The 226171-nt window shown below is 56.6% G+C and carries 216 protein-coding genes, 3 tRNA genes, 1 other RNA gene and 4 pseudogenes (2 of these 224 only partly in view); 138 read left to right on the top strand and 86 right to left on the bottom strand.

Translation table 11 applies throughout. The features are described from left to right. Both treY and treZ read right to left on the bottom strand, forming a co-directional pair. Positions 1-1497, bottom strand: partial view of a malto-oligosyltrehalose synthase gene (gene treY, locus PVE98_RS11960; RefSeq protein WP_096072968.1) — the 5' portion only. It extends 1002 nt beyond the left edge of the window; the window shows 1497 of its 2499 coding nt (coding positions 1-1497); its start codon is at positions 1495-1497; its stop codon lies off the left edge, out of view. Continuing rightward, the gene (gene treZ, locus PVE98_RS11955; RefSeq protein ID WP_096072969.1) at positions 1494-3281 is read right to left on the bottom strand and encodes a malto-oligosyltrehalose trehalohydrolase; all 1788 of its coding nucleotides are present in this window, start codon (positions 3279-3281) and stop codon (positions 1494-1496) included. The genes treY and treZ overlap by 4 nt, the downstream gene beginning before the upstream one ends. 460 nt (positions 3282-3741) lie before the next feature. Here treZ and PVE98_RS11950 point away from each other — a divergent pair, with 460 nt between their 5' ends. Both PVE98_RS11950 and PVE98_RS11945 read left to right on the top strand, forming a co-directional pair. After that, on the top strand, positions 3742-5103 hold the full coding sequence (locus PVE98_RS11950; protein WP_407568597.1) for a sugar porter family MFS transporter: 1362 nt from the start codon (positions 3742-3744) through the stop codon (positions 5101-5103). A 97-nt stretch (positions 5104-5200) separates the two neighbouring features. Further along, positions 5201-5458: a hypothetical protein gene (locus PVE98_RS11945; protein WP_033748045.1), complete on the top strand. Its 258-nt coding sequence runs from the start codon at positions 5201-5203 to the stop codon at positions 5456-5458. A gap of 27 nt (positions 5459-5485) precedes the next feature. Here PVE98_RS11945 and PVE98_RS11940 read toward each other — a convergent pair whose 3' ends face one another. Next, complete coding sequence (locus tag PVE98_RS11940; RefSeq protein WP_033747824.1) at positions 5486-5773, bottom strand: hypothetical protein; 288 nt, start codon at positions 5771-5773, stop codon at positions 5486-5488. 53 nt (positions 5774-5826) lie between these two features. Then, positions 5827-6591 carry an SDR family NAD(P)-dependent oxidoreductase gene (locus tag PVE98_RS11935; protein ID WP_033747821.1) on the bottom strand — a complete coding sequence of 255 codons (765 nt, stop codon included), beginning with the start codon at positions 6589-6591 and terminating at the stop codon, positions 5827-5829. Positions 6592-6742: 151 nt separating this feature from the next. Here PVE98_RS11935 and PVE98_RS11930 point away from each other — a divergent pair, with 151 nt between their 5' ends. Together PVE98_RS11930 and PVE98_RS11925 are read left to right on the top strand one after the other, a co-directional pair. Next, positions 6743-7945 (top strand): FAD-dependent oxidoreductase, encoded by a 1203-nt coding sequence (locus PVE98_RS11930; protein WP_333620416.1) that lies wholly within the window; start codon positions 6743-6745, stop codon positions 7943-7945. Positions 7946-8008: 63 nt separating this feature from the next. Continuing rightward, entirely contained in the window at positions 8009-9289 is a 1281-nt protein-coding gene (locus PVE98_RS11925) for an MFS transporter (RefSeq protein WP_096072971.1), read from the top strand. Positions 9290-9292: 3 nt separating this feature from the next. Here the strand turns inward: PVE98_RS11925 and PVE98_RS11920 are convergent, their stop codons facing one another. The 5 genes from PVE98_RS11920 to PVE98_RS11900 form a co-directional block, all read right to left on the bottom strand. Further along, entirely contained in the window at positions 9293-9643 is a 351-nt protein-coding gene (locus PVE98_RS11920) for a DUF3147 family protein (RefSeq protein ID WP_033747814.1), read from the bottom strand. A 221-nt stretch (positions 9644-9864) separates the two neighbouring features. Beyond that, the gene (locus tag PVE98_RS11915; RefSeq protein ID WP_033747813.1) at positions 9865-10113 is read right to left on the bottom strand and encodes a YqjD family protein; all 249 of its coding nucleotides are present in this window, start codon (positions 10111-10113) and stop codon (positions 9865-9867) included. Between the two features lie 81 nt (positions 10114-10194). After that, on the bottom strand, positions 10195-10359 hold the full coding sequence (locus tag PVE98_RS11910) for a hypothetical protein (RefSeq protein ID WP_333620415.1): 165 nt from the start codon (positions 10357-10359) through the stop codon (positions 10195-10197). 92 nt (positions 10360-10451) lie between these two features. After that, positions 10452-11141: a DUF421 domain-containing protein gene (locus tag PVE98_RS11905; protein ID WP_096072972.1), complete on the bottom strand. Its 690-nt coding sequence runs from the start codon at positions 11139-11141 to the stop codon at positions 10452-10454. 192 nt (positions 11142-11333) lie between these two features. Further along, complete coding sequence (locus PVE98_RS11900) at positions 11334-12347, bottom strand: NAD(P)-dependent alcohol dehydrogenase (RefSeq protein ID WP_096072973.1); 1014 nt, start codon at positions 12345-12347, stop codon at positions 11334-11336. A 210-nt stretch (positions 12348-12557) separates the two neighbouring features. On the opposite strand from PVE98_RS11900, the gene PVE98_RS11895 reads away from it, so the two are divergent. After that, a complete protein-coding gene (locus PVE98_RS11895) occupies positions 12558-13310 on the top strand; it encodes an NAD(P)-dependent oxidoreductase (protein WP_096072974.1) in 753 nt (250 codons plus the stop codon). 46 nt (positions 13311-13356) lie between these two features. Here the strand turns inward: PVE98_RS11895 and PVE98_RS11890 are convergent, their stop codons facing one another. After that, the gene (locus PVE98_RS11890; protein ID WP_096072975.1) at positions 13357-14565 is read right to left on the bottom strand and encodes an aldose 1-epimerase family protein; all 1209 of its coding nucleotides are present in this window, start codon (positions 14563-14565) and stop codon (positions 13357-13359) included. A gap of 390 nt (positions 14566-14955) precedes the next feature. On the opposite strand from PVE98_RS11890, the gene PVE98_RS11885 reads away from it, so the two are divergent. From PVE98_RS11885 to PVE98_RS11875, 3 genes are all read left to right on the top strand, one after another. After that, on the top strand, positions 14956-15222 hold the full coding sequence (locus PVE98_RS11885; protein ID WP_096072976.1) for a hypothetical protein: 267 nt from the start codon (positions 14956-14958) through the stop codon (positions 15220-15222). 395 nt (positions 15223-15617) lie between these two features. Further along, positions 15618-16097: an LPS assembly lipoprotein LptE gene (lptE, locus tag PVE98_RS11880; RefSeq protein ID WP_187143626.1), complete on the top strand. Its 480-nt coding sequence runs from the start codon at positions 15618-15620 to the stop codon at positions 16095-16097. Positions 16098-16125: 28 nt separating this feature from the next. After that, positions 16126-16281 carry a hypothetical protein gene (locus PVE98_RS11875; protein WP_187143627.1) on the top strand — a complete coding sequence of 52 codons (156 nt, stop codon included), beginning with the start codon at positions 16126-16128 and terminating at the stop codon, positions 16279-16281. Between the two features lie 13 nt (positions 16282-16294). On the opposite strand, the gene PVE98_RS11870 is transcribed toward PVE98_RS11875, so the two are convergent. The 3 genes from PVE98_RS11870 to PVE98_RS11860 form a co-directional block, all read right to left on the bottom strand. Beyond that, entirely contained in the window at positions 16295-17209 is a 915-nt protein-coding gene (locus PVE98_RS11870; RefSeq protein ID WP_096072978.1) for a LysR family transcriptional regulator, read from the bottom strand. Positions 17210-17304: 95 nt separating this feature from the next. Then, positions 17305-17580 carry a hypothetical protein gene (locus PVE98_RS11865; RefSeq protein ID WP_407568509.1) on the bottom strand — a complete coding sequence of 92 codons (276 nt, stop codon included), beginning with the start codon at positions 17578-17580 and terminating at the stop codon, positions 17305-17307. A 197-nt stretch (positions 17581-17777) separates the two neighbouring features. After that, positions 17778-18530: a FadR/GntR family transcriptional regulator gene (locus PVE98_RS11860; protein WP_096072980.1), complete on the bottom strand. Its 753-nt coding sequence runs from the start codon at positions 18528-18530 to the stop codon at positions 17778-17780. A gap of 194 nt (positions 18531-18724) precedes the next feature. Between PVE98_RS11860 and PVE98_RS11855 the strand changes: the two genes are divergently transcribed. Genes PVE98_RS11855 through fucP form a run of 7 tightly spaced genes read left to right on the top strand, consistent with a single transcriptional unit; the run spans position 18725 to position 24830 of the window. After that, positions 18725-19465, top strand: coding sequence for an SDR family oxidoreductase (locus tag PVE98_RS11855; protein WP_096072981.1), 741 nt, complete (start codon positions 18725-18727; stop codon positions 19463-19465). A gap of 13 nt (positions 19466-19478) precedes the next feature. Next, on the top strand, positions 19479-20327 hold the full coding sequence (locus PVE98_RS11850) for a fumarylacetoacetate hydrolase family protein (protein ID WP_096072982.1): 849 nt from the start codon (positions 19479-19481) through the stop codon (positions 20325-20327). Then, a complete protein-coding gene (locus tag PVE98_RS11845) occupies positions 20324-21610 on the top strand; it encodes an L-fuconate dehydratase (RefSeq protein WP_096072983.1) in 1287 nt (428 codons plus the stop codon). The genes PVE98_RS11850 and PVE98_RS11845 overlap by 4 nt, the downstream gene beginning before the upstream one ends. Before the next feature lies 1 nt (position 21611). Beyond that, on the top strand, positions 21612-22466 hold the full coding sequence (locus PVE98_RS11840; protein ID WP_096072984.1) for an amidohydrolase: 855 nt from the start codon (positions 21612-21614) through the stop codon (positions 22464-22466). Continuing rightward, complete coding sequence (locus PVE98_RS11835) at positions 22444-23220, top strand: SDR family oxidoreductase (protein ID WP_096072985.1); 777 nt, start codon at positions 22444-22446, stop codon at positions 23218-23220. Before PVE98_RS11840 ends, PVE98_RS11835 begins: the two co-directional genes overlap by 23 nt. Beyond that, entirely contained in the window at positions 23217-23567 is a 351-nt protein-coding gene (locus PVE98_RS11830) for an L-rhamnose mutarotase (protein ID WP_096072986.1), read from the top strand. The genes PVE98_RS11835 and PVE98_RS11830 overlap by 4 nt, the downstream gene beginning before the upstream one ends. Positions 23568-23603: 36 nt before the next feature. Beyond that, positions 23604-24830: an L-fucose:H+ symporter permease gene (fucP, locus tag PVE98_RS11825; protein ID WP_096072987.1), complete on the top strand. Its 1227-nt coding sequence runs from the start codon at positions 23604-23606 to the stop codon at positions 24828-24830. Positions 24831-24856: 26 nt separating this feature from the next. Here the strand turns inward: fucP and PVE98_RS11820 are convergent, their stop codons facing one another. Continuing rightward, positions 24857-26110 (bottom strand): MFS transporter, encoded by a 1254-nt coding sequence (locus tag PVE98_RS11820; protein ID WP_096072988.1) that lies wholly within the window; start codon positions 26108-26110, stop codon positions 24857-24859. A 435-nt stretch (positions 26111-26545) separates the two neighbouring features. Between PVE98_RS11820 and PVE98_RS11815 the strand changes: the two genes are divergently transcribed. Beyond that, positions 26546-28510, top strand: a complete 1965-nt coding sequence (locus PVE98_RS11815) for a methyl-accepting chemotaxis protein (RefSeq protein WP_096072989.1) — start codon at positions 26546-26548, stop codon at positions 28508-28510. A 166-nt stretch (positions 28511-28676) separates the two neighbouring features. Beyond that, the gene (locus PVE98_RS11810) at positions 28677-28883 is read left to right on the top strand and encodes a DUF2767 family protein (protein WP_048785169.1); all 207 of its coding nucleotides are present in this window, start codon (positions 28677-28679) and stop codon (positions 28881-28883) included. Positions 28884-28914: 31 nt separating this feature from the next. On the opposite strand, the gene PVE98_RS11805 is transcribed toward PVE98_RS11810, so the two are convergent. Next, complete coding sequence (locus tag PVE98_RS11805; protein WP_096072990.1) at positions 28915-29202, bottom strand: DNA polymerase beta superfamily protein; 288 nt, start codon at positions 29200-29202, stop codon at positions 28915-28917. A gap of 13 nt (positions 29203-29215) precedes the next feature. Next, entirely contained in the window at positions 29216-30442 is a 1227-nt protein-coding gene (locus PVE98_RS11800; RefSeq protein ID WP_033747784.1) for an RtcB family protein, read from the bottom strand. A 186-nt stretch (positions 30443-30628) separates the two neighbouring features. Between PVE98_RS11800 and rtcR the strand changes: the two genes are divergently transcribed. Then, on the top strand, positions 30629-32209 hold the full coding sequence (gene rtcR, locus PVE98_RS11795; protein WP_096072991.1) for an RNA repair transcriptional activator RtcR: 1581 nt from the start codon (positions 30629-30631) through the stop codon (positions 32207-32209). A gap of 27 nt (positions 32210-32236) precedes the next feature. Here the strand turns inward: rtcR and PVE98_RS11790 are convergent, their stop codons facing one another. Together PVE98_RS11790 and PVE98_RS11785 are read right to left on the bottom strand one after the other, a co-directional pair. Then, positions 32237-32800: a hypothetical protein gene (locus PVE98_RS11790; RefSeq protein ID WP_096072992.1), complete on the bottom strand. Its 564-nt coding sequence runs from the start codon at positions 32798-32800 to the stop codon at positions 32237-32239. Between the two features lie 62 nt (positions 32801-32862). Then, positions 32863-33192 carry a hypothetical protein gene (locus PVE98_RS11785; protein WP_096072993.1) on the bottom strand — a complete coding sequence of 110 codons (330 nt, stop codon included), beginning with the start codon at positions 33190-33192 and terminating at the stop codon, positions 32863-32865. A 213-nt stretch (positions 33193-33405) separates the two neighbouring features. Here PVE98_RS11785 and PVE98_RS11780 point away from each other — a divergent pair, with 213 nt between their 5' ends. After that, positions 33406-33585: a hypothetical protein gene (locus tag PVE98_RS11780; RefSeq protein ID WP_033747773.1), complete on the top strand. Its 180-nt coding sequence runs from the start codon at positions 33406-33408 to the stop codon at positions 33583-33585. A 37-nt stretch (positions 33586-33622) separates the two neighbouring features. Here the strand turns inward: PVE98_RS11780 and PVE98_RS11775 are convergent, their stop codons facing one another. Continuing rightward, positions 33623-33979, bottom strand: a complete 357-nt coding sequence (locus PVE98_RS11775) for a DUF4186 domain-containing protein (protein WP_033747769.1) — start codon at positions 33977-33979, stop codon at positions 33623-33625. Positions 33980-34076: 97 nt separating this feature from the next. Here PVE98_RS11775 and PVE98_RS11770 point away from each other — a divergent pair, with 97 nt between their 5' ends. The 3 genes from PVE98_RS11770 to PVE98_RS11760 all read left to right on the top strand — a co-directional run bounded on the left by PVE98_RS11770 (position 34077) and on the right by PVE98_RS11760 (position 35244). After that, positions 34077-34301, top strand: a complete 225-nt coding sequence (locus PVE98_RS11770; protein ID WP_033747766.1) for a YgdI/YgdR family lipoprotein — start codon at positions 34077-34079, stop codon at positions 34299-34301. A 124-nt stretch (positions 34302-34425) separates the two neighbouring features. Further along, complete coding sequence (locus tag PVE98_RS11765; protein WP_033747764.1) at positions 34426-34809, top strand: hypothetical protein; 384 nt, start codon at positions 34426-34428, stop codon at positions 34807-34809. A 21-nt stretch (positions 34810-34830) separates the two neighbouring features. Continuing rightward, the gene (locus PVE98_RS11760; protein WP_033747761.1) at positions 34831-35244 is read left to right on the top strand and encodes an N-acetyltransferase; all 414 of its coding nucleotides are present in this window, start codon (positions 34831-34833) and stop codon (positions 35242-35244) included. On the opposite strand, the gene PVE98_RS11755 is transcribed toward PVE98_RS11760, so the two are convergent. After that, positions 35245-35907: an MBL fold metallo-hydrolase gene (locus PVE98_RS11755; RefSeq protein ID WP_096072994.1), complete on the bottom strand. Its 663-nt coding sequence runs from the start codon at positions 35905-35907 to the stop codon at positions 35245-35247. Positions 35908-35929: 22 nt separating this feature from the next. Then, positions 35930-36856 (bottom strand): muramoyltetrapeptide carboxypeptidase, encoded by a 927-nt coding sequence (ldcA, locus tag PVE98_RS11750; RefSeq protein WP_313619853.1) that lies wholly within the window; start codon positions 36854-36856, stop codon positions 35930-35932. A 167-nt stretch (positions 36857-37023) separates the two neighbouring features. Between ldcA and emtA the strand changes: the two genes are divergently transcribed. Beyond that, on the top strand, positions 37024-37653 hold the full coding sequence (gene emtA / locus PVE98_RS11745) for a membrane-bound lytic murein transglycosylase EmtA (protein WP_033747752.1): 630 nt from the start codon (positions 37024-37026) through the stop codon (positions 37651-37653). 4 nt (positions 37654-37657) lie between these two features. Here the strand turns inward: emtA and PVE98_RS11740 are convergent, their stop codons facing one another. Next, entirely contained in the window at positions 37658-38605 is a 948-nt protein-coding gene (locus PVE98_RS11740) for a sugar-binding transcriptional regulator (RefSeq protein ID WP_096072996.1), read from the bottom strand. 183 nt (positions 38606-38788) lie between these two features. On the opposite strand from PVE98_RS11740, the gene PVE98_RS11735 reads away from it, so the two are divergent. From PVE98_RS11735 to PVE98_RS11705, 7 genes are all read left to right on the top strand, one after another. Continuing rightward, entirely contained in the window at positions 38789-39730 is a 942-nt protein-coding gene (locus PVE98_RS11735; RefSeq protein ID WP_033747746.1) for a D-ribose ABC transporter substrate-binding protein, read from the top strand. Positions 39731-39741: 11 nt separating this feature from the next. Continuing rightward, on the top strand, positions 39742-40350 hold the full coding sequence (locus PVE98_RS11730; protein ID WP_096072997.1) for a DUF2291 family protein: 609 nt from the start codon (positions 39742-39744) through the stop codon (positions 40348-40350). Beyond that, complete coding sequence (locus PVE98_RS11725) at positions 40347-41861, top strand: sugar ABC transporter ATP-binding protein (protein ID WP_333620414.1); 1515 nt, start codon at positions 40347-40349, stop codon at positions 41859-41861. Before PVE98_RS11730 ends, PVE98_RS11725 begins: the two co-directional genes overlap by 4 nt. 2 nt (positions 41862-41863) lie before the next feature. Continuing rightward, entirely contained in the window at positions 41864-42970 is a 1107-nt protein-coding gene (locus PVE98_RS11720; RefSeq protein WP_096072999.1) for an ABC transporter permease, read from the top strand. Between the two features lie 95 nt (positions 42971-43065). Next, positions 43066-43896 carry a transketolase gene (locus PVE98_RS11715; protein ID WP_033747739.1) on the top strand — a complete coding sequence of 277 codons (831 nt, stop codon included), beginning with the start codon at positions 43066-43068 and terminating at the stop codon, positions 43894-43896. Beyond that, on the top strand, positions 43889-44833 hold the full coding sequence (locus tag PVE98_RS11710; protein WP_033747735.1) for a transketolase family protein: 945 nt from the start codon (positions 43889-43891) through the stop codon (positions 44831-44833). The genes PVE98_RS11715 and PVE98_RS11710 overlap by 8 nt, the downstream gene beginning before the upstream one ends. Positions 44834-44835: 2 nt before the next feature. Then, positions 44836-46326 (top strand): FGGY family carbohydrate kinase, encoded by a 1491-nt coding sequence (locus tag PVE98_RS11705; RefSeq protein WP_096073000.1) that lies wholly within the window; start codon positions 44836-44838, stop codon positions 46324-46326. Positions 46327-46729: 403 nt separating this feature from the next. Here the strand turns inward: PVE98_RS11705 and PVE98_RS11700 are convergent, their stop codons facing one another. Then, a complete protein-coding gene (locus PVE98_RS11700) occupies positions 46730-47854 on the bottom strand; it encodes a mechanosensitive ion channel family protein (protein WP_096073001.1) in 1125 nt (374 codons plus the stop codon). A gap of 95 nt (positions 47855-47949) precedes the next feature. Next, positions 47950-48684, bottom strand: a complete 735-nt coding sequence (locus tag PVE98_RS11695; protein WP_096073002.1) for a flagellar brake protein — start codon at positions 48682-48684, stop codon at positions 47950-47952. A 208-nt stretch (positions 48685-48892) separates the two neighbouring features. On the opposite strand from PVE98_RS11695, the gene PVE98_RS11690 reads away from it, so the two are divergent. After that, complete coding sequence (locus PVE98_RS11690; RefSeq protein WP_033747725.1) at positions 48893-49141, top strand: GlsB/YeaQ/YmgE family stress response membrane protein; 249 nt, start codon at positions 48893-48895, stop codon at positions 49139-49141. A 58-nt stretch (positions 49142-49199) separates the two neighbouring features. On the opposite strand, the gene PVE98_RS11685 is transcribed toward PVE98_RS11690, so the two are convergent. Continuing rightward, entirely contained in the window at positions 49200-51302 is a 2103-nt protein-coding gene (locus PVE98_RS11685) for a TonB-dependent siderophore receptor (RefSeq protein WP_096073003.1), read from the bottom strand. 169 nt (positions 51303-51471) lie between these two features. After that, positions 51472-53157: an alpha,alpha-trehalase TreA gene (treA, locus tag PVE98_RS11680; protein ID WP_033747721.1), complete on the bottom strand. Its 1686-nt coding sequence runs from the start codon at positions 53155-53157 to the stop codon at positions 51472-51474. A 201-nt stretch (positions 53158-53358) separates the two neighbouring features. Here treA and ghrA point away from each other — a divergent pair, with 201 nt between their 5' ends. The 3 genes and pseudogenes from ghrA (at position 53359) to PVE98_RS11665 (ending at position 56592) form a co-directional block, all read left to right on the top strand. Then, complete coding sequence (gene ghrA, locus PVE98_RS11675; protein WP_096073004.1) at positions 53359-54300, top strand: glyoxylate/hydroxypyruvate reductase GhrA; 942 nt, start codon at positions 53359-53361, stop codon at positions 54298-54300. 51 nt (positions 54301-54351) lie between these two features. Continuing rightward, positions 54352-54762: pseudogene (locus PVE98_RS11670) on the top strand (PHP domain-containing protein); the annotation flags it as partial. A 15-nt stretch (positions 54763-54777) separates the two neighbouring features. Then, on the top strand, positions 54778-56592 hold the full coding sequence (locus PVE98_RS11665; protein ID WP_287607104.1) for a recombinase family protein: 1815 nt from the start codon (positions 54778-54780) through the stop codon (positions 56590-56592). Between the two features lie 35 nt (positions 56593-56627). Here the strand turns inward: PVE98_RS11665 and PVE98_RS11660 are convergent, their stop codons facing one another. From PVE98_RS11660 to PVE98_RS11650, 3 genes are all read right to left on the bottom strand, one after another. Beyond that, entirely contained in the window at positions 56628-57194 is a 567-nt protein-coding gene (locus PVE98_RS11660) for a hypothetical protein (protein WP_407568508.1), read from the bottom strand. Positions 57195-57272: 78 nt separating this feature from the next. Further along, complete coding sequence (locus tag PVE98_RS11655) at positions 57273-58691, bottom strand: DEAD/DEAH box helicase family protein (RefSeq protein WP_287607109.1); 1419 nt, start codon at positions 58689-58691, stop codon at positions 57273-57275. 91 nt (positions 58692-58782) lie between these two features. Further along, positions 58783-58950 (bottom strand): hypothetical protein, encoded by a 168-nt coding sequence (locus tag PVE98_RS11650; RefSeq protein WP_287607111.1) that lies wholly within the window; start codon positions 58948-58950, stop codon positions 58783-58785. Positions 58951-59449: 499 nt separating this feature from the next. Between PVE98_RS11650 and PVE98_RS11645 the strand changes: the two genes are divergently transcribed. From PVE98_RS11645 to PVE98_RS11500, 30 genes are all read left to right on the top strand, one after another. After that, on the top strand, positions 59450-59791 hold the full coding sequence (locus PVE98_RS11645) for a hypothetical protein (protein ID WP_287607114.1): 342 nt from the start codon (positions 59450-59452) through the stop codon (positions 59789-59791). A gap of 9 nt (positions 59792-59800) precedes the next feature. Further along, complete coding sequence (locus tag PVE98_RS11640; protein ID WP_287607116.1) at positions 59801-60133, top strand: hypothetical protein; 333 nt, start codon at positions 59801-59803, stop codon at positions 60131-60133. Positions 60134-60366: 233 nt separating this feature from the next. Then, positions 60367-60753 (top strand): hypothetical protein, encoded by a 387-nt coding sequence (locus PVE98_RS11635; RefSeq protein WP_407568507.1) that lies wholly within the window; start codon positions 60367-60369, stop codon positions 60751-60753. A 28-nt stretch (positions 60754-60781) separates the two neighbouring features. Continuing rightward, a complete protein-coding gene (locus PVE98_RS11630) occupies positions 60782-60916 on the top strand; it encodes a hypothetical protein (RefSeq protein WP_407568506.1) in 135 nt (44 codons plus the stop codon). Position 60917: 1 nt separating this feature from the next. Continuing rightward, positions 60918-62708: a hypothetical protein gene (locus PVE98_RS11625; protein WP_407568505.1), complete on the top strand. Its 1791-nt coding sequence runs from the start codon at positions 60918-60920 to the stop codon at positions 62706-62708. Between the two features lie 33 nt (positions 62709-62741). Beyond that, entirely contained in the window at positions 62742-63602 is an 861-nt protein-coding gene (locus tag PVE98_RS11620) for a DNA-directed RNA polymerase (protein WP_407568504.1), read from the top strand. 44 nt (positions 63603-63646) lie between these two features. Then, a complete protein-coding gene (locus PVE98_RS11615; RefSeq protein WP_407568503.1) occupies positions 63647-63928 on the top strand; it encodes a hypothetical protein in 282 nt (93 codons plus the stop codon). Between the two features lie 4 nt (positions 63929-63932). Further along, positions 63933-64295 (top strand): hypothetical protein, encoded by a 363-nt coding sequence (locus PVE98_RS11610; protein ID WP_407568502.1) that lies wholly within the window; start codon positions 63933-63935, stop codon positions 64293-64295. A gap of 2 nt (positions 64296-64297) precedes the next feature. After that, positions 64298-64672 carry a hypothetical protein gene (locus tag PVE98_RS11605; protein ID WP_335804701.1) on the top strand — a complete coding sequence of 125 codons (375 nt, stop codon included), beginning with the start codon at positions 64298-64300 and terminating at the stop codon, positions 64670-64672. Between the two features lie 11 nt (positions 64673-64683). After that, a complete protein-coding gene (locus PVE98_RS11600) occupies positions 64684-66210 on the top strand; it encodes a terminase large subunit domain-containing protein (RefSeq protein WP_407568501.1) in 1527 nt (508 codons plus the stop codon). A 16-nt stretch (positions 66211-66226) separates the two neighbouring features. Next, positions 66227-68479 (top strand): hypothetical protein, encoded by a 2253-nt coding sequence (locus PVE98_RS11595; protein WP_407568500.1) that lies wholly within the window; start codon positions 66227-66229, stop codon positions 68477-68479. Positions 68480-68518: 39 nt separating this feature from the next. Beyond that, positions 68519-69298, top strand: a complete 780-nt coding sequence (locus PVE98_RS11590) for an Ig domain-containing protein (protein ID WP_407568499.1) — start codon at positions 68519-68521, stop codon at positions 69296-69298. Between the two features lie 17 nt (positions 69299-69315). Next, on the top strand, positions 69316-69579 hold the full coding sequence (locus PVE98_RS11585; protein ID WP_407568498.1) for a hypothetical protein: 264 nt from the start codon (positions 69316-69318) through the stop codon (positions 69577-69579). Between the two features lie 58 nt (positions 69580-69637). Beyond that, the gene (locus PVE98_RS11580) at positions 69638-69895 is read left to right on the top strand and encodes a hypothetical protein (protein ID WP_407568497.1); all 258 of its coding nucleotides are present in this window, start codon (positions 69638-69640) and stop codon (positions 69893-69895) included. Positions 69896-69963: 68 nt separating this feature from the next. Continuing rightward, the gene (locus tag PVE98_RS11575; protein WP_407568496.1) at positions 69964-70962 is read left to right on the top strand and encodes a hypothetical protein; all 999 of its coding nucleotides are present in this window, start codon (positions 69964-69966) and stop codon (positions 70960-70962) included. Positions 70963-70991: 29 nt separating this feature from the next. Continuing rightward, positions 70992-71897 carry a DUF5309 family protein gene (locus PVE98_RS11570; RefSeq protein WP_407568495.1) on the top strand — a complete coding sequence of 302 codons (906 nt, stop codon included), beginning with the start codon at positions 70992-70994 and terminating at the stop codon, positions 71895-71897. A 102-nt stretch (positions 71898-71999) separates the two neighbouring features. Next, positions 72000-72638 (top strand): hypothetical protein, encoded by a 639-nt coding sequence (locus PVE98_RS11565; protein ID WP_407568494.1) that lies wholly within the window; start codon positions 72000-72002, stop codon positions 72636-72638. Between the two features lie 14 nt (positions 72639-72652). After that, on the top strand, positions 72653-73555 hold the full coding sequence (locus PVE98_RS11560; RefSeq protein WP_407568493.1) for a hypothetical protein: 903 nt from the start codon (positions 72653-72655) through the stop codon (positions 73553-73555). A gap of 13 nt (positions 73556-73568) precedes the next feature. Next, entirely contained in the window at positions 73569-76397 is a 2829-nt protein-coding gene (locus tag PVE98_RS11555; protein WP_407568492.1) for a phage tail protein, read from the top strand. A 74-nt stretch (positions 76398-76471) separates the two neighbouring features. Then, on the top strand, positions 76472-77290 hold the full coding sequence (locus tag PVE98_RS11550; protein ID WP_407568491.1) for a phage baseplate protein: 819 nt from the start codon (positions 76472-76474) through the stop codon (positions 77288-77290). Between the two features lie 67 nt (positions 77291-77357). Beyond that, entirely contained in the window at positions 77358-78899 is a 1542-nt protein-coding gene (locus tag PVE98_RS11545; protein WP_407568490.1) for a hypothetical protein, read from the top strand. Further along, on the top strand, positions 78899-79159 hold the full coding sequence (locus PVE98_RS11540) for a hypothetical protein (RefSeq protein WP_142295077.1): 261 nt from the start codon (positions 78899-78901) through the stop codon (positions 79157-79159). The genes PVE98_RS11545 and PVE98_RS11540 overlap by 1 nt, the downstream gene beginning before the upstream one ends. 14 nt (positions 79160-79173) lie before the next feature. Continuing rightward, complete coding sequence (locus tag PVE98_RS11535; RefSeq protein ID WP_407568489.1) at positions 79174-79686, top strand: DUF2824 family protein; 513 nt, start codon at positions 79174-79176, stop codon at positions 79684-79686. Between the two features lie 17 nt (positions 79687-79703). Further along, on the top strand, positions 79704-80858 hold the full coding sequence (locus PVE98_RS11530; protein ID WP_407568488.1) for a tail fiber domain-containing protein: 1155 nt from the start codon (positions 79704-79706) through the stop codon (positions 80856-80858). A gap of 14 nt (positions 80859-80872) precedes the next feature. Beyond that, positions 80873-81625 (top strand): hypothetical protein, encoded by a 753-nt coding sequence (locus tag PVE98_RS11525; RefSeq protein ID WP_407568487.1) that lies wholly within the window; start codon positions 80873-80875, stop codon positions 81623-81625. Between the two features lie 7 nt (positions 81626-81632). Beyond that, the gene (locus PVE98_RS11520; protein WP_407568486.1) at positions 81633-82874 is read left to right on the top strand and encodes a hypothetical protein; all 1242 of its coding nucleotides are present in this window, start codon (positions 81633-81635) and stop codon (positions 82872-82874) included. A gap of 59 nt (positions 82875-82933) precedes the next feature. Beyond that, positions 82934-86110: a hypothetical protein gene (locus PVE98_RS11515; RefSeq protein ID WP_407568485.1), complete on the top strand. Its 3177-nt coding sequence runs from the start codon at positions 82934-82936 to the stop codon at positions 86108-86110. Positions 86111-86138: 28 nt separating this feature from the next. Further along, the gene (locus tag PVE98_RS11510; protein ID WP_287606239.1) at positions 86139-86411 is read left to right on the top strand and encodes a hypothetical protein; all 273 of its coding nucleotides are present in this window, start codon (positions 86139-86141) and stop codon (positions 86409-86411) included. 102 nt (positions 86412-86513) lie between these two features. Continuing rightward, positions 86514-86714 (top strand): hypothetical protein, encoded by a 201-nt coding sequence (locus tag PVE98_RS11505; RefSeq protein WP_287606242.1) that lies wholly within the window; start codon positions 86514-86516, stop codon positions 86712-86714. Next, positions 86692-87312, top strand: a complete 621-nt coding sequence (locus tag PVE98_RS11500; RefSeq protein WP_287606244.1) for a glycoside hydrolase family protein — start codon at positions 86692-86694, stop codon at positions 87310-87312. Before PVE98_RS11505 ends, PVE98_RS11500 begins: the two co-directional genes overlap by 23 nt. Positions 87313-87341: 29 nt before the next feature. Here PVE98_RS11500 and PVE98_RS11495 read toward each other — a convergent pair whose 3' ends face one another. Together PVE98_RS11495 and drt2 are read right to left on the bottom strand one after the other, a co-directional pair. Beyond that, positions 87342-88241, bottom strand: coding sequence for a hypothetical protein (locus PVE98_RS11495; RefSeq protein WP_287606246.1), 900 nt, complete (start codon positions 88239-88241; stop codon positions 87342-87344). A 164-nt stretch (positions 88242-88405) separates the two neighbouring features. After that, positions 88406-89692 (bottom strand): antiviral reverse transcriptase Drt2, encoded by a 1287-nt coding sequence (drt2, locus tag PVE98_RS11490; protein WP_287606248.1) that lies wholly within the window; start codon positions 89690-89692, stop codon positions 88406-88408. A gap of 612 nt (positions 89693-90304) precedes the next feature. Between drt2 and PVE98_RS11485 the strand changes: the two genes are divergently transcribed. Further along, positions 90305-91024 (top strand): hypothetical protein, encoded by a 720-nt coding sequence (locus PVE98_RS11485; RefSeq protein WP_287606251.1) that lies wholly within the window; start codon positions 90305-90307, stop codon positions 91022-91024. Between the two features lie 90 nt (positions 91025-91114). Here PVE98_RS11485 and PVE98_RS11480 read toward each other — a convergent pair whose 3' ends face one another. After that, on the bottom strand, positions 91115-92107 hold the full coding sequence (locus PVE98_RS11480) for a hypothetical protein (RefSeq protein WP_287606253.1): 993 nt from the start codon (positions 92105-92107) through the stop codon (positions 91115-91117). Positions 92108-92310: 203 nt separating this feature from the next. Between PVE98_RS11480 and PVE98_RS11475 the strand changes: the two are divergent. Beyond that, positions 92311-92652: pseudogene (locus PVE98_RS11475) on the top strand (phosphatase); the annotation flags it as partial. Positions 92653-92908: 256 nt separating this feature from the next. Here the strand turns inward: PVE98_RS11475 and PVE98_RS11470 are convergent. Beyond that, positions 92909-93274, bottom strand: coding sequence for a helix-turn-helix domain-containing protein (locus PVE98_RS11470; RefSeq protein ID WP_096073006.1), 366 nt, complete (start codon positions 93272-93274; stop codon positions 92909-92911). Positions 93275-93487: 213 nt separating this feature from the next. Here PVE98_RS11470 and PVE98_RS11465 point away from each other — a divergent pair, with 213 nt between their 5' ends. Next, positions 93488-93724 carry a hypothetical protein gene (locus PVE98_RS11465; RefSeq protein WP_187143629.1) on the top strand — a complete coding sequence of 79 codons (237 nt, stop codon included), beginning with the start codon at positions 93488-93490 and terminating at the stop codon, positions 93722-93724. On the opposite strand, the gene PVE98_RS11460 is transcribed toward PVE98_RS11465, so the two are convergent. Continuing rightward, positions 93721-94068 carry a DUF4087 domain-containing protein gene (locus PVE98_RS11460; protein ID WP_187143630.1) on the bottom strand — a complete coding sequence of 116 codons (348 nt, stop codon included), beginning with the start codon at positions 94066-94068 and terminating at the stop codon, positions 93721-93723. The genes PVE98_RS11465 and PVE98_RS11460 overlap by 4 nt on opposite strands. Beyond that, on the bottom strand, positions 94065-96251 hold the full coding sequence (locus tag PVE98_RS11455) for a hypothetical protein (protein WP_096073008.1): 2187 nt from the start codon (positions 96249-96251) through the stop codon (positions 94065-94067). The genes PVE98_RS11460 and PVE98_RS11455 overlap by 4 nt, the downstream gene beginning before the upstream one ends. A gap of 299 nt (positions 96252-96550) precedes the next feature. Between PVE98_RS11455 and PVE98_RS11450 the strand changes: the two are divergent. Together PVE98_RS11450 and PVE98_RS11445 are read left to right on the top strand one after the other, a co-directional pair. Continuing rightward, positions 96551-96820: pseudogene (locus tag PVE98_RS11450) on the top strand (phosphatase); the annotation flags it as partial. Positions 96821-96843: 23 nt separating this feature from the next. After that, positions 96844-97410 (top strand): molecular chaperone, encoded by a 567-nt coding sequence (locus tag PVE98_RS11445; protein ID WP_096073009.1) that lies wholly within the window; start codon positions 96844-96846, stop codon positions 97408-97410. Between the two features lie 12 nt (positions 97411-97422). Here PVE98_RS11445 and PVE98_RS11440 read toward each other — a convergent pair whose 3' ends face one another. Both PVE98_RS11440 and PVE98_RS11435 read right to left on the bottom strand, forming a co-directional pair. Further along, entirely contained in the window at positions 97423-98787 is a 1365-nt protein-coding gene (locus PVE98_RS11440) for a CoA transferase (RefSeq protein ID WP_096073010.1), read from the bottom strand. 47 nt (positions 98788-98834) lie between these two features. Continuing rightward, a complete protein-coding gene (locus PVE98_RS11435; RefSeq protein ID WP_033747711.1) occupies positions 98835-99719 on the bottom strand; it encodes a DMT family transporter in 885 nt (294 codons plus the stop codon). Between the two features lie 181 nt (positions 99720-99900). On the opposite strand from PVE98_RS11435, the gene PVE98_RS11430 reads away from it, so the two are divergent. Next, positions 99901-100629: a glutamine amidotransferase gene (locus PVE98_RS11430; protein WP_033747708.1), complete on the top strand. Its 729-nt coding sequence runs from the start codon at positions 99901-99903 to the stop codon at positions 100627-100629. Here PVE98_RS11430 and PVE98_RS11425 read toward each other — a convergent pair. Then, positions 100617-101180, bottom strand: a complete 564-nt coding sequence (locus PVE98_RS11425; protein WP_033747706.1) for a class I SAM-dependent methyltransferase — start codon at positions 101178-101180, stop codon at positions 100617-100619. The two genes, PVE98_RS11430 and PVE98_RS11425, sit on opposite strands and share 13 nt — an antisense overlap. Before the next feature lie 234 nt (positions 101181-101414). On the opposite strand from PVE98_RS11425, the gene PVE98_RS11420 reads away from it, so the two are divergent. Together PVE98_RS11420 and PVE98_RS11415 are read left to right on the top strand one after the other, a co-directional pair. Next, positions 101415-102935, top strand: coding sequence for an aldehyde dehydrogenase family protein (locus PVE98_RS11420; RefSeq protein WP_033747704.1), 1521 nt, complete (start codon positions 101415-101417; stop codon positions 102933-102935). A 180-nt stretch (positions 102936-103115) separates the two neighbouring features. Next, positions 103116-103283 (top strand): hypothetical protein, encoded by a 168-nt coding sequence (locus PVE98_RS11415; RefSeq protein ID WP_187143631.1) that lies wholly within the window; start codon positions 103116-103118, stop codon positions 103281-103283. A 187-nt stretch (positions 103284-103470) separates the two neighbouring features. On the opposite strand, the gene fumA is transcribed toward PVE98_RS11415, so the two are convergent. Then, positions 103471-105117, bottom strand: a complete 1647-nt coding sequence (fumA, locus tag PVE98_RS11410; protein WP_096073012.1) for a class I fumarate hydratase FumA — start codon at positions 105115-105117, stop codon at positions 103471-103473. A gap of 154 nt (positions 105118-105271) precedes the next feature. Then, positions 105272-106780 (bottom strand): anion permease, encoded by a 1509-nt coding sequence (locus tag PVE98_RS11405; protein ID WP_033748039.1) that lies wholly within the window; start codon positions 106778-106780, stop codon positions 105272-105274. Positions 106781-107357: 577 nt separating this feature from the next. Between PVE98_RS11405 and PVE98_RS11400 the strand changes: the two genes are divergently transcribed. Beyond that, entirely contained in the window at positions 107358-110135 is a 2778-nt protein-coding gene (locus PVE98_RS11400) for a flavocytochrome c (RefSeq protein ID WP_096073013.1), read from the top strand. Between the two features lie 78 nt (positions 110136-110213). Next, positions 110214-111188 carry an FAD:protein FMN transferase gene (locus PVE98_RS11395; RefSeq protein ID WP_096073014.1) on the top strand — a complete coding sequence of 325 codons (975 nt, stop codon included), beginning with the start codon at positions 110214-110216 and terminating at the stop codon, positions 111186-111188. Here the strand turns inward: PVE98_RS11395 and dcuR are convergent. The 4 genes from dcuR to pth form a co-directional block, all read right to left on the bottom strand. After that, on the bottom strand, positions 111169-111888 hold the full coding sequence (dcuR, locus tag PVE98_RS11390) for a two-component system response regulator DcuR (RefSeq protein WP_096073015.1): 720 nt from the start codon (positions 111886-111888) through the stop codon (positions 111169-111171). The two genes, PVE98_RS11395 and dcuR, sit on opposite strands and share 20 nt — an antisense overlap. Continuing rightward, positions 111885-113498, bottom strand: a complete 1614-nt coding sequence (locus PVE98_RS11385) for a sensor histidine kinase (protein WP_333620653.1) — start codon at positions 113496-113498, stop codon at positions 111885-111887. The genes dcuR and PVE98_RS11385 overlap by 4 nt, the downstream gene beginning before the upstream one ends. A gap of 229 nt (positions 113499-113727) precedes the next feature. Continuing rightward, the gene (gene ychF, locus PVE98_RS11380) at positions 113728-114819 is read right to left on the bottom strand and encodes a redox-regulated ATPase YchF (protein WP_096073017.1); all 1092 of its coding nucleotides are present in this window, start codon (positions 114817-114819) and stop codon (positions 113728-113730) included. Positions 114820-114921: 102 nt separating this feature from the next. After that, positions 114922-115509, bottom strand: a complete 588-nt coding sequence (gene pth / locus PVE98_RS11375) for an aminoacyl-tRNA hydrolase (protein WP_033747682.1) — start codon at positions 115507-115509, stop codon at positions 114922-114924. A 263-nt stretch (positions 115510-115772) separates the two neighbouring features. Here pth and ychH point away from each other — a divergent pair, with 263 nt between their 5' ends. After that, positions 115773-116042 (top strand): stress-induced protein YchH, encoded by a 270-nt coding sequence (ychH, locus tag PVE98_RS11370; RefSeq protein WP_033747679.1) that lies wholly within the window; start codon positions 115773-115775, stop codon positions 116040-116042. 59 nt (positions 116043-116101) lie between these two features. Here ychH and prs read toward each other — a convergent pair whose 3' ends face one another. The 3 genes from prs to lolB form a co-directional block, all read right to left on the bottom strand. Then, entirely contained in the window at positions 116102-117049 is a 948-nt protein-coding gene (gene prs, locus PVE98_RS11365) for a ribose-phosphate diphosphokinase (RefSeq protein WP_006118899.1), read from the bottom strand. Positions 117050-117186: 137 nt separating this feature from the next. Next, complete coding sequence (ispE, locus tag PVE98_RS11360) at positions 117187-118044, bottom strand: 4-(cytidine 5'-diphospho)-2-C-methyl-D-erythritol kinase (protein WP_096073018.1); 858 nt, start codon at positions 118042-118044, stop codon at positions 117187-117189. Then, positions 118041-118664: a lipoprotein insertase outer membrane protein LolB gene (gene lolB / locus PVE98_RS11355; RefSeq protein ID WP_033747670.1), complete on the bottom strand. Its 624-nt coding sequence runs from the start codon at positions 118662-118664 to the stop codon at positions 118041-118043. The genes ispE and lolB overlap by 4 nt, the downstream gene beginning before the upstream one ends. 216 nt (positions 118665-118880) lie before the next feature. Here lolB and hemA point away from each other — a divergent pair, with 216 nt between their 5' ends. Genes hemA through kdsA form a run of 6 tightly spaced genes read left to right on the top strand, consistent with a single transcriptional unit; the run spans position 118881 to position 124194 of the window. Continuing rightward, the gene (gene hemA / locus PVE98_RS11350) at positions 118881-120137 is read left to right on the top strand and encodes a glutamyl-tRNA reductase (protein ID WP_033789716.1); all 1257 of its coding nucleotides are present in this window, start codon (positions 118881-118883) and stop codon (positions 120135-120137) included. A gap of 43 nt (positions 120138-120180) precedes the next feature. After that, on the top strand, positions 120181-121263 hold the full coding sequence (prfA, locus tag PVE98_RS11345) for a peptide chain release factor 1 (protein ID WP_096073019.1): 1083 nt from the start codon (positions 120181-120183) through the stop codon (positions 121261-121263). Then, positions 121263-122096 carry a peptide chain release factor N(5)-glutamine methyltransferase gene (gene prmC, locus PVE98_RS11340; RefSeq protein WP_096073020.1) on the top strand — a complete coding sequence of 278 codons (834 nt, stop codon included), beginning with the start codon at positions 121263-121265 and terminating at the stop codon, positions 122094-122096. The genes prfA and prmC overlap by 1 nt, the downstream gene beginning before the upstream one ends. Before the next feature lie 12 nt (positions 122097-122108). Next, the gene (locus tag PVE98_RS11335; RefSeq protein ID WP_096073021.1) at positions 122109-122507 is read left to right on the top strand and encodes a SirB2 family protein; all 399 of its coding nucleotides are present in this window, start codon (positions 122109-122111) and stop codon (positions 122505-122507) included. After that, positions 122504-123313: an invasion regulator SirB1 gene (sirB1, locus tag PVE98_RS11330; protein ID WP_033747656.1), complete on the top strand. Its 810-nt coding sequence runs from the start codon at positions 122504-122506 to the stop codon at positions 123311-123313. Before PVE98_RS11335 ends, sirB1 begins: the two co-directional genes overlap by 4 nt. Before the next feature lie 26 nt (positions 123314-123339). Further along, positions 123340-124194 carry a 3-deoxy-8-phosphooctulonate synthase gene (gene kdsA, locus PVE98_RS11325; RefSeq protein WP_096073022.1) on the top strand — a complete coding sequence of 285 codons (855 nt, stop codon included), beginning with the start codon at positions 123340-123342 and terminating at the stop codon, positions 124192-124194. Positions 124195-124310: 116 nt separating this feature from the next. On the opposite strand, the pseudogene PVE98_RS11320 reads toward kdsA, so the two are convergent. Beyond that, positions 124311-124906 (bottom strand): annotated as a pseudogene (locus tag PVE98_RS11320) (Tn3 family transposase); the annotation flags it as partial. A gap of 251 nt (positions 124907-125157) precedes the next feature. Between PVE98_RS11320 and PVE98_RS11315 the strand changes: the two are divergent. Both PVE98_RS11315 and PVE98_RS11310 read left to right on the top strand, forming a co-directional pair. Beyond that, positions 125158-127041, top strand: a complete 1884-nt coding sequence (locus PVE98_RS11315) for a phospholipase effector Tle1 domain-containing protein (RefSeq protein WP_407568484.1) — start codon at positions 125158-125160, stop codon at positions 127039-127041. Next, complete coding sequence (locus PVE98_RS11310; RefSeq protein WP_096073024.1) at positions 127032-127691, top strand: DUF2931 family protein; 660 nt, start codon at positions 127032-127034, stop codon at positions 127689-127691. Before PVE98_RS11315 ends, PVE98_RS11310 begins: the two co-directional genes overlap by 10 nt. 317 nt (positions 127692-128008) lie before the next feature. Here PVE98_RS11310 and chaA read toward each other — a convergent pair whose 3' ends face one another. After that, complete coding sequence (gene chaA, locus PVE98_RS11305) at positions 128009-129100, bottom strand: sodium-potassium/proton antiporter ChaA (protein WP_033747644.1); 1092 nt, start codon at positions 129098-129100, stop codon at positions 128009-128011. A 370-nt stretch (positions 129101-129470) separates the two neighbouring features. Between chaA and chaB the strand changes: the two genes are divergently transcribed. After that, positions 129471-129701, top strand: coding sequence for a putative cation transport regulator ChaB (gene chaB, locus PVE98_RS11300; protein ID WP_033747642.1), 231 nt, complete (start codon positions 129471-129473; stop codon positions 129699-129701). A 188-nt stretch (positions 129702-129889) separates the two neighbouring features. After that, positions 129890-130567, top strand: coding sequence for a gamma-glutamylcyclotransferase (locus PVE98_RS11295; protein ID WP_048784238.1), 678 nt, complete (start codon positions 129890-129892; stop codon positions 130565-130567). A gap of 43 nt (positions 130568-130610) precedes the next feature. Here PVE98_RS11295 and PVE98_RS11290 read toward each other — a convergent pair whose 3' ends face one another. From PVE98_RS11290 to PVE98_RS11255, 8 genes are all read right to left on the bottom strand, one after another. Continuing rightward, on the bottom strand, positions 130611-132059 hold the full coding sequence (locus tag PVE98_RS11290; protein WP_096073025.1) for a serine/threonine-protein kinase: 1449 nt from the start codon (positions 132057-132059) through the stop codon (positions 130611-130613). Positions 132060-132103: 44 nt separating this feature from the next. Then, entirely contained in the window at positions 132104-133057 is a 954-nt protein-coding gene (locus PVE98_RS11285; protein ID WP_033789732.1) for a hypothetical protein, read from the bottom strand. A 14-nt stretch (positions 133058-133071) separates the two neighbouring features. After that, positions 133072-133848 (bottom strand): PP2C family serine/threonine-protein phosphatase, encoded by a 777-nt coding sequence (locus tag PVE98_RS11280; RefSeq protein ID WP_033747632.1) that lies wholly within the window; start codon positions 133846-133848, stop codon positions 133072-133074. Next, the gene (gene tagH / locus PVE98_RS11275; RefSeq protein WP_096073026.1) at positions 133845-134972 is read right to left on the bottom strand and encodes a type VI secretion system-associated FHA domain protein TagH; all 1128 of its coding nucleotides are present in this window, start codon (positions 134970-134972) and stop codon (positions 133845-133847) included. The genes PVE98_RS11280 and tagH overlap by 4 nt, the downstream gene beginning before the upstream one ends. 36 nt (positions 134973-135008) lie before the next feature. Further along, positions 135009-135707 (bottom strand): type VI secretion system-associated protein TagF, encoded by a 699-nt coding sequence (gene tagF / locus PVE98_RS11270; RefSeq protein WP_033747628.1) that lies wholly within the window; start codon positions 135705-135707, stop codon positions 135009-135011. A 13-nt stretch (positions 135708-135720) separates the two neighbouring features. Beyond that, positions 135721-137835, bottom strand: a complete 2115-nt coding sequence (gene tssM, locus PVE98_RS11265; protein WP_096073027.1) for a type VI secretion system membrane subunit TssM — start codon at positions 137833-137835, stop codon at positions 135721-135723. Continuing rightward, on the bottom strand, positions 137835-139052 hold the full coding sequence (gene icmH / locus PVE98_RS11260; protein WP_096073028.1) for a type IVB secretion system protein IcmH/DotU: 1218 nt from the start codon (positions 139050-139052) through the stop codon (positions 137835-137837). Before icmH ends, tssM begins: the two co-directional genes overlap by 1 nt. Positions 139053-139137: 85 nt before the next feature. After that, positions 139138-139632, bottom strand: a complete 495-nt coding sequence (locus PVE98_RS11255; protein WP_179944743.1) for an SH3 domain-containing protein — start codon at positions 139630-139632, stop codon at positions 139138-139140. A 498-nt stretch (positions 139633-140130) separates the two neighbouring features. Here PVE98_RS11255 and PVE98_RS11250 point away from each other — a divergent pair, with 498 nt between their 5' ends. From PVE98_RS11250 to cobA, 7 genes are all read left to right on the top strand, one after another. Continuing rightward, complete coding sequence (locus tag PVE98_RS11250) at positions 140131-141360, top strand: nitrate regulatory protein (RefSeq protein WP_096073029.1); 1230 nt, start codon at positions 140131-140133, stop codon at positions 141358-141360. A 270-nt stretch (positions 141361-141630) separates the two neighbouring features. Continuing rightward, on the top strand, positions 141631-142881 hold the full coding sequence (locus tag PVE98_RS11245) for a CmpA/NrtA family ABC transporter substrate-binding protein (protein ID WP_407568483.1): 1251 nt from the start codon (positions 141631-141633) through the stop codon (positions 142879-142881). A gap of 11 nt (positions 142882-142892) precedes the next feature. Continuing rightward, a complete protein-coding gene (gene ntrB / locus PVE98_RS11240; RefSeq protein WP_033747618.1) occupies positions 142893-143759 on the top strand; it encodes a nitrate ABC transporter permease in 867 nt (288 codons plus the stop codon). 9 nt (positions 143760-143768) lie between these two features. Further along, a complete protein-coding gene (locus PVE98_RS11235; RefSeq protein ID WP_096073031.1) occupies positions 143769-144554 on the top strand; it encodes an ABC transporter ATP-binding protein in 786 nt (261 codons plus the stop codon). Between the two features lie 10 nt (positions 144555-144564). Next, positions 144565-148629 carry a nitrite reductase large subunit NirB gene (gene nirB / locus PVE98_RS11230; protein WP_096073032.1) on the top strand — a complete coding sequence of 1355 codons (4065 nt, stop codon included), beginning with the start codon at positions 144565-144567 and terminating at the stop codon, positions 148627-148629. Next, positions 148626-151226, top strand: coding sequence for a nitrate reductase (locus tag PVE98_RS11225; RefSeq protein ID WP_096073033.1), 2601 nt, complete (start codon positions 148626-148628; stop codon positions 151224-151226). Before nirB ends, PVE98_RS11225 begins: the two co-directional genes overlap by 4 nt. Positions 151227-151237: 11 nt before the next feature. Then, complete coding sequence (cobA, locus tag PVE98_RS11220) at positions 151238-152035, top strand: uroporphyrinogen-III C-methyltransferase (RefSeq protein WP_096073034.1); 798 nt, start codon at positions 151238-151240, stop codon at positions 152033-152035. Here the strand turns inward: cobA and PVE98_RS11215 are convergent. Further along, positions 152032-152850, bottom strand: a complete 819-nt coding sequence (locus PVE98_RS11215; RefSeq protein WP_033747611.1) for a DeoR/GlpR family DNA-binding transcription regulator — start codon at positions 152848-152850, stop codon at positions 152032-152034. The two genes, cobA and PVE98_RS11215, sit on opposite strands and share 4 nt — an antisense overlap. A gap of 380 nt (positions 152851-153230) precedes the next feature. On the opposite strand from PVE98_RS11215, the gene PVE98_RS11210 reads away from it, so the two are divergent. The 9 genes from PVE98_RS11210 to PVE98_RS11170 all read left to right on the top strand — a co-directional run bounded on the left by PVE98_RS11210 (position 153231) and on the right by PVE98_RS11170 (position 162209). Next, entirely contained in the window at positions 153231-154028 is a 798-nt protein-coding gene (locus tag PVE98_RS11210) for a GolD/DthD family dehydrogenase (RefSeq protein WP_096073035.1), read from the top strand. A 55-nt stretch (positions 154029-154083) separates the two neighbouring features. Then, positions 154084-155019 (top strand): D-ribose ABC transporter substrate-binding protein, encoded by a 936-nt coding sequence (locus tag PVE98_RS11205; RefSeq protein ID WP_333620916.1) that lies wholly within the window; start codon positions 154084-154086, stop codon positions 155017-155019. A 46-nt stretch (positions 155020-155065) separates the two neighbouring features. After that, entirely contained in the window at positions 155066-155677 is a 612-nt protein-coding gene (locus PVE98_RS11200) for a DUF2291 family protein (protein WP_096073037.1), read from the top strand. A 9-nt stretch (positions 155678-155686) separates the two neighbouring features. Continuing rightward, positions 155687-157213, top strand: coding sequence for a sugar ABC transporter ATP-binding protein (locus PVE98_RS11195; protein ID WP_333620914.1), 1527 nt, complete (start codon positions 155687-155689; stop codon positions 157211-157213). A gap of 53 nt (positions 157214-157266) precedes the next feature. Next, complete coding sequence (locus PVE98_RS11190) at positions 157267-158334, top strand: ABC transporter permease (protein WP_096073039.1); 1068 nt, start codon at positions 157267-157269, stop codon at positions 158332-158334. A gap of 12 nt (positions 158335-158346) precedes the next feature. Beyond that, positions 158347-159144: a glucose 1-dehydrogenase gene (locus PVE98_RS11185; protein ID WP_096073040.1), complete on the top strand. Its 798-nt coding sequence runs from the start codon at positions 158347-158349 to the stop codon at positions 159142-159144. 163 nt (positions 159145-159307) lie between these two features. Then, positions 159308-160750: a YchO/YchP family invasin gene (locus PVE98_RS11180; protein ID WP_096073041.1), complete on the top strand. Its 1443-nt coding sequence runs from the start codon at positions 159308-159310 to the stop codon at positions 160748-160750. Between the two features lie 75 nt (positions 160751-160825). Further along, positions 160826-161188, top strand: coding sequence for a hypothetical protein (locus PVE98_RS11175; protein ID WP_127908377.1), 363 nt, complete (start codon positions 160826-160828; stop codon positions 161186-161188). Between the two features lie 112 nt (positions 161189-161300). Continuing rightward, positions 161301-162209 carry a bestrophin family protein gene (locus PVE98_RS11170; RefSeq protein WP_096073043.1) on the top strand — a complete coding sequence of 303 codons (909 nt, stop codon included), beginning with the start codon at positions 161301-161303 and terminating at the stop codon, positions 162207-162209. Between the two features lie 99 nt (positions 162210-162308). Here the strand turns inward: PVE98_RS11170 and PVE98_RS11165 are convergent, their stop codons facing one another. Further along, positions 162309-163382 (bottom strand): porin, encoded by a 1074-nt coding sequence (locus tag PVE98_RS11165; protein ID WP_096073044.1) that lies wholly within the window; start codon positions 163380-163382, stop codon positions 162309-162311. A 920-nt stretch (positions 163383-164302) separates the two neighbouring features. Here PVE98_RS11165 and PVE98_RS11160 point away from each other — a divergent pair. The 6 genes from PVE98_RS11160 to spy all read left to right on the top strand — a co-directional run bounded on the left by PVE98_RS11160 (position 164303) and on the right by spy (position 171136). Continuing rightward, the gene (locus tag PVE98_RS11160; RefSeq protein WP_033747586.1) at positions 164303-165523 is read left to right on the top strand and encodes an aspartate aminotransferase family protein; all 1221 of its coding nucleotides are present in this window, start codon (positions 164303-164305) and stop codon (positions 165521-165523) included. Continuing rightward, positions 165520-166551: an arginine N-succinyltransferase gene (gene astA, locus PVE98_RS11155; RefSeq protein WP_033747584.1), complete on the top strand. Its 1032-nt coding sequence runs from the start codon at positions 165520-165522 to the stop codon at positions 166549-166551. The genes PVE98_RS11160 and astA overlap by 4 nt, the downstream gene beginning before the upstream one ends. Then, on the top strand, positions 166548-168017 hold the full coding sequence (astD, locus tag PVE98_RS11150; RefSeq protein WP_096073045.1) for a succinylglutamate-semialdehyde dehydrogenase: 1470 nt from the start codon (positions 166548-166550) through the stop codon (positions 168015-168017). Before astA ends, astD begins: the two co-directional genes overlap by 4 nt. Further along, positions 168014-169339, top strand: coding sequence for an N-succinylarginine dihydrolase (astB, locus tag PVE98_RS11145; RefSeq protein ID WP_096073046.1), 1326 nt, complete (start codon positions 168014-168016; stop codon positions 169337-169339). Before astD ends, astB begins: the two co-directional genes overlap by 4 nt. Before the next feature lie 35 nt (positions 169340-169374). Continuing rightward, the gene (astE, locus tag PVE98_RS11140) at positions 169375-170373 is read left to right on the top strand and encodes a succinylglutamate desuccinylase (RefSeq protein WP_096073047.1); all 999 of its coding nucleotides are present in this window, start codon (positions 169375-169377) and stop codon (positions 170371-170373) included. A 277-nt stretch (positions 170374-170650) separates the two neighbouring features. Continuing rightward, complete coding sequence (gene spy / locus PVE98_RS11135) at positions 170651-171136, top strand: ATP-independent periplasmic protein-refolding chaperone Spy (protein WP_048786027.1); 486 nt, start codon at positions 170651-170653, stop codon at positions 171134-171136. 75 nt (positions 171137-171211) lie between these two features. Here the strand turns inward: spy and cho are convergent, their stop codons facing one another. The 4 genes from cho to PVE98_RS11115 all read right to left on the bottom strand — a co-directional run bounded on the left by cho (position 171212) and on the right by PVE98_RS11115 (position 174928). Continuing rightward, a complete protein-coding gene (gene cho, locus PVE98_RS11130; RefSeq protein ID WP_033747571.1) occupies positions 171212-172072 on the bottom strand; it encodes an excinuclease Cho in 861 nt (286 codons plus the stop codon). Between the two features lie 127 nt (positions 172073-172199). Then, a complete protein-coding gene (gene nadE / locus PVE98_RS11125) occupies positions 172200-173024 on the bottom strand; it encodes an ammonia-dependent NAD(+) synthetase (RefSeq protein ID WP_033747567.1) in 825 nt (274 codons plus the stop codon). Positions 173025-173150: 126 nt separating this feature from the next. After that, entirely contained in the window at positions 173151-174344 is a 1194-nt protein-coding gene (locus tag PVE98_RS11120; protein WP_096073048.1) for a multidrug effflux MFS transporter, read from the bottom strand. Then, the gene (locus PVE98_RS11115) at positions 174341-174928 is read right to left on the bottom strand and encodes a TetR/AcrR family transcriptional regulator (protein WP_033747560.1); all 588 of its coding nucleotides are present in this window, start codon (positions 174926-174928) and stop codon (positions 174341-174343) included. Before PVE98_RS11115 ends, PVE98_RS11120 begins: the two co-directional genes overlap by 4 nt. Before the next feature lie 192 nt (positions 174929-175120). On the opposite strand from PVE98_RS11115, the gene osmE reads away from it, so the two are divergent. Then, positions 175121-175456: an osmotically-inducible lipoprotein OsmE gene (gene osmE, locus PVE98_RS11110; RefSeq protein ID WP_033747557.1), complete on the top strand. Its 336-nt coding sequence runs from the start codon at positions 175121-175123 to the stop codon at positions 175454-175456. Positions 175457-175522: 66 nt separating this feature from the next. Here osmE and PVE98_RS11105 read toward each other — a convergent pair whose 3' ends face one another. The 6 genes from PVE98_RS11105 to hxpB all read right to left on the bottom strand — a co-directional run bounded on the left by PVE98_RS11105 (position 175523) and on the right by hxpB (position 180921). Next, positions 175523-175906, bottom strand: a complete 384-nt coding sequence (locus tag PVE98_RS11105; protein ID WP_096073049.1) for a DUF6515 family protein — start codon at positions 175904-175906, stop codon at positions 175523-175525. A gap of 195 nt (positions 175907-176101) precedes the next feature. Further along, on the bottom strand, positions 176102-177493 hold the full coding sequence (locus PVE98_RS11100; RefSeq protein ID WP_333620651.1) for an L-cystine transporter: 1392 nt from the start codon (positions 177491-177493) through the stop codon (positions 176102-176104). Positions 177494-177649: 156 nt separating this feature from the next. After that, positions 177650-178240, bottom strand: a complete 591-nt coding sequence (locus tag PVE98_RS11095) for a metal-dependent hydrolase (protein ID WP_033747549.1) — start codon at positions 178238-178240, stop codon at positions 177650-177652. A gap of 191 nt (positions 178241-178431) precedes the next feature. Beyond that, positions 178432-179193, bottom strand: a complete 762-nt coding sequence (kduD, locus tag PVE98_RS11090; protein WP_033747547.1) for a 2-dehydro-3-deoxy-D-gluconate 5-dehydrogenase KduD — start codon at positions 179191-179193, stop codon at positions 178432-178434. Between the two features lie 16 nt (positions 179194-179209). Further along, positions 179210-180046, bottom strand: coding sequence for a 5-dehydro-4-deoxy-D-glucuronate isomerase (gene kduI, locus PVE98_RS11085; RefSeq protein WP_096073051.1), 837 nt, complete (start codon positions 180044-180046; stop codon positions 179210-179212). A gap of 194 nt (positions 180047-180240) precedes the next feature. Beyond that, positions 180241-180921: a hexitol phosphatase HxpB gene (gene hxpB, locus PVE98_RS11080; RefSeq protein ID WP_096073052.1), complete on the bottom strand. Its 681-nt coding sequence runs from the start codon at positions 180919-180921 to the stop codon at positions 180241-180243. Positions 180922-181064: 143 nt separating this feature from the next. Between hxpB and PVE98_RS11075 the strand changes: the two genes are divergently transcribed. After that, positions 181065-181601, top strand: coding sequence for a YniB family protein (locus PVE98_RS11075; protein WP_033747537.1), 537 nt, complete (start codon positions 181065-181067; stop codon positions 181599-181601). 4 nt (positions 181602-181605) lie between these two features. On the opposite strand, the gene PVE98_RS11070 is transcribed toward PVE98_RS11075, so the two are convergent. Together PVE98_RS11070 and ghoS are read right to left on the bottom strand one after the other, a co-directional pair. Beyond that, positions 181606-182499 (bottom strand): fructosamine kinase family protein, encoded by an 894-nt coding sequence (locus PVE98_RS11070; RefSeq protein ID WP_033747536.1) that lies wholly within the window; start codon positions 182497-182499, stop codon positions 181606-181608. 135 nt (positions 182500-182634) lie between these two features. Beyond that, positions 182635-182925, bottom strand: a complete 291-nt coding sequence (ghoS, locus tag PVE98_RS11065; RefSeq protein WP_096073053.1) for a type V toxin-antitoxin system endoribonuclease antitoxin GhoS — start codon at positions 182923-182925, stop codon at positions 182635-182637. A gap of 353 nt (positions 182926-183278) precedes the next feature. On the opposite strand from ghoS, the gene PVE98_RS11060 reads away from it, so the two are divergent. From PVE98_RS11060 to PVE98_RS10985, 16 genes are all read left to right on the top strand, one after another. Then, complete coding sequence (locus PVE98_RS11060) at positions 183279-184040, top strand: YdiY family protein (RefSeq protein WP_033747531.1); 762 nt, start codon at positions 183279-183281, stop codon at positions 184038-184040. A gap of 238 nt (positions 184041-184278) precedes the next feature. Further along, positions 184279-186207 carry a threonine--tRNA ligase gene (gene thrS / locus PVE98_RS11055; RefSeq protein ID WP_096073054.1) on the top strand — a complete coding sequence of 643 codons (1929 nt, stop codon included), beginning with the start codon at positions 184279-184281 and terminating at the stop codon, positions 186205-186207. Between the two features lie 4 nt (positions 186208-186211). Next, positions 186212-186754, top strand: coding sequence for a translation initiation factor IF-3 (gene infC, locus PVE98_RS11050; RefSeq protein WP_033747527.1), 543 nt, complete (start codon positions 186212-186214; stop codon positions 186752-186754). A gap of 99 nt (positions 186755-186853) precedes the next feature. Further along, positions 186854-187051: a 50S ribosomal protein L35 gene (gene rpmI / locus PVE98_RS11045; protein ID WP_006118955.1), complete on the top strand. Its 198-nt coding sequence runs from the start codon at positions 186854-186856 to the stop codon at positions 187049-187051. Between the two features lie 98 nt (positions 187052-187149). Beyond that, positions 187150-187506 (top strand): 50S ribosomal protein L20, encoded by a 357-nt coding sequence (rplT, locus tag PVE98_RS11040; RefSeq protein WP_010616241.1) that lies wholly within the window; start codon positions 187150-187152, stop codon positions 187504-187506. 120 nt (positions 187507-187626) lie between these two features. Further along, positions 187627-187671 carry a pheST operon leader peptide PheM gene (gene pheM / locus PVE98_RS11035; RefSeq protein WP_001386830.1) on the top strand — a complete coding sequence of 15 codons (45 nt, stop codon included), beginning with the start codon at positions 187627-187629 and terminating at the stop codon, positions 187669-187671. Positions 187672-187812: 141 nt separating this feature from the next. Beyond that, positions 187813-188796, top strand: a complete 984-nt coding sequence (gene pheS, locus PVE98_RS11030; protein ID WP_033747521.1) for a phenylalanine--tRNA ligase subunit alpha — start codon at positions 187813-187815, stop codon at positions 188794-188796. Between the two features lie 14 nt (positions 188797-188810). Continuing rightward, a complete protein-coding gene (pheT, locus tag PVE98_RS11025; protein ID WP_096073055.1) occupies positions 188811-191198 on the top strand; it encodes a phenylalanine--tRNA ligase subunit beta in 2388 nt (795 codons plus the stop codon). A 4-nt stretch (positions 191199-191202) separates the two neighbouring features. Beyond that, positions 191203-191505 carry an integration host factor subunit alpha gene (gene ihfA, locus PVE98_RS11020; protein WP_033747517.1) on the top strand — a complete coding sequence of 101 codons (303 nt, stop codon included), beginning with the start codon at positions 191203-191205 and terminating at the stop codon, positions 191503-191505. 204 nt (positions 191506-191709) lie between these two features. Next, positions 191710-192054: a DUF2502 domain-containing protein gene (locus PVE98_RS11015; RefSeq protein ID WP_096073056.1), complete on the top strand. Its 345-nt coding sequence runs from the start codon at positions 191710-191712 to the stop codon at positions 192052-192054. Positions 192055-192153: 99 nt separating this feature from the next. Next, positions 192154-193137, top strand: a complete 984-nt coding sequence (gene btuC / locus PVE98_RS11010) for a vitamin B12 ABC transporter permease BtuC (RefSeq protein ID WP_096073057.1) — start codon at positions 192154-192156, stop codon at positions 193135-193137. Between the two features lie 38 nt (positions 193138-193175). Then, positions 193176-193721: a glutathione peroxidase gene (locus PVE98_RS11005; RefSeq protein ID WP_096073058.1), complete on the top strand. Its 546-nt coding sequence runs from the start codon at positions 193176-193178 to the stop codon at positions 193719-193721. Next, positions 193722-194462 (top strand): vitamin B12 ABC transporter ATP-binding protein BtuD, encoded by a 741-nt coding sequence (gene btuD, locus PVE98_RS11000; protein ID WP_033747507.1) that lies wholly within the window; start codon positions 193722-193724, stop codon positions 194460-194462. 71 nt (positions 194463-194533) lie between these two features. Next, the gene (locus PVE98_RS10995) at positions 194534-194995 is read left to right on the top strand and encodes a C40 family peptidase (protein WP_033747504.1); all 462 of its coding nucleotides are present in this window, start codon (positions 194534-194536) and stop codon (positions 194993-194995) included. A gap of 314 nt (positions 194996-195309) precedes the next feature. After that, the gene (locus tag PVE98_RS10990) at positions 195310-196041 is read left to right on the top strand and encodes an EAL domain-containing protein (RefSeq protein WP_033748025.1); all 732 of its coding nucleotides are present in this window, start codon (positions 195310-195312) and stop codon (positions 196039-196041) included. A 139-nt stretch (positions 196042-196180) separates the two neighbouring features. Then, positions 196181-197617, top strand: a complete 1437-nt coding sequence (locus PVE98_RS10985; RefSeq protein WP_313619271.1) for a protein adenylyltransferase SelO family protein — start codon at positions 196181-196183, stop codon at positions 197615-197617. A gap of 4 nt (positions 197618-197621) precedes the next feature. Here the strand turns inward: PVE98_RS10985 and PVE98_RS10980 are convergent, their stop codons facing one another. Then, positions 197622-198668 carry a 3-deoxy-7-phosphoheptulonate synthase gene (locus tag PVE98_RS10980; protein WP_096073892.1) on the bottom strand — a complete coding sequence of 349 codons (1047 nt, stop codon included), beginning with the start codon at positions 198666-198668 and terminating at the stop codon, positions 197622-197624. A 152-nt stretch (positions 198669-198820) separates the two neighbouring features. Then, entirely contained in the window at positions 198821-199648 is an 828-nt protein-coding gene (locus PVE98_RS10975) for a pyruvate, water dikinase regulatory protein (protein WP_033747499.1), read from the bottom strand. A 454-nt stretch (positions 199649-200102) separates the two neighbouring features. On the opposite strand from PVE98_RS10975, the gene ppsA reads away from it, so the two are divergent. Beyond that, complete coding sequence (gene ppsA, locus PVE98_RS10970; protein ID WP_096073060.1) at positions 200103-202487, top strand: phosphoenolpyruvate synthase; 2385 nt, start codon at positions 200103-200105, stop codon at positions 202485-202487. A gap of 59 nt (positions 202488-202546) precedes the next feature. Here the strand turns inward: ppsA and rprA are convergent. Together rprA and ydiK are read right to left on the bottom strand one after the other, a co-directional pair. Continuing rightward, an RNA gene (rprA, locus tag PVE98_RS10965) (antisense sRNA RprA) lies at positions 202547-202655 on the bottom strand. Between the two features lie 244 nt (positions 202656-202899). Then, entirely contained in the window at positions 202900-204021 is a 1122-nt protein-coding gene (gene ydiK / locus PVE98_RS10960) for an AI-2E family transporter YdiK (RefSeq protein WP_096073061.1), read from the bottom strand. A gap of 205 nt (positions 204022-204226) precedes the next feature. Here ydiK and PVE98_RS10955 point away from each other — a divergent pair, with 205 nt between their 5' ends. Beyond that, positions 204227-207280, top strand: a complete 3054-nt coding sequence (locus PVE98_RS10955) for an FAD-binding and (Fe-S)-binding domain-containing protein (protein WP_096073062.1) — start codon at positions 204227-204229, stop codon at positions 207278-207280. A gap of 33 nt (positions 207281-207313) precedes the next feature. Here PVE98_RS10955 and PVE98_RS10950 read toward each other — a convergent pair whose 3' ends face one another. Further along, positions 207314-207718 carry a hypothetical protein gene (locus PVE98_RS10950; protein ID WP_096073063.1) on the bottom strand — a complete coding sequence of 135 codons (405 nt, stop codon included), beginning with the start codon at positions 207716-207718 and terminating at the stop codon, positions 207314-207316. 390 nt (positions 207719-208108) lie between these two features. On the opposite strand from PVE98_RS10950, the gene sufA reads away from it, so the two are divergent. Genes sufA through PVE98_RS10915 form a run of 7 tightly spaced genes read left to right on the top strand, consistent with a single transcriptional unit; the run spans position 208109 to position 214725 of the window. Next, positions 208109-208483 (top strand): Fe-S cluster assembly scaffold SufA, encoded by a 375-nt coding sequence (gene sufA / locus PVE98_RS10945; protein ID WP_033747484.1) that lies wholly within the window; start codon positions 208109-208111, stop codon positions 208481-208483. Between the two features lie 7 nt (positions 208484-208490). Further along, a complete protein-coding gene (gene sufB, locus PVE98_RS10940; protein WP_033747483.1) occupies positions 208491-209984 on the top strand; it encodes a Fe-S cluster assembly protein SufB in 1494 nt (497 codons plus the stop codon). 42 nt (positions 209985-210026) lie between these two features. Beyond that, positions 210027-210773, top strand: a complete 747-nt coding sequence (sufC, locus tag PVE98_RS10935) for a Fe-S cluster assembly ATPase SufC (protein WP_033789824.1) — start codon at positions 210027-210029, stop codon at positions 210771-210773. Next, a complete protein-coding gene (gene sufD / locus PVE98_RS10930; protein WP_096073064.1) occupies positions 210748-212025 on the top strand; it encodes a Fe-S cluster assembly protein SufD in 1278 nt (425 codons plus the stop codon). The genes sufC and sufD overlap by 26 nt, the downstream gene beginning before the upstream one ends. Further along, complete coding sequence (sufS, locus tag PVE98_RS10925) at positions 212025-213248, top strand: cysteine desulfurase SufS (protein WP_033748020.1); 1224 nt, start codon at positions 212025-212027, stop codon at positions 213246-213248. The genes sufD and sufS overlap by 1 nt, the downstream gene beginning before the upstream one ends. A gap of 20 nt (positions 213249-213268) precedes the next feature. After that, entirely contained in the window at positions 213269-213685 is a 417-nt protein-coding gene (gene sufE / locus PVE98_RS10920) for a cysteine desulfuration protein SufE (protein ID WP_033789826.1), read from the top strand. 56 nt (positions 213686-213741) lie between these two features. Continuing rightward, on the top strand, positions 213742-214725 hold the full coding sequence (locus PVE98_RS10915; RefSeq protein ID WP_313619270.1) for a L,D-transpeptidase family protein: 984 nt from the start codon (positions 213742-213744) through the stop codon (positions 214723-214725). 86 nt (positions 214726-214811) lie between these two features. Here the strand turns inward: PVE98_RS10915 and PVE98_RS10910 are convergent, their stop codons facing one another. From PVE98_RS10910 to PVE98_RS10885, 6 genes are all read right to left on the bottom strand, one after another. Then, a complete protein-coding gene (locus PVE98_RS10910; protein WP_007374746.1) occupies positions 214812-215048 on the bottom strand; it encodes a major outer membrane lipoprotein in 237 nt (78 codons plus the stop codon). A gap of 301 nt (positions 215049-215349) precedes the next feature. Further along, on the bottom strand, positions 215350-216762 hold the full coding sequence (gene pykF / locus PVE98_RS10905) for a pyruvate kinase PykF (protein WP_033747467.1): 1413 nt from the start codon (positions 216760-216762) through the stop codon (positions 215350-215352). A gap of 344 nt (positions 216763-217106) precedes the next feature. Beyond that, positions 217107-217183, bottom strand: a tRNA-Val gene (locus PVE98_RS10900). Between the two features lie 11 nt (positions 217184-217194). Next, positions 217195-217271: transfer RNA gene (locus tag PVE98_RS10895), tRNA-Val, on the bottom strand. Positions 217272-217274: 3 nt separating this feature from the next. Next, positions 217275-217351, bottom strand: a tRNA-Val gene (locus tag PVE98_RS10890). Between the two features lie 207 nt (positions 217352-217558). Beyond that, positions 217559-218932: an MATE family efflux transporter gene (locus tag PVE98_RS10885; protein WP_096073066.1), complete on the bottom strand. Its 1374-nt coding sequence runs from the start codon at positions 218930-218932 to the stop codon at positions 217559-217561. Positions 218933-219125: 193 nt separating this feature from the next. Here PVE98_RS10885 and PVE98_RS10880 point away from each other — a divergent pair, with 193 nt between their 5' ends. Next, positions 219126-219764: a riboflavin synthase subunit alpha gene (locus tag PVE98_RS10880; RefSeq protein WP_096073067.1), complete on the top strand. Its 639-nt coding sequence runs from the start codon at positions 219126-219128 to the stop codon at positions 219762-219764. Between the two features lie 43 nt (positions 219765-219807). Here PVE98_RS10880 and cfa read toward each other — a convergent pair whose 3' ends face one another. Further along, on the bottom strand, positions 219808-220956 hold the full coding sequence (gene cfa, locus PVE98_RS10875; RefSeq protein WP_096073068.1) for a cyclopropane fatty acyl phospholipid synthase: 1149 nt from the start codon (positions 220954-220956) through the stop codon (positions 219808-219810). Positions 220957-221264: 308 nt separating this feature from the next. Further along, positions 221265-222467, bottom strand: a complete 1203-nt coding sequence (gene punC / locus PVE98_RS10870) for a purine nucleoside transporter PunC (RefSeq protein ID WP_096073893.1) — start codon at positions 222465-222467, stop codon at positions 221265-221267. Positions 222468-222587: 120 nt separating this feature from the next. Here punC and punR point away from each other — a divergent pair, with 120 nt between their 5' ends. Continuing rightward, positions 222588-223493 (top strand): DNA-binding transcriptional activator PunR, encoded by a 906-nt coding sequence (punR, locus tag PVE98_RS10865; RefSeq protein ID WP_033747458.1) that lies wholly within the window; start codon positions 222588-222590, stop codon positions 223491-223493. Here the strand turns inward: punR and purR are convergent. Beyond that, a complete protein-coding gene (purR, locus tag PVE98_RS10860; protein ID WP_033747455.1) occupies positions 223490-224515 on the bottom strand; it encodes an HTH-type transcriptional repressor PurR in 1026 nt (341 codons plus the stop codon). The two genes, punR and purR, sit on opposite strands and share 4 nt — an antisense overlap. 285 nt (positions 224516-224800) lie before the next feature. On the opposite strand from purR, the gene PVE98_RS10855 reads away from it, so the two are divergent. Further along, complete coding sequence (locus PVE98_RS10855; RefSeq protein ID WP_094078480.1) at positions 224801-224890, top strand: YnhF family membrane protein; 90 nt, start codon at positions 224801-224803, stop codon at positions 224888-224890. 46 nt (positions 224891-224936) lie between these two features. Here PVE98_RS10855 and PVE98_RS10850 read toward each other — a convergent pair whose 3' ends face one another. Beyond that, positions 224937-225737, bottom strand: a complete 801-nt coding sequence (locus tag PVE98_RS10850; RefSeq protein WP_096073070.1) for a C40 family peptidase — start codon at positions 225735-225737, stop codon at positions 224937-224939. Between the two features lie 362 nt (positions 225738-226099). Here PVE98_RS10850 and PVE98_RS10845 point away from each other — a divergent pair, with 362 nt between their 5' ends. After that, on the top strand, positions 226100-226171 hold the 5' portion of the coding sequence (locus PVE98_RS10845) for a Grx4 family monothiol glutaredoxin (protein ID WP_407568596.1). Its footprint extends 264 nt past the window's final position; the window shows 72 of its 336 coding nt (coding positions 1-72); it begins with the start codon at positions 226100-226102; its stop codon lies beyond the right edge, outside the window.

Genomic DNA, 226171 nt, shown 5'->3' with positions numbered 1-226171 from the left:
CTCATCGTGAAAGCGCGCCAGCGAGAACGCACGCGGCAGCGGCTCGGCGCCGACTTCGTTAAGCGCCAGCGCCATATGCTGGCGGAAAAAGAGCGTATCCTCGACCGACTTCGCCATCAGCGGGCCGGTCAGCTGCTGGAAGCGGGTGCGGAAAGTGGCGGCGTCCTGCGCGACAGCGGCGTCGAGTTCGCCGTTCATAATGCGCAGTAGAAAGTCGAGCGCCGTAGGCGAGAGGCGGGGCGCGTCGCGGCGCACCGTTTCCGCTACGCGCTGCAGCAGCGCCGCGCCTTCTGGCGGCATGCCTTCCGGCGTGCCGTAGCTGCGATAGACCGGAAACGCCACCAGCAGCTCGCGCAGCGCGGCGCGCAGATCGCTCTCCGGCAGCGTGACGCCGGAGGCGCTGGCAATGGCGCCCGCCAGCTTCAGCAGGGTGGTGAATTCGCCTTCGAAGTTTTTATCCGCCATCAGCAGCTTGGCGGCGCGCAGCTGGGCGCGCATATCCACCGGCTCGCCCACCGTCTGATCGTAGGCCTGACGCAGCGCGGCGATCTGGCGGCCATCCACCAGCGCGTCGGAGAGCGAGGCGATAAATTCATAGCCGGTGGTGCCGGAAACCGGCCAGTCCGCCGGCAGTTGTTCGCCCTCGCCGAGGATTTTCTCTACCGTGATGTAGCAATCCGCTCCCGCATGCTGGCGCAGCTGCTCCAGATAGCCTTTGGGATCGGCCAGCCCGTCGACGTGATCGACGCGCAGCCCGCTGACCGCGCCCGAATGCACCAGCTCCAGAATCAGCCGGTGGCTGTCGTCGAACACCTGCGGATCTTCCACCCGGACGCCCGCCAGCCCGGTGATTTCGAAAAAGCGGCGGTAGGAGAGGTCGCGCGGCGCGTCGCGCCACGACATCAGCCGGTAAGGCTGACGATCGTGCAGCGCCGCGATCTGCGCCTTATCGGTGAGCGCCAGCACATCGGCTTCGCGTCCCTGCCAGCTCGCCGGCGAGAGCGGATAAAAGCTTTCGTAATAGGCGAACGCCGGTTTGCCGCTGTCAGGATCGGCTTTTATCGCGATTTCGCCGTTTTCCAGCGCTGCTTCGAAGCTGTCGCCTAAGAAGGGCAGCGTCAGGCGGCGCGACCAGTCGATATCGAAGTAGCGCGCATAGCGGCTCTGCTCGCCGTGCTCAATCACATCGCGCCACCAGGCGTTCTCCAGCGAGGCGGCCATATGGTTCGGCACGATATCAATAATCAGCTCGAGGCCCGCCTGCTTCAGCGTCTCCACCAGCCGGTCGAAACCGGCGCGGCCGCCGATAGCGGGATCGATGGCATTGGCGTCGGTCACGTCGTAGCCGTGGGTCGAGCCGCGGGTGGCGGTAAAGATCGGCGAGGCGTAGAGGTGGGTAATGCCGAGCCGTTTAATATAGGGCACCAGCGCCGCCGCACGATCGAAGGTCATGCCGTTGCGAAACTGAATACGGTAGGTTGAAGCGGGAATAGTCATTGGGCATCTCCTTTGGCCAGCCGCACGACGATCGCGTTTTGCGGCAGATCGCGGCTGTTATCCGGCCAGGCGAAAATCGTTTCGCCGGGTTGCTCAGGTAGCGGCTGCGTCTTCTCGCCGATATTCAGCGCCAGCGACAGCGTGCCGGCGGGGAAGCGCCAGCTCACCTGAATAAAGCCTTCCTCGCTGTGCTCCACGCGTCCGGCGTGGCCGCCCGCGGTGGCGAGCAGCGGCACGATATGCTGCTGGCGCAGCGCCAGCAGGCGGCGCGACAGCGCCAGCCAGGCCTTGCCTTCGTCGCTCTGCGGCTTGCGCCAGTCGAGCTTCGAGCGGGTAAAGGTCTCTTCGGCATTGGGATCCGGCACGCTTTCGCCTTCATGTCCGGCGTGACCGGCGAACTCCTTCGCACGGCCTTCGCGCACCGCTTTGGCCAGATCGCCGTGAAAATCGGTAAAGAAGAGGAAGGGATTGGTTTCGCCATACTCTTCGCCCATAAACAGCAGCGGAATATGCGGCGAGAGCAGCAGCGTGGCGAGCAGCACCTTATTGCGATCGGCGCCGATAAGGCTGATCAGCCTTTCTCCCAGCGCGCGGTTGCCGACCTGATCATGGTTCTGGATAAAATCGACGAAAGCCGCAGGCGGCTGGCCGCGGCTGTCGACGCCGCGCGCCTCGCCGCTGTGGGGCGAGACCTCGCCCTGATAGGCGAAACCTTCCGCCAGCACGCGGGCGACATATTTTTCCGGATGCGGAGTGAAATCCTGGTAGTAGGCGTGAGTTTCGCCGGTGGCGAAGACGTGAACGGCATTGTGGAAGTCGTCGTTCCATTCGCCGCTGAACAGCGGCGCGTTGCCTTGCTCATCGCGCGGATGCAGAAACACCACGTTGCGGCTGTCTTCGGTGGTGAGATGGATCGGGCGGTCGGAAATCTCCGCGCGGATGCGCTCGGCGATCTCGATCAGCGCATGCTTCTCCGACGTATCTTCGATCTGGTCGATGGCGTCGAAGCGCAGGCCGTCGAGACGGTACTCCTGCAGCCAGTAGAGCGGCGCCTCGACGATATAGCGGCGCGCCGCGTCAACGTCGTAGGCAATGCCCGCGCCCCAGGGCGTCACGCGCTCTTTGTGGAAAAAGTCCGGCGCCAGCAGCGGCAGGTAGTTGCCTTCCGGGCCAAAGTGGTTCAACACGATATCCAGCACCACCGAAAGGCCGTGACCGTGCGCGGCGTCGATAAAGGCTTTGAAGTCGTCAGGCGAGCCGTAGGCGGCGTGCGGCGCATAGAGCAGCACGCCATCGTAGCCCCAGCCGCGGTTGCCGCCGAACTGCGATACCGGCAGCACCTCAATCATGGTGATACCGAGCTCCGCCAGCCAGGGCAGTTTTTCAATGGCCGCCTGGAAGGTGCCTTCCGGGGTAAAGGTGCCGATATGCAGCTCATAGACCACGCTCTCTTCCCAGGGGCGGCCTTGCCATGCCTGATGCTGCCAGGCATAGCGCGTGGGATCGACTACCAGCGACGGGCCGTTAACCTCATCTTTTTGCGCGCGCGAGGCGGGATCGGGCACGACGGTGCCGTCGGCCAGCACAAAATTATATTCGCTGCCAGGCGCGACGCCGTCCGTGCGCAGTTCGAACCAGCCATCCTCGGCGGGATGCATTGGCGTATCTTTGCCGTCAAGACGCAGGCTAACGCTGTGTTGACCCGGGGCCCAGAGACGAAAGCGGACCGCATCGTTGGCGACATATTCAGCGCCCCAGCTTTTAGTAAATGATGCTGACTCCATTCAATAACCTCGTCTGAATCAAATGTGATCGATAAACCACACCGCGCGGCCCAGGTCCGGCGATGCAGGCAACAAAAGGTAAGACGGAAACGTATCTGACACGTCGCTGGCGGAGAGAACGCGCCTGCCGCCGCAGGATGCAGGGGTGGCGCAACCGGCTCTCTACGACGCCATACGAAAATCAATCATAGTTCACGCTGGAAGAGTTGCCGGAGCAGGGCGCGGCGCGAAAGCGGCTATCGCAGCGCGCGGCGGGAAAATTAGGTGATGCACATCACAAATTAAAAAGTGCATCTATACTTGGTACTCTTGCCTGGATTGGTGAAATTATATGCAAATTCAGGATGTTAAAACTCATGGAGTGAATGTGGAGCAGAATAAACCTGAATCAAACGACAGCAGCGCGCCGTCGGCCGATACCGTTCGCCAGCGGCTCTTTTTCGTGGTGCTGGTGGCGACCATGGGCGCGCTCGCCTTTGGCTACGACACCGGCATTATTTCCGGCGCGCTGCCCTATATGACGCTGCCGCCCGCGCAGGGCGGTCTCGACCTCACCCCGTTCACCGAAGGGCTGGTGACCTCGTCCTTGATCTTCGGCGCCGCGGTCGGCGCCTTCCTTAGCGGCTATGTCTCGGATCGCTTCGGCCGCCGCATCACTCTGCGCAGCCTGGCGCTGGTCTTTGTCGCCGGCGCTATCGGCACCGCCGTTGCGCCTAACGTCGAGGTAATGGTCGCGATGCGACTGCTGCTCGGCATCGCGGTCGGCGGCGGCTCCTCTACCGTACCGGTGTTTATCGCCGAGATCGCCGGACCGCGCCATCGCGCGCCGCTGGTGAGCCGCAACGAGCTGATGATCGTTTCCGGCCAGCTGCTCGCCTACGTGGTCAGCGCGCTGATGAGCTACCTGCTGCACGATCCGAAAATGTGGCGCTATATGCTGGCGCTGGCGATGATCCCCGGCGCGCTGCTTTTTATCGGCACCTTCTTCGTTCCCGCCTCGCCGCACTGGCTGGTGGCGGAAGGGCGCATCAAAGAGGCGATGCGCGTGATGAAGAAGCTGCGCGAAACGCCGCGCGAGGTGCGCAAAGAGATGGCGGAGATGCGCAAACAGGCGCGCGCAGCGGAGCGCGGCCCGTCGGCCGGCGAGCTGCTGCGTGAGAAATGGGTGGTGCGTCTGCTGCTGCTCGGCGCCGGTATGGGCATCGTCATTCAGTTCACCGGCGTTAACGCCTTTATGTACTACACGCCGATTATTCTGAAAACCACCGGCATGGGCACCAGCGCCTCTATTGCCGCCACCATCGGCAACGGCGTGGTGTCGGTACTGGCGGTGATGGCCGGGATCCGCGCGGTAGGGCGCTTCGGCCGCCGTCCGATGCTGATGACCGGACTATGCGTGGTGATCGCGGCGCAGCTGGCGCTGGGCTCGGTGCTGGTCTTTATGCCGCAGAACATGACGCAGAGCCTGCTTGCGCTCGCCTGCATCATGCTGTTCCTGTTCTTTATGCAAATGTGCATCTCGCCGGTCTACTGGCTGCTGATGTCGGAGCTGTTCCCGATGAAGGTGCGCGGCGTGCTCACCGGCACCGCCGTCTCTTTCCAGTGGATCTGCAACGCGGCGGTCGCTTTCGCCTTTCCGCCGCTGCTGGCGCTGGCGGGCAACAGCACCTTCTTTATTTTCGCGGCGATTAACGTAGCATCGCTGGCGTTTGTCGCTCTGATGCTGCCGGAGACGCGCGGTAAATCGCTGGAGCAGATCGAAACCCTGATGCGTGAGCGTTTTGGCGAAACGGATAAAGCCGCCGCCAGCGACGCGGCATAAGCGCAGGCTGCGGATTATCCCGCTGATAATCCGCAGCTATCACACCGAATACTATTACCGTCTGGCGGCCGACGCCCCGTCCGGGAATAATCTCACCATGGCTACTTATCGAATCAAAGTGGGATTTCATAATCCCTCCGCGCTGACCTTCCGGGAGCTGGATGTGATTCTGGCTGAAGCGTCATTCCGCGCCGCGCAGTCACAGCGCGCCGGCGTTCGTTATTTCACGGAGTATGAATATGAGTCGGAGGGCGATCTCTGTTCGGTATGCGCGCTGGCCTATAGCCACGCCTGCAAAGTGAGGAAATGTCCGCTGGTACTGGTGGAGATGCAAAAGGCCGAGGCGGGCGTCTGATCGATTGTGACGCCGCGCCTCGGGCGGTTACAGCAGTTCGTCGGCCTGAATCGGCTGCGCATGCCAGCGCTCGACCGCCTGCTTGACTTCATCTTCGCTGGGATTCTCTTCCGTCGCCACGTTGTAGCGTTTGCCGTCCACCGCGATGACCGTGACCGGCAGCACATAGCGCTGCAGCTCCTCGCGGTTCGGCGAAGTGCTGCTTTCGGTCTCTTCAGGCGCTTTGATCTCAACCTCGACTTCTACCTGGCCCGCTGCAAAGCTTTTGACTTCGCCGTGATAGCCGGCGCCGAAAATCAGATAATCCTGGTTCATAGTCTCTCCTGAGGGTGAGCGGCATCGCACAGCGCGATGCCGTCGGTGGCGCGTTATGCCTGTTTCGGCTGCCCGTTCGAGGCGGTAATGCCGCCGTCGACCGGCAGATTGACGCCGGTGATATAGCGCGCGTCGTCGCTGGCGATAAACAGCACTGCGCTGGCGATATCGTCCGGCTCGCCGGCGCGACGCAGCGCGATGCGGTCATAGAAGCGTTCCATCAGCGCCTCGTCGTTTTTCATCTCTTCCGTCAGGTCGGTGAAGGTCAGGCCGGGACAGATGGCGTTGACGCGCACGCCGTCAGCGCCGTAGTCCATCGCCAGCGAGCGGGTAAAGTTAGTTACTGCACCTTTCGCCGCGTTATAGACGCTCATGCCCCAGTCGCCGCCAAGGCCGGACACCGAGGAGATATTGACCACGTTGCCCTGGGTTTTCAGCAGGTCGGGCATAAAGTGGTGAATACAGTAGTAAACCCCGTCAAGATCGACCTTCATCAGCTTGTGCCAGTCATCCGGCTGCACCTCGTGAATGCGGCCCTGCACCACGCTGCCCGCGTTATTGACGAGGACATCGACGCGCCCGTATTTCTCCGCCACGCGATCGCGCAGCGCTTTAACCTGATCGACCTCCGCGACGTCGCACGGCGCCACCAGATGATCGCCTGATGCCAGCATCGCCAGCGTCTTCTGCAGCTTCTCCTCGGTTCGGCCGACCAGCACCACGGCGGCGCCTTCACGGGAAAACTGTTGCGCCGTAGCCTGACCAATACCCGATCCCGCCCCGGTGACAACGACCACTTTTCCTGTAAATCTCGACATGCTCTCTCCTTATGGTGGGGTGAATGACATTACCTTTAAGCCTGGCAGCCAGATGAGATCGTTCAAGCCAGACGGCAATATCCCTGCAATAAGTCTGTACTTTATGGCTGACAGCTGGCCTACACTGTCAGGCACTAACCGAGGAGCAACCATGCCATCACAGACGCTTTCCGCTGACTGCTGCATCGTCGGCGGCGGCCCGGCGGGCCTGATGACCGGCTACCTGCTGGCGCGCGCGGGCCTGCAGGTGGTCGTCATTGAAAAACACGCCGACTTTCTGCGCGATTTTCGCGGCGACACCATTCATCCCTCCACGCTGGAGGTGATGCACCATCTGGGCCTGCTGGATAAGCTGCTGGCGCTGCCGCACCAGCGCGCCGAAAAGCTGCAGGCGGAAATGGGCGGCGAAGAGGTGACGATGGCCGATTTCTCGCGCCTGCCGGTGCGCTGCCGCTTTATCGCCTTTATGCCGCAGTGGGATTTCCTTAACTTTCTCGCCGGCCAGTGCGCCGCCTTTCCCGGCTTCAGGCTATTGACCTCGACCACGCTCAGCGAGCTGATCGTCGAGCAGAATCGGGTGTGCGGCGTCACCGCGCTGCGCGACGGCCAGCCGCTGACCATCCGCGCGCAGCTGGTGATCGGCGCCGACGGGCGGCATTCGGCGGTCAGGGCGCAGGCGGGGCTGACCAGCCGCGCCTTCGGCACGCCGCGCGACGTGATCTGGTTCCGGCTCGACAAGCAGCCTGACGATCCCGCGATGGGCACCGGCCACAGCGGCCCGCGCAATAACTTTATCGTTATCGATCGCGGCGACTACTGGCAGTGCGGCTTCACGATCGAGAAAGGGGAGTTTGAGGCGCTGCAGCGCGCCGGGCTGGCGGCGCTGAAGCAGCGCATCGCCGCGGTGTCGCCGTTCGACGCCGGACGGCTGGAGACCATCGACGACTGGTCGCAGGTCCGGCTGCTGTCGATTCGTATCGACCGGCTGGATAAGTGGATGCGGCCCGGACTGCTCTGCATCGGCGATGCGGCGCACGCCATGTCGCCTATCGGCGGGGTCGGCGTCAACCTGGCGATCCAGGATGCGGTGGCCGCCGCCAACCTGCTGACCCGGCCGCTACAGCGCGGCAGAGTCACGCTGCGCGATCTGGCCCGGGTGCAGAAACGCCGCCAGTTTCCCACCGTTGCTACCCAGTTTTTGCAGATCAAAATGAGCCGTAAGCGGCCGGGCGGAGGCGGGAAAAATCCGATGCCGGGCATGCTGCGCAAATGGCCGTTCCTGCGTTTTGTCTTTGGGCGGCTGCTCGGCATGGGATTTCGCATGGAAAAACCGCGCCGCTTTGCGGCGCGCTAAGGCCGAACGCGCGTCGCAATCCTATACTTGACCCATTAAAAGGTCCGTCACCAGGATACGCCTGTGGAAAATCCTCAACTGCTGGCGCAGCGTCAGCGACGCGCGTTGATTGCCGGCTCGGTCGGCAACTTTATCGAATGGTATGAGTTCGCCGTTTACGGCTTTCTCGCTACGCTCATCGCACAGAATTTCTTTCAGCTGCACGGCGCCTCGGCGCTCAGCAGCCTGATCCTGACCTACGCCTCTTTCGCCATCGCCTTTTTCTTTCGTCCGCTGGGCGCCGTTATCTTCGGCCGCATCGGCGATCGGATCGGCCGCAAGCCGACGCTGATTGCGGTGCTGCTGCTGATGACGCTGGCGACCACGCTGATTGGCCTGGCGCCGACCAGCGCCGCGCTGGGCATCGCCGCGCCGCTGATCCTCACCGGCTTGCGTATCCTGCAGGGATTGTTCGCAGGCGGCGAGTATGGCGGCGCGGTGGCGCTGATGACCGAGTTTGCGCCGCCGGGCAAGCGCGGGCTCTACGGCGCGTGGCAATCTTTTACCGTGGCGCTGGGGCTGCTGGCGGGCGCGGGCGTAGTGGCGCTGCTTTCGGGGCTGCTCAGCCCCGACGCAATGCTGGCCTGGGGCTGGCGCGTGCCTTTCCTGCTGGCGCTGCCGCTCGGACTGATTGCGCTGTGGCTGCGGCTGAGCATGGAGGAGACGCCGAGCTTTATTCGCCAGCACCAGCAGCCTCGTCCGCAGGCGAGCGCCGCGCAGACGCTGAAAATTATTCTGCTGGCGATTGCGCGGGTGATGCTCTGGTCGGCGGCGGGCTATACCTGGCTGGTGATTATGCCTAGCTATCTGCAGGCGGCGCTGCACGCCGGCTTCAATCAGGCGCTGCTGAGCGCGGTGATTTCTAACCTGGGCTTTGCCGCCGCCATTTTGCCGGCCGGCTGGCTCAGCGATAAAATCGGCCGCCGCCGCGTGATGGTCACGGCCAGCGTCTTGCTGCTGCTGCTCGCGTTTCCGCTGCTCAACCTGTTGCAGGCGGATACCACCTCGACGGCGCTGCGTGCGCTGGTGGTGTTTGTCGCCGGCGGCATCGTCGGGATGCTGGCGGGGCCAGGTCCGGCGATGCTGGCGGAGATGTTTCCCACCCATGTGCGCTACACCGGGCTGGGGCTCGCCTATTCGCTGTCGAACGCCATCTTTTCTGGCTGCGCTGGCCTGATTATCACTGGCCTGATGAAGCAGACCGGCAATCTTGATATCCCGGCCTGGTACGTGATGGCCACCGCGCTGGTCACGATTCCGGCGCTGATGACGCTGAAAAACAGCGATGCTCAGCAGCGGCTGTAACCGTTACATCAGCTCAATGCCGAACCGTTTTAACAGCAGCGCCCACAGGGCAAAGAGCGCGAGGGTAATAAGGCAGGCGATCCCGAGCGTGGGCCAGAAGCCGGTGCGCTGGTAGAGGAACGGAAACAGGATAAACATCGGCAGCGTCGGCACCACATACCAGAAGGTGTACCAGGCGTGAGCGGCGATCTTCTCCTGCGCCTGACCTTCCAGCTTCATCCAGATCAGCACCAGCACGGTAACCAGCGGCAGGGCGGCCAGCAGCCCGCCGAGGCGATCGCTGCGCTTCGCCGTTTCGGATATCAGCACCACCATAAAAGCGGTAATCGCATATTTTGAGATAAGCCAGAGCACGGTTTTTTCCCTTAAAGAGCCTGAAAAACGCTGACAGTTAGCGGCAGCCGAACGGGCAATGCGGCGAAGTCAGGCATTCGCGAAAAAAGAGGATGACAGCTTTTACGCTGTGCTGAAAGTGTAGGGCGTGATGCGGAGTAGACAGAGAGGGAATATCGCTGACGGGAAGAGACAGGCGTCCCTTCCCGTTCTTCCCGCATTATGCGGGAAGGCGCGCTGGATTATTTACGACCCAGCAGGAAGCCGATAAAGACGCCAACGCCAGCAGCGACCGCCAGACCGGCAAGCGGGTTGGACTGAACCTGGTCTTTAATGGTGTCTGCCGCGTCACGCGCAGCGTAGGTCGCCTGATTGGAATAACGGCGCGCTGCACCGCGAACGCGATGACGCGGTGAATCGGTCGCTTCGCCCCATTGCTGCTCAGCGGCACCAGCAACTTCTTTAACGGTATCTTCGATTTTTCCTGACATTGTTCGTCTCCTTTGAGTTGGTATTCACTAAAAGCGTAGCAAAGCCCGGCAGTTATGCTGGATGCTTACGCTTTTTTCATCCTATGACTGAGGCTGACCGACCGGGCCACTGCCGCCCGGCGCGCCAGGGGGTTGTTGCCCGCTGGGCGCATGTGGCGGCGCTGGCGCGTCGTGCGGACGCGGCGCGCAGGCCGTAACGGCGCACACGCCGAGCCCGAGTAAAAAAATCATTACCAGCTGTTTCACAGGCTTCTCCTGGCTAAAAAAGGGATGCTGAAAGCGTAGCGGGTGAATAGCCGGAGGACAAACGAGGCGACCGAGAGTAACCGGCCCGCTGTTTATGTTCGACGCGAATGCAGCGCCAGCGACCATATATCCCGACCACATTCCGGACAGTTGCCTTTGTCGCCGGTACGCATCTCTTGTGTCAGACCGCAGCGCTTACAGGCATATAAACCGTCCTGAGGGATTAAGGTGAAGCAGGGGCGATGCGCAGCTGGCAGAACGGAAAGGCCGGGAACGACATCTTCATCTTTATAAAAATAGAGGCTGAGCTGACCATCGACTTCAACCAGTCCCAGGCGGATCTGACCAAGATGCTCTGCGCCCGCATGCCGCAGCTCCATTAAAAACTCATCTTCAGAAATATTGAGTTTGTCGAGATTACTGGATACGTATTTCCCTTCCGAAATAAGGGTAACGACTTGTCCTTCAATTAAGGTCGACAGCGTAGTCGATCGCGACATAGCCCAGGTCGTCAGACGGTAAAGAGCAAGAAGAACGATAAAAACCATGATAACGGGCAGCACCGGCACATCGTCATAAAATGTCACGTCGCCGGAGGCCGAACCCAGCGTCAATATAATCACCACCTCGAAAAGCGACAGCTGCTGAACGCCTCGTCTGCCAGAAATTTTGAGGAAAATAAAAACAACGCTGTAGGCAATAAAAACGCGAATGACGACTTCAAAAAGAAAGGTATAAGGCAGGTCGTTAATAAGAAACTTATGAAAATCGAAGTCGGTCATCTCATGTCCTGTTTACTATTCCTGATTTTTCTCGGCACGGATAAGCGGTCAACTAACGTGGCCCATGGCAAAGCGGGTTAAGGGCGCGGGATAAGGCGGATACCTTCGGGCGCCAGCACGGCCCGGCAAGAGGCGCGTGCTGGTGCCATTACAGGAAGGTGATAAGGGAGGGCGCCCTTATCGCCGACGCCGTCACCACTCGACGCAGATTTTACCCAGATGGGCGCCGCTCTGCTGGTAACGAAAGGCGTCGCCGAGCTCGGCATATTTGAAGGTGCGGTCAATCACCGGCTTCTTGCCCATGATCTCCAGCGCTTTCACAAAATCGACCTGGTCCTGGCGGCTGGCCACAATCAGACCTTTAAGCTGGACCTGTTTCGCCAGCAGGGAGAGCACGGAGATGTCCGCTTTATCGCCGGAGAGAATGCCGATCTGCGCAATATGGCCGCCGACTTTAACCGCCTTCAGGGATTCATTCAGGGTGGCCGGACCGCCCACTTCCACTACGTGGTCGACGCCGAACCCCTGCGTCAGCTCGAGCGCTTTGTCGCCCCATTGCGGCGTGGTTTTGTAGTTGATGGTTTCATCGGCGCCCATCGCTCGTACGGCGGCGAGCTTTTCATCGGAGGAGGAGGTGGCAATCACTCTGGCGCCCATCGCTTTAGCGATTTGCAGCGCCGCGACAGAGACGCCGCCGGTTCCCTGCACCAGCACCGTTTCACCCGCTTTAAGCTGACCATCTGTGACCAGCGCGCGCCAGGCCGTCAGGGCGGAAGTGGTGATGGTGGCAGACTCGATATGGCTCCAGCCTTGCGGCGCATGGGTGAAGGCGCTTTCCGGACGAACAACATATTCGCTCGCCATGCCATCGATGCCGTCGCCGGGCGTATGGGCAAAGTTGCCTGCCGCGGGCAGCGGTTTGCCTGCTGGCCAGATGGGGAAAAAGGTAGAGACGACGGGATCGCCAGCCTTGAACGCTTCAACGCCTTCTCCTACTTCTTCCACAATGCCTGCACCGTCTGACAGCAAGATGCGACCATCCTGAGTAGGGAACTCTCCGCTGGCCACAATCAGGTCGTGAAAGTTGAGCGAGCTGGCTTTAATCGCCACCCGAATTTCGCCTTTGCCAGGCCTGCCGGGGTCGGCAATATCAGTCAGGGTAATGTTTTCCAGACCGCCGGGCGCCTTGAGCGTAACTGCTTTCATCGTGATCTCCTGTAAAAGCGTAGGTTTATCTGATAACCGGTCATTACCCTAAATCATAGGGGCTCTTTATTAAACAGAGGCTTTTTTTGTTACGCCGGGATAGCAGGGCTTCCAGGCGCGTTTAAACTGAACAGTAATACGCCGTATCCGCCATTTTCAGGGGCAGCCTCAGCAAGACGATTGGTTTAATAAAACAAGGAACCCGGCACGATGAGAGTAAAAAATATCCTCCTTACAGGCGCCAGCGGCCGCATTGGACGAACCTGTTTTAAAGCGATGCGCGATAGCTATAATTTCACGCTGACCGACCTGAAGGCGCCAGATTATGAGGTGAGCGCTCCGCACCGTTTTATTGCGGCCGATCTGTCAAAGCCGGGAGCGGCAACCGAACTGCTGGCCGCAGCGAAGCCCGACGCGATAGTGCATCTGGCTGGCATCCCGGACGCTGATGCGACATTCGAACAGCTGCTGCCTGCCAATCTTCTCTCGGTCACCTGGCTGCTGGAAGCCGTAGCGAAAACCGCCTGTCGGCGCTTTGTTTTTGCCAGCAGCGCCCAGACGATAGAGGGCTATCCGGTTGATGTGCAGATCCATCCTGGCATGGCCGTCGCGCCGGCCAATCTGTACGGGGTAACCAAGTGCTATGGCGAGGCGCTCTGCTCCTTTTATGCCATTCAGCACGGGCTCTCCTGCGTCGCGCTCAGGATCGGCGCCTTTGAGCCGAAAGAAGCCGGGCGGCTGAAAAATGCGCGGGATTACAGCGCCTGGCTGAGTCCGCAGGACGCGGTCAATCTCATTACCTGCGCGATAGAAGCAGAAGATATTACCTTTTTTATCGGCTATGGCATTTCCGATAACCGCTTTAAGCGATTCGATCTGTCACGCACCCGGGAAGTGCTGGGCTATCAGCCCGCTGACGATGCTTTCCGGGAATTTGAGGCTGGCTCGCGCCTTTTCCGATAGGCGGTAAGGCAAAGAGAGCGGGCAGAAAGCGATCTGCCCGCCGGCATTACTCTACGGCGATGGGTTTCTCATCCACCGTGGGCTGTTCATCGCCCTGAATCTGCTTAATGCGCTGTTCGGTTGCGTTAACCGCGCTGGCGCTGCTCAGCAGGGTATAGGTCAGCTCAAAGGTGGTGCTTTGGCCCGGCGCTAACTGCTTCACGCGACCCTGCTCTTTTTCAATGGTGACTGGGTAGGCGTAATTGGTGCCCGGCTCAATGCCGGTAACGTAGCCCTGTTTCAGCGTGTCCGTGTTCTTCCACATTGTCAGCAGGGGCAGCTGGTGGGTGTCGAACTCAATCGAGGCGCCTTTGTCGCCCTTGCTGTTGATCACCGCCGCCAGCGTTTTGCCGCTGCTGTCCGCTTTTGGCACCAGGTTAAACACCATTTCATCAAAGTCTTTGGTCGGCGCGTCGTAGGTGTTCCACGCTTTCAGGCCGGTTTTTGCATAATCGTTGAAAGGCGAAACCGACTTCAGCGGCGCGATAAAGCGCGCATCTTTTTCCAGAATCGGCGTGCCAAAGTTGCTGTGATAAATAATTTGATAGTCATGCGGATAGTCGCCGCGGTTGGTCAGCACGTCATGCAGGGTAAAGGATTTAGCGCCGGGCACGTAACGTAGCTCGGTCCAGGTCTCCAGATTCGCTTTTTTAAAGGTGTTTTCTTTCAGCAGACCGCGCACGCGAATTTCATGCGGCGCCTTCTCGTCGATAGTGACCTCAACGCGGGACGCTGGCGTATTGCCTGCTTTGCCGTGCAGGGTGTAAATCCTGCCGTCTTTGACCACCGGATGCCCGGTCCACTCGTAGCCGCAGCGCACCATCATTTCATTGAATCCTTCCAGCCAGCCTAATCCATTGCGGCTTTCAAGGTTGATATAGGCTGGGTTGACCACCTCGTCGACTGGCGAATCCCAGCCCAGCCGGACGCCATCGCCATTCACGTGCAGCAAATCCATGCCGCGCGTCGGGCTCAGGGCGATAGTCAGGCCGTTTTGGCTGGTGATAGTCAGCACTTTCGAACCTTCCTGCTTGCCGCCGTGCAGGACTTTCTGCTGTAAGCTGAAGGTGTCACCTGAAAGCTTCAGCTGTTTACTGCTAATCTGCCAGTTCCCCTTGTCTGTACCCGCTTCAGCATCTGTCAGCACCCACGTCTGCGCTGCTGCCTGACCGCTGAATGCCGCCATAACCATGCCTGCTAAAAGTGTCTTTTTCATTTTTATGCATCCCGTTGCTGAATTGATTTAGCTGAAGTCGGGCAAGAGTATAAATTGCCGCCGCGCGAAAACGTGATGAGGTTCACCTGGCGCAATTTTTCGTCGGAAGGATGAAATAAATCAGATCTGCATCACAGGTTTTCGCTTAATAAACCAGCGATAAAGGAGAAGAAAAGCAGAAGAGAGCCGAAAAAAGGGCGCTTTATTAAATCGTTTCAGCTTATACGAGAGCGTGTTAGTTGCGTGGTAGCCGCGAAGACAAGGCGATCAGGCGCATGCGGCTGGGGTTTGGCTTGTTGTTTGGGGTTAGCTTGCAGTCAGGCAGCAAGAAGAATGTAATAACAGCGTTGTCAGACTGCCACCGCGCAGCTTTAACACAAGGAGATATTGATGAAAGTGCAGGTTAAAAACCAAAACGGGATGGTGCAGGACTTAGAAGCAACCTCCTTGGTGATTACGCTGGGCAATGGCGAAACCCTCGAAATCGGCGAAGAAAGTAGCGGTCGTCCAGACCATCTGTCTGAGGGCGTCACCGTATGGGGAGGACGGATACCGGAGCAGGGCGCCTCCCTTGATGCACTTAAGGAGTCAACGCGCGGGCTTGGTATCTATCCGCTGGCCGCAAATATGATCCATCTCTTTCCGCTCAGCAAATAACGCCGATCGCTTTCTTCCGGAAGAGCAGATAGCTTTCCCGGCAGATAAACTTAACAACCGCGTCTCTGTGTCAACCTCTGGCCATCTGCTATTCCCCGCCATTAGCCACGCTTTCAGCTGCTTAAAATAATTATCTCTGCCTGCTGCAAAGCGGCCTGCTGTCAGGCATATGTATTAAATGTGAAAATTAATTGTAGGTAGCTGGTTAATATATGGCTTCTGCGTTCTATTTTATCTATGGCAAAGCATGATTATTTTATATTGGTCGGCCAGGCATGCACTGAATTACTATCTGCTGCATAAAATCGAGAGCGGAATATGCGGGGCTATTTTCGTGGCTTTTCCGCAATATTAATTATGTGAGTAAGCTAAAGATGACGTGCATAAAATATTTAATGATCGTTATTTCTATTATGATCACTGCCGGATGCGGGTGGCACCTTAAAGGGCAGACGCAAAAACCTGTGAATTTAAGAACCTTAATTATGATTTCTGACGATCCACACGGGCCGCTGAGTCGCGCCGTGCGTAAAGAGCTACGGCTGAATGGAATAGAGATCGTTGACAACATGTCGACTGCTCGTGTGGATCTTATCACGCTCCATCTGGAAAATGATGTGAAGGGAGAGGATACCGCTTCGGTCATCGGCGACCGCACAGCGGAAAAACAACTCTTTATATCACTCAGCGCGACGGTGATTGTCCCGGGAAAAGACAGGATATCCCTTACTGAAAAGATTTACCGTTCCCGCTTTATAAACGCACAGGGAGCACTGCTTGACGCCAGCGCACAGGAGGTCATCACGCGCGAAATGTATGAGCAGGTCGCGGCTAAACTCGTGCGCCGGCTCATACTGATTAGTAATAAGATTTGAAACCTTTCAGGATAGTCAGGGAAATGTAATGGGCAAGCAGGCTTATCTTTTTTATATCTCCATTACCGAACTGCTCGTCTGGTTTGGTATTTTCGGCTGGGATGCGACCCCTTTAATGAATATATCGATACTGACTGTGGTTGTTATTCCGTTGATTATTGCCTTTTTATTTATGAAGGAGTAGTCGATTACTGCGCCTATCCCTTCATATCCAGACGAGAACAGAGCTGACCAATAAAGTCGATGAGCTGCCGATGACTGGGGCTGAGCGCCTGCTGGTCAAGGGTGACCACCCCCGTATCCATGTAAGTAGTAGAGTTATCTATAGTACGACGCATAACCCGTAGCCCATCAAGCGACCAGGGACGGTAAACTAAATCCGATAAAATCGTGACGCCTTTGCCCTGTGCAACAAAGCTGCGCACCGCCTCAAAAGAGTTGGTGCGGAAAAAAACGTCTGGCCCTGTTCCATGTCCTTTCCAGTATTCGCTTATCACGCCAGGATATTCGTCGGTGCTCAAAAGTATAAAGGGCACCTTTTCCACATCCTGTAAAAGCAGCGCTGTTTTACTTAATAAAGGATGCCCACTGCATGCCCATAACCGACGCGGAGAGCGCATGAACGTTTCTATTTTCAAATCGCTATCGTGCGGTATGTTTGAGGTGAGCAAAAGCGCAAAGTCAATTTGCCTGTTGCGTAACTGCGCGATAAGCGCGGGAGAGGGTGCCTCAACAAACTGGAGATCGACTAAAGGAAAACGCTGCTCGACATCATGTAATATCTGCGGCAGCAGATAAGCGGACAGAGTTTCAGAAATGCCAATGCGGCAAATGCCAAACGCGGTTTCAGGCTTATTTTGCAAATCATCAAAAGCCGCCTGGCTGTCACTGATAATTTTACGGGCATAAGCCAGTAACCGTTCGCCCGCCGCTGTCACCCGTACCCCTTTAGCATGCCTGACGAAGAGCTGCGTATTGAGGGCAGACTCGAGATTGCGCATCGCTATTGTCATCGAGGATTGAGAGATATGACAGTGACTTGCAGCCCTGGAGATCTGATGCGTCTCCGCCAGAGCAATAAATAGTTCAAGTTGTCTTAACGTAAATTTCATGAAATTTATCTGCGCCTGACAATCAAGCATTTATTTTATCATAGAAAAAAAGGCGTGAGGTAAATGACACCTGGACTGAATAACAGATAAGGGGCTCAGGCGAGGTACAGCATGACTACCACGATAATGCTATAGCCAAAAGAGAGCATTAAAAGCTTGCGTAGGGTTTTCAGCGACGCACGTTTCTCTTTTAATCTCTGTTTAATATTTTTTTGCGCGGCGGGAACATTAAGCGGCAGTTCACACCAGCTACACGCTTCTGCCTGTTCAAATAAATGACTGACTTCTCGGAGGTTATATATAAAACACAAGATTAAGAAAAGATTGATGGAAATAATTAACATTAACGCCATAGTATTAACAGGGATCATTTTTATCTCTGGTGAGCGGGTAAAGGATAAACTGAGTTTAATCAGCGCTAAATTATCTTCTGTTTCGCACTAAGCGTATTATATTGAATAACCCTGCTCAGGGAATAAAATTGATGTTAAGCAGGCGCAAATTTATTTTTTGCTGAGCCTGCTTTATCTTTAAACCCCAGTGCGCCATCGGCCCCTTGCGCCAGCCCTTACTCCTGAACCCGCTCAAACGTCGCGATCACCCGGTCGATATGTTTCTTCATCGCGCTTCGCGCCGCTTTACCGTCGCGTTTCTCCAGCGCGGAGAGAATAGCCCTGTGCTCGGATTCCGAGACAGAAGGCATGTCGCCTGGCGTATAGTGCGCCTGCAGCATGCGGAACATGCTGCCGTAGCGGTGGCCGAGCAGATGGCCAATGATAAAGCCATAGGCCGGGTTGCCGCTCGCCTGGGCGATACGGATATGGAACAGCCGGTCGCCGGGATGGGTACGCGACTGAGCGCGGTTATCCTCGCAGTTTTGCTCATAGGCCGCGCGGATCAGCGCCAGCTCCTCGTCGCTGGCGTGCACCGCGGCCAGCGCGGCCGCCTCCGGCTCAATCAGGCGCCGCGCCTGCAGCAGGGAGAACGGCGGCAGCTCGGTAGAGAAGTCCAGCTTGATGCCCAGCTCATCGTCCAGCTCGCGCCACTGATCGCGTCCGGCCTGCATCATCACCGGCTCCTGAGTGCGGGAGCGCGCCTTCACAATCACGCCGTTGCCGACCTTCACATCCACCAGCCCAATCACCTCCAGCGCAATCAGCGCTTCGCGCACCGAGGCGCGACTCACCTGCAGTTGTTCGGCCAGCTCGCGCTCCGCTGGCAGGCGGCTGCCGGGCGGAAACTCGTTATTGTCGATAAGCTTGATCAGCTGGTCAGCTATTTGTCTGTAAAGCCTGGGGTTTTCCATCTTTTTTATCGGCATCGCACTGCTACCCGTCTAAATAAATTAAGTGACCCGATGCACAAATAATCGTCAGGACACTTGTCAATGTTACGCAAATGTCAATAAAACGTAATGCGTCAGCGAAAAAGTAGCCAGCGTTATTTGCTATTCCGGAAGGGCAAAACACCTCTCTATTGGCCTGACCATTAGATCTTTGGACCAGAGGAAATGCAATGAATTTACACGGAAAACGCGTATTAATCACCGCCGCCGGGCAGGGCATCGGGCTGGCCAGCGCGCGCTACTTCGCTCAGCAGGGCGCAGAGGTGATTGCCAGCGATATCAATCTGGCCGCGCTGCAGGATCTGCCCGGCATCCGCGCTTATCGGCTGGACGTTACCGATCCTCAGGCGATTCGCGCGGCGGCGCAGGAGCTCGGCACGCTCGATGCGCTGTTTAACTGCGCCGGCGTCGTCCACAGCGGCAGCCTGCTGGCGTGCAGCGAAAAGGAGTGGCAGTTCGCGCTCGATCTCAACGTCACCGCGATGTTTCACATGATCCAGGCCTTTCTGCCCGCGATGCTGCAACAGCGCAGGGGCTCGATTATCAACATGTCGTCGGTGGCCTCCAGCATCAAAGGCGTCGCCAATCGCTTTGCCTACAGCGCCACCAAAGCGGCGGTCATCGGTCTGACGCGCTCGGTGGCGGCGGACTACATCGGCGACGGCATCCGCTGCAACGCCATCTGCCCCGGCACGGTCGATTCGCCGTCGCTGCGCCAGCGCATCGCCGCCCAGGCGCAGGCGGAAGGGCGCTCGGAAGAGGAAGTCTATGACGCCTTTGTCGCGCGTCAGCCCATTGGCCGCATCGGCACGCCTGAGGAGATCGCTTATCTCGCGGCCTACCTGGCGTCCGATGCCAGCGCCTACACCACCGGCACCGCCCAGATTATCGATGGCGGCTGGAGCAACTAACAGGAGTGGAGCAATGAAATTATTACGTGTAGGCGAGCCGGGCAACGAGCGTCCGGCGCTGCTGGATGAGCAGGGCGAACTGCGCGATCTGTCGCACTATATCGATGACCTCGCGGGCGATGCGCTGCTGCCCTCCTCGCTGGAAAGGCTGCGCCAGCTGCCGCTCAGCGAGCTGCCCAAAATCAGTGGGCAGCCGCGCACGGGCGCCTGCGTCGGCCGGATCGGCAAGTTTATCTGTATCGGCCTGAACTATGCCGATCACGCCGCGGAGACCGGCGCCGCCATCCCGCAGGAGCCGGTGGTCTTCGGCAAATGGACCAGCGCGGTGGTCGGCCCTAACGACGCGGTGCGCATTCCGCGCGGCTCGGTGAAAACCGACTGGGAAGTTGAGCTGGGCGTTGTAATCGGCAAAGGCGGCAGCTACATCGACGAAGCGGATGCGCTGTCGCACGTGGCGGGCTACTGCGTGGTTAACGACGTCTCCGAGCGCGAATATCAAATCGAGCGCGGCGGCACCTGGGACAAAGGCAAAGGCTGCGACACCTTTGGTCCCATCGGCCCCTGGCTGGTGACCGCCGATGAGCTCGCCGATCCGCAGCAGCTCGATCTCTGGCTGGAGGTCGACGGCAAACGCTATCAGAACGGCAACACCCGCACCATGATCTTCACGGTGGCGCATATCATCAGCTATCTCAGCCGCTTTATGAGCCTGCAGCCGGGCGACGTGATCTCTACCGGCACGCCGCCGGGCGTCGGCATGGGACAGAAACCGCCGGTTTACCTGCGTCCGGGCCAGGAGATCCGCTTAGGCATCGCCGGGCTGGGCGAGCAGCGCCAGATCACCGAGGGCAGCGAAGCATGACCAGACTGACCTCACTGCGCGTCGAAGATATCCGTTTTCCCACGTCCGAACATCTCGACGGGTCGGACGCGATGAACCCGGACCCCGACTACTCTGCCGCCTACGTCATTATCGAAACGGATAACGCGGCGATCAGCGGGCACGGCCTGACCTTTACCATCGGGCGCGGCAACGAGATTTGCTGCGCAGCGATCCGCGCGCTGGAGCACCTGATCGTCGGCCGCCAGCTGGAAGCGATCACCGCCGATATGGGGCAGTTCTGGCGCGATATCACCAGCGACAGCCAGCTGCGCTGGATCGGGCCGGATAAAGGCGCCATTCATCTGGCGACCGGCGCGGTGGTCAACGCGGTGTGGGATCTGTGGGCGAAATCGGAAGAGAAGCCGCTGTGGCGGCTGGTGGCCGATATGTCGCCGCAGGAGCTGGTGCGCTGCATCGATTTCCGCTACCTCACCGACTGCATCACGCCAGACGAGGCGCTCGCCTTGCTGACGGCGCAGCAGCCGGGCAAGGCGGCGCGCATCCTTCAGCTCGAGCGGCAGGGCTATCCCTGCTACACCACCTCGGCGGGCTGGCTCGGCTACGACGACGACAAGCTGCGCCGCCTTTGCCAGCAGGCGGTCGACGCCGGCTTCTCCCATATCAAGCTGAAGGTTGGGCGCGATCTCGACGACGATATTCGCCGCGTGCGCATTGCGCGCGAGGTGCTGGGGCCGCATCGCCAGCTGATGATCGACGCCAATCAGGTGTGGGAAGTCAACGACGCCATCGACTGGGTGCAACAGCTGGCGTTCGCGCAGCCCTGGTTTATCGAAGAGCCCACCAGTCCGGACGACATCGAAGGGCACCGCAAAATTCGTCAGGGCGTCGCGCCGGTCAAAGTCGCCACCGGCGAGATGTGCCAGAACCGCATCATCTTTAAGCAGCTGATAATGCGCGAGGCGATCGACGTGGTGCAGATCGACGCCTGTCGCCTCGGCGGCGTCAACGAGGTGCTGGCGGTGATGCTGATGGCGGCGAAATATCAGCTGCCGGTCTGCCCGCACGCCGGCGGCGTGGGGCTGTGCGAATACGTGCAGCATCTGTCGATGATCGACTTTGTCTGCATTGCCGGCAGCTATGAAGGTCGCGTCATCGAATATGTCGATCATCTGCACGAACATTTTTTGCATCCGTGCGAGATCCGCGGCGCCGCCTATATGCCACCGACCGCGCCCGGCTTCTCGATCGAAATGGTGCCCGCCTCGCGCGAGAAATACCGCTATCGCGCGCAGGGAGGCTGAGATGCGCATCGACGCTCATCACCATTTCTGGCGCTACGACGCGGCGCGCTATCCCTGGATCACGGCTGCCATGACGCGCCTGCAGCGCGATTATTTACCGCAGGACCTCGCGCCGCTGCTGGCGCAGCGACAGCTGCAGGGATCGATTGCGGTACAGGCGCGGCAGTGCGTGGCGGAGACGCAGCAGCTGCTGCAGTGGGCGCAGACGCTGCCGGCTACGCAGGTGGTGGGCTGGATCGACGTTGCCGCGGCGGATCTGACGGCGCAGCTGGCCGCGCTGCACCATCCGCGGCTGCGGGGATTCCGCCATCTGGTGCAGGACGAACGCGATCCTGCCGCCTGGCTGCGGCAAGCGCGCGTGGCGGCGGGTATGCGGCAGCTGCAAAAGCAGGCGTACGTGTGGGAAATGCTGGTGACCTGGCGTCATCTGGCGGAGGCGACGCAGTTTGCCGCGCAGCACGATCGCCACTGGCTGGTACTCGACCACCTCGGAAAGCCGGATATTGCGCGCGGCGCGCGAGCCTGGGGCGAGCAGGTGGCGGAACTGGCGGCGATGCCGCACGTGGTATGCAAATTATCCGGGCTGGTGACCGAGGCGCCGCACGGCCAGTGGGACAGCGCGCAGCTGCGGCCTTTTATCGACGAGGCGCTGGCGCGTTTCGGTCCGCAGCGGCTGATGTTCGGCTCGGACTGGCCGGTCTGCCTGCTGGCCGCGGAGTATCAGGTGGTGGCGCAGCTGGCTGACGAGGCGACGGCTGCGCTCACCGCCAGCGAGCAGGCAGCCATTTGGGGCGATACGGCCGCGAACGTTTACGGCCTGACAGGAGAGAAGAATGAATCTGTTTTTGCAGGATAAGGTGGTTATCGTCACCGGCGGCGGATCGGGCATCGGCGCCGCTATCTCCCGCCTGCTGGCGGAAGAGGGCGCGATTCCGGCAATCGTCACCAACGCGCAGCCGGATGAGATGTGGCTGGCCGCGCTGCGCGAGCTGCAGCCGCAAACCGAAGTCGTGATTGCCGATCTCTGCGACGAGCAGAACTGCCAGCGCGCGGTCGAGGCGGTGCAGCAGCAGTTCGGGCGCATCGACGGACTGGTGAACAATGCAGGCGTCAACGACGGCGTCGGGCTGGAGGCGGGACGCAGCGCCTTCGTCGCCTCGCTGGAAAAGAACCTGCTGCACTATTACCAGATGACGCACTTCTGCCAGCGCGCGCTGGAAAAGAGCCGCGGCGCGATCGTCAATATCGCCTCAAAAACCGCGCTGAGCGGCCAGGGCGGCACCAGCGGCTACTGCGCGGCGAAAGGGGCGATTCTGGCGCTGACGCGGGAGTGGGCGGTATCCCTGCGTCACAGCGGCGTGCGGGTGAACGCCGTGGTGCCCGCCGAGGTGATGACGCCGCTCTATGAACGCTGGATCGGCGGCTTCGTCGATCCGCAGGGCGAACTGGCGAAAATTACCCAGCGTATTCCGCTCGGCCAGCGGATGACCACGCCGGAGGAGATCGCCAATACCACGGTATTTTTGCTGTCGCCCCGTGCGTCGCACACCACCGGCGAGTGGCTGAGCGTCGACGGCGGCTATCTGCATCTCGATCGGGCGCTGTTATGAGCGGCGCGACGGCGCGCTACTGTCTGGCGCTCGATCTGGTGGATGACGCGGAGAAGATCGCCGAGTACCAGCGGCTGCATCAGCGCATCTGGCCGGAAGTGGCAGCTCATCTGCGTCAGCACGGCATCGTCGATATGGAGATATACCGGCTTGGCGCCCGGCTTTTTATGGTAATGGAGGTAAACGAACGCTTTAACGCGCAGGATTTTGCTCAGGCGTCGGAGCAGGATCCGTACATTCAGCGCTGGGAGGCGCTGATGTGGCAGTTTCAACAGCCAACGCCCTGGACGCCCGCAGGGGAAAAATGGGCGGCGATGGCGCGAATATTCTCTTTGCAGGACCAATAACAACACTTACCGACTCTACGCTACGAGGATATAACCATGGCAATACAACGCGTCGAGACGCCGGAAAATATCGGCGTCGGGGGAACTATTAGCCTGCGCTGGGCGTTCATGCTGATTACCACCCTGTTTTTTATGTGGGGCGTCTCCTACGGCCTGCTGGATGTACTCAATAAACATTTTCAGGAGACGTTAAGCGTCACCAAAGCGCAATCGGGATTATTGCAGGCGGCCTATTTCGGCGCCTATTTTATCGTGGCGCTGCCGGCCGGTTATTTTATGCAGCGTCACGGCTACAAGGCCGGGATCCTGGCGGGATTATCGCTCTACGCCCTTGGCGCGCTGCTGTTCGTGCCGGCGGCGATGGTCAATAACTTCTCGGTCTTTCTCTTTGCGCTGTTCGTGCTGGCCTCCGGGCTTGGCTGCCTTGAAACCGCCGCGAACCCCTATGCCACGGTGCTGGGCGATGCCAGCGGGGCGGAGCGACGCCTCAATCTGGCGCAGTCCTTTAACGGCCTCGGACAGTTTGTCGGGCCGATGATCGGCGGCTCGCTGTTCTTTACCCATGCCAGCCAGCAGGCGGCGCAGGAGAGCGTCAAAATCACCTACGTGGTTATCGCGTTTGTGGTCATTGCCATTGCGCTGCTGTTTAAACGCACCGCTTTGCCCGATATTCGCGAGGCCGCCAGCGCGCATGTCCAGCAGCCCGGCGCGACCTTATGGCAGCAAAAGCATTTCGTCGGCGGCGTGATTGCGCAGTTCTTTTATGTTGCGGCGCAGGTTGGGGTGGGCGCGTTCTTTATTAACTACGCCACCGAGCACTGGCATGGCGTCACCAACCAGAGCGCCTCTTATATGCTGTCGGTGGCGATGATCTGCTTTATGCTGGGCCGCTTCTTCTCCACCTGGCTGATGGGCAGGGTCAAACCGGCCGCGATGCTGGCGGCCTATGCGCTGATCAATATCGTGCTTTGCGCCGTGGTGATGCTGGGCGCAGGGGATGTCTCAGTCGTGGCGCTGATCGCTATCTTCTTCTTTATGTCGACGATGTTCCCGACCATCTTCGCCATGGGCGTCAAAAATCTCGGCCCGGCCACCAAACAGGCAAGCTCGTTTATGATTATGGCGATTGTCGGCGGGGCGATTATGCCCTATTTCATGGGGCTGATTTCCGACCATGTCAGCACCGCCGTGGCTTATAGTCTGCCGCTGCTCTGCTTTGGCGTGGTGCTGGTTTATGCGCTGCGGCAGCGGAAGCAGGCGTAACCGCGAGGAAAGCTCTCTGCGCCTTATTATGCATCCTGCAGCCGGGTCAGGATGCGGATCCTGAAGACGTAAATAAGGACGCAGAGCATCAGGCTGAGCAAGGCGGTGCAGATAAAGACGCCGGCGCCGGTCAGCGCCAGCATCACGCCGCCGAGCAACGGTCCGGCAGCGATCCCCAGCGTCGACAGCATAGAAGCGCCCAGGTAGGCGCCTCTATGCTTTGCCGGCGCCAGTTGATCGAGCAGAATGTTCAGGTTCGGCATAAGAATCGCCTCCCCCAGGCTAAAGACGCCGGTGACCGCCAGCCACAGCCAGATTTCCGTCGAACGCACGGAAAAAAAAAGGAGCTGCGATACCGCGAAAATAAGGCCGCCCAACAGAATGCGTTTCGGCAGGTTAATCTGCGCCAGAAACCGCACAATAAATGTCTGAAACAGCAGCACGGTACAGGCATTCGTGACCAGTATCAGGGTGATCAGCTTCACCGCCGCGTGGCCGTCAAGCAACAGCAGGTACTGAGGCAGTATGGCTTCATAATGGATAAACACCACGCTGCATAAAATGCTGCACAGCAGCGCTGCAATATAGGTTTTATCTCTGGCGATAATACCCATCATCTGGTTCAGTTTTACCGGCGGCTCGCTGCCAGCCTGCTGCTCGCTCAGCAGTTTACCCGCCGGGATAAACAGCAGCACGTACGCGAAAAAAGGCAGGTAGCTCAGTCCGGTTATCAGGAAGGTTCCCTTTTGCGAGGTCAGGCCAAAGACGATCCCCACCAGCGGACCAAACACCGCCGCGACGTTAATCAGGTAGTAGCGCATTTGCAGAGCAAGCGCGCGGCGACGACGATCGCCCAGCAAATCGCTCATCAGCGCGCGCAAAGGAGGATCGACCCACGCAAAGGAGACGCCGATAATCATCAGGCCGAAGATAAACAGCCCCAGCCCGGTGGCCTGCGCCAGGATGATATATCCCAGCGCGGAAAAGGCGCAGCCCAGCAGCAGGATCACGCGGCGACCCAGCCGATCCGATAGCTGCCCGCCATACATACCCAGCACCACCGAGAACAGCGCGCTGCTGGTCATCGCCATGCCAATGGCGATCGGCGACAGGTGATAATTTTGCGTCATGATCACGGCGATAAACGGCCACGCCATAAAATAGCTAAACCGTATGACAAGCGTAAAAAAGAGCAGCGCATGAACAGTCGCTGGAAAGGATTTTAACGTCTGGAACAGACCCTGTTCCGCGCTCGCGGCAACGGCGTGTTTAGTCGGCATACTTTATCCTTGTAATGGTTTTATTAACACGCTGGGATGTTTTTTGTTATAAGTAATTAAATATTAATAAGATTATTATTCAGCTGCGGCAAGGGGAATGTTATCAGACTGTTTAATTCGTCAGCTTATGATGTGAAGACTCTCAATTGCAGCGAAATATAAGGTAAAGCGCGAAGCAGATAATTAAATGCGGAAGTAAGCACTGGTAACGATCAATCCGCTCTTCTCAATGCATATTTAACTCCTCTTATCAGTGATGCCAATCACATTAATAGCTGAAGCTATCGCCATATGAGTCGATAACACATCTTCAGCGCATCCTTTAACGCTGAGTAGGGATCATGAGTACTGATTGCGAACGGACCTGCTTTTAGCCCTCCTTTTTTTTACAACACCAGCCTATGCACGCCTTTTAATTACAGTGGAAATAATAATATGTCTGCTCTCAAGACAATGGGTAAACGCTTTTTCGGTTCAGGTTTCGCAGGCGCGTCTCAGCCCGCTAACGGTATTTTTAACTGCGAGAGCCTGCCGGCCTCGCTCTCTGCGGCAGGCCTCAGCCCGCGCGCGGCAGGGGTGTTGCTGACGTTCGTGCCGCCCGAGGCCGATTTCCAGAAGGTCAGCCAGGCCTGGCAGCGCTTTACCTCGGCGGATTTAACCGTGGTTACGCTCTCCTCTAACGGCGCGCTCAGCGCCAGCGGCAGGCAGACCACCTACTGCAAAGGGGATGGCCAGGAGGGGAGCTGGCTCTGGCTGCCCCGCAGCCTGATTGCGGAACATGAAACCCATATCGTTGACCTGCATCTCAGTGACACCCATACGGCGACCGATCGCATCAGCGCGATTGAGCGGGAGCTGGCCGCGCTGAAGCTGCGCATGCCGCTCTCTGCCGATCGCACCTTTGCCATGATCTACTGCGACGGGCTCTCGGCGTCGGAAGGCTTTTTGATGCAGGCCTGGTACAACAGCGGCCGCTTTCCCTGCCTGGCGATTGGCGGCTCGGCGGGCGGGCGCGTCACCTTCGACGGCACCTGGATCGGCGTAGGCGGTCGCGTGCTGCAGGGGAAAGCGGTGATCGTTTTCTGTCGCATGGCGGCGGGCAAATCCTTTGCGCCTTTTAAAAGCCAGAACTTTGAGCCGCTGAGCAAGAGCTGGTTAATCGCGGAAGCCGATCCCATAACGCGCACCCTGACTTCGGTGTTCAATCAGCAGGGGCAGCAGCAGCCGTTTACCCAGGCGCTGGCGGAACATCTGGCGTGCAATGAGCAGCAGCTTACCGAGCGGCTGAAAGGATTGACCTTCGCCGTAAAGGTAGGCGAGGCGTTCTTTATTCGCTCCGTGGCGAAAATGACGAGCCACAGCGTGCAATTTTTTTGTGACCTGGAATTCGGCGACCGGCTCTATCTGATGCGCGAAACCGATTTTAAGCAGGCGACGCTGCGTGACTGGCAGGCGTTTACCGGGCGCCACGGCAAACCGGCGGCGATCCTGATGAACGACTGCATACTGCGCCGCGCAGGCAACGCCGATCGGCTACACGACGCCCACTTCTTTAAAGGCATTCCCGCCGCCGGCTTCTCCAGCTTCGGCGAAATCCTGGGCGTGCCAATCAATCAGACCCTCTCTGCGCTGGTATTTTTTAATCACGACGCCAATGCGATGGCGCAATTTCCCGTGGAGTATGCCAGCTATGCGGCGCATTACGCCCAGCGCGCGCTGCGTCGCTGGGAGGCGCTGAACCGCGTGCAGTCGGGCGTGCTGGCGCGCGTGGTGAATTATCAGCAGGAGCTGGCGCCTATCGTGAAGGCGTTGCCGGTGCTGGAAGCGGCGACCCAGAGCCAGAACGAAGCGCTTACCATGGCTGAAAGCGCTATCCGCGCCATCAGCGATCTCGCCAGAGAGAGCCAGCAGGCACAGGGCCGTTTAGGCGAAGGGCTGGACGATCTGGAGGAGATATCAAACGGCATCAATGTCATTACGCATGGCATCAGCAATATCGCTTTCCAGACCAATATTCTGGCGCTGAACGCGGCGGTTGAAGCGGCGCGCGCGGGCGAAGCGGGCAGGGGATTCGCCGTGGTGGCGGGCGAAGTGCGCCGTCTGGCCCACTCGTCTAAAGAGCAGGCGGAAGCCACAGCAAGCAATATCAACGATGCGGTGAGCACCATTTCACGCATTCGTGACGTGGCCACCAATACGGTGCAAACCGCCACCTATATGGCCGAGCGCAGCATCCACGCGGCCGATACCATCGCGGCGATGAGCCATCGCACGCGCGAGGAACGCGCAGACATGACGAAACAGCTGGATAGCCTGCGCACCCTGACCGCTGGCATGGACGCCATGCAGGAAGCGGTGGCGGAGCTGAAAGTGCTGCAAACGCTCTCAACCCGCCGGTAAGGCACAACCGGCGCAGCTCTCTGGAGAAGAGCTGCGCCGATGGCGAAGCGAAGCCCTAAGCCTCAGATGCTGTTCCGCCCGCCGCAGGTTTGCGGCGCGCGACGATCCTGACTACTGTTTCTGAATACTCTTTTACGACGACTGGCGAAGCCTGACAGGAGGAGCGATGAAGCGCGATGCATTAAATGAAGATGATTACGACGAAGTCTGCCGGGTCATTGGCGATGCGGTGGTCGTGCTGGCCGAATCGGGCCATGAGACCAAACGGGAAGAGATTTCCGCGCTGCTGAAACGCGCGCGGCAGCACCGCTCCCACAGCGAGCGCGATGAGCAGCGGATGCTGGAGCACGCGATCCGTCTGGTTAAGCCTTAAACGCTGGCGGCGCCGCGGCGTGAGATCCCTTTTAAGCAACCTTGCCCATCACGGTTTTAAACAGCAGCGCATCCAGCAATGTATCATCCTGTTTGTGAGGCGGCGGAGCGAGCGTCGCTTCAGCACGCGCCAGTTCATGCTCGATAAAGGCGTGCAGCACCGGGCGACGCGGCCCGAATTGCGTCTTGCCGGCGCGCTGTTTGGCGCTAAGCAGTTCGGTAATATCCTCGAGTTGCTCGGCTTCCGTTTGCGCCAGAACAGCGCGAACGCGGGCGCGCATTGACTCGTCGACGCCGTGTAATCCCGTTTCTGTTTTCATCCTTCTTTTCCTTTTATCCTTTTACGCAGACCACCTGGCGCAGCGTGTGAACGATCTCCACCAGCGAGGACTGTGCCGCCATAACGGCATCAATATCTTTGTAGGCCATCGGTATTTCATCAATGACGTCACGATCTTTACGACACTCAACGTGGGCCGTGGCGCGGATCTGATCGTCGAGAGTAAAACGATTTTTAGCGGCAGTGCGGCTCATGGTGCGTCCCGCGCCGTGGCTGCATGAGCAGAAGCTCTCTTCATTGCCCAGGCCGCGCACGATAAAGCTTTTGGCGCCCATCGAGCCGGGAATAATGCCCATCTCGCCCTGCTGCGCCGACACCGCGCCCTTGCGCGTAATCAGTACCTGCTGATTAAAGTGCTTCTCTTTCTGCACATAGTTGTGATGGCAGTTCACCGCCTCCTGATGGGTGGCGAAGGGTTTGGTGATCGTGGCGGACAGCGCTGCCAGCACCCGATTCATCATCACCTCGCGGTTGTGGTGCGCATAATCCTGCGCCCAGCCCACCGCCTCCAGATAGTCGTCATAATGACGACTGCCTTCGCGGAAATAGGCGAGATTGCGATCGGGAAGATGGGCAATATGTTGCTGCATATCTTTCTGCGCCAGCGCAATAAACAGCGTGCCGATCGCATTGCCCACGCCGCGCGAGCCGCTGTGCAGCATCACCCAGACCCGATCGGCCTGATCGAGGCAGATCTCGATAAAGTGGTTGCCTGTGCCGAGCGTTCCCAGATGCTGGTGGTTATTGGTTTTCAGCAGCTGCGGATAGCGCTCTGTCAGGCGCTTAAATCGTCCGGCCAGCCGCGACCAGTGCGCATCGACGTCAGACGGCGTCTCATGCCATGCTCCTTTATCCCGTTTGCCTCGGCTGCTGCTGCGCCCGTGCGGCACGGCTTGCTCGATGGCGCTGCGCAGGCCCAGCAGGCTGTCAGGCAAATCGGCTGCCACCAGCGAGGTGCGTACCGCGATCATGCCACAGCCGATGTCGACGCCGACGGCCGCCGGAATAATGGCGCCCAGCGTCGGGATCACGCTGCCAATGGTGGAGCCTTTCCCCAGATGCACATCAGGCATAACGGCCATGTGTTTAAAAATAAACGGCATGCTGGCCGTATTCAGCAGCTGCTGTTTGGCTTCTGGCTCGACGGGGACCCCTTGTGTCCACATTTTTATCGGCGCGCCGGCGCCAGACTGGAGCAGGTCAAATTGAGGTTTCATCATTTTTTCTTCGTTGCTGTATGCGTGTCGTTATACATAGCGAATAGCGTGCCAAAAACAGTAATTAGTGAAAAATAAACCTAAGCGATTAAATTTAATAGATTTAAATTTACAGCGAGAATTTGCCAGACCCTGTCAGGAGCGATAATCTTATCCCGCTGGATAGGCTTTTATACAAAAGGATAAGAGATGAAAAAACGCGTGGTTATCGGCGTTCTGGGCACGCAGCTCGACAGACGCGGCAAGCGTGAACATCGCTGGACGAAGTGGCGTCCCAGCGTGGCGCTGTGTCAGCACGATGAGCTGCCCATTGACCGTTTTGAACTGCTGCATCAGCCGCGCGACCTGAGCCTGGCGCAACGACTGGCAGAGGACATTGCCACCGTCTCGCCGCGCACGAAGGTGATCCCGCATGAGGTCAGCCTCAATGATCCCTGGGATTTTGAAGAGGTGTACAGCGCGTTTCTCGATTTTGCTACGCGCTATCCTTTTGACACCGAGAATGAAGAGTATCTGGTGCACATCACCACCGGAACGCATGTGGCGCAGATTTGCTGGTTTTTGCTCACGGAAGCGCGCTACCTGCCCGCCAGCCTGTTACAGACCGGCCCAGGACAGCAGGGCGAAGCAACGCCGCAGGGGGTCTATTCAGTTATCGATCTCGATTTGAGTCGCTATGCCACTTTAACCAGCCGCTTTCAGCGCGAGCAGCAGAGCTCGCTCTCTTTTCTCAAATCGGGCATCGAAACCCGCAACCCGACCTTTAATGCGCTTATCGAACAGATTGAACGCGTCGCGCAGCGCTCAAGCGCCCCGGTGCTGCTAACCGGGCCAACGGGCGCGGGTAAATCCTTTCTGGCCGAGCGCATTTTCCAGCTGCGCCAGTCTCGTCATCAGGTGCAGGGAAAGTTTGTGGCGGTGAACTGCGCGACGCTGCGCGGCGATAACGCGATGTCTACCCTGTTTGGCCATGTGAAAGGAGCCTTTACCGGCGCGCTGGCTGCGCGCGCGGGTCTGCTGCGCGAAGCGGACGGCGGCATTCTGTTTCTGGACGAAATTGCCGAGCTGGGTCTGGATGAACAGGCGATGCTGCTGCGCGCGATTGAAGAGAAACGCTTTTTTCCCTTTGGCGCAGACCGCGAAGTGAGCAGCGATTTTCAACTGATCGCCGGCACGCACCGCGATATGCGCCAGTGGGTCAGGGAAGGGCGCTTTCGGGAGGATCTCTACGCGCGTATCAATATGTGGACATTCCGGCTGCCTGGCCTTGCTGAGCGGCGGGAGGATATCGAGCCTAATGTCGATTACGAACTGCAGCGCTTTATTCGCGACAATCGCAGCCAGATACGCTTCGATAAAGAGGCGCGCACCCGCTACCTGAGCTTCGCCAGCTCAGAGACCGCCGCCTGGCGCGGCAACTTTCGCGAACTCGGGGCGAGCGTCGCGCGGATGGCCACGCTCGCTGAAAATGGCCGCATTACCGCATCGCTGGTGGAGGAGGAGATTGGCCGACTACAGGACACCTGGCAGACGCCCGAGCAACCGCAAGCCTCTCTGCCGGTTAAGCAGGCGATCGACCTGTTCGATCGCGCGCAGCTGGAAACGGTCCTTGCGGTGTGTCGACGTTCAGCCTCGCTCTCTGAAGCCGGACGTGAGCTTTTCGCCATCTCCCGCCAGCAAAAAAAGCAGCCAAACGATGCGGATCGCTTGCGCAAATACCTTAAGCGTTTTGATTTAAGCTGGGAGGAGACGCAGACGCATAAGGAATAAACCTGCTTCAGGCCGCGCCGCCAGGCGCTATGCCTGCTGCGCCAGCACTCCCTGGCGGCTGGCGGGATACCAGCTCACCAGGAAATGCCGCAGGTGATCGAGGCACCACTCCGCCTCGTCGCGCTGCTGGCAGTAGTACATCACCGTTACCTTTTCATACTCCCGTGCGCGCTGACGCAGCGGCGACCAGCCCCAGTCCAGCACGCAGCGGGCGTAGTTAATTAACGCCTCCGGCTGCATATCGTGCTGCGTCGCCTGCTCGCGCAGGTAGCGTTCGAAAGCCTGGTCGAGGGTCAGCGTCTCGTGTTGGGCGACCGGCAGGTCGGGACGAAAGGCGAAATCGATAAAGCCGCACACCGCATCGGTGCGCTGCTGCCAGTCGCACGCCAGCGTCATAAACAGCCCATCCTGCAGATTAATCTCTTCCAGCAGACGCCGCAGATTCGCCGACTGCGCCAGCACCGCAATCTCGTCGATACGCTCTGTCTGCAGCGTAAGATCGATGCCGCACGGGTTCAGCGAACCGTCCTCGTTGCGCGTGGCGGGGAAGGGGAAATCGATGTAGCCGTTGTTATCCAGTCGCTTTTCCATGGAGGGTGAGCCTGCAGCCTGACGAGCCACGACAATAAACTATCTGGCCGCCGGACGCACGCCTAAGGGCACGTCCAGGTGATCATGGTGTCTTCGTGCGGATTGATCAGGCGGAACTGCTTATCGGACAGCCGCTGGGCATAGTAGCCTTCGGCGGTGACGGCGGAGGGGACATATTTGAAACGATCCAGCGACTGCAGTGTCCCACTCTGCACGTTAACGCCGTCGCGGCTGACGGTGAAGGCGCTGACCAGGTCGAAAATCGTCGCCTGCGTCTGCCCCATCGGCTGGCCGTAAATGGTGCTGACTTCGCCAGCGCACTCGACCCCTTTTGGGCCGGACGCGCAGCCGGCAAGCAGCGTAATAAAAGTGAAAACAGTGAGTCGCAACATATCCTGTACCTGCTTCGATCCCTGGGTATCCCGTGGCGCTGATTTTGACGCGTTGCGTCCCGGCTATTGTGATCATAGCAGGTCTGGCGCGGCATCCCATTTGCAGTTCGATTAATAGTTAAGCGTTAAACGTGCCAGAGGGTGACTTGAGTAGCACATTAAAGGTATTCTTGCCATCTTTGCGCACCAGTTGGGCGATTTAAGGGAAACTGAATGAAAGAAGAAGAAGCCAGTCTAATGATTATCCGTCATGCGATCGAGAGGCTTGAAGCGGAAAAGAAGCAGCAGGTGATCTCCTGCGTGGCGGCGATCCGCGATGTTATGCAGGGATACGACGAGGAGGACGCCTCGCTGGCGTTAATGCTGGTCGCCGCCGAGGTTGCGGCGGAATAAACGTCAGCCCGGGGCTGCATGATGCGGCGCCGGGCTTTTAACGGTTCATCTCACTCACCAGCCAGCGGTGGATCACGCTGACAATCCACGCCTGCTGCGCGTCGTCCAGCGGCTGATGAGCAGCGATGCCGTGCCACTTCGCCAGGCAGCCGCGACAGCAGGTCGCCGTAGCGTGCTGGGCGATAAACACCGGATGGCCGCGCATCGGCGTCTGCTTACCGTCATTCTTCGGCTCCGCCTGCGCCAGTCGCTGCGCGACAAAATCCGCCGCATGCCGATCGATCACCTCTGGCCCTTTCGCCAGACAGTATTCACGCTCCTTTACGCCCAGATGAAAGCGCCGCCGAAACGGCGACTGCGCCAGCCGCTGAAACAGGGCATCTTGCCGGTCCATAGGATCTCCTTTAGGAATCAATGCGTTTTAAGCCTCTTCCTGGTTTCGCTTTGGTGAGGCTGTGCTAAACCTAAAGCGAACCCAGGAAGGAGGAAGTATGAAAAAAACAGTTATGGCTATCGGTATCCTGAGCGCGGGCCTGATGCTGGCCGGCTGCGCGAATGACCACGTGCTGCACACCAACGACGGCCGCACTATTGTGGCGCAGGGCAAGCCGAAGGTGGATGACGACACCGGTATGATCACCTACAAAGACGTCTACGGTAAAGAGCAGCAAATCAATCGCGACAGCATCAAAGATATGTCGCAGGTCGGTAACTAACGACAGCTTTTGTCACACTTCGGCCCGCCCTGCGCGGGCCGTTTCGTTTTTCCCTGCCGTCTGCTGTGTTATTCTAAAAATAGTTAACTAAATCAGAGCATAACTTCGACGGAGCCTGAAGATAATGAAAGCGACTTTGCTCACACTTGGTTTGCTGAGCTGCGCCATTGCGCCCGCCTGGAGCGAAACCCAGTTCCAGATCACCTGTCCCGGCCGTCCCACCATGACCATTTCGCGCGCCGCCTATGGATTGAGCACGCTTACCTGGCCGCAGCACCATTTTCAGATTGCCGCCGGCCAGCAGCATACCCGACTAAAGGGCGGCGACAGCGTCGCCATTACCCGCTTCCGCAACGGCGACCAGCTGATCGTCAACAAAGCGAGCGACGAGACCTTCTTCGTTTACCGCGACAGTAACCGGCTGTTACCCTGTAGCCGTAGCGAAACGCGCGATGTCGACCAGTTATCGCTGGAGCCCTACGACGATCGCGCCCATCCGCACTCTTAACCTGCTTTAGCCGGAGAGTCTATGCAACTGAACGTTACCGATGCGGTCACGCATCAGGATCTGGATGAGGTACGCCTCGGCCTGAACGCCTTCAACAGCCGCTTTATCAATATCGACGAGATCAAAGCCATCGGCGTGTTCGTCACTGATGAGCACGGCAAAAAACGGGCGGGGCTGACCGGCTCAACCACCGGCAACTGGTTGCGTATCGATATGCTGTGGGTCAGCGACGCGCTGCGCGGGCAGGGCGTCGGCACCCAGCTGATCAGAGCGGCAGAAGAGGAGGCGCGCCGACGCGGCTGCCGCTATGCGCAGGTCGATACCGCCAGCTTTCAGGCGCGCCCGTTCTATGAAAAGTTAGGTTACAGCCTGCGTTTCAGCCTGGATAACTATCCGCGTCACCATCAGCGTCACTATCTCAGCAAGGCGCTGTAATCAAAAAGGCGGCTGCTGGCGCATATCCAGCGGCTGCTGCTCCGCCTCGTCAATCGCCGCCAGCCAGCTTTGCAGCGTCACCTCGACCCATGACAGATGGCCGCGCGTGGTGCTCATCAGCACCACATCGGGCCGCAGCGTGCGGTAAAACTCCAGCGACTGCTTTAGCTCGTGCGGATTGCTGTCCGCCACCAGCACCGTAATCCAGCGATGGTGATCGCGCGTCAGGGTGTCGCCGACGAACAGATAGCTGCGACCCAGCGGCGAATGGTAGAGAATGCTGCTGCTGCCTGGCGTATGGCCCGGCGTCGGCAGCAGGTGGACGTCGCCGAAGTGCGTCTCCTGCTGGCTGAAGGTGTCGTCCGGCTCCAGCACCCGGCTGACGGGGCCGAGAGAGCGGCTGTGGCAGTAGAGCGCGCTGTTGAAGCGCTGCTGGATCGCGGCGGCGCCGGGCGCCGCTTCGTGCCAGTGTGTCAGGTAGTGGCGGATCACGCCGCCCTCGTCGGCCAGCACCTCATGATCGAGCGGGTGCTCCACGCGGCCAATCAGCAGGTTGCCGCGCGGATGGCGCAGCATAAAGCCGTGCATCATTAAATCGTTAACGGCATCTTCCTCCGGAAATTCCGGCGTGGAGATCCACAAATCGTCGTACAGCGGCTTCAATGGCGATCTCCCTGAGAACGGCTTAATGCTCGGGTAATACGGGATGGCCAGTGGCCTGCAGTTCGGCCTGATGATTCGCCACGCGCAGACGGGCGCGCGTGCCAAGCGGCAGCGTGACGGTATCCGCATCGTGGCCAAAGGCCAGATCGCTTATCACCGGCAGGCCGGTGACGTCGCGCAGATATTGCCAGACGCTGGCGAAGTCAAACCCGTTGTCATAGTCGCTGAGCGCGCTGCTGGTAAAGCTGCCGGTGATGATGGCGCGCTGCCGCGCCAGGATGCCGCTCTGCTGCAGCTGGATCAGCATGCGCTCGATGCGGAACGGATGCTCATTCACATCCTCGATCACCAGAATGCCGTCGTCGAACTGCGGCAGCCAGGGGGTGCCGATCAGCGAGCAGATCATCGCCAGATTGCCGCCCCACAGCGTGCCTTGCCACTCGCCGGCGTCCGGCGTCTCGCTGCGCCAGCCAACATTGACTGTAGGCGAAGTCAGCGCCTGCCAGAAGTGCGACAGGGTAAAATCAGATAAAACCTCCGCGCCGAAATTGCCGGCCAGCATCGGCGCGCTAAAGCTGATAAGGCCGGTCTGCGCCAGCAGGGCGAGCTGCAGCGCGGTGAAATCGCTGTGGCCGCACAGCGCCAGCGGCTGATTCAGCAGGCGGTGCTGCAGCCCGACGTAGTCGATCTGCGCCAGCAGGCGGCTGGCGCCGTAGCCGCCGCGCACCGCCAGCACGATGTCGGGCAGCGCCTCGAGCTGCGCCAGCCGGTTGAATTCGGCGAGGCGTTCGGCGTCGGTGCCGGCGAAACGCTGAAAGCGGCGGCCGATGGTTTCCAGATTATCGACCTGATGGCCCGCCGCGCGCAGCCGTTCGACGCCGCGCCAGGCGGCAGGCTGGTTGTGACAATATCCGGAGGGCGAAATGAGATGGACGGAACGAGAAATCATAAGGCTATTCCTGCGGTTAGCGGGCGATTAACTGGCCGATGATGACGAAAAGCGCGACGGAAGTCACTGCGCGACACGGTTTTTTACGCAATTAGGATAAACGGTAATTTTGCTGCGGCGCGCGCCAGGTATGATAGCCTGCGACCACACTGCATCAGGATGAAAAATTGGTGAAATTTCGATACCTTGCCCTTTCCGCGCTGCTGCTGGCGGGCTGCGCCAGCGAACCGTCAAAACAGGTCGTTAAGCAACGAAACACGCCGCTTACTCAGGCGCCGCCGTCGAATATCAACGCCACCTGGGCGATGTTCACCGAAGATGCCGCCAGTCATTATGGCGTTGATGAGAAACTGCTCAGCGCCATTATTACTGTCGAATCGGGCGGTAATCCCGGCGTCGTCAGCCGCTCAAATGCGGTGGGACTGATGCAGATTAAAGCCGCGACGGCGGGCAGGGAAGTCTATCGCGTGCAGGGGCGCCGCGGTCAGCCGTCGAACGCTGAGCTGCGCGATCCGGCGAAAAATATCGATATCGGCGCCGCCTACATCAAGATCCTGCAGGAGTCGGCGCTCTCCGGCATTCGCGACCCGCTGACGCTGCGCTACGCCACTATCGTCTCTTACGCCAACGGCGCGGGCGCGCTGCTGCGCACCTTTTCCCGCGACCGCGACCGGGCTATCGCCATGATCAACGCCATGTCGCCGGACGAGTTCTACCAGCACGTTCAGAACAAGCATCCTGCCGCGCAGGCGCCGCGCTACCTGTGGAAGGTCACCACGGCGTACCGCACCATTTAACGCTTTACTCCACCAGCAGCCGCGCGGTGGGGTAATCGACGATCAGCACGTTGACGTAGCCGCCGCGCAGCGCGCCGCGAATGGCGTGCGCCTTCTCTTTGCCGCCCGCCAGCGCCACCACCTGCGCGCAGCTGCGCACCTGCGCCAGCTCCATGCCGATGACCGGATCCTCTTCCGCGCTCAGCACCGGTTCGCCCTGCGCGTCGAAGTAGTGCAGGCAGATATCGCCTACCGCGCCGCGCTGCGCCAGGGTGCGCAGCATCTCCTCGTCATAATAGTTGCCGGAGTTACGCAGCAGCGCCGACGGCTCCAGATCGCCGATGCCGACGATCGCCAGATCCACCTGATCAAACTTCTCCAGCACCTCCGCAACGTCCGGGTTGGCTGCCAGCCGCTGGCGATCCTGCACCGAGTGCTCGATCGACTGCGAAGGCAGTAGCCAGGAAGGGCAGTTCAGCAGCGCCGCGAGATTCTGCGTCAGAATCGTCGCCTGCACGTTGCCGTTGGCGCCGACGCCGCCCAGCAGCTGGATTACCCCTTTGCAGGCGGCGTTAAAGGGGTGCAGCGCATCCACCATGGCGCGGATGGTGCCGCTCCAGGAGGAGATGCCGATCAGCTCGTCGGTGCGCAGCCGCGTCTCCAGATAGTGCGCCGCCGCCGAGCCGATCGCCTGCTTGATCTGCTGCGAAGAGGCGTTTTCCGGCACGTCGACCACAATCGCCTGCGGTAGCCCGTAGCTCTGCTCGATCGCCTTCTCCAGCGCCGGAAAGATATTGGCGGGCGGCACGACGCTGATCTTCACCACGCCCTCTTTCACGCTGCGGTTGAGAATGCGCGAGACAAAAGACTGCGACAACTTCAGCATCTGCGCGATATCTGACTGCTTCATCCCTTCGCTGTAGTAAAGCGTGGCAATCTTCACCATCAGCCGTTGCTCATCCTGTTTCGCCATTCATCCTTCCTCTCTGTGTCGGCCTGGTATTGTTAACCAGGATGCGGGAAATCACAACGCGGGACATTTTGTGATCCTTTTCGCTTTTTAAACAATCGGGGTTGCGCGCCCGCCTGAAGCGGGTGCATAGTCATCTTGCATATAAAATCGCAATTGAATATTTATTCAAGCGGAGAATAACCGATGAACGCACCTCTCGTCAAAATTACCCTACTGGCTTCACTGATGGCACTCTCGACCGCCGCGCTCGCGGCCGATAAAGGCCTGCTGGCGATCATTACCCCGTCGCACGACAATCCCTTTTTCAAAGCGGAAGCGGACGGCGCGCTGGAAAAGGCTAAGGCGCTCGGCTACGCCACGCTGGTGGCGTCGCACGACGACGACGTCAACAAACAGAACCAGCTGATCGAAACCGCTATCGCGCGCAAAGCCAAAGCGATCATCCTGGATAACGCCGGGGCGGACGCCACCGTCGGCCCGGTGCAAAAAGCCAAAGATGCCGGCATTCCGACCTTCCTTATCGACCGCGAAATCAACAAAACCGGCATCGCCGTGGCGCAGATCGTCTCCAACAACTATCAGGGCGCGCAGCTCGGCGCGGAGAAATTCGCCAAACTGCTGAACGGCAAAGGCAGCTACGTTGAGCTGTTGGGCAAAGAGTCCGACACCAACGCGGGCGTGCGTTCGCAGGGCTATCACGACGTGCTGGACGACTACGGCGATATGAAGATGGTGGCGCAGCAGAGCGCCAACTGGAGCCAGACCGAGGCGTTCAGCCGCATGGAGACCATCCTGCAGAAGAACCCGAACATCGTCGGCGTGATCTCTGGCAATGACACCATGGCACTGGGCGCGGAGGCGGCGCTGAAGGCGGCGGGCAAAACCAACGTTATCGTGGTGGGCTTCGACGGCAGCGACTATACCCGCGACTCCATTATCAACAAAGGCAACATCAAGGCGACGGTGCTGCAGCCGGGCTGGGCGCAGGCGCAGATGGCGGTCGAGCAGGCGGACTACTACCTGAAAAACGGCAAAGCCCAGAAAGAAGAGAAGCAGCTGATGGACTGCGTGCTGATTGACGACAGCAACGCGTCGAAGCTGAAAAACTTTAACCTGGCGAAGTGACCGGAGGCGGCATGAAACGGAGCGGAGCGATGCTGGTGATCACCCTGGCGCTGACGGTAAGCGGTTGTACCGTGGTGGATCTCGACGCCAGCGGCAACCCGATCATGCCGAAAGATCCCCATGCGAAACCGAGCTACAGCAGCCAGACGCCGCAGCAGATCGCGGAGGCGAGCTGGCAGAGCCGGGTACTCGACGCCGCGCAGCAGCGCACCATGAGCTGGGCGGATATGGAGACCAAAAGCGGGACGGTGAAGGCGGGCGGCAGCGAAAGCGTCTTTGTGCGCGCCAGCGGTACGGTCGAGGCGGTGGACGAGAGCAACAGCCGCGAGCGCACCCTGACGCTGACCCTGAACGGCAAGCCGGTCAAAGTGAGCCTCGGGCCGGTGATCCGCAGCAACGCGCTGCGCGATGCGGCGGGTTTCCGCTTCGAGGAGTTCACCAATCAGGTGCAGTACGCGCAGCTGACCCGCGCGCTTAACCGCCACGCGGTGCAGCAGCTGCCGAAGGTCGACGCCAGCTGGGTCGGCAAACCGGCGCAGGCGCTGCTGGCGGTGGAGATGGGCCACGGCGTGGTGAATGACGTGATGGCGGTAGAGCTGAAGCAGGGAGAGGCGCCATGAGCGACGACATCATCCTGCAGGCCAGCAATATCACCATGCTCTTTCCCGGCACGCTGGCGCTGGACCACGTCGACTACCGCGTCTGGCGCGGCAAGGTCAACGTGATTATCGGCGAAAACGGCGCGGGCAAATCGACCCTGATGAAAATCCTCGCCGGGGTGCAGCAGCCCACCAGCGGCGAGCTGTTCCTCAACGGCGAGAAGGTGGTGCTGAGCAGCACGCGCGCCGCCGCAAAGCTCGGTATCGGCATGGTGCATCAGGAGCTGAACCTGTTTGAAAACCTGTCGGTGGCTGAGAATATTTTTCTTGGCCGCGAGCTGCAGCGCGGTATTCGCCCCATTAACGAAGCGGAGCAGGAGCGCCGCGCCGCCGCGCTGATGGCGCGCCTTGACCAGCCGGTTTCGCCGAAAGAGCCGGTCGGCAATCTCAAGGTCGGGCAGCAGCAGCTGGTGGAGATCGCCAAGGCGCTGGCGGAAGACGCCGATATTCTTATCCTCGACGAACCGACCTCGGCGCTCAGCAAAATCGAAGTCGAGATCCTGTTCCGCGTCATCCGCGAGCTGACGCGACAGGGCGTTACCCTGATCTATATCTCGCATCGCCTCGAAGAGCTGATGGCGATCGGCGACGTGATCACCATTCTGCGCGACGGCCGCTTCCAGGCGGAAGCGCAGGTCAGCGATATCGACGTGCCCTGGATCGTGCGCGAAATGCTCGGCAGCGAGCCGATGAGCAACTTTCTGCCGGACGGACGCACCTTCGGCGCGGCGGTGCTGGAGGCGGAGCACATTACCTGCGTCAGCCCCAACGGCAACACCCTGGTGGATGACGTCTCCTTTAACGTGCGCGCCGGGGAGATCGTCGGCATCTATGGGCTGATGGGCGCGGGGCGCACCGAACTCTTCGAGTGTCTGCTCGGCAGCGAACGCAACTACCTCGGCAAAATCTGGCTCGACAGCAAGCCGGTGCCGACGCGGCTGCCGCCCGCCGAGCGCATCCGCATGGGCATGAGCCTGGTGCCGGAAGATCGCAAGCGCGCCGGCATTTTTCCGGGCTCGTCAGTGGCGAGCAACCTCACCATCGCCAGCCTGTGGCGCCGCCTGACGCACCGCTTCGCCATCGCCCAGCAGGAAGAGCGGGCGGCGGTGACCAGCACCGTCGGCAATCTGGCGATCAAAATCTCCTCGCCGGAGGTGGCGATCAGCGCCCTGAGCGGCGGCAATCAGCAGAAAGTGGTGATCGGTCGTTCGCTGCTGACCAATCCGCGCCTGCTGCTGCTGGACGAGCCGAGCCGCGGCATCGACGTCGGCGCCAAAGGAGAGGTTTTTCGCATGATGGTGCAGCTGTCGGAGCAGGGCATTGCGGTGCTCTTCTCCACCTCCGATTTGAAAGAGATCATGGCGGTGGCCGATCGCATCCTGGTGATGTCGGGCGGCAAACTTACGGCTGATATTCCGCGCGGCGACGCGGAAGAGTCAGCGCTGGTGAAAGCAAGCGCACAGGGGTTCTGAGCATGAAAGGCAATAACGCTATGACGATGGCAGGGCAACCGGCGAAGGCGTTCAACTCGCGCGAGAGCATCATCCTGCTGCTGCTGAAGCTGCGCACCTTTATCGCGCTGTTTTTAATTGTCGGCTTCTTCGCGATCACCGTGCCGGACTTTCTCGCGCTCGGCAGCCTGGTGATTATGGTGAAGCATATCGCCATCAACGCCTTTCTGGCGCTGGGCATTACCTTCGTGATTATCACCGCCGGCATCGACCTCTCGATCGGCGCGACGCTGGGGCTGTGCGGCATGATCGCCGGCTGGTTGATCACCAAAGGGATCGTGCTGCCGATGTTCGGCATCGCCATCTTTCCCAGCGTCTGGGTGATTGTGCCGCTGGTGCTGCTGGTGGGCGGCCTGATCGGCGCGGCCAACGGCTGGATCATCACCCGCTACAACGTCGCCCCCTTTATCTGCACGCTCGGCACTATGTATATCCTGCGCGGCGCGGCGATGCTCACCTCGGGCGGCGAAACCTTCCCCGGCTTGCAGGGCAATCCGTTGCTCGGCAACACCGGCTTCGACCGCATCGGCGCCGGAACGCTGCTCGGCCTGCCGTACGCCATCTGGATGATGATCGTGCTGGCGCTGGTGATCGCCTATATCGCTCGTCGCCTGCCGTTCGGCCGGCAGGTCTACGCCATCGGCGACAACGAGCGCGCTGCGGAACTTTCCGGCGTCAAAGTGAAGCAGGTGAAAATCTGGGTCTATACGCTCTCCGGCTTCTGCGCGGCGATAGCGGGCATCGTAGTGTCGTCGCAGCTGGTTGCCAGCCATCCGGCCAACGGCACCTCGTTCGAAATGAACGCCATTGCGGCGGTGGTGCTGGGCGGCACTTCGCTGGCGGGCGGGCGCGGCACCATTCTCGGCACCCTGGTCGGCGCCTTTGTGATCGGCTTTCTCGCCGACGGCCTGATCATGATGGGGGTCAGCGAATTCTGGCAGATGGTGATCAAGGGCATCGTTATCATCATCGCCGTCATCATCGACCAGATGCAAAACCGTATGCAGCAGAAAGCGGCGGTGGTGGCGCAGAAGGCGCTGATCGAGGAGGGCGCAGAGGCAAAAAGTTAATCGGTGGCGGTGCAGGCGGGTCGTTTTGCTGCACCCCCTTTTTTTATCCCTTACGAATATATATTCGAACATGATTTTTAATTCAGAGGTGATGTATGAATCCTTTCAAACTTCCGGTCGACGAACTGCAGCGTAAGGCGCGCGCCGTGCGCCGCCGCATTATCCAGCTTAACGCGGGCAGCCCGGCCGGCGGTCATACCGGCGCGGATCTGTCGCAGGCGGATATTCTGACCGCGCTCTATTTCCGCATTCTCGACTGCGCGCCGGATCGCACCGAGGATCCGCAGCGCGACATCTATATCCAGTCCAAAGGTCATGCGGTCGGCGGTTACTACTGCGTGCTGGCGGAAGCGGGCTATTTTCCGGTCGACTGGCTGCCCACTTATCAGCATGCTGATTCGCATCTGCCGGGCCATCCGGTGCGGCAGAAAACCCCGGGCGTGGAGCTGAATACCGGCGCGCTCGGCCATGGCCTGCCGGTAGCGGTGGGGCTGGCGCTGGCGGCGAAAAAAGATGGCAGCAAGCGGCGCATCTTCGTGGTGACCGGCGACGGCGAGCTGGCGGAGGGCAGCAACTGGGAGGCGGCGCTGGTCGCGGCGCACTACGGCCTCGACAACCTGATCATCATCAACGACAAGAACAAGCTGCAGCTGGCGGGCGCGACGCGCGACATCATGAACACCGACCCGCTGCCGGAAAAATGGCGCGCCTTCGGCCTGGAGGTCACGGAGTGCAACGGCAACGACATGGCGCAGGTGGTCGAGACCATTGAAAGCCTGCCGCAGAACGGCAAGCCGCAGGTCATCGTGGCGCATACCGAAAAAGGCTATGGCGTCTCTTTTATTCAGAGTAAAGCGGAGTGGCATCACCGCGTGCCGAAAGGCGAAGAGATCGAACTGGCACTGGAGGAACTGAAAGATGAGTAATGCACAACATTTAGCCAGCGTAATGGTGACCGCCTTTATCGACGCGGTGAATCGCGGCGTGGATCTGGTGCCGGTGGTGGCGGACTCCACCTCAACCGCAAAAATTTCGCCCTTTATTAAAGCCTTTCCCGACCGGCTGGTGAACGTCGGCATCGCCGAGCAGACGCTGGTCGGCACCGCCGCCGGGCTGGCGCTGGGCGGCAAGATCGCCGTGACCTGTAACGCCGCGCCTTTCCTGGTGTCGCGCGCCAACGAGCAGGTCAAGGTCGACGTCTGCTACAACAACACCAACGTGAAGCTGTTCGGCCTTAATGCCGGCGCCAGCTACGGTCCGCTCGCCAGCACCCACCACAGCATCGACGATATCGCGGTGATGCGCGGCTTTGGCAACATCGAAATTTACGCGCCCGCCTGTCCGCTGGAGTGCCGCCAGATCATCGACTATGCGCTTGAACACGTCGGCCCGGTCTATATCCGCCTCGACGGCAAAGATCTGCCGCAGCTGCACAGCGAGGATTACCGCTTCGAACCGGGTAAAATCGACCAGCTGCGCGAAGGCAAGGATATCGCGCTGGTGGCGATGGGCTCGACGGTGCATGAGATTGTTCACGCGGCGGAACAGCTGGCGGAGAAAGGGATCTCGGCGGGTGTGATCAGCGTTCCATCCATCAGACCCTGCGATACCCAACAGCTGCGCAACCTGCTAAATCACTATCCAGCCGTGATCAGCGTGGAAGAGCACAACGTTAACGGCGGCGTCGGCAGTCTGGTGGCTGAAGTGCTGGCGGAAGGGGGCTGCGCCATTCCGCTGCTGCGCCTGGGTATCCCAGACGGTCAGTACGCCATCGCGGGCGATCGCGCCTCCACGCGTGCGTATCACGGCATCGACGCCGCAAGCGTCGTCAACAGCGCAGTGCGCATTTGCGCGGGAGCCTGACCATGGAAGACGCCCTTATTCTGGCGATTGACGAAGGCACTACCAATGCCAAGGCGATCGCCGTCAATCGCCAGGGCCGCGTTGTGGCGCGCGGCAGTCAGCCGCTGACGCTGTCGCATCCGCAGCCGGGGCTGGCGGAGCAGGACGCGCTGGCTATCTGGCAGGCGGTGAAGCAGGCGGTAGTTGACTGCCTGGCGCAGTGCGGCGGCGCGCCGGTGGCGGCGGTGGCGATCAGCAATCAGCGCGAGTCGGTGCTGATCTGGCAGCGGCGCGACGGCAAGCCGCTTACGCCGCTGGTGAGCTGGCAGGATCGGCGCTCGGAAGCGTTTTGTCGCGATCTGCGCGCCGCGGGCAACGCCTCGCGCATTACCGGGCTGACCGGGCTGGCGGTGGATCCGATGTTTCCGGCGGCGAAGCTTACCGGCATGCTGGCGGCGATCCCGGACGGCGCGGCGCGCGCGGCGGCGGGTGAACTCTGCATCGGCACGGTCGACAGCTGGCTTGCCTGGCAGCTCAGCGCGGGCGAGGTGTTCGTTACCGATCACGCCAACGCCGCGCGCACTCAGCTTTATAGCCTGCACAGCAATGACTGGGACGAGGAGCTGCTGCGTCTGTTTCAGCTGCCGCGTGCCGCGCTGCCGACTATCGTGCCGTCGGCCAGCGCGCAGGGCGCGGTGGCGATTAACGATATTCCGGGCCTGGCGCCGGGCACGCCGATTCTGGCGCGCATCGGCGATTCCCATGCGGCCCTGCAGGCGCAGCGCCGCGGCGACGAAGAGGTGGTTAAGGCGACCTATGGCACCGGCTCTTCGCTGATGATGTCGATGGCGACGCCGTTGCTCACCGATAACGGTCTCAGCACGACGGTGGCCTGGCACGACGGCGCGCTGCGCTTCGCCTTTGAAGGCAATATCACCCACACCGGTTCCGGCGCGGCCTGGCTGGGTAAAATGCTTGGCGTTCAGGACCCGCGCGAGCTGACCGCGCTGGCGCAAACCACCGACCATAGCCAGGGCATCTATTTTGTCCCGGCGCTCTCCGGGCTGGGCGCGCCCTGGTGGGATCTGCGGGCGCGCGGCATGGTGTGCGGCCTGACCGATGCGGCGACACCCGCGGTACTGGCGCGCGTGGCGCTGGAGTCGATTGTCTATCAGATCGCGGACGTCTTTTTCGCCATGGAGCAGGCGAGCGGGCAGCGGCTGTCGGCGCTTTGCGTGGACGGCAGCGCGACTGCCAACGACTGGCTGATGCAGCTACAGGCGGACGTCTTACAGCGGCCGCTGCTGCGCGCGCCCACGGCGGAGGTCTCCGCGCTCGGCGCGGCGCTGCTGGCGGGCAAGGTGCTCGGCTGGTGGCAGCAGGGCAGCGAGATGCAGGCGCTACAGGGCGGCACGCGCGTCGAGCCGCGCAGCGAGCAGGCGCAGGCGATGCGGGAGAGCTATCAGGGCTGGCTGGAGGCGGTGGCGCGCTGCCGGTTTCAGCCGCCTCAGTAAGAGCCTGATGACGTTTGAAACCTCAAAAAGGACTCACCGCGCATCTCACAGCCGCACTATAGCCAAAGGGAAAGGGCGCTTCGCCCGAAGAGCAAAGCATCCCGCGACAAGGATGTCGCGGGCCGAGCTGTCAAGGATGACGCTTTTTGCGTCTTTGCGATCGGGCGAAGCGCCCTTGACCTGGCACAGGCTCGCACGCAGCGAGCTAAATTAGCTGGGGAATCAGGGCGTTGAAAAACTGGAGCTGCTATAGCGGCAGAAGCAGGGGCAAGGACGTTTCGGCCGATCGCAAAGACGGCATAAAGCATCCCTGCGCCTCGGCGCGGGCCATCCCTGGCCCGCGACGCTTTGCTCTTCGGCCGAAACCTCCTTTCCCCTGAAGCAGCGGTGCGGTTTTGAGAAATCAGGCCCGCCGCGCCTCTTCCTCGTCATTATCCGCGCGCAGCATCTCCACCGGCGGAATGCGACCGCCGCTGAACTCCACCTGACGGATCGGGAAGGCGAAGCGCACGTCGCGCTGCTCCAGCGCCGCCATCAGCTGCAGGTTAATCTCCTGCTGAATATCCATATATTTGTTGTAGTCGGCGTCGAGCACGAAGTAGACCACCTCGAAGGTCAGCTTCGAATCCTCAAACGCGAAAAAATGCGCGCGGTCGAAGCGGGTCAGCTCGATGCCCTGAATAATCGACTTCACCAGATTGCTCACTTCGCGCACCTGTGCCGAAGGCGTGCCGTAGCTCAGGCCGAAGCGAAACACGATGCGCCGCTGCTGCATCCGCTTGTAGTTGTGGATGGTCTGCTGCAGCAGAATGGTATTGGAGCAGACGATCTGCTCGCCGCTCAGGCTGCGCAGGCGCGTGGTCTTCAGGCCAATATGCTCGATAGAGCCGGCGATATCCCCGAATACAATAAAATCGCCGTGCTCGAAAGGCTTATCGAAGCCGATCGCCAGCGAGGCGAAAACGTCACTCAGCACTGTCTGAATCGCCAGCGCGATGGCGATACCGCCCACGCCGAGACTCGCCACCAGGGCGGTAATATTGATGCCCATATTCGACAGAATGGCGAGCAGCATCATTACCCACACCACCACGCGCAGCAGAATACCGAGGATCACCGTGGTCACCGGATTGCGCACGTGCACCGGATCGCGCAGCAGATTATGCAGCCACAGCCGGATGCCGCAGTCGATCCACATGGCCAACTGCACGGCGAACGCGAGGAACCAGCCGTGAGAAATAAAGCCGTCCCAGCTGGCGGGCACGTCGACGAAACGCAGGGCGATCAGCAGCGAAAAGATCAGCAGCAGCAGCTGGCTGGTGCTGCGCAGGATCTCCACCAGAATCGAGGTGAAGCGCACGTGGCGCTGCTCGCTGTAGCGCGCGATGCGGCCGGAGATAAAGCGGATGGCGCTGCGCAACAGCCAGTAGATCACCAGCGTGCCCGCAACCACGATAGCGCTGTTGATCCAGAAAGTTTGATTCAGGAAAAGACGTTGAAAATAGCCGGATGAGAGCCAGTTTTCCATTGGGGAGTTTCTCCTTGCTGGGAGCCGGTTTAAAAAAGAGAGCAAGGAGAAGCATAGCCTGGATGCGCCGGGGGGCAGCGCAAATCACTGAAAAATTACTGAAAACGATTCGCTTTGTCGCGCGCCAGGCGCTCAAGGGCGAAAATAACCTGCTGCAGCTGACGCTCCTGCAACGGCTCGATGGCGGTAAAACGGAAGCTGAGACGCGGCGTGACGCGCGTTTCGTTTTTGCTGGTCACCACGCTGCGCTCGCCGATATGCAGCAGCTGCGCGCCGACCTCGAACTGACCATATTCGCCCAGCTCGACGTGCAGCTTTTTAAACTTATCGCCGCTGCTCAGGCCGTCCGGCAGCGCCTCGTCTACCAGCACGCCGATGCCGCCCAGCGACAGATCCTGCAGGCGGAAACGCACCTTCTTGCCGTTGGGCCACTCGCTGTGACAGTAAAAGATCGGATCGAGCGGCACGGAGATACGGAAAAACTCACGGCGCTGAATTTGCCACAGCAGGTCAGGCAGCGACGCGCTAAAGGCGGGCAACCCCTCGAAGGTGGTTCTCTCCAGCGACGCGAGGCTGAACTCTACCTTGGCGCCGTAGGTTTCAGCGAAGATGCTCACATCGTTGCAGGAAAGCACATACTCGTTGTCGAGATTATTGCTGCCGAGGTCGAAAACAATGCGATCCTCGTCGGCATCCAGCATACGGCTGATAAACTGACCGCGCGAAAAAGTGACCATTAAAGGCGTCTGAAATCGTAGCAAATCCTTTATCACGCCGAGAACCGCCAGCGTGCCACGTTTGAGATACTGTTCTTTGTCGGCTTCTTTCACTTACTGGCTCCAAAAGAGGGCAAATTTGCTGTTATCTGATGCTTTATTCTCTCTGCGTTATCGGCGGTGGGCGCGGAAGCTTTAGGTTTTTAAGTCAATTTTTGTCGCGGTTTATCCTGCATTAGAGAATTTCCGGTCTATACTTAGCTCTGTAATTCTCCTGATTAATCAGGCGGTCACAACCTAAACAAAAAGGAAGGAGTAGTAGATGGGTATCATTTCATGGATCATCTTTGGTTTAATCGCCGGTATTCTCGCTAAATGGATCATGCCTGGTAAAGATGGCGGTGGTTTTATCGTAACCGTTATTCTGGGTATCATCGGTGCGGTAGTCGGCGGCTGGATCAGTACCCTGTTTGGCTTCGGCCGAGTAGACGGCTTTAACTTCGGCAGCTTTGTGGTCGCGGTAATCGGTGCCCTTGTCGTGCTGTTTATCTACCGTAAAGTCCGTAGCTAATACGCATAGCGTAAGAACTGCAACGGGACGACTTTGTCGTCCCGTTTTACTTTCCCCGCTAGAAATCGTATCCCACCGACACCAGCAGCGAACGCTCCGCGCCCCAGTAGCAGTAGCCCGTGCCGTAACAGGCGGCCACATAGTGACGATCGGTCAGGTTATTCGCGTTGACCTGCAGCCACGCGCCGCGTAGCGCGCTGTTCCAGACGCCGAGGTCGGCGCGCACCGAGGCGTCGAACAGCGTCACCGACGGCACGCGACGGCTGTTCTCATTGTCCGCCCACTGTTTGCCGATATAGCGCACGCCTGCGCCCGCGCTGATGCCGGCGTCAAACTGATAGTGGCCCCAGAACGATGCCATGCTGTTCGGCGTCACGTAAGGCGTGTGGCCATCATTGCCGTCCAGCGTCTCCTTATAGCGCAGGTGGTTAAGCGTATAGCCCGCCACCGTGCTCAGACGCGGCGTCAGCTGATTGCGCGCCTCCAGCTCGATGCCCTGCGAATGCACTTTGCCGGTCGGTGTATAGGTGGAGTCGACGATATTGCGCGTGGCGACATCTTTCTGCGTCAGATCGTAGAGCGCCAGGGTATAGAGATCGCGCGTGCCTGCTGGCTGATATTTTATGCCCGTCTCATATTGTTCCGAGGTGGTCGGCTGCAACAGGTTGCCGTCGGTGCCGGTCAGCGCGGTCGGCGTAATCGCCTGGCTGTAGCTCACATAGGGCGAGACGCCGTTGTCGAAGGCGTAGAGCAGTGCCGCGCGCCCGCTGACGTGATCGTCCTGCCGACGCGCCGTGCCGCTGTTGTCGGCAACGATGCGGTCGTAGCGGCCGGAGAGATCGAGATGCCAGCGATCCCACGTCATCTCATCCTGCAGGTAGAGGCCGGTCTGGTAGTAGCGGCGCGTCTCGCGCGTCCAGCTATAGTCCGGCATCGGCCCGAGCGCCGCGCCGGTATCGGCGTTGAGCGCGCTGGCCTCGCCGCCCGCGTCGCTTAAATCGTTCTTGTAACGGTGATACTCCGCGCCGATCGACAGGCGATGCGCCAGCTCGCCGGTGTCGAACTCCGCCGTAACGCGGTTATCCGTCGCCCAGGCAGAGAGCGACGAGCGCTCGCCAGAGTAGTAGCGGTTAAGGATAGCGCTGCCGGGCGACTGCCAGCCGACCTGATAAACCTGGTCTAGATCGACGTTGGAGTGGCTGTAGCTGCCGGTCGAGGAAAACGACCAGACGTCGCTAAAGCGGTGCTGGAAATCATAGCTGTAGATCTGCTCGCGCCGCTTGAACTGGTCAAGGGAGGGATCGCCGTCGTAAAAACCGGTGCTGAGCTTCGCGCCGTTGTGGGCGCTCAGCGCGCCGTCGCCCGGCACCGAGCCGTGATAGCCGCCCGACGGATCTTTTTGCAGATAGGCGCGCAGCAGCAGCTGCGTATCTTCCGTAGGCTGCCACATCAGCTGCGGCATCAGCGCGTACTTCTCCTCGCGCGTATGGTCATACTGGGTATCGCTGTTGCGCGTCATGCCGGTCAGGCGAAACGCCCACTCGTTGTTGATGGCGTTGGTGTAGTCGAACGCCGCGCCGCGCGTATCCTGGGTGCCGGCCGTCAGCCGGAAGTGGCCCGCTTCGCTGAACTGCGGGCGGCGCGTGGTCTGGTTCACCAGCCCGCCCGGCACCGTCTGGCCGTACAGCGCAGAAGAGGGGCCTTTAATCACGTCGACGCGCTCCAGAAACCAGGGATCGACCTGCAAAACGTTATAGCTGCCGCCGTCGCTCATCAGGCGCAGACCGTCGAGGAAGGTATTATCCACGTCGCCGCCGTGGAAGCCGCGCAGCGAAATGGTGTCGTAGCGGGTCGCCGCGCCGCCGAAGTTGGAGAAAACTCCTGGCGTATAGTTCAGCACCTGATTGAGATCGATCGCGCCCTGATCGTCGATCTGCTGGCGGGTAATCACCGAGACCGACTGCGGCGTCGTGAGCAGCGGGCGATCGCTTTTGGTGGCGCCTGCGCTGGTGGTAGCGAGATAGCCCTGGGTTGGGCCGTCGGCGCTCTCCTGCGGCGAGGCGGTCACCGTCAGCGTGTCGGCCGCCAGGCTGGCGGCGGGCAGAGCGATCGCCAGCGCGCACAGCAGCGCGCAGCGGTGAGGGGGAAACGGCAGCGTCATGTCCTGTCCTTGTTCGGTCCGCCTCAGCAGGCGGTACATGTATGATAAAGATTCTCAAAATCAGAGTGAGAATTATTATCAATATGTGAAAAATGTTTCAAGGTTTGTTGAACAGGAGAAGGCAAAAAAGAAAACGAAGGGCCGATAGCGGCCCTTCGTCTGGGGAAGGTTACTTCGTTGTCGCCGCGGCCTGAGGAATATCCTGCGCGCTGTTGCAGGTTTTCTCTTTCGGACAGTACTTATCGAGCAGCATCAGCGTCACGCCGTTGGTCCAGCCGAAGCCGTCCTGCAGCGGATATTCGCCGCCGCCGCCGCCGCCGAGGTTCGGCCCGTCGACCACATACTTCTCGACCAGCTTATGCTCTTTATCGTAGGTGGTCTGCACGTTCTGCAGGAAGCGCATGCCGACCTGCTGCGCCAGCTGCGGCTTGTTGTAGTGCTCCAGACCTTCTACCGCCACCCACTGCAGCGGCGCCCAGCCGTTAGGAGCGTCCCACTGCTGGCCGTTGTTCACCGTAGTGGTGAGCAGACCGCCCGCTTTCAGCAGCTGTTTCTCTACCGCCGAGGCGGTGCGATCGGCCTGCTTGTCGCTGGCCAGCTGCATATAGAGCGGGAAGAGCGCTGCGGCGGTCAGCTGCGGGCTGGCCTGGCGCGTTTTGCTGTCGTAGTCGGCGTACCAGCCCTGTTTCTCATCCCACAGATAGCGGTTCACCGCCGCCTGGCGCTTCTCCGCCAGATCGGCGAACTGCTTCGCCTTATCCTGCTGCTTATCGAGGCGATAGGCTTTGGCCAGCGTTTGCTCCAGATGGAATATCAGGCTGTTGAGATCGACAGGCGCCAGCTGAGTGGTGCGGATCGAGGCGAGGTTATGCGCGTCGCTGAACCAGCGCGAGCTGAAATCCCAGCCGGACGCGGCGCCGGCACGCAGATCGCGGTAGAGTTCGCCTTTGTCGCGCTGCGGCGCTTTTTTCGCGGTATTGACGTCATCCAGCCAGGATTCAGTGCGCGGCGCGTCGCGCGCGTCCCAGTAGCGGTTAAGCACGGTGCCGTCCGCCAGCTTGATCACGCGCTTGCTCGCCTGACCGGCGGCGACGCTATCGCTGTCCGCCATCCAGTAGTCATACTCTTTCTGCAGCTGCGGCAGATATTTGGTGTAGGCCGCGTCGCCTTCGTGCGTCGCCAGCAGATCAACCATCAGGCTAAAGAAAGGCGGCTGCGAGCGGCTGAGGTAGTAGCTGCGGTTGCCGTTGGGAATATGGCCGTAGGTATCCAGCTCCCACGCGAAGTTATCCACCATATCCTGCACGCGATCCCAGTGGCCGCTCTCGGCCAGGCCGAGCATGGTGAAATAGCTGTCCCAGTAATAAACCTCGCGGAAGCGGCCGCCCGGCACCACATAGGGTTTCGGCAGCGGCAGCAGCGAATCGTAGCGCCCGGCGCTTTTGGCGGTGCGCGTCAGCACCGGCCACAGGCCGTCGATATGCGCGCGCAGGCTCTGGCCAGCGGGCGGCACATATTTCTCGCCTGCGGCGGGCAGAGTAAAGTTGCTGGCGACAAAACGCTTCAGATCGAAATTGCGCTGATTCTTTTGCATCTGCCAGTCTGCCAGAATCGATGCGGGATCGAACTTCGGCACCGCGTCGGCGAAGGTTTTCTGGTCGGGATAGAACTGCGCCTGCTGCACCGCGTTAAATAATGGACCCAGCCGAACATCCGGCGGCTGCGGCTGGCTGCTGAGCATACGTGAGTTATCGTCTGCGTGCGCCGTCAGCGCAGGCAGACCCAGCAGCAGAGTCAGCAGCACTGGCGCGACTCCCTGACGCCCGACAGGCGCGGTTACGACAGTTTTCTTCATCGGTTTTTCTCCTTGTCCGAAAGGCGGCCGCGCGTAACGCATTGACCACTCAAACAACTTTAGTCGCAATCTGACAACGTGGCGCGACGACGCTGCGGAAATGTGAAGCAGACCAGGCGTGAGCATGGCGGCGGGGTGGCGGTTTTTGCTTGCCCTGGCGCCGCTTTTGCCGGAGGCTGAGGGCAAAAAACGAGGATTAAGATGGATATTATCTGGTATCACCCGACTCAGGACGGCGAGATCTGGCTGGCGGGCATGCGGCGGCGTCTGCCGCAGGCGCGGGTCCGGCGCTGGCAGCCCGGCGACGACGCGCCCGCCGATTACGCTATTCTGTGGCAGCCGCCGCGCGAGATGCTGGCGCATCGCGCCGGACTGCGGGGCGTATTCGTGATGGGCGCGGGCGTAGACGATATCCTCGGCCGGCTGGCGCGCTATCCCGATATGCTGCCGCCGTCGGTGCCGCTGGTCCGCCTGGAAGATAGCGGCATGGCGCGGCAGATGCAGGAGTATGCGCTTTACTGCGTGCTCGGCTGGTTCCGCCGCTTCGACGACTACGCCAGACAGCAGCAGCAGGCGCAGTGGCAGCCTTTGCCGACGACGACGCGCGAGAGGTTCAGCGTCGGCGTGCTCGGCGCGGGCGTGCTGGGGCAGAGCGTGATCGAGGCGCTGCGGCCCTGGGGCTTTCCGCTGCGCGTCTGGAGCCGAACGCCGAAGCACATCCCGGGCGTCGAGAGCTTTGCCGGACGCGAGAGCCTCGACGAATTTCTGCGCGGCGCGCAGGTGGCGATCAATCTGCTGCCCACCACGCCGGAAACCCTCAACCTGTTTGACGCGCGCACCCTGAGTCAGCTGCCGCAGCACGCCTGTTTCCTCAATATGGCGCGCGGCGCGCAGGTAGTGGAGGCGGATCTGCTGGCGGCGCTGGAGAGCGGGCAGCTGCGCGCCGCCGCGCTCGACGTGTTCCAGCAGGAGCCGCTGCCGCAGGAGAATCCGCTGTGGCGTCATCCGCGCGTCACCGTGACCCCGCATATTGCGGCATTGACCCTGCCGGATGAGGCGATGGACGCCATTACGCGCGCCATCGGCGCCATCGAGTCGGGCGAACGGCCCTCGGGCTGCGTCGATCGCCAGCGCGGCTATTGAATTCCGGTTAACTTACTGGCCGCCCGAGCGGGCGGCAGAGAGGAGAAAATAATGTACCCCGTTGATTTGCATATGCATACCGTCGCCAGTACTCATGCCTACAGCACGCTGCACGACTACGTCGCGCAGGCGAAAAACAACGGCATCAGGCTGTTCGCCATTACCGATCACGGCCCCGATATGGCCGACGCGCCGCACTACTGGCACTTCGTCAATATGAAAATCTGGCCGCGCGTCATCGACGGCGTCGGCATTTTGCGCGGTATTGAGGCCAATATTAAAAATCAGCAGGGCGAAATCGACTGCTCCGGCCCGATGCTCGGCTCGCTGGACCTGATTATCGCCGGCTTTCACGAGCCGGTTTACGCGCCGCGCGACAAGAGCCATCACACCGATGCGATGATCGCCACCATGGCGAACGGCGTGGCGCATATCATCAGCCATCCGGTCAACCCGAAATTCAAAAGTGAACACTAAATGAAAAGTAAGCTGTTTTCATACATACGTTGGTCAAGTGCCGTGCAGGGGAAGAACGGCGGGACGACTGAAGAACGCCAGTTAGAGGGTGCAAGAAGGTATGCTCTTAAACATGGCTATGAACTGGTCACTATGATCGACGCTGGCGTTTCTGCGTTCCGTGGAAGAAATGCAGCACGAGCGTCTAACAGTACTTCCAAAGTAGGTGAGTTAGGTAAGTTCATAGATGCCGTAGAAGAAGGGCTGATACCAAGAGATTCAGTACTCTATGTAGAGAGCCAGGATCGCATATCAAGAAGCGACATAATTACTGCAAACAAACTGTTCCTTCAGTTGCTTGATTTAGGGATAACCATAGTTACAGGTATAGATGAAAGAAGTTATTCAAAGGAATCGGTAAACACGAATCCCTTCGACCTGATGTACTCGATAATGTTGTTCAGTAGGGCCAATGAAGAGTCCAATACTAAAAAGAATAGGGTGGAGGATAATGCTTTAGAAAGGATTAAAAGATTCAAATCTGGACTGCCTACAACAATCAAAAGTGTTGGTTCTCATCCATTCTGGATAGATGCAAGTACTACATATGATGAGCAAGTACGCAAACATCCTCAGTACTGGCAGATAGCACAGTACGCTATGGAACTCTTCTTAGAAGGGACTTCTGCCTTCAAGGTTTGCAAAGAACTTAATACGAAATTTCCTGAAGGCTGGAAAGGTAAAATGTGGTCAGTGCCAAATGTGCGAAAGTTACGTACCAATCCGGCCGTATATGGATTACGTATCTTAAACGTCAAAGGTATCGAATATAAGCTTGAGGGTTACTATCCACCTCTGATTACAGAAGCAGAATTTGCACGGTTACAGGATATTCAGCAAAACAACAAGTACATAACTACAGGCGAAAAAAACCAGATAAATTTGATGGCGGGTCTTCGACTTTTCAGATGTGGTCATTGTGGCTCTACCATGATGGCAATGAGGCATAAAGATACAATTAGATACCTCTGTGAGAAAGGTAGGGCTGCTGGCAACTTAAAAAGTAAAGATGATAAGCTTAAGAAATTAAAAGGCTGTCGTACTTGGTCATTGAGTGGGGATTTAGTAGAGCATACCTTAATGTATGCTGTCACATACGCTTTCATCTATAAGAATAAAGACAACAAAGAAAAAGTAGATTACGAAGCACAAATAAATGCAACCAAAGAGAAGATTCTTTCCGTGACGGCAAGAATTACTAACCTGACTGAGTTGATAAGTGCTGGCTTAGGAAATGTAGCTGAAGTTGTTGAAAGTATCAAAAAGTTAAATGAAGAAAGACAAGTACTAAACTTACATCTCGATAAACTACAGCAAAATAACCTTCTTCAAAAGAGTAACCACTTTGAAGAACTTATGATGAACTACTTTGAAACTATTCAATGGCCGATTATTGAAACAGTTGATCATCCAGAAAGGGTCAAGATTAGAGAAATCGTTAGAAGTACTATAGATAAAGCCGTAGTTTGGAAGATAGATAAGAAGATAACGATTTATTACGTTACCAAAGATGGTACTGATTTCACCTTTGAAGCAGGGGATGAAAAGGATGAATGGCGTTTCTACTTTGGTATGCCTGATTTAGTGAAGCGATCAGATAATTTTGAGCAAGCTAAACAAGCATTAGAAATGAACAATGAACTCTTTGATAAGATACTTGCACTCAAGAATCAAGAGGCTGAAGCAGCAGGTAATGCACTCAAAACAGTAATTAAAGCACTACAGGTAGTTGGTTATCCAGCAATAGACGGTAAGTTATTCTGGCCTCGCAAATAACGAAAAAGCCAGTACTATAAAGTACTGGCTTCTTTTTAATCTAATTTGGTTTCACGTCCTGCTTCAACATCACTGATAATGATACTAATCCATTGTTCCAAAGCTTCAATAATTTCTGAGGTTAATTCTGTATCCATAAGTGCGTACTGCAAATGATCAATTTTACCGAGTTGCCATGCACGATGTGCCTCTTCTGGGGTACTGAATAATCCCAAGTGCGTTTGCTTTCCATTGATTTTACAATGTGCCTGGTATGGGTTTTTACTACTCTTCGAAGTGCTAACACCTAAAGGAAGTACTACAGAGTTATCAGCATTACCACGACTGTTTGATTTTTTACCTCTCAATATATTATTGACGTGGGCTGGAACGAACATACAGGTATCAGCACTATAAAGATTAGAGTAGGGTACTTTTAGATCCTTATCCAAATGCCAATTTGGTTTGTAGCCTTGCATGAAATTAGCAATGTATAATTCGCGGTTGTTGATCCATGCAGTATCAATAGCAATGTGCTGATAGTTCTTATTAGCTTTGCAGCGAAGTACCATAGAGTTATATGCACGTACTGCTTTATCACGAAGGGTGAGTTTTCTTTTCATATGAAATCCTTTTCATAGTTATGTTTTAATCTTCTGTACTATTTATGGCAAGTCATCCATGAAGTGCCTGAAATATAGTTATTTTTTGTTGTTTAGTTTAGTTTGGAACTTTTCAAATTGTGCTTTTATGTAATTTGAAAGTTCTTCATTGAGTTTGATTCTTTCAATTAATTCCTCAAGTCCATTAAAGTTATCTGTGCGTTTACATTTTAACTTAAATGCATTCCATGCTTTTTGTTGGGCTTCATCTAACTTAGGTGTAGGGCCAGGTTTAGTAGCTTCTGTATGTTTGACTTCCAAGTTAACATATGTTGGGTTATCTGAAAGGTACAATGCTTGATCTTCACTTAGTACATATATCACCATCTTGGTATCAATATCTCTGTGTCTAATAACGCCACGAGAACAATATTGATGCATTACTTCAAATTCCCTTTCAGTCTTTATATCAAGACTGCTAAATTGGAATAGTTTCTTATAAGCCACTAATTCAATAGGTGATGCATTCATGCAGCTAAAAAACACTGCTGTTTGATAATTCATCAAACTGTTAACACCACGTAGTAATGGTGGGTAGCATTCACCGGCTAATTCAGGGCAATCAATGTTTTCAGTATAATAAAATTCTTTCTCATTTTTATTAATGTAACTTACAGCTTTAGATGTAATTTTTAATCCTTCTTGGCTTTCGGTGAAAGCTTTAGTTAATCCAAATTTCAAACTGGTGTTTGGTACAAAAAAACGAACATCTAAACGGCTCTTGTCAATATCTGGTTTGCCTTTGAAATCCACCTTTTGAAAGTGCTGAGAGTTATGTTTATAGAGTAAGGAAGCCTCGAAATTATTAGCCATAAAAATCATTTCATGGTTCTCATATACTGATAAATCGTGCCATCCAATTAAAGTAATGTAACGCTTCTGCTTGTCTGAAACTGGCGGGTTGTTAACATAATCTTTGTTAACTGCTAATTTGTTAAAGTTCCTCATTAGTAGAGTTATACTATCAATTATTTTAATAACATCATCACTCATTTCATTAGTAACTTCTTTTATCTTTACTTCATTGAAATCCTCATTAACTTGCTTCATGGTTTCAAAGATTTGATTGCTATAAATCTTTGACCATTCTTCATAATCTGCTGAAGATATACCGGAAAAGTAGTTTTTAGAAAACTGAATGCAATCATCCATCCATGTTTTAGCTTTAAGTGTTTCGCTTGGTTCAAGGAGATAAAACATTGCTTCTGTGATTAGCAGCACTCTAACATTAGGATCACGTAAAGCAGCACGAATATCTCTTAGTAGGTTTCCATTTTTAGTTTCAGTATTGAGTACTTTAACGTGTTCACTGATTATAGATAATGCTTTGTAAGTTTCTTCCTGTAGTTTGATAGTTGGTTGAACTATCAAATGTTTGACATTCATATGAGTAGTTAGTACTTCATTAATCATGTAGTGCGTTTTACCAGAGCCTGGCTGTGTATCAATGTATTGCATTTTAAATTCCTTTTTGTTTTTTACTGTTTGAATTATTTATCGCAGACGAACAAAAACCCTCAATAATGAGAGTTTTTTGCAGTTTTTGAATTTATTTGTGGTTTTTAATTGATTCTTCGATGAGTGATTGAATTGCTGCTGACATAGAGCGATAACCAAATCTTTCAGTTAGTACTTCCAGATGCTCACGCTGTTCAGTAGTGATACGGCAGGCAATGCGTTCAATTTTTATCTCGTGTTCGTTTGAATTCCTGTTCATGTTTGACTCCTTTGTTTAATATTAGTATAGGACATAAAATTTTTCTGTTTCAGGATTATTTGTAGTATTTATGGTTGTTCTGATTAAAACGCATTGAAATGAATAAATGCGGGTTAGGAGTTGAGTATATAAAAATGTCGAAATCGCACACACGAATTGTCGAATAATTCCTTTAAATATTTCTTAAAGAGACTTTTCGACATAAATTAAAAACGACTACATTTCTTGTTGTACGAGCGACAGCGAGAACAACGAGAGATGTAAGAGAAGAGGGATGTAATCCCTCTTTGAATGTTGAAACCTATATAGATAGATTGACGTAGGTGTTTCCCTGACAGGAAACCCCAACGGCTTTTGTTAGTACATCTCGCTGACGCTCACTGTACTAACAACGCATTTTTTTGATTTGTACTTGATAGGTACTGAATTGCTTTCGCTTTTCATATGTACAACTCAAAGACACCCACTCAATGGACAACTACTCAAAAAAGGAATTCAAATGAGAGAATTAGATATTACCCTCAGTAATGGGGTGTTTACATATGAGAGCAAAACAGAACTTATTACAATGGATCATGGACTCAGTTATGTGGTTTGCCATGCAGTATATGGAGAGATCCGCATAGAGAAATGCAAAAAAAGGGGACAGGAACCAGATGTATTAGAAACAAATATACTTGAACTGCCTATTGATGACGATACTGACTGGAGGGATTACGCATTTAATATTAGTACCATAAATGGAATTGATACTGATTGGTTGAGAATTGTTGTAAGGGATCTCTTTCGCTTCATTGACTACATCAATACATACATAAAAGTACTCCCAAGAAAGTACTGAGGAATAACTATGGCTTCTTACAAAGCAATAATTTTAATAGTACTGCTTTCTGTCTTTTCTGGATGGAAAGCAAATACGTACTACACAGGTTATGAAATGAACCTCGAAAAAAACGTTACTGCATCTATCAAAAAAGAGATCAGTGATATGCAGTACCAACAAGCAGAACAACTAAGTGCAAAACTCAATGAATTAAAAGAGCAAGATTTTAAGGTACTCAAGGAATCACAGACGATCATTGAACGGCCTATCTACTCACAGCAATGTATTGATCAAGACGGCATAGAGCTACTGAAGCGGTACAAGGAGGCAAGCAATGCGATACGCAATCAGAAGCCTTAAGGCGGTACTCATCGCAGTTGCTCTACTACTGACTGCCTGTAGCAATCCAGTACAAGTAGCCCCTGTAATCGAACAGCAAGCACTTCTACAGCCATGCAGTATAGACACACCTATACCTACAGATACTACCGGCAAAGCCCTCATGCAAGCCCTGATTGAGTACCAGAGCCTCTATAACGAATGTGCCTCACGGAATGATGCACTGATCCAGACCATAAAAGGACTTAGAGAATATGACAAAAAAGTATGATTCGAAATTTGAACAACAAATAGATAAGCAGTTTCCGCAGTTAGAGTACCATCCTGAAAATACTATCCAGTACACAATACCTTCCCGATACGAGCCAGATTTTAAGTATTGCACTGATACTAAAACATACCTCATTGAATCAAAGGGCAGATTCCGTACCAGTACTGAAGCCGCCAAATACAAACATGTACGTGAGGTACTTCCTGCTAACCATGAAATTGTATTTGTATTCATGAAAGCTAATACGCCAATGCCTAATGCCAAAAAACGAAAAGACGGTACTAAGCAGACACAAGAAGAATGGGCTGCTAAAAATGGGTTTCGTTTCTTTTACACTCATAACCTAAAGGAATTGATAAATACTCCGTGATATTAAAATAACAAACGGAGTTTATAAAATGGATGAATACGAATACGAAGATGATTTTGAAGATACATACTACCTACCTGACAGTAATGATGAATTAACAGGAGAATTAGGATGGACTGACGAAGCAGTTCATAACTACAACTTTTACATGGATTACAACTGATATGGAAGAACTACAAAGGGAACTTGAAAGAAAGCTACTGATGCAAGGGTATGAGAAAGATCTACTTCAAGCTTCAGGTAGTTATGAAAGGGCAGCTAAAGGAAACGGTTCAGTACTGGACTTACCAAGAGGAAAGCAATTTTTCCTTGAAACATTTAGTACCGTACAATCCTTTCTGTATGAATCTATTGAAAGCGAATTAAAGAAGGCACGTAAATCTAAGTTCTATACAGCCCTAATTGAACAGCAGTCTTTGATGTACCAGAAGGATATGACAAACGCGGCGAAGTACTCTCTGTTTGTTCCTCGTTATGAAAACCCAATTACTTTATTGGCGTACTTCATTACAAAAGAACTAACGAAGTTAATGGTAAGAGAGAATATTGTACTGACTGTCTTTTGTAGGAAGATCGCCAACTATTATATGCAAAGCTACAACTTCTTTGGTGAAGCTTCTGATGATGCTCTAACGGGCGTAATTCAACTGGTTAGAATTTATGTTGCAACCAATTACTGTAAGTACTTCGAAACACAGAATCTACCTGATGGGATTATCATCAAGATAAAGCCAGAGTTCAGTACTCTACAGATCAGCAAAGAAGAACTACTGAATACTATTGAAGAAAGCCATGCGGCATATAAACCCATGCTTGTTCCGCCACTACCTCATAACAACCTACTCGATCATGATGGTGGGTATCTGGAAATCAAATCTCCAGTACTCAAAAATCCTGAGTGGGCTGAAGTAAGACAGTACAAGTTTACAAGTGACAACGAAGGCAAAATGTTCTTCGATACCATCAACAAAATGCAAGGTACTGAATGGGCTGTAAACACTGAATTCCTTGAATGGATGAAGCAATGCAAACATCCATCAGTAATGAAGTACTTCAATAACAACATCAAGAAGATGCAGGTTGCACTTAACAAGCAGACCAAAGAGATCAATGCTCAGATTGCAAAGCTTCAGAAGACAGCTAAAACCAGTAACTATCTCAGTACTCAAAGTGAAGATGTTGATCAGAAAACTCAGCACATCATTGATGCACTTAACGCTAATGATGAGATCGACAAACTCAGCGAAGAACTGGCTACTGCTACCAGTACGTTAGGCAAGGCAAGAGGTTGGGAACAGACGCTAAGCGATGCTCAGTACTTCAGCCAGTACGAGAAGTTTTATCACCCTGTGTTCTGTGATAACCGTGGCCGTGTCTATACCTACAATACGTCTCTGTCATTCCAGGGTAACTCACTCGCTAAAGTACTGGTTAGATCGTTCAGTACTGAAAGGCTAACCGATAGCGGCGTGTATCAGCTTCAGGTACTGCTTGGTGGCATGATTGAGGGATTCAGTAAGAAGAATACCAAAGCCCGTTATAACCGCGTACAGGAGCTACATGAGGCATTCACAAAGTGCATCGAACACAGCGATTACAGTGTGATTGATCTGCTTGATGAGGATGAAGTACTTCAGGCACTGAACATCATGTACACACTCTATATGCACAACAAAGACAGTACCTTTAAGACCGGCATACTCGCATACATTGACGCTACCAGTTCTGCAATCCAGATACAGGCTTTGGTACAGAAATGTTCCAAGGCAGCGGGGCTAACGAATCTGTTACCTAACAGTACTGATGAACTGCCTGATGCATACAAAGCCGTAGCGGATACCTGCAAAGCTATGTGTACTGAAATCGCCGCTCAAAGCGATGATGAGATAAATACAATGCTAAGAGCGTATTACCAAATACACGAACCAGAAAAGCTAAATTACTTGGGGAGCTAAGGATAGTTCCCCATTCATAACTAAGGATGGGGTATGGAAATTAATCACCTGCAATTAAAATTAATCGAATCTTGTCGTAATAAAAAACTATCAGTAGAACAGACGTTGAGTACTTTAATCGCTCAGCGTGACTTGTGCATTAAAATGACTGAACATGCCGATGAAGTTTTTGCACGTAAGACTTTCAAGAAGTCGGTAATGGTAATAACTAACTATGGCGGTACTCAAAGAACATCAAGACAAGACGTAATAAGCCAGCTTAAAAGTTTTGAGGATGGCTTTATCTATTCACTTACCCCCTCAGAAATTACCATGATGACAAACATGATCTTCTGGTCAATGGAAGAGGGCGTACCAAGTGCTATGAAATTCCTTGGGTACTTTCGTAAATTGCTGGCGTTTGTACTAAAGCATAAAGATGTAATTGAGTTCGTGAACCCGCTTAATAACTTCCCCGTAGTACTCAGAGTCTATGAAGAGGAATCGATCTCTCTAAGCTACAAGGTACACGGGAAGACGCTAACCAGCCGTATCAACAAGAAGACCAGTACTACCAACAAACGCAAGACTACCAGTAGTTCAGTACCATCCATCATACACAGTGCCGATGCTGCACTACTGCACCTCATCAAACACGGTATGTTAGAAGCAGATATGGCCTACATTCACGACTCCGTAGGCGTACATCCCAACAACATTGAATGTACTAAGACTGCTGTAACCAACTCACTACTGGCTGTAGCAAAGAGTGAGTACTTCGAAAACCTCAAAGATCAGTTACTGGATGGCATACCGCCAGAAGCAGTACCAGACGAACTGAAGCATGTACCTACAGAAGATACGTGGGATACCTGGGAAGAAGATCTAAAGACTGCATACAACGCCTATATGTAAGTAAAGCCGCCCACTTAATGGATTAGATGAAAAGGAGAACTCACATGGACGCATCAATCATTAAGCAGCGGTTTATCAATTTGAAAGTATCAACTGATATTACTGTTCCCAAAGAGAGTACTGTGAACGTGTTTTCAGTACTTTCATTATCAGATACTCAAGCTCTGGTTATTCAGAATAAATCAGGTGTCACAGTACTTATCAGCGATGATCTCACTAAAGGATCAATTGAAGTACTCGATGAAATTAAAATTACATGCACCAGTTTAGTTCTGCACAATTTAACTCACAGGGATGCAGTATTGAACATTTCAATAACAGGATAATAATATGGATAAGGAATATCTAAACGCGTTGAGTACTAAAGATGAAGTGCTCGATTATGCCAATACATTAGGCATCACAACATTAGTAAAATCACGCTCACTCAAGAACCTCAAATCAGATCTACAAATTAAATTTCATCAATCGCTTGCTGATGTAGTTGATGCTGTGAACGGTGTCAGTACTAAACCAATCGAAGGTGAAGATGTAGTATCCGTAATCAAGAACTATGAAGTCATTCAGGTAGTACCTGTCTCCGCACTGGAACAGTACTGTAAGACTATTGGAATTCCAGCCGACGCTGCACAAACTATCATCGGTAAAACCTGGCTAAATGTTCATGGGTATTCCTTCAAAGAAGGGTACTAATCATGGCAGAGGAAAATAAAAAGAAACGTACTACCTATGTACAGGATAGAAGCAAAGCACGTAAAGCACGCCTCTCACCAAAACTCAATGAAGATACGTTACAGATGCAAGCCCGTTATGAGCAGGAAGGATATAAGAATATCGCAGAAATATTATTCCTTATTGCTAATGATGCTTATGAGGATTTATTAAGTACTTTAAAGACGCATGACTTACATAGCGAAGAGTACGAGCGTTCATTTCAGCGTGCTTTAAAAGCAGCGAATAACGCCGCACCATACTTTGCCAAAGCAATACGTTCAAACGTAGAAATCAATAACACTATTGAACCTAACAATGTTGAGGACGCAATTAAGAAATTATTAGATAAAAAATAAAGGGGCGTTAAATGGATTTAACCCTATTGGATCACATTCAAGATATACCTGCATATGTCAGTACTCTCACCAATGAGGAAAAAGTTTCAGTACTGAACTATCTGCAAGCCTGTAAGGACTACAGGGAATACAACAAGCTTGAGTTCTTTGAACCTGACCAGTGGCAGGTTGACGCGATCACGTTAGGCAGTACTGAAGATTTCAGGATGGTCTGTGCAGGAAACCGCCTCGGAAAAACATACTTCGGTACTTATGAAACCATCATTCATGCTACAGGCAGATACCCTGATTGGTGGCAAGGACACCGCTATACCAAGCCAATAAACGTGCTTGTAATGGGCTGGGACTGGAGCCAGATCAACCGGCCTAAATGTACTGCTGAATGCATACTTGGTTCTTCTGATTCACGCGGCTCAGGCTGGATACCAAGACAAGACATAGTAAAGCTAATCCCCAAGACGGGGCTTCAGAACACTGTCAGTACTGTATTCGTTAAACACTATGACTCTTCAGGCATATGTGACGGTGAAAGCCGTATTACTTTTGATGTGTACTCCGCTGGTATGGGCACGCTCATGGGGATGGAGATCGACTTTGCGTTACTTGATGAACAAGTACCAGAAGACATTTTCAGCCAGGTTAAGAAGCGTACATGGACTTCACGCGGTCGAGTGCTATACGTCGCCACGCCAGAACAGGGCTTAGACTCGACGATCCGTCAATTCTGGTCAGATGAGGGAATACACCACTCAGGATTAATACACGTAACGCTATGGGATAGCAACAGATTCACCGATGAAGAAAAGGTGAAGATGAATGAGCAGATTGAACCGTGGGCCAGGCAGTTCAGTATTGAAGGTATTCCAAGTGCCGGTAGTGGTGCCGTCTTCTCTGGCATCTTAAAACAAAACCTACTGGATAATAGTTTCACCATCGGTAAGTACTGGAAACGTATGGCAGCAGCCGATTTAGGCTACTCAGATGACATGGTATTCAGCTTCATTGCTTACAATCCAGATGATGGTACTTACTACCTCTATGACGAACTTTCATATACAAAGACCGATGCAATAATTTGTGCAGCCGGTGTACGTCCAATGCAGCACGGTTATATACCAATGATCCTACCTACAGATGCAAAGTCTGAAAGGGGATTAGGAGCAACATACCAGTCTATTTTTGAAGGGGCAGGTTTAGTACTAACTAAAGAATATGCCCGTAACTGGCATATTGATCCTACAGGCAAAGACCGTACTGTAAAATCCGGCATTTTGTTCATGCGTGAGTTAATGCTAACAGGCAAGCTTAAAGTACATCCAAAATGCACGGGCTTTTTAAAGGAATTCAGCTTGTACTCATACGATGAAGACGGAAAGTTCATCGATAAGGATAACCATTTCATTGATAGCTTCAGATATAACATTACGGCTATCAATAAATTTGGTGTGTCTGAATACGATCACGAAACGCGAGGTACTAATAAAGTAATCAGTACTAACGAATGGAGTAAGTACACAAACACATACGATACTTACTAACGGAGAAATAATTAAAATGGAATTTAAATATACCGATCTAACTTCAGGTCGAACCCCTGATCTATCTTCAGATAAGTTAGAAGCTTTTGAGGAAGCACTACTTAAACAAGTACGTTCAGATGTAGATGATTGTGAAGAGTACCTTGAAGAAACGATTCGCCCAAAGATTACTGAAAACTGGGGATTCTATAACGGTACATTACCTAAGAAGCGTGAAGGTGAACCATCGTTTGTAGACAATACCTGTAATGCGACAGTAGAACACTATGTAGCTGCGTGTATGGATGCCTTTAGTAGTGGTGAATCACTTGAAGTTGTTCCTGATGGGGTAATGTCACCAGTAACTTTGAAGGTGATCAATCAAGTACTCAATGATGTACTGGACAGCGATAACGACAGACAAACCCTGTACCGTGCATTTTTCAAAGATGCGATGGTGAGTAGTGCCTCTGTCATGCGTCCAATCATCCGTGAAGAAAACAAGATCGAAAAGGAATTCTTCATAGAACAAACACAGGATGTGATTCAGTTCAGACAGGCACAACTTGAGTCTGATGATCAGTACGAATCAGTAGAGGTTATCGTTACTGACAGGAAAGAAGAACAGATCAGCAATGATATGCCAGTAGAGCCAACATCTTTACTCGGTCAGATGGATGTGACTGGTATCAGTACTGTCATGGAACAGACGCTTTATACTGGCTACTTTGTTTTAGTCTCAAAAGTTAAAACAATTAAAATTGAAGCCGTGCCTGCTGAAAACTTCATTATCAATAAAGATGCACGTGGTATTAAAGATGCTCGAATTGTTGGTCATAAAGCGATGAGTACTATCAGTACTCTATTAGAGATGGGCATTGATGAAGATAAAGTACTGGAAGTTTGGGAGAAGTGTAATGATGACGATGCTGATAGTAATATTGCATCACTATCCCGTAAATCCGGTTTAGTACTGGATAATGATGATGATTCTCTTGATAACTCACAACGTGAAGTAGAACTATATGAGTTGTATATCAAATCATCTGTAGAAGAAACTGTAGGTACTGATAAAGAAATAGCAGTATCAAAACTCTATCAGGTATTTTATTGCGAAGGCGTACTTTTAGCGTACCAGGAAACAGATGTAGTACCATATTGCGGTACATCACCTATTCCTCGTCCTCATATGTTTTGGGGTGAGGGCATGGTTGACCTAACCAAATCTATTCAGAGTGCCCGTACTGGACTATTACGCCAGCAGTTCGTGTACAACGAAATGGCAAGCCGTCCACGCTTTGAGTACAACCCTGAACAGCTTCACAATGTACGTGATATTTTTAACACAGCACCGGGAACCGGAATCGCCGTAAAAAATCCAGGCACGATCAATCCTATCCAACTATCCGCATTGATGGGAGATTCAGCCGGACTACTACAGATGCTCGATACCATGCGTGAATCCGGTACGGGTATGTCGTTTGTTGGTCAGGGCATGTTAGGTGAAGCTCTTGCGGCAGGCTCCAGTACTCAAAGTGCTGCAATGATTTTATCTGAAGGCCAACTGGTACAGAAGAGTGTAATCAACACACTACTCAACGGTGCGATCATCCCATTGGTGAAAGCACTCTATAACATGTTGCGTGAAAACTTCAGTACATGGGATCTACAGGTAGATGGTGAGAAACTTACTATCAATCCGAACGAATGGCCTGAACTACGTAATGTGCGTATCAAGACACCATTGGGTACTACAGCCAAACTTGAACAAAGCCAGAAGTACGGCAATCTCGCTCAAGTTCTTGCAACGGCTGCACCAGGTACTGAACTCGCTAAGTTAGCCAGTGCAAGTAACATCCGTGCCGCAATGGTGAAGAGTTATGAACTCATGGATATTGCCGATGCTCAGTACTACATGAACGATGATCAGACCATTCAGCAGAAAGATCAGCTTACACAGCAGCTATCACAGCTACAGCAGCAAATGCAGCAGATGACTCAACAGCTACAACAGCTTTCAGACCAGAATCAGGTACTACAAAGTACTGCTAACAACATGGCTCAAAAACAGCTTGAATTGGATGAACGTAAGGTTGTGCTTCAGGAGCAGCAAGCTCAGGCAGAGTTGCAAAACATGGCACATGAGCAGATCCGCAAGCAGGATGAAACTGATGGCAAGTTGCAGAACATGGCTGATAAGCAAGCCCTACTTGAGAAAGAAGAAGCACTCAAAGAGGAAATGGCTCAGGCTGAAATTAAATCTGGAAATAATATTTTCACATCAATTTAAAGGGGGAATGGATTTCCCCTAAAATTACAGGAGTTAATAATGTCCGAAACATTAAGAGACATTTCATTAGCACCTAATAGTACTCAGGAGCTAAATCAAACTGCACCATATATGATTCAGCCTAAAACGGCTCCAGTACTAATAAGTGCTTCAAACAATACAATGCAGGGATATGAATTACAGGTAGGGGAAACCTTAGTTGTAGATCAAGACGTAACCGTATATCTCACCAATAAGACGTACATAACCGCTTCTATTGGTATCCTCAAAACTGACAGTACTAACGTACCAGTAGTACCCGCAGAGGCCGTATACCTAAGCTCTGTGGGCTTAGCGATTATCGGTAGTACTAACCCTCAAGTACCTTTCACGACGAATCCAGAAGCCTCTACAGGCTACACAGCACAGTATTCATCTACAGATAGTACCGTTGTGCAGATCAATGCGGATAGCACATGGACAGTACTGAAAGATGGTAGCGGGGTAAGCATAGCTGTCACCTTGACTAACACCGATGGCAGTACTGTTAAGGATAGCTCAGGCGTGGTCACGTCAACGCTATCAGCTTACACAGACAGTACCAGTACTATCAAAGTAGGTGAGACGTTCCAGCTAACTTACACGATCAGTCCTGCTGAAGTTGTTACTCATCCAGAACTGGTACTTGAGTTCTTTAGCAATGATCCCGCTATTGCCACTATCAGCAGTACTGGCCTTGCTACAGGCGTCACTGATGGCAATACCCGTATTGGCGTTAAAGCTAAGTTCAGAGGTGCAGAAGCAAGTGACAGTTCGTACTTCCAGGTAGACCCACAATAATAAAATAAGGAATAACAATGAAAACTACTTACCCTGATTACACTATCCCCGCTGATGGTGAAATCTCCCTATATGCAGTATTCCCTGACTCAGTAGGGAAAGCACTGTTAGTACAAAACAAATCGACTGCAAAGATCGTTATCAGAACAACCTCAAGTACATCACACGATGGTTTTGAACTTGTTACGCCATATTCAATTACGGTATCCAGTACTGGAAATATTTTTATCAAGAATATCAGCTATACAAGTGCTGTGATTTCTGTATCTGAAGTTGAGTAAAGTAGTCCACTAAATGGAACCCGTACTGAAATACGGGGTTAATTTATGGAGTGCATGAATGAATGACAATGAAGTACTAAAGAAGTTTGAATCCTTGCGTTCAGAGTGTTTGAACAATCCAGTATTCAAAGAGATTCTTGTGCAAGTCGAAGAAGATATTATGTCAGGGATTAAAAAGTCACCTGATGATGCTGTGATTTCTCACTATGAGTATCACGCACTACAACGCATTATTGGAAAGATCAATGCACTTAAATTTAGTGCAGAAAAACAACAACACATTCTTTCCAAGCCCATAGATGTATCAGACTACTAATACGTAATAACTGAAATAACGCATCTTACAAATATAACCTTTATCACTATGCATAGTGAGGAATACTTATGTCCGAAACAACAAACGAAATTCTGAGTTTCTTAGATTCTGAATCGCCAGCAGACTCCCCAGCGGAACAATCTCATGATGTAGAAAAAGAGGAACTTGACACCGACGAATCAACTACCGAAGAAAGTACTCATGACGATGAAGACGAATATGAAGCAGAAGAAGAGTCAACCGCAGATAGCGATGATGAAGAACATGAAAGCGATGATGACAGTACTGATAGTACTGAGGCCAGCAACATTGATGATCATGACTTCACCCTTACTATCGACGGTGAGGAAGTTACCGTTACAGGTAAGGATCTCAAAAGTGGGTATATGCGACAAAAAGACTATACCAAAAAGACTCAAGAACTTTCAGAACAACGCAAAAATCTTGAATCTGAAATGAGTAAAGCAGTTCAAAGATCTGAGGCTGTCAAGTTCAATGCAAACATCGAAATGGAACGTTTAGATGGTGCATTAAAACAATTAGGTGGTTGGGATGGTTTACGCCGTCAAGCTACACCAGAACAATACGATGAATTCCACTCACGATACATCCAGGCTAAGAAAGATTCTGAATTAGCAGATGATATTCTTAGTGAAACTACAAATTCAATGCGTCAATCAAACGCAAAAACTATCGAGAACATCTTTAAAGAGATGGCAAGTACTCGTGATGGCTTCAATGCCGGTACTATTAATGAGTTAGACAAATTTCTATCAAACCGTGGGTTTACAGAGGATCAAGTACTAAGCATGACCTCGCCTGAAGCATGGGACATTGTGTATGACGCAATGCAATACCAGAAGCTACAGGAACGTACTAACAAGAACGTAAAAACTGAGAAGAAAAAAGAGATTGAGTCTAAATCACATTTAAGTGCCCCTGTTAAAAAGACAAACCAAAAAGAAAGTAAGTCTCGTCAAATCGAGAAAGGTCTTAAAGAACAGAGAAAAGCTAAAGGTACATCACAGTCTGCCATTACTCAGGATCTCTTGATGAAAATTCTATAATAATAATTAATGCAGGGAGCATAAATTAAATGGCATTTCAAAATACAAGTGCAATGACTGCACAACATAAGAATCTATCTGATGTAGTAAGTAACATTTCTCCAGAAGATACCCCATTCATGACTCTGATCGGTAAAGGTACTGTTGATAACGTACTTTTCTATTGGGCAGAAGAAGAATTAGCAAAAGTTGGTGCTAACGCAGCTAAAGAAGGTGCAGACGCTAAAGACCACGTAGACAATCTACTAATCGAGCGTAATAACTACACTCAGATCTTCACCAAAACCGTGAAACTATCCGGTTCTTCTATGGTTAACGCTATCGCTGGCAACAAACAGAAGCTTGCTAACCAGGTTGAGCTACGTGCGAAAGAACTAAAACGTGATATGGAGTTCGCATTCGTTGGTACTGGTCAGGTTAAAACTGGTGAAACCAGTACTGTAGGCCGTATGACCGCAGGTTTCCAGGCACAAGTTGATTCAGCAAATATCATTGATAAAGCTGGAGTAGCTGTAACTGAAGATGACCTGAATGAAGTACTGGTACGTATCTTCGAAGCTGGCGGTACTCCTGACTACATCATGTGTCACCCACGTATTCGTGCTGCAATCGTTGCGATCCTTTCTGCTAAAGAAGGCCGTATCCGTGACATTGCTAATGGTACTGAACTTGTGAACGACATTGTTGACTATACCTCTCCAGTTGGCACTGTGAAGTTAGTTAACAACCGTTGGGCTAAGTACGATGCAACTACTGGCGTTGGCGATATTATGGTATTCGATTCTTCTATGTGGTCTGTAGAATCTCTACGCCCATATAGCCTAAGCGAACTCGCTAAAACTGGTGATTATGAAGCACGTCAACTCGTTACCGAAGTAGGCTTAAAGAATAAATCATTCAAATCAAGTGGCCTAATTACTAACGTTAAAGTTTAATTGAATTGAGTACTTAGTACTTAATTAACCAATCCTCAAGGGTAGGGCATAATGACAAATTTTGTCTGTGCCTTACCCTTTTTTATTTTATAAGGATATAAAATGGCTCAATACCAAAACGTATCTGACCTGTACACGGATGTACAAAAATACGTTGATACTAAGGAAGCTTATTTCATTAGTAAAATTCCAGCGTGGGTGTACTTTGCAGAAACTGAATTAGATCGCCGTTTACGTCATTCTGCTGCTGAAAAGGTGGATGTATTCACTGTGAGTGCAGGCTATGACTATCTGACTGCACCTAAAAACCTACTGGAATTAAAATCAATCCGTAACCGTTCTAACAATCAGATTCTGTATCGTCAGTCCTATGAAAAGATCTATGACATACAGAACTACTCTAATCAGCCAATTGCCTTTGCCTCAGTATCCAACATGTACAAGCTGGATAAAGCTGTCAGTACTGATACCGCGTTTGAAGTGGTGTATTACATCGCACCAGAAAAGCTTGATGTAAGTAATTCCAGCAACCTGTATCTGATTGCCGTACCAGACTTTCTACTATGGGTAGCACTGGAGCAAGCATACATCTTTGACGGTCAGCCAGACCAGGCTCAGTACTGGCGTAACATGGCTGAAACTTCGTTAGCAGGACTACAGGAGCAACTACTAAGGGAATCATATCAGGGCAGTACTTTAGTGACGTGGGCTAACTCAGACAACATCACGCGGTACTATTAAAAAGGAGATATTAAATGGCAGGGATTTTTGATTCTCTCGCTACAGACGATCCGCAATGGATCAGTAGCAGTGAGGAAAACGCCAAGCGTGCAGAACTGGCAGCTACCAGTGCGACTAACTCACAGTCATCAGCCGCAGCCGATGCAGATCAGGCAAAGCACTACATGGAACTGGCAGCAGGTGCTGTAGCTGGCGTGGCTCTCTTCAATGAGCGTCATGGGGCTGTGTACCCACAGAAGGGTGACTACACGGCAGATATGGTTGGTGCCCGTTCAGTAACATGGTCGCCAGGCTGGAATGACATTACCAGTAAACCAGATGTAGCAGTAAAGACCACGGCACAGACCATCACAGGGCTGTTCTCCTTCAACGCAACCACACCTAATGAGGGTGTTGGGCTGGCATTTGGGGGTAATGGTTCTGAGTTACGTATGAACAATCTCACAACAGATTTAGAGATCATGCACGGTAACTCTAAGGCTATATTAGGACTACAGGAGGATGGCGTAATCTTCGCAAAAACCAGTACTGGCATTAAGTACCGGTACTACACAGAAGCGAACCCATTTCCAATCGCGTCCAACTACAAATTACAAAAGTTAGCTGGTGCAGACTCGATCAAAATTGACGCAAGTACGGCATCTGTTTTCCACATTACGTTAGACCGTGCCAGTACTAATCTCACCTTTGCACCATATGGCGGTGAGTCTGCATTTCGTCAGATTACATTGTTAGTACTGCAAGATGTTTTTGGTGATCGTGCCATCAACTGGCCTTCTAACGTGAAATGGTCACAGGACAGAAAACCACAACTATCATTAGATGCAAACATAATGGATGTACTGACACTCGCCAGCTATGACGGTGGTAATACATGGTTAGGCTTCTTCAATGGTGGATGGTTTAACATGAATTAATAAAGAGGATTATATGATACATAGCATATGGGATAATGATAAAGATTCCTCTGGTAACGTATTACAACTTTTGAGAGGGCACAGGTACTTTCTTGAAAGAAATACGGGTAAAACCATTGATGGTAGAAAACAGCACTATGTTTTCAATGAACAAATAGTGTTAAGTAATAACCGTCATTTTATTGCAGCAAGTATGCAAGAAGCACAACCTGGTGGAGACGCTACCACAGAAGGACAGTCATTACAGATACTTGGTCATTGCTATGCATACATGGCTACTCGGGATGAATGGCAGCTTGAAATGGCTAAGAAGACTTTTCAGGCATATATAGATCACTTCTATCAAGAGCCAATACCAGACGTTCCACGAATGTATATCTGTAACTGGATCATCAACGGTAAGGAACCATCACTTGCAAATTACCCTATCGATTGGGAATCACCAACACACTCAGGCTTCAAACGTGTAGTACTTCCCTATACAAATGGCCTAACCAAAGTACCACATGGCTCACCTTACTTTGGTGAGTACCTTGATAAAGCTACTTTTGCCTTTGTAGGTGAACTTGCATGGGATGCTATCAATGCTTCAGTACAGGCATTGAAAGCAGATGGTAGTACTGACTGGAGTAATGACGGTCAGCAGTATGACATTGACTGGATCATCAATTGGGAAGGTAAAAAAATAGATTGGGACGGCAATGTATTAAGTACCGGACACTCAGAAGATGAGAAAGGTACTATGCAGTTGAAAGATACTTCTATCACTGGCAACTACAAAACGAACTTCACAGGTAAAGTACCGGTAGAGTTTGGTGGATATTTAATGCCTACTAACTCTGCATGGCATAATAGGCCGGTAAACGTGCCAGTAACTAAAGGTAATTTCGGAAATGCAGCCGATGCTGAACAATGGTTTGCAGATGCGGCATATTTGTTATGGAAAATTACTGGCGGGGATGTGTATTACCGTGCATGGCAATGTTCTTTAGAAACCTGTAAATCATATTCTGAAATTGATTTGTATGATCGATTCTTCCGTAAAAGTACTAACGATAAATCGCCGTTTTCTGACGGTATCAGTTACTCCTATTTTTACCCGTCGAATCAAGAAGCTACTTACAGCCGTGATTCAGAAGGGTACATAGTTATCGATCAAAGTGCAGCCGCACAGAGTACTTTAGAACAACAGGCTGTATGGTTCAGGATTTCGAAGGACTCTAAAGTACGTACTCAATATGGCGGGGTAGACAGTGCCAGTAATCCGTTACGTGCCCGTATCAGGTTGATACTCTCACAGCAGAAGACAGATAAAGATCCATCAGCACGTGAGTACCAGTACGATTTACCACAGAGTACCAGTACTGCTGTACAGACGTATGATGTACCTCTTAGCTCTCTGACACCTGTAACTGACCTTAACGGCAAAGAGTTCTTCATGGCTGATCTGAGAAGCGTCTATACGTATGGTGAGCCAGACGTAAGTACTTCGATGATGACTGACTACAACATCCTTGGATCACGTCAGGGTTCAGTGAACCACACGGTATTCACATCAGACAGTGCAGGTATGGGTATCGGTTTCTGGTTACTGGATGCAGGTACATCAGTACTGAACAGCATTACGTACAAAGCTACCAGACAGGTAGAGATCGGGATTGAAGATGATAATGGATGGCGTTGGCAGTGGACATTACAGCCTACCAGTACTTACGTTACTCAAAACCTGTTCTCAAGCCAGTTAGTACTAAGAGACTATCAGCCTAACCATGCAGATACTGAGGTAAGGCCATCCACACCGGTATACTCAGTACTGAAAGAGTTCTCTATTACGCCTGTAGAGAATGCTGAAACTCACTTCTACTGGTATTGCCTGAATGATGTACCGCCAACATTCTCACTGGATGATGGCTACACCATGAAGTACAGCGTGACGATTTCTGGTGATGCTGCACATACTGCCAAATTAGGTGATTGTACAATCATCAATTACAAATCAAATAATTTAGCATTCACGCCTGGTGTTATACCGTTCAGTAATATTTCTGTTCCAGACAATATTCAGTTCGATGGATGGAGAGGCAGCCCATATCCGGGATACCAGCATGGATTTATATACACCCATGATCGAGTACCCAATGAATGGACTACACACCTTAATAACATGGTCGATTTTTTATGGTCATCTCAACAAAGTTATTACAACAACTTTGGGGAGTTGGGGCCAGGTATGAGTGCGTACATCTGGAACCGTTGGGACAACTTGAAGTATGGTCAGCCTGATACATGGACATTCCTACATTGGAAAACAGATCATGCGTGGGCCGGTTATCAAAGTCGAGCGTATTGCAGTGCTGCACGTGCTTGGTACGAGCTGGTGATCCAGAACAAACCAGTACCAGTGAAGTTGCAGCAATACGTAGAGAATTGGGCTACATGGTTAGCACAGAAATTCAAGGAACATGGCTGTACACCTACTGACTGGAACACGGATGGTAGCAGCGTATTCGACACCACAGACTTCACAGGGCATATGTCAGGTTTATGGTTAGCCGGTTCATGCTTTGCAGTACTGGCTGGTTCAACACTGTCTGTACTGCCTGAGTTCATTGAAGACGTGGTAGGGGAACTGGAGCGTAACTTCATCAATACGGGAATACCAGGGCATATCATGAATGGCTCATGGAGTCCTGCTGTACGTTTGGATACCGGCAATGGTGTAGAAAACAATGGGATGTTCTTTGGCTTCTGGAGTGGTGAAATCCTCAGAGGTTTGGGTATGTACTTACTCTATAAGCAGATGAAGCCAAAGCAGGATATGTACAAAACAATAAGAAAATAACAAAAAGTACTGGCATTAACTTGCCAGTACTTTCATGAGATGGATCTCAAAATAATAACAAGGAGCATTAAAAGATGCCTTTAGATAATAGTAACTATATCTCGGAGATGAACACTAACAACCCTGTAGGTTCCGTAGATACTGTTTCAATGGTCGATGATTTCTTGCGTGAAATTAAGAAGACCATGAAGCAATCATTTCCCAACATCAATAAACAAACAACCATTACTTCAGATGAACTCAATAATCTTAAAACATATTTGAAACGTAATGGTACTGCATGGGATATGCAGAATAGCCCGCTCATTAATGTACAGGCATCGGAAAACAGTACTGCTGTACAGCCGCGTTCTTACAACGATGGCCGGTACTTACTCAAAGTTAATAACCTCGGTGATATAGGTAACAGGAACGTAGCACTACAGAACCTAATGTCTGGGCTTGATGCTGGGGCTGGCGGTTGGGCACAGATGCGTACCAACGTCACAAACATGATGTATCCGGTAGGTTCGATTTACATGAACTACTCGCGTGGTAACAATCCTCGTGATTTCTTTGGGGAAGGTACATGGGCTGCATACTCACAAGGTCGAGTACTGATCGGTGTAGGGCAAACCTCAGACTCACGCGGTGAAGTTCGTAACTATGGAGCCGGTGCAGCAGGTGGTGAGTACCAGCACGTACTGACTGAAGCAGAGATGCCAAGTCACCAACATGCTACGGGCGGTATTGCTGCTTATGGTGGCAATACTGGCGGTGGTTCTAACCACGTAGGGCAAGGTAGCAACGAGATCAACTACAACACAAGGTATACAGACTGGCGTGGTGGTAATGCCGCACACAATATTATGCAACCGTTCGTTGCTGTGTTTATTTGGGTGCGTACTGGTTAATTAAAATCGCCCACTTATGGAGAAGAACGGGGATACAACATCCCCGTTTCTATTAGGAGAATAATAAATGACACAAGTAGTCATAAAAGGACTATCACAATATGGGGTGATAACGGATGTACCCCCATTTGAAACTCCTGCAAATGCCTGGACTGAAGTACGTAATTGTTCTTTTGAAAATGGCGGGTTAAGTAAGTCAGGCACACGTGAATCAGTAATGATTCCTTCAACTGATCAAGTTAATAAAATATATCCAAAGAATGGCAACATCTTTTACAGTACTCATGACAAGATTATTCGTGCTACTGGTGTGGCTAATATCGATGTTTCGCGTAATACAGGCGAATACCTTACTTCAGATGAATGGTTCTGTACTGAATTATCAAACGTAATTATTTTTACCAATGAATCTAACGTACCTCAGATGTTTAAGCCTACATCTAACCGATTTGAAGATCTAACAGCATGGGGTACTGAAAATGGGAGTACTGTTAACTGGCGTACCAGTAAGCTACGTGCTTTCAAGAACTTCTTAATCGCAATTGGCATGTTAGAAGATGGTGTTGACTATACACAGCGTATCCGGTGGTCAGACATAGCACTACCAAACGAAGCACCGCCATCATGGGACGCTACCAGTACTACAGGCTCAGCAGGGTTCAATGACCTCTCAGAAGCACGCGGTAAGCTTATTGACGGTCTACCAATGGGTGAGTACTTCATTCTGTACACCTCTCAAGAAGTCTTCCTGGTAACTTACGTGGGCGGTAATGACATTTTCACGTTCCGTAAGATCTTCGATAACCTTTCAATACTGGCTCCAGAATGTGTTGCTCAGGTGAAAGGCGGTCACTTCTTAGTTACAACGTCCGATATAGTGATCCACAACGGCAGTACATGGGAGTCCATCATTGAGAACAAGATTAAACGCGATCTGTTCGAAACCATGTCAGCAGGGGAAACGGCGAACGTTAAAGTACAGGCATATCCTGCGAAGCAAGAGGTATGGGTACTGTATCCATCATCAAAAGGGGCAGCACTGGATAGAGCGGCTATCTACTCGCTGAACAGCAATACATGGACATATCGTGAACTACCAAACGTAACTACTATCAGTTACGGCATCCTTCCTACTGACAATGATCGCTTAATCGATTTGCAGAACATGCTAATGGACGATGATCCAACTACGTTCAACGGTGTCGGCCAGGACTTCGTAAGAGGCTCATTGTTTGTGAATACTAAAGAACTGGATTGGTGGGCGGTAGACGAAGGTTCAAGCGGTTCTGTTAACTTGCCTTCCATCGCTATCAAACAGAACATCGATTTTGACGATTACGGCTTAGAAGCAACGAGCCACAAAATGGTGAAGGGTATTTATCCGCAGATCTCCGGTACTGGCACTGTCTTCATTTCAGTTGGCGTTGCAGAGAACCCATATGATGCTCCAGCCTGGAGTGAGTCAGTAGAGTTTGAGGTAGGCGTAGATAGAAAGGCAGATTTCAGGGTATCAGGAAGGTACATCTCTATCCGCTTTGAAGCATTCAGCAAAGAGTACTGGACGTTAACCAGCTATGGAATAGATGTAACGCCAAGAGGGAAAAGGTAATGGCAAATAAAAAAAGCGTATATGTACCAGCACCTACTATTGGTTCTCTGTTCGACGTTGAAAGAGAACTACGCCGTATTCAGGAAGGTTTCACAAGCGTAGGCGAACACATAGCTACAGAAAAAACATTTGATGCACCAACTAAAGATGTTGAATTACAGATTCGATATGCAGACGGGGTTACATGGAATCCCCGTGGTTTAGGTGCAGGACTCTATATATTCGTAGATGGGGTTTGGAGGAAATTTACACTAACATAAAACAAGGAACGTTTATGGGGAAAAATCATAATAACAAGCCAACATCCTCAGTGGATATGAAAGGGCTAATTGAAGTACTTAATGTTGATAGTTTCAGGGATGTTTCTCAGCTTTTTTACCAGACGGGAATTTTCGACAACTTAGTACATGATGATTGTACTGAAGAAGATATAATGACTCACCTTAATGAACATGAAGGTTTATTTCAGATTAGCATTGGTGGTGAATTTGGTGGTGTTTTTACAGTTGATGATTTAGGTACTATTTGTGGCATTAAGACCTGTGAAGTACATGCATACATAATCCCTTACATGCGTCGTTACAGTACTCAATTTCTAAAAGCCTTTGCTACGTTTATCTTTGAGATCTCTTCATTTGATACAATCGTCACCTCAGTACCTGATCATACAAACTATGTTGTGAAAGTACTTAAGCGAATAGGTTTTCAAGAAATAAACTGGAGTCTTACACACTATAAAAAAGACGGTAAAGATATAGGGATGACTTATCTGTACCTTAAAAAATAATTCAAGGAGGAATAAAGATGGGATCTCTATTCAAATCTGGTTCTCAAACTACTACACAAAAATCATCATCTGAACCTTGGAAACCAGCACAAAGTAACCTCAAAGATATTTTAGGTGATGTTAGTGATTGGTATAACCAGGCTCAAAAAACAGGATACATTTCACCTACTGGTGATCTGTCTTCAATTTATAACCAGTACTTACAAGGTTTAAACGGTGTAAGTTCTGATGCAACAAATACTACTAACAGTCTGCTTGGTCAGGGTAACAGTGCTGCACAGTCTGCATTATCTGGCTATCAGAATGCCGCAAATGGTGGACTTGGTTACAGCACTGGCGATATAGCAAATGCTGCATCGAGTCTTTATAACAATGACTTAGTAAACAAACAGATCGACGCTGCTAACCGTCAGATTGATAACACACTTAATGAACAAACCTTTACTGGCATTGATCGTAATGCGGTTGCTGGCGGTAACGCGGGATCTTCTCGTGCTGGGGTAGCTCAGGCTATTGCCGCACGTGATGCTGCACAGATGAAAACTGACAACGCTAATACCATTACTGGCAACGCATACAACAACGCTATCAATACAGCAGCTAATACCTTAAGCAACAACTCAAACATGCAGTTAGCGGGGCTTGCAGGTACTGCCAGTACTGGTAATCAGTTGTACTCTCAGGGTGGTAACTATGCCTCTTCAGTACTGAATGGTCTGTCTCCACAGTTACAGAGTTCTCAGCTATCAGCACTCATTCAACAGCAACAACAGACTGATGCTACTGGTAATCGTGACTACCTGGCTAACCTCATTTCTCAATATTACTTACCTGTATCTGGCTCTATTGCTGGCTTAGGCGGTACTACCTCTGGTTCCAGTACTCAACCTGGAGGTTCTTCACTGTTCAACTCATTACTATCTGGCGGTGCGGCTGCTTCACAAATCTATCAAGGTTTCTCTGATAAACGCCTGAAGAAGAACATCAGGAAAGTAGGTACTGAAGCCGGTCACAACGTCTATGAATGGGAATGGACTAAACGCGGTAAAGAACTTGCAGGTAATCAACCAGCACGAGGGGTGATTGCACAGGAAGTACTTAAGAAGAAACCTGAAGCGGTAAGTACTGATCCAAGTACTGGTTTCCTAATCGTCGATTACAGCAAACTCTAAGAAGGATAATACTCATGGGAAACTTCTTAGGGGAAATTGGTAAACGGGTAGGGGATCTTGTATCTCATCCAGTAAAAATCAGTAAGGACTTAGTTACCGATCCGTCAAAGGGTTGGGATGAACTTACTGATTTGTATACTCATAACGAGCATAAAGATCAGGATCTATTTCAAAAAGGTTTTGGGATAAAAGGTTGGGTAGGTGATCACCCACAAGAAACAGCAGCGGCGGTAGTGGCCTCTATCTTTGGAGGATGGGCAGCCGGTGGTACTGGTGCTGCTTCTGCTGGAGCCGGTACAGGTAGTGCTGCTGGCATGACGGGTATCGGTGCAGGTTCAGTATCTGCAACTCCGTTTTCTGCTGCTGGCAGTTCATTGGCTTATGCACCATCTTCCAGCTCAGTACTGGCAGGTACAGGTTCACAGGGTATTGCAAGCGGTGCAGGTACTTCAGCACTTAGTTATGCACCTACCCAAAGTACTGTACTTGGTGGGACAGGATCAGGTATTGCACCAGATTTTAGTGCTGGTTTAAGTTCATCTGGTAGTTCTGGTATTAATCCGCAGCTTATCCAGCAAGGTATAAGCAGACTTCAGCAAAGCCAAAACCAGAATCAACAACAGCAAGCACCACAAATAACATTACATACAAAGAGTGGCAGTTTTAATTATCAGCCACCTTCAAGTACTGCTTATTCTCAGGCACAACAATTACTAAACCAAGCCTTGGGAACAAATCAGTTCAGTACTAACCCATTTCGGAGATAATAAAAATATGGCTTCATTATTTGATAATTGGCTACGTCAAAATCCTGAAAGTACTCCAGAGGATCAACAACAAGCACTAAGCGTATTTAATAATATTGGTAACTCAGTTAATAATGATTACGATTTAAATGCACAAAGTGTTTTACCTCAAAGTACTTCTTCAGATGAACAGCCTCAGAGTACTAATAGTTCTGGCGGTTTTCTGGATAATCTTGCAAACCTATTCAGCAATCCAGCGTTCTTACAATCTGCATCAGCATTTGGTAGTTCACTTGCCGGTGATCAGGGTGGTTTTGAACGTGGTATGAATGCCTATGCTCAGACAATGGATGAACGTAGACAGGAAATTAGCAGAACTCAGCAGCAGAAGCTGGCGAGACAACAGCAGCTTGAAGACAGACAAGCAGAACAGGCATGGAATGATAAGGCTGCATACCGTGATTCTCTGTATCGCCAGTACACACCAGATAGCGTACAGCAGTATCAAAGTACTGGTGATGCTTCTGTACTTAAACAACAAGAGTTAACCCCGTGGCAGCAGGCACAAGTACAGTTGGGTACTCAGCGTATTGATAACCAACGTTCGATAGCTGAGCAACGAGTCACAGAACAAACCGCTGCACGTCTCCAACGTCTGGCACAAGGGAATGTTACGGCTGACAGTACTGAATACGCACCTAAGAAAGACAGTACCGGTGTATGGCAAGTACCAAACTTCAACAGCAAAGGTCAGTTCACAGGTTACAAGCCAGCAGGCCCAGAAATGCAGAAACAACTGGATGCCAAAGAAGTAAGTGGTTTACCAAGTGCATCAGAAACACAGATGAGCGGTGACATTAAAGAACTTCAGGATGCTATCAAAGCAGGTAATGTTGATACCTTTACCGGTCAGGTAGCAGGGCGTTCAGATACCGTTGCAGACTGGAACAGTTCATTACGTGGTTCTGATGCAGAACGTGAGGCATATAAAGCAGCTCAACGTATAGACGGTAATATGTTAACTGGCGGTGTTGCTAATGCGAAAGCAATGGGAGCCTCTGGTATCAATACCAAAGCAGAAGCAGATATGTATTTCAAGGCAATGCCTCGTCTCGATAAAACTTCTCCTCAAGCACTTCAGAACTCACTGGAAAAGATTCAGGCATATACAACACAGTTCAATGCAACTAAGCGTGGTCAACCTGTGAGTACTGCACCTGCTAATTCCAGTTCTTCAAGTACTAACTTCGGTTCCAAGTACGGCTATTAATCATCCTGAAAAGGCGGTTAATAGCCGCCTAAAAATAATTTTAATAATAAGGTGAATATATGGCTAAATCATGGTCAGAAATTAAAAACAGTCAGGATTTTCTAAATGAGACACCTGAAACACAACGTGCAATTGCTGAAGATTATTTTAATAAAGTAATTCGCCCACAGGTTGAACAGAATGGTGATGATGTAAGTACTGTCTACAATGATTTTACTTCCAATGCATTACCCGTTTCTGATACTGCCAGTACTATCGATGCTCAGTTAGTTAATGCTCAAAACGCATTACATCAGGCCGCAGCGGATGGATCATTAGGTTCACCAAGCGGTGCTGATAACCGTTCTCTACTCCAAAAATTCACAGACCGAAACGGTGCTATTTGGGATGGGGCTACATCATTTGATTACGCTGGTCAGTACAAAGATCTCAAAAGTAAGAATCGTAATCCTGATGAAGAAGAATTGTTCCAGGCTCGTAAGAAGCAGATTGAAGAGTACTTACCGCAGGCTCAGGCACTGAAGGCTAAGAAACCTGAACAGTACCCAATGGATGAAGTTGATCTGGCTGGTAGTCTGGCAATGGGTAAGGATGCAAAAGATCTCGCAGAGTACTCAACTCTTGCAGCAACACTACCGGTTACAGGTGGTACATCGCTACTGGCACGTTTGGGTATTGGGGCTGCATTAACCGCTGGAAGTACATTAGCTGGTCAGGCAACTGACGCATCGGTAAGTGATAAAACTGCTGGTGATGCATTCAGCGGTAGTGAACTGGCTACGAGTGCTGGTCTTGGTGCAGCCGGTGGAGCAGTTGCACCTTATCTTGTAAAAGGCGTAACTGCATTAGGTTCCGGTATTGGTAACAAACTTGCTGATTTAGGGTTAGATATACCTGCACTTGGTATCACTAAAGACGCAGCTATGTTACGCAGATACGGCGATAAAACGAATCCAGATACAGTACAGAATATTACTCAAAGCAACATCACCGATCCTACTGCACGTGCGGAAGCACAGAAGACGTTTAATGCTGCAACTACTGATGTTGCTGGTAACTCACTTCTCGTGCCTTCTCAGGTGTTCAATGATACAGGCAGTCGTTACATCAATGCTGAACGTAGGGCACTCAACAAGGATGATTCAATCTGGTCACAACGTAATGCAGCTACTGATACTGGCGATGCAATCAAGGATGCAATCAAGGACGTTAACGTAAGTCCGACCACGCTTCAAAATGCAGGGGTTGCTTTAGGTAATGATTTTCATAAAGAAGCTTCCCAACTCTATACTGCGAGAGCGAACGAAGCACAGGATTTACTGGATCAAGCTAAAATCGGCCAACTTAAGATGCCTTATACTAAGAAGGTAGCTCAGTACCATCTTGATGAAAACGAACGTATGGGTGATGTGAATCTAAGTCCAGAAGTACGTATAACTCTGGAGAACTTCAATAAAGCAGATCTTCGTACTATTCAGGATTTAGATAAATGGAAACGTACTCTCAATAATAAATCTGACATTGCATTTCGTCAGGGTGATTACACAAGCAGAGATGCCATCCGAGAAGTACTATCAGGATTGAAACAGGAAGCTGATGCAACGATTAGTAGTATTAGTCCTGCTGCTGGTAGCTTATATCGTGAAGCCGATGAGTTTTATGGCGATGGCGTGAATGCTATTGGTAAAAAATCAGTACTAAGTAAGATTGCCAATGATCCAAATGAACAAGCCGCAGAAAATAAACTCTTCAATCCAACTTCAGGTGAATTTAATACTAATAACGTAAAAGATTCTGTACTTGGTCGTATAGCAACTAATAACACTCCAGATGTTAGTAAAAACGCAGTTAAGTTAGGGCAGGGGTTGAGTACTGCTGTACGTAATCGTGCAGTAGAAAAAGCTGAAACTTCTGGTCAAATGAACTTTGGTACTCTTGCCAAAGTACTACGTAACTCCGATGTACAAAGTAGTGCCTCAGATGAACTCATTGCCGCTGGCAGTAAATTACCAAATGCACCTGTTCAGCAATCTATCAATAGTGCCCTGTCAGACGCTGCTGATATTACTAAGCTACGTGCAAAACCTAAAGATCCTGGCAACACTTTTTGGTACGGCAACTTAGGCGGCGGTATCGGTTGGGCGTCAGGCGTACTCGGTGGAGTCCTACATGGCCCTGTCGGATATGTTGCTGGTCATCTTGCAGGAGCAGGAGCCAGAAAAGCGATCACTGAAGGCGTGGTAGACGGCTTACGCGGTACTAACCGCAAGGCGAGCCAGTACATTGACTGGTTAACTAAGTCAGATAACGCGGCAAAAGTACAAGAATCGTTAGCACTCAAAAGCTATCTGAAAAGTAGTAAGGGCAAGAACATGACTGATGTACTTGCAGAGAAAGAGATGCAGCGGCTACAGGCACAACGAGTATCTCAAACTACAGCACCAGGTAGTAATGCAAGCCAGGCTGATATTGATACATACAACCAGGCGGTACAGTACTGGAATTCTCTCTCTCAGAAGGATATGGAAGCTCTTGCACGTAAGAACGTACCAATGATCCAAAAGGTGATTGATAGCAGTATGGAAGCGGCAGAGGCATTAGGACGTGGTGCAAGTACTGCACGTTCTGAAGATAAGCCAGTAACCAGACCTCAACCTATCACTGCTGACACTCAGCCACAGCCTGTAGAACCCACTGTTGAGGCACAACCAACAAGTACTGACACTGATACTCAACCTGAGATCAGTCTACGTAACGAGGCGTTGTATAACGGTATTGTTCATGCTGAAACTGGCGGGCTTAAAGATCCGTGGATACGTACAGGTCAACCGGATAGTACTGTACGCGGTACAAGTACTGCATATGGCCCTGCACAGATTACCGGTAGTTTGATGGAAGATATGGTTTCACGTTACTCGCAGTACTTCACCAGTGAAGAACTTGAGTATGCAAACAACTTTATCGATCAAGCTAAAGTAATGGCTGCACGTCCTGATGATCCTACTTTTGGGTACGGTAAGAAAGGCGTTATGGGTAGTACGCCACAATTCAGAAAAACATATAACTCAATTGCCAAAAAGATCATTGAAATCTTAGATTCAGAAAATGGCGGCGATTATAACAAACTTGTTCAAAGATGGAGGGGGTTAAACGATCCGGCATATAGTTCAAAACTAAGTGATGGGGTTAATGCCTACCTTGATTCAGTGGATAACAACAATAAACTACAGGGGTAATGATTACCCCTTTAACCAGGGGGCAGGGATGCTACCAGATAAAGAAGTAATTACAGCAATAACAGTATACGGTTCATGTATCACTGATCAACTAACACATCAGGGCATTGCAGCAGCAGTAACAAGTACTCAAATCTCTAACTTAGCTTTCTTAGGAGTAACATTAGGCGGATGGGTTACGATTATCCTCGCTATTGGTGCAGTACTCTTGTTCGTGATGAATTTGGTGAAGTTCATACAGTTCTCATATGGATGGTACAAGAGAATCAGAAAGTATTACAAAGATAAAAAAGAACAATAAACTCATTTCATTTGAGCCTCTTTTTAGCACTAATTCGTTAAATAATATCAGGGAAGGAAAATAACTTCCCTTCCTGATTTTTTAACTTAATGAGAGGTTTTTATGAAAAAGATTGTTATCGCACTTATTATCGTTATCGGTTCTGTCCTGTTCCTTGAACAAAATAGTAAACAAACAGAGCCGAAAGGAATTAGTTATATTCAATGTGTAGTAGTGGACGGAAAGATTCATGATTGTACTGATATAACTGACTTCAAGATATTAAAAACGGAGTCTATGGATGGATATAAAAAGCACAATTAAGGGAATAAGTGCAGGGGTAATACTTCTGTTTGGAACAAGTGTAGTAACCTTTGAAGGATTACCATCAATGAATCCTAACGGCAATTACTCGCCGTATAAAGATCCTGTTGGTATCACGACTCTTTGTTATGGCTATGTACCACAAATGACAGAAGCCATACAGAAAGAGTATACAAAGAAAGAATGTGATGTTCTGCTTGATAAGACACTTTATAAGTACACAGTAGTACTGAACAACCTGCCAGTAATGCCAGTTTCAACAACTGTAGGTTTTCTGGATTTTGCATACAACTCAGGTATAAACGCAGCGAATAGTAGTACAGTAAAAAAGCGGCTTGCAGAAGGTAACTATGCACAAGCAAGTAAGGCAGTACTGCAATGGCGTTACGTCTCTCAGAAGAAGCCAGATTACTCTAAAGGACGTTGGGAACACAGCAATGGTAAGTACTATTATGACTGCTCTCAGTACCATCACGGTAAGCCTAACAAGCTATGTTACGGGCTATACACAAGGCGTTTAATGGAGAGTGAACTACTTGCCGGTACTATGACGGATAAAGAAGAGATTCAGAGCTATATACACAAATTCGGTAAGTAGAAAAGGGATACCATATGGTATCCCTTTTTTTATCTTGTAATGAAGAAGAACAGAATTATAGCTGAAATTGCCATCCAGATTAGTAGCAATATTATCCAAAGAACATTTTTAGCAATGATTAATTTTTTATAGAAACTAAATTTTTTAGTTTTCTGTTCTTGTTCACTTTGCTCACTCATAATTTGAAGATCCCACTGAGAAATATTTGCCATAACAGTTTGTGCTTTTCTCCTTGTTTTAGAGTCTATGAAACATGCCACTAAATATACAAGAAGACTATATACAGCAAGAAAAATTACTAACGTGATTATGCTTGATGGTTTCTCTAAGGCAATGTAAATCCCTTCAGCTAAAAGTAGCCAAGTTCCCAAAAAAAAGTAATAAAGCGAGTGATTTAGTGTTGTTATCGAGTGACGTACCTTATTGGTACTAAGTAAAGTAGCATATAGCCTACCAGAAAATAATGGCTCTAACATGTTAACATGATATTCCCAGTTTTTTTGCCAGTATTCTCCACTCTTAAGGATTCTCGATGAAATAATGGTTATGAATACACCAATTATTGCAATCACGCCAACTAAAATTAAAAGCGATTTATTTTCTGTAGAGGAAGGGGAGATTCTAAAATTTGCAGCTAATAATGCACCGGAGATAGCTATTAAAGCCGAAATTAATGTCCAAACATAAGTTGTTCTTTTCCAATAAAGATCTATTTCAAATTTTCTAATGTCATGTGCTTTATCGTATGATTCTTTGAGTTTATCTACATCCGCATTGGTGAGAAATGTTTTATCGTTGCAACCTAACAGCTTTTTCAAATATAGATTTGCGGAAGGGTTTTTGAAGTATTCTTGAACGAAACTGTCGTCAAAAGGATCGCTGGAGCTTTTGCTCTTACTGCCTTTAGGGAAAGTAAACTCTTGATTCATAATGGCACTAATCCTTTGTATCCACAGATGTTATACTTGATATTAGCTTAAGAAGCTTGACAACTCTACTTGAATCAGAAAAATTGCTTATGTGTTACCCATGTATCATCTAAGTTAGGGTGTGTTCTGCAAACCGCATATGGGCAACACATATTCTATGTGGTCTATTTATGTATCTCTTTTTGCAATCTTTCCCATAAAGGCTTGAGCTGCTTTCTAATCGAGTTTGAATTCATAATTCGAGAAGCCCGATAACCATACGTTAAAAAATTTCTTTTCCCAACATGAGCATAACGGGCATAAACTTTCTCTTTGAAAAGTTCTTTGTTCGGCAGGCCTTTTGTTTTTCTGATTTTGTTTTTTCGCTTCATCGTTGCTTTTGCAAGCTTAACACCACGTTTCATCCTGTCAGAGTAGCGTGATAATGAAGAAGATCGAAGATAAATATTATGCCCGTCAAAGATAAAGCCTAAGTATTGAAGGGGCTTGTCACATTTGATTCTTGTTGGAGTAACAGAAAACTCTCTAATCTCAGTTTTCTTCACATTAAGTGAAACCTTTAACTTGAGCAGTTTTTGCTCAGCTATGCCAGCAATATTATCCTTTTCTTCTGACGGTAAGATGAATAGCATGTCATCACAATATCGAAAATATTCTCCACCTAAAGAGGTGACGTATTCTTTCATTTCAATGTCAAAATTAAGCATGTAAATATTAGATAAAAGTGCACTAATAGGTGAACCCTGCGGAATAGCTTTAATATCTTTGTTAGGTATTATTAATTTACCTTTTCTGACTTTATTTCTAAAGTCCTCAAAAGAGCATATTTGCTTTCGGGTTTTTTTTGTATGCTTAGCATTGTTTTTAGGGATTTTCATCAAATCATATAGTTTTTCTTTTTCAACTTTAGAGAAGTTTGTTATAGATTTGAATACCGCATAATGATCATCAGGTAGCTTATCGGTTGCAAGAAGCCTACACCAAGCATCTTTCAATAATGCATGGTTGAGTGTATCAAAAAATTTAGTTAAATCTAATGCTACAGCACTACAATTTCCACGAATGGTTATTTCTTTAAATGCTTCGGAAGCAAATTCAATATTGCTTTTATTCAAAGATCTAAATGCGAGAACATTTTTAGTAATCCCATACTTAACAAGCTCGTTTTCGTATAATTCACTGAGGATGGCTGCATAATAAGAATATATGTGGCTATCAACGTGAGAGGAATACGCTATTTCTCTTGGTTTAGGTGTCTTAATTATTTTTCTTGTTAATTTGTCTTTATGTGCTTTGTAAGTAGTAGATGTAAAATTAATAAAAGGGAGGAATGAATGTGTAGCAACCGTGTTAGGGTTAGTAACTATATCTAAAGCATGTTCTAATGAAATGGGCTTATCAAAATGCAAATAGCCACGTTTCCTGAACCAAGGATGTTCACGAGATTCCATTTTTGAGTTCTCAGGGATTGTGAAACCGGGGCAACTTCGAACTGCGGTCGTTCAGAAAAACATTGCCCCGGCTTAACAAAGTGGTCTTTATCCAACCTTCTCATACTCTCTGATTTACAAGTAAGTCAGAGGTGTATTTCACCGCAAATGTTAGAAACACTGTATAATGTAATCAGCATGACGGAGAGCCTTATGAGCATCATCCACCTGTTTGTCAGCCTCTGGTCGGTGTGCAGCGAAGGTCGCTGGCCGAGAGTTGACGAACTGTACATCACCCCTAAGCCTACACTTAGGGCAAGAAATTTATAACATTTCTTAATGGTTGGTTACAAGAGGATGAATCTTCATTTTCTCTTGAAAATCATCATATAGTTTAAAGTTTGGTGATAATGCAAATTTTAAGTAGAATGCATTGGAAAAAACTTAAATGTCATTAGATATAGCTATAATTAATTCATAGTAGAAGGCGTTGAGTACATTGAGTAACTGCCGATCCTGCTTGAAAGTGAAATGTGGGGCGTTTGGGGTTATCTGTGCCATTATCGAAAATACAAACACTACTTTGATCAGTGTTGATTTATGAGGCTATTTTCATTAATGACTCTAAGAGTTATGATGATGGAAATAGCCTTTGGGGTTTATAAAATGAAATGGGTGAAGCAATATAGCAAAGAGTTCGAAAGGGATGCTTTAAGAAAGTTAATTTCAAAAGTAAACTGGAGGCATTTCAAACCTTCTATCAAAGCTAACCTTATAAGTATAGCTGAAGAATTAAATAAAAATGGGATAGAGGTAAGCGTCTATGATCAGCAAGATGAACCAGATGGATTTGGTTTTGATTCGTTGAGCTTGCAGTTTAATAATAAGTTTACCGGAAATATGCGGCAAGTTATAGAAAAAGATAAAATAACTTTCAATCATCATTTGCAAATAGGTGGAGCATTAGCTATTACTTATAGTGCTGTCGGTCATATTCATATTTTCGTTGACCCCGTTAAGACTGAGGACTCTGTAGCAGTTTATGATTATCTAATTCTTTACCATACTTATGATGCAAAAAATATTACAAAAAAACGCATTGAAAAGTGCGTTAAAAACTTCATCCATTATCAAAGGTTCACGGGTGTTCTTTATAGAAAGACATTTAAAGATAGATGTATAGTAAGATGGCTTAAGACAAAGATGTACTTTATTCAATATCTTGAACCCAAAGAAAAATTTACAAGATATTCAGCTTTATATATTCCTCTCATAAGTATGATTGTTGCTACAGTCGCTGCGGTAGCAAGTTTGATAGCAGTATATTTGACCTATTTGACTTTAAAACCCTAAGAAAAAGCCACCTTAATCGGTGGCCTTTAGCTTTAAAGTATGGCGGTGGTTATAGAGCTTGGGTATATTAATCCATGCCTAATATGTGGATTAACCAAGGCTGTTTTTCTTAAATTTCATAACCGTTTTATTATACCTAACTTGACAATTATCGAACTTTTCTTTGGTTGTCTTTTCTATTTCATCACATTTAGATGTGATTTGTCTTTCTGAAGGGTTGGGTATATTAAGAGATAAGGCGGTTTTAACAGTTAAAAATTTATCTTTATTGTTAGCACATACGTAGTACAAATTATTTAAGTTATGCTCTTGTGTAAAGTCTTCTGTATCTTTTTTATATTTTTGGAATTGCATTTCTAATTCAGTAAATTCAGACAAGCTTTTTATATAGCCCTTTAGTTTAGGGGTAGGTAGTTCTTCTATATTCGACGAACATGCTTCACTGAAAATAGTTTGAAGATTCTCAAATCGACCTAACAGGCTTTGGATTTCTTGAGCCGAGGGTAAAGGCGGAAATGTACAAAGTTTCTCAATGTACCAGTTACTTGTCATTCCTTTTTCGCCTCTTGTATGACGCAAAACGTCAACATTAAGATCCCAGTTTCTTGTCCTTTGTGCTTGATACAAGTATGTCAAAACAATGTCAGGAAAACCGTTATAGAGGTGATCTATTTTTTTCTTTAACGCTTTAGTATCTTTGGTGAAGCCATCATAGATATTGTAAAGGGATAAAAAATTTTCTTTATAGCTAAGTAGTCTCTCAAGATTCTCTCTTCTGTCAATTTCTGCATCGATACGATTTTTTTCCTGAACGAAAAGAGTGTCTTCTTTAAAATATTTCTCACCACAAATCCCACCAATTAGCCCTTCCTTGCCATCTTTGGTAAGACCTACATATCCTCTTTGATGTTTTTGTCCACAGATTCCATGTTCTGTTTTTACCTGACATTGAACGCTTTCACCAAGATGATAACGGCCTACAAGCGAGCTAAAACTATCTACACTAATCTCTAAATCTGCTGAAAAGTTTGGACGAGATGTAATCTGCTCAATGCTTGCAAAAGATTCTGAATGTTGAGTCATTTCATATCCTTATAAGTATTTGCTGCTTAACTGAACAGCTTGCTAAAGATACACCTCAAGGTTTTTGTGAGCAATGCTATTTTGCGTAAAACATCAGCGAAATCCTAAAATTTTTTAATGTTTGCTTTTTTTGATATGAGGGGAGGGAGATACAGGTATACAAACTTGGGAGAAACGATAATATGTGTTCACAAATTACTTTCGGCAACCCGAAGTTCCCGGTGGATATCCGCGCCGTCGCCGAAGCGGCCGCGCACTACAACGTGGCGCTGGAGATCAGTAACTCCTCCTTTACCACCTCACGTCCCGGCAGCGAGCCGAACTGCCGCGCCATCGCCGAAGCGGTGCGCGACGCCGGCGGCAAACTGGCGTTTGGCTCCGATTCCCACACCGCGTTTACGCTGGGCGACTTCGAGCACTGCCTGCGCATCACGCGCGCAGTGGATTTTCCCGAGGATCGCGTGTTAAATGTCACGCCGCGCCGCCTGCTCGATTTTCTTGAGCAGCGTACCGGCAAGCAGATTGCCGAACTGGCGGATTTCTAACCCTTACTGCAATGGCGTTACGCTTCGCAGAAGAAGCAAGATCGCGCAAAAGGACGAGGGGACCGCAGGCGGTAAGTACGACTGTGAATATTCTCGGCAGCATCCGGGCAAGCCTGATAAGCGGTGCCAGAGCCTCAGTGCAAGGCGTTTGAGGGGGAGTGAACGCCTTGCCGGTACTATGACTGACAAAGAAGAAATCAAAGCAACATACGATCTTGAATAAACGAAAGGCCACCGCAGAGGTGGCCTTTGTCTTTTAAAGCACTAGCTGTTCTGGACGGCAATCATAGAGCTTCACAAGACGTTCACGAGTCTTCTTCTGTGGCCTACTCTCTGCCCGTTCTAACTGAGAGATAGCGCTCTGAGTCGTACCTAATTTTTCAGCCACATCATACTGGCTTAAGCCGCGATGAATACGCCAGGCGGCTTGTAAGCTGACGTCCTGTTCAATCATGATGTTCACGACTGCACCAGGTACAGTTTCGTCATCATCTGGGCCAGCTTCAACAGGTATACTCTCCCATTCGCCTTCGGCGTCTGAGAGAAGCTTTTCGTACTCCGCTACCGGAAGCACCACAAATTGTGGCTTACCTGTTTCATCATAAATGTACTGTTTTGACATAGTTTATCCGGGTGTCCTGGAGTCGCGGTTAATGTCATGGAGCATAATCGGCAGGTTGCCTCGCCTCGTATCAGTAAGTTTTCGATGTTCTGCATGTCATTTCTTCGATCCTTAGTACTACCGGCTCACCATCTATCAACTCAAAGATTATCCTGTAGTCACCAATACGTAACCAGTATTAGTGATCGGTATTCTGTAACAGTCATCACCGGGATGGGTGGCAAGAAATTAACCCTGGATAGTGTTCTTCAGAATCTAACTGATTTGATGTTATTCATTCTGCTGTTCATGCGAGCCAACGATGAAGCCTGGACGAAACAAAAACGTGTCTTCGGCAACGTTGCCGCCCTGGTGGAACGACACAAACAAGGCCAGCCTGTTAATATCAAAAGCGCGGGTAGTCTCCCTGGTGGATTGATGATAGCGGATCGCAATCCGAAGCATATTTAGGGAAGGGGGAGTTTTTTATCTGACTGACAGCGCTCAAGTGGGAGTACTTTGAAACTGTATATTTGAGTGATTTTTTTCTCATTGGTGTTTATATCGACTCTGATACAGGAGCATCCGTATCCATAATTTCCATTAGTCCTGACATATTGATCATCCGGAAAATCTTTAAGCTTTTCTATTCCTGATGAAGAATAACTGCCTTGCAAGGAAATATCCCATGTACCGTCTCGATCGGTGATCCAATGATTAGCTGGGCCAGGGTTTTGTAACCAGCCGCATCTCAGTTCGCTGGAAAATGTGTATCCACTTAAAATTATTAACACTAAGGGTATATATTTCCTCATTGCCATTCTCCCGCATCCAGGTTGCTTAAAAAATTATCTGCAAAGCTTTTGATTTGTTCTGCATGATCAAGACCATTAATACACCGTCTTGCGTGATAAAAATCAGTTTTTGTGGTACTAACATAATCGGTTAATTTTTTACCTGTGAATACGCCATTCTTGAAACCATCTATAAGAATAAACAGCGCAATATATGGATCTAATGTTTTATCGGGATCGGCAACCAGATCAATCCCTAATTTCTCGGAATAAGCTCGATAGTTATAATCCCATGTGATTTGGACAAATCCACGGCCATAATACGGATAATACCTGTAGTGGGTTCGTCTGTAATCATCCGTTGAGGTGTGGCCTACCCAATCCCCTTCTCTGACTGGTCTAAAAGTATCTCCTGTCTCACGCTTTACCGTGGCTAAAATATAAGCAACCTGAGTGTTTAGAGAAAAACCTTGTTTCCTGCTTTCTGCGACGATGGCTCTGATCGTGCTTTCTCTTGTTGAGAAATCATATTCATCAGCTTTTATTGCATCAAGAAACACCACTGGATGCATATGCCAAAAAGCCTCACTGCTACGGATTTCTCGTACGTCCTTCATCCACACCAGTTTATTGATGAAGTCACGGTTAAAGAGTGCCATATCGGGATATTTCTTCGCCTGTTCATTAAGCGCTGCCTGCCAAAGAGCTGAAATGCCATCTTTAAGCCATTCGCTGTGATGCTTCACCACCAGGCGTTGCACCTGATACTGGATATGTGACTGACGGTTGTGCAGAAACCGCCACAGCTCACCAGCATCAATAATACCATCCCGATTTAAATCGATTTTTTTCACTAACTTCTGGTACTTTGCGGTGTAGCTGCACGAATACATATCTCGGGTTTCACCCCTGGCTAATTCTTCAAGTCGGCCGAACACTTGTCGTAGCCAGGATTCTTTTGGAGTCTGGAAAATGCTTTGTGGGGCCTCCTCCTGTTCCAGAGGGATAAACCCTCGTTTTTCAAGATCAAATTGATTCACTCTCTCCACATCTTCCGCCGCCATCCATGCCAGCTCGTCAGGAATGTAATACCAGGTTGTTCCGTCGGCCTCCAGTCGGCGGCACTGAGTTTCGGGAGTGTAACGCTCTGCCGTTGTTGGTGAAGGGTCACCGCCGACACCAGCCACGACAAAAGAATTATCTTTGTCTCGATGCTGCCAGCGTATTTTATCCGCCACAGTGTGCAGTACTGCCACTCCTTTTCTCACTCCGGCCTTGTTTGTCAGAAAATCCTTCATTCGTGAATCCTGGCTAAATACTTCCAGATGACAGAAATAGTGAGGATTGCCGTACGGTTGTTCATTTAGGCTAAGGTGACCTATAACATCCCCGGCCTTAATCGAAAGTGCATCTTCTCCGGATACCGTCACGACCTGATTAAATACGCCACGTTTACGGGCTTCCTGCATCCACGCTGGTAATGTAATGTCTTGCCTCTTAACAAACTTATCCAACCCAGAGATCCAGCCAGACTCTCCGACAGATAATCCGGTTTTAGCTCCTTCAGGGACCGACACAACAGTAATGAAAATGAATGGAGCCTGTCTGCCATTAAGAATAAAAGTTGCCTCTTGTATAATTTTTACGACTGAACCGCGCGGTAACGTAGTATGCGTATCCTGTGGTGCTTCATTGTGATGGAATGCATCGCGGGGAACGTTTATCCCCTGGGAAATTCCGTTACGCATCCAATCCGAAAATGCAGTGTCCTGACGGATTTTCAATGCGCTGGCGGTCACGGTGGCTGTCGGCGTGTCCGTAATCCCGTACTCAGAAAGCGGCGCTATCTGCATCCATAGAGTGTAGAAATCCAGTGCGTTATTGGGTTTGTCTTCATCCGGGGTGCAGGTTGATTTGATGAGAACAAAGGTGGAGCTGAATTTCAGCATCTTCTTTTTGAACCAAGCGGTCTGATAATTATCATTTAATCGCCAGGCGACCACCTGGCCATCAGTCATGCATTTCAGACCGTGGCTGTCGGGTTTAAAAACAGCATTAGACGCAAAACTGTTATAAAGATGAATTCCACCATGCCAGTGTTCGGCCTTCTTCATCAGCCAGTGAGTATCTCCCTCACTGCCCTGCATGGCCGCCATGAACTCCGTTGCCGAACGGTAGCCGTCAACCGGCAGTACCACTTTCATCCTGTTCTCCCTGAACTTATGGTGGTTATTTCTTAATCATACACTGCTCAAGACACAACCAAAACCTTCATAAGTGGATAAATTCATTATCAAATGAAGCCCCAAGCTGAAGGTATCCCATCGTATGTATGCTCCGCTGAACATCATCAGGCGTAATGCTCCCGCCCTGTCTGGTCATCTATGAAAAATATAAATGACGCAATGTCAGACTGGTCAGGCAGTTTCCCCCCGTTAGTAATAGTTGCGCTTTGTGTTTATCCAATATCAGTGGGAATGGGGGGAGTCATCGTCTAAGTGGTGTCAATAATTCCCCTTTTACTACTTCACGTCCCGGCAGCGAGCCGAACTGCCGCGCCATCGCCGAAGCGGTGCGCGACGCCGGCGGAAAACTGGCGTTTGGCTCCGATTCCCACACCGCGTTTACGCTGGGTGACTTCGAGCACTGCCTGCGTATTACGCGCGCAGTGGATTTTCCCGAGGATCGCGTGTTAAATGTCACGCCGCGCCGCCTGCTCGATTTTCTTGAGCAGCGTACCGGCAAAAAAATTGCCGAACTGGCAGATTTCTAACCCTTTTGCCTCTGGAATAGTGCATGAACGAGTTTTCCATTCTCTGCCGCGTGATCGGCTCCCTGTTTAACCGTCAGCCGCAGGATCCGCTGCTGGTTCCGCTGTTTACGCTGCTGCGCGAGGGCAAACTTGGCGCGCAGTGGCCGCTGGAGCAGGACGAGCTGCTCCAGCGCCTGCAGCAGAACAGCGATCCGCAGGCGCTGGCGGCGGATTACAATGCGCTGTTCGTCGGTCCCGACTGTAAGGTGCCGCCTTACGCCTCGCAGTGGCCGGAAGGCAACCCTGAGCCGGAGGTGCGCGCCTTTCTCGCCTCGCGCGGCATGCCGCTCAGCGACGCGCCCGCCGACCACTTCGGCGTGCTGATGCTGGCGGCCTCCTGGCTGGAAGATCAGTCCGCGGAGGATGAGAGCGCGGCGCAGTGCGCCCTGTTCGACAGCTATCTGCTGCCCTGGTGCGGCGCCTTTCTCGGCAAGGTCGAGGCGCACGCCACCACTGCCTTCTACCGCACGCTGGCGATGCTAAGCCGCGAGGCTATCCAGGCGATGTGGGACGAGCTGAACGAGGCCGGCGAAGAGAGCGGCGAAGCGTAACGCCGCGCCTTTTTACCAGCGCGCCGGATGCGTGCCCGGCTCGCAGCCTGGCGTGGCGCAGAGCTGCGGCGTGCCGGGCAGCCGCGCGGCGGCGCGCAGCCGTTCCCCGATGCCCCAGGGCGTCAGCTCAACGGTTGGCAGCGTGTCGTGCGCATGCGCTTTAATGCCCGCCGTCAGGCTCGCATCCCGGCAGGGATGCTGCTGCAACAGCAGGGCGGTGCGCGCCAGCGACAGCCGCGCCGCCACGCCGTAGCCGGTAGCGTGGCGCTGGCGCAGCCCCTCCAGCGCCGCGGCGGCCATCAGATAGCCGGTGGCGTGATCCAGAGCCTGTACCGGCAGCGGCGTCGGCTTCTCGCTTTGCGACCATCGCATGCCGCTCTCGGCGATGCCGCACGCCATCTGCACCAGACTGTCGAAGCCGCGGCGGTTGCGCCACGGGCCGTGCCAGCCCCAGGCGTTCAGGCTAACGTCCACCAGACCCGGCGCCAGCCGGGCGCGCGTCTCAGCGTCGAATCCCAGCTGTTCCAGCGCGTCGGCGCGATAGCCGTGCACCAGCACGTCCGCCTGCTGCAGCAGTTCGCGCAGCGTCTCGCGGCCTGCCGCCGTTTTAAAGTCGACCACGGCGCGCCGTTTGCCGCAGGCGATCTCTTCATCCAGCGTCGGCTCGCGCCAGCCGGGCGGATCGAGACGCAGCACCTGCGCGCCGAGGCTGGCGAGAAAGCGGGTCGCCACCGGCCCGGCGATGATGCGCGTCAGATCCAGCACCCGAACGCCGAGCAGCGGCCGCGCGGCGAGCATCGGCCAGCTGCGCGCGGGCGCGGCGGCGCCCCGACGCCAGGCGATCAGCGGCTCTTCGCGCACTGCCAGGCCCTGCGGATGCTGCTGCCACGCTTGCTCGCTGCGCATCGTTGCGGCGCAGCCGCTCGCGTCGACCACTGCCTGCTCCAGCGCGTCAGCCTGCCAGCGCGCCACCTGTCGCGCCAACGCGTCGCGGTCGGGATGCTGGCCCAGCACGCGCTCCATCGCCGCGCGATGCTGCGGCGCGTTGGTATGCAGGCGGATCCAGCCATCGGCGCTGCGATAGTCGCCGGCAAAGGCGTCCCACAGCGCGGGCGCGGGGCGATTGCGGGGAAAGAAGCTGGTCTGAAACCAGCGCGAGGCGAGGCGTACATTGACGCTCACCGGCTGGCGGACGCCGATGAAATCCGCCGTCGCCTGGGTCGCCAGCCCGATGCTGGCAGCCGCCAGCTCGCTGACGGCGAAAGCGGATGAGAAGGTCGCGGTATCAAGAAAAGTGGGCGGGGCGGTTGCGTCGCCGGGGCCACGCAATCCTTGCCGTAGCTGCTGCCACAGCGACGCGGCAAGCTGATAATCCATAATCATTCTCCAGAAACAGACGGTATCCAGAGCATAGCACCGCTTTTTCAGCGGCGGCGCAGACGCGGGAAGCGCGCGTGCATGCGCAGGCTGCGCAGATTGATGACCGCTATCGCCGTGCCGCACACCACCAGCGAGGCGCCGATGATTTTAAAGCTGTTCAGGCTGTCGCCCAGCACCAGGATGCCCATCAGCACCGACAGCACCGGCGTCAGCAGCGAGTAGGGCATAATCAGATTGACGTTGTACTGCTTCAGCAGCCCGTACCAGAGGGTATAGGCGACAATCGACGAGGCGAGCGCGCTGTAGAGAATGCCGAACCAGCCGCGCCATCCCGCCTGGCTAAGGGCGTAAAACTGGTGTGACTCCATCACAAAGCTCGACAGGCCGACAATGGGCACCGCCAGAAAGGCGATCCAGCCGGTCATGGTCAGCGGCTTGATCGGCGGCGATTTTTTCACAATCAGATTGCTGACCGCCCAGCCGGTGGCGCTGCAGAGCAGGATCGCCAGCACCCACCAGGCGGGGATGGTCGGGCTGCCGGAGAGCACCGCCACGCCGCACAGGGAGATGGCGATGCCGACCAGCTGAATCGCCCTTAACCGTTCCTTCAGGACGACCATCGCCAGCAGCATGGCGATCGGCGTGCCGAGCTGCACCACAATCGCGCCGGTGCCAGCGTCGGTATAGCGCATGCCGACGAATAGCAGCGAGAAGTGCATAAAGCCGAAGGTAAAGGCGAGCGCCAGCAGCCAGGGAAGCTGCTCGCGGGTGATGCGGCAGAAGGGGATCAGCACAATCGCCACCACCACAAAGCGCATGCAGGTGAGAAACAGCGGCGGCAGCTCCAGCAGGCCCCACTTCACCGCCACGTTATTGAATGCCCAGATAGAGACCACCATCAAGATTAGAAAAAAATGCCGCAGAGCCACAATCCCGTCCTTCGCTTTTGTTTTTCGCCACGCCTAATGATGGCACGAAGCGGGGAGAGGCCGACAGGCGATGACAAATATTTTTCTGTTATGACTGCAGCAGGAAAATCATAAGACAGGCTGCCGCTTTGCTGTCAGACTGGTTCACCGAGACGCTAATCTGCCTGGGAACCCATTCGGTATGACTTCCACCTCCTCTTTGCCCCTTGCGCTGATTCAACTGGAAGTGCCGCCTGCCATCGTGGTTGAACGCATTGGCGAACAGCCGCGCTGGTTTATTGACGCGCTTGATCTGCAACCTGATGACTATCTCATTGTGCGTCCGCACCTTGGCGAATCGCTGCCGCAGTTTGATCAGATCAGCGGTGCTATCCTGAGCGGATCCTGGGCGATGGTGACCGACCACGCCGAGTGGAGCGAGCGCAGCGCGGCGTGGGTAAGGGCGGCGATTGACGCTGAGCTGCCGCTGCTGGGCGTCTGCTACGGCCACCAGCTGATGGCCTACGCGCTGGGCGGCAAGGTGGCGGACAACCCCAACGGCTGGGAGCGCGGCCTGCTGCCGCTGACGTGCAAAGCGGCGATGCAGCGCGACGCGCTGCTCTCGGCGCTGCCGGAACGCTTCAGCGCCTGGCTGTCGCACCGCCAGTCGGTGATTGTCCCGCCGCCGCAGGCGCAGGTGCTGGCCACCTCCGAGAAAGATGCCTGTCAGATCCTGCGCTACTCGCCGCAGGCGCTGTCGGTGCAGTTTCACCCGGAATTCTCACGCCATATTATGAGCGCCTGCCTGCCGCCGGACGTCAGCGATAGCGTCGCGGATGCGGATATCGAAGGCGCTGACTGGGCGCGGCAGCTGCTGACGGCATTCTGGCTGCAGACGCGCCCGCAGGCGAATCAGGCTCAGGGCGCGTAGCTGCGCCGACAGCGATAAACCCAGGCGGGCGGCACGTTTTTCAGCACCCGCTGGCGCTGCCAGATAAAGTAGCGCGACAGATCGGGCTGGGTGATCGAAGTGTACTGAAACTGCACGAAAACGCCGTCCGGGCCGAGCGCGTCGAACGCGGCGCGCAGAATGTCGTCGCGCAGCGCCGGCGGCAGCGACAGCAGCGGCAGGCCGGAAAAGATCGCGTCATACTCGCCTGATAACCAGGCCGCCGAACAGCTGCGCACCTGCAGGCGCGCATCTTCCAGCGCGCGCAGCTTATCCGCCAGCGGCGCGCTGATCTCAAACGCATCCAGTGTCGCCTGCGGCTGCATACGCGCCAGCAGATGACGCGTCAGCACGCCGTCGCCCGCACCCAGTTCAGCGACGCGCAGCGCGCTGCGCCAGCAGACGCTGTCACTCATGGCGCGGCACAGCGCCGCCGACGAGGGCGTAATGCTGCCCATCTTGCGCGGATGGCGAATAAACTGGTGAATAAAGTCTGCTTTTGCGCGCATAAGGGTAAAAGCCGAAGCCAGCATGTCACTCTCTCCTGTGATTAACTTTCTCTGTTGACCCTGTTCCGGCCTGAGGTTTCGCTTTTTTTCCGCGCCTCGGCTTATTCTCAGAATTATCCGTGCGCACGGACGGCGCGCTTTTCCTTTGCGGCGGTCACAGTTTCCGACTGCAACATCTGACAGGCTGGGTTTGTTCATTCATTGTTAACAGCAAGTTTCATTGTTGTTTCGATTCCGGTCATGTTAAGGAGATTCACCATGCGTTACGCCTCTCCCGGGGAACAGGGTTCTCTGATTCAGCTGCAGAAAACCTACGGCAACTTCATTAACGGCGAATTCGTGACGCCGGTGAACGGCAACTACTTCACCAACACTTCGCCGGTCAACGGTTCGGTCGCAGGGGAATTCCCGCGCTCGGACAAGGCGGATGTAGACAATGCCGTCGCTGCGGCGCACGCCGCCGCCGAAGCCTGGGGCAAAACTTCGCCGCAGCAGCGGTCGCTGGCGCTGCTCAGGATTGCCGATCGGCTGGAGCAAAATCTGGAATATATGGCGGTGAACGAAACCTGGGATAACGGCAAGCCGGTGCGCGAAACGCTGGCCGCCGATATGCCGCTGGCGGTGGATCACTTCCGTTATTTCGCCGGCTGCGTGCGCGCCCAGGAGGGCACCGCGGCCGAGATCGATGAGTTTACCGCCGCCTACCATTTCCATGAGCCGCTCGGCGTGGTGGCGCAGATTATCCCCTGGAACTTCCCGCTGCTAATGGCGGCGTGGAAGCTGGCTCCGGCGCTGGGCGCGGGCAACTGCGTGGTGCTGAAGCCGGCCGAGCAGACGCCGCTGAGCATTACCCTGTTTGTCGAGCTGATTAAAGATCTGCTGCCGCCCGGCGTGTTGAACGTGGTGCACGGCTACGGCAAAGAGGCGGGCGAGGCGCTGGCCTCCCATCCCGACATCGCCAAAGTGGCCTTTACCGGCTCTACGGCGACCGGCGGCCATATTCTCGAACTGGCGGCGAAGAGCATGATCCCCTCAACCGTTGAGCTGGGCGGCAAATCGCCGAACATCTTCTTCGAAGATATCATGCAGGCGGAAGAGAGCTTTATCGAGAAGGCGGCCGAAGGGGTGGTGCTCGGCTTTCTGAATCAGGGCGAGGTGTGTACCTGTCCGTCGCGCGCGCTGGTGCAGGAGTCGATCTACGAGCCCTTTATGGCGGCGGTGATGAAGCGCATCAAAACCATTAAGCGCGGCGATCCGATGGACAGTGAAACCATGGTCGGCGCGCAGGCGTCGCAGCAGCAGTTCGACAAGATCCTTTCCTATCTGGAGATCGCTCGTCAGGAGGGCGCGGAGGTGCTGACCGGCGGCGGCGTGGAGAAGCTGGAAGGCTCGCTCGCCAGCGGCTACTACATTCAGCCGACGCTGCTGAAGGGCGACAACAGCATGCGCGTCTTCCAGGAGGAGATTTTCGGACCCGTAGTCGGCATTACCACCTTTAAGGATGAGGCGGAAGCGATCGCCATCGCCAACGACTCGATTTACGGGCTGGGCGCCGGCGTCTGGACGCGCGATATCAACCGCGCCTACCGCGTCGGCCGCGCCATCAAGGCGGGGCGCGTCTGGACCAACTGCTATCACCTCTATCCGGCGCACGCCGCCTTTGGCGGCTATAAAAAGTCGGGCATCGGACGCGAGACGCACAAGATGATGCTGGACCACTATCAGCAGACCAAAAACCTGCTGGTGAGCTACAGCGTTCAGCCGCTCGGTTTCTTCTGATTTCGCGCTTTGCGGCGCGCTGCTCTCTGGGCAACGCGCCGTTTTTGTTTCATATTAATCCCGGCGCATTTCGCGTTTTTTCGACCCATTGTTAACTGTCATAACCGCGTAAGATTGCTATGGCATGGTCAGGACGGTGGTTCCTGACGGGCCTGAGGCCGAACTGAATAAGGAATGTTGATGAACGAATTTTATAACGTGCTGACTGAACATGACGAGGTGCTGGACGGCGTGGAGTACAGCATCATTGCGGTTAATTTGCCGGTCTCGCTGCGCGATGGCGATGGTGCCGCTCAACGGCGGGCGGGAGAAGCGAGCGATGCGGCGGAAGTGCCGCGTTTCTGGTAAAGATAGTTTGCTGTAAGGGCGCCTTTGGCCGTTGCGCAGACGCGGGCGGCAGGGTCTGATCGCAAAGTCGCTCAAGGCATCCATGCTCGCTCGGCCCGCGACATCCTTGTCGCGGGACGCTTTGCTCTTCAGACCCTGCCGCCCGCTTATCAAAACATGGTGCGGTTTTTAAGAGTCTGCTTCAGTGCTATTTCACGCAGCGCGCGCAGGTGCTGTCCTGAATCTGCTTAAAGAAGTCGTTGCCTTTGTCGTCCACCAGGATAAACGCCGGGAAGTTCTCAACCTCAATCTTCCAGATCGCCTCCATCCCCAGCTCGGCATACTCCACGCACTCCAGCTTTTTAATACTCTGCTGCGCCAGCACTGCCGCCGGGCCGCCGATGCTGCCGAGATAGAACCCGCCGTGCTTCTGGCAGGCGTCCGTCACCTGCTGGCTGCGGTTGCCCTTCGCCAGCATAATCATGCTGCCGCCGTGCGACTGCAGCAGATCGACGTAGGAATCCATGCGGCCAGCGGTAGTCGGGCCAAGCGAGCCGGAGGCGTAACCTTCTGGCGTTTTCGCCGGACCGGCGTAATAGATCGGGTGATCTTTCACGTACTGCGGCAGCCCTTCGCCGCTGTCGATGCGCTCTTTCAGCTTGGCGTGCGCGATATCGCGCGCCACGATAATGGTGCCGCTCAGCGAGAGACGCGTAGAGACCGGATAAGCGGAGAGCTGCGCCAGAATCTCTTTCATCGGCCGGTTAAGATCGACGCTTACCACGCCGCCTTCGCCCTGCTGACGCAGCGCTTCCGGAATATACTGCGCCGGGTTGTCCTCCAGCTTCTCAATCCAGATGCCGTCGCGGTTGATCTTCGCTTTGATATTGCGGTCCGCTGAACAGGAGACGCCCATGCCCACTGGACAGGAGGCGCCGTGGCGCGGCAGGCGGATAACGCGGATATCGTGCGCGAAATATTTGCCGCCGAACTGCGCGCCGAGGCCGAGCTGCTGCGCCGCCTCCAGCAGTTCCTGCTCCAGCGCCAGATCGCGGAACGCCTGGCCATGCTCGTTGCCGCTGGTCGGCAGGCTATCGTAATAGTGGGTCGAGGCGAGCTTCACGGTCTTCAGCGTGGCCTCCGCCGAGGTGCCGCCGATCACGAACGCGATGTGATAGGGCGGACAGGCGGCGGTGCCGAGCGACATCATCTTATCCACCAGATAGTTTTTCAGCTTGCCGGGCGAGAGCAGCGCTTTGGTCTCCTGGTAGAGATAGGTTTTGTTGGCTGAGCCGCCGCCCTTGGCGATGCAGAGGAACTTATATTCGTCGCCGTCGGTGCTGTAGATATCGATCTGCGCCGGCAGGTTGGTGCCGGTATTCACCTCGTTATACATGTCGAGCGCGGCGTTCTGCGAATAGCGCAGGTTGTCTTCGATAAAGGTGTTGTAGACGCCCTGCGACAGCGCGGCTTCGTCGCCGCCGCCGGTCCAGACGCGCTGCCCTTTTTTGCCCATAATGATTGCCGTGCCGGTATCCTGGCAGGTCGGCAGCACGCCTTTGGCGGCGATTTCCGAGTTGCGCAGAAACTGCAGGGCGACATATTTGTCGTTCTCGCTCGCTTCATCGTCCGCAAGGATAGAGGCGACCTGCTGCTGGTGCGCCGGACGCAGCATAAAAGAGGCGTCGTGAAACGCCTGCTGCGCCAGCAGCGTCAGCGCTTTGGGATTGACCTTCAGCACCTCTTCGCCTTCGAAGCTGGTGACGGAGACGTGCTCGCGCGTCAGCAGATAGTACTGGGTGTCATCGTGGGACAGCGGAAAGGGCTCTTGATAGTAGAAAGGTTTGTTCGACATCTCGGCTCACTTATGCGGCGGCGACGGCTCGCGCAGCGCGAGACGAACAGCCGCAAATATTGTTGGTTTTTATTTCGCCAGCCGCGCGGGACGCGGCTGGCGTAAGCTGAAGGGAAAGGATTTTACACTTTATTAACCTGTTTCGTCGCCTGCTTTAGAACATCATCACCATCCACGGATAGGCGATCAGCATCAGCAGCACCAGGAACAGCAGGCCGAAAATGGTGCCCAGACGCCAGTAGTCTTTGGTCGGCAGATAACCGCTGCCGTAGTAAATCGGGCTGGGGCCGGTACCGTAAGGAGTGATAATCCCCATCACGCCAAGCGAGGTGCAGAGCATCAGGCAGAACACCGGCATATTGATGCCCGGGATCGCCGCGGCGATGGTCAGCATTGCGGGGAGCAGCGCGGTGGTGTGCGCCGTGGTGCTGGCGAACAGGTAGTGCAGCAGATAGAAGGCGACAAGCAACACTACCGCGGAGACCTGCGGGTCGTAACCCTGCAGTAGCATGCCGCCCTCTTTGCCCAGCCAGGCGATAAAGCCGACGCGCGCCAGGCCATCCGCCAGCGCCACCAGGGTGGCGAACCAGGCGAAGGTGTTCCACGCCGCTTTGTTGCTGGTGATGTCGCTCCAGTTCAGCACGCCGGTCCAGAGCATCAGTATGATAACCAGCAGCGCAGCCATCGCAGGCTCGATCCAGGCGGTGGCGAAAATCCACATCAGCAGCGCGCACACCACGAAAATCAGCAGCAGGATCTCGTTGCGCGACAGTTTGCCCAGCTTTTGCAGTTCGGCGGTGGCCCAGCGCGGCACTTCGTCGTTGACCTTCACTTCCGGCGGATAGAGCCAGTACGCCAGCAGCGGCATGGTCAGGATCAGCAGCACGCCGAGCGGCAGGAAGGCGATAAACCACATGCCCCAGGAGATATCGAAGCCGACGACGCTTTTCACCAGCGCCAGCGCCAGCAGGTTCGGCGCCAGCGCCGACAGGAACATAGAGCTGGTGATACAGGCGGCGGTAATCGCCACCCACATCAGGTAAGAGCCGATGCGGCGCGCGCTCGGGTCGTTGGGTTTAGAGCCGTAGAGCGGCGGCAGGTTGGCGATAATCGGGTAGATGGTGCCGCCGCTGCGCGCGGTGTTTGACGGGGTAAAGGGCGCCAGCAGCAGATCGGCGAAGGTAATGGCATAGCCGAGCGTCAGGCTGCGACGGCCGAGATATTTCACCAGAATCAGCGCCAGGCGGCGGCCGAACTGGGTTTTGTCGTAGCCGGCCGCGAACATAAAGGCGCCGAAAATCAGCCAGACGGTGGAGTTGCCGAAACCGCTTACGCCCCATTTAAACGCCTCGGTGGCGACCTTAAAGCCGGGCTTCGCCAGCTCGGCGGGACTAAACAGCACGAACTGGCTGAAGAGGGCGATGACCACCACGCCGGTCAGGCCGATGACCGCGCCCGGCAGCGGTTCGAAGATCAGGCCGACGATAACGCCGACGAAGATGGCGAAAAAGTGCCAGGCGTAGGGCTCAAGCCCAGCGGGGGTCGGCACCAGCATCAGCAGGACGGCGACCACGATGGGCAGGGCCAGCATGATCCAGCGTTTGTGTTGTCCCGGCGGCGGGACGGGCGCAGGTTGCGCGGCTTCGTTCAGCGTCGTTTTCATGTTCATAGTGAGGGTCTGCAAGTTATAAAGAAGAGAGTGTCGGCTTTGTTGATGCACCGTTTATTATTAGTGCGCGTAGAACGCCTTCAGCAAAACCTTATTGAATAACGTCTTCATGTGACAACTTTATTAAATAAACTTTTGCGCCGTGGCTATATGATGCGCCTGCCATAATAGTAAATTTTGATCTAGATCAAAGAGTGAGTTTGCCTTTTAACTGGATTAAAGTCTTTAAAATCCGATCTGCACTCTTAAGAAGATTCCGAAGCGACAAATAGCGTTACTGGCGCTTTTTTCTGCAAATTTCATCGCTTTTACCTTATTGAAAGTTATAGGGTAATTTTAGATTATAACAATAATTTGATTTTTTCAGCGCTTTCGCTAACATTACTATAACTAAAATCTCAGCCATTGCAAAATAAATAACTCCGCTCCTTTAAAAGTTTTATAACTATATTCATTTCTTTCGTAGCTAAAGTAACTGGTATATTAGTGGCATTAAGCCGGACCTTTTAATAATCACCAGAGTGCCTTGTCCGCAGAATTTCTCAGCTTTTAATTTCCGGAGTTAATCTAAATGAATACTCGCACCCCGCTTTTAAATCCGCTGACTTTGCCCAACGGCGCGGTATTAAAAAATCGTCTGGTCATGGCGCCGATGACCACCTGTACGGGATTTTATGACGGCACCGTGACCAGCGAGCTCGTGGAGTACTATCGCGCGCGCGCAGGCACGCTCGGTACGGTTATCGTCGAGTCCTGTTTTATCGATAACAAAGGCCCCGCCTTCCCCGGCGCTATCGGCATCGACAGCGACAACAAGATCCCCGGACTTGCCCGAATCGCCGACGCGATTAAATCGCAGGGCTCGACGGCTATCCTGCAGATTTACCACGGTGGCCGTATGGTGGAACCAGGGCTGATCGGCGGCAAAACGCCGGTGGGCCCCAGCGCCATTGCCGCACCGCGCGAAGGCGCGACCACGCCGCAGGCACTGACCGCCGACGAAGTCGAGGTGATGATCACTAAGTTCGGCGACGCGGTGAACCGCGCCATCAAGGCGGGCTTCGACGGCGTGGAGCTGCACGGCGCCAATACCTATCTGATCCAGCAGTTCTTTTCCCCTAACTCTAATCAGCGCGACGACAAGTGGGGCGGCAGCCGCGAAAACCGCGCCCGTTTCCCGCTGGCGGTGCTGGATATCGCCCATAAAATGGCGGAGCGCATCGCGCACAATACCTTCATTATCGGCTATCGCTTCTCGCCGGAAGAGATCGAAGTGCCCGGCATTCGCTTTGCCGACACGCTCTATCTGCTGGAAAAACTGGCGGAGCGCGGCCTCGACTACGTGCACTTTTCCATGGGCCAGCTGCTGCGCCCCTCTATCGTCGATACCCGCGACCCGATGCCGCTGATCGACAAATATATCGCGCAGCGTTCCGAACGCCTGGCGAAGGTGCCGGTTATCGGCGTCGGCGGCGTGGTGAATAAAGCCGACGTGGAGATGGCGCTGGAGCATGGCTACGATCTGGTGGCGATCGGCAAAGCCTGCATCGCCTATCCTGACTGGGCGGATCGCGTGCTGAACAACGAGCATCTCGACCTCTATATTGACAGCACCCAGCGCGAAGCGCTGATGATCCCGGAACCGCTGTGGCGCTTCTCGCTGGTGGACGCGATGATCCGCGAAGTCAGCGCGCCGGGCCGCAAATACAAGGCGGGCGTCTATCAGGAGAAAGTCGAGGCGGAAGCGCTGAAGCTGAAAATCAACGTCACCCTGGATACCGACCGCATCACCGATATTTCGATGGTGCCGGACGATACGCTGGACGTCGATTTTACCGAGACCTTTGAAAGCCTGCGTAACCGCATTCTGGTGGCCAACAGTCCGCACGTCGACGCCATCAGCGGCGCCACTACCCAGAGCGAGGCGCTGAAAAAAGCGGTATCGCGCGCGCTCTCCACCTCCAGCAAAGAGTATGTGATTGAAGAGGGCGGTAATCCTTCCGCACCGCAGAACTACGACGTAGTCGTGATCGGCAGCGGCGGCGCAGGCCTGGCGGCGGCGATTCAGGCGCACGACGAAGGCGCGCGCGTGGTCATCATCGAGAAGATGCCGACTATCGGCGGCAACACCATCAAAGCCTCGGTGGGCATGAACGCGGCGGAAACCCGCTTCCAGGCGATGAAGGGCATCAAAGACAGCAAAGAGCTCTTCTATCAGGAGACGCTGAAAGGCGGCCAGCATAAAAACAACCCGGCGCTGCTGCGCGAGTTCGTCGAGCTGGCGCCGGAGGCGATCGACTGGCTGGCGGATCACGGCATCGAGCTGAACGATATCACTATCACCGGCGGCATGAGCATCGACCGCACGCACCGCCCTGCGGACCGTTCGGCGGTTGGCGGCTACCTGATCAGCGGCCTGGTGAAAAACATCAACAAGCGCAATATCGAAGTGCTGCTGGATACCTCGGTCGCTGAAATCCTCACCGAGAACGGCGCGGTAACCGGCGTGAAGGTGGTGGATGAGTACTACGACAGCCGCATCCTCTATGCGAAAAGCGTGATCGTCGCCACCGGCGGCTTCAGCGCCAACCGCGAGATGGTGGTGAAATACCGCCCTGAGCTGGACGGCTTCGTGACCACCAACCACAAAGGGGCGACCGGCAGCGGTATCGCCATGCTGCAGAAGCTGGGCGCGGATACGGTCGATATGGGCGAAATCCAGATCCATCCGACCGTGGAGCAGACCACCTCGTATCTGATCTCTGAATCGATTCGCGGCGGCGGCGCTATTCTGGTGTCGCAGGCGGGCAAACGCTTCTTCAACGAGATGGAGACCCGCGACAAGGTTTCCGCGCAGATTATCGCGCTGCCGGAGAAAAGTGCCTGGGTGGTCTTCGACGAACAGGTGCGGGCGAACAATAAAGCGGCCGATGAGTATATCGCCAAGGGCTTCGTTATCAGCGCGCCGACCGTGGGCGAGCTGGCGGTGAAGCTGAATATGGAGCACACCACACTTGAGGAGACGCTGGCGCGCTACAACCAGTTCGTGGTGGATCAGAAGGATGAGGATTTCGGGCGCACCACCGCGCTGCGTCATCCGCTCAATCAGGGGCCGTTCTACGCCATTCGCGTCGCGCCTGGGGTGCATCACACCATGGGCGGCGTGACCATCAATACCGACACCGCGGTACTCGACAGCAACAAACAGGTGATCCGCGGCGCCTGGGCGGCGGGCGAAGTGGTCGGCGGCATCCACGGCGCCAACCGTATCGGCGGCAACGCCGTGGCGGATATCATTATCTTTGGTATCCTTGCCGGACGTAACGCGGCGGCCCTGGCGCGCGGCTAGTCCGCTGTCGGCGACGGCGCACCGGGCAATCCTGTCCGGCGCGCCGTGGCCGGATCCACTTTGACAGCCGAGGCGAGTATGTCAGCCGACGAAGGCGTTTACGCCTATTCCGCAGTACTGATGGGTTCGCCCATTCTTCTTAAGCTCTTTGACGATAATGCGGCGCTGGCCGCGCAGGTCTTCCGCCTTATCCGCCATCAGGAGAATATCCTCACCGTCAACCGCGCCCACTCCGAGGTGATGGCGATCAACCACGCCGCAGGCAAAGAGCCGGTCTGCGTCAGCCGCGAAGTGTTCGATCTCATTCAGTGCGCGCACCAGGTCAGTCTGCTGCCGCACAGCCTGTTCAATTTCACCATCGGACCGCTGGTCAAGCGCTGGAAGATCGGCTTTCAGGGACGCAGCGTGCCGCCGCAGGGCGAGCTGGAGAAGCTGATGGCGCTGACCGATCCGCGCGAGGTCGTGCTGGATCCTGAGCGGCGCAGCGTGTTTCTGCGCCAGCCAGGCATGGAGATCGATCTGGGCGCCATCGCCAAAGGCTATATCGCCGACCTGGTGCGCAGCTTTCTGCGCCAGCAGGGCGTGGATAGGGCGCTGATTAACCTCGGCGGCAACGTGCAGACGCTCGGCGCGCCGCCGCAGGCCGCCGGCTGGTCGGTGGGGCTGAAAACCCCGTTCGGCCAGGGTGACGACTTAATTGGCGTGATTGAGGTAGCGGGGAAATCAGTGGTGACCTCTGGGGTCTACGAGCGCTACTTCGAGCTGGACGGCCGCCTCTATCATCACATCCTCGACGCGCGCAGCGGCTATCCGCTCGACAACGAGCTGCTGAGCGTCACGGTGATTTCCGACCGCTCGATAGATGGCGACATCTACACCACGCTGCTCTACGGGCTCGGCGTAGAGCAGAGCATTAAGGCGCTGCGCGACGCGCCGCACATCGAAGCGATTTTCGTTACCCGCGACCAGCAGGTGATCTGCTCCTCGTCGCGTCAGTTCGCGTTTCGTCTGCACGACCGTCGCTATCAGCTGACTACTGACAGTACTGCCTGAGCAGCGAGTGGTATTCCGGCTGCAGGCGGTAGCGATAGACCGGGCGGCCGGTCGCGCCATAGTGAATGCTGGTGAAGAGAATATTGATCTGCGCCAGCCAGATCAGGTACTTGCGGCAGGAGACGCGCGAGATGTTCACCTCCGCCGCCAGCTCGTCGGTAGAGAATTCGCTGCCGGGATGGGCGTCGATCCACTGGCAGAGGGTGCGCAGCGTCTGCGGGGTCAAGCCTTTCGGCAGCCGTTTGCTGTCGTTGGTGGTGGGCGGATTGCCGTGGATCAACTGGTCGACTTCCGCCTGCTGATAGTAGAGATGGTTATCCATCAGCGACTTCTTCTGCCGCCAGTTGGTGAGCGCCTCTTCAAAACGCGGGAACTGGAAGGGTTTGATCAGATAATCCACCACGCCGTAGTGCAGCGAGGTTTTGATGGTGGCGGCGTCGGCGGCGGATGAAATAATGATCACCTCGACAGGCTGCCTCGCCTCGCGCAGCTCCGGCAGCAGATCCAGCCCGTTCTCATGCTGCAGATAGATATCGAGCAGCACCAGATCCACGGCGGGTTCGCTGTGAAGGATCATCTCTTTCGCCTGCTGCAGCGTCGACGCCATGCCGACGCAGTGAAAGCCCGGCACCTGCCCGACGTAAACGCGATTCAGCTCGGCGACCATAGCGTCATCATCGACCACTAACACATTGATCATGCGGTTTTGTTGCCTCCATCCCAGGGAAGTTGTACAAAAAATTGGGTAAACACGCCGGGTTCCGACTCCACGCTGACGCTGCCGCCAAGGCTTTCCGTCTGCTGCTTCAGCAGATAAAGCCCGACGCCGCGATCCTCGCCTTTGGTTGAAAAGCCTTTGTCAAAGATAGCATCCAGCTGGTCGGTCGGGATGCCTGGCCCGTCGTCGCTGACCTCGCACGCCAGCCAGCCGTTCTGGTAGTGCAGCATCACGTGAATATCGCCGTTGTGTTCACTGCCCAGCGCGTCAAGCGCGTTCTCGATCAGATTGCCGAGCACGGTGATCAGTACGGCGATCTGCTGCTCGTTGCCGATATCGGGCAGAAAGCTGGCGTCGCTCAGCGTCAGGCGATGGCCGCTGTCCGAGGCGCGATTGATTTTACTCAGCAGGAAGCCGGCAATCACCGGCGACTTGATTTTGTCGAGCAGCGAACCGATTTCGGTCTGGTAGTTGTTCGCCGTTTTTAAAATATAGGCTTCGACCTGCGCATAGTTTTTCATGTGCAGCAGGCCAAGGATCACGTGCAGCTTATTCATAAACTCATGCGAGCGCTCACGCAGCGCGTCGACGTAGTTTACCATGCCGCTCAGGCGCTGCAGCAGCTGCGTGATTTCGGTTTTATCCCTGAAGGTGCAGACCGCGCCGATAAGCCGCTGCTGGCTGTAGACCGGCACGGTGTTGCTCAGCAGCACATGGCCGTTGATATTCAGCTCTTCGTCGCGCCGCGCGCGGCCGGTGGCCAGCGTCTCCTGCAGCTGAGCGTGAATAACGCTGGCCTCCTCCATGCTGCCGGAGCTCTTTTCCGTCAGCAGCTTTTGCGCCGCCTCGTTGATCAGCGACACCTCGGCATGAGCGTCCACCGCAATGACGCCCTCTTTGACCGAGTGCAGAATCGCCTGGCGCTGCTCGAACAGCGAGGAGATCTCCCAGGGTTCGAGCCCGAAAAGGATGCGCTTCAGGGTTTTTACCAGCGCCAGCGTGCCCAGCGCGCCCGCCAGCGCGCCGATCAGGATGGTCCAGATAATGCTCCAGCGGCTCTGGTTAATCTGATCGCTGACCGCCTCCAGCGAGATGCCTATCGACACCACGCCGATTTGCTGCTGCTGCGCGTTATAGACCGGCGTAAAGACGCGCAGGGCCTCCGCCAGCGAGCCGCGATTGACCGAGACGTTCTCTTTGCCCTGCAGCGCCGGATTGATGTCGTCGCCGATAAAGTGCTGCCCGATCAGCGCCGGATTAAGATGGGAGTAGCGGATGCCCTGCATATTGGTCACCACCACGAACAGCAGATTATTGTGCTGCTGCGCCGCGCGGGCGATGGGCTGGATAATGCCGGCGTTTGGCGGCCCACTCAGCGCCTGCTGGATGGCAGGCACGTCCGCCAGCGTGCGTGCCACGGCCATCGCCTTGTCTTCCAGCTGCTTCTGCGTGGCGTTGCCGATCTGAAAGAAGTAGAGCAGATGCACGCTGAGCAGCACGAAAGTGACCACCGCGCCGATCATCAGCGTGACCAGCGTGCTGAGCTTCATATGTTTTTTGCGGGTCAGGTTGCCTTGCGGGGTATCGCGCATCGTCGGTCCTTTGTCGGAAAGCGGTGGGGTATTATCCCTTTCTGTGGGGCTTTGCAAAGGCTTTTAGCGCGAAGCAGGGAGACGCGGGATACAGCACAGATCTACTTAGTTACAGCATACTAATTAGAGGGTGTCTTTTCCGGGCATAAAAAATCCACGCACAGGCGTGGATTTTAAAAGCGAGCGGTTTGTTATGAGAGGCGCTGGCCCCTCATCAGACAACCGTGGCTTAGACGTTAAACAGGAAGTTCATCACATCGCCATCTTTGACGATATATTCTTTCCCCTCTGAACGCATCTTGCCCGCTTCTTTCGCGCCCTGTTCGCCTTTATAGGCGACAAAGTCGTCAAACGCGATGGTTTGCGCGCGGATAAAGCCTTTCTCGAAGTCGGTATGGATCTTGCCCGCCGCCTGCGGCGCGGTCGCGCCGACCGGGATGGTCCAGGCGCGCACTTCTTTCACGCCAGCAGTGAAGTAGGTCTGCAGATTGAGCAGGGCGTAACCGGCACGGATCACGCGGTTCAGGCCCGGTTCTTCCAGACCTAACTCGGCCATAAACTCGGCGCGATCTTCATCGTCCAGCTCGGCGATATCTGACTCAACGGAGGCGCAAACCGGCACCACCACGGAGCCTTCCGCTTCAGCGATGGCGCGCACCTGGTCGAGATAGGGGTTGTTCTCGAAACCGTCTTCGTTGACGTTGGCGATATACATGGTCGGCTTCAGCGTCAGGAAGCTCAGGTAGCGGATCGCCGCTTTCTCATCGGCGTCCAGCTTCAGCGCGCGCAGCATACCGGCGTTTTCCAGATGCGGCAGGCACTTCTCCAGCGCGGCCAGTTCGACCTTCGCGTCTTTGTCGCCGCCTTTGGCTTTCTTCTGCACGCGCTGGATAGCACGCTCGCAGGTTTCCAGATCGGAGAGCGCCAGCTCGGTGTTGATGACGTCGATATCTTCCGCCGGATCCACTTTGCCCGCGACGTGAATGATGTTTTCGTTCTCGAAGCAGCGCACCACGTGGCCGATCGCTTCGGTTTCGCGGATGTTGGTCAGGAACTGGTTGCCCAGGCCTTCACCTTTCGACGCGCCTTTTACCAGGCCCGCGATGTCGACGAACTCCATGGTGGTCGGCACCAGGCGCTGCGGTTTGACGATCTCCGCCAGCTGATCAAGGCGCGGATCCGGCATCGGCACCACGCCGGTGTTGGGCTCAATGGTGCAGAAGGGGAAGTTAGCCGCTTCGATGCCCGCTTTAGTCAGCGCGTTGAACAGGGTGGATTTACCGACGTTCGGCAGGCCCACGATACCGCATTTGAATCCCATGGTTGGTTACCCTTCTAACTTGAGGTGCAACGCCTGCTGCAGGCATTGCCGGAAACGAAAAAATTTGGCGCATTATACACAGAAATCGCGCGGGCAGGGCGTTTAGCTCGCCTTGAACGCGTGCAGCCGGTTCATCGCCTTCAGGCGATCCTCTTTCAGCCACACTTCGGTACAGCGCGCCGCTTCATCAATCGCGTCGTCAATCAGCTTCTGCTCGCTGGCGGGCGGTTTGCCCAGCACAAATCCCGTCACCTTGTTGCGGTCGCCCGGATGGCCGATGCCGATGCGCAGGCGGTGAAAGTTATTGTTGTTGCCCAGCTTGCTGATGATGTCCTTCAGGCCGTTATGGCCGCCATGGCCGCCGCCCTGTTTGAACTTCGCGACGCCTGGCGGCAGATCGAGCTCATCGTGCGCCACCAGAATCTCTTCCGGCGCGATGCGGAAAAAGGTCGCCATCGCCGCCACGGCCTTGCCGCTGAGGTTCATAAAAGTAGTCGGCACCAGCAGACGCACATCTTCGCCCGCCAGGCTGATACGCGCGGTATAACCGAAGAATTTCGCCTCTTCCTTTAGCGACTGATTATGACGCTCCGCCAGCAAATCGAGATACCAGGCGCCGGCGTTATGCCGCGTGGCGGCGTACTCCGCGCCGGGATTGGCCAGGCCCACAATCAGTTTAATGCTGCTCACGATGATTATCCTGCTCAGGTGGTGAAAAGGCGTTAGTGTACTTCGCGGCAGAGAAGAGAACAAACTTAGCTACAGCGATATGGTTACGTCGCGTGATTAACTATTTTGTTATTTAAATCAAGCTTCTGAAGGTAAATTTAGGTCAGCCTTTATTAGGGTTTGTGATCCTGGACGCAAATTGTTCGCAGGTCATTGCCTAAACTTATGACAAGTTAACATTATGTGCGGTTTGTTTGGCTTGTTCATATGGACAGAGGTGAGTTATGAAACATCAACATTGTCGAAAAGCAGGAAACGTCCTGATGATCGTGGGGCTGGTGGTGATGGTCTCCAGCATCATCTTCTCCGTGCTTAATCAACTGCCGAGCATTCAAATGCCGGCGCTGCTGGCGCAGGGCGCTATCCTCGGCATCTTTATCGGCGCGCTGCTGTGGCTCGCTGGCGCGCGCGTCAGCGGGCGCGAAAGGATCGAAGACCGCTACTTCTGGCACCGCCACTATGACGAGCGTTGCCGCCGCACGCCGCACCACTGATCCGTTCTTTCAGCCATAAAAAAACCGGGCGCATGGCCCGGTTTTTTATTAAACGAAAATCAGTGCTCGAACATCGCCGAGATAGACTCTTCGTTGCTGATACGGCGGATTGCTTCAGCCAGCATGCCGGAAAGCGTCAGGGTACGAACGTTCGGCAGCGATTTCATCTCTTCAGAAAGCGGGATGGTGTCGCAGACGATGACCTGATCGATAACCGATTTACGCAGATTCTCCACCGCGTTGCCGGAGAAAATCGGGTGAGTCGCGTAGGCGAAGACGCGTTTCGCGCCGCGCTCTTTCAGCGCTTCCGCCGCTTTGCACAGCGTGCCGCCGGTGTCGATCATATCGTCGACCAGCACGCAGTCGCGGCCCGCCACGTCGCCGATGATGTGCATCACCTGAGAAACGTTCGCGCGCGGACGACGTTTATCGATGATAGCCATATCGGTATCGTTGAGCAGTTTGGCGATCGCGCGAGCACGCACGACGCCGCCGATGTCCGGGGAAACCACAATCGGATTTTCCAGACCAATTTGCAGCATATCTTCCAGCAGGATCGGGCTGCCGAAAACGTTATCAACCGGGACGTCAAAGAAGCCCTGGATTTGCTCGGCGTGAAGATCGACCGTCAGAACGCGATCGACACCAACGCTGGAAAGGAAATCCGCGACCACTTTAGCGGTAATCGGCACGCGAGCGGAGCGCACGCGGCGGTCCTGGCGGGCATAGCCGAAGTAGGGAATAACCGCGGTAATACGACCAGCAGAAGCTCGACGCAGCGCGTCGACCATCACAACCAGTTCCATCAGATTATCATTGGTGGGAGCACAGGTGGACTGGATGATGAAAATATCACCACCGCGTACATTTTCATTGATTTGTACACTCACTTCGCCATCGCTGAAACGGCCCACTGCGGCGTCTCCGAGGCTGGTGTAAAGGCGGTTGGCAATACGTTGTGCTAGTTCCGGGGTGGCGTTACCAGCAAATAGCTTCATATCAGGCACGAGAAGAACCTCAGGCTTGGCGTCCAGAGAATGAACGGCGTTACGGTAACCGGCGCATACCGCAGCGCATGTTCATACGGGTGTGTTAATGCACAGCGTGCAGCGTCTGGAACAGGGTGACACTGTCACACATGCGCTTACAGCCCGGAAAGGGTGCGATGCAGAGGCGAGACGTTAACGCCTCGCGCGACAAATCCGCATACCCATTTCGGGGCGAGTTCCAGCACCTGACGAGCGGCTGACTCGGTGTCAAATTCGGCAAACACGCAAGCGCCAGTGCCAGTCAGGCGCGACGGCGCGTATTCTAGCAGCCAGGAAACAAGCTCATCAACCTCGCGAAAACGTTTTCTTACCACTGCCTCACAATCATTGTGAAAGGGTGTCGATAAAAGCGCCGCCAGCGAACGTACCGGCGTATCGCGCGTAAGCTGCGGATCGTTAAACACCAGCGGCGTCGGCACGCTTACGCCGGGATGCGCCACCAGGTACCATTTTTCCGCCGGATCGGCGGGCTGGAGCTGCTCGCCGACGCCCTGCGCGAAAGCGGCAAAACCTCTGACGAACACCGGCACGTCCGCGCCAAGCTTAATCCCCAGCTCCGCCAGCGCCTCCAGAGAGAAACCGACGCCCCACAGGTGATTGAGCGCCACCAGCACGGTGGCGGCGTTCGAGGAGCCGCCGCCCAGCCCGCCGCCCATCGGCAGCCGCTTTTCTATGGCGATCTGCGCGCCGGCGTCGGCCGGCAGCCGGTTTTGCGCCTGCGCCGCCTGGCGCAGCAGCATTGCCGCGCGAACAATCAGGTTGTCGTCATGGGCTACGCCGTCCACCGGCGTAGTCAGGCTGACGCGACCGCTGCTGTCCGGCGTGATATGCAGGCTGTCGCCGTAGTCGAGAAACTGAAACAGCGTCTGCAGGTTATGGTAGCCGTCTGCGCGACGGCCGGTGATATAGAGAAACAGGTTGAGCTTTGCCGGAGCGGGCCAGGAGGTGATCATTGCAGGGTCCAGCTATCCATACGCAGTTTAATGCGCTGGTCGCCTTCGCGCAGCTCCAGGTTCGCCGGCAGCGGCGGGGTAGATTTGCTGTCGTAATCCTGAATCGCGACCTGCCACTTCTGGCCGTTGCTGCTGTAGTTCAGGCTTTTAAGCTGATAGTTGCTGTTGAGCTGATAGTCGCTGGCGTCGCCCGGCAGGCCCATCATCCACTGGCGCAGGTTGGCGAGCGGAATATCCATGCCAGTCAGCTGAGAGATCATCTTCTCCGCGTCGTTGCTGACGTAGCGTTTGCCTTTGTTATCCACGATCTGTACGGTGTCGCCCTGAGCATCGAGCTGCAGCTCGGTGCTGCCCAGCGGGTTGGTCAGCAGCAGGCGATAGCGGTCCGGGGCGGTCTGCTGCCAGTTAAAGCGCGCGTAGACTTTCTGCTTGTCAGAAAGATAGGCGAAGGCGCCGCGTGTCTGGTAGTGCGTGACTTTCGCCACTTCCTGCTGATGCTGCTGCCACTGCGGCGCGGTCGTGCTCGGGCCTGGGCCCTGAGGCTGATTAACGGCGCAGGCGGTGAGCAGAACGCTCGCCAGCGGCAAAAGGCGCAACATAGTGCGTGGTGAATAGGTCATCACGTGGTCATCTCCTCGGACACGTTTTTAATTCGTAACGGTTAACGCTAGCGATCCGCTTATAAACCGTCAATGCCGATTACAGTAAAATTGCGCACGATCAGTTTAATCTTATTACAGTCATAGCCTTTGTATGGCTTTTCATGATCTGCCGCATCTTGTAGAATGCGCATCACAAAACCCTGACATTATTGGGACATCCCAACTTTTATCGCCATGACGCTGCTCGCTCTCGGAATCAATCATAAAACTGCACCTGTCGCGCTGCGCGAACGCGTCGCGTTCGGGCCGGACGTGCTGGAACAGGCGCTCGACAGCCTGCTTTCCCAGCCCATGGTGCAGAGCGGCGTCGTTCTCTCTACCTGCAATCGCACCGAACTCTACCTGAGCGTAGAGCAGCAGGCGGATCTGCAGGAGCGCCTGGTGCGCTGGCTGTGTGACTATCACCATCTCAATGAAGAGGACGTGCGTCAAAGTCTTTACTGGCATCAGGACAACGCGGCGGTCAGCCATTTAATGCGCGTGGCGAGCGGCCTCGACTCGCTGGTGCTGGGTGAACCGCAAATACTCGGCCAGGTGAAAAAAGCCTTCGCCGATTCGCAGCGCGGCCATGCGCTGAGCAGCGAGCTGGAGCGGATGTTCCAGAAAACCTTCTCGGTCGCCAAACGCGTGCGCACCGAAACGGAAATCGGCGCCAGCGCGGTGTCGGTTGCCTTCGCCGCCTGTACGCTGGCGCGCCAGATCTTCGAATCCCTCTCGACCGTCAACGTGCTGCTGGTCGGCGCGGGCGAAACCATTGAGCTGGTAGCGCGCCACCTGCGCGAGCATAAAGTGCAGAAGCTGATTATCGCCAACCGCACGCGCGAGCGCGCCGAGCGGCTGGCGGAAGAGGTCGGCGCGGAAGTGATCGGACTCGGCGACATCGACGCACGCCTCGCCGACGCCGATATCGTCATCTCTTCCACCGCCAGCCCGCTGCCGATTATCGGCAAAGGGATGATGGAGCGCGCGCTGAAAGCGCGCCGCAACAAACCGGTGCTGCTAGTGGATATCGCCGTGCCGCGCGACGTCGAGCCGGAAGTGGGCAAACTGCCTAACGCCTATCTCTACAGCGTCGACGACCTGCAGGCGATCATCGAGCAGAATATGGCGCAGCGCAAAGCCGCCGCCGTACAGGCCGAAAGCATCGTGGTGCAGGAGAGCGGCGAATTTATGTCCTGGCTGCGCGCCCAGAGCGCGGTCGAGACCATTCGCGAATACCGCTCTCAGGCGGAAAGCGTGCGCGCCGATCTCGAATCGCGCGCGCTGGCTGCGCTGCAGCAGGGCGCCGATCCGCAGAAAGTCCTGCAGGAGCTGGCGCACAAGCTGACCAACCGTTTAATTCACGCACCAACCAAATCCCTGCAGCAGGCCGCCCGCGACGGCGACACTGAACGCCTGCAATTGCTTCGCGACAGCCTCGGTCTCGAGTAGACTCCCGGGCTGTTGCCCTCTGTGACGAGAATCCCATCACGACATGAAAACCTCTATTGTTGCCAAACTGGAAGCGCTGCAGGAGCGCCACGAAGAAGTGGAAGCGATGCTCGGCGACGCCAGCGTTATCGCCGATCAGGACCGCTTCCGCGCGCTCTCGCGCGAATATGCGCAGTTAACCGACGTGACCCAATGTTTCCGCGCGTGGCAGCAGACGCAGGAAGATATCGAAACCGCCCAGATGATGCTGGACGATGCCGAGATGCGCGATATGGCGCAGGAAGAGCTGCAGCAGGCGCGCGCCGAGAGCGAGCGCCTGGAGCAGCAGCTGCAGGTGCTGCTGCTGCCGAAAGATCCTGACGACGAACGCGCCTGCTTTATCGAAGTGCGCGCCGGCACCGGCGGCGACGAGGCGGCGATTTTCGCCGGCGACCTGTTCCGCATGTACAGCCGCTACGCCGAAGCCCGCCGCTGGCGCGTAGAGATCGTCAGCTCCAACGAGGGCGAGCATGGCGGCTATAAAGAGGTCATCGCCCGCGTCACCGGCGACGGCGCCTATGGCCGTCTGAAGTTCGAATCGGGCGGCCACCGCGTGCAGCGCGTGCCGGAAACCGAATCCCAGGGGCGTATCCATACCTCGGCCTGTACCGTGGCGGTGATGCCGGAGGTGCCGGAAGCGGAGCTGCCGGAGATCAATCCCTCCGATCTGAAGATCGACACCTTCCGCTCGTCCGGCGCGGGCGGCCAGCACGTCAACACCACCGACTCCGCCATCCGCATCACCCACCTGCCGACCGGCATCGTGGTGGAGTGTCAGGATGAGCGTTCGCAGCACAAAAACAAAGCCAAAGCGCTGGCGGTGCTGGGCGCGCGCATTCGCGCCGCGGAGATGGCGAAGCGCCACGAGGCGGAGGCGAGCACGCGCCGCAACCTGCTGGGCAGCGGCGACCGCTCCGACCGCATCCGCACCTACAACTTCCCACAGGGGCGCGTGACCGATCACCGCATCAACCTGACCATCTATCGCCTTGACGAGACCATGGAAGGCAAGCTGGATAACCTGATTGAGCCGATCGTGCAGGAGCATCAGGCCGATCAGCTGGCCGCGCTGGCTGGTCAGGAGTAATGGAGTTTCAAGGCTGGCTGAAAAGGGCTGTCGCCGCACTACAGGGCGGCGAGAGTCCGAAGCGCGACGCGGAGATCCTGCTGGGGCACGTTACCGGCAAATCGCGCAGCTGGCTGGTGGCCTTCGGCGAGACCGAGCTGCTGCCTGAACAGCTGACGCGCCTCGACGCGCTGCTGGCGCGGCGCGTGCAGGGCGAGCCGGTGGCGCATCTTATCGGCGAGCGCGAATTCTGGTCGCTGCCGCTGCGCGTCTCCGACGCGACGCTGATCCCGCGACCCGACACCGAAGTGTTGGTAGAGCAGGCGCTGGCGCACCTGCCCGCCGCGCCGTCGCGCATTCTCGATCTCGGCACCGGCACCGGCGCCATCGCGCTGGCGCTGGCGAGCGAACGGCCCGACTGCGAGGTGCTGGGCGTTGACCGTATTGAAGCCGCCGTGGCGCTGGCGCAAAGCAACGCCGACCGGCTGGCGATCCCCAACGCCACGTTCATCCTGAGCCACTGGTTCGACGCGCTGCCCGCCGCGCGCTTCGACCTGATCGTCAGTAATCCTCCCTATATCGACGCAGACGATGCGCATCTGTCGCAGGGCGACGTGCGTTTCGAACCGCGCAGCGCGCTGGTGGCCGACGAGGCGGGGCTGGCAGATCTGCGCCTGCTTATCGCTCAGGCGCCGCAGTGGCTGGCGCCAGGCGGCTGGCTGCTGCTGGAGCATGGCTGGCAGCAGGACGCGGCGGTGCGCGCGCTGATGCAGCAGCACGATTTTCTTCAGGTCGCGACCGTGAATGACTACGGCGGCAATCCCCGCGTCACGCTCGGTTGCATTCCCTCTTAAAAAGGACGTTACATGGCCGCTTACTACCCGCTTATCAAGCAACTGCATCTGCTGACGGTGTTTATCAGCATTGCGCTTTTTATCCTGCGTTTTTACTGGCTGCGCAGCGGCTCGGCACTGCTGCAGCGCCGCTGGGTGCGCATTACGCCGCACGTTAACGACACCTTCTTACTGCTGACCGGCGTGTTGCTGGTGATGATTACCCACTTTTACCCGTTCTCGCCGCAAGGAAGCTGGCTGACGGAGAAGCTTTTAGGCGTTATTATCTACATCGCCTTAGGTTCCGTGGCATTGAGTTGTCGCCCGCGCACCAGCCGTACGCGCTGGATCGCTTTCCTGGTCGCGCTGGTCGCGCTGGTAACAGTGATTAAGCTGGCGGTGACCAAAATGCCGTTATTGGGGATAGTATGACCTCCACAGAGCAATTAGATTTTAGCCAGACGCCGCTGTGTGAAGCGGTGATTGGCGCCACCCGCGCGATTCGCGCCGATTTTCCCGCCTCGTCCGTGCAGGAGCAGCTGGCGGCGCTGGTGGCGGAAGCCCGCCGCTATGTGAGCAGCGAACAGGACGCCGACATGCAGCTGGAGAAGCTGCTGGAGCTTTTCTATCGCCAGTGGGGCTTCGGTGGCGCCAGCGGCATCTATAACCTTTCCGACGCGCTATGGCTGGATAAAGTGCTCAAGACGCGTCAGGGCACTGCGGTGTCGCTGGGCGTGATCCTGCTGCATATCGCGCAGGCGCTCGACATTCCGCTGATGCCGGTTATTTTTCCCACGCAGCTGATTTTGCGCGCCGACTGGATCGACGGCGAGATGTGGCTCATTAACCCGTTCAACGGCGAGACGCTGGATACCCACACGCTGGAAGTGTGGCTGAAGGGCAACATCAGCCCCACGGCGAAGCTCTACGACGACGATCTGGAAGAGGCGAAGACCATCAGCGTGATGCGCAAGATGCTCGACACCATGAAGGCGGCGCTGATGGAGGAGAAGCAGATGGAGCTGGCGCTGGGCGTGAGTCAGGTGCTGTTGCAGATCGATCCGGACGACCCTTACGAGATCCGCGATCGCGGTTTGATCTACGCGCAGCTGGAGTGCGATCATATTGCGCTAAACGACTTAACCTATTTCGTTGAGCAGTGTCCTGAGGATCCGGTCAGCGAGATGATCAAAGTACAAATTCACGCAATTGAACAGAAACAGGTGACGCTGCACTAAGCGCACCACACCATTAAGGAAAGGGCATGACTCAGAAAGTCGTCACTATTGGTGATATCAAGGTCGCTAACGATCTGCCATTTGTGCTGTTTGGCGGCATGAACGTGCTGGAATCGCGCGATCTCGCCATGCGTATTTGCGAACACTACGTGAAGGTCACCGACAAGCTCGGCATTCCGTACGTGTTCAAGGCCTCTTTTGACAAGGCGAACCGCTCTTCCATTAAATCCTATCGCGGTCCCGGCCTCGAAGAAGGCATGAAGATTTTCCAGGAGCTGAAGCAGGCGTTCGGCGTGAAGATCATTACCGACGTGCACGAAGCGGCGCAGGCGCAGCCGGTGGCCGACGTGGTCGACGTGATCCAGCTGCCCGCCTTCCTGGCGCGTCAGACCGACCTGGTAGAAGCGATGGCGAAGACCGGCGCGGTGATTAACGTGAAGAAGCCGCAGTTCGTCAGCCCGGGCCAGATGGGCAATATCGTGGATAAGTTCGCGGAAGGCGGCAACGATAAGGTGATTCTGTGCGATCGCGGCAGCAACTTCGGCTATGACAATCTGGTCGTTGATATGCTCGGCTTTAACGTGATGAAGAAAGTTACCAACAACAGCCCGGTTATTTTCGACGTGACCCACGCGCTGCAGACGCGCGACCCGTTCGGCGCCGCTTCCGGCGGTCGCCGCGCTCAGGTGGGCGAGCTGGCGCGCGCCGGTATGGCGGTCGGCATTGCCGGTCTGTTTATCGAAGCGCATCCGGATCCGGATCACGCGAAGTGCGACGGCCCGTCCGCGCTGCCGCTAGATAAGCTGGAGCCTTTCCTGGTGCAGATGAAGGCGATTGACGACCTGGTGAAGAGCTTCCCGGAGCTGGATACCAGCAAGTAACTCGCGCTTCACGCGGCGAATTAAAAAAGAGCGACGTTGGTCGCTCTTTTTTTTCGTCTGCCGCATGGGGGCTAACGCAGGTAGGGGTCAGTTTGGATATCGAAAATTATTGTACGTTAAGGCTGTTTTTTGACCTTTCGACTTTAGCTGGCCTCAGCCGACGAAACTTACCGGAAGCCAGGATCCGGTTGCTTTTCCAGATATAATCTTCTGTCAGATTGATGTGCTCCCAGCCTGGCGGGGACAAATGCGAGAGCCGTTGCTCGTTGATCTCCACCACTTTACGCTTCAGGGCATCGACCGCTCTTTCCATAGCGAGATAGCAGCCGTCAGCAGCGTTAGTCTACTGGAGCGATAGCTCTGATTTTCCGGTTTTCAGTCCCTGATTTCTTCCAGCCGGTGCATAAATACCGCTCGCGCCAGCGTGTTACGGTCTTCACCTTTATTCAGTCCCGCGTGTAAGCACCGACGCAGTGCAGGATCGCGGAACCAGTCGAGCATAAACCATAAACAGAGTTCGTTCAGTACAGCCAATTTTTCTCAGTGCTTTGGCCAGCCCGTTTTGCCTGGGGGTAGCTGGCAAGCTTTTTCAGCATCAGGAATGCCGTCACGGTTCCCTGCTTATCGAGGTTGCCAGACGCAGCACTTCACGCAAGTGAGTTTCGATCTCTTTCAGGTTCCGGCTGGTTGTTGATATCAGTGACTGAAGTGCCGGTTACTGGTCTGCTTTCCCTTTGATAAATAGCTTCTTGTTTTCCAATAGAGAAAGAATCTGCCTCCTTACCATATAGTTTCGTTAATAAATTATTTAGTGCGGTAATTTTAACGAAACCAGATATCGCATAAGAGTACAGCCCTTCGCAAATCTGCCGTATTCAGGTGTTGTACTGCTAACCAGAAGCCGGAGATTTTGGTTAAGTCATGATTGAGGTATGATGCGCTGATTTTATAACCATATTATTCATGAGGGATTATGGCAAAGGGATTTTTTTGTACCACCTGGATAAAACCACCTGTGGTGGGCGGATCCTTTCGGGTGCATCTGACGACACCTACGAAATCGGTGGCATCGAACGGCAACAGGCCAGGGCGGGCGACCCGGTAACCTGCGGGAAGCATGAAGGACGGTTCCGCGTGTGCGGCGGTATGGGGGACACCTATGAGGTGGGCGGAGAACTGAAAGAGTGGGCGGGTTCGCTGGACAGCTACAGTTCCTGCCCGTGCCGCGCCCGGTTTATTCCGTCAGTCCAGACGCACACCTACGAGAGCGACTGCAACGCCGGACGGGTGGACGAACGGGCTGAGACCGCGAAAAAACAAGCCCAGGAGTCAGAGCCTGAACAGCGTGCACAGGCGGCGAAGAAGAAACGGAAAATCACGCTGACGATCGGCGTATTCTTTGATGGCACTGGCAACAATGCGAATAACAGCGGTGACCGTCAGGCCGCCTGTTCCGGTGAACATTTCGGGATGAATGATGCTGATGCTGGATCTGCGTATTCCCAGTGCGTGCGACTAAAACGTGGCTACAGGGGTACTGCTGCAGGGAGCTATATCGGTTACTACAGCAACGTACACAGGTTGAATACACTGTATAGACAGGATATCAGGCCCGATACAGGAGTCGGTCAATACGCTATTTACATCGAAGGTATCGGTACGGAAGACGGGGCTGGCGACAGCACTTACGGAATGGGAACAGGCCGAGGCGATACTGGCGTAGTGAGAAAAACCGATAAAGCAGTCGCAGCACTGACTGCCGGTATTCAGGGGTATTTACTCCAGCATGCTGACGCCTGTCTCTGCACCATTAAAGAGCTGCAGTTTGATATTTTTGGCTTCAGTCGGGGAGCGGCGGCGGCGCGCCACTTTGCCAACCGGGTATTCAGTCAGGACCGTGCCATTATATCGGCGATTAAGGCCGGGCTGGAAGGTATTGAATTTTCCGGTACGCCTGGGGGCAAAACCCGTTTTCTGGGAATATTTGATACCGTAGCGGCCATAGGAACACCGGTCAACGGCCTCAACCCGCACAGTGCCGATACCGGGGATGTCAATCTGGTGCTGCGTCCAGGCGTGGCAGACAAAGTGTTTCACATCACCGCGCAACACGAATGCCGCTTTAACTTCGCGCTGAACAGCGTGAAACCGGCGTGGCCGGAACTGGCTTTGCCCGGTGCGCACTCCGACATTGGCGGCGGCTATAACCCCGACGAGCATGAAGTCTACTTCCTTACCCGCCCGGAGTTTGAAACCGTCCCCCTTTCCACCCCCGACACGGATACGCGGATTTATCAACAGACCTGTGCGCAGCTTACAGCGATGGACGGCTATCCGGCGATAGCGCCACTGCTGAACGCGGTGGAGGTGAATGTTGATACCTGGCATGACGACAGAATGCCAGCAGACCGTTACGGAGCGCTACAGAAACGCAGCGGTGCCGCGCTGGTTATTGACCGTCCGACGCGTAATGACTGGTCGAAGGTAGTGTTGCGGGTGATGCTCGATGCGGCACAGGATGCCGGGGTAGAATTTTCCCCTATTTTACCTAAAGACGACAACCTGTCACTCCGGCCAGAACTCAACAGCCTGTGTGAAAAAGCGATTGTAATGGGCCGAGCCATAAGGAGAGGACAACCTGCCCCCGGCTTTATCACGCCAGAAATTCTGATGCTGGCCGAAAAATATATTCACTGCTCAGCCAACTGGAACAGCGTGGTGAGAGACGGCCAGGGAATAATAAGCGGTGCGGTCAAACCGGCGAAGCTGGTGACGTTCACCAACCGGCCGGACGAGCGCTGGCAGCGTACGGTCTATGATATGGACGGGAACAGAATATGGAAATAATCCGTGTGGCTTGTCTTCTTACTTTATTGGCGCTGACGGCCTGTCAGGGGAAATCTTTGTCCGACACAGCCGCGCAAAGCAATGTACCGGCAGAGTGGACTTTTAACTTTTTCACACCTAACGCATTGCCAGCAGTGGTGACATTTGCCGCTATTCTTGACGCTGATGGAAAGGACTATCGCTTTAACACGCTGAACAGCACGCCCGACCTGCCCGAAGTTATCGGCGAGTGGAACGACAAAGACCGTGCGCCTGGTGGCTACTGGAATCACGTTAAACGACCTCCCAGACATATTATTTTTTGCTGGGACTCGATTATCGATAGAAAAGTGTATGAAACTCACCTGACGATCCCTAAACCTGTACTGGAGAAAATGCTCAGGCCGAGTGAGTACCGGGATTACCGGGGAAGAACTGCGTATTACGACAGATTACAAATTGGTCTGGCTCCGGAGGGGAAAGTGGCCGTCTGGTTACAGGGAAGTGGTTCTGAGCCTAATTACCGCGTCACCCCATCAGTGCTGAAAACCGTATCAGGGGATAAATTAGATATTTGCAAAGGAATAACGCGGTTTTCTAACGGCTATGAGTACGGAAAAGATACCGAGGATTTTATCAAAGGGAAAAAATATCCTTACGGTAGTTGGTAAGCAACCTATTTACCCCAGAAGGATCTTCCCAAGCCCCTTCTGGGGCTTGGTGGTCAATTTTTAGCCTTAATGTACAATAATTTTCGATATCCAAACTGCCCTTAGGTGACGGGAAGCGATCGCAAAGACGCAGTTGGCATCTTTGCCGCTCGGCCCGCGTGGATACGCACCTCTTCCCTGAGGTGCGCCCGTGGCCGGGCCAACGCGCTGCGTTGTTCAAAAACGCTCCCGGCGTTTTTGTCCCTGGCGCGGGACGCTTTGCTCTTCGCTTTCCGTCACCCGCGTTTTAATTTACGTGTGCTCTGAAAAGCGTTATTTCAGAGCATGATCGTCATCAGATAGCCGGCAAAAATCGCCAGGTGCGCGGCGCCGTTCAGCACGTTGGTGCGCCCGGTTGAGAACGAGATATGGCACAGGATCAGCGCCGCTGACATCATCACCATCTGCGGCGGCTCAAGGCCGAACACCAGCTGCTGGTCGGTGAGGGTGGCGATGATGGTCACCGCCGGCACGGTTAGCGAGATAGTCGCCAGCACCGAGCCAAAAAAGAGGTTCATGGCGCGCTGGACCTGATTCATCAGCACTGCCTTTAGCGCCCCCAGGCCTTCCGGCGAGAGGATCAGCAGGGCCACCAGGAAGCCGGTGAACTGCGCGGGCGCATTAAACTCCGACAGCAAATGCTCCAGCGTATTAGCGTTCATCTTGGTGACGCTGATGACCGCAATCAGATGCACGATCAGCCAGACGGTGTGCCAGACGCTGCTGTGCGCTGAGGGCTTGCCGTGGTGCGGGTCGCCATCGTCGCTGTCGTCTTCATGCTCGTAAACAAACAGACTCTGGTGGGTGCGCGTCTGAATCAGCAGGAAAACGCCGTACATCGCTGCTGAAATCGCCGCGATCAGCAGCGCCTGCGTGGTCGTGAAGTTGCCGCCCGGCAGCGCGTTGGGGAACACCAGCACCAGGATCGCCAGCGGAAAGATGGCGATCAGATACTGCTTTACCCCGGCAAGATTTACATACTGCGTGGCGAACTTGCGCCCACCCAGCAGCAGCGAGAAACCCACCAGCCCGCCGGTGACGATCATAATAATAGAGTAGAGCGTGTCGCGCATCAGCGCCGGCGCGGCATCGCCCGTGGCCATCAGCGCGGAGATCAGGCTGACCTCGAGGATAACCACCGACAGGCTGAGGATCAGCGAGCCGTAGGGCTCGCCCAGCCGATGCGCCAGCACGTCGGCATGGCGCACTACGCTAAAGGCGCTGCTGAGGATCGCCACCAGCGCCAGCAGGTTGATGCCGATAACCGCGGGCAGAGAGGTTTGTCCGCCAAAGAAAAACAGCACGGCCAGGGCGGCGAGAGGAAGTATCAGCGAGAACTCTTTGTGACGTGTTTTTTCATGTGTGGTCATTCACCATCCTCTTCAGAGAAATGCGTCGGCGAAACCCAACGGGGTTTCACAAAATAGTAGAACTTTTATTACATCTGAAAGTGTAACTTTTCACCGCTTAACGTGGGTAAAATTTACCGGTTTTTACTTTTTTAACAATAAAGGCCGACTTTAGCAAAAATAGTATTCATCCTCTTTTATCGCTTTCTATTCATCATATTAAACACATGACTTAAGCAATAATCAGGCTATTAAACGCAAATTATCACACTGCTAATGTTGGTTTTCAGGCGCTTCGCCTGATTTTTATGAGAGGGCAGGCTGAATAACAAGGTTGTAATTTTTTCTCTATACGCCAGGCTTAAAGCGGGCCCTTAATGGAGGAAATGCAATGCCTTACAAAAATCGCGAAGCGCTGCCGGATAACGTGAAACATGTACTGCCGCCGCATGCGCAGGAGATCTATCAGAAGGCGTTCAACAGCGCCTGGGATCAGTATAAAGACAAAGATGAGCGACGCGGCGACGAGTCTCAGGAAGAGGTCGCGCATAAAGTCGCCTGGTCGGCGGTGAAAAAAGAGTATGAAAAAGGAGACGATGATAAGTGGCACCCTAAAAAGTAGCCATGGGAAGGGGGCCGGCGCGGCCGGCCTGACGCGGCGCTTTTTTACTTTCTCGCCTGGCCGCGGCCTTGAAAGCGGTGCGGAAAATGCATACTGTCAGTGCATGCTGCGGCTCAAGAATGTCGCCCGCTAGCCGATTTTATAAGGGAGCCCGTCGGACAGGACGTTAAAAAGGTCAGGAGGTCGCATTGTTAACCCGAGAATTTTTATTAAAAGCAGACTGCAAAACGTCATTCGGCGATATTGAAGAATCCCTGCTCTGGAGCTGCGAACAGCGCGCCGCGTCGCTGGCGGCCACGCTCGCCTGCCGTCCCGACCAGAGCCCGGTCTGGATCTTCGGCTATGGTTCACTGATGTGGAATCCTGTTTTTGAAGCGGACGAGGTCGCATCCGGCACGCTGGACGGCTGGCATCGCGCCTTCTGCCTGCGCCTGATCGCCGGACGCGGCACCTCCTCCCATCCTGGCCGCATGCTGGCGCTGAAAGAGGGCGGTTCAACCAGCGGCCTGGCGTTTCGCCTGCCGGAGACGCGCCTGCATGAAGAGCTGGAGTTGCTGTGGAAGCGCGAGATGATCACCGGCTGCTATCTGCCGACCTGGTGCGAATTAACGCTGGAGGATGGGCGCAGCGTCACCGCGCTGGCCTTTATTATGGATCCGCGCCATCCGCTCTACGAATCGGACTCCTGTCCTGAGGCGATCGCGCCGCTGATCGCAGCGGCGAGCGGTCCGCTGGGCAGCAACGCGCAGTATCTTTTTTCGCTTGAGCAAGAGCTGGCGAAGCGCGGCATGGAGGAGGAGAGTTTAAGCCGCCTGGCGCACCAGGTGCGCGCGCTGCAGGCGGGCGTTCGCTGCGCGCAGGGCTAAAGGGTAAGGCTCGCGGCGTGCTCATCCACGCCGCGAAAGCGCGCTAATTCCCCGGATTCAGCAGCCAGGTGCCTGGCTTGTCGATCACCAGCGACTGCGCGCGCATGCTGGTGCCTGAATGCACCTCGATACGATACTGACCCGCCGCCAGGTTGAGCGCGGCGAACCCGTTGCTGCCGGTTTTCACCTCCACCGGCTGGCCGTTGAGCACCACGTTGGCGCCGCGCTCCAGCTTGAGGTAGACCGTCGCCAGCGCAGCGGGCGTCGCCGGCGGCGCGCTATTCACCACGGGGTTCTGCGCCACCGCAGGCGTCGCGTTTTCCGGCGTTGCGTCGCGCCTGTTGGTCAGCCAGGTGACCACCACTACCGCCAGCAGCGCCGCGGCCGCCAGCGCTACGAGCCCAGGCGACAGACGACGCACGTTGCGCGGCGTTACCGGCTCGACGCTGGCCGAGGCGTGATTCACCGCCATCACCACCGGCGCGGGCGTCGCTACTTCCTCTTCCTCTTTCTCGACCACGGGCGTCGGGGCGGGCGCAGCAGCGACCGGCGACGGCTCCGGCTGCAGGCTATTGACCACCGCCTCCACGTCGCTGACGGGCAGATCGATAAGCGCCGCGAAGGCGTCAATCGACTGCGGGCGATCGGCAGGCTTCATCGCCAGCGCGCAGTCCACCGCGTGCAGCAGCGGCAGCGAATAGCCGGGCGGCTGACGCTCGACCAGCGGCTGGTAGTTATCCTCAATGCAGCGCACCACGCTCACCGGCGGCGGATTGCCGGTGATTAAACTGTGCAGCACCGCGCCGAGCGCGTAAATATCGGTCCACGGTCCCTGTTCGTTTTCACCCTCTTCGCTGTACTGCTCAATCGGCGCGAAGCCGGGCTTGAGCATAATTTCGGTTTCGTCAGACAGGTTGCCGATCTCTTTGCGCGCCGAGCCGAAGTCGAGCAGCACCGGCAGCTGGTTTTCCTGAATCTGAATATTATCCAGCGAAATATCGCGATGCAGATAGCCCGCCTGATGGATGGTGCTGATGGCGCCGAACAGCGGCGGCAGCAGGCGGCGGATCCAGGCCTCGCTCACCGCATCCGGGCTGGTCTGCTGCCACTCTTTCAGCGTCATGCCGCTGTAGTAGAGCGTGCCCATATAGGCGGTGCCGTTCTGCTCCCAGAAGCGCAGCACGTGCAGCAGGCCGGGATGGTTGAAGCGCGCCAGCAGACGCGCCTCCTGGATAAAGCTGGTCAGGCCGGCGTTAAACAGCTTTTGATAGCGTTCGCCGCGCAGCTCCAGCGACAGATCCTCAGCACGCACCGCCAGCGACACCGGCATATACTCTTTAATGGCGATGGTGCGTTCAAGCTGATGATCCCAGGCGCGGTAAACGATGCCAAACCCGCCGCCGCCAATCACTTCCTTGATTTCAAACTCGTTAAATCGGTATCCCGCAGGGAGCGCGTTGGGCACCGCTTTCTGATTATCATTTGCCGACATAGTGAACTCTCTGAACACCGCCTGGCAGCCAGGCTGCGCTGTAATTAATTGATGTTACGCCACGCACCTATCGCCGGATCAACCAGATCGGCGTGCAGGGTGTCGATCAGTAACACATTCACTTTTTGCTGTGGCATAAACTGCGGTCCCCAAAGACCACGCAACGTTTCCACCCGCGATTTCACGGCGTCCGGATCCTGCTGCGCCGTATTTTTATCCATTTTCACCAGCAGCGCGCCGTTAAAGCGCCAGACGTGGCTCGCCTCGTCGAAAGGCAGCACCAGCCAGCTGTCCGCGGCATCGGCGCGCGTCACGATCATGCGCTCTTTATTCGCGGCCACTACCTGCAGCGAGTTGCCGGAGATTTGCAGGTTCGCGATAGGGTAGCCCTGATAGAAGGTGACCGGCAGAGGCGTGTTTTTGCCCTTGCTTGCTAAGATTAACGCGCTTTTGCCTTCCAGCCAGCCGTCGTGCGGGCACTGCGCCTGCGCGACGTCGGGAATAAACAGCGACTGGCCGTCGGCGTCCCACGAGGTGCGGAAGCGACAGCCGCCGGGCAGATCAAAATGCTGCAGCGGCGCGCTGTTGGCCGGACGCGACAGATCGAGCGGCGCGGCATTGGCGGCGCTGGCGCTGGCGGTCGCGTCGGCCATCACGATCGGCCGCCAGTTTTGCAGCTTGCTGGCGCTGCCGCTGGCCAGCACGCCGCCCTCTTTGTTGGTCATCTGCCAGGGCAGCTCATCCAGCGTGCCGCACTGGTTGGCCAGCAGCGTGCCGACACGCGGCAAAAAAGTCGTCAGCACGGCGGAATCGGTGCTTTTGCCCGAAACGATGCGCAGCGGCAGCGACTCTTTGCACCAGTCGTCGGGCGCTTTGCTTTTTACGCCGTCGATAAACACCTCCAGCGCCAGGCTGGGGGAGTAAACCACGCGATAATCTTCGGCCTGCGCGCTGAAAGCGATAAGCAAGGTCGCAATGCCGGACAACCACAATTTCATAAGGATCCTTGGTATCAGTCGCGGGGCGGCAGAAAACGTGCCGAATCCGCCGCAGAATAAAGCAACGTGGCGTCCTGAGGTTCGCCGATCCACACAGAGAGCGCGCTGAGATTATCCTTTTTCACGCTGCGGCTGACCGCTTTTTCCATCAGCGCCAGCCACTCTTCGCAGGCATTCACCATGCGCAGCGCCTGCTCCATCTCTCTGGCCGTCAGGTTAAGCCAGAAACCGTCGGTGCAGACCAGAAAGGCGTCGCCATCCTCCAGCGCCAGCTCGGCGGAAAAGGTCACCGGACGCGCCGGATCCGCGCCGAGCGCATTATAGAGTAAATTACTGTTAATGCCGGTATTTTCATAGCCCGCATCCTTTAACTGCTGCGCCAGACTGTGATCCCGCGTGACGTCGAACAGCGTGCCGTGACGAAAGTGGTAGACCCGGCTGTCGCCGGCGTGCGCCCACCAGGCGCGCCGCTGCGGGCGATCGATAAACAGGGCCGCCAGCGTGGTGCTCATGCGGGAGAAACCGGGCTGCTGCGTCTGCGCCTCGCGCAGCGCCGCGCGGCAGCGCTCAATCGCCGCGTGCGTATTTTCCGGCGTCAGCCGCGGCTGGTCGCGCAGCTCGGCGAGCAGGGTGTCGCGCACCAGCTGCGCGGCGCGATCGCCGCCTGCAAGGCCCGCCACGCCGTCGCAGACCACAAAGCAGGCTTTCTCGTCAGTGATCTCCGCGCCGGTGCGGTCCTGGTTCTCGTCGCGCAGCCCCTGCTGGCAGCGGCTGGCAAATACAATCTTCATGCGTCGTCCGTCCGGGTCTGCGAATCTTTGTACTGGTTTACCTCCACATCGTAGGCGTGCAGAAAGGCTTCGCCGAACAGGGTGTGGAAGTCATCTTCGATCTCGCCGGCGGTGCGCTGATAGTTACGCGTAAAGTAGTCCCAGAGCGCGGCTTTTCGGGCGACAGAGAAGGGGAGTTTAGGCAGCACGCCCTCACTGCGCGCCTGCTCTTCCAGACGCTGCGGGTTAAACGACTGCAGCATAGCGGCGATAATGGCGCGAATACCGGCGATCATGCCGAGCTGATGCGCCTGCAGATCCACCAGCGCGTCGCGCACCGCCTGCTCCGGCGGCATAAAGCCCGGCATCTGGCTCTGATACATCTGCATCAGCACGGTTTTGCCGGAGGGCAGGATTTTAAAGGGATTGTTCGCCTCGTTGAGGATCATCGTCATATCCGCCTTGACGCCGCGCTTCAGGATCTGACGCGACGACAGCAGCGCGACCGTGCCCTGCGAGAAGAGGCTCAGCATCCGTCCCGTGACGCGCATCTGCTCTTCGTCGATCGGCGTGGCGTGGCCGTTGTTCAGCCCCATGCCCTCCAGCAGCGCGGCGATCAGCTTCTCCTGATCCTGTAATGCGATGCCGGTCGGGCGCGGCGCCTCGCTTTTTTGCGGATCGATCGCCAGCCGCGCATCGCTGTGGCGCGACGAAGCAGGCGGCGCAGAGAGAACGCTTTCCGTGGTTTTGACCTCAAACATGCCCAGCGGATCGCCCTCTGGCTGCAGCTCGCTGACGAACAGCGCCAGCGGATCGTCCCTCGCCGCGTCGGCGCGCGCCGGATCCTGCACGGCAAGCTGATATTCGCCAATTTGCAGCGCATCCCCATGGCGCAGCTGAACCTGCATTCCCCGTTCGAGCGCGACGCCGTTATGCACCACCGCGGTCACGCTGCCCTGGTTGGTCAGGCGGCACTCGCCGTCGGCGGAAAGGTGCACCAGCGCCTGCAGGCGCGAAATAGCGCGCGATTCGTCCGGCAATACCAGATCGTTATCCTGGCTGCGGCCGATGGTGCCGCCGGGCGGCTGAAACGCCACGGTTTTTACCGGAACATCCGTATTGCACTGCACAATGGTAAATTGCATGAGTCATCCCGTGTCTGATGGGCAAACGCAAGGCCGTTATTCGAACATTGGCGGATAGAGGCCGTTACGTCCCGGCTGAGTACCTGCCGCCGGGTTAAAAAGTAATAAAAACAGTTGCGCCGTCAGGTTGCCGCTGTGCTTGTGGGTCGCATGGGCGAAGCCGTCGCAGCGGTTGGTCCACCAGTAGCTGATATGCTGCTGGGGATCGAAGCGGTCCGCCACCTCGCGCCAGCTCAGGGTGCAGGGCAGGTCGCTAAAGCCGATAACGTCCATAATGTCGGAACGCTGCTTCTCCGGCACCAGCAGCGGCGGCAGCGCCTGCATCTGCTGCTCCAGCTGGGCCGGAGCGATCTGCACCTGCACCGCCTGATAGAGCGTGGCGCCTAAGTCCTGAAACCAGTCGCCGGAAATCGCGAGCTGCGCCGGATGCCACTGGCTGAGCGGAAAGGTGCGCAGCGCCAGCAGCGGCCAGGCGCGGCCCACGCGATCGCATGAGGGCATCAGGCAGCCCATCTGCACCTGCTGCACGCCCGGCGTGATCGGCAGAACGAAGTTCCATACCGGCGCCTGTAAAAACCAGCTGGTGGCCGCCTGCTCCTGACTGTGCCAGTGCATCAGCCCCTGCTGAAACCAGTGGGTCCAGGGCGCGATATGTTTCTCGCTCAACCGGTGACGAAGGAAATCGCCGGTTGAGGGGAGCTTCCCGTACCAGCCGGGGGCGACGATCGCAGCCATACTCACCTCATCATTACTCGCTATGCGCGGTCAATCGCTGCGCGTCCGCCGCCGGCGTCACGGCCAGCGCGCTGCCTTCGCGACCCGCATTTTTAAGATTTTCCGCCAGCTTGCGCATCATCAGCGCGTTGTCGCGCGCATAGGGCGAAGACTGAATCTGCTGATCCAGCAGCTGACTGAGGTGCCAGTCGAGCTGCTGCAGGTCGCGCGCGCTGACGTTCTCAGGCAGCGAGCGCTGCAAATTCTGCATCAGCCAGGCGCGTAAAAATTCGCCGTCGTAGTTGCGCGGCTGATAGAGCATCTGATAGGCGCGCAGCGCATTACGGCTGTACTCATTGTCGTCGCCCTTGTCGTTTCGCAGCAGGTTAGTGATCTGCTGCGCGACGCGCGGTAATAGCAAAGACTTTAGCGCATTTTGATAAAGCGCCCAGGCGGCATCGCTCACCTGGGTGCCGCGATAAAGCCCGGCGCGCATAGTAACCGGCGGATTATCCAGCGAAAAGTGGTCAGAGAGCGGCAGTTTCACCAGGTTGTTCAAAAAGGGAAGCAGATCAAAAATATTATCCGCCGGCTGATGGATCACCTGCTGGCTCTGGGTGGCGATAACCGGCACGCGCTCCGCCACCTGGCTGAGGTAGCGCTGGTTCTGGAAAAAGCTGATCAGCCAGAGTCCCGAGGCGATGGTTAGCGCGCCCGCCAGCACGCCGTAGCCAATCCAGTGGAACAGCTGGTTGCGGTGCTCCCAGTGGCGGTTGCTGCCGGCAAGGCCGCTTTCGCGGAACACCAGATCGCTGAGCAGATCGCGGATAAAAAAGCTCTGGCCCTTGTTGCCGGGGATCGGGCTGTTGCGGTTGACGCTGTCCCAGGCGGCGATGGTCTGACCGCCTGCCTGCGGCAGCTGCAGCTTGCGGCTTAGCTCGCCCATAATACGGTCGAAGGGCAGACCTTCCTGGGTGCCGCTGGTAAAAAAGAGCCCGCGGGCGCTCCAGGCGATCGACTCCTGCTGGTCAGAGAAAACCACGTCGAGATACTCGCTCAGCAGCGGGCGCAGCGAGGCGAACTCCTGCGGAAAGAGGAAACAGTCGGCGCGCTGGCCGAGATCGCGCTCCTGCGCCATCTTGTGGCTGAGCTGCTGCTGAAGCTGCTGTTCCAGTCGGTGAAACTGCTGATGAAAGCTGCGGTGCCAGTCATCTTTATGCGGCTTGCCCGGCTCCCAGGGAAAGGTAAAGCCCCAGATGGCGTCGCGCTGGCGCTTCTCCAGCGCGCCGAAATAGCCCATAAAGCCTTTCAGCAGATCGGTTTTGGTCACCATAACGTAGACCGGAAAGTGGATGCCGGTCTGCTGATGCAGCTCGCTCAGGCGGTTGCGCATGGCGCTCGCCTGGGCATAGCGCGCCTCGGCCGATTCGCTCAGCAGATCCGCCACGCTGAGGGTCATGATTACGCCGTTAATCGGCTGGCGCGTGCGGTAGCGCTTCAGCAAATTGATAAAGCTGTGCCACTCGCCGGCGTCGCGCGCGCGCTGGCTCTCCTGCAGGGTATAGCGTCCGGCGGTGTCGATCAGCACCGCCTGGTCGGTAAACCACCAGTCGCAGTGGCGGGTGCCGCCTACGCCGCGAATCGCGGTCTTGCCGACGCTGTCGGTCAGGGGAAAGTCGAGTCCGGCGTTGAGCAGCGCGGTGGTTTTGCCCGCGCCGGGCGCGCCGATCACCAGATACCACGGCAGCTGATAGAGATAGCTCGACTGCATGCGCGCCAGCCAGCGGCTGTTGCTTTTGCGGCTAAGGGGCATGCGTTTCAGCTGCATCACCGCCTCGCTGAAGCGCTGGGTAAGCAGCTCCTCGGTCGCCTGGCGATCGGAGAGATCCTCCGCGCCCGCCTGCTGCAGGTTATTGAGCAGCTTGCTGTTGAACCAGGCGCGATAGAGCGAAGGAATAAACTGAAACAAAATCCAGATGAAAAAAAGCAGGCCCACGGTCAGCTGGCGCGGCAGCGCCTGCTCGAGCGGGCGGGTCTCTCCCCAGCTCCAGAACGGGCCGAGGATCCAGACGAGACAGCTCAGCGCCGTCACGCCGATAAAGCTCCACAGCAGGCGATGGGTGAGAGCAGGGCGTAAGGATGCGCGCATTACTGGGTTCCCTGATGATTACTGAGCGTTTCCGGCGCGGCGAACAGCGTAATTTCGACGCGGCGGTTGCGAGTGCGGTTTTCGTTGCTGTCGTTAGGCAGCAGGGGGTCGCTGTCGCCGCGTCCTTCCGAGCGGATCGCATGGCCGTCGGCAAGCTGCGACTGCAGCAGCTGGGTCACGGCGCGGGCGCGGGCGAACGAGAATTCATAGCTAGAGGCGAAGCGGCTATTGTCCACCGGGCGATTGTCGGTAAAGACCGACACCAGCACCGTGCCTTTGACGTTCTTCATCGCCGTGGCGACGCGCGCCAGCAAGGCGCGTCCGACCGGATTGATGGCGGTGCCCTGTTCGGCGAACAGCTTGTCGGCGGGAATAATCACCTTGCTGCCGAACGCGCCGTCGCTGACTTCAAGCTGGCCGGCGGCGATAACGTCGTTAAGGCGCTGGCGTAGATCGAGCAGCGCCTGCGGCGAAGAGGGACGGCGCCCGACGGTGATCTGCGGCAGCGGCGTCTGATAAATGGCGCGCAGCAGCGGTTCGGCGTCGTTGCCGAGCCGCCAGTTCAGCGCGCTGTAGAGCAGGCAGGCGAGCAGCGCGGCGACGGTAGCGCAGGCCCAGAGCGGGATCATCGGGCGCGAGATGCTGCTGACCAGCGGATGCACCTCGACCAGCGGCCTGGCGCTCTCGCTTTGCGGCTGACGCGTCTCCTCGATCAGCTTCGCGAGACGCTTGCGAATGGCGTCGCACTGCACGCGTCCGCTGTCGCTGCCGCGATAGCGGCCTTCGTAGCCGAGCAGCAGGCAGTAGTGCACCACCTCCAGCAGCCAGAGGTGCTGGTTCGGGCTCTGCGAAATGCGCGACAGCAGCTGGAAAAATTTTTCGCCGCCCCAGCTTTCGTTGTGAAAGGTAACCAGCATGCCGTTGCCGGACCAGACGCCACGCGTGCCCCATGGGGTTTGCGCCGCGGCCTCGTCCAGCGCGCTGCACAGGCAGTAGCGCGCGCCGATAATCATCTCGAACGGCAGTCCCGCCTGCTTGCAGCGCTGCTCGAACTGGCGGATTTCATCAATCAGCGACTGACGCAGGCCGGCGGGATCGTCGTGCGTCACCGCCTGGCGAAGCTGCACCACGGCGTTCAGCAGCGGCGCCGCAGCCTGCAGTAAAAGATTATCGTTGCCCGAGGCGTTCGCCTCTGCGGCCTGCGATTCCTGAGTCATTAACGGGGATTCTTCCAGACAAGAACAGATCCCTGAGTGGCGAGCTCAGGGATGACAAACTGGCAATATGCGCCGGATTTCATTATCAGTCTAAGATCCAGGTCGCGGTATCGTTGGTGCGGCACGCTTTGCTGGCGCCGCCGACGTCGACACAGACCTGCTTGTTTTTTCCGCGCGGCCGCGGGCGATCGCTGCGCAGCGTAGCGTCGTAGCGGCTGCTCTCCACGCCCGCTTTCAGCGGAACATAGCCGATCAGCGGGCCGTCAGCCTGGTCGGCGATCGCCAGCCAGTGGTTTTCGACGCTGCCCAGCACTTCGAACGGCTTGCCGGTTTCAAGATAACGCACCACTTTGCCGCCGTAGTCGGGCGTGGTCATCACCGACGCCGCATAGAGGGCGCGCCAGGTTTCATTAACCGGGGTAAATTCGGCAGGCGCGGCGACCGCATGACGATGCACTAACTTAACGCCATTGACTTCGCTGGTGACCAGCGTGTCATCGGTGACAGACGGCGGCGGCGCTTTACAGCCCGCCAGGGTCAATGTCGCCAGCAGCATTAACGCAAGACTCTTTTTCACCATGTTCCTCGATTTCATCAGAGTAACTGCATAATACGTCGCCATCGTCACGCTGGTGACGACCCGCAACCTGCATCATGCCTTCACAGCATCAGCTAAAAAAACAGACAAATTACATCAGGATAGTACTGCATCCAGTCTACCTAAGACTTTTGAGAATTCAAACCATTGCGCTGTTGCTAAAGCCATGCTAGCCAGCCTGGCGCGCGGCGCGCAAAGATGCCGAAAAAGGTCGCTGGGTAGTTCAGTTAAGCGAAATTTACAAATGAATGACGTAACGTGATGAATTATGAAGCACGCTATTTTGTCATGGGCCACCGGGAATAGGAAATTATTAAATTTTTTTAATTGCTTTAGCTCTCTGTGATGACCTTTCCGGCGCTTTAACGGCCGCTCTTTTCAGAATATCCGGGTGAGAGCGATCGCACTTTTTCTATAAACCGGCATGGCTTTTGCTTCGTTTTGCCCAAATAAGGCGACTCTGATCAAAAGGTGATTCCCATGACCGACGCGCTGGCATACCTCCAGGCATCGCGCGACAGCGACATCGCCAGCCTGCAACGGCTGCTGCACACCGGCCAGCTGATTGCGGCGCTGAGCGAGCTGATCCATCAGCTTCAGCGCGAGCGCGGCGCCAGCAATATCTGGATCTGCTCGCAGGGGCGGCTGTTTGCCCAGGAGCGTCTGGCGCGCGAGGACGAGGTGAGCGCGGCGATCCGACGCTTTACCCGGGCGCTGCCGCCCGCCGCCGCCCATCCCGGCGACAGCCGCTTCTGCAATCTGATTGCCGCCGCGCTGCAGGCGCTGGCGGCGCTGCCTGGCCTGCGCGCGCAGATGCTGGCGGGCGAACGCGATCAGGCGCAGTCGATGCAGGCGTTCAACCAGGTGATCCGCACCCTGCTGAACCTGGTGTTCGAAGCGGCGGATACCGCCAGCCATCCCGATATTTCCCGCGCGCTGATTGCGCTGTTCAGCTTTATGCAGGGCAAAGAGCTGGCGGGACAGGAGCGCGCTACCGGATCGGCAGGTTTCGCCGCTGGCCGCTTCAGCGAAGAGCAGCGTCAGCGCATGGTGGCGCTGATCGCGGCGCAGGAGCAGAGTTTCGCCACCTTCAGCCAGTTTGCCGACGCCGACGCGCTGGCCCGCTGGCGTCCTCTGGCGTCCGCCAGCCGGGAAGTGGAGCGACTGCGGCGCATCGCCTGCACGCTCGGCCAGGCGGAGGAGTCGGGCACGCTACGCTGGTTCTCGCTGCTTAGCGCCCGCATCGATCAGATGAAAATGCTGGAGGATCACCTTACCGCTACGCTGATGACGCGCTGCCGTCAGGCGATTCAGGCGGCGCAGAGCGAAGCCGCGCAGCCCGTACTAGCGGCGGATCAGAGCTTCAGCCTCTATATCGCCGGCGCCGACTGGCTGCCGGAAGAGCAGACCCGGCTGCACAGCGACGGCCTGGCGCATCAGCTTGGCCGCTCGGTTCTGTCGCTGGTGCGCGAGCAGGCGCAGCGTCTGCAGCGTCAGGCGGATGAGCTGGCGACCATGCGCGCTACCTTAGAAGAGCGGCGGGTAATCGATCAGGCGAAGGCCTGGCTAATGCAGCAGCACGGCTACGGCGAACAGGCGGCGTGGCAGGCGCTGCGCAAAAGCGCCATGAACCAGAATAAACGCGTTATCGACATCGCTCAGGCGGTGCTGGCGGTGGCCGCGATGGCGCAGCCGCCCGCGACGCAGTAAGAGGCGCGGCGCGGCTACCTCTCCAGAGGTAGATGCACAACCGCTGTGCGCAGGCTGCGTTAGCAAAGTGCATCCGACCCGTTTCACCGCGCAAAAAGCCGCGCCGGCGCGGGTTTCCTGACCTGGCACGCTCCTTGCTGTACTTTCAGGGAATTCGCACTTCTTTCGCCAACGGCGGCGAAACAGTGCTTTGGATAAAGGCGTCCATCCGCATGCGCAGGCATGTCGGTCGGACGCCTTTTTTTATTCTCTTTTTTCAGGAAGCGAGCGATGAGCCACTCCTCTTTTTCCGCCTCACGGCGCAAGTTGTTACTCGCTGGCGCCGCCGCTGGCGGCGCATATCTGCTGCCGGGGCTGCGCAACGCCGTCTGGGCCGCCGGTTCCGACGCGCCGGAGAAGGCGAGCCTGCGCGTCGGCTTTATCCCGCTCACCGACTGCGCGCCGGTGGTGATGGCGGCGGTGAAGGGCTTCGATAAAAAGTACGGCCTGACGCTGCAGCCGAGCAAAGAGGCGAGCTGGGCGGCGGTGCGCGACAAGCTTACCTCCGGCGAGCCGGACGCCGCCCACGCGCTCTACGGCATGATCTACGGGCTGCAGCTGGGCGTGGCGGGGCCGCAGCACGACATGGCCAACCTGATGACGCTCAACAACAACGGCCAGGCGATTACGCTCTCCAGCCAGCTTAAGGCGCAGGGCGTGACCGACGCTGCCAGCCTGAAGCAGGCGGTGGCGGCGCAGCCGAAAGGCGCCTTCAGCTTCGCCCATACCTTTCCCACCAGCACCCACGCCATGTGGCTCTACTACTGGCTCGCCAGCGCGGGCATTCATCCCTTCGACGACGTCCGCACCCTGGTGGTGCCGCCGCCGCAGATGGTGATGAACATGAAGATCGGCAATATGAGCGGCTTCTGCGTCGGCGAGCCGTGGAACCAGCGCGCCATCAGCGACGACATCGGCTTCACCGCCGCCACCTCGCAGCAGATCTGGCCGGATCATCCCGAAAAGATCCTCGCCACCCGCGGCGAGTGGGTGAAAAGCAACCCTAACTGCGCCCGCGCGCTGACCGCGGCGGTGCTCGAGGCGGCGCGCTGGATCGACGCCTCCGACGACAACCGACGCGAAACCGCCGCCGTACTGGCGCAGCGCGCCTGGATCAACACCAAAGTCGAGACGCTGGAGGGGCGCATGCTCGGCCAGTACCAGAACGGCCTCGGCAAAAGCTGGCAGGACGCGCACGCCATGCGCTTCTTTGGCGACGGCGCGGTGAGCTTTCCCTGGCTCTCCGACGGTATGTGGTTTCTGACGCAGATGAAGCGCTGGGGCATGCTCAGCGTCGATCCCGACTATCTGGCGGTGGCGCGGCAGATCAACCGCATCGACATTTACAAACAGGCGGCGAGCGCCGTCGGCAACGTCGCGCTGCCGCCAGGCGAACTGCGCAGCAGCACGCTGATGGACGGCAAAGTGTGGGACGGCAGCGATCCTGCCGCTTACGCAGCCGGCTTCGCCCTGAAACGCTAAGAGAGGCAGAGATGAAAAAAGTTGCGCAGATCGGCGCCCCAGCCGCCGTCGAACCCGGCACCGTCGTCACCCTTAACCTGAAGCCGAAAAGCGCGGTCCGTCCGCCGCGCCTGCGGCCGCTGATGCAGCGGCTTATTCCGGCGCTGTGCGGCCTGCTGCTGATGCTGCTGGTGTGGCAGATCGCCGCGCTGTGGAGCAGCGGCTTCCCGACGCCGTACGCCACCTGGCAGGCGGCGCTGACGCTGTTTGCCGATCCCTTCTATAACGCCGGGCCGAACGACCAGGGCATCGGCTGGAACGTGCTCGCCTCGCTGCAGCGCGTCGCGGTCGGCTTTGGCCTGGCGGCGCTGGTGGGTATCCCCGCCGGCTTTCTGCTCGGGCGCTTTACCTTTGTGGCGCGCATGTTCAACCCGATTATCGCGCTGCTGCGTCCGGTGAGTCCGCTCGCCTGGCTGCCGATTGGCCTGCTGCTGTTCCAGCGCGCCGAGCCCGCCTCAAGCTGGACCATCTTTATCTGCTCGATCTGGCCGATGGTGATCAACACCGCCGAAGGGGTGCAGCGCATCCCGCAGGACTATCTCAACGTGGCGCGCGTGCTGCAGCTGTCGGAGTGGACGGTGATGCGCCGCATTCTGTTTCCCGCCGTGCTGCCGGCGGTGCTCACCGGCGTGCGTCTCTCGATCGGCATCGCCTGGCTGGTGATCGTCGCCGCTGAAATGCTCACCGGCGGCCTCGGCATCGGCTTCTGGATCTGGAACGAGTGGAACAACCTCAACGTCGAGAACATCCTCATCGCCATTCTGATTATTGGCGTGGTGGGGCTGTTGCTGGAGCAGGGCCTGATGCTGCTGGCCCGCCGTTTTAGCTGGGATAAATAAGGAGCCGCTATGTCACCGATTATTCGCGTTCAGCAGGTCAGCCAGCGTTTCACCACCGCGGGCGGCGACTTTCTCGCCCTGGATAACGTCTCGTTCGACATTCACGAAGGAGAAACCTTAAGCCTGATCGGCCACTCCGGCTGCGGCAAATCGACGCTGCTCAACCTGATCGCCGGACTCACCGCGCCGAGCAGCGGCGTGCTGCTGTGCGACAACCGCGAAATCGCCGGGCCCGGCCCGGAGCGCGCGGTGGTGTTTCAGAACCACTCGCTGCTGCCCTGGCTGACCGCCTGGCAGAACGTTGAGCTGGCGGTGCGGCAGGTGTTTAAAGGCCGCATGAGCAACGCGGAGATGGCGGAATGGATTGAGCACAACCTGAACCGGGTGCAGATGAGCCATGCGATGCACAAACGCCCCGGCGAGATCTCCGGCGGCATGAAGCAGCGCGTCGGCATTGCGCGCGCGCTGGCGATGAAGCCGCGCGTGCTGCTGCTCGACGAGCCGTTCGGCGCGCTCGACGCCCTGACGCGCGCGCACCTGCAGGACAGCGTCATGCGCATCCAGCAGGAGCTGAACACCACCATCGTGCTAATCACCCACGACGTCGACGAGGCGGTGCTGCTCTCCGACCGGGTGCTGATGATGACCAACGGCCCGGCGGCGAAGGTGGGCGAAATCCTGACCATCGATCTCGCCCGGCCGCGCTCGCGGGTCGCGCTGGCGGATGAGGCGCGTTACCACCAGCTGCGTCAGCAGATCTTGCACTTCCTGTATGAAAAACAGACCGCAGCCTGAGGAGCCGCCTATGACGCAACGGCTGCTGGTAGTGGGCAACGGCATGGCGGGGATGCGCATGGTGGAGAGCCTGCTGCGCCTCGCGCCGGATCGTTACGCCATCACCGTGATCGGGCGCGAGCCGCACGGCAACTACAACCGGGTGCTGCTCTCGCCGGTGCTGGCGGGCGAGCGACCCTTCGAGGAGACGCTCATCCATACCCAGGCCTGGTACCAGCAGCACGGCGTCACGCTGCTGGCGGGCGAAACGGTGCTAAAGATCGACCTCGTGGCGCGGCGGCTTGAGACCGATCGGCGTGTGCTGGCGTGGGATCGGCTGGTGTTCGCGACCGGATCGCGCCCGCGGCTGCCCGCGATAGCCGGCGTCGACCGGCCGCAGGTCTTTGGCTTTCGCAGCAAAGCGGACATCGACGCGCTGCTGGCCGAAACAGGGCCGGTGGTGGTGCTGGGCGGCGGCTTTCTCGGCATCGAGGCCGCCGCCGCGCTGCGCGCCCAGGGGCGCGAAGTCACGCTGCTGCACCACAAAAGCTGGCTGCTGGATCGCCAGCTCGACGCCCAGGCGGGCGCGCTGCTCCTCGCGCAGCTCACGTCGCGCGGCCTGCACGTCGAGCTTAACGGCGGGCTGGCGGCGGTGACGGAAAGCGGCGTGCTGCTCACCGACGGCCGCACGCTGCCTGCCGCGCAGGTGGTGATCGCCATCGGCGTCGAGCCGGAGATCGCCGTCGCGGCGGCGGCGGGCGTGCCCTGTCATCGCGGCATCATCGTTGATCGCCAGCTGCGCAGCGGGCTGCCCGGCGTTTACGCCCTCGGCGAGTGCTGTGAAATAGGCGGCGAGACCTTCGGGCTGGTAGCGCCCTGTCTGGCGCAGGCGGAGGTGCTGGCGGCGCAGCTGGCGGGGCAGCCGGTTGCTGATTTTCGCCATCAGGTCGACGGCACCCGCCTTAAGGTCAGCGGCATTTCGCTGTTTAGCGCTGGTGATATCCGCGAGGCGGAGAGCTGCGTCAGCTTCGATCCGATTGCCGGCGACTACCGCCGTCTGTTTCTGCGCGACGGCCGGTTGAGCGGCGTGCTGCTTTACGGCGACTGTCGCCAGGCCGCGCCGCTGCTGGCGAAACTGCAGGCGGGCGAACGCGCCGCGCTGCACACCCTTTTTGATACTTCACCCGAAACGCAGCCGCAGGCTGCAGGAAGCCCGATGATGAGTAAACCGGTATTAGCCGTGGTCGGTCACGGCATGGTCAGCCACCATTTCCTCGAACAGCTGGTGGCGCGTGCGCTGCACCAGCGCTATCACATCGTGGTCTACGGCGAAGAGCGGCTGCCCGCCTATGACCGCGTTCATCTCTCATCCTGGTTCGACGGCAAAAGCGCCGCCGATCTGTCGCTGGTCGGCGAGGACTTTTTTGCGGCGCACGGCATCGAATTGCGCAGCGACTGCCGGGTGGTGGCGATCGATCGCCAGCAGCGCAGCCTGCGCGACAGCCGCGGCGACGAGCTGGCGTGGGACCGGCTGGTGCTCGCCACCGGCTCGCGTCCCTTTGTGCCGCCCATCCCCGGCCACGACGACCCGCGCTGCTTCGTCTACCGCACGCTGGACGATCTCGACGCCATCGCCGCCTGCGCGCGCCGCAGCCGGCGCGGTGTGGTGATTGGCGGCGGCCTGCTGGGGCTGGAGGCGGCCAACGCGCTGCGCCAGCTTGGGCTGGAGACCCATGTGGTCGAATTCGCGCCGCGCCTGATGGCGGTGCAGCTGGACGAGGGCGGCGCACAGATGCTGCGGCGTAAAATCGACGCGCTCGGCGTGCAGGTGCACACCGCGAAGCAGACGGAAAGCCTCGTGCGCGAGGCGGACGACAGCCTGACGCTGCGGTTCGCCGACGGCGAGACGCTCAACGTTGACATGGTGCTCTTTTCGGTGGGTATCCGCCCGCGCGACGAGCTGGCGCGCGCGGCGGGATTAACCCTCGGCCCGCGCGGCGGCATCGCCATCAACGATCTGTGCCAGACCAGCGACGAGGCGGTGTTCGCCATCGGCGAGTGCGCGCTGTGGAACGGGCAGATTTTCGGCCTGGTGGCGCCCGGCTACCAGATGGCGCGCGCGCTGGCCGGACACCTCGCCGGCGAGACGAGCCTGTTTACCGGCGCGGATATGAGCACCAGACTCAAGCTGCTGGGGGTTGAGGTCGCCTCGTTCGGCGACGCCCACGGGCGCACGCCGGGCAGCCAGAGCTACTACTGGACCGACGAGCCTAAAGGGATATACAAGAAAATCGTGGTGTGCGGCGAGGGCAAAACCCTGCTGGGCGGCGTGCTGGTAGGGGACAGCGCCGACTACAGCACGCTGCTGCAGATGATGCTTAACCAGATGGCGCTGCCCGCCGCGCCGGAGAGCCTGATTTTGCCCGCGCTGGCTGGGACGCCGAGCCGGGCGCCTGGGATAGCGGCGCTGCCGGACAGCGCGCAGGTCTGCTCCTGCCACAGCGTCAGCAAGGGGGATATCTGCGCCGCGGTGCAGGCGGGCTGCGGCGATATGGCGGCGATTAAGCAGTGCACCCGCGCCGCCACCGGCTGCGGCGGCTGTTCGGCGCTGGTGAAACAGGTGATGGAGAACCAGCTGGCGACCCTCGGCGTCGAGGTGAAAAAGGATATCTGCGAACATTTCGCGTACTCGCGGCAGGAGCTTTATCACCTGATGCGCGTCGGCGAGCTGAAAAGCTGGGAGGCGCTGCTGGCGGCGCACGGGCGCGGCCACGGCTGCGAAGTCTGCAAGCCGCTGGCGGCGTCGCTGCTCGCCTCCTGCTGGAACGACTACCTGCTGAAGCCGGCGCATCTGCCGCTACAGGAGACCAACGATCGCTACTTCGCCAATATTCAGAAAGACGGCAGCTACTCCGTGGTGCCGCGCGTGCCGGGCGGCGAGATCACGCCGCAGGGGCTGATCGCCATCGGCGAAGTGGCGGCGCGCTACGATCTCTACACCAAAATCACCGGCGGCCAGCGTATCGATCTCTTCGGCGCGCGGCTGGATCAGCTGCCCGCTATCTGGGAAGCGCTGTTGGCGGCGGGCTTTGAGACCGGCCACGCCTACGGCAAATCGCTGCGCACGGTGAAATCCTGTGTCGGCTCCAGCTGGTGCCGCTACGGCGTGCAGGATTCGACCGCCTTCGCCATCGCGCTGGAGCATCGCTACAAAGGGCTGCGCGCGCCGCACAAGATCAAGATGGCGGTGTCGGGCTGCACCCGCGAGTGCGCCGAAGCGCAGAGCAAAGATATCGGCGTCATCGCCACCGAGAAAGGCTGGAACCTTTACGTCTGCGGCAACGGCGGCATGAAGCCGCGCCACGCCGATCTCTTCGCCAGCGATCTCGACGACGAAACGCTGATCCGCTACGTCGACCGCATCCTGATGTTCTATGTGCGCACCGCCGACCGGCTGCAGCGCACCAGCGTCTGGATGGATAACCTCGACGGCGGGCTCGACTATCTGCGTCAGGTGGTGATGGAGGACAGCCTCGGCATCGCGGCGACGCTGGAGGCGGAGATGCAGCGCGTCGTCGACAGCTACCAGTGCGAATGGCAAACCACGCTGGCGGATCCGTCGCGGCGCGCGCTCTTTACCCCCGCCGTAAACGGCGCGGGGACGGACGAGGCGCTGCGTTACGATCGGGTGCGGGATCAGCGTCAGCCCGCGACGCCGACGCGCATTGCGCTGCGCGAACTGCCGGCCGAACCCTGGAGCGCGCTGTGCGATCTCGCGGCGGTGCCGCCGCAGGCGGGCATCGGGGCGCGTCTTGGCAGCGAGCGCATCGCGCTGTTCCGCTTCGGCGACGATCTCTACGCACTGGAGGATCGCGAGCCGGGCAGCGAAGTCAGCGTGCTGTCGCGCGGCATCCTCGGCGACGTGGCGGGCGAGCCGGTGGTGATCTCGCCGCTCTACAAGCAGCGCGTGCGCCTGCGCGACGGGCAGAGTCTCGACAACCCGCAGCATCAGCTGCGCTGCTGGCCGGTGAAGCTGGAAGCGGGGCGCATCTGGGTGGCGAACCGGCCGCTCAACCTGATGGCGGAAGCCTCATGAAGAGCACCTGTCCCTACTGCGGCGTCGGCTGCGGCGTCAGCGTAGGCGCCGACGGCGCCGTCGCCGGCGACGACAGCCATCCGGCCAATCTTGGACGCCTGTGCGTCAAAGGCGCGGCGCTGGGCGATACCCTGCACGCCAGCGGACGACTGTTGCGGGCGCGGGTGGACGGCGAGCCGGTAGCGCTGGAGCACGCGCTGGAGAGCGCCGCCGCGCGCCTGCGCGCCATTATCGAGCGGCACGGTCCGGAGGCGGTGGCGATCTACGCCTCCGGCCAGCTGCTCACCGAGGATTACTACGTCGCCAACAAGCTGATGAAGGGCTATCTCGGCGCGGCCAATATCGACACCAACTCGCGTCTCTGCATGGCCTCGGCGGTGGTGGGCTACAAGCGCGCCTTCGGCGCGGACGCGGTGCCCTGTTGCTATGAGGATTTCGCCGAGGCGGATCTGGTGGTGCTGGTGGGCTCTAACGCCGCCTGGACCCATCCGGTGGCCTATCAGCGGCTGGCGCAGGCGAAGCAGCAGCGCCCGGCGATGCGCGTGGTGACGATCGATCCGCGCCGCACCGCGAGCGCCGACCTGGCGGATCTGCATCTGCCGCTGCGCCCGGGCAGCGACGGCGCGCTGTTCAGCGGTCTGCTCAACTGGCTGGCGCAGCATCGCGCCATCGACAGTAGCATGCTGCCGCACCTGAACGGCGTCGAGGAGACGCTGGCGGCGGCGCAGTCATGGACGCTGGCGCGTGCGGCGGCGGCCTGCGATCTGGATAGCGACTTGCTGGCGCAGTTTTACCAGCTGTTTACCGCCAGCGATCGCGTGCTCACGCTCTGGTGTATGGGCATTAATCAGTCGGCCGCCGGCAGCGACCATAACAACGCCATTGTTAACGTCCATCTGCTGAGCGGGAAGCTGGGCCGCGCGGGCTGCGGGCCTTTTTCGCTGACCGGACAGCCTAATGCCATGGGCGGACGCGAGGTGGGCGGGCTGGCGAATCAGCTGGCGGCGCATATGGGCTTCAGCGATGCCGAATGCGACCGGCTGCAGCGCTTCTGGCGCAGCCCGACGGTGGCGCGGCGGCCCGGCCTCACCGCCGTCGCGCTGTTCGAGGCGGTGGCGCGCGGCGAGGTGAAGGCGGTGTGGATCCTCGGCACCAATCCGGCGGCGTCGATGCCGGAAGGCAACCGCGTGGCGCAGGCCCTGGCCGCCTGCCCGCTGGTGATCGTCTCCGACGTGATGGCGAACACCGACACCACGGCGTTTGCCGATATTCTGCTGCCTGCGCTCGGCTGGGGCGAAAAAAACGGCACCGTGACCAACTCCGAACGGCGCATCTCGCGCCAGCGCGCCTTTGTGCCGCCGCCCGGTGAAGCGAAGCCCGACTGGTGGCTGCTGGCGCAGGTGGCGCAGCGACTCGGCTTTGGCGACGCCTTCGGCTGGCAGCATCCGGCGGAGATTTTTCGCGAGCACGCCGCGCTCTCCGGCTTTGAAAACTACGGCCAGCGCGCTTTCGACATCAGCGGGCTGGCGCAGCTCAGCGACGACGCCTGGGAGCAGCTGAAACCGGTGCAGTGGCCGGTCAACGCGCGCTTCCCTGACGGCTGTGCCCGACTGTTCGGCGATCGCCGCTTTTATCATGCCGACGGCAAAGCGCGGCTGCTGCCCTGCGCCGCGCCGCTGGAGACGGCGGGCGACAAAGGCTATCCGCTGCTGATGAACAGCGGACGTATTCGCGACCAGTGGCATACCATGACGCGCACCGGCGCGGTGCCGCGCCTGATGCAGCATATCGACGAGCCCTTTATCGCGCTGCATCCCGCAACGGCGCAGCGCTGGGGCCTCGCCGATGGCGATTTGGCGCGGGTGCAGTCGGCGCACGGCTGGATGGCGGCGCGGGTGCGAATCGACAGCGGTATGCGTCTTAACGAGCTGTTTGCGCCGATGCACTGGAACCGTCAGTTCGCGCTGCAGAGCAATGTCGACGTGCTGGTAGCGGCGCGCTGCTGTCCCGCGTCGGGCCAGCCGGCGCTGAAGCAGACGGCGGTGCGTATCCAGCCGCTGCGTACCGGCTGGCAGGGCTGGCTGTGGCAGCGCGATATCGAGGCGCCTTCCGGGCTGCGCTACTGGGCGCGCGCGCCGCAGACAGGCGCGCAGCGGCTGACGCTGGCGGGTGACGGCGCCGCGCGCGACTGGGCGCAGGCGCAGCTGGCGACGCAGAACATGCAGCTGCAGCAGGCGGTGGGCGCTGCGGGAGAGTACCGGCTGCTGGCGTGGCGCGAGGGCGAGCTGCAGCTGGCGTTCTACGCCGCGCCGCGCCTGCCGAGGCTCGACCATGAATTCATCACTGCCGCCTTTCGCGCGCCGTCCGCCGACGCCGCCGGACGCTTTGCGCTGCTGGCGGGCAGCAGCGCGCAGGGCAGCGACGCCGGGCGCATCATCTGCAGCTGTTTCGGCGTCGGCGAAACAGCGATCCGGCAGGCGATGGCGCAGGGCTGCGACTCGCCTGCGGCGCTCGGCGCCGCGCTAAAGTGCGGCACCAACTGCGGCTCCTGCATTCCTGAACTGAAACAACTGTTATTCACGCCAGCCACGGCGTAACGGAGAACGCTATGACCTTTGCTATCGATTCACTGAATAAACTGCTGTCGAGCGGCGACGGGCAGGGACGCGTCTGGCTGGTCGGCGCGGGACCGGGCGACGTCGAGCTGCTGACGGTGAAAGCGCTGCGGCTGCTGCATCAGGCGGAGGTGGTGGTCTATGACCGGCTGGTGAGCGAGGCGGTGATGGCGGAGGTGCCGACCTCGGCGCTCTGCATCGACGTCGGCAAACAGCCTGGCCGTCACGGGATGAAACAGGGCGAGATCAACCAGCTGCTGGCGGATCTGGCGCGCGGCGGCCGCGAAGTAGTGCGGCTGAAGGGCGGCGATCCCTTTATCTTCGGACGCGGCGGCGAAGAGCTGGCGTTTCTGCAGCAGGCGCAGGTGCGCTGCGAGGTGGTGCCGGGCATCACCGCCGCCGTGGGCTGCGCCGCCGCCAGCAACATTCCGCTGACGCACCGCGACTGCGCCCAGTCGCTGCGGCTGATCACCGGCCACGGCAAGCTGGGCGAGCCGCAGCTGGCGGATCGGGCCTACGGTGACCCGCGCGAAACCCTGGTGTTCTATATGGGGCTGCGCTGGAGCGCCTCGATCGCCGCCCAGCTTCAGAAGCAGGGGCGCGCGGGCGATACCCCGGTGGCGATCGTCGAGAACGGCACGCGCGCGGATCAGCGGGTGCTGATCACCTCGCTGGCCGGGCTGGCGCAGACGGTGGCGCAGCAGCGGCCGGTCTCGCCGTCGCTGCTGATTGTCGGCGAGGTAGTGCGCTACGCCGCAGCGGCGCAGCGGGCCGCAGCGGCGCAGGCCTAAACCGCGCGCCGCTGCGCCTGCGGCAGCGACGCCACCAGCACGTTGACGCCGAGCGCCTCAAAGGCGGCGATCTGCGCCGCGCTGATCCCGTCGTCGGTGATCAGATAGTGGATATGGCTCCAGTCGCAGGGCAGCGCGAACATCGACACCTTGTCGATTTTGCTGGAGTCCGCCACCACGTAGACCGTGCTGGCAGAGTTGATCATCGCCATTTTCACCTTGATGTCGGTTTCACTGGGGAAGCTGAGACCGAGGCGTGGCGAAATGCAGGCGGTGGCGAGAAACAGCTTTTGCGCCAGCACGTTTTCAAAAAAGCTCGCTGCCTTTTCGCCGGAGGTAGAAAGGGTCGGGAATTTAAAGGTGCCGCCGGTAAGCAAAATGTTGATGCCCGGCTCGCCGCCCAGCTTGAGCGCGATATTCACTGCCGTGGTGACCACCGAGAGGCGACGAATATGGCCGATCGCCTCGGCGATGGCGGTAGTCGTGGTGCCCGAATCGAAAATCACCGTGTCGCCGTTTTCGATATGCTGCGCCGCCAGTCGGCCGATCGCCTCTTTTTCCTCCAGATGGGTCTGCCGCTCCAGCAGCAGCGCGCCGGTATTCTGCTTGCCGGTCATCAGGGTCGCGCCGCCGTGATAGCGCTGCACAAACCCCTGCTTTTGCAGCATTCTCAGGTCGGTACGGATAGTGGCCTCCGTCAGGCCGAACGCCTCCGTCAGCGCCTTAACCGTCACCGTGCCGTCTTCGCGGATCATCTCCAGAATCTTTTCGCGGCGCTGCTGCATATCGGCAAGCTGCTCACTTTTGCTTTTCAATCGAAATGCTCCCTCTTCTCAACCACGGTCATATCCGGCGAATTGATGCCTGACGCTGAGTTTACCCCGCACTTTTAGCGAATGCGAGGCGACCCGGCGCGCTATTTGTTTTCGAACGAAAATGAAAGACCCGCATCCCTTTGAAAGCGCAGGGTTCGCATAGCGCCTTTATCCATGCCCGTTTTACGCTGCTTACGCTATATCACGCGAAAACAAAGGGATAAAAATAATTTTCACGAGGTGTATGAAATTTGATCTCACCCACATACCATTGCGATTCGATAGCTTATATTTTTGTTCGAAAATCAAATATCCCGTAAGCCCGGAAAAAATCCGTTTTAACTGGAGCGGCCGCCGGCAACGACACAAGTGAGGAACAGATGAGCAGCGAATATGACGTAAACCTGCGCTACGGCGTCGACAGCGCGATGGATCTTGGCGGCAAAGTGGCGGTAGTGACCGGCGGGCTCGGCGGCATTGCGATGGCGAGCAACGAAATGCTGCTGGCGAAAGGGGCGCGTCTGGCGCTGCTCTATCCTCCTTTCGAAGCGGAGAAGGTCGCCAGCCTGCGCGACAGCTTCGACGCCGACAGGGTGCAGTTCGTTACCTGCGACGTCACCAATCCGGCGTCGGTTGGGGGCGCGTTCGACGAGGTGGCGCAGCACTACGGCCAGATCGATATCCTGGTCAACTGCGCCGGCTACGTGATGCTGCAGCCGGTGCTGGAAACCGATTTCGTCGAATGGCAGAAGCAGATCGCCGTTAACCTGACCGGACCGTTTCTCTGCGCGCAGGCGGCGGGCAAACGCATGGTCGCGGCGGGCAAGGGGGGCAAAATCATCAATATCGCCTCGCAGGCGGCCTCGATCGCCATCGATAACCACGTCGCCTACACCTCCGCGAAGGCGGGCCTGCTCGGCATGACCAAAGTGATGGCGAAAGAGTTCGCGCCGCACCGCATTAACGTTAATACCCTGTCGCCCACCGTGGTGCTGACGCCGATGGGCGAAAAAGCCTGGCGCGGCGAGAAGGGCGAAGAGATGAAAAAGCTGATCCCGTTAGGCCGCTTCGCCTACACCGACGAAATCGCCGCCGCCGTGCTGTTTTTCGCCAGCAACGGCAGCGACATGATTACCGGCGCCGATCTGATGATCGATGGCGGTTTCACTATCTGGTAATGCAGCACCAGCCCCAAAGCCTTACCCCCCTACAAATAGAAGAGAGAATATCGCCATGAAAATCCGCTCCCTGCTGTGCACCGCGATCGCCGCCAGCCTCTTCTCCAGCGCCGGCTTCGCGGCGGAGAAAGGCACCATCATGATCCTCGTCAACTCGCTGGATAACCCCTATTACGCCTCGGAAGCCAAGGGCGCCAACCTCAAGGCGCAAGAGCTGGGCTACAAAACCTCGGTGCTGTCGCACGGCGAAGACGTGAAGAAGCAGAGCGAGCTGATCGACGCCGCCATCGGCAAAAAAGTGCAGGGCATTATTCTCGACAACGCCGATTCCACCGCGAGCGTCGCGGCGATCAAAAAGGCCAAAGAGGCCGGTATTCCGGTGGTGCTGATCAACCGCGAAATCCCCGTTGACGACGTGGCGCTGGAGCAGATCACCCATAACAACTTCCAGGCCGGTTCCGACGTCGCCACCGTGTTTGTCGAGAAGATGGGCGAGAAGGGCAAATATGCCGAGCTGACCTGCAACCTGGCGGACAACAACTGCGTGACGCGTTCGAAATCCTTCCATCAGGTGCTGGACCAGTATCCCGATATGCAGAGCGTGGCGCGCCAGGATGCGAAAGGCACCCTGATCGACGGCAAGCGCATCATGGACAGCATTCTGCAGGCGCATCCCGATGTGAAAGGGGTGATCTGCGGCAACGGACCGGTGGCGCTGGGCGCGATCGCCGCCCTGAAGGCGGCGGGCCGCGACGACGTCACCGTAGTGGGCATCGACGGCAGCAACGACGAGCGCGACGCGGTGAAGGCGGGCACGCTGAAAGCCACGGTAATGCTGCAGGCGCAGGCGATCGCCGCGCAGGGCGTCACCGATCTGGATAACTTCATTCAGAAAGGGGTCAAGCCGGCGAAGCAGCGCGTGATGTTCCGCGGCATCCTGATTACGCCGGATAACGCCAGCGGCGTGCAGGACTTCAACTTTAAGTCGTAACCCCCTTGCAGCGGCGCCCGTCCTGGACGGGCGTCAGGAGAACCCCATGGACAGACGACTCTGGCTTCTGCTTCCGATGATTGTGCTCAGCGGTTGCCGCATTGTGTCGCAGCAGGAGCTGGCGGATCTGAAAAATCCGCCGAACCCGAAGATGGCGAATATCGCCCAGACCTGGCGCGAACAGCTGGTGCCGCAGGTGCAGCGCGACGCGAAACCCGCGGCCGAACTGCTGAAGGCGCTGCAGGCAGCGAAAGATTTCGACACCGCCTGCAGCACGCTGGGCTATCGCAGCCAGGCGGAAAACCCCTGCGTGTTTAGCGTCAGCGTCAGCGGCAAAGTGACGGCGGTTAATACCACGTCGCGCAGCGGCCGCATGACGGTCAAAGACGCCTCTGGCGCCAGCATCACGGTGCAGACCGGACCGATTATTCCCGGCACCGCGCTGCGCGACGCCTATAAAGGGGCAAGCTATCAGGACTTTAACGATCAGGTGCTGTTCGGCGACTACGGCCGCGCCATCAATCAGCAGGCCTCCAGCATGATGACCGCCTTCAAGCCGAAAGTGGGCGACAAGGTGCAGCTGACGGGCGTATTCAGCAGCTGGGATGTGCCGCAGCAGATCCCGAACGTGACGCCTGTCGCCATCGCGCGGCAGTAAGGAGCGGTTATGCAGCATCCACAAGCGGACGGCGAGGTGATTATCGAGACGCGCGGCCTGTCGCGCATCTATCCCGGCGTCACCGCGCTCGATCAGGTCAACTACCGCGTCTATCGCAACAAGGTCAACGTGCTGATCGGCGAAAACGGCGCGGGCAAATCCACCATGATGAAGATGCTGGCCGGGGTAGAGACCCCTTCCAGCGGCGAAATCCTGCTCGATGGCGAGCCGGTATCGCTCTCCTCGACGCACCAGGCGGAAAAACAGGGCATCAGCATTATCTTTCAGGAGCTGAACCTGTTTCCCAACATGAACGTGATGGACAACATCTTTATCGCCAACGAATTCTTCCAGCGCGGCGTGATCAACGAGAAGTATCAGTATGCGCTGGCGAAGTCGCTGCTGGAGCGGCTGGAGCTGGATGTCGATCCCTACGCGCCGCTGGGCGAGCTGGGCATCGGCCATCAGCAGCTGGTGGAGATCGCGCGGGCGCTCTCGAAAGATACGCGCGTGCTGATTATGGACGAGCCGACCAGCGCGCTCAGCCAGTCGGAGGTGAAGGTGCTGTTCAACGTTATTGAGCAGCTGAAGCGGCGCGGCGTCACCATCATCTATATCTCGCACCGGCTGGAAGAGCTGATGGAGATCGGCGACCACATCACCATCTTCCGCGACGGCCGCTTTATCAGCGAGCGCGAGGTGCGCGACGCCAGCGTGCCCTGGATTATTGAACAGATGGTCGGCGACAAGAAAAAGCACTTCGACTATCAGGCGGCGGCGCAGGGCGAAACGGTGCTGGAGGTAGAGGGCCTGACCGCGCTGCATCAGAACGGCGGCTATCGGCTCAACGACGTTAGCTTCTCGCTGCGCAAAGGGGAAGTGATCGGCATTTACGGCCTGCTGGGCGCCGGGCGCACCGAGCTGTTCAAAGGGCTGATCGGCCTGATGCACTGCCAGTCGGGCAAGGTGCGGCTGGCGGGCAGCGTGCTGGAGCGGTGCAGCTTTCAGCAGCGGCTGAAGCGCGGCATTACGCTGGTGCCAGAGGATCGCCAGGGCGAAGGCGTGGTGCAGCTGATGTCGATCACCGCCAACATGACGCTGACCGACCTCAGCCTGCGCGGCTTTCGCCGCGCGCTGCGCCTGCTGCATCCGGCCAAAGAGAAGCGGTGCGTCGACGAAATGATCCAGCATCTGGCGATCAAGGTCAGCGATCCCGAGCTGCCGATTACCTCGCTGAGCGGCGGCAACCAGCAGAAGGTGGTGCTGGGTAAGGCGCTGATGACCGGGCCGCAGGTGGTGCTGCTGGACGAGCCGACGCGCGGCATCGACGTCGGCGCGAAAACCGACGTCTATCACCTGATCGGCACGCTGGCGCAGCAGGGGCTGGCGGTGATGTTCTCCTCTTCCGAACTGGATGAGGTGATGGCGCTGGCGGACCGCGTGCTGGTGATGGCCGACGGCCGTATCACCGCCGATTTACCCCGCGCTGAGGTTACGCGCGAAAAACTGATTACGGCCTCGACGCCGCATGACTAAGCCGCCGGTTTACCAGGCATGACGGGCGACGTCGATCGCCCGCAGGAGAGATGATGAACCAAAAATACCTGCTCTATATGTACCTGCTGAAAGCGCGCACCTTTATCGCGCTGCTGATCGTCATCGGCTTTTTCAGCGTCATGGTGCCGAACTTTCTCACTCCGTCGAACCTGCTGATTATGACTCAGCACGTCGCCATTACCGGGCTGCTGGCGATCGGCATGACGCTGGTGATCCTCACCGGCGGCATCGATCTCTCGGTGGGCGCGGTGGCGGGCATCTGCGGCATGGTGGCGGGCGCGCTGCTCACCAGCGGCGTGCCGCTGTGGAACGGCAATACCCTGTTCCTTAACGTGCCGGAGGTGATCCTCGCGGTGGCGCTGTTCGGCGTAATTATCGGGCTGGTGAACGGCGCGGTGATCACCCGGCTCGGCGTCGCGCCCTTTATCTGCACCCTGGGCATGATGTATGTGGCGCGCGGCGCGGCGCTGCTGTTCAACGACGGCAGCACCTACGCCAACCTGGTCGGCCTGCCGGCGCTCGGCAATACCGGCTTCGCCTTTCTCGGCTCCGGCACGCTGCTCGGCATCTATCTGCCGATCTGGCTGATGGTGGGCTTTCTGCTGCTCGGGCTCTACCTGACGCGCAAAACGCCGCTGGGGCGCTACATCTACGCCACCGGCGGCAACGAATCGGCCGCGCGGCTGGCGGGCGTGCCGATCGTGAAGGTGAAAATTTTCGTCTACGCCTTCTCCGGCCTCTGCGCCGGGCTGGTGGGGCTGGTGGTGGCGTCGCAGCTGCAAACCGCCCATCCGATGACCGGCAATATGTTCGAGATGGACGCTATCGGCGCCACGGTGCTGGGCGGCACGGCACTGGCGGGCGGCCGCGGTCGCGTCTCCGGCTCGATTATCGGCGCCTTCGTGATCGTCTTCCTCGCCGACGGCATGGTGATGATGGGCGTCAGCGACTTCTGGCAAATGGTGATCAAGGGGCTGGTGATTGTTACCGCCGTGGTGATCGACCAGTTCCAGCAACGGTTGCAAAGCAAAGTGGTGCTGCTGCGTCGCCATGAAAAAAAGCAGCAGTCGACATCGGTATCTGAAGTCAGTCATGGATAAGCGGAGGGCAACATGACGCGTAATTTTCAAGGACAAACCGTAGTTATTACCGGCGCCTGTCGCGGCATCGGGGCCGGCATCGCGGCGCGCTTCGCGCGCGACGGCGCCAGCCTGGTGATGGTCTCCAACGCCGAGCGGGTGTTCGCTACCGCCGAAGCGCTAAAGGAGAAGTACGGCAGCGATATTCTGGCGCTGCAGGCGGACGTCACCGACGAAGCCGCGGTCCAGCAGCTCTATCAGCAGGCGTTCGACCGCTTCGGCCGCATCGACGTGTCGATTCAGAACGCGGGTGTGATCACCATCGATCGCTTCGACGCCATGCCGAAGGCGGATTTCGACAAGGTGCTGGCGGTGAATACCACCGGCGTCTGGCTCTGCTGTCGCGAGGCGGCGAAGTATATGGTGAAGCAGAACGGCGGTAGCCTGATCAACACCTCTTCGGGCCAGGGGCGCCAGGGGTTTATCTACACGCCGCACTACGCGGCGAGCAAGATGGGGGTGATCGGCATTACCCAGAGCCTGGCGCTGGAGCTGGCGCCCTGGCACATCACGGTGAACGCCTTCTGTCCCGGCATTATCGAGAGCGAGATGTGGGACTATAACGACCGCGTCTGGGGCGAAATCCTCAGCACCGATGAGAAAAAATATGGCAAGGGCGAGCTGATGGCGGAGTGGGTCGAGAATATTCCGCTGAAGCGCGCCGGCCAGCCGGAGGATGTCGCCGGGCTAGTGGCGTTTCTCGCCTCTGACGACGCGCGCTATATTACCGGCCAGACCATCAACGTCGACGGCGGACTCATCTTCTCCTGACGCCCTCTTCAGGCTGGATAAATCTGACTTTATCCAGCTTTTCCCCTGATTTTTCCGCAATTCCCCGCCATTCTCTGCAAATTCATCACGATGTGTTAAAGTAAATTCAAGCCATTTTGTGAGACAGGTCTCGTTAATCAGCCGAAAAATCCGATAAGACGCTATGTTTTTTCACCGCTTTGCCCACTCTTTTTTTGCCTCTTCGCCCCTTGTCGCGGCGATCCTTTCCGCTGTGCCTGCGGCGCAGGCTTTCACCGGCACCGCCTCGGTGGCGGAGACGCCTTTCGAGGATCTGGCACGCTTTAACCAGCAGCTGGCGGCGCTGCCGTCGCTGGGCAACGCGCAGAGTGACGACGAGTGGAATAAGCGGCTCGCCGCTATCGCCAAAGACATCGGCGAAGCGAGCCAGAACGGCGACAACAGCACCAGTTTTGGCCAGCAGGCGGGCGTCTGGGCTTTCAACCACTTTCGCGACGAGGTGGCGAACCGCGTTGAGAGTGAAGGGCAGTCGCTGCTGTCGCCCTACGGCAACGCTCAGCTCGATCTGATGGTGGATATGCAGGGCAGCTTTACCGGCACCGGCGGCGATCTCTTCACCGCGCTGGCGGACGAGCGCAGCCATCTCACCTTTAGTCAGGTGGGGGTGCGCGACACCAGCGACGGGCTGGTGGGCAATGTCGGTTTGGGTCAGCGCTGGGTGACGCCGAACTGGCTTCTCGGCTATAACGCCTTTCTCGATCGCAGCTTCGCTATCGGCCAGCAGCGCGCCTCGCTCGGTACTGAAGCCTGGAATGAAAATCTGCGCTTCTCCGCCAACTATTATCACCCGGTGGGCAGCTGGAAGAACAGCGGCGACACCGAGCAGCAGCGCATGGCGCGCGGCTACGATATCACCACCCAGAGCTATCTGCCGTTCTACCGTCAGCTCGGCGTGTCGCTGAGCTGGGAGCAGTATCTCGGCGATAACGTCGATCTCTTTCACAGCGGCAACCGCTATCACAACCCCTCCGCGCTGTCGCTCGGCCTCTCCTATACGCCAGTGCCGCTGGTGACGCTGTCGGCCAGCCACAAGACCAGCAGCGCGGGCGAGACGCAGGATCAGCTGGGGTTAAAGCTCAACTATCGCTTCGGCGTGGCGCTGAGCAAGCAGCTGGAGGCGAGCAACGTCGCCGAGGCGCGTTCGCTGCGCGGCAGCCGCTATGACCGCGTCACTCGTTCCGATACGCCGGTGCTCGATTTTCGCCAGCGCAAAACCCTGTCGGTGTTTCTCGCCACGCCGCCGTGGCAGCTGTCGCCAGGCGAAAGCCTGCCGCTGAAGCTGCAGATCCGCCACAGCAACCCGATTAAGGCGGTGAGCTGGCAGGGCGATACCCAGGCGCTGAGCCTGACGCCGCCCGCGAATAACAGCCAGCCGCAGGGCTGGAGCCTGATCGTGCCCGCCTGGGACGACTCGCCAGGCGCCAGCAACGAGTACCGGCTGTCGGTGACGCTGGAGGATGATAAGCAGCAGCGCGTCACCTCAAACTGGATCACCCTGAAGGTGCAGCCGCCGATGCAGGTCGATGCCGGTGCGGCGTCCGATCGCTTCGATATTATGGCGCCCTGAGGCGCTGTTGAGGAAAGCGTGATGCAGCGGGCGTTATAATCCCTGCAGTTTGCTTTCTCTGTCGAAGAGTCATAAATGAAACGTTGTTCTATGCTGTTGGCCTGCTGCTATTTATGCGGCTGCGCAAATCTGGGCCAGGTGACGCTCCATCCTGAGACGACTACGGGTTATTTCTCCGCTCATCGCACTGGCGTTGAACAGTGTCTGGAAACGGAAGCGCTCAACCAGCGGTTGCGGTTAGAAGCCGACGATCCGCTGCCTGGCGGCGTGGACCGGTTCAACCTTCTGAATGCGCAGGCGAAAGTGGTGGCATGGATCGAGGTGGCGGGATTTAGCCATCATGAGACCAGCGCGCAGTTCTATTACGCGCCCGAGCGGCCCGCCGTCGCGCAAGCAGTGGCAACGATGATTGCCCGCTGCGGCAGCGTGAGCGGTTAACGCGACGGGCTGCTTAAGGAGAGTGAATTGTGACAATTGTCACAATTTATAGCTGGTAAGGCGTGCGGGAAAGTCGCAGAATCGCCGCAAAATCCCTTGTCACCTGCACATCATGATCGTTCGTCCCCATCGCCACTGGTTCGTTCGTTTGTTCGCCTGGCACGGCTCTGTGCTGCCTGTTATTTCATTTCGTCTGTTTCTCAACCTGCTGATGTCGCTGCTCGCGCTCTGGCTGCTCAACTGGTACGAGACGCTCGGCATAAAGCTGACGCTGGCACCTTTTAGCCTACTCGGCGTCTCCATTGCGGTGTTTCTCGGCTTTCGCAACAGCGTCTGCTTCGCGCGCTTCAGCGAGGCGCGCCATTTTTTCGGCGCGCTGCTGATCGCCTGCCGTACGCTACAGCGTCAGGTGCTGGCGCTCTTCCCTGAAGATGCGCCGCGTATTCAGGCGCTGCTGCTGGCGTTCTGCTACAGCCTGAAGCACCAGCTGCGGCGCAGCGACGCCCGCGCCGATCTGCAGCGGCTGCTCGGGGAAGATGCCGACTGGGTGCTGGCGCGCCGCTCGCCGACCAATATGCTGCACCTTCAGCTTTCGCACTGGCTGGCGGATCAGCGTCGCCAGGGCAAAATCAGCGATCTGGTGTGGAGCAATATCGACGAGAGCCTGAATCAGCTGGCAGCGGTGCTCGGCGGCTGTGAACGGCTGGCGAGCATGCCGGTGCCGTTTGCCTACGGCCTGCTGCTGCACCGCACCGTCTATCTCTTCTGCACGCTGCTGCCGTTCGCGCTGGCGCCCGATCTGCACTACATGACGCCGCTGGTGTCGATGTTTATCTCCTATACCTTTTTGTCGCTTGATACGCTGGCGGAAGAGCTGGAGATGCCGTTCGGCTATCAGAATAACCATCTGCCGATGGATGCGATCTGCGCCAATATCGAGATCAGCCTGCGGGAAATGGCGGGGGAAGAGGAGACGCTGCCGATGCCGCTGCGCCCGGACGCCTACTACCGTCTGACCTGACCCTGGCGGCGCGCCTCAGCGGAAAGCAAAAAAGGCCGCTTGCGCGGCCCTGCGCGCCCGGTTGACACGGACCGGGCGCAGAGTGAGGGTAAAAACTTATCAGAACTGGTAGATCAGGCCGACGGCAGTGATATCGTCGGTCTTCAGGCCCAGCGGGTTGTTGTCGTCCAGCAGGTTGATCTTGTACTCCACGTAGGTCGACATGTTTTTGTTGAAATAGTAAGTGGTGCCCACCGCAACATATTTGAAGATGTCGGCGTCGCCGATATTCTCAATCTCTTTGCCCTTTGATGAAACGTAGCCTATCGACGGGCGCAGGCCGTTCAGGAACTGATACTGTGCCACCGCTTCGAAGTTCTGCGCTTTGTTGGCGAAGCCGCCGCTGATCGGCGTGGCGTTCAGGGTTTCGCCATACATCGCCGCCAGATAGATCTGATTCGCATCATATTTCACCGCTGTCGCCCAGTTCTGTGCTCTGTCGCCGTCGCCGCGCGCCGCCGCGTTCTGCGTCTCGGTGCGGTCGAGGCTGGCGTAGGCGCCGGTAAAGCTCAGGCCGAAATCGAAGGCGTAGCTGGCGGAAAGGGCGTAGCCGTCGCCGTTGGAGCGGCGCACGCCGTCGGTGTTGCCGGCGCGATCGTTTTTACCTTCATACTGCGCGGCCAGGCTCAGCCCCTTGACCAGACCGAAGAAATCTTTGTTGCGCCAGGTGAGCAGGCCGGTGGAGCGTCCCGCCAGGAAGGCGTCGGTGTAGCCGGAATCGCCGCCGAAGAAGGGCAGCATATCGGTATAGGCGAACGCGTCGTAGACCAGTCCATAGTTGCGGCCATAGTCAAGCGAGCCGGCGTCGCCAAACTTCAGGCCGGCATAGCCGAGACGGGTGCGGTTGCCGTTCTGCGCGTCGCTGCCCTCTGAGTTGCGCAGGCTGTACTGATACTGCCAGAAGCCATAGCCGGTCAGCCGATCGGTAATTTTGGTTTCGCCTTTAAAGCCGAGGCGCGTATAGGAAGAGGTATCGCCATCGTTGCTGCTGTCGTTGGAAAACAGGTGCGAGACGTTAATTTTTCCCACTAAGTCGAGTTTGTTGCCATCTTTATTATAAATTTCCGCTGCCTGGCCGGCAGATATTCCAACAAGAGACGACACCACTGCCGCCGCTAACGCGCGCTTCATCATTTATATTTACCCTGTCTTTGTTAGTTATTATTCCCCGCTATCTGGGGTGAAAGAAAAATGACACAAAAGGATAAGTTGACCTAGTGCAATAAGTGTAACTGAATATTTCAAAAGCCATTTTTTCATTCTTGCTGTTTGTTTTTTGAACTATTCGTCGCAGCGTGAATTAGCGTGAGTTAAAGGGGTAATGACATATTTTAATTATAATTACCTGATTTTATTAATTTTTGATGCAGTGGTTCGTGAGGTTTATTCGTGCGTCTGCGCTTTGACGATCGGCTAGCCAATCCCAATTGAAAATCAAGCTTTACCGAAAAAGTTCAAATGCCAGGCTAAAGGTAATGCTCTAATAATTAGCTTGCTTACAAATTACCCAGGCATTATTAATTCTTATTGCTGCATTGATAATAACGTCAGTAATAATTGTTTTAACCCATGCTATTTATTTACTGAAACCCGATTAATAAAGCGCCTGGCATTTTTACGCACGGGGCTATGCCCTCAGTCTGACCAGACCTATTTCTGTTGACATAAAATCTGGCTTCCTCATTTATGCGATCGATCTGCCCTGAAACAGAGCGCGCTGCACTTATAAAGTGCGTTTTTTGCCTGAATTTGAACATTAAAGTCAGGAGCGATCACAAAAGCAATATTTACTCTGGCAACTGCATAAATCTGCTGCGGAATATGCGGCGCAGGCGCGGCGCTCACGAAATTATTCACTATATATGCATTAAAAATGAATATCACGTGATTCTAAGTTATTGATATTTCGTTGTGCTCCCTCTTTTATGCATTTATTCGCTTTGCTGGCACGCAAGCTGCACTTTACAGTAGGGCTGTGTTCACCCGAATTTCACAAATTTAAAACATTCGCTTTACTCACCGGTGCGCCGGGCGGGAAGGCAGGAGAAACAGTTATGTCACTGCAGGTTTCGCGTCACGATTTCGATCAATGGATGGTGCCGGTCTATGCGCCAGCGAACTTTGTACCGGTACGCGCATCGGGCTCGACCCTCTGGGATCAGAACGGCAAAGAGTATATCGACTTTGCCGGCGGCATTGCGGTTAACGCACTGGGTCATGCGCACCCGGCGCTGCAGCAGGCGCTGACCGAACAGGCGTCGCGCCTGTGGCATACCGGCAACGGCTACACCAACGAGCCGATCCTGCGGCTGGCGAAGCAGCTGATCGACGCCACCTTCGCCGACCGCGTCTTCTTCTGCAACTCCGGCGCCGAAGCCAACGAGGCGGCGCTGAAGCTGGCGCGTAAAACGGCGCACGATCGCTTTGGCGCGCATAAAAGCGGCATCGTCGCCTTTAATAACGCCTTTCACGGCCGCACCCTGTTTACCGTTTCCGCTGGCGGTCAGCCCGCCTACTCAAAAGATTTCGCGCCGCTGCCGCCCGATATCCGCCATACGCCATTTAACGATCTGGAAGCGGCGGCGCAGCTGATCGACGACAACACCTGCGCGGTGATCGTCGAACCGATTCAGGGCGAAGGCGGCGTACTGCCTGCCGATCCCGCCTTTTTACGCGGCCTGCGCGCGCTGTGCGATCGGCACCAGGCGCTGCTGATTTTTGACGAAGTGCAGAGCGGCGTGGGCCGCACCGGTTCGCTCTACGCCTATATGCACTACGGCGTGACGCCGGACGTGCTTACCACCGCCAAGGCGCTGGGCGGCGGTTTCCCTATCGGCGCGATGTTGACCCGCGAAGATCTGGCGCAGGTGATGAATGTCGGCACCCACGGCACCACCTACGGCGGTAATCCGCTGGCGGGCGCGGTGGCGGGCAAGGTGCTGGAGTTGATCAACCAGCCTGCGACCATGGCGGGCGTCACTGAACGCCATCAGTGGATCGTCGAGGCGCTGGAGGAGATTAACCAGCGGCTGCATCTGTTCAAAGAGGTACGCGGCCTGGGCCTGCTGATCGGCGCGGTGCTGAACGAGGACTATGCCGGTAAAGCGAAGCAGTTTAACCTGGCGGCCGCTGAGCAGGGCGTGATGGTGCTGATCGCCGGCGCTAACGTGGTGCGCTTCGCGCCGGCGCTGAATATCAGCGAAGAGGAAGTCAAAACCGGCATGGCGCGCTTTGCCGTGGCCTGTGAACACCTGGCGCGAGGATCGACATCATGATGGTGATTCGTCCTGTTGAACATGACGATCTGCCGCAGCTCCTGACGCTGGCCGGCAAAACCGGTGGCGGACTGACCTCGCTGCCGGTCGACAGCCCCACTTTGCAGGCGCGCATCGAGCGTTCGCTGCAAACCTGGCAGGGCGCGCTGCCGCGCGCCGAACAGGGCTATGTCTTCGTGCTGGCCGACAGCGAAGATAATCGCGCCGTGGGCATCTGCGCCATTGAGGTGGCGGTCGGACTGCAGGAGCCCTGGTACAACTTTCGCGTCGGCACCCAGGTACACGCCTCAAAAGAGCTGAACGTCTATGCGGCGCTGCCGACGCTGTCGCTGAGTAACGACCATACCGGCAGCAGCGAACTCTGCACGCTGTTTCTCGACCCCGACTACCGCGACGGCAAAAACGGCTATCTGCTCTCGAAGTCGCGCTTTCTCTTTATGGCCAACTTTCGCCATCAGTTTATGGATCGCGTGGTGGCGGAGATGCGCGGCGTCAGCGACGACGCGGGGCATTCGCCTTTCTGGGAGAGCGTCGGCAGCCGTTTTTTCTCGATGGAGTTTCGCAAGGCCGACTTCCTCAGCGGCACCGGCCAGAAGGCCTTTATCGCCGAGCTGATGCCAAAGCATCCGCTCTATATCGACTACCTGTCGCCAGAGGCGCGGGCGGTGATCGGTCAGGTGCATGAGAAGACCGCGCCCGCGCGCGCGGTGCTGGAGGCGGAAGGATTCCGCTATCGCAACTATATCGACATCTTCGACGGTGGGCCGACGCTGGAGTGCGAAATCGACGACATTCGCGCCATCCGCAAAAGCCATGTGCGCAGCGCCGCGCTCGGCGAGCCGGACGAACATGCGCCGCTCTGTCTGGTGGCGAATCTGGACTATCACCGTTTCCGCGTCGCGCTGCTGCCAGCGCGCATCGAGCAGCACGACGTGGTACTTAATGAGAATCAGCTCAGGGCGTTGCACGTTGAGCCAGGCGATAGCCTGCGCGTGGTGACGCTGGGCGGCGAGGAGAAAAAAGCATGACGCACATGATTAACGGCGAATGGCAGCCGGGCCGCGGCGATACCCTGCGTAAAATCGATCCGGTGTTCGGCGAGACGCTGTGGCAGGGCGAGGCCGCCACGGCGGAGCAGATCGCGCAGGCTGCGGCGGCCGGCCGCGAGGCGTTTCCAGGCTGGGCGCGCCGACCTTTCGCCGAGCGTCAGGCGCTGGCCGAGCGTTTCGCCGCGCTGCTGGAGAGCCACAAAACCGAGCTGGCGGAAACCATCGCCGCCGAAACCGGCAAGCCGCGCTGGGAGGCGCTGACCGAAGTGCAGGCGATGATCAATAAGATCGCTATCTCTGTGAAGGCTTTCCATACGCGCACCGGCGAACAGCACGAGGGCGAAAGCTCGCTGCGCCATCGCCCGCACGGCGTGCTGGCGGTATTCGGCCCCTACAACTTTCCCGGCCATCTGCCTAACGGCCATATCGTGCCGGCGCTGCTGGCGGGCAACTGCGTACTGTTCAAGCCGAGCGAGCTGACGCCCCTGACGGCGGAGAAAACCGTGCGCCTCTGGCTGGAAGCGGGGCTGCCGCGCGGCGTGCTAGCGCTGCTGCAGGGCGCGCGCGCCACCGGACAGGCGCTGGCGGCGGAGACGCAGATCGACGGCGTGCTTTTTACCGGCAGCGCGGGAACCGGCTATCAGCTGCACCGCCAGTTCGCCGGCCAGCCGGAGAAAATGCTGGCGCTGGAGATGGGCGGCAACAATGCGCTGATCGTCGAGGATCCGGCGGATATCGACGCGGCGGTGCATATCGCTATTCAGTCCGCGTTCATTACCGCCGGGCAGCGCTGCACCTGCGCGCGCCGTCTGCTGGTGAAGCGCGGCGCGGCGGGCGACGCCTTCCTGCAGCGGCTGCTGGAGGTCAGCGCGCGGCTGCAGCCCGGCGCGTGGAACGCCGAGCCGCAGCCCTTTATGGGCAGCGCCATCTCCGTCGAGGCGGCGGAAAAGATCTATCAGGCCTGGCAGCAGCGCGTCGCGCTCGGCGGCACGCCGCTGCTGGAGATGCGCTGGCCGCAGCGCAGCAACGCGCTGCTGACTCCCGGCATCATCGACGTCACCCAGGTCAGCGGCCTGCCGGACGAAGAGGTGTTCGGCCCGCTGCTTAACGTCATTCGCTACGACAGCTTCGATGAGGCGATTCGTCTCGCCAACGAGACGCGCTACGGCCTGTCGTGCGGTTTAATCTCGCCGTCGCGCGCGCAGTTCGACCAGCTGCTGCTGGAGGCGCGCGCCGGGATCGTAAACTGGAACAAGCCCCTCACCGGCGCGGCGAGCAGCGCGCCGTTCGGCGGCATCGGCGCGTCCGGCAACCATCGCGCCAGCGCCTGGTATGCGGCGGACTATTGCGCCTGGCCGATGGCGTCGCTGGAGACGCCCGATCTGACGCTGCCCGCCGCGCTCTCGCCGGGACTCGATTTCTCCGCGCGCGAGGAGCAGGCATGAAAACCACAGAAGCGAACTTCGACGGGCTGGTCGGCCTGACGCACCACTATGCCGGGCTCTCATTCGGCAACGAGGCCTCGACGCGCCACCAGCATCAACCGTCGAACCCGCGCCTCGCGGCGAAGCAGGGGCTGCTGAAGATGAAGGCGCTGGCGGACAAAGGCTTTGTGCAGGGAGTGATCCCGCCGCACGAGCGGCCGAACCTGCCGCTGCTGCGTCAGCTCGGCTTCCGCGGCAGCGACGAACAGGTGCTGGCGCAGGCGGCGAAAGCGTCGCCCGGGCTGCTTTCAGCGGTCAGCTCCGCCTCGGCGATGTGGGTTGCCAACGCGGCGACGGTGTCGCCTTCAGCCGACAGCGCCGACGGGCGCGTGCATTTCACCGTCGCCAACCTGAACAACAAATTCCATCGCGCCATGGAGGCACCGCAGACCGCCCGGCTGCTGCGCGCTATCTTTCGCGATCCTCAGCATTTCGACGTGCACGACGCGCTGCCGCAGGTGGCGCTGTTCGGCGACGAAGGGGCCGCGAACCATAACCGCCTTGGCGCTGAGTATGGCGAACGCAGCCTGCAGCTTTTTGTTTACGGACGCGACGATAACGGCGGCATCGCGCCGGGACGTTATCCCGCCCGCCAGACGCTGCAGGCGAGCCAGGCGGTGGCCAGGCTGCATCAGCTTGACGAGCGCCACACGATCTTTGCCCAGCAGAACCCGCAGGTCATCGACCAGGGGGTGTTTCATAACGACGTTATCGCGGTCAGCAACCGCGAAGCGCTGTTCTGCCACCAGCGGGCGTTCGTCGATCAGCCTGCGCTGCTGGCGACGCTGCAGCGTCGCGTGCCCGGCTTTACCGCCATCGAGGTGCCCGAAAGCCGCGTCTCGGTGGCGGACGCTGTCAGCACTTATCTTTTTAATAGCCAGCTGCTGAGCCGCGACGATGGCGCGATGCTGCTGGTGCTGCCTGAAGAGTCGCGCCAGCATCCCGGCGTCTGGGGCTATCTGAGCGAGCTGGTGGAGCAGGGCGGCCCGGTGCGCGAACTGGCGAGCTTTGACCTGCGCGAAAGCATGCAAAACGGCGGCGGTCCCGCCTGTCTGCGGCTGCGCGTGGTGCTGACGCCGCAGGAGCGGCAGGCGCTGAATCCGGCGGTGATGATGAACGATCGCCTGTTCGCCACGCTTAACGACTGGGTAGATCGCCACTACCGCGATCGCCTGACGCAGGCGGATCTGGCAGATCCTCAGCTGTTAACCGAGGGCCGCGAGGCGCTGGACGAGCTGACCCGGCTGCTGGACCTGGGCAACGTTTACGCGTTTCAGCAGTAGCGGGAACGGCGCTGACATCGCAGAAAGGAGGTTTAATGCACGATTTTCTTCAGCAGACGCTGTCAGGCGAGGCGCCACATCAGCTGTGCGGCGAAACGCCCTGGCTGCGCTGGCGATGGATCGACCACGGCATTCTCCAGCTCGACCCGCTCGCCGAGCCGCAGCAGGCGCTGGTGCTGTCGGCCGGCATTCATGGCAATGAGACCGCGCCGGTAGAGATCATAAATGCGCTTATCAGTGCGCTGCTGCGCGGCGAGATGCCGTTACGTCATCGCGTGCTGGCGATCCTCGGCAATCCTGCGGCGCTGCGCGCCGGGAAGCGCTACCTGCGCCATGACGTGAATCGCCTGTTCGGCGGCCGCTGGCAGCGGATCGACGACTGCGACGAGGCGCGGCGCGCGCTGCGTCTGGAGCAGGCGACGGAGGCCTTCTGGCTGGAGGGCGGCAAAGCGGAGCAGCCGCGCTGGCATCTCGATCTGCACACCGCCATTCGCGGCTCCTGGCATACCCGCTTCGGCGTGCTGCCGCTCAATCCGCATCCCTGGCCAGCGCCGTTTATCCACTGGCTGACGGCGGCGGGGCTAGAGGCGCTGGTCTTTCACACGGCGCCGGGCGGCACCTTTACCCATTTCAGCTGCGCAAACTTCCGCGCCGCCAGCTGTACGCTGGAGCTGGGCAAGGCTCTGCCGTTCGGTGCCAACGACCTGACGCAGTTTGCTGCCGCGCAGCAGGCGCTGGCGGCATTGCTGAGCGGCGAACCGCTGCCGGAGGCGCGAGAGAAGCCGCGCCGCTATCGGGTGGCGCAGCAGATTACCCGCCTCAGCGAGCAGTTCCGTCTGCATATGGATGCGGAGACGCGCAATTTTACCGCCTTCCCGCAGGGCGCGCTGCTGGCTGAGGATGGCGCCACGCGCTACGTCGTGCAGCAGGCGCGCGAATATGTGCTGTTTCCCAATCCCGCCGTCGCGCTGGGGCTGCGCGCCGGTCTGATGCTGGTAGAGGAGGACGCGCCCGTCGAGGCGCAGGCGGGCTGACATCCTGTCCGGCGGCGAGGCGGAGAATTTTCCTTCCGCTTTGCTGCCTGAACCCTTACACTCCTCCATAATTCCTGCCAAATCCGCTTTGAATTCATATTCTTTTGCAATTCCTCACCTGATTCTTCTTATTCTCTTCATGATTGCCCGATTTTTGTCTTTTATGCTTTCACGGCTTTACTCACTCTCTGAGAGATTGACATTCAGCAGCGTAATCTTGTTCTCGAAGACGCGACAGGCTGCTGTCGTCATTAACTGAATGATAAGGACAACTATTATGCGTAAACTGACTTCTCTGATTCTCGCTTCTACCCTGGCATTCGGTGCGGCAAGCGCGGTCCATGCAGCGGCCGACAACCTGACGCCGCCGCCGGCCGGTAGCGAAAAAGCGATGCATAAGCCGCCGATGCACCACGGCATGATGATGTTCAAAGGTTTGAACCTGACCGATGCGCAGAAGACCCAGATTCGCGACATCATGAAAGAGAGCCATAAAGACTTTAAACGTCCGTCGCTGGAAGAGCGCCGCGCCGGTCACGCGATTATCGCCTCTGACACCTTTGACCGCGCGAAAGCGGAAGCGCAGGCGGAGAAAATGACCGCCGATGCGAAAGAGCGCGCGGTGGCGATGATGGAAACGCAGAACAAGCTCTATAACGTGCTGACGCCGGAGCAGAAGAAGCAGTACAACGCTAACTTTGAAAAGCGTCTGACCGAGAAAGGCCCGCACGACGAGAAAATGGCGCCGCCAGCCGCTGAATAACCGGCTGAGGTAAGGCAGTAAGACCGCCGACGTTGTCCAGACAAGCAGAGAGTCTGGGCAGCGTCGGCGGTTTTTTTATAGCGGTTCGATGGGGTAGTGACCGGAAAGCAGCGGTCGACACAAAATTTTATAGCCGTCATGGTCGAAGCCGCTCGGCGCGCGCTTCAGCCGACGCGCCTCTTCCATATCGCTGACCGATCCCAGATAGAACCAGTGGTCGATCACGTGGATCTGCGTCATCAGTTTTCCCTCCTCGATCAGCGCGACCGGGCCCTGCCACGGCCAGCAGATCACCCGCACGCTCTCCAGCGCTTCCAGCAGCCGCGCCTGATGATCGTCCAGCGTTTCACGGCCGCAGCAGGCGCCGGCGCAGCGACGCAGCGCGGCGCGAAAACAGGCTCGGTTGGCGCTCAGCTTTTCCAGCCCCAGCAGCCCGTGGCAGAGCTGATGTTCGTCGGCGAGATACTTCAGCGTCTCCAGCGCCTTGTGGCGGCTACGATAAAGGCCGAAGAGGTTGGGGGAGTGGGAAAAATCGACGTCGCGCGCGTAGACCACCTCAGGCTTGCCCTCGGCGATCTGAATCGAGCAGAGCTGGCGATTTTTGCGCAGGCGCTTGTTGAACAGCGGCTGCTGCGTCTTGATCATCTGCGCTTCCAGCAGCAGCGCGCCGAGATCGCCCGCGGTAGGGATCCAGCTGACGCGGCGCGCCTGGCGCAGCATGCGCGCCTCTTCCGGCGTGCGGAAGTGCGACATCACGCGCGAGCGCAGATTGATGCTTTTCCCGATATAGAGCGGCAGCGTCTCGCTGTCGCCATGAAAGGTATAGACGCCGGGCTGATTGGGCAAACCTTCCAGCCATTCGCGCAGGTGTTCGGGATATTCGTAGATGGCAGCCGCGTCGAACTCGAGGCGGTGCGTGGCGGCACGTCGAACCAAGACAGACTCCTGTAACTGTGTATTCATACAGCATATCAGGCTGTTCAGGCTTTCGCCAGCGGGTTAATCGGTGAACATTGAAGCGGGATAAAATTTCCCCTGCCGGGCAGCAGGGGAAAAGGGGGCATTATTTCCAGAAGTCGTCGAACACCGTAATCGGCGGACGACGCTTGTGCTCGGTCTTCACATACCAGTTTTCGATGATCTTCGCCGTTTCCGGCGCGACGCTTTTGCCTTCCAGGTAGTCGTCAATCATCTCGTAGGTCACGCCGAGCGCCACTTCATCCTCCAGGCCAGGACGATCGTCTTCCAGATCCGCCGTAGGGCGTTTCAGGTAGAGGTGTTCCGGACAGCCCAGGGTTTTCAGCAGCAGCTTGCCCTGACGTTTGTTGAGGCGAAACAGCGGATTGATGTCGGTGCCGCCGTCGCCATATTTGGTGAAGAAGCCGGTAATCGCTTCCGCCGCGTGGTCGGTGCCCACCACCAGACCTTTGGTCATGCCGGCGATGCTGTACTGCGCCTTCATGCGTTCGCGCGCTTTTTCATTGCCGCGCACGAAATCGGAAAGTTCAACGCCCGCTTCTCTCAGCGCGCGTTCGCTGGCCAGCACCGACTCTTTGATATTGACCACCAGCGAGCGATCGGGCTGGATAAACGCCAGCGCGTCCTGACAGTCCTGCTCATCCGCCTGGACGCCGTAGGGCAGGCGCACCGCGATAAAGGCGTAGGCGCTGTCGCCGCTCTCTTCGCGCAGTTCGCTAATCGCCAGCTGTGACAATTTGCCCGCCAGCGTCGAGTCCTGGCCGCCGCTGATGCCGAGCACCAGGGTCTTCAGAAACGGATTGCGCTTCAGGTAGCTTTTGAGGAAATCGACGCTGCGGCGAATTTCCTGTTGCGGGTCGATAACCGGGTTAACGCCGAGTGCTGTAATGATTTCCTGCTGCAGTGACATGAATCTCTCCTCAAGACAGTGGCCTGTTGGCCCGTGCGAACCATTTATTAAAGCTAACGCGCATCGGCGAAAACAACAAGCCAAAGCGCCAGTTGTTTCCGGTTAACTGTTGCCAGATCAGGCAGTTTATTCGCGCGGCGCCGGTTTCTGCGCCAGGAAAATAAACATCAGGATCGCCAGCATAAAGCAGCCGAAGATGGTGCCGGTCATGCTGACGAGCGAAGTGCCGCCCAGCCCGGTGATGGGCACCGAGATCGCGCCGAATGAGAACATGCAGACGCCGATGACCGCCGATGCGCTGCCGGCGCGATGGCCCTGGCTCTGCATCGCCAGCGACGAGGCGGTGGTGGCGATCACCCCGTTGCTCGCGATGGTGAAAAAGAGCGCCACCAGCACCAGCGGCAGCGGTGCGGCGAGGAGGCCCGCCAGCAGCAGCAGGCTGGAGGCAGCAAAGGCCATCGTCAGGCCGCCCTTCAGCACGCGATATTCGCCCCAGAGCGGGCAGAGGCGCGCGCTGGTCTGCGAGGCGATCACCAGCCCGATGCCGTTCGCGGCGAAGCAGAAGCTGAACGCCTGCGGCGACAGGCCGTAAATCTGCTGCAGCACGAAGGGCGAGGCGCCGATATAGGCGAACATGCCCGACATCATAAAGGCCTGCGTCAGGCAGAAGCCCATAAAGGGACGATGAACCACTACCTGGCCCAGCGCTGCCCAGGCGGAGAAGACCGAGCCCTGGCTGCGGCGCTCGGGCGGCAGGGTTTCGTGCAGCTTCCAGCGCGCCAGCAGGATCAGCAGCAGCGCCGTCGCGCCCAGCACCACGAAGATGCCGCGCCAGTTAAGCAGCGTCATCAGCACGCCGCCCAGCACCGGCGCGCCGATCGGCGCCAGCCCGTTCACCAGCATCAGCAGCGCGAAGAAGCGCGTCAGCTCATGGCCGCTGTACATATCGCGCGCCACCGCCCGCGACAGCACCGCGCCGCCCGCGCCCGCCAGCCCTTCGAACAGGCGCGCCAGCAGCAGCTGGTGGATATCCTGCGCCAGCGCGCAGCCGATCGAGGCGATAAACAGCAGCGCCAGCGAAAGCGTCAGCGGACGCAGCCGACCGAACTTATCGCTCATCGGCCCGAACAGCAGCTGCCCGGCGCCAAGGCCGAGCAGGCCGGCGGTAAGGCTGAGCTGCGCCGTGGCGGTCGAGGTTTGCAGATCGCGCGCCAGTTCAGGCAGCGCAGGCAGGTAGAGATCGATGCAGAGCGGGCCGAGCGCCGCCAGCAGGCCCAGCGTGACGGCATAGACCAGTCGGTTATTGCGTGCAGGTGTCATTTGTCCTCTGAGGGGTTAACTAAGTTGTGGATCATCTGTTTGTAGAGGGTATGAAGCAGATCCGCTGACGCTTTCTGCGTCGTCAGGCGGCGAAAAGCGGTGCCTTCTATCAGCACCGCCAGCACTTCGACGCAGGCGGCGCGCTGCGGCTCGGTAAGGTGCGGATAGTCCGCGCGCATTTTTTCACAGGCGTTGTGAAACAGACGCGTCTCGGCGGCCTGCAGGATATCGCTGACGCGCGGATTGCGGCTCGCCTCGGCAGCAACCTCCAGCATCAGCATCTCATCCTCGTCGTGCAGGGTTTCGCGGCGGGCGATCATATCGGCGATATGGCTGGCGTCGCTCTGCGCGCTCATCGCCGCCACGCGGCCGTCGACGATGCGTTTCACCATCTCTTCGATCAGCGCGTCTTTACTGGGAAAGTAGCGATAGATCTGCCCGACGCTGAGGCGGGCGGCGCTGGCAAGCTGCGCCATGCTGGCACCGTGGAAGCCTGACTGACGAAAACAGCGCCGCGCTGCCGCGATGATCTCATCCTGGCGCGTGCGATGCCGCGCGTCGCGCGCCTCACGCTGTGGGTTCATCCTGCCTCCAAAAAGTAGTTTTGAGAGTGCTTATTCTCGCGCCGGATTATACGGGGCGATCCCATTAAGAACAGCTTTTTTACGCTAGCCTGACAGTTCAGACTGAACTTAAAAATGCGCCATAAAGTTGATTAATCTGCATTTCTGTTCCAGGCTTAAGCTTACATGGACAATACAATGAGGAACAACTCGATGAATAAAGCAATGGGATGTATCGCTGCGGCGCTGACGCTGGTCGCACTGTCTGGTTGTACGGCTTACGATCGTGCTGAGAGCTACGTGAGCAAGCCCGTGGTTAAGGATGTGAAAAAAGGCATGACGCGCGATCAGGTTCGCCAGATTGCGGGCCCGGCTTCTACTGAAATCACTATGGTTCACGCACGCGGCACCTGTCAGACTTATGTGCTGGGCGAGCGTGACGGCAAACCGCAGACCTACTTCGTGAGCTACAGCGACACCGGTCGCGTTATGAACTACGGTTTCCAGAGCTGTAAAGAGTACGATACCGATCCGCAGGCTGCTCAGTAAGCCGCGAAGCGACAGAACAGAAAGCAAACGGCCCGTCATTGACGGGCCGTTTTTCGTTATGGCTGCTCAGAGTCCTGCGGGACGCGGCACCTCGATATAGTTGCCGCTGATATCGCGCTGATAGTAGTGGCCCTCCTGCACGTAAAAACGACGGCCGTTAAAGTCGAGCACGCGCAGCGCGCCGTCCGGCTCGGCTGGCGGCTGCACCACCACATAATTTTCGCCCTGACGCTGATAGTAAGCGCCGTTGAGCATGTAGTAGGTCAGGCCACCGATCAGCACCGCGGTCGCCGCCTCCGGCAAAAAGCGCAGCGGGCCTGGACCGCCCCAGCCGCGGCCGTGGCCGCCCCAGTGTGGACCCGGGCCGGGACCCCAGCCGCCGGGGTGAGCAGAGACAAGCGCTGGCGACAACAGCGTTAACGCCAGCAGCGAGGCGATAACTTTTTTCATGGGTTTTCTCCTGCGATAACTGCCTGAAGCATTCTCTTTTTACGCTGTGAAAACAAGCGCAGAGGCGCGACTTTTTCCTCTCTTTACCACGTTTAACGCTTTCTTAACGGCGTCGCCATAAAGGGGGCGGATTGTGAAGTGCGGACATAAAAAAACCGGGCGCGATGGCCCGGTTTATTGTCATACAACGCGCGCTTAGCGGTGCGCCAGCTCTGCGTGCTCGTCACTCTCCAGCACCGATTTGTCGGTCATGCCGAGCCAGCGGCTGGTGAGGGAGCCAGCGGTCATCGAGCCGTTGACGTTGAGCGCGGTACGGCCCATATCGATCAGCGGTTCGATAGAGATCAGCAGGGCGACCAGCGTCACCGGCAGACCCATCGCCGGCAGCACGATCAGCGCGGCGAAGGTCGCGCCGCCGCCTACGCCCGCCACGCCTGCCGAGCTCAGCATAACGATACCCACCAGCGTGGCGATCCAGACCGGATCGAACGGGTTAATGCCGACGGTCGGCGCAACCATCACTGCCAGCATGGTTGGGTAGAGGCCTGCGCAGCCGTTCTGACCAATTGTCGCACCGAAAGAGGCGGAGAAGCTGGCGATCGATTCCGGTACGCCCAGGCGACGCGTCTGAGTTTCCACGTTAAGCGGAATGCTTGCGGCGCTGGAGCGGCTGGTGAAGGCGAAAGTGATCACCGGCCAGACCTTGCGGAAGAAGCGCAGCGGGTTGATGCCGTTAACCGACAGCAGCAGCGCGTGCACGCCGAACATAATCGCCAGACCCAGGTAGGAGGCGACGACGAAACCGCCCAGCTTGATAATGTCCTGCAGATTGGAGCCGGCGACCACTTTGGTCATCAGCGCCAGCACGCCGTAGGGGGTCAGCTTCATGATCAAACGCACCAGCTTCATCACCCAGGACTGCAGGGTATCGATCGCCACCAGCACGCGCTGGCCTTTGGCTTCGTCATCCTTCAGCAGCTGCAGCGCGGCCACGCCGAGGAAGGCGGCGAAGATCACTACGCTGATGATCGAGGTCGGGCTGGCGCCGGTCAGATCGGCAAACGGATTTTTCGGCACGAAAGAGAGCAGCAGCTGCGGTACGGTGAGGTCCGCCACTTTGCCCGCGTAGTTGCTCTGGATCGCGGCAAGACGCGCGCTCTCCTGCGCTCCCTGCACCAGCCCCTCGGCGCTGAGGTGGAACAGGCCGGTGACCAGCACGCCGACCAGCGCGGAGATCGCGGTGGTAAACAGCAGCACGCCAATAGTGAGCAGGCTGATTTTGCCCAGCGACGAGGCGTTATGCAGGCGCGCGACGGCGCTGAGGATCGAGGCGAACACCAGCGGCATCACGATCATCTGCAGCAGCTGCACGTAGCCGTTGCCCACGATATTGAACCAGCTAATAGAGGTTTTCAGCACGTCGCTCTGCGCACCGTAAATGGTTTGCAGCGCCAGGCCGAACAGCACGCCGATCACCAGACCGACCAGCACTTTTTTCGACAGGCTCCAGCTATCACGACCGAGGCGCGACAGCAGCAGCAGCAGCGCGACGAAGGCTGCGAGATTGAGAATCAGAGGTAGATCCATATTGGCTCCCGAAAGACACGTCCGGCGACAGCTATTAGCGCCGGAACGCCAGATATTGTGACGCACGAATTAAGTGGCGGTATGTTACCAGCTCACTCGGGCACCGACTTATATCCAAATGGAATGCCTTATAACCAGACAGCGTTTTCTGCTGCTTTAATGCGCTTTTTGGGTGGAAATCAGGCGAGAGACGCCATTTTGTAGCGTATCGAACAGCTGAGAGGTCCAGCCCTGCGCACCAAATGAGGGCGCGCCTGCCGGAAACCACAGCGAACAGCCGACCAGTATCAGGCAGAGCGTGCGCTCAAGCTGGTTGCCTTTCTGGCTTCTCAGGATCGGCAGACGAAAGCGCCAGCGGCACGGCCACAGCAGCGGCACGCCGGCGGGCGTCAGCATATCGGCAACGATATGGCTGAGATAACCCAGCGTCATTCCCTGTAGTACGTCAGCGGGCAGCAGCCAGTCATCGGGTACGTTTATCTGAAACAGCCACAGGCTGGCCGCAACGGCCAGCAGGCTGTGGGTAAAGCCCCGGTGACCAAACGCGCGTGCTATTGGATAGGAGAGCCACTTTAGCCTCTGGCCGAGCAAAGATTTGGGGTGGTCAATATCGGGTAGCAGGCAGGTAAGCAGCGTGGCAGGGATAAGATGCCACCAGTCGGCCTGCGCCAGCACGGGCGTCAGCTCCGCGCGCTTAGCGAAAATAGCGGTGGCAATAGCGAAAATTACGTGGCCTTCGCCCGTCATGATAAAACCTGGCTGCAAACTGTCGATGCATCCAGTATAGGGATTTATCCAGTAAATGAGAAGTTGTGACGCTGTAACGAAGCGTGAATTTTTTTAGCGAAACGGCGACATTGCGCCGCCGTTTCGTCGTGTTTGTCAGCCGCAGACAGAGAACGCAGGCTATCAGGCCGCGACTTATGACCTGCGAGACGCTAGCGCGCCAGCCAGCCGCCGTCGACCGCCAGCGTGTAGCCGTTGACATAGTCAGAGGCTGAAGAGGCGAGGAAAACCACCGGCCCCATCATATCTTCCGGCACGCCCCAGCGCGCGGCGGGGATGCGTCCGAGGATCTCGGCGCTGCGGCTTTCGTCGCTGCGCAGCTGTTCGGTATTGTTGGTCGCCATATAGCCCGGCGCAATGGCGTTAACGTTGATGCCGTGTTTCGCCCACTCGTTCGCCATCAGTCGCGTCAGGCCCATCACCGCGCTTTTTGACGCCGTGTAGGAGGGAACGCGAATGCCGCCCTGGAAAGAGAGCATCGAGGCGATGTTGATAATTTTGCCGCCCTGGCCCTGTGCGATAAACTGGCGCGCCACCTGCTGCGACAGAAAGAAGACGCTCTTACTGTTGATGTTCATGACGTCATCCCAGTCCTGTTCGCTGAAGTTCAGCGCGTCTTCACGGCGGATAATCCCGGCGTTGTTGACCAGAATGTCGATTTTGCCTGCGGCGGCCACGGCTTTCTCCACCACGCCCGGCACCTGTTCGGTGCGGATAAGATCCGCCTGCAGCGACCAGAAGCGACGGCCTAGCGCTTCGACGCGCTGCTGCGTTTCTGTGGGATCCTCGCGGTTGACGCCGACGATATCGCAGCCGGCCTGCGCCAGCCCCAGCGCCATCCCCTGGCCGAGCCCGGTGTTGCAGCCGGTGACCAGCGCGATTTTCCCTTCCAGATTAAATGCGTTGAGTATCATGAGAGCGCCTCCTTTGTTAGCGCAGATCGCGGATGTTGACATGATCCATGTCGTCGAATACCTGATTCTCGCCGACCATGCCCCAGATAAAGGTGTAGCGTTCGGTGCCGACGCCGGCATGAATCGACCAGCTGGGCGAGATAACCGCCTGTTCGTTATGCACCAGCAGATGACGCGTCTCCTGCGGCTGGCCCATCATATGAAACACCGCGCTGTCCGGGTTCATATCAAAGTAGAAGTAGACCTCCATGCGACGTTCGTGGGTGTGGCACGGCATGGTGTTCCACAGGTTGCCTTCGTCCAGGCGGGTCAGGCCCATGGTGAGCTGACAGGTCGGCAGCACGTCCGGCACCAGATATTTATTGATGGTGCGGCGGTTTGAGGTCGCCGCATCGCCCAGCGTGGTGCGAACCGCGTCCTCTTTGCCGACTTTTTTATCGGGAAAGCGGCTGTGCGCGGGCGCGCTGTTGAAATAGAACTTCGCCGGACGTGAGGCGTCGCTGCTGCGGAAGCTCAGCGTCTGGGCGCCTTTGCCGACGTAAAGCGCCTCTTCCGTTCCGATCTCCCAGACCTTGCCGTCTACCTCGATGGTGCCTGGCCCGCCGATATTGATAACGCCCAGCTCGCGGCGCTCCAGGAAGTAGCTGACGCCCAGCTGTTTGCCCATCTCGTTGCCGAAGGTCACGCCGTCGGCGACCGGCATCACGCCGCCGATAATAATGCGGTCGATATGGCTGTAGGTGAGCGTATAGCGGTCGGCTTCAAAGATCTTTTCAATCAGAAATTCGCGGCGCAGCGCGGCGGTGTCGAGCTGACGGGCATGCTCGCTGTGAATGCTTTGACGAACGTCCATTCTGGTCCCCTCTGGCGAAACAGGTGCATAGGCCCCGCAGGGCGTCTGAGGGCATCTTAGGAGGAGTGAGAGATCAATTCAATAAAAATGAAACGCTGTTTTATTTATTTGAGAGGAGGATCATGCCGCAAAGAAAAACCCGCCGGCGGCGGGCGGGTTCGAACAGGCGGCGCGTTCGCGTCGTCGCACAGGGTTTAGCGTGCGGAATCGCCCAGCAGATGCGCTGCGGTTAGCTGGGTCAGATCGTCCAGCTTTACGTTGGCCAGCGACCAGCGCGGATCCGCGCGCAGCGCGGCGGGCGGCACCACTACGGAACGCATGCGCGCCGCTTTAGTGGCGATCATGCCGTTAACCGAATCCTCCAGCGTCACGCAGTTGAGCGGATCGACGTCCAGCCGCGCGGCGGCGTCGAGATAGACCTGCGGATGCGGTTTGCTGTAGGGCAGCGCCTCGGCGGAGACCAGCACGTCGAAATCATCGCGCAGGTCAAACAGCGCCAGCACGCGCTCCAGCATCATCAGCGGCGAGGCGGAGACCAGACCGGTTTTCAGCCCGCGCTGGCGACAGAGCTGGAGCGCCTGTTTCACTCCAGGCAGCAGCGGCCGCTGCTCCTCAATCAACGCCAGCGCGCGCGCGATAATGCGCGCCGTGACCGTCTGCTGATCCGGGCCTGACCAGGGCAGGGTTTCATACCACATGCGCACCACCTGATCGATGCGCAGACCGAGCGTGTCCGGCAGCTCGCTGCGGCGCGACAGATCGACGTTGAGCGTGGCGAAGATATCCAGTTCTGCCTGATCCCACAGCGGTTCGGAGTCGATAATCAGGCCATCCATATCAAACAGGGCGGCATAAACGGGGCGGGTATAACTCATTGGCTGGCTCCTTGTAGAATTTGCGCTACCTTATCATGGGCTGGCGCGCGCCGCGAAAGTGGCGCGGGCGGCGCTTTTTACGGGAAATAAAAACCACAGGCAGGTAGACTGGCTGCAAACGGGATTCAGGTACAGGAGATACCATGACTTATCAACAGGCTGGCCGCATTGCCATCCTTAAGCGAGTGGCTGGCTGGGCGATCTTTTTGCTCGCGCTGCTGTCGACCGTGATTTCAGTGCTGGGCTTTATGTTCAGGCACAGCGAAAAACAACCGGGCATCGACGCCGTGATGCTCGATTTTGTCCATGTCATCGTCGATATGATCCGCTTCAATACGCCGTTCCTCGGCTTCTTCTGGCGTAACTCGCCGGTGCCGGAGTTTCACGGTCAGATGAATATCGGCTTCTGGATTATCTATATTCTGATTTTCGTCGGTCTGGCGCTGGAAGCGTCCGGTTCGCGCATGGCGCGTCAGGCGCGCCATATTAAAGAGGGCATTGAGGATCAGCTGATTCTTGAGCAGGCGCGCGGCAGCGACGCCCGCACGCGCCAGCAGCTGGAAGAGAAAATCCGCGTGCCGCACCACACGATTTTCCTGCAAATCTTTCCGCTCTATATCCTGCCGGTGGTGATCGCCGTCGCCGGTTACTTCGTGCTGTCGCTGCTCGGCTTTCTTTAACGCGTCAGGCCGGTCTGGCCTGACGCTGCGCCAGCGCGTCCTCTTCCAGCAGGCGCGCGACGGCGAAGCGCGCCTCGCTCAACCAGCTGCCGCCGAAGACGTTGGCGCGGTTAAGCAGGTAGTAGAGCTGGTAGACCGGCTGCCGCTGCGAGAAGCCGTCCGGCAGCGGCCAGACCGACTGATAGCCCTCATAGATCTGTCGCGGCAGATCGGGAAACCAGCCGAGCATCGCCAGGTCGCATTCGCGGTCGCCCCAGTAGCAGGCGGGATCGAACAGCCAGGGACCGCTGGCGCTGCCGGCGCAGTTGGCCGGCCAGAGATCGCCATGCAGCAGGGAAGGCTGCGGCTGGTGCGTGGCCAGCGCGCGCTGCACGCAGTTAACGATCTCTTCCGTATTGCCGTAGGCGATGCCTTTCTCTTCCGCCAGCTGCAGCTGCCAGCCGATGCGCTGCTCCGCAAAGAAAACCGACCAGCGGCGCAGCCAGCTGTTGGGCTGGGGCGTGGTGGTAATGTTGTTGTCGAAGTCGAGGCCGAACTGCGCCTGTTCGCTCCACTGATGCAGGCGCGCCAGCTGCTGGCCCAGCTGAAAAGCGTTTTCCGCGTCCAGCGGCTGCGGCGCGATATACTCCAGCAGCAAAAAGCTCTGATCGCGATGGTGCCCGACGCCGTAGACCGCCGGCACGCGCACGCTTTGGGTGCGCGCCAGCAGCGCCAGCTGATCGGCTTCCCAGGTGAAAAGGGTGAGCATCTCGCGGCTGTTGCACTTCATAAAGACCTCATGCTCGCCATAGCGCAAGCGCCAGGCGGGATGAACGTCGCCGCCGGGAAGCTCGTGGCGTTCGGTAATTTCGGCATGGCCAAACTGTTCGCTTAACAGACGACTAATAGCGTTCCACATTGGGCGATCCTCTTTTAACCTGTCAGGCTGCGGTGTCAGTCAGAGTGGTCTGCGACATAAAAACGATTATATCGCGTGAATATCGCTGAAAACCCGCGCTTGCGCACAGCTTACCGGAACGGATGGCGAGCGCGGCTACGGCGTCGCATCGCGTAAAAACGCCTCCAGCGTTGTTACGGCGACGTCGGGTTTCTGATGCAGCACGCTTTCGCCTGCGGCAGTGGCCTGGCGCTGCAGCTCCTCCTGCGGCAGGGCGCTGACCAGGCCGAAGCTATTCGTGCCCAGCTCATGCGGGTGGCCCTGGTCATCGTTGAGCGTGGTGCTGAAGCCGGCGGCGATCATCGCGCTGTTGAGCGCCTGAATATCGCTGAGGCCCGATTCCTGATAGTGAAATGTGACAATGTAACGCTTAAGATCGTCGCTCATGTTTCACCTCTGTGCGGCATGACTGTGCTCAGCGTAGACCATGACGAAAAAATGCGCGAATAATGAACAGGATAAAGCGGTTAATTACGGCAGGAATAAAAGTAAACCAGAGTAAAGCCCCTGACGAGGCGGTCAGAAAAATCTTGTAGCAACTCAGCTGTTTTTCAGCTGGCCGCCCTCTATAATACGCGCCGTTAATGAGAAAACTCCCAATAATCAAGCGGGATAGCGTGTATAAAGCCTGTTTCAGGCAGGTTAATATTTATTTACAATACTTACCGTAAATTGCATTGATTGGCCGGGAAAACTCTTCACACTCACTGTTTTTTAAACTGTCGTACGGGTCACAATAAATGAAAGTGCTTCACAAGCTCTCAGCCGTTCTTTTGCTTTCCGCCGGCGCATTTTGCCACCAGGCATTGGCGGACAACACCGTTTTCACCGCGATGGACGATCCTTCAACGGCGAAAAAGCCGTTCGACGGCAGCGCCTCCGCAGGCTATCTGGCGCAGACCGGCAACACCACCAGCTCCTCGCTGACTGCGCAAACCAATATGACGTGGTATCAGAGCTCTATGGCTTACAGCCTGTGGGGCAACGCGGCGAACACCTCGTCCAACGACGAGCGCTCTTCTGAAACCTACAGCATCGGCGGCCGTTCGCGCTACAACCTCAACAGCTTCGACTACCTGTTTGGTCAGGCGAGCTGGCTGAGCGACCGTTTTAACGGCTATGACTCGCGCGATGTGCTGACCGCCGGTTACGGTCGTCAGATCCTGAGCGGGCCGATTCATTCGCTGCGTGCGGAATTTGGTCCGGGCGTGCGCTATGACGACTTCCACGACGGCGGCAGCGAAACCAAAGCGCTGGGCTACGGCGCGCTGAGCTATCAGTGGCAGCTGACCGACAACACCAAGTTCATTCAGGGCGTATCTGTGCTGAGCAGCTTTGGCGAAGACACTACCGTCAACTCGGAAACGGGTCTGCAGGTCGGCATCAACGATCATTTTGCGCTGAAGCTGGCGTACAACGTGACCTGGAACAACAACCCGCCCGAGTCCGCGCCCGATCGCACCGACACCAAAACCAGCATCATGCTGACCTACGCGATGTAATTCACGGCGTCATCGCTTCCTGACCGCAGCCCGTCTGCGGTTTTTTTTCGTCTGTTCCTCGACTTAGCGGCGAGAGGGCGGGTTTTGCTCATCGCTCAAAGCTGTTATCATCAGCGGCGCACTACCATTCCCGGCGTCATTCCGACAATGTGGGTCTGACATCGCGCCGGGCAATCAATTCTACTCAATGTTGTATGTAAGCTTTCGTGTGGCTTACCACTGCAATTAAGGATATTAAATGCCTGTAATTACTCTTCCTGATGGCAGCCAGCGCAGTTATGACCGCGCGGTAAGCGTGATGGATATTGCGCTGGACATCGGTCCTGGCCTGGCGAAAGCCTGTATTGCCGGACGCGTTAATGGGCAGCTGGTGGATGCGGTCGATCCCATCACCGAAGATGCCTCCGTCGCCATCATTACCGCTAAAGATGAAGCGGGTCTGGAAATTATTCGCCACTCCTGCGCGCATCTGCTGGGACACGCGATTAAGCAGCTGTGGCCCAATACGAAAATGGCGATCGGTCCGGTTATCGACAACGGCTTCTATTACGATGTCGATCTCGATCATACCCTGACGCAGGAAGATATCGACGCGCTGGAAAAACGCATGCACCAGCTGGCCGAAACCAACTACGACGTGGTGAAAAAAGTCGTAAGCTGGCAGCAGGCGCGCGAGGTGTTCGCCGAGCGCGGCGAGAGCTATAAAATCGCGATTCTGGATGAGAACATCAGCCATGACGATCGTCCTGGCCTCTATCATCACGAAGAATATGTCGACATGTGCCGCGGTCCGCACGTGCCGAATATGCGTTTCTGCCACCACTTCAAGCTACAGAAAATCGCGGGCGCCTACTGGCGCGGCGACAGCAACAATAAAATGCTGCAGCGTATCTACGGCACTGCGTGGGCGGACAAGAAGCAGCTCAACGCCTACCTGCAGCGTCTGGAAGAAGCGGCGAAGCGCGACCACCGCAAGATCGGCAAGCAGCTTGACCTCTACCATATGCAGGAAGAGGCGCCGGGCATGGTTTTCTGGCATAATGACGGCTGGACCATCTTCCGCGAGCTGGAAGTGTTCGTGCGCAGCAAGCTGAAAGAGTACCAGTACCAGGAAGTAAAAGGTCCCTTTATGATGGACCGCGTGCTGTGGGAAAAAACCGGGCACTGGGAAAACTACAAAGAGGCGATGTTCACCACCTCTTCAGAAAACCGCGAATACTGCATCAAGCCGATGAACTGTCCGGGTCACGTGCAGATCTTCAATCAGGGCCTGAAGTCCTACCGCGATCTGCCGCTGCGCATGGCGGAGTTCGGTAGCTGTCACCGCAACGAGCCGTCAGGCGCGCTGCATGGCCTGATGCGCGTACGCGGCTTTACACAGGATGACGCCCACGTCTTCTGTACCGAAGATCAGGTGCGCGACGAAGTGAACAGCTGTATTCGCATGGTCTATGACATGTACAGCACCTTCGGCTTTGAAAAGATCGTGGTGAAGCTCTCCACGCGTCCTGAGAAGCGCATCGGCACCGATGAAATGTGGGATCGTGCTGAAGAAGATTTAGCCGCCGCGCTGAATGAAAACGAAATTCCGTTTGAATTCCAGCCCGGAGAAGGTGCATTCTACGGCCCGAAAATTGAATTTACGTTATATGACTGTCTCGATCGCGCCTGGCAGTGCGGCACAGTTCAGCTAGACTTCTCCCTGCCAAAACGTCTGGACGCCACCTATGTGGGCGAAAACAACGACCGTCAGACCCCGGTAATGATTCATCGCGCGATTCTTGGCTCGATGGAGCGCTTTATCGGCATCCTGACCGAAGAGTTCGCTGGGTTCTTCCCGACGTGGCTGGCGCCGATGCAGGCGGTGGTGATGAATATCACCGATGCGCAGGCGGAATATGTCGACATGTTGACACGCAAATTGCAGAATGCTGGCATTCGTGTGAAAGCAGACTTGAGAAACGAGAAGATAGGCTTTAAAATCCGCGAGCACACATTACGTCGCGTCCCTTACATGCTGGTTTGCGGTGACAAAGAGGTGGAAGCAGGCAAAGTAGCCGTTCGCACCCGCCGCGGTAAAGACCTCGGGACGATGGACATCGATGTGTTTGTTGAGAAGCTGCAACAAGAGATTCGCAGCCGCAATCTTCACCAATTAGAGGAATAAGGTTATTAAAGGCGGAAAACGAGTACAACCGACGCGTCCGAATCGAATCAACGGTGAAATCCGTGCCACTGAAGTACGCTTAACTGGCGTGGATGGCGAACAGATTGGTATTGTCAGCCTTCGCGAAGCTATTGAAAAAGCTGAAGAAGCGGGTGTTGATTTAGTAGAAATCAGCCCCAACGCCGAACCGCCGGTGTGCCGTATTATGGATTACGGCAAGTTCCTTTATGAAAAAAGCAAATCTTCTAAGGAACAGAAGAAGAAGCAAAAAGTTATCCAGGTTAAGGAAATCAAATTCCGTCCTGGCACAGATGAAGGCGACTATCAGGTAAAACTCCGCAGCCTGATTCGTTTTCTGGAAGAAGGCGATAAAGCCAAAATCACGCTGCGTTTCCGTGGTCGTGAGATGGCGCACCAACAGATCGGCATTGAAGTGCTTAACCGCGTCAAAGAAGATCTGACTGAACTGGCAGTGGTCGAATCCTTCCCATCGAAGATCGAAGGCCGCCAGATGATTATGGTGCTCGCTCCCAAGAAGAAACAGTAGGCTTTCAAGTAGCAACGACCGCGCAGCGTTCGCGCTGTGCGGCTCTTTGTTCGCCTGTCTGTTTCGTTTTATTAACAATGCGAAGTGGATATTTTTAAAATGCCAAAGATTAAAACTGTACGTGGCGCCGCTAAGCGCTTCAAGAAGACCGCTTCTGGCGGCTTCAAGCGTAAGCACGCAAACCTGCGTCATATTCTGACTAAAAAATCAACTAAGCGTAAACGTCACCTGCGCCCGAAAGGCATGGTGTCTAAAGGCGATCTGGGTCTGGTTGTTGCCTGCCTGCCGTACGCATAAGTTAACTTTTTTATAAATCTGCCTCGACGACTCTGCATAACGGCCGCTGGCCGGCAGGGGATAAAGGCATCACAGAATATTGATACAGGAGAGCTCACATGGCTCGCGTTAAACGTGGTGTAATTGCTCGCGCACGTCACAAGAAAATCTTAAAACAAGCTAAAGGCTACTATGGTGCACGTTCACGTGTATACCGCGTTGCCTTCCAGGCTGTTATCAAAGCTGGTCAGTATGCTTACCGTGACCGTCGTCAACGTAAGCGTCAGTTCCGTCAACTGTGGATTGCGCGTATCAACGCTGCAGCGCGTCAGAACGGCATTTCTTACAGCCGTTTCATCAATGGCCTGAAAAAAGCGTCCATTGAAATTGACCGTAAGATCCTGGCTGACATCGCTGTATTCGACAAAGTGGCGTTCACCGCACTGGTCGAAAAAGCAAAATCAGCTCTGGCGTAAGTCAGATGAAAAAGGGAGCTTGCTCCCTTTTTTATTGCCTGTAACTCAAGCAAAAGATTGACATTTTCACCGCAGGGCTTTTCAATAGTGCCCTCAGAGTCACAGCAAGGTAACGCAAGCATGAATGCTGCTATTTTCCGTTTCTTTTTTTACTTTAGCACCTGACACTCAGGGGCTTTTGCGCATAGAAAAGAAACGAAAAATCGCGCCGAAAGCCTCCCTCGTGGAGGCTTTCGTGTTTCTGGCGAAGCATGACGGCAACGTCCCAACGAGAAATGACCAGCCCGCCTGGAAGAAGAGGAAACCATGTCCCAACTCGCAGAACTGGTGGCCCGCGCCACAGCCGCTATCGACGAGGCGACGGATATCGCCACCCTTGACGCGGTGCGCGTCGAATATACCGGTAAAAAAGGCCACCTGACGCAGCTGATGACCACGCTGCGCGAGCTGCCGCCGGAAGAGCGTCCGGCTGCGGGCGCGGTGATCAACGACGCCAAGCAGCAGGTGCAGGAGCGCCTGAACGCGCGCAAAGAGACGCTGGAATCCGCCGCGCTCAATGCCCGTCTGGCCGCCGAGACCATCGACGTCTCGCTGCCGGGACGCCGCACGGAAAACGGCGGTCTGCATCCGGTCACGCGCACCATCGATCGCATCGAAACCTTCTTCGGCGAGCTGGGTTTCGCGGTGGTGACCGGCCCGGAAATCGAGGATGACTACCACAACTTCGACGCGCTGAATATCCCGGGCCACCACCCGGCGCGCGCCGATCACGACACCTTCTGGTTCGACGCCACGCGCCTGCTGCGCACCCAGACCTCCGGCGTGCAGATCCGCACCATGAAAAACCAGCAGCCGCCGATTCGCATCATCGCGCCGGGCCGCGTCTATCGCAACGACTACGACCAGACGCATACCCCGATGTTCCATCAGATGGAAGGGCTGATCGTCGACAAGAACATCAGCTTCACCAACCTGAAAGGCACGCTGCACGACTTCCTGCGCAACTTCTTTGAGGAAGATTTGCAGATCCGTTTCCGTCCTTCCTATTTCCCGTTCACCGAACCTTCGGCAGAAGTGGACGTCATGGGCAAAAACGGCAAATGGCTGGAAGTGCTGGGCTGCGGCATGGTGCATCCGAACGTATTACGCAACGTTGGCATCGATCCGGAAATCTACTCCGGCTTCGCCTTCGGCATGGGCATGGAGCGTCTTACCATGCTGCGCTACGGCGTCACCGACTTGCGCGCCTTCTTCGAAAATGACTTACGTTTCCTCAAACAATTTAAATAAGGGCAGGTTATCCAATGAAATTCAGTGAACTCTGGTTACGTGAATGGGTAAACCCGGCTCTGGACAGCGCTGCCCTTTCTGAACAGATCACCATGGCCGGTCTGGAAGTGGACGGCGTGGAGCCGGTTGCCGGCGCGTTTCACGGCGTAGTGGTCGGCGAAGTCGTCGAGTGCGGCCAGCACCCGAACGCCGACAAGCTGCGCGTCACTAAGGTCAACGTCGGCGGCGATCGCCTGCTGGATATCGTCTGCGGCGCGCCGAACTGCCGTCAGGGCCTGAAGGTAGCGGTCGCTACCGTGGGCGCCGTACTGCCGGGCGATTTTAAAATTAAAGCGGCGAAGCTGCGCGGCGAGCCGTCTGAAGGCATGCTTTGCTCTTTCTCCGAGCTGGGCATTTCCGACGATCACAACGGCATTATCGAACTGCCGGGCGATGCGCCCATCGGTACGGATATTCGCGACTATCTGAAGCTCGACGACAACACCATTGAGATCAGCGTTACGCCGAACCGCGCCGACTGCCTCGGCATGATCGGCATTGCGCGCGACGTGGCGGTGCTGAACGGTCTGCCGCTCACCGCGCCGTCAATCGAGCCGGTGGCCGCCGCTATCTCCGATACCTTCCCGATCCGCATCGACGCCACCGACGCCTGCCCGCGCTACCTCGGCCGCGTGGTGAAAGGCATCAACGTTAAAGCCGCCACCCCGCTCTGGATGCGTGAAAAGCTGCGCCGCTGCGGCATTCGCTCTATCGATCCGGTGGTGGATATCACCAACTACGTGCTGCTTGAGCTGGGCCAGCCGATGCACGCCTTCGACCTTGACCGCATTGACGGCGGCATCGTGGTGCGCATGGCGGAAGAGGGCGAAACCCTGACGCTGCTCGACGGCAGCGAAGCGAAGCTCAACAGCGACACGCTGGTGATCGCCGATCACCATAAAGCGCTGGCGATGGGCGGCATCTTCGGCGGCGAGCATTCCGGCGTCAACGAAGAGACGCAGAACATTTTGTTCGAGTGCGCCTATTTCGATCCGCTGGCGATTACCGGTCGCGCGCGCCGTCACGGCCTGCACACCGACGCCTCGCACCGCTACGAGCGCGGCGTCGATCCGGCGCTGCAGCACAAGGCTATCGAGCGCGCGACCCAGCTGCTGCTGGATATCTGCGGCGGCCAGGCCGGCCCGGTTATCGACCAGACGCACGACGCGGCGCTGCCGCCGCGCGCCACCATCACGCTGCGCCGCGAGAAGCTGGACCGCCTGATTGGCCACGCCGTCGCCGACGAGCAGGTGACCGACATCCTGACGCGTCTCGGCTGCGAGGTGACGCCAGGCCAGGGCGAGTGGAAAGCGGTCGCGCCAAGCTGGCGCTTCGACATGGCGATTGAAGAAGATCTGATTGAAGAAGTCGCCCGCATCTACGGCTATAACAACATTCCGGATGTACCGGTGCAGGCGGGGCTGGTGATGACCCAGCATCGCGAGGCGGATCTCTCGCTGAAGCGCGTGAAAAATCTGCTGGTGGATAAAGGCTATCAGGAAGCGATCACCTACAGCTTCGTCGACCCGAAAATCCAGCAACTGCTGCATCCGGGCGAAGAGGCGCTGATCCTGCCAAGCCCTATCTCCAGCGATATGTCGGCGATGCGCCTGTCGCTGTGGACCGGCCTTCTGAGCGCCGTGGTCTACAACCAGAACCGCCAGCAGGGCCGCGTGCGCCTGTTTGAGAGCGGTTTGCGCTTTGTGCCTGATACCCAGGCGAATTTAGGCATTCGTCAGGATCTTATGCTGGCGGGCGTGCTGAGCGGCAATCGTAATGAAGAGCACTGGGATCTGGCGCGTCAGGCGGTTGACTTCTATGATTTGAAAGGCGATTTAGAATCGCTGCTCGATTTAACCGGCAAGCTGGACGACATTCGCTTCCGCGCGGAAGCGAATCCGGCGCTGCATCCGGGGCAGAGCGCGGCGATTTATTTGCATGAAGAACGAATCGGATTTATCGGGGTGGTTCATCCTGAGCTGGAACGTAAGCTGGATCTCAACGGCCGCACCTTAGTCTTTGAACTGCTTTGGAATAAGGTCGCAGACCGCGTCCTGCCTGAAGCGCGCGAGATTTCACGCTTCCCGGCGAACCGTCGCGATATCGCTGTGGTTGTGGCTGAAAACGTCCCCGCAGCAGATATCATCGCCGAGTGTAAGAAAGTTGGCGTAAATCAGGTAGTTGGCGTAAACTTGTTTGACGTGTACCGCGGTAAGGGTGTTGAAGAGGGTTTCAAGAGCCTCGCCATCAGCCTGATTTTGCAGGATACCAGCCGGACACTCGAAGAAGAGGAGATTGCCGCGACCGTTGGCAAATGCGTTGCGGCATTAAAAGAGCGATTCCAGGCAACCTTGAGGGATTGAACCTATGGCGCTTACAAAAGCTGAAATGTCAGAGTACCTGTTTGAGAAGCTTGGGCTGAGCAAACGCGACGCAAAAGAGCTGGTGGAGCTGTTTTTTGAAGAGGTTCGCCGCGCTCTGGAGAATGGTGAACAGGTAAAACTGTCTGGGTTTGGTAATTTCGACCTGCGCGATAAAAATCAGCGTCCAGGCAGGAATCCAAAAACGGGGGAAGATATTCCAATTACTGCGCGCCGCGTGGTAACGTTCCGCCCGGGTCAGAAGCTGAAAAGCCGCGTCGAAAACGCTTCCCCGAAAGATAACGACTGACCGATTTCAGTGTTCTAAAAAGGCCGCTTACGCGGCCTTTTTCATTTCCGCGCCGTGCGCGTTCTCCTCTTTCTGCCGCATCTCTTCATACTGTCAGCATTCTGTAAGCATACGGGAAATAAGCTGAAAATCCGCCTGCGCCGATAGTAACGGGTGAGGCGCTTTTGCTATAACTGCGGCGAGAGACAACAAGAGATCGCCCTGATGAAAAAAAATGCACTGTTTTTAAGCCTCCTGCTGGGGATGCCGCTGCTGGCGAGCGCCAATGCGCCGCACCATGACAATCCGCCGCGCGTCAGCGTCCATATCGGCGATCGCGACCATCGCGGCTACTACTGGGACGGCTACGACTGGCGCTCGGCGAAATGGTGGCAGACGCACCACGGCCGCAACGTCGGGCTGAAAGGGCCGCACGGCTACTGGAACGGCAACGGCTGGCAGGCGCAGCGCCCCGAAGGCGGCAGGCCGGTAGCGAAACGCGATAATCCGTCGCACAGCGAGCGTCAGCCGCACGGCGAGCCGCTGCCGCCGCGCCCGGAGCACGGCTAACCCTCAAGGCGGCGCCCGACGGCGCCGCCGATGCCAGCCTTTCTTTTTCCGCCAATCTCTCTACAATCAAATCTCTGTTTTCTCAACGAATCCCCAACTATGTCCCTGCTGGATCAGCTTGCTTATCAGGCGGATCGCCGCAGCCGTCGCGCGCTCACGGCGCTGTGCCTTCTTCTGCTGGCGTTAATGGTGCTCAGCCTGTGCGCGGGCGATAGCTGGATCGCGCCAGCGCAGTGGCTGAGCGACAGTGGCCGGCTGTTCGTCTGGCAGCTGCGCCTGCCGCGCACCCTGGCGGTCGTGCTGGTCGGCGCGGCGCTGGCGGTGTGCGGCGTGGTGATGCAGGCGCTGTTTACCAACCCGCTCGCGGAGCCAGGCCTGCTCGGCGTCTCTAACGGCGCCGGCATCGGCCTGGTGCTGGGTGTGCTGTTCGGCAGCGGGTCGCTCTGGAGCCTGAGCCTGGCGGCGATGGCAGGCGCGTTGCTCATCACGCTGATCCTGCTGCATTTCGCGCACCGGCAGCTCTCCGTCACGCGGCTGCTGCTGACCGGCGTGGCGCTCGGCATTATCTGCAGCGCCATTATGACCTGGGCGGTCTACTTCAGCACCAGCCTCGATCTGCGCCAGCTGATGTACTGGATGATGGGCGGCTTCAGCGGCATTGACTGGCGCTACGGCTGGATGATGCTGGCGCTGCTGCCGGTTACCGCTGGGCTGATCGCCACCGCGCGGGTGCTCAATCTACTAGCGCTCGGCGAAACCTCGGCGCAGCAGCTGGGCCTGTCGCTTTTTTTCTGGCGTAATGCGCTGGTGCTGGCGATGGGCTGGCTGGTGGGCGTCAGCGTCGCCATGGCGGGCGCGATTGGTTTTGTCGGCCTGGTGATCCCGCATCTGCTGCGGCTCAGCGGCATCAGCGACCATCGCTATCTGCTGCCGACCTCGGCGCTGGCGGGCGCGGGCGTGCTGCTTGCCGCGGACATTATCGCGCGCCTGGCGCTGACCTCGGCGGAGCTGCCGATCGGCGTGGTGACCGCCACGCTCGGCGCGCCGCTGTTTATCGCGCTGTTAGTCAAATCTTCGCGCTAGCTTCGGCTGGCTTTCTGCATCCTCTACAGGAGACTTTCATGAGCCTTTATCAAACAGAAGTAACCACCATCGACGGCGAAAAAACCACGCTGGAGCAGTGGCAGGGCAAGGTGCTGCTGGTGGTTAACGTGGCGTCGAAATGCGGCCTTACGCCGCAGTACGAGCAGCTGGAGGCGCTGCAGCAGCAGTATCAGGCACAGGGCTTTAGCGTGCTCGGTTTTCCCTGCAATCAGTTCCTCGAGCAGGAGCCGGGCAGCAACAACGAGATCAAAACCTTCTGCAGCACCACCTACGGCGTCACCTTTCCCATGCTGGCCAAAGGCGACGTCAACGGCCCGGCGCGCCACCCGCTCTACACGCAGCTAGTGGCGGCGCAGCCGGAGGCGGTGCGTCCGGAAGGCAGCGGCTTCTACGAGCGCATGGCAAGCAAAGGCCGCGCGCCCAAAGCGCCTGGCGATATCCTGTGGAATTTTGAAAAGTTCCTGATTGACCGCGAGGGCAATGTGGTTCAGCGTTTCTCGCCGGATATGACGCCGGACGACGCCGTTATCCAGCAGAGCATTCAGCAGGCGCTGGCGCAGTAAATGGTTCTGAGCCTTAAGGACGCCGCCGTTCCTGGACGGCTGGCGCCTTTTTCCGCCGAAGTGGGCGCCGGTACGCTGCTGCACCTGGTGGGGCCTAACGGCGCGGGCAAAAGCAGCCTGCTGGCGCTGATGGCGGGAATGCTCCCGGGCGAAGGGGAAATTCAACTGCTGCAGCGCCCGCTGCGCGAATGGCGCGGAGCGGCGCTGGCGCGGGTGCGCGCCTGGCTGCCGCAGCAGATAGCGCCCGGCTTTATGCCGGTCTATCACTATCTGCGTCTGCACCTGAGCGACGCGCGGGCGGACGGGGCGCTGAGCGGACTGCTGGAGACGCTGCGGCTGCAGGACAAGCTGGCGCGGCCGCTGACGCAGCTGTCGGGCGGCGAGTGGCAGCGCGTCAGGCTGGCGGCGGCGTTCGCCCAGATCGATCCCGCCCTCAATCCGCAGGGCCGAGTGCTGCTGCTGGACGAACCGATGACCGGACTCGATGTCGCCCAGCAAAACGCCGTGCATAACCTGATCGTCGGGCTGCGGCGCGCTGGCGTCTGCGTCATCGCCAGCAGCCACGATCTTAACCATACGCTGCGCCATGCCGACAGCGTCTGGCTGATGGCGCAGGGTCGCGTGGTGGCACAGGGCGCGGCCGCATCGATCCTCACGCCCGAGCGCCTCAGCGACCTCTACGCGATTCCGTTCCGCCAGCTGGAGCTGGACGGCCAGCCGCTGCTGACCATCCAACCCTGAACGTCGCGTCTTGCCAGGCTGCACGCCTGACGCTAGAGTGAGGCCGTTGCGATTAAAGGAGATGCGCGCGAATGCGGATGGGCGTGATTTTACTGGTGCTGATACTGGCGGGATGCAGCGGCCACCGCGCGCCGCCGGTCAACGGCCGGCTGTCGGATTCCATTATGGTGGTGGCGCAGCTCAACGAGCAGTTGGGGCAGTGGCGCGGCACCCCTTATCGCTACGGCGGCATGAGCCGCGGCGGCGTCGACTGTTCGGGGTTTGTCTATCTCACCATGCGCGACAGGTTCGATCTGCAGCTGCCGCGCAGCACGCGGGCGCAGAGCGATATCGGCACGCGCATCAGCAAGGATGAGCTGCAGCCGGGCGATCTGGTCTTTTTTAAAACCGGCCGCGGCGAAAACGGCCTGCACGTCGGCATCTACGACAGCGACAACGCCTTTATTCACGCCTCTACCAGCCAGGGCGTGATCCGCTCTTCGCTCGACAACGTCTACTGGCGCAAAGCCTTCTGGCAGGCGCGGCGTATTTAAGGCAAATTAATAATCGCCCCGAGCGGCGCGCGTCGGAATAGCAACGGAAATAGCAGCAACAAATGGGAGGTTTTATAACTCTTATTTAAAATGGCACTTTACGCTGCCGGGAAATAATTATATCAATAGGGCGGAGAGTTAATTTTCTGGTAAAGGGTATTATACGCTACCGTTATTTGGCTTAGGGATCTGGCGCAGCGGGCAAAGCGAAATTTAACGGCAAAGATGTCCATCTCTTCCCGCGTTTGGTACTATTGCCTGCCCGATTTCGATGATATACGATGCGCCAGTCGCCACTTTATCTGGCTGTAAAAATGAAAGTTCATTTATCTGCCGACTATCAGTCGGAAATTTGGTTTTATCCTGCCTGCACAATTAACGGGCAGCTGGCGGCTGTCGAGTTGGTTAGCCAGTTCGTCCATGATACTGCGCCTGTCACCTTGCCGCAGGACTTGCTGTTGCCGCAGCTTGATGAGACGCAGAGGCTGCGCCTGCTGCAGCGACAGATCGGTTTGCTGGAACAATACCGCGACTTCTTTGATAAAAATCATGTGCTGGCATTAATGCGTATTGATGAAAATCTGGCGCGCACGCTGCTGGCGAGTGAATTGCTGATACGTAAAATTAAACAGCTTCCTTTTTTATTACTCGACCTCAGCGAAACGTTTCCGCAGCTTTTAAACGGAATTAATGACCCTCTTATTTCTGCGCTAAAACAGCAGTTCCGTTTATCATTATCTCATTTCGGGGCGGGTAAATCGTCGACCCGCGCGGTCTACGATAATCTGTTCGACTGCATCAAACTGGATAAACAATTTATTCAGTCGCTGGCGAAACGCGCCTCATTCCAGCCCTTTATTCAGAGCATCGCCGATAACTTTCGCAGCCATACGCAGCTGATGATTATTTGCGGCATCGACGACAGCGCGCTGCTCGATAAAACCGCTACGCTGCCGCACGCCGTGCTGCAGGGCGCGCTTTTCCCGCCGGTGAAGGCGGAGTCGCTGTCGCGGCTGATTGCCAGAGAATGCCGCGCCCCTGACTAGGCCCGCCTGTTGTATTTGATTCCCCACCACTATACTTGCGTTGTCTCGCGCGGCCGCGTCTGCGGCGGGACGGCCCGATATCCGGTTATTCACAGCGACGGCGGCTCTGGTTTCGCCGGGCTGCCGCTCGGGAGAGTCTATGTTGTTTGATAACAGCTGGCAGCGCGAGCTGCCGGGTTTTTATACCCCTCAGGCACCGACGCCGCTCAAGGGCGGACGCCTGTTTTACCACAATGCGCCGCTGGCGCAGACGCTGGGCGTCGATGCGGCGCTTTTCGCCGGCGAAGGCCATGGCGTCTGGCACGGCGCCGCGCTGCTGCCGGGCATGCAGCCGCTGGCGCAGGTTTACAGCGGCCATCAGTTTGGCGTCTGGGCCGGTCAGCTTGGCGACGGGCGCGGCATTCTGCTGGGCGAGCAGCGCCTCGACGCGGGCGGCAAGGTCGACTGGCACCTGAAGGGCGCAGGATTGACCCCTTATTCGCGCATGGGCGACGGGCGCGCGGTGATTCGCTCCACGGTACGCGAATTTCTCGCCTCGGAAGCGCTGCACCATCTGGGCATTCCCACCACGCGCGCGCTCGCTATCGCCATCAGCGACGAGCCGGTCTATCGCGAATCGCCCGAGCGCGGCGCGACCCTGATGCGCATTGCGGAAAGCCATCTGCGCTTCGGCCATTTCGAACACTTCTTCTACAGCCAGCAGCAGGAAAAAGTCGAACAGCTGGCGGACTATGCGCTGCGCCACCACTGGCCGCATCTGGTCGACGAAGCGGATAAATACCTTTTATGGTTTACCGACGTCGTCGAGCGCACCGCGCGCCTGATCGCCCAGTGGCAGAGCGTAGGCTTTGCGCACGGCGTGATGAACACCGATAACATGTCGCTGCTGGGGCTCACCATCGACTACGGCCCGTACGGTTTCCTGGACGATTACCAACCCGGCTTTATCTGCAACCACAGCGATTATCAGGGGCGCTACAGCTTCGAAAATCAGCCGATGATCGGCCTGTGGAACCTTAACCGGCTGGCGCATGCGCTTTCCGGCCTGCTGAGCGTCGATCAGCTCAAGCAGGCGCTGAGCCGCTATGAGCCGGAGCTGATGCGCGTCTGGGGCGAACGTATGCGGGCGAAGCTGGGCTTTAGCCAGGCCGACGGCGGCGACAATGACTTGCTGGTGGAACTGCTGTCGCTGATGACTCAGGAGCGTAGCGACTACACCCTGACGTTCCGTCTGCTGAGCGACACGCAGCAGCAGGAGGCGCGCTCGCCGCTGCGCGACGAATTTATGGATCGCGACGCCTTTGATCGCTGGTATCAGCGCTATCGCGCGCGTTTGCAGCAGGAAGAAGTGGACGATGAGACGCGACAGCAGCTGATGAAGGCTGCTAATCCGGCGCTGGTGCTGCGCAACTATCTGGCGCAGCAGGCGATCGACGAGGCGGAACAAGGCGAGAGCGGGGCGCTGGCGCGGCTGCATCAGGCGCTGCAGCAGCCCTTTAGCGACGAAACGGCCGCTGAGTATCGTCAGCGGCCGCCGGACTGGGGAAAATCGCTGGAGGTCAGCTGCTCCAGCTAACGGCTCAAAAGCGGCTGTTCACCGCCTCGGCCAGCAGCGACAGCACCGCTTCGCTGTCCTGCCAGCCGAGGCAGGGATCGGTAATCGACTGGCCGTAAACTAGCGGCTCGCCCGCGACCACCTTCTGATTGCCCTCTTCAATAAAGCTTTCGATCATTACCCCCGCGACCGCACGCGAGCCGGCGCGGATCTGCTGCGCCACCTCGGCCGCCACCTCTTTCTGACGACGATGCTGCTTCAGGCAATTGCCGTGGCTGAAATCGATCACCAGCTGTTCCGGCAGGCTAAACTCGCGCAGGCTGGCGGCCGCGGCGGCCACGTCGTCGGCGTGATAGTTAGGCGCTTTGCCGCCGCGCAGGATCACATGGCCGTGCGGATTGCCGCTGGTCTGGTAAATCGTCATCTGGCCATCTTTATCGGGCGACAAAAACATATGGCTGGCGCGTGAAGCGCGAATCGCGTCCACCGCGATGCGCACGTTGCCGTCGGTGCCGTTCTTGAAGCCTACCGGGCAGGAGAGCGCGGAGGCCATCTCGCGGTGGATTTGGCTCTCGGTGGTACGCGCGCCAATCGCGCCCCAGCTAATTAGATCGGCAATAAACTGGCCGGTGACCATATCGAGAAATTCCGTCGCGGTAGGCAACCCCAGGCGATTGATATCGAGCAGGATCTGGCGCGCCAGGCCAATACCGCGGTTGACGTTAAAGCTGCCGTCCAGAGCGGGATCGGAGATCAGGCCTTTCCAGCCCACCACGGTGCGCGGTTTTTCGAAATAGGTGCGCATCACGATTTCCAGGCGGTCGGCGTAGCGCTCGCGCAGCGCGTTCAGCCGCTGGGCGTAGTCGAGCGCCGCACGCGGGTCATGCAGGGAGCAGGGGCCGATAATCACCAGCAGGCGTGGGTCTTCGCCGGTGAGAATGCGGGCGATGCGCTGGCGTGCGCGCGTGACGTTATCCGCTACATCGGCGGAAAGGGGGTGTTCGGCGGCTAACGCGGCAGGCGTGATCAGGCTGCCGATGCGTGCCGTACGCAGTTCATCAGTTTTGTTCATGAGCATCTCGAAAGCTTTTTCTTCGCAGCGGTGACATACCGGGAAGTGATGGTGATCACAATAAATTATTAGTCTGCGAATGCAAGCCTATAAACTGAAATGATATTTTGTGCGACGGCAGCGGCGCTTTACAAGGCGCCGCCGCTAGCGTCTCAGTACATGCGGCGCGTCAGTCCCATGATGTCGAGAATTTTGGTGGCGATCTCTTCAACCGAATAGTTGGTGCTGTTGAGGTAGCGGATCTGATGGGTGCGAAACAGCGCTTCAACCTCGCCGACTTCGAGCCGGCACTGGCGCATAGAGGCGTAGCGGGTATTTTCCGCCCGCTCCTGGCGAATGGCGGCCAGTCGCTCGGGATCGATAGTCAGGCCAAACAGCTTGTTCTGAAACGGGCGCAGGGCGGCAGGCAGCTTAAGGTTATCCATATCGTCGGCGATAAAAGGATAGTTGGCGGCGCGGATGCCGAACTGCATCGCCAGATAGAGGCTGGTGGGCGTTTTGCCGCAGCGCGACACGCCCAGCAGGATCACCTGCGCATCTTCCAGCCCGCGCAGCGAGATGCCGTCGTCGTGCGCCAGGGTGTAGTCAATCGCGGCGATGCGCGCGTCGTACTTGCCGAGGTTGCTGGCGTCGAGACCGTGGGTGCGGTGCGCCACCGGGGCGGGCGCCATCCCCAGCTCTTCCTGCAGCGGCGCTACCAGCGCCTGCACGATATCCTGACAGAAGCCCTCGCTCTGCGTAATGATGTCGCGCACTTCCGGCGTGACGATAGAGAAAAACACCAGCGGGCGCACGCCGCTTTTCTGATAGAGCGCGTTGATCTGCGCCTTCACCGCCTGGGCGCGCTGCACGTTCTCCACAAAGGGCAGCGTCAGGCTATTAAAGCCCACCGGAAACTGCGACAGCACCGCATGGCCCAGCACCTCTGCGGTAATCGCAGTGCCGTCGGAAATATAGAAAACGCTTCTTTCGCTGCTCATGGCCTTTACCTTATGCGTAGAGAGATAGCGTCAGGTTAGCAGCTTTAATTAGCGGTCAGAACAAAATAAAAAATCCATGTTTAAATTTTGTGAACTTTTCGTTTTTTCTCGTCTGCGACGGCGAAAACCGACGCCGCTAAATAATGAAATGACGTTTTAACTTCGCCTGAATCGCCATTGCTGCCTGGCGCCGGGAAATAACACGGCAGGGAGTTGCGCAACAAAAATAGCTGATAAGATGATGAAAAATAGCGAAAACAAGCAACATCATAGCCTTAGCGCAAAATAGCGGATTTGCGCAACGTGGCGCAATTATCGGAATAATTCCTAAAGTGCTAAATCTTGCGCGCTTTAACGATTCAACACTTAGTCATTAATTGCGCATTGTGCCAGGCTAATTTTGCGAATAGCTAAATTTTCCATGTGCCCATTCATTCTTAAAAGGATAATCTCGATGTCCATTACAGGCGAACAGCCGTTAGTGCTCTGGTATAACCAGCTTGGCATGCATGATGTCGATCGCGTGGGAGGCAAAAACGCCTCTCTGGGTGAAATGATTACGAATTTGTCGTCGCTGGGCGTTTCCGTGCCCAACGGATATGCGACCACATCTTACGCATTTAATCAGTTCCTCGATCAGAGCGGCCTCAACCAGCGCATTTACGATTTACTGGACAAGACCGATATCGACGATATCGACGAGCTGGCGAAAGCCGGCAAGCAGATCCGTCAGTGGGTCGTGGATACTCCGTTCCAGCCTGAACTGGAAACGGCTATTCGCGAGGCTTACGAGCAACTCTCCGCAGACGATGCCGAGGCATCGTTCGCCGTACGCTCTTCCGCCACCGCAGAAGATATGCCGGACGCCTCCTTCGCCGGCCAGCAGGAAACCTTTCTTAACGTGCAGGGCTATGACGCGGTGATCATCGCCGTAAAGCACGTTTACGCCTCGCTGTTTAACGATCGCGCCATCTCCTACCGCGTGCATCAGGGCTACGACCATCGCGGCGTCGCGCTGTCGGCGGGCGTTCAGCGTATGGTGCGCTCCGATCTCGCCTCTTCGGGCGTGATGTTCACCATCGATACCGAATCGGGCTTCGATCAGGTGGTATTTATCACCTCCGCTTTCGGTCTTGGCGAAATGGTGGTGCAGGGCGCGGTCAATCCCGACGAGTTTTACGTGCACAAGCCGACCCTGGCCGCCGATCGCCCGGCGATCGTGCGTCGCAATATGGGTTCGAAAAAGGTGCGTATGGTTTACGCCGATTCGCAGTCGCACGGCGAGCAGGTGCGCATCGAAGACGTGCCGGAAAGCGAACGCGACCGTTTCTCGCTGACCGATGAGGAAGTGCAGGCGCTGGCGCGTCAGGCGGTGCTGATCGAGCAGCACTACAAGCGTCCGATGGATATCGAATGGGCCAAAGATGGCCACACCGGCAAGCTCTTTATCGTGCAGGCGCGACCGGAAACCGTGCGCTCCAACGGACAGGTGATGGAGCGCTATAACCTGCAGGGCACAGGCAGCGTGGTGGTGGAAGGCCGCGCCATCGGCCATCGCATCGGCGCGGGCGAAGTCAAAGTGATCCACGACATCAGCGAGATGAACCGCATTGAAAAAGGCGACGTGCTGGTCACGGATATGACCGATCCCGACTGGGAGCCGATCATGAAGAAAGCCTCGGCGATCGTCACTAACCGCGGCGGGCGCACCTGTCACGCGGCGATTATCGCGCGCGAGCTGGGCATCCCGGCAGTGGTGGGCTGCGGCGACGCTACCGATCGCTTGCAGGACGGCAACAAAGTCACCGTCTCCTGCGCCGAGGGCGACACCGGCTATGTCTATAGCGATTTGATCGATTTCGAAGTCACCAGCTCGCAGGTAGACGAGATGCCGGCGCTGCCGCTGAAGATCATGATGAACGTCGGCAACCCCGACCGCGCCTTCGATTTTGCCTGCCTGCCGAACGAAGGCGTCGGCCTGGCGCGTCTGGAGTTCATCATCAACCGCATGATTGGCGTGCACCCGAAAGCGCTGCTGGAGTTTGACCAGCAGACCCCAGAACTGCAGCAGCAGATCCGCGGCATGATGAAAGGCTTCGACAGCCCGGTCGAGTTCTATATCGCCCGCCTGACCGAAGGGATCGCCACGCTCGGCGCCGCCTTCGCGCCGAAGCGGGTGATTGTGCGCCTGTCGGACTTCAAATCGAACGAGTACGCCAATCTGGTCGGCGGCGAGCGCTACGAGCCGGAAGAGGAGAACCCGATGCTGGGCTTCCGCGGCGCCGGACGCTATGTGGCGGACAGCTTCCGCGACTGTTTCGCGCTGGAGTGCGAAGCGGTGAAGCGCGTGCGCAACGAGATGGGCCTGACCAACGTCGAAATCATGGTGCCCTTTGTGCGCACCGTGGCGCAGGCGCAGGCGGTGGTTGAGGAGCTGGGCCGTCAGGGGCTGAAGCGCGGCGAGAACGGCCTGAAAATCATCATGATGTGCGAAATCCCCTCGAACGCGCTGCTGGCGGAGCAGTTTCTGGAGCATTTCGACGGCTTCTCAATCGGCTCGAACGATATGACGCAGCTGGCGCTGGGGCTGGATCGCGATTCAGGCGTGGTGTCGGCGCTGTTCGACGAGCGCAACGAGGCGGTGAAAGCGCTGCTGTCGATGGCGATTCAGGCGGCGAAAAAGCAGGGCAAATATGTCGGCATCTGCGGCCAGGGGCCGTCCGATCATCAGGACTTCGCGGCCTGGCTGATGGAAGAGGGTATCGACAGCCTGTCGCTTAATCCGGACACCGTGGTGGAAACCTGGCTGTCGCTGTCTGAGTTAAGCAAAAGCGCATGATTATTTAGGTAAATTGTCGCTAAAAGGCCAGCTTTGCTGGCCTTTTTACTTTCTTCAGGCCAAAAAAAAGCCCATCACAGGGGATGGGCAAAGACTACACACAGCAATTCTTCACTTTACTCAGGGGAAAAAGGTTGTTTAAAAATCAGTAGGTTGATTTCAAACTTAGGAATCATGTTATTCATCGCGCGGTTCTGAGTCTTTAAGAATCCTCTTATTAGTTTAAAGCCAGTAAACTTTTGTCACCTGTTTAGCCGCAAGATCGGGGTAAACCAGTGCGAAAAATAAACTATTCGCCGCTGATATGCGGCCTCAGGGCCGAAAACTGCGTTTTTTCTTAAAAACCGCTAATGAAAAAAAATATTAACGTCACGCAAATGAGTCAGGGCGGTTAACCGCCCTGAGGCCGATTTCAGGAAGGCAGATGTTCTTCGTCGTGATCGGACAGAATCTCGACTACGCTGGCGAGATCGCCTTCTGGCGGCGGCGGAGCCTCATGCATCCAGACGGAGACCAGTCGATAAGAGACCGCCAGCACGACAGGACCGATAAAGAGACCAATCAGGCCGAAAGCGACCAGCCCGCCGATAACGCCGGAGAGGATCAGGATCATCGGCAAATCGGCGCCCATGCGGATCAGCATCGGGCGCAGCACGTTGTCCAGTGTGCCAACCACGCAGCTCCAGATCAGCAACACCGTTCCCCATGTGGTGTCGCCGCTCCAGTAGAGCCAGATAATGGCGGGCACCAGCACGATAAGCGGCCCGATTTGCACCAGACAGCAGAGGATCATCAGGACGGTCAGCAGCGTGGCGTAGGGGATGCCGGACAGCGCCAGGCCGATGCCGCCCAGCACGCCCTGCACCAGCGCGGTCACCACCACGCCGAGCGCCACGGCGCGGATCGCCTGACCGGCCAGCAGCACCGTGGCGTCGCCGCGACGGCCCGCCATGCGAAAGGCGAAGTGGCGGATGCCCTGCGCCGCCTGTTCGCCGCGCCAGAACAGCAGGGCGCTGAACAGCAGCATCACGCCGAGATGGATCATCAGCCGGCCGAAGTGGCCCGCCTGCGCGACGAAGAAGCCGGTGGTGCGACCGACATAGGGCTGCAGTTTCGCCATAATGGCTGAGCCGCCGCCCGCCACCAGTTTGTGGTAGCTGGAGAAGAGTTTGTCGCCGATGGCCGGAATATCATTCAGCCACAGCAGCGACGGCATCTCCATATGGCCCTGCGTCGCCCAGGCGATAACGGGCGCGCTGTTGTCGATAAGGCTGTTGACCAGCAGCGCGATGGGAATAATAAACAGCAGCAACAGCAGCAGTGTCATCACGACGACCGCCAGCGAACGCCGGTTCCACAGCAGACGCTGCACGCGCAGCATCAGCGGCCAGGTGGCGATGACCACCATGCTCGCCCAGGCGAAACCCAGTATAAAAGGCTGAACTATCCAGATGCAGGCGACGATCATCAGCAGGATAAAGAGCAGCGTAAAGAGCCTCTGCGGCATATCCGTGGTGCGGTGCAGGTTTTTCATAAGGAACAACGACCTCAAATAATCCTTCATTAGGGGGCAATCAGGCCCGACTTAATGATGAGCTATTTTGGCCCCTTTAAACAGAGGCGGAAGAAGCGGTTTTTCCCTTTCCTGAAAAAACAGCGAGCGCGAAAAAAATGTGTTAAAACGGAACGTTCAGACAAAACAAGCAACGCAAACGTTTACAACATCTGGTCTCCCAATAATGATCCCACAGATTTCTCAGGCGCCCGGCCTCGTTCAACGGGTGCTGACATTCCTTGACGCGCTGAAGGCGCAGGGCTTCACTGGCGATACCGCCACCAGCTACGCCGACCGCCTGTTAATGTCCACCGACAACAGCATCTATCAGCTGCTGCCGGACGCGGTGCTCTTTCCGCGCTCCACCGCCGACGTCGCGCTGATTGCGCGCCTGGCGGGCGAGGCGCGCTTTAACGAGCTGATCTTCACGCCGCGCGGCGGCGGAACCGGCACCAACGGCCAGTCGCTGAATCAGGGCATCGTGGTAGACATGTCGCGCCATATGAACCGCATCCTGGAGATTAATCTCGAGCAGGGTTGGGTGCGCGTCGAAGCGGGCGTGGTCAAGGATCAGCTCAACGCCTGGCTTAAGCCCTACGGCTTTTTCTTCTCGCCGGAGCTCTCCACCAGCAACCGCGCGACGCTGGGTGGGATGATCAATACCGACGCCTCGGGCCAGGGCTCGCTGGTCTACGGTAAAACCTCCGATCACGTGCTGGGGCTGCGCGCGGTGCTGCTCGGCGGCGACATACTCGATACCCGGCCGATGGCCGCCGCGCTGGCGGAGACGCTGGCGCAGACCGCGACGCCGGAAGGGCGTATCTATCAGCAGGTGCTGACGCGATGCCGCGAGCAGCGCGCGCTGATTCTGGAAAAATTTCCGAAGCTGAACCGCTTCCTCACCGGCTACGATCTGCGGCACGTCTTCAGCGACGATATGCAGACCTTCGATCTGACGCGCCTGCTGTGCGGCGCGGAGGGGACGCTGGCCTTTATCACCGAAGCGCGGCTCGACATCACGCCGATCCCTAAAGTGCGTCGGCTGGTGAACATTAAATATGACTCTTTCGACTCCGCGCTGCGCAACGCGCCCTTTATGGTCGAGGCGAAGGCGCTGTCGGTCGAAACGGTGGATTCCAAAGTCCTTAACCTGGCGCGGGAAGATATCGTCTGGCACTCGGTGCGCGAGCTGATTACCGACGTGCCGGACAAAGAGATGCTCGGCCTCAATATCGTTGAGTTCGCCGGGGACGACGGCGCGCTGATCGAGCAGCAGGTCGCTTCGCTCTGCGCGCGGCTGGAGAGCCTGATGGCGCAGCGACAGGGCGGCGTGATCGGCTACCAGCTCTGCGAGGATCTCGACGGTATCGAGCGCATCTATAACATGCGGAAAAAAGCGGTAGGCCTGCTGGGCAACGCCAAAGGGCGCGCCAAGCCGATCCCCTTTGTCGAGGATACCGCCGTGCCGCCGGAGCACCTTGCCGACTATATCGTCGAGTTTCGCGCGCTGCTCGACAGCCACGGCCTGAGCTACGGCATGTTCGGCCACGTCGACGCGGGCGTGCTGCACGTGCGTCCGGCGCTGGACATGTGCGATCCGCAGCAGGAGATGCTGATGAAAACCCTGTCGGATGAGGTGGTGGCGCTGACCGCGCGCTACGGCGGACTGCTCTGGGGCGAACACGGCAAAGGATTTCGCGCGCAGTATAGCCCGGCGTTCTTCGGCGAAACCCTGTTCAACGAGCTGCGCCGCATCAAGGCGGCGTTCGATCCCGATAACCGTATGAATCCCGGCAAGATCTGCACTCCCTTCGACAGCAACGAGCCGATGATGCAGGTCGACGCGACGACGCGCGGCAGCTACGATCGCCAAATCCCGCTGACGGTGCGCAGCGAGTGGCGCGGCGCGATGGAGTGCAACGGCAACGGCCTCTGCTTCAACTTCGATGCGCGCAGCCCGATGTGTCCCTCCATGAAGATTACCCGCAACCGCATCCATTCGCCGAAGGGACGCGCCACTCTTACGCGCGAATGGCTGCGTCTGCTGGCGGAGCAGGGCGTCGATCCGCAGCAGCTGGAAAAGCAGCTGCCGGAAAACAGTCTGTCGCTGCGCGCCCTGATTGGCCGCGTGCGCAACAGCTGGCACGCCAGCAAGGGCGAATATGATTTCTCCCACGAGGTGCATGAGGCGATGTCCGGCTGTCTCGCCTGTAAAGCCTGCTCGACCCAGTGCCCGATCAAAATCGACGTGCCCGATTTTCGCGCCCGCTTTTTGCAGCTCTACCATACGCGCTACCTGCGCCCGGTAAGCGACCATCTGGTGGCGGCGGTCGAGAGCTATGCGCCGCTGATGGCGAAAGCGCCGAAGGCGTTCAACTTCTTTCTACGTCAGCCCTGGTTGCGTGAGCTAAGCAAAACCCATATCGGCATGGTCGATCTGCCGCTGCTGTCGTCGCCTTCGCTGAAGCAGGAGCTGAGCGGCCATCCGGCAATGAGCATGACGCTGGAGAAACTCGAGGCGCTGAGCTCAGCGCAGCGCGCCGAAACGGTGCTGGTGGTGCAGGATCCGTTTACCAGCTTCTATGAGGCGCAGCTGATCGCCGACTTTATTCGGCTGATCGAAAAGCTGGGCCTGCGGCCGGTGCTGCTGCCCTTTATGCCGAACGGCAAGGCGCAGCACGTTAAAGGCTTTCTGCAGCGTTTTGCGCGCACCGCCGAAAAAACCGCTGATTTCCTGAATCGGGTGGCGAAGCTCGGCATGCCGATGGTCGGCGTCGATCCGGCGACGGTGCTCTGCTATCGCGATGAATATAAGCAGACGCTCGGCGACAAGCGCGGCGACTTTCACGTTCAACTGGTGCATGAGTGGCTACGCGAGGTGGTCAGCACCCGCGAAGCCGTGCCGGGCAGCGGCGAAAGCTGGTATCTGTTCGCGCACTGCACCGAAGTGACGGCGTTGCCCAACACGCCGAACCAGTGGCAGGAGATTTTCTCGCGCTTCGGCGCGCGGCTGGAGAATATAAACGTCGGCTGCTGCGGCATGGCGGGCACCTATGGCCATGAAAGCAAGAATCTCGACAACTCGCTGGGGATTTATGGCCTGTCGTGGCACCCGCAGCTGCAGAAACTGCCGCGCCAGCGCTGCCTGGCGACCGGCTTTTCCTGCCGCAGCCAGGTTAAAAGGCTGGAAGGCAACGGCATGCGGCATCCGCTGCAGGCGCTGCTGGCATTGATGTAACGAAATTGTGCGCGACGTCACGACGCGGCTGGATTAGAATGTCCAGCCCGCGTGACGCACGAAGTCGCTCTGCAGCGCGGTGGCTTTGTCCCACTCTCCGACCAGCGCCAGCTGATGGCAAAGGCGGGTGAGGGAGAGGCGCGCCAGCTGACAGGCCTGGATGCGGAACAGCCTGTCGCGCTCGCTGTTGCCCATCTCCTGCACCAGCCGGTGGTAAAGTTTACCCATGGCGTGCAGATAACTTTGATCGTCTCCGTTGATCTGGCAGATTTCGGCCATATCCAGACAGGTGTCGTTGAACTGGCGCAGCTGATGAATGGTAGAGTCGGCCCGGTTAAGCTTTGCCTGCGCCAGATAGAAATCAACGGTGATATCGCGTACGGAAAACCTATAGTCGTCGATTTTGCGCTGCAGCCAGGCAGAGACGGAGAGCGTCATGGCGCCACCTCGGATGTTGAATGATAATAATTATCATATTCAACTGAGTGCGGATTGCAATTGCGCAGCGCGAAAATTTTAACGATTTACTTAGCCTGTTAATAAAATCGGCAAGAACAATTTCTGCGCATCTGATAAAGGCGTAACCTATCAATAAGAAATTATTAATAACTAGCTGAAAAAAATTTTACGTATTTTTAACAGGTTAGGCTGCTGATATTGGCGCGCGCGCTCTCGCCGCAAAGGTCTGCTAAGCAGCTATGCTTAATAAAGCAGCGATTAAAAAGAGCACAAGATGATTATCCCTGCAAAACAAGAGGTTGAAGTGATCGCCCAGATCCTTACCATAGGGGGATAGCCTGAAAAGGTCCGGACTTACGAGGTAACAACATGGCATCTGTAAATGCAGCAACGTTCTCTCCTGATGATTTCGTCTGGAAAGGGGTCACGCTGACTGATTCCGCGGCAAAGCAAATTCTTAGCCTGGTGGCGCAAGATCCTGACGTTAAAGGTCTGCATCTCGGCGTGAAGCAATCCGGCTGCGCCGGTTTCGGCTACGTCATGGATCTGGTGAAAGAGCCTGCCGACGACGATCTGCAGTTTACCCATAACGGCGCAACGCTCTACGTGCCGCTTCAGGCGATGCCGTTTATCGACGGTACGGAAGTGGATTATGTCCGCGAAGGCCTGAACCAGATTTTTAAATTCAATAACCCTAAAGCTCAACACGCCTGCGGGTGCGGTGAAAGCTTTGGCGTCGAGTAAGTGAAATATGTCACGACACAGCGAAACATCTGACGATGTACAAATGTGGGAAGGCAAGCTCAACTACAAAGAGGGCTTCTTTACCCAGTTGCAAACCGACGAAATGGCGCACGGCATCAACGAAGATGTGGTGCGCGCGATCTCGGCTAAACGTAACGAGCCAGAGTGGATGCTGGAGTTTCGTCTTAAAGCCTTTCGCGCCTGGCTCGAAATGGAAGAGCCGCACTGGCTGAAAGCGCATTACGACAAACTGGATTATCAGGATTACAGCTATTACTCGGCGCCTTCATGCGGCAACTGCGACGATAGCTGCGCCTCTGAGCCGGGCGCGCTGCAGTCCTCGGGCATCGAAGAGACCAACACCTATCTGACGCAGGAAGTTGAGAAGGCGTTCGATCAGCTGGGCGTGCCGGTACGCGAAGGTCGCGAAGTGGCGGTCGATGCCATTTTCGACTCTGTTTCCGTTGCTACGACCTATCGCGGCAAGCTGGCAGAGCAGGGCATCATTTTCTGCTCGTTCGGCGAAGCGATTCAGGAACACCCTGAGCTGGTGCAGAAGTATCTCGGCACCGTGGTGCCGGCCAACGATAACTTCTTTGCGGCGCTGAACTCCGCGGTCGCCTCAGATGGCACCTTCGTCTATATCCCGAAAGGGGTGCGCTGCCCGATGGAGCTGTCGACCTATTTCCGCATCAACGCGGCGAAAACCGGTCAGTTCGAACGCACCATTCTGATTGCCGACGAAGACAGCTACGTCAGCTACATCGAAGGCTGTTCCGCGCCGGTGCGCGACACCTATCAGCTGCATGCGGCGGTGGTGGAAGTCATTATTCATAAAAACGCGGAAGTGAAGTACTCCACCGTGCAGAACTGGTTCCCGGGCGGCGAAGGCGAAGGCGGCATTCTGAACTTCGTCACCAAGCGCGCGCTGTGCGAAGGCGAGAACAGCAAAATGTCCTGGACGCAGTCCGAGACCGGCTCCGCCATTACCTGGAAATACCCGAGTTGTATTCTGCGCGGCGATAACTCCATCGGCGAGTTTTACTCGGTGGCGCTGACCAGCGGCCGTCAGCAGGCGGATACCGGCACCAAGATGATCCACATTGGTAAAAACACCAAATCGACCATCATCTCCAAAGGTATCTCTGCCGGTAAGAGCCAGAACACCTATCGCGGCCTGGTGAAAATCATGCCGACCGCGACCAACGCGCGTAACTTTACCCAGTGCGACTCGATGCTGATCGGCCCCGATTGCGGCGCGCATACCTTCCCGTATGTCGAGACCCGCAACAACACCGCTCAGCTGGAGCATGAGGCGACCACCTCGCGCATCGGCGAAGATCAGCTGTTTTACTGCCTCCAGCGCGGTATCAGCGAAGAAGATGCGATCTCAATGATCGTCAACGGCTTCTGTAAAGACGTTTTCTCTGAGCTGCCACTGGAATTCGCCGTGGAAGCGCAAAAACTGTTAGCCATCAGCCTTGAGCACAGTGTGGGCTGATGCCGTCACACGCGTTGCCGGAAGCAATGTGAAGGAATAAGTATGTTAAGCATTAAAGATTTACAGGTTAGCGTTGAAGACAAAGAGATTCTGCGCGGTCTTAACCTCGAAGTGAAACCGGGCGAAGTGCACGCCATTATGGGGCCGAACGGCTCAGGCAAAAGTACGCTCTCTGCAACGCTGGCTGGCCGTGAAGATTACGAAATCACCGGCGGTTCCGTGAGCTTCAAAGGCAAAGATCTGCTGGAACTCGACCCGGAAGACCGCGCGGGCGAAGGCATCTTTATGGCGTTTCAGTATCCGGTCGAGATCCCGGGCGTCAGCAACCAGTTCTTCCTGCAGACCGCGGTCAACGCGGTGCGCAAATATCGCGGCAAAGAAGAGCTGGATCGTTTCGACTTCCAGGACTTTATCGAAGACAAGATCCACCTGCTGAAGATGCCGGAAGATCTGCTGACCCGTTCGGTCAACGTCGGCTTCTCCGGCGGCGAAAAGAAACGCAACGACATCCTGCAGATGGCGGCGCTGGAGCCGGAGCTGTGCATCCTTGATGAAACCGATTCCGGTCTCGATATCGATGCGCTGAAGATCGTCGCGGAAGGCGTCAACAGCCTGCGCGATGAGAAGCGCGCCTTCATTATCGTGACCCACTATCAGCGTATTCTGGACTACATCAAGCCAGACTTCGTGCACGTGCTGTACAAAGGTAAAATCGTCAAATCGGGCGACTTTACGCTGGTGAAACAGCTGGAGGAGCAAGGCTATGGCTGGCTTACCGACGAAGAGTGATAACGCCCTGCAGCAGTGGCATCATCTGTTTGAATCGCGCGGCGAGTCTCGCTCGCTGCAGGCTCAGCAGCACTGGCAACAGCTGATGCGCGTCGGTCTGCCGACGCGTAAGCATGAAAACTGGAAATACACCGCGCTGGATGGGCTTCTGGCCCACCAGTTCGCGCTGCCGCAGGCGAAAAGCCTGAGTCAGGCGCAGGTCGACGCGCTGGCGCTGCCGCTGGACGCGATCCGTCTGGTGTTCGTCGACGGTCAGTTTCAGCCGTCGCTGAGCGCGGCCGATACCGAACTCTTCGCCGTTCAGCATAGCCGCGCCGCCGAGCGCCGCCCGCTGCCGGCGCCGGTGCAGCCGGAAGTCTTTCTGCATCTGACCGAAAGCCTGGCGGAAGAGGTCACCTCAATTCGTCTGGCGCGCGGCAAGACGGCGGCGCGTCCGCTCTACCTGCTGCATATCACCAGCGGCCAGGCGGATGCACTCAACACCGTGCATCATCGCCACCATTTCGAGCTGGAAGAGAGCGCGCAGGCGCAGGTTATCGAGCATTACGTCACCCTGGACGGCGCACAGCACTTTACCGGCGCGCGCTTTACCTTCGCGGTCGGCGACAATGCTCAGCTGAAACATATCAAGCTGGCGTTTGAAGAGAGCAGCAGCTACCACTTCGCCCATAACGATATCGTTATCGGTCGCGATGCGCAGGTAAGCAGCACCAGCTTCCTGCTGGGCGCGGGCCTCTCTCGTCACAACACCAGCGTGCAGCTCAACGGCGAGAATACCCAGCTGTCGCTGAACAGCCTGGTGCTGCCGATGAATTCGGAAGTGGCGGATACCCGCAGCTATCTGGAGCATAACAAAGGCTACTGCCTGAGCCGTCAGCTGCATAAAACCATCTCGCGCGACAAAGGCCGCGCGGTGTTTAACGGCCACATCAAAGTGGCGCAGCACGCGCTGAAAACCGACGGGCAGATGACCAACAACAACCTGTTGCTGGGTCGTCTGGCGGAAGTGGACACCAAGCCGCAGCTGGAAATCTACGCTGACGACGTGAAGTGCAGCCACGGCGCGACCATCGGCCGCATTGATGATGAGCAGATGTTCTACCTGCGCTCGCGTGGCATCGCAGAAGAAGCGGCGCAGCAGATGATTATTCACGCTTTTGCGGCCGAACTGACCGAAGCGCTGGATGATGAGACGCTGCGTCAGGCGGTTCTGCAACGCATCGCGGCGCGTTTCCCTGGAGATGCCTCATGATGAACTTCGATCTCGAACGTATCAGGGCCGACTTCCCGATCCTGAAGCGTGAGGTCAACGGTCATCCGCTGGCCTACCTTGACAGCGCGGCCAGCGCCCAGCGTCCGCTGGCGGTGATTAACGCCGAAAGCCATTTTTATCAGTATGGCTATGCGGCGGTGCACCGCGGCATTCACAGCCTGAGCGCGCAGGCCACCACCGATATGGAAAACGTCCGCCTGCAGGCGGCGCGTTTTCTTAACGCCTCTTCGCCGGAAGAGATCGTGTTTGTCAAAGGCACCACCGAGGGAATCAACCTGGTGGCGAACTGCTGGGGCGCAAGCCAGCTGCAGGCCGGCGATAACCTGATCATCACCGAGATGGAGCACCACGCCAATATCGTGCCGTGGCAGATGGTGGCGCAGCGCACCGGCGCAGAGATCCGCGTGCTGCCGCTGAATGACAACGGCGAGCTGGCGATCGATGCGCTGGCGGGGCTGATTGACAGCCGTACGCGCCTGCTGGCGGTGACGCACGTCTCCAACGTGCTCGGCACCGTTAATCCGGTCAAAGCGCTGGTGGCGCAGGCGAAAGCCGCCGGCCTGGTGACGCTGGTGGACGGCGCGCAGGCGGTCATGCATGGCAAGGTCGACGTGCAGGATATCGGCTGCGATTTCTACGTCTTCTCCAGCCACAAAATTTACGGCCCTAACGGCGTCGGCATTCTCTACGGGCGCAAAGCGCTGCTTGACGAGATGCCGCCCTGGGAAGGCGGCGGCTCGATGATCGATCAGGTGGTGCTGCCTGTCGGCACCACCTGGAACAAAGCGCCCTGGCGTTTCGAAGCGGGCACGCCTAATACCGGCGGCATTATCGGCTTCGGCGCGGCGCTGCGCTATGTAGAAGAGATCGGTCTTGAGGCGATTCAGCAGCGTGAACAGGCGCTGATGCGCTACGCGCTCGACAAGCTCGCCTCGGTGCCCGATCTGGTGATTTACGGCCCGCAGGATCGCGCAGGCGTCATCGCTTTCAATCTGGGCAAGCATCACGCCTACGACGTCGGCAGCTTCCTTGATCAATACGGTATCGCTATCCGCACCGGTCACCACTGCGCAATGCCGCTGATGCGCCATTTCGCTGTGCCAGCCATGTGCCGCGCTTCGTTCGCCTTCTACAACAGCGAAGAAGAGGCTGATCGTCTGGCGGCGGGTTTGACCCGTATTCATCGTTTGCTGGGCGGTTGAGCAGAGTTCAGGAGTCAGTCATGGCCACGTTGCCAGATAAAGAGAAACTGGTGCGCAACTTTAACCGTTGCGCCAACTGGGAAGAGAAGTACCTCTACATTATTGAGCTGGGCGCAAAACTTCCAGAATCATCTGAAAGCCTGCATCAGCCGGAAAACGTTATCTCCGGCTGCCAGAGCCAGGTCTGGATTAAGATGACGCCGCAGAGCGACGGCACCCTGGCGTTTGAAGGGGACAGCGACGCTGCTATCGTTAAGGGGTTGATTGCAGTGGTATTTAGTCTGTATCAAAACCTGACGGCAGCCGATATCGTCGCGCTGGACGTGCGGCACTGGTTCGCTGAGCTGGCGTTAACCCAGCATCTGACGCCGTCGCGGTCGCAGGGCCTCGAAGCGATGATTCGGGCAATTCGCCATAACGCTCAAAATCTCCTCTGAGTTAAACTAGCAGACGCCAACAGGCGTCTGTTTTTTTATCTGAAAGAGAAGATTGCATGAAATCAGCCTTACGTTTCGCCGGTGCGCTGCTGCTAAGCGTTGGACTTGCCGCGCCGGCTTTCTCCACGGAATACCCGCTTCCTGCCGCCGACAGCCGCCTTATCGGCGAAAATCAGTTAACCACCGTCCCCGATGACAAACGTCCGCTTGAAGCGATTGCGGCGAAATACCAGATTGGGCTGCTTAGCATGCTGGAGGCGAATCCCGGCACCGATCCCTGGCTGCCGAAGGCGGGCACGCAGTTAGTGGTGCCGCAGCAGATGCTGCTGCCGGATACGCCGCGCGAGGGGATTGTCGTGAACCTGGCCGAGCTGCGCCTCTATTACTACCCCAAAGGCGAAGACAAGGTCATCGTCTATCCCATCGGCATCGGCCAGCTCGGCGCCGCGACGCCGGTGATGGTGACCAGCATCAGCCAGAAGATACCCAATCCGACCTGGACGCCGACCGTCAATATCCGCAAGCGCTACGCCAAAGATGGCATCACGCTGCCGGCGGTGGTGCCTGCTGGCCCGGAAAACCCGATGGGGCTGTTTGCGCTGCGCCTGGCGCGCGGCAGCGGCAACTATCTGATCCACGGCACCAACGCCGATTTCGGCATCGGCATGCGCGTCAGCTCCGGCTGCATACGCCTGCGTCCGCAGGATATCGAAGCGCTGTTCAACAGCGTGCCGAAAGGGACGCGCGTGCAGGTGATCAATCAGCCGGTAAAATATGCCGTCGAGCCCGACGGGAAGCGCTATGTCGAAGTGCATCAGCCGCTGTCGCACAGCGATAAAGACGATCCGCAGACCATGCCGATAGCGCTCAGCCCGGCAATGAAAAAGTTTATCAAGAGTCCGCAGAGTGACGGCGCGCTGATCAAAGCGGCGCTGGAGCGTCGTTCTGGCATGCCGGTGCTGGTTTCGAGCGGGGAGGCGGTGGCAGCGCCTGCTGAGGCGGCGTCAGAGCAGGCGCAGAACGCGCAGACGACACCCTGAACCCGACAGTTGCCGCCATGCCCTGGCGGCAAAATCAGAGCAAAAAAAATGGCGCCACATGGGCGCCATTTTTAATACCAGAACTCTTACTTACGGTAAGAGTGAGCCTGGTTGTCCAGACGCTGGTTAGCACGAGCTGCGTCATCTTTAGCAGCCTGCACGTCAGAACGGATTGCGTTCACGTCGTTGCTCAGCTGGTCAACTTTAGCGTTCAGAGTCTGAACGTCTGAAGACAGCTGGTCAATTTTAGCGTTGCTTGAGCAACCAGCCAGCAGAGTTGAACCCAGGATTACCGCGCCCAGTACCAGTTTAGTACGATTCATTATTTATACCCTCTAGATTGAGTTAATCTCCATGTAGCGTTACAAGTATTACACAAAGCTTTTTAAGTTGAGAATAAATTTTTGATGAGAAGATGCTTAAACTTGATCGTTCGCTCAAAGAAGCAGCGCTTAACCGCATATGATAAAAATATTTAGCGAAAACAGAGAGATTTAATCGGATTAACCTTAATTTCGGAGGATATTGAATAGTTATTATCGATTGGAAATTTCCCGGTTTTGTATTAGTGACGGAATAAAAAAAGCGCCTCTAAAGGCGCTTTTAAATAAATGCTCAAACGAATTAAATGACGTGTACTGAGGCCGTATTTGTGGTACCGCTTGGTACTAATGCGCCCGATACCATTACAACCACGTCGCCTTTCTGCGCATAGCCGCTTTCCAGCGCCGCTTCTTTGCCGATGCGATAGAAATCGTCGGTAGAGGCGATCTCGGTGACCAGACGCGTTTCAATGCCTTTGCTCAGGATTAGCTGGCGGGCGGTGGTCTCATTGGTGGTCAGCGCGAGGATAGTGGCATCCGGGAAGTATTTGCGCACCGATTTGGCGGATTTGCCGCCTTCGGTGGCGACCACGATCAGCGGCGCTTCCAGTTTCTCGGCGGTTTCCACCGCGCCGCGGCAGACGGCTTCAGTGATACGCAGCTTACGGGAGTCTTCCAGCGCATCGATGCGTGACTTCATCACGCGGTCGGTACGCTCGCAGATGGTGGCCATGATGGTCACTGACTCCAGCGGGTATTTGCCCTTGGCGCTCTCGCCGGAAAGCATGACCGCATCGGTGCCGTCGAGGATGGCGTTGGCCACGTCGCCCGCTTCCGCGCGAGTAGGGCGCGGGTTTTTGATCATCGAGTCGAGCATCTGGGTAGCGGTGATCACTACCTTGCGCGCCTTGTTGCACTTCTTGATCATCATCTTCTGGGCGAAGATCACTTCTTCTACCGGAATCTCTACGCCCAGATCGCCACGCGCCACCATGATGCCGTCAGAGGCGTCGAGGATTTCGTCAAAGTTGTTCAGGCCTTCCTGGTTTTCGATCTTGGAGATGATCTGAATATGTTCGCCGCCGTGGGCTTTCAGATGCTCGCGGATCTCCAGCACGTCTGAGCGCTTGCGGATAAAGGAGGCCGCCACGAAGTCGACGCCTTGCTCGCAGCCGAAAATCAGGTCGCGCTTATCTTTTTCCGCCAGCGCAGGCAGCTGGATAGAGACGCCCGGCAGGTTAACGCCTTTGTTCTCGCCGAGGTCGCCGTTGTTCAGCACGGTGCACACGACGGCGTTTTCCGTCACTTCTTTAACTTCCATGCCGATCAAACCATCGTCTACCAGCACGGTGTTGCCGATTTTCAGATCTTCAGTGAAGCCAGCGTAGGTGACGGCGACGCGCTCGCTGTTGCCGATCACGCTCTGGTCGGTAGTAAAGGTAAAGGTCTGTCCCGCTTTCAGGGATACGTCGTTACCGCCTTCCAGTTTCATGGTGCGGATTTCCGGACCTTTGGTGTCGAGCAGAATAGCGGCCTGACGACCGGTTTTCTGCATCACCGCGCGCATGTTGGCGATACGCTGACCGTGCTCGGCGTAATCGCCGTGCGAGAAGTTAAGGCGCATAACGTTCATGCCGGCTTCAAGCAGCTGGGTCAGCATCTCTTCAGATTCGGTTTTCGGGCCGATAGTACAAACGATCTTGGTCTTTTTCATGACAGGTTATCTGTAAGTTGTGATGGATGATAAAGGTTGGGATTCGATGACGACGCATCGAAATGAGAATTCTGGTTGATAACGAAACGGACAGTACAACGTAAGAATAGGTGACGCAGGCTGAGCGTGCAGGGAAGTTGTGCGGTTACGTCTGGAAACCGACAATAGCGTGTTGCGCAAAGAGTGTGAGTTATCGCCATAGGCACGCCGCGCTGAAACCTTTCAAGTGGAACAACGCCGGATAGTATAGACGCTAAGTATCCGAAAACCAATTAAAAAGCGGAGAAGGAAACGACGGAGATCAATAAAAAGCGAAGTTGCGCAAGGGAGGAAAACCGCAAGAGTGGTGCGCTCTAATGGACTCGAACCATCGACCCCCACCATGTCAAGGTGGTGCTCTAACCAACTGAGCTAAGAGCGCATTCAGAAATTTGGTGCGTCCGAGTGGACTCGAACCACCGACCCCCACCATGTCAAGGTGGTGCTCTAACCAACTGAGCTACGGACGCACTTGGTGCGCTCTAATGGACTCGAACCATCGACCCCCACCATGTCAAGGTGGTGCTCTAACCAACTGAGCTAAGAGCGCAACACGCTGTCAGGGCGACAGCGGGGACGAATATTAACGACACGCCGCAACGCTGGCAAGGGGAAAAACGCTTTTTTAGTGCTGACTGACCAGCAACTGCGCTATGCGTCGTTTTTTTAGACGTAGCAGGACGTTAAAGGCGCATCAGGGCTGACCGCGCCAGGAGAGAGACGAGCCGAAGCCCGACATCTCCCCCGACCGCACGGCTCAGCGCGCGGCGCGCGTGAGGATCACCTGCGCAGGCAGCTGTTGCAGGCGGCGAATGCGCCACAGCATCATGATCGCCGCCGAAGTCAGGCCGATAATAAACCCGCACCAGAAGCCCGCTGGACCCATACGCGGCACTACCCAGTCAGTCATCGCCAGCGTATAGCCGCTGGGCAGCCCCAGTATCCAGTAGGCGATAAAGGTAATAAAGAAGATCGAGCGCGTATCTTTATAGCCGCGCAGAATGCCGCTGCCGATTACCTGAATCGAATCGGAGAACTGGTAGATTGCCGCCAGCATCATCAGCTGCGCCGCCAGCGCGACCACTTCCGGGTTGTCGTTATAGAGCAGGGCGATCTGATGGCGGAAGGTCACGGTCAGCAGCGCGGTTATCGCCACCATGCAGACGCCGACGCCCTGCGCGGTCCAGGCCGCAACGCGCGCCTGCTCAGCTGAGCCCTGGCCCAGCCGATAGCCGACGCGAATAGTGGTGGCGACGCCGAGCGACAGCGGCAGCACGAACATCAGCGAGCTGAAGTTCAGCGCAATCTGGTGGCCCGCAACGTCGACGATGCCCAGCGGCGACACCATCAGCGCCACCACGGCGAACAGCGTCACCTCGAAAAAGAGCGCCAGCGCCACCGGCAGGCCGAGCGAAAACAGGCGCTGCAGCACGGCGCGTGACGGCGGCGACCAGCGAGAGGCCATGCGGATATCGCGCATGCCGCCCATGCGGCGCACCCACAGCCGCATCACCAGGAACATCACCCAGTACACCGATCCGGTCGCCACGCCGCAGCCCACGCCGCCCAGCGCCGGCATGCCGAAGTGGCCGTAGATAAAGATCCAGTTGAGCGGGATATTGACCAGCAGGCCGATAAAGCCCATCACCATGCCGGGTTTGGTTTTCGACAGGCCTTCGCACTGGTTGCGCATCACCTGGAAAAAGAGATAGCCGGGCGCGCCCCATAGCAGGGCATGAAGATAGCCTTCCGCCTTCAGCGCCAGCTGTTCGTCGATATCCTGCATGGCGCGAATCACGTAACCGGCGTTCCACAGCACCGCCATAATCAGAATGGCGACGAAGAAGGCCAGCCAGTAGGCCTGGCGAACCTGTTCAGCGATACGTTCGCGGCGGCCGGAGCCGTTGAGTTGCGCAACGGTTGGCGTCAATGCAAGCAGAAGACCATGGCCGAATAAAATGGCCGGAAGCCAGATAGAGGTGCCGACTGCGACGGCGGCCATATCCGTGGCGCTAACCGCGCCGGCCATGATGGTATCTACAAATCCCATTGCGGTCTGCGCCACCTGAGCAAGGATGACCGGAATCGCAAGGGCAAGCAATTGACGCGCTTCTGTTAAATACTTCTGCACGTTAACACCTGTTAAAAAAGAAAAGGGGAGTGATCCCGGAGAAATGCGCGGTTAGTGTAGCGGCATTAACAGGATTCACCAAGTTTTGTCACGCTGTGCGTTATATTGCGGCTGTAAAGCGGACGCGACGCGGAAATAATATCCGCGCGCTAAGCTGTGGTAAGCTAGAGCAAACTTCGCAGAGGCCAAAACTATGTTTACCGGAATTGTGCAGGGCACCGCAAAGATTGTGTCCATTGAAGAAAAAGATCTGTTTCGCACCCATGTCGCAGAGCTGCCGGAAGAGCTGCTGCCGGGGCTGGCGCTGGGCGCGTCGGTGTCGCATAACGGCTGCTGTCTGACGGTCACGGCCATTGAAGGCAACCGCGTCAGTTTCGATCTGATTAAAGAAACGCTGCGCGTCACCAATTTAGGCGACCTGCAGGAAGGCGACGTCGTCAATATTGAACGCGCGGCGAAATTCAGCGATGAGATCGGCGGCCACCTGATGTCTGGCCATATTATGACCACTGCAGAAATCTGCAAAATTATCCAGTCGGAAAATAACCGCGAAGTCTGGTTTAAAATTCAGGACCCGGCGCAGATGAAATATATTCTGCATAAAGGCTTCGTCGGTATTGACGGCATTAGCCTGACCGTGGGCGAAGTGACCAAAAGCAAATTCTGCGTCTATTTAATCCCAGAAACCCTGGAGCGCACTACGCTTGGCGCGAAAAAGCTGGGACACCGCGTCAATATCGAGATCGATCCGCACACTCAGGCGATCGTCGATACCGTCGAGCGCGTGCTGGCGCAGCGTGAAGCAGCGGCTCTGCGCCCGGACGTCGAATAAGCATAAAAAAAGGCGCTCCAGGCGCCTTATTCAACAGATCGGCTTAGCGCGCGACGCGCAGGCCGCCTTCTACGCCGCGGCTAAAAACCACCTGCCACAGCTGAATATCGCGGGCGCGAAAGGCGCCGGCGCAGGCATTAAGATAGTAACTGAACATGCGCTTAAAACGTTCGCCGTACTTTTCGGCCAGCTGCGGCCACGCCTGCAGGAAGCGCTCGTACCAGGCCATCAGCGTGGTGTCGTAATCGGCGCCGAAATTATGCCAGTCTTCCAGAATGAAATGAGACTCGCTGGCGTCCGCAATATGACGCACCGACGGCAGACAGCCGTTGGGGAAAATATATTTATCAATCCAGGGATCGACATTCATATCGGTGCGGATCGCGCCGATGGTGTGCAGCAGGAACAGTCCGTCCGGCTTGAGGTTGCGGTCCACCACGTCGAAGTAGGTGGCGTAGTTTTTCGGGCCGACGTGCTCGAACATGCCCACCGAAACGATACGATCAAACTGCTGGTTAAGATCGCGATAATCCTGCAGCAGGATAGTGACGTCCAGTCCTTCGCAGCGCTGCTGCGCCAGCTTCTGCTGCTCTGCCGAGATGGTCACGCCGTGCACCACCGCGCCGTAGTGGCGAGCGGCATACTCTGCCAGCCCGCCCCAGCCGCAGCCGATGTCCAGCAGCGTCATGCCCGGCTCCAGCTGCAGTTTGCGGCAGATCATATCCAGCTTCGCTTCCTGCGCCTGCTCCAGCGTCTCGGCCTCTTTCCAGTAGGCGCAGGAGTATTGCATATAGGGGTCGAGCATCAGTGAGAAGAGGTCGTTCCCGAGATCGTAATGCTCTTTGCCCACGATCCATGCGCGTTTTTTCGACTGTAAGTTGGTGAGACGCGCGGCGGCCACGCGCAGCGTATCTTTGAAGTGGTGCGGCAACTGCTGGTCCAGCTTATGCTTCAGCACGCGGTGAAAAAACATATCCAGCCGTTCGCACTCCCACCAGCCATCCATATAAGCTTCGCCAAGACCAAGTGAGCCTTCCTGAATCACGCGCTTAAAAAAGTCAGGCTGTTTAACCTGAATATCCCAGGGGCGGCTGCCGTTGATTTCGATGTCCGCTTTTTCCAGCATTTCGTGGACAATGCGATACCAGTGGTTTTCTTCAAGGCTCACTTCTTCTATTAACGATGAACTCATAGCTACTCCATCACCTGTCCGCGTTGAACCTGAGAAAAAGAATAGTCAATTTCTCAAGGCCTGTGAGAAATGTCACGGATTGCTCCGTGCGCCTGATATCCGACGTTTTACAAAGGATTGGATCTGAAATTCGTTGTCTGACGCAGCAGGGAACGCGCGCGCAGACACCATCCGGGCGATAAGCTTCGCCTAATAATAAAACAATTATGTTATTGATTTGTTGCAGATTTATTGACCTGATCGAGTATATGCTCAACCAGGTCAGTATTCAACGACTTATTGTTAGGCAGCTAACTATAAAAGTTGCCTTAGTGATTATCCTGGCAGGGAGTGGTAACGCGGACAATATCCATTTGTGCGCTGGCGCGTCGCTGCCAGACGTAGCCCGCCATCGCCAGTGCGATAGTGGTCACCATAATCAGCGTAGTCATTAGCAGCGGCTGTTGTAAACCTGCGGAGACCGCCAGACTGGCAAGGAAGCAAAGACCGAGCTGCAGGGTATTCTGCAGCGCCGCGGCTTTACCGGTGGCGTGCGGGAACGGCAGCAGCGCATTCGACACCACGATCGGGTAAATCGCGCCGTTCGCCAGCGCCATGCCGCAAAAGGGCGCAAGCAGGGCGATCAGATTGTGGCTTCCGGTAAGCGCCACGCCGAAGAGCGTCGTCACGCTCAGGCTGTAAAGTGCCAGCAGCAAGGGGAGCAGCTGCGCGCCGGCAAAGCGGTTGAGCAGGGCGCGGCAGCCAAATCCGCCCAGCAGGAAGGCGATAGTTTGCGGAATATAGCTCAGGCCAATATCCGCCGGCGTCAGGCCCGCATCGGCGAGAATAAAGGGCGAGCCGGTCAGCCAGGCGAAAAAGCTGGCGGAGCAGGCGGCATAGATCAATACGTTGCCGCCATAGACGCCGGAGCGCAGCAGCGAGAAGAAGCCGGGCTGATCGCCCGCCTCTTTTGCCGTCGGGCGGCTGGCGGGCAGGCGCAGCGTCACCAGCATCAGCGCCACGCCGGTCAGCGTCAGCACCAGAAAGATCGAACGCCAGTGAAAGTGGCTAATCAGCCAGGCGCCGAGCAGCGGCGCCAGCGCGGGCGAAAGCGCCACCAGCGGCATAATGGTGGCGAACACCTTATTGGCGCGCGCGCGCGGATAGCGATCCACCACCAGCGCCTGCCAGCTCACCGCCGCAGCGCAGACGCCGATTGCCTGAATAAAGCGCAGCGCCAGCATCAGCACCGCATTTTCCACCCACAGCATGCCGGCGCAGCCGAGCGCGAACAGTCCCAGCCCCATCAGCAGAACCGGTTTGCGGCCGATGCGGTCGGAAAGCGGGCCCCAGAAAAGTTGACCGATGGCGAAACCCGCCAGGAACAGGCTCATACTGGCGCTGATAATGCCGGGCGAGGTATTAAAGCTGATCTGCATCGCGCCGAAGGCGGGCAGATACATATCGGTCGCCAGAAAGCCCAGCATGCTGAGCAGAGCGAGGTAGGGCATAAATCCTTTTGATGACAGCATGGTTTTTAATCTCATATTTCGTCAGGCAGGTTAAACGCGGCAAAGTGTAAAAGGGTGCGCCTGCCGCTGTGAAACGTTAATATTTGCAGAGTGCTGTGAAAATTTTTGAAAGGAAAAAGCATGTGGTCCGAATATGCGCTTGAAGTGGTAGACGCCGTGGCGCGCACCGGCAGTTTTAGCGCCGCCGCGCAGGAGCTGCATCGCGTGCCCTCTGCCGTCAGCTATACGGTGCGCCAGCTGGAAACATGGCTGGCGGTGCCGCTGTTTGAACGGCAGCATCGCGACGTGGCGCTGACCGCCGCTGGCGAGCATTTCGTGCGCGAAGGCCGCGAGGTTATCAAAAAAATGCTCGCCACCCGCAGGCAGTGCCAGCAGCTGGCCAACGGCTGGCGCGGGCAGCTCAGCATCGCGGTCGATCGCATCGTGAAGCTGCCACGCAGCCGTCAGCTGGTGACCGACTTCTATCGACACTTTCCCGATATGGAGCTGCACATCAGCTATGAGGTGTTTAACGGCGTATGGGACGCGCTGGCCGACGGACGCGTCGACGTGGCGATCGGCGCCACCCAGGCGATCCCGGTCGGCGGGCGCTTTTCCTTTCGCGATATGGGCGCGCTGAACTGGCGCTGCGTCGTGGCGCGCCACCATCCGCTGACGCAGCAGCCGCAGCTCGACGACGACGCGCTGCGCGTCTGGCCGTCGCTGGTGCTGGAGGATACCTCGCGCGCGCTGCCGCGCCGCATGACCTGGACGCTGGATAACCAGCGCCGACTGGTGGTGCCGGACTGGCAGGCGGGGCTGGCGTGCGTGCTGGATGGCTTATGCGTGGCGATGATGCCGGGCCATCTGGCGCGTCCGCTGCTGGATAAGGGCGAGCTGGCGGAGCTGACGCTGCCTGCACCCTTTCCGGAAAGTCACTGCTGCGTGAGCTGGTCGGAGGCGCGCGCATCGCCGGCGCTTAGCTGGTTGCTCAGCTATCTCGGCGATGCGCAAACGCTCAATCAGGAGTGGTTAAGCGAGGATTAACGGCGGTAGTCGCGGAACGGGCCGTCGCCGACCGAGCGGCGCTCAATCAGCGTGGGATGCACTTCGATGGTCTGCGACACTTCGCGTTTGCTGGTGATGCGATCGAGCAGCATCTCCAGCGCCTTCTCGCCCAGCTGGGCTTTAGGCTGATGCACGGTGGTCAGCGCCGGAGTGAAGTAGCGCGCGTTGCGCACGTTGTCATAGCCGATCACCGAAATATCCTGCGGCACGCGCAGTCCCATCTCGTCGGCGGCGCAGATCGCGCCCATCGCCATAATATCACCGCCGCAAAAGATCGCCGTCGGGCGCTGCTTCTGCTGCAGGATCTGCTGCATCGCCTGATAGCCCGATTCCGGTTCGAAATCGCCCTGTACGATCCATTCGGGACGCACCGCGATGCCTGCTTCCTCCAGCGCTTGCAAAAAGCCCGCATGGCGCCCGCCGCCGGTGTTGCGCTCCAGCTGGCCGGGAATGGCGCCGATATCGCGATGGCCGCGTTCAATCAGATAGCGTCCCGCCAGATAGCCGCCCTGGAAAGCGTTATCGAGCACGGTGTCGGTAAAATCGCCGCGCGATTCGCCCCAGTCCATGACCACCATCGGAATATTGCGGTTCTCTTCCAGCATCTTCAGCAGATCGTCCGGATACTCGGAGCACATCACCAGCAGGCCGTCGACGCGCTTCTGCGCCATCATCGACAGATAGGCGCGCTGCTTTTGCAGATCGTTGTGGGCGTTGCCAAGAATTAAGGTGTAGCCCCGCTCGAAGCAGTGGTGCTCGACCGCTTCGATGATTTCCGCAAAATAGGGCGCTTCGCTGGAGGTGGCAAGCAGCCCCAGCGTTTTAGTGTGGTTGACCTTCAGGCTGCGCGCCACGGCGCTGGGCGAATAGTGTAATTCCTGAATCGCCTGCCAGACGGCGTTGCGCGTCTCTTCCGCAACGAAGCGCGTTTTATTGATCACGTGGGAAACGGTGGTGGTGGAAACACCCGCGCGCTTCGCGACATCTTTAATTGTTGCCATTAAAAAGAGACTCCAGAACTTATCAATAACCCACTGATAAGCATAATGTTAAACGTTTGCGTCCGCTAAGAGAGTTTTCTGTTAATTCGCTACAGTTTTTGTCGGTGAAATACTCACTGGGCAGGACAAAACAGGGGCTGTTGCGTACGAACGGTACGGGCGTTGCGTCAGTTGCGCAACAAAGCCGGGGATTCTAACAAGGCTTGCGGGATAAAACGAGATTTTTACCGACAACTATGGGAAAATCGCACAAGACCCTGATAATTGTGTGGATAAGGAGAGGAAATGAGCACCGATTTGAAACTGGCATTAATGACCACCGGCGCGGCGCTGCTGATGATTGTGGCCTTTAGCTTTACCGCCGTCATGCACTAACAGACAGCGATAAAAAAACCGGGATTATCCCGGTTTTTTTTCGCGTTTAGCGAATGGTTTTCGGCGTCATTACCCGGCGCGCGCCGATATAGTGACGCTGCCAGTAATCATCCGAGAGCCCGCTAATCTGGATATCTTTTCCGGTGCGCGGCGACTGAATGAATTTGCCGTTGCCGAGGTAAACCCCGACGTGGTCGGCGGTGCCGCGGCCGTTGATACGAAAGAAGACCAGGTCGCCTTTTTCCAGCGACTCGCGCTTCACCGGCGCAGCGTCGCGCAGGTGGTACATTTCGTTGGCGGTGCGCGGGATTCTGAATTTTACCAAATCTTTATAGGCGTACCAGACGAGGCCGCTGCAGTCGAAACCGGTATGCGGCGAGGTACCGCCCCACTGATAAGGCTTGCCCAACTGACCCATCAGCTTGGTCATCGCCGTTTCGCGCGCTTTCTGGTAACGCAGGCGATGGGACTTGCTCATTTTGATGGTGGGCGTGCCGTCGCTATCCAGCAGCGGGAGAGTAGCGGCTTTTACGGTGCTCAGCGAGCGCTGGCGGCCATAGCGTTTGCGAGAAGATTTCAGGGTTTTTTTGGTGTCGGCGGCGGAAGGGGAAAGCTTAGCCGTTTCAATTTTCTTCTGCTTTTTCAGTTTGAGTTTTTGCGCAGTAGAAGGGCGCGCTTTTTTCGCGCTGGTTTTAACCGGTCGCCGTTTGCGGCGCTCATCTTCGCGCGCGCTTTTTTTCTCCGCCTTGTGCAGGCTGGCGTTAACCGGCGCTTGCGGTGAGGCCGAAGCGATGTTCATGAACAGCTGCGCGAAAGCTAATATAAAGAGCGTAATCAGTAATCGCATAGTCCGGTTACAGGGTTAGCGGTTACGACAACAGGCCGTAACGAGGTTAGAAAAATCTGATCGGAGATCAGCGCCGGGGCCATTCTAAGCCAGGTTTTTTTCAAAAGTTAAGCCATTTTTCTATTAAACTGTTACAGGGTTGCATCTGACTCATAAATGAGCGATTTCAGCAGTTTATAGCAGCAAAGTTATTACCAGTTATGAACAGCTTAAGTTTTGATTATCGTCAGAAAAAGCCAGATCTTTACTAAAGAACTTAACAAACATGGCGGTTTCGCCTGGCAAGCGAGAAATTGTCGTTTTCAGGGACGGGGCGAAGTCGCTACAATAAACAAACACGAAGTAGGGAATTAAGGAAGGCAATTATGAGTACTGTAGAAAAAATTGAGCGCCAGATCGCAGAAAACCCGGTCCTGCTGTATATGAAAGGCTCG

The organism is Pantoea sp. GABEPS69, assembly GCF_045780835.1.
Taxonomy (GTDB): Bacteria; Pseudomonadota; Gammaproteobacteria; order Enterobacterales; family Enterobacteriaceae; genus Pantoea; species Pantoea septica.
This window is presented reverse-complemented; position numbering and strand designations above follow the sequence as displayed.

What these genes read in the sequence shown, in the direction of transcription:
- astD (WP_096073045.1), top strand. Translation starts at nt 166,548, where the DNA reads ATGACGCACATGATTAACGGCGAATGGCAGCCGGGCCGCGGCGATACC.
- kduI (WP_096073051.1), bottom strand. Translation starts at nt 180,046, where the DNA reads ATGGACGTTCGTCAAAGCATTCACAGCGAGCATGCCCGTCAGCTCGAC.
- PVE98_RS11420 (WP_033747704.1), top strand. Translation starts at nt 101,415, where the DNA reads ATGCGTTACGCCTCTCCCGGGGAACAGGGTTCTCTGATTCAGCTGCAG.
- sufC (WP_033789824.1), top strand. Translation starts at nt 210,027, where the DNA reads ATGTTAAGCATTAAAGATTTACAGGTTAGCGTTGAAGACAAAGAGATT.
- fumA (WP_096073012.1), bottom strand. Translation starts at nt 105,117, where the DNA reads ATGTCGAACAAACCTTTCTACTATCAAGAGCCCTTTCCGCTGTCCCAC.
- ghoS (WP_096073053.1), bottom strand. Translation starts at nt 182,925, where the DNA reads ATGAGCGACGATCTTAAGCGTTACATTGTCACATTTCACTATCAGGAA.
- PVE98_RS11580 (WP_407568497.1), top strand. Translation starts at nt 69,638, where the DNA reads ATGAATGACAATGAAGTACTAAAGAAGTTTGAATCCTTGCGTTCAGAG.
- PVE98_RS11060 (WP_033747531.1), top strand. Translation starts at nt 183,279, where the DNA reads ATGAAAGTGCTTCACAAGCTCTCAGCCGTTCTTTTGCTTTCCGCCGGC.
- PVE98_RS11830 (WP_096072986.1), top strand. Translation starts at nt 23,217, where the DNA reads ATGAGCGGCGCGACGGCGCGCTACTGTCTGGCGCTCGATCTGGTGGAT.
- PVE98_RS11855 (WP_096072981.1), top strand. Translation starts at nt 18,725, where the DNA reads ATGAATTTACACGGAAAACGCGTATTAATCACCGCCGCCGGGCAGGGC.
- rplT (WP_010616241.1), top strand. Translation starts at nt 187,150, where the DNA reads ATGGCTCGCGTTAAACGTGGTGTAATTGCTCGCGCACGTCACAAGAAA.
- PVE98_RS11940 (WP_033747824.1), bottom strand. Translation starts at nt 5,773, where the DNA reads ATGAACCAGGATTATCTGATTTTCGGCGCCGGCTATCACGGCGAAGTC.
- PVE98_RS11850 (WP_096072982.1), top strand. Translation starts at nt 19,479, where the DNA reads ATGAAATTATTACGTGTAGGCGAGCCGGGCAACGAGCGTCCGGCGCTG.
- PVE98_RS10910 (WP_007374746.1), bottom strand. Translation starts at nt 215,048, where the DNA reads ATGAATCGTACTAAACTGGTACTGGGCGCGGTAATCCTGGGTTCAACT.
- PVE98_RS11165 (WP_096073044.1), bottom strand. Translation starts at nt 163,382, where the DNA reads ATGATGAAGCGCGCGTTAGCGGCGGCAGTGGTGTCGTCTCTTGTTGGA.
- PVE98_RS11235 (WP_096073031.1), top strand. Translation starts at nt 143,769, where the DNA reads ATGTCACCGATTATTCGCGTTCAGCAGGTCAGCCAGCGTTTCACCACC.
- PVE98_RS11245 (WP_407568483.1), top strand. Translation starts at nt 141,631, where the DNA reads ATGAGCCACTCCTCTTTTTCCGCCTCACGGCGCAAGTTGTTACTCGCT.
- PVE98_RS11160 (WP_033747586.1), top strand. Translation starts at nt 164,303, where the DNA reads ATGTCACTGCAGGTTTCGCGTCACGATTTCGATCAATGGATGGTGCCG.
- PVE98_RS11500 (WP_287606244.1), top strand. Translation starts at nt 86,692, where the DNA reads ATGGATATAAAAAGCACAATTAAGGGAATAAGTGCAGGGGTAATACTT.
- PVE98_RS10950 (WP_096073063.1), bottom strand. Translation starts at nt 207,718, where the DNA reads ATGACGCTCTCCGTCTCTGCCTGGCTGCAGCGCAAAATCGACGACTAT.
- PVE98_RS11595 (WP_407568500.1), top strand. Translation starts at nt 66,227, where the DNA reads ATGGAATTTAAATATACCGATCTAACTTCAGGTCGAACCCCTGATCTA.
- icmH (WP_096073028.1), bottom strand. Translation starts at nt 139,052, where the DNA reads ATGACTCAGGAATCGCAGGCCGCAGAGGCGAACGCCTCGGGCAACGAT.
- PVE98_RS11645 (WP_287607114.1), top strand. Translation starts at nt 59,450, where the DNA reads ATGAGAGAATTAGATATTACCCTCAGTAATGGGGTGTTTACATATGAG.
- PVE98_RS11790 (WP_096072992.1), bottom strand. Translation starts at nt 32,800, where the DNA reads ATGGAAAAGCGACTGGATAACAACGGCTACATCGATTTCCCCTTCCCC.
- ntrB (WP_033747618.1), top strand. Translation starts at nt 142,893, where the DNA reads ATGAAAAAAGTTGCGCAGATCGGCGCCCCAGCCGCCGTCGAACCCGGC.
- PVE98_RS11860 (WP_096072980.1), bottom strand. Translation starts at nt 18,530, where the DNA reads ATGCCGATAAAAAAGATGGAAAACCCCAGGCTTTACAGACAAATAGCT.
- PVE98_RS11890 (WP_096072975.1), bottom strand. Translation starts at nt 14,565, where the DNA reads ATGAAAAAGACACTTTTAGCAGGCATGGTTATGGCGGCATTCAGCGGT.
- PVE98_RS11015 (WP_096073056.1), top strand. Translation starts at nt 191,710, where the DNA reads ATGAAAAAAAATGCACTGTTTTTAAGCCTCCTGCTGGGGATGCCGCTG.
- PVE98_RS11445 (WP_096073009.1), top strand. Translation starts at nt 96,844, where the DNA reads ATGAACGAGTTTTCCATTCTCTGCCGCGTGATCGGCTCCCTGTTTAAC.
- PVE98_RS11470 (WP_096073006.1), bottom strand. Translation starts at nt 93,274, where the DNA reads ATGTCAAAACAGTACATTTATGATGAAACAGGTAAGCCACAATTTGTG.
- PVE98_RS11805 (WP_096072990.1), bottom strand. Translation starts at nt 29,202, where the DNA reads ATGAAAACAGAAACGGGATTACACGGCGTCGACGAGTCAATGCGCGCC.
- PVE98_RS11820 (WP_096072988.1), bottom strand. Translation starts at nt 26,110, where the DNA reads ATGCCGACTAAACACGCCGTTGCCGCGAGCGCGGAACAGGGTCTGTTC.
- PVE98_RS11315 (WP_407568484.1), top strand. Translation starts at nt 125,158, where the DNA reads ATGAGGGATTATGGCAAAGGGATTTTTTTGTACCACCTGGATAAAACC.
- astB (WP_096073046.1), top strand. Translation starts at nt 168,014, where the DNA reads ATGAAAACCACAGAAGCGAACTTCGACGGGCTGGTCGGCCTGACGCAC.
- prfA (WP_096073019.1), top strand. Translation starts at nt 120,181, where the DNA reads ATGAAAACCTCTATTGTTGCCAAACTGGAAGCGCTGCAGGAGCGCCAC.
- PVE98_RS11835 (WP_096072985.1), top strand. Translation starts at nt 22,444, where the DNA reads ATGAATCTGTTTTTGCAGGATAAGGTGGTTATCGTCACCGGCGGCGGA.
- lolB (WP_033747670.1), bottom strand. Translation starts at nt 118,664, where the DNA reads ATGACCTATTCACCACGCACTATGTTGCGCCTTTTGCCGCTGGCGAGC.
- PVE98_RS11465 (WP_187143629.1), top strand. Translation starts at nt 93,488, where the DNA reads ATGGGTGGCAAGAAATTAACCCTGGATAGTGTTCTTCAGAATCTAACT.
- PVE98_RS11720 (WP_096072999.1), top strand. Translation starts at nt 41,864, where the DNA reads ATGAAAGGCAATAACGCTATGACGATGGCAGGGCAACCGGCGAAGGCG.
- PVE98_RS11660 (WP_407568508.1), bottom strand. Translation starts at nt 57,194, where the DNA reads ATGAAAAGAAAACTCACCCTTCGTGATAAAGCAGTACGTGCATATAAC.
- PVE98_RS11665 (WP_287607104.1), top strand. Translation starts at nt 54,778, where the DNA reads ATGAAAAGTAAGCTGTTTTCATACATACGTTGGTCAAGTGCCGTGCAG.
- PVE98_RS11105 (WP_096073049.1), bottom strand. Translation starts at nt 175,906, where the DNA reads ATGAAAAAAGTTATCGCCTCGCTGCTGGCGTTAACGCTGTTGTCGCCA.
- PVE98_RS11730 (WP_096072997.1), top strand. Translation starts at nt 39,742, where the DNA reads ATGAAACGGAGCGGAGCGATGCTGGTGATCACCCTGGCGCTGACGGTA.
- PVE98_RS11905 (WP_096072972.1), bottom strand. Translation starts at nt 11,141, where the DNA reads ATGACCGACTTCGATTTTCATAAGTTTCTTATTAACGACCTGCCTTAT.
- sufS (WP_033748020.1), top strand. Translation starts at nt 212,025, where the DNA reads ATGAACTTCGATCTCGAACGTATCAGGGCCGACTTCCCGATCCTGAAG.
- PVE98_RS11655 (WP_287607109.1), bottom strand. Translation starts at nt 58,691, where the DNA reads ATGCAATACATTGATACACAGCCAGGCTCTGGTAAAACGCACTACATG.
- PVE98_RS11535 (WP_407568489.1), top strand. Translation starts at nt 79,174, where the DNA reads ATGGGGAAAAATCATAATAACAAGCCAACATCCTCAGTGGATATGAAA.
- hxpB (WP_096073052.1), bottom strand. Translation starts at nt 180,921, where the DNA reads ATGAGTTATACCCGCCCCGTTTATGCCGCCCTGTTTGATATGGATGGC.
- PVE98_RS10880 (WP_096073067.1), top strand. Translation starts at nt 219,126, where the DNA reads ATGTTTACCGGAATTGTGCAGGGCACCGCAAAGATTGTGTCCATTGAA.
- PVE98_RS11945 (WP_033748045.1), top strand. Translation starts at nt 5,201, where the DNA reads ATGGCTACTTATCGAATCAAAGTGGGATTTCATAATCCCTCCGCGCTG.
- PVE98_RS10985 (WP_313619271.1), top strand. Translation starts at nt 196,181, where the DNA reads ATGTTGTTTGATAACAGCTGGCAGCGCGAGCTGCCGGGTTTTTATACC.
- PVE98_RS11480 (WP_287606253.1), bottom strand. Translation starts at nt 92,107, where the DNA reads ATGACTCAACATTCAGAATCTTTTGCAAGCATTGAGCAGATTACATCT.
- PVE98_RS11740 (WP_096072996.1), bottom strand. Translation starts at nt 38,605, where the DNA reads ATGGCGAAACAGGATGAGCAACGGCTGATGGTGAAGATTGCCACGCTT.
- chaB (WP_033747642.1), top strand. Translation starts at nt 129,471, where the DNA reads ATGCCTTACAAAAATCGCGAAGCGCTGCCGGATAACGTGAAACATGTA.
- ychH (WP_033747679.1), top strand. Translation starts at nt 115,773, where the DNA reads ATGAAACATCAACATTGTCGAAAAGCAGGAAACGTCCTGATGATCGTG.
- PVE98_RS11415 (WP_187143631.1), top strand. Translation starts at nt 103,116, where the DNA reads ATGAACGAATTTTATAACGTGCTGACTGAACATGACGAGGTGCTGGAC.
- PVE98_RS11460 (WP_187143630.1), bottom strand. Translation starts at nt 94,068, where the DNA reads ATGAGGAAATATATACCCTTAGTGTTAATAATTTTAAGTGGATACACA.
- hemA (WP_033789716.1), top strand. Translation starts at nt 118,881, where the DNA reads ATGACGCTGCTCGCTCTCGGAATCAATCATAAAACTGCACCTGTCGCG.
- PVE98_RS11570 (WP_407568495.1), top strand. Translation starts at nt 70,992, where the DNA reads ATGGCATTTCAAAATACAAGTGCAATGACTGCACAACATAAGAATCTA.
- PVE98_RS10855 (WP_094078480.1), top strand. Translation starts at nt 224,801, where the DNA reads ATGAGCACCGATTTGAAACTGGCATTAATGACCACCGGCGCGGCGCTG.
- PVE98_RS11690 (WP_033747725.1), top strand. Translation starts at nt 48,893, where the DNA reads ATGGGTATCATTTCATGGATCATCTTTGGTTTAATCGCCGGTATTCTC.
- fucP (WP_096072987.1), top strand. Translation starts at nt 23,604, where the DNA reads ATGGCAATACAACGCGTCGAGACGCCGGAAAATATCGGCGTCGGGGGA.
- PVE98_RS11290 (WP_096073025.1), bottom strand. Translation starts at nt 132,059, where the DNA reads ATGTCGGCAAATGATAATCAGAAAGCGGTGCCCAACGCGCTCCCTGCG.
- PVE98_RS11530 (WP_407568488.1), top strand. Translation starts at nt 79,704, where the DNA reads ATGGGATCTCTATTCAAATCTGGTTCTCAAACTACTACACAAAAATCA.
- PVE98_RS11250 (WP_096073029.1), top strand. Translation starts at nt 140,131, where the DNA reads ATGACCGACGCGCTGGCATACCTCCAGGCATCGCGCGACAGCGACATC.
- PVE98_RS11775 (WP_033747769.1), bottom strand. Translation starts at nt 33,979, where the DNA reads ATGGACCGGCAAGATGCCCTGTTTCAGCGGCTGGCGCAGTCGCCGTTT.
- PVE98_RS11225 (WP_096073033.1), top strand. Translation starts at nt 148,626, where the DNA reads ATGAAGAGCACCTGTCCCTACTGCGGCGTCGGCTGCGGCGTCAGCGTA.
- PVE98_RS11505 (WP_287606242.1), top strand. Translation starts at nt 86,514, where the DNA reads ATGAAAAAGATTGTTATCGCACTTATTATCGTTATCGGTTCTGTCCTG.
- sufA (WP_033747484.1), top strand. Translation starts at nt 208,109, where the DNA reads ATGGCATCTGTAAATGCAGCAACGTTCTCTCCTGATGATTTCGTCTGG.
- kduD (WP_033747547.1), bottom strand. Translation starts at nt 179,193, where the DNA reads ATGATACTCAACGCATTTAATCTGGAAGGGAAAATCGCGCTGGTCACC.
- purR (WP_033747455.1), bottom strand. Translation starts at nt 224,515, where the DNA reads ATGGCAACAATTAAAGATGTCGCGAAGCGCGCGGGTGTTTCCACCACC.
- lptE (WP_187143626.1), top strand. Translation starts at nt 15,618, where the DNA reads ATGATCGTTATTTCTATTATGATCACTGCCGGATGCGGGTGGCACCTT.
- kdsA (WP_096073022.1), top strand. Translation starts at nt 123,340, where the DNA reads ATGACTCAGAAAGTCGTCACTATTGGTGATATCAAGGTCGCTAACGAT.
- PVE98_RS11575 (WP_407568496.1), top strand. Translation starts at nt 69,964, where the DNA reads ATGTCCGAAACAACAAACGAAATTCTGAGTTTCTTAGATTCTGAATCG.
- PVE98_RS11780 (WP_033747773.1), top strand. Translation starts at nt 33,406, where the DNA reads ATGAAAGAAGAAGAAGCCAGTCTAATGATTATCCGTCATGCGATCGAG.
- PVE98_RS11335 (WP_096073021.1), top strand. Translation starts at nt 122,109, where the DNA reads ATGGCCGCTTACTACCCGCTTATCAAGCAACTGCATCTGCTGACGGTG.
- ldcA (WP_313619853.1), bottom strand. Translation starts at nt 36,856, where the DNA reads ATGATTTCTCGTTCCGTCCATCTCATTTCGCCCTCCGGATATTGTCAC.
- PVE98_RS11205 (WP_333620916.1), top strand. Translation starts at nt 154,084, where the DNA reads ATGAAAATCCGCTCCCTGCTGTGCACCGCGATCGCCGCCAGCCTCTTC.
- dcuR (WP_096073015.1), bottom strand. Translation starts at nt 111,888, where the DNA reads ATGATCAATGTGTTAGTGGTCGATGATGACGCTATGGTCGCCGAGCTG.
- PVE98_RS11725 (WP_333620414.1), top strand. Translation starts at nt 40,347, where the DNA reads ATGAGCGACGACATCATCCTGCAGGCCAGCAATATCACCATGCTCTTT.
- ydiK (WP_096073061.1), bottom strand. Translation starts at nt 204,021, where the DNA reads ATGAAAAACCTGCACCGCACCACGGATATGCCGCAGAGGCTCTTTACG.
- tagF (WP_033747628.1), bottom strand. Translation starts at nt 135,707, where the DNA reads ATGGCTGCGATCGTCGCCCCCGGCTGGTACGGGAAGCTCCCCTCAACC.
- ispE (WP_096073018.1), bottom strand. Translation starts at nt 118,044, where the DNA reads ATGATCACCTCCTGGCCCGCTCCGGCAAAGCTCAACCTGTTTCTCTAT.
- PVE98_RS11685 (WP_096073003.1), bottom strand. Translation starts at nt 51,302, where the DNA reads ATGACGCTGCCGTTTCCCCCTCACCGCTGCGCGCTGCTGTGCGCGCTG.
- pheS (WP_033747521.1), top strand. Translation starts at nt 187,813, where the DNA reads ATGTCCCAACTCGCAGAACTGGTGGCCCGCGCCACAGCCGCTATCGAC.
- PVE98_RS11555 (WP_407568492.1), top strand. Translation starts at nt 73,569, where the DNA reads ATGATACATAGCATATGGGATAATGATAAAGATTCCTCTGGTAACGTA.
- nirB (WP_096073032.1), top strand. Translation starts at nt 144,565, where the DNA reads ATGACGCAACGGCTGCTGGTAGTGGGCAACGGCATGGCGGGGATGCGC.
- PVE98_RS11635 (WP_407568507.1), top strand. Translation starts at nt 60,367, where the DNA reads ATGACAAAAAAGTATGATTCGAAATTTGAACAACAAATAGATAAGCAG.
- PVE98_RS10980 (WP_096073892.1), bottom strand. Translation starts at nt 198,668, where the DNA reads ATGAACAAAACTGATGAACTGCGTACGGCACGCATCGGCAGCCTGATC.
- PVE98_RS11455 (WP_096073008.1), bottom strand. Translation starts at nt 96,251, where the DNA reads ATGAAAGTGGTACTGCCGGTTGACGGCTACCGTTCGGCAACGGAGTTC.
- PVE98_RS11875 (WP_187143627.1), top strand. Translation starts at nt 16,126, where the DNA reads ATGGGCAAGCAGGCTTATCTTTTTTATATCTCCATTACCGAACTGCTC.
- treZ (WP_096072969.1), bottom strand. Translation starts at nt 3,281, where the DNA reads ATGGAGTCAGCATCATTTACTAAAAGCTGGGGCGCTGAATATGTCGCC.
- PVE98_RS11280 (WP_033747632.1), bottom strand. Translation starts at nt 133,848, where the DNA reads ATGAAGATTGTATTTGCCAGCCGCTGCCAGCAGGGGCTGCGCGACGAG.
- cfa (WP_096073068.1), bottom strand. Translation starts at nt 220,956, where the DNA reads ATGAGTTCATCGTTAATAGAAGAAGTGAGCCTTGAAGAAAACCACTGG.
- PVE98_RS10975 (WP_033747499.1), bottom strand. Translation starts at nt 199,648, where the DNA reads ATGAGCAGCGAAAGAAGCGTTTTCTATATTTCCGACGGCACTGCGATT.
- PVE98_RS11885 (WP_096072976.1), top strand. Translation starts at nt 14,956, where the DNA reads ATGAAAGTGCAGGTTAAAAACCAAAACGGGATGGTGCAGGACTTAGAA.
- PVE98_RS11640 (WP_287607116.1), top strand. Translation starts at nt 59,801, where the DNA reads ATGGCTTCTTACAAAGCAATAATTTTAATAGTACTGCTTTCTGTCTTT.
- PVE98_RS11120 (WP_096073048.1), bottom strand. Translation starts at nt 174,344, where the DNA reads ATGACACCTGCACGCAATAACCGACTGGTCTATGCCGTCACGCTGGGC.
- PVE98_RS11935 (WP_033747821.1), bottom strand. Translation starts at nt 6,591, where the DNA reads ATGTCGAGATTTACAGGAAAAGTGGTCGTTGTCACCGGGGCGGGATCG.
- btuD (WP_033747507.1), top strand. Translation starts at nt 193,722, where the DNA reads ATGGTTCTGAGCCTTAAGGACGCCGCCGTTCCTGGACGGCTGGCGCCT.
- cobA (WP_096073034.1), top strand. Translation starts at nt 151,238, where the DNA reads ATGACCTTTGCTATCGATTCACTGAATAAACTGCTGTCGAGCGGCGAC.
- tagH (WP_096073026.1), bottom strand. Translation starts at nt 134,972, where the DNA reads ATGCAATTTACCATTGTGCAGTGCAATACGGATGTTCCGGTAAAAACC.
- ppsA (WP_096073060.1), top strand. Translation starts at nt 200,103, where the DNA reads ATGTCCATTACAGGCGAACAGCCGTTAGTGCTCTGGTATAACCAGCTT.
- nadE (WP_033747567.1), bottom strand. Translation starts at nt 173,024, where the DNA reads ATGTCACTGCAGCAGGAAATCATTACAGCACTCGGCGTTAACCCGGTT.
- sufB (WP_033747483.1), top strand. Translation starts at nt 208,491, where the DNA reads ATGTCACGACACAGCGAAACATCTGACGATGTACAAATGTGGGAAGGC.
- PVE98_RS11715 (WP_033747739.1), top strand. Translation starts at nt 43,066, where the DNA reads ATGAATCCTTTCAAACTTCCGGTCGACGAACTGCAGCGTAAGGCGCGC.
- PVE98_RS11770 (WP_033747766.1), top strand. Translation starts at nt 34,077, where the DNA reads ATGAAAAAAACAGTTATGGCTATCGGTATCCTGAGCGCGGGCCTGATG.
- sufD (WP_096073064.1), top strand. Translation starts at nt 210,748, where the DNA reads ATGGCTGGCTTACCGACGAAGAGTGATAACGCCCTGCAGCAGTGGCAT.
- PVE98_RS11545 (WP_407568490.1), top strand. Translation starts at nt 77,358, where the DNA reads ATGACACAAGTAGTCATAAAAGGACTATCACAATATGGGGTGATAACG.
- PVE98_RS11510 (WP_287606239.1), top strand. Translation starts at nt 86,139, where the DNA reads ATGCTACCAGATAAAGAAGTAATTACAGCAATAACAGTATACGGTTCA.
- PVE98_RS11170 (WP_096073043.1), top strand. Translation starts at nt 161,301, where the DNA reads ATGATCGTTCGTCCCCATCGCCACTGGTTCGTTCGTTTGTTCGCCTGG.
- PVE98_RS11930 (WP_333620416.1), top strand. Translation starts at nt 6,743, where the DNA reads ATGCCATCACAGACGCTTTCCGCTGACTGCTGCATCGTCGGCGGCGGC.
- PVE98_RS11515 (WP_407568485.1), top strand. Translation starts at nt 82,934, where the DNA reads ATGGCTAAATCATGGTCAGAAATTAAAAACAGTCAGGATTTTCTAAAT.
- PVE98_RS11765 (WP_033747764.1), top strand. Translation starts at nt 34,426, where the DNA reads ATGAAAGCGACTTTGCTCACACTTGGTTTGCTGAGCTGCGCCATTGCG.
- punR (WP_033747458.1), top strand. Translation starts at nt 222,588, where the DNA reads ATGTGGTCCGAATATGCGCTTGAAGTGGTAGACGCCGTGGCGCGCACC.
- PVE98_RS11405 (WP_033748039.1), bottom strand. Translation starts at nt 106,780, where the DNA reads ATGAAAACGACGCTGAACGAAGCCGCGCAACCTGCGCCCGTCCCGCCG.
- PVE98_RS10990 (WP_033748025.1), top strand. Translation starts at nt 195,310, where the DNA reads ATGAAAGTTCATTTATCTGCCGACTATCAGTCGGAAATTTGGTTTTAT.
- PVE98_RS11630 (WP_407568506.1), top strand. Translation starts at nt 60,782, where the DNA reads ATGGATGAATACGAATACGAAGATGATTTTGAAGATACATACTACCTA.
- PVE98_RS11005 (WP_096073058.1), top strand. Translation starts at nt 193,176, where the DNA reads ATGAGCCTTTATCAAACAGAAGTAACCACCATCGACGGCGAAAAAACC.
- rtcR (WP_096072991.1), top strand. Translation starts at nt 30,629, where the DNA reads ATGAAAAAACGCGTGGTTATCGGCGTTCTGGGCACGCAGCTCGACAGA.
- PVE98_RS11840 (WP_096072984.1), top strand. Translation starts at nt 21,612, where the DNA reads ATGCGCATCGACGCTCATCACCATTTCTGGCGCTACGACGCGGCGCGC.
- PVE98_RS11605 (WP_335804701.1), top strand. Translation starts at nt 64,298, where the DNA reads ATGGCAGAGGAAAATAAAAAGAAACGTACTACCTATGTACAGGATAGA.
- PVE98_RS10850 (WP_096073070.1), bottom strand. Translation starts at nt 225,737, where the DNA reads ATGCGATTACTGATTACGCTCTTTATATTAGCTTTCGCGCAGCTGTTC.
- ihfA (WP_033747517.1), top strand. Translation starts at nt 191,203, where the DNA reads ATGGCGCTTACAAAAGCTGAAATGTCAGAGTACCTGTTTGAGAAGCTT.
- astA (WP_033747584.1), top strand. Translation starts at nt 165,520, where the DNA reads ATGATGGTGATTCGTCCTGTTGAACATGACGATCTGCCGCAGCTCCTG.
- spy (WP_048786027.1), top strand. Translation starts at nt 170,651, where the DNA reads ATGCGTAAACTGACTTCTCTGATTCTCGCTTCTACCCTGGCATTCGGT.
- PVE98_RS11870 (WP_096072978.1), bottom strand. Translation starts at nt 17,209, where the DNA reads ATGAAATTTACGTTAAGACAACTTGAACTATTTATTGCTCTGGCGGAG.
- sufE (WP_033789826.1), top strand. Translation starts at nt 213,269, where the DNA reads ATGGCCACGTTGCCAGATAAAGAGAAACTGGTGCGCAACTTTAACCGT.
- PVE98_RS11485 (WP_287606251.1), top strand. Translation starts at nt 90,305, where the DNA reads ATGATGATGGAAATAGCCTTTGGGGTTTATAAAATGAAATGGGTGAAG.
- PVE98_RS11190 (WP_096073039.1), top strand. Translation starts at nt 157,267, where the DNA reads ATGAACCAAAAATACCTGCTCTATATGTACCTGCTGAAAGCGCGCACC.
- PVE98_RS11615 (WP_407568503.1), top strand. Translation starts at nt 63,647, where the DNA reads ATGGACGCATCAATCATTAAGCAGCGGTTTATCAATTTGAAAGTATCA.
- PVE98_RS11310 (WP_096073024.1), top strand. Translation starts at nt 127,032, where the DNA reads ATGGAAATAATCCGTGTGGCTTGTCTTCTTACTTTATTGGCGCTGACG.
- PVE98_RS11625 (WP_407568505.1), top strand. Translation starts at nt 60,918, where the DNA reads ATGGAAGAACTACAAAGGGAACTTGAAAGAAAGCTACTGATGCAAGGG.
- PVE98_RS11185 (WP_096073040.1), top strand. Translation starts at nt 158,347, where the DNA reads ATGACGCGTAATTTTCAAGGACAAACCGTAGTTATTACCGGCGCCTGT.
- PVE98_RS11895 (WP_096072974.1), top strand. Translation starts at nt 12,558, where the DNA reads ATGAGAGTAAAAAATATCCTCCTTACAGGCGCCAGCGGCCGCATTGGA.
- PVE98_RS11565 (WP_407568494.1), top strand. Translation starts at nt 72,000, where the DNA reads ATGGCTCAATACCAAAACGTATCTGACCTGTACACGGATGTACAAAAA.
- PVE98_RS11100 (WP_333620651.1), bottom strand. Translation starts at nt 177,493, where the DNA reads ATGGATCTACCTCTGATTCTCAATCTCGCAGCCTTCGTCGCGCTGCTG.
- PVE98_RS11560 (WP_407568493.1), top strand. Translation starts at nt 72,653, where the DNA reads ATGGCAGGGATTTTTGATTCTCTCGCTACAGACGATCCGCAATGGATC.
- PVE98_RS11395 (WP_096073014.1), top strand. Translation starts at nt 110,214, where the DNA reads ATGTCAGCCGACGAAGGCGTTTACGCCTATTCCGCAGTACTGATGGGT.
- punC (WP_096073893.1), bottom strand. Translation starts at nt 222,467, where the DNA reads ATGCTGTCATCAAAAGGATTTATGCCCTACCTCGCTCTGCTCAGCATG.
- PVE98_RS11815 (WP_096072989.1), top strand. Translation starts at nt 26,546, where the DNA reads ATGTCTGCTCTCAAGACAATGGGTAAACGCTTTTTCGGTTCAGGTTTC.
- PVE98_RS11210 (WP_096073035.1), top strand. Translation starts at nt 153,231, where the DNA reads ATGAGCAGCGAATATGACGTAAACCTGCGCTACGGCGTCGACAGCGCG.
- pykF (WP_033747467.1), bottom strand. Translation starts at nt 216,762, where the DNA reads ATGAAAAAGACCAAGATCGTTTGTACTATCGGCCCGAAAACCGAATCT.
- PVE98_RS11440 (WP_096073010.1), bottom strand. Translation starts at nt 98,787, where the DNA reads ATGGATTATCAGCTTGCCGCGTCGCTGTGGCAGCAGCTACGGCAAGGA.
- PVE98_RS11590 (WP_407568499.1), top strand. Translation starts at nt 68,519, where the DNA reads ATGTCCGAAACATTAAGAGACATTTCATTAGCACCTAATAGTACTCAG.
- PVE98_RS11865 (WP_407568509.1), bottom strand. Translation starts at nt 17,580, where the DNA reads ATGATCCCTGTTAATACTATGGCGTTAATGTTAATTATTTCCATCAAT.
- PVE98_RS11785 (WP_096072993.1), bottom strand. Translation starts at nt 33,192, where the DNA reads ATGTTGCGACTCACTGTTTTCACTTTTATTACGCTGCTTGCCGGCTGC.
- drt2 (WP_287606248.1), bottom strand. Translation starts at nt 89,692, where the DNA reads ATGGAATCTCGTGAACATCCTTGGTTCAGGAAACGTGGCTATTTGCAT.
- prmC (WP_096073020.1), top strand. Translation starts at nt 121,263, where the DNA reads ATGGAGTTTCAAGGCTGGCTGAAAAGGGCTGTCGCCGCACTACAGGGC.
- PVE98_RS11610 (WP_407568502.1), top strand. Translation starts at nt 63,933, where the DNA reads ATGGATAAGGAATATCTAAACGCGTTGAGTACTAAAGATGAAGTGCTC.
- PVE98_RS11915 (WP_033747813.1), bottom strand. Translation starts at nt 10,113, where the DNA reads ATGTCAGGAAAAATCGAAGATACCGTTAAAGAAGTTGCTGGTGCCGCT.
- btuC (WP_096073057.1), top strand. Translation starts at nt 192,154, where the DNA reads ATGTCCCTGCTGGATCAGCTTGCTTATCAGGCGGATCGCCGCAGCCGT.
- PVE98_RS11200 (WP_096073037.1), top strand. Translation starts at nt 155,066, where the DNA reads ATGGACAGACGACTCTGGCTTCTGCTTCCGATGATTGTGCTCAGCGGT.
- sirB1 (WP_033747656.1), top strand. Translation starts at nt 122,504, where the DNA reads ATGACCTCCACAGAGCAATTAGATTTTAGCCAGACGCCGCTGTGTGAA.
- PVE98_RS11845 (WP_096072983.1), top strand. Translation starts at nt 20,324, where the DNA reads ATGACCAGACTGACCTCACTGCGCGTCGAAGATATCCGTTTTCCCACG.
- PVE98_RS11950 (WP_407568597.1), top strand. Translation starts at nt 3,742, where the DNA reads ATGGGCGCGCTCGCCTTTGGCTACGACACCGGCATTATTTCCGGCGCG.
- ghrA (WP_096073004.1), top strand. Translation starts at nt 53,359, where the DNA reads ATGGATATTATCTGGTATCACCCGACTCAGGACGGCGAGATCTGGCTG.
- PVE98_RS11810 (WP_048785169.1), top strand. Translation starts at nt 28,677, where the DNA reads ATGAAGCGCGATGCATTAAATGAAGATGATTACGACGAAGTCTGCCGG.
- PVE98_RS10955 (WP_096073062.1), top strand. Translation starts at nt 204,227, where the DNA reads ATGATCCCACAGATTTCTCAGGCGCCCGGCCTCGTTCAACGGGTGCTG.
- PVE98_RS11735 (WP_033747746.1), top strand. Translation starts at nt 38,789, where the DNA reads ATGAACGCACCTCTCGTCAAAATTACCCTACTGGCTTCACTGATGGCA.
- chaA (WP_033747644.1), bottom strand. Translation starts at nt 129,100, where the DNA reads ATGACCACACATGAAAAAACACGTCACAAAGAGTTCTCGCTGATACTT.
- PVE98_RS11495 (WP_287606246.1), bottom strand. Translation starts at nt 88,241, where the DNA reads ATGAATCAAGAGTTTACTTTCCCTAAAGGCAGTAAGAGCAAAAGCTCC.
- PVE98_RS11520 (WP_407568486.1), top strand. Translation starts at nt 81,633, where the DNA reads ATGGCTTCATTATTTGATAATTGGCTACGTCAAAATCCTGAAAGTACT.
- PVE98_RS11550 (WP_407568491.1), top strand. Translation starts at nt 76,472, where the DNA reads ATGCCTTTAGATAATAGTAACTATATCTCGGAGATGAACACTAACAAC.
- PVE98_RS11600 (WP_407568501.1), top strand. Translation starts at nt 64,684, where the DNA reads ATGGATTTAACCCTATTGGATCACATTCAAGATATACCTGCATATGTC.
- PVE98_RS10915 (WP_313619270.1), top strand. Translation starts at nt 213,742, where the DNA reads ATGAAATCAGCCTTACGTTTCGCCGGTGCGCTGCTGCTAAGCGTTGGA.
- PVE98_RS11700 (WP_096073001.1), bottom strand. Translation starts at nt 47,854, where the DNA reads ATGGAAAACTGGCTCTCATCCGGCTATTTTCAACGTCTTTTCCTGAAT.
- PVE98_RS11385 (WP_333620653.1), bottom strand. Translation starts at nt 113,498, where the DNA reads ATGCGCGATACCCCGCAAGGCAACCTGACCCGCAAAAAACATATGAAG.
- PVE98_RS11620 (WP_407568504.1), top strand. Translation starts at nt 62,742, where the DNA reads ATGGAAATTAATCACCTGCAATTAAAATTAATCGAATCTTGTCGTAAT.
- treA (WP_033747721.1), bottom strand. Translation starts at nt 53,157, where the DNA reads ATGAAGAAAACTGTCGTAACCGCGCCTGTCGGGCGTCAGGGAGTCGCG.
- osmE (WP_033747557.1), top strand. Translation starts at nt 175,121, where the DNA reads ATGAATAAAGCAATGGGATGTATCGCTGCGGCGCTGACGCTGGTCGCA.
- astE (WP_096073047.1), top strand. Translation starts at nt 169,375, where the DNA reads ATGCACGATTTTCTTCAGCAGACGCTGTCAGGCGAGGCGCCACATCAG.
- pheT (WP_096073055.1), top strand. Translation starts at nt 188,811, where the DNA reads ATGAAATTCAGTGAACTCTGGTTACGTGAATGGGTAAACCCGGCTCTG.
- PVE98_RS11195 (WP_333620914.1), top strand. Translation starts at nt 155,687, where the DNA reads ATGCAGCATCCACAAGCGGACGGCGAGGTGATTATCGAGACGCGCGGC.
- ychF (WP_096073017.1), bottom strand. Translation starts at nt 114,819, where the DNA reads ATGGGATTCAAATGCGGTATCGTGGGCCTGCCGAACGTCGGTAAATCC.
- PVE98_RS11900 (WP_096072973.1), bottom strand. Translation starts at nt 12,347, where the DNA reads ATGAAAGCAGTTACGCTCAAGGCGCCCGGCGGTCTGGAAAACATTACC.
- PVE98_RS11800 (WP_033747784.1), bottom strand. Translation starts at nt 30,442, where the DNA reads ATGATGAAACCTCAATTTGACCTGCTCCAGTCTGGCGCCGGCGCGCCG.
- PVE98_RS10995 (WP_033747504.1), top strand. Translation starts at nt 194,534, where the DNA reads ATGCGGATGGGCGTGATTTTACTGGTGCTGATACTGGCGGGATGCAGC.
- PVE98_RS11255 (WP_179944743.1), bottom strand. Translation starts at nt 139,632, where the DNA reads ATGGTGAAAAAGAGTCTTGCGTTAATGCTGCTGGCGACATTGACCCTG.
- PVE98_RS11650 (WP_287607111.1), bottom strand. Translation starts at nt 58,950, where the DNA reads ATGAACAGGAATTCAAACGAACACGAGATAAAAATTGAACGCATTGCC.
- PVE98_RS11525 (WP_407568487.1), top strand. Translation starts at nt 80,873, where the DNA reads ATGGGAAACTTCTTAGGGGAAATTGGTAAACGGGTAGGGGATCTTGTA.
- PVE98_RS11285 (WP_033789732.1), bottom strand. Translation starts at nt 133,057, where the DNA reads ATGAAATTGTGGTTGTCCGGCATTGCGACCTTGCTTATCGCTTTCAGC.
- PVE98_RS11705 (WP_096073000.1), top strand. Translation starts at nt 44,836, where the DNA reads ATGGAAGACGCCCTTATTCTGGCGATTGACGAAGGCACTACCAATGCC.
- PVE98_RS11180 (WP_096073041.1), top strand. Translation starts at nt 159,308, where the DNA reads ATGTTTTTTCACCGCTTTGCCCACTCTTTTTTTGCCTCTTCGCCCCTT.
- PVE98_RS11070 (WP_033747536.1), bottom strand. Translation starts at nt 182,499, where the DNA reads ATGTGGAACGCTATTAGTCGTCTGTTAAGCGAACAGTTTGGCCATGCC.
- PVE98_RS11115 (WP_033747560.1), bottom strand. Translation starts at nt 174,928, where the DNA reads ATGAACCCACAGCGTGAGGCGCGCGACGCGCGGCATCGCACGCGCCAG.
- PVE98_RS11585 (WP_407568498.1), top strand. Translation starts at nt 69,316, where the DNA reads ATGAAAACTACTTACCCTGATTACACTATCCCCGCTGATGGTGAAATC.
- thrS (WP_096073054.1), top strand. Translation starts at nt 184,279, where the DNA reads ATGCCTGTAATTACTCTTCCTGATGGCAGCCAGCGCAGTTATGACCGC.
- PVE98_RS11425 (WP_033747706.1), bottom strand. Translation starts at nt 101,180, where the DNA reads ATGCTGGCTTCGGCTTTTACCCTTATGCGCGCAAAAGCAGACTTTATT.
- PVE98_RS11430 (WP_033747708.1), top strand. Translation starts at nt 99,901, where the DNA reads ATGACTTCCACCTCCTCTTTGCCCCTTGCGCTGATTCAACTGGAAGTG.
- PVE98_RS11540 (WP_142295077.1), top strand. Translation starts at nt 78,899, where the DNA reads ATGGCAAATAAAAAAAGCGTATATGTACCAGCACCTACTATTGGTTCT.
- tssM (WP_096073027.1), bottom strand. Translation starts at nt 137,835, where the DNA reads ATGCGCGCATCCTTACGCCCTGCTCTCACCCATCGCCTGCTGTGGAGC.
- rpmI (WP_006118955.1), top strand. Translation starts at nt 186,854, where the DNA reads ATGCCAAAGATTAAAACTGTACGTGGCGCCGCTAAGCGCTTCAAGAAG.
- PVE98_RS11710 (WP_033747735.1), top strand. Translation starts at nt 43,889, where the DNA reads ATGAGTAATGCACAACATTTAGCCAGCGTAATGGTGACCGCCTTTATC.
- PVE98_RS11075 (WP_033747537.1), top strand. Translation starts at nt 181,065, where the DNA reads ATGACTTATCAACAGGCTGGCCGCATTGCCATCCTTAAGCGAGTGGCT.
- PVE98_RS11400 (WP_096073013.1), top strand. Translation starts at nt 107,358, where the DNA reads ATGAATACTCGCACCCCGCTTTTAAATCCGCTGACTTTGCCCAACGGC.
- PVE98_RS11760 (WP_033747761.1), top strand. Translation starts at nt 34,831, where the DNA reads ATGCAACTGAACGTTACCGATGCGGTCACGCATCAGGATCTGGATGAG.
- PVE98_RS11175 (WP_127908377.1), top strand. Translation starts at nt 160,826, where the DNA reads ATGAAACGTTGTTCTATGCTGTTGGCCTGCTGCTATTTATGCGGCTGC.
- PVE98_RS11095 (WP_033747549.1), bottom strand. Translation starts at nt 178,240, where the DNA reads ATGACGGGCGAAGGCCACGTAATTTTCGCTATTGCCACCGCTATTTTC.